At 65.6% G+C, this 228,812-nt stretch carries 218 protein-coding genes; 100 read left to right on the top strand and 118 right to left on the bottom strand.

All coding sequences use genetic code 11. From position 1 onward, the window contains the following. Positions 1–70 precede the first annotated feature (70 nt). The 3 genes from AB0J47_RS05000 (at position 71) to AB0J47_RS04990 (ending at position 2,397) form a co-directional block, all read left to right on the top strand. Positions 71–457, top strand: a complete 387-nt coding sequence (locus AB0J47_RS05000) for a ketosteroid isomerase family protein (RefSeq protein ID WP_364340618.1) — start codon at positions 71–73, stop codon at positions 455–457. Between the two features lie 115 nt (positions 458–572). Further along, positions 573–710 (top strand): hypothetical protein, encoded by a 138-nt coding sequence (locus tag AB0J47_RS04995; RefSeq protein ID WP_364340616.1) that lies wholly within the window; start codon positions 573–575, stop codon positions 708–710. Positions 711–945: 235 nt separating this feature from the next. Beyond that, positions 946–2,397, top strand: coding sequence for an amidase (locus AB0J47_RS04990; protein ID WP_364340614.1), 1,452 nt, complete (start codon positions 946–948; stop codon positions 2,395–2,397). 291 nt (positions 2,398–2,688) lie between these two features. Here AB0J47_RS04990 and AB0J47_RS04985 read toward each other — a convergent pair whose 3' ends face one another. Further along, positions 2,689–3,891, bottom strand: a complete 1,203-nt coding sequence (locus tag AB0J47_RS04985) for a protein kinase family protein (RefSeq protein WP_364340612.1) — start codon at positions 3,889–3,891, stop codon at positions 2,689–2,691. A gap of 134 nt (positions 3,892–4,025) precedes the next feature. Here AB0J47_RS04985 and AB0J47_RS04980 point away from each other — a divergent pair, with 134 nt between their 5' ends. Next, a complete protein-coding gene (locus tag AB0J47_RS04980) occupies positions 4,026–4,241 on the top strand; it encodes a hypothetical protein (RefSeq protein WP_364340610.1) in 216 nt (71 codons plus the stop codon). A 124-nt stretch (positions 4,242–4,365) separates the two neighbouring features. Here AB0J47_RS04980 and AB0J47_RS04975 read toward each other — a convergent pair whose 3' ends face one another. Continuing rightward, positions 4,366–5,166 carry a VOC family protein gene (locus AB0J47_RS04975; RefSeq protein WP_364340608.1) on the bottom strand — a complete coding sequence of 267 codons (801 nt, stop codon included), beginning with the start codon at positions 5,164–5,166 and terminating at the stop codon, positions 4,366–4,368. Between the two features lie 359 nt (positions 5,167–5,525). Further along, complete coding sequence (locus tag AB0J47_RS04970) at positions 5,526–6,734, bottom strand: alpha/beta fold hydrolase (protein WP_364340606.1); 1,209 nt, start codon at positions 6,732–6,734, stop codon at positions 5,526–5,528. A 337-nt stretch (positions 6,735–7,071) separates the two neighbouring features. On the opposite strand from AB0J47_RS04970, the gene AB0J47_RS04965 reads away from it, so the two are divergent. Together AB0J47_RS04965 and AB0J47_RS04960 are read left to right on the top strand one after the other, a co-directional pair. Next, positions 7,072–7,722: a YdcF family protein gene (locus AB0J47_RS04965; RefSeq protein WP_364340604.1), complete on the top strand. Its 651-nt coding sequence runs from the start codon at positions 7,072–7,074 to the stop codon at positions 7,720–7,722. A 23-nt stretch (positions 7,723–7,745) separates the two neighbouring features. Further along, positions 7,746–8,795 (top strand): fused (3R)-hydroxyacyl-ACP dehydratase subunits HadA/HadB, encoded by a 1,050-nt coding sequence (locus AB0J47_RS04960; protein ID WP_364340602.1) that lies wholly within the window; start codon positions 7,746–7,748, stop codon positions 8,793–8,795. On the opposite strand, the gene AB0J47_RS04955 is transcribed toward AB0J47_RS04960, so the two are convergent. Then, entirely contained in the window at positions 8,756–9,817 is a 1,062-nt protein-coding gene (locus tag AB0J47_RS04955; protein WP_364340600.1) for an LLM class flavin-dependent oxidoreductase, read from the bottom strand. The genes AB0J47_RS04960 and AB0J47_RS04955 overlap by 40 nt on opposite strands. Positions 9,818–9,974: 157 nt before the next feature. On the opposite strand from AB0J47_RS04955, the gene AB0J47_RS04950 reads away from it, so the two are divergent. Continuing rightward, a complete protein-coding gene (locus AB0J47_RS04950; RefSeq protein ID WP_364340598.1) occupies positions 9,975–12,710 on the top strand; it encodes a discoidin domain-containing protein in 2,736 nt (911 codons plus the stop codon). Positions 12,711–12,735: 25 nt separating this feature from the next. Here AB0J47_RS04950 and AB0J47_RS04945 read toward each other — a convergent pair whose 3' ends face one another. From AB0J47_RS04945 to AB0J47_RS04935, 3 genes are read right to left on the bottom strand one after another with little or no spacing between them, the layout of a single operon-like run. Beyond that, positions 12,736–13,749 (bottom strand): alpha/beta hydrolase family protein, encoded by a 1,014-nt coding sequence (locus tag AB0J47_RS04945; protein WP_364340596.1) that lies wholly within the window; start codon positions 13,747–13,749, stop codon positions 12,736–12,738. After that, on the bottom strand, positions 13,746–14,696 hold the full coding sequence (locus tag AB0J47_RS04940; protein WP_364340594.1) for an acyl-ACP desaturase: 951 nt from the start codon (positions 14,694–14,696) through the stop codon (positions 13,746–13,748). The genes AB0J47_RS04945 and AB0J47_RS04940 overlap by 4 nt, the downstream gene beginning before the upstream one ends. 45 nt (positions 14,697–14,741) lie before the next feature. Then, positions 14,742–15,593 carry a transcriptional regulator gene (locus tag AB0J47_RS04935; protein WP_364340592.1) on the bottom strand — a complete coding sequence of 284 codons (852 nt, stop codon included), beginning with the start codon at positions 15,591–15,593 and terminating at the stop codon, positions 14,742–14,744. A gap of 526 nt (positions 15,594–16,119) precedes the next feature. Between AB0J47_RS04935 and AB0J47_RS04930 the strand changes: the two genes are divergently transcribed. Next, entirely contained in the window at positions 16,120–17,670 is a 1,551-nt protein-coding gene (locus tag AB0J47_RS04930) for an acyl-CoA carboxylase subunit beta (RefSeq protein WP_364340590.1), read from the top strand. Positions 17,671–17,871: 201 nt separating this feature from the next. Here the strand turns inward: AB0J47_RS04930 and AB0J47_RS04925 are convergent, their stop codons facing one another. From AB0J47_RS04925 to AB0J47_RS04895, 7 genes are all read right to left on the bottom strand, one after another. Continuing rightward, complete coding sequence (locus AB0J47_RS04925) at positions 17,872–18,480, bottom strand: hypothetical protein (RefSeq protein ID WP_364340588.1); 609 nt, start codon at positions 18,478–18,480, stop codon at positions 17,872–17,874. Beyond that, positions 18,477–19,130, bottom strand: a complete 654-nt coding sequence (locus AB0J47_RS04920; protein WP_364340586.1) for a helix-turn-helix domain-containing protein — start codon at positions 19,128–19,130, stop codon at positions 18,477–18,479. Before AB0J47_RS04920 ends, AB0J47_RS04925 begins: the two co-directional genes overlap by 4 nt. 55 nt (positions 19,131–19,185) lie before the next feature. Next, positions 19,186–20,028, bottom strand: coding sequence for an SAM-dependent methyltransferase (locus AB0J47_RS04915; protein WP_364340584.1), 843 nt, complete (start codon positions 20,026–20,028; stop codon positions 19,186–19,188). A 137-nt stretch (positions 20,029–20,165) separates the two neighbouring features. Then, positions 20,166–21,107 (bottom strand): helix-turn-helix transcriptional regulator, encoded by a 942-nt coding sequence (locus AB0J47_RS04910; RefSeq protein ID WP_364340582.1) that lies wholly within the window; start codon positions 21,105–21,107, stop codon positions 20,166–20,168. A gap of 102 nt (positions 21,108–21,209) precedes the next feature. After that, on the bottom strand, positions 21,210–22,274 hold the full coding sequence (locus AB0J47_RS04905; RefSeq protein ID WP_364340580.1) for a fused (3R)-hydroxyacyl-ACP dehydratase subunits HadA/HadB: 1,065 nt from the start codon (positions 22,272–22,274) through the stop codon (positions 21,210–21,212). 61 nt (positions 22,275–22,335) lie between these two features. Then, positions 22,336–23,739 carry a lipase family protein gene (locus tag AB0J47_RS04900; protein ID WP_364340736.1) on the bottom strand — a complete coding sequence of 468 codons (1,404 nt, stop codon included), beginning with the start codon at positions 23,737–23,739 and terminating at the stop codon, positions 22,336–22,338. A 266-nt stretch (positions 23,740–24,005) separates the two neighbouring features. Further along, positions 24,006–25,184 carry a lipase family protein gene (locus AB0J47_RS04895; RefSeq protein ID WP_364340734.1) on the bottom strand — a complete coding sequence of 393 codons (1,179 nt, stop codon included), beginning with the start codon at positions 25,182–25,184 and terminating at the stop codon, positions 24,006–24,008. Between the two features lie 355 nt (positions 25,185–25,539). Between AB0J47_RS04895 and AB0J47_RS04890 the strand changes: the two genes are divergently transcribed. From AB0J47_RS04890 to AB0J47_RS04870, 5 genes are all read left to right on the top strand, one after another. Then, on the top strand, positions 25,540–25,806 hold the full coding sequence (locus AB0J47_RS04890) for a hypothetical protein (RefSeq protein WP_364340578.1): 267 nt from the start codon (positions 25,540–25,542) through the stop codon (positions 25,804–25,806). 115 nt (positions 25,807–25,921) lie between these two features. After that, positions 25,922–26,425, top strand: a complete 504-nt coding sequence (locus AB0J47_RS04885; protein ID WP_364340576.1) for a DUF2599 domain-containing protein — start codon at positions 25,922–25,924, stop codon at positions 26,423–26,425. A gap of 13 nt (positions 26,426–26,438) precedes the next feature. Continuing rightward, complete coding sequence (locus AB0J47_RS04880; RefSeq protein ID WP_364340574.1) at positions 26,439–27,134, top strand: NAD(P)H-binding protein; 696 nt, start codon at positions 26,439–26,441, stop codon at positions 27,132–27,134. A 62-nt stretch (positions 27,135–27,196) separates the two neighbouring features. Next, on the top strand, positions 27,197–27,478 hold the full coding sequence (locus AB0J47_RS04875) for a putative quinol monooxygenase (RefSeq protein ID WP_364340571.1): 282 nt from the start codon (positions 27,197–27,199) through the stop codon (positions 27,476–27,478). A gap of 311 nt (positions 27,479–27,789) precedes the next feature. Then, positions 27,790–28,017: a hypothetical protein gene (locus AB0J47_RS04870; RefSeq protein WP_364340569.1), complete on the top strand. Its 228-nt coding sequence runs from the start codon at positions 27,790–27,792 to the stop codon at positions 28,015–28,017. Positions 28,018–28,070: 53 nt separating this feature from the next. On the opposite strand, the gene AB0J47_RS04865 is transcribed toward AB0J47_RS04870, so the two are convergent. Beyond that, entirely contained in the window at positions 28,071–28,709 is a 639-nt protein-coding gene (locus AB0J47_RS04865) for a TetR family transcriptional regulator (RefSeq protein WP_364340567.1), read from the bottom strand. A gap of 54 nt (positions 28,710–28,763) precedes the next feature. Here AB0J47_RS04865 and AB0J47_RS04860 point away from each other — a divergent pair, with 54 nt between their 5' ends. Next, entirely contained in the window at positions 28,764–29,432 is a 669-nt protein-coding gene (locus tag AB0J47_RS04860; RefSeq protein ID WP_364340565.1) for a class II aldolase/adducin family protein, read from the top strand. Beyond that, the gene (locus tag AB0J47_RS04855) at positions 29,429–30,376 is read left to right on the top strand and encodes a carbohydrate kinase family protein (RefSeq protein WP_364340563.1); all 948 of its coding nucleotides are present in this window, start codon (positions 29,429–29,431) and stop codon (positions 30,374–30,376) included. Before AB0J47_RS04860 ends, AB0J47_RS04855 begins: the two co-directional genes overlap by 4 nt. 5 nt (positions 30,377–30,381) lie before the next feature. Here AB0J47_RS04855 and AB0J47_RS04850 read toward each other — a convergent pair whose 3' ends face one another. Together AB0J47_RS04850 and AB0J47_RS04845 are read right to left on the bottom strand one after the other, a co-directional pair. Continuing rightward, a complete protein-coding gene (locus AB0J47_RS04850; protein WP_364340561.1) occupies positions 30,382–31,269 on the bottom strand; it encodes a helix-turn-helix transcriptional regulator in 888 nt (295 codons plus the stop codon). 85 nt (positions 31,270–31,354) lie between these two features. Continuing rightward, positions 31,355–31,579, bottom strand: coding sequence for a DUF397 domain-containing protein (locus AB0J47_RS04845; protein WP_085998535.1), 225 nt, complete (start codon positions 31,577–31,579; stop codon positions 31,355–31,357). Positions 31,580–31,942: 363 nt separating this feature from the next. Here AB0J47_RS04845 and AB0J47_RS04840 point away from each other — a divergent pair, with 363 nt between their 5' ends. The 10 genes from AB0J47_RS04840 to AB0J47_RS04795 all read left to right on the top strand — a co-directional run bounded on the left by AB0J47_RS04840 (position 31,943) and on the right by AB0J47_RS04795 (position 42,023). Then, the gene (locus AB0J47_RS04840) at positions 31,943–32,740 is read left to right on the top strand and encodes an SAM-dependent methyltransferase (protein WP_364340558.1); all 798 of its coding nucleotides are present in this window, start codon (positions 31,943–31,945) and stop codon (positions 32,738–32,740) included. A 203-nt stretch (positions 32,741–32,943) separates the two neighbouring features. Further along, positions 32,944–33,180: a hypothetical protein gene (locus AB0J47_RS04835; RefSeq protein WP_364340556.1), complete on the top strand. Its 237-nt coding sequence runs from the start codon at positions 32,944–32,946 to the stop codon at positions 33,178–33,180. A gap of 189 nt (positions 33,181–33,369) precedes the next feature. After that, a complete protein-coding gene (locus tag AB0J47_RS04830) occupies positions 33,370–33,567 on the top strand; it encodes a hypothetical protein (RefSeq protein WP_364340554.1) in 198 nt (65 codons plus the stop codon). A gap of 298 nt (positions 33,568–33,865) precedes the next feature. After that, the gene (locus AB0J47_RS04825) at positions 33,866–35,146 is read left to right on the top strand and encodes a helix-turn-helix domain-containing protein (RefSeq protein WP_364340552.1); all 1,281 of its coding nucleotides are present in this window, start codon (positions 33,866–33,868) and stop codon (positions 35,144–35,146) included. Positions 35,147–35,230: 84 nt separating this feature from the next. After that, a complete protein-coding gene (locus AB0J47_RS04820) occupies positions 35,231–35,665 on the top strand; it encodes a CBS domain-containing protein (RefSeq protein ID WP_364340550.1) in 435 nt (144 codons plus the stop codon). Positions 35,666–35,881: 216 nt separating this feature from the next. Then, a complete protein-coding gene (locus AB0J47_RS04815) occupies positions 35,882–37,090 on the top strand; it encodes an aminotransferase class V-fold PLP-dependent enzyme (protein ID WP_364340547.1) in 1,209 nt (402 codons plus the stop codon). Next, positions 37,087–38,379, top strand: a complete 1,293-nt coding sequence (locus tag AB0J47_RS04810; RefSeq protein WP_364340545.1) for a heavy-metal-associated domain-containing protein — start codon at positions 37,087–37,089, stop codon at positions 38,377–38,379. The genes AB0J47_RS04815 and AB0J47_RS04810 overlap by 4 nt, the downstream gene beginning before the upstream one ends. After that, on the top strand, positions 38,376–39,962 hold the full coding sequence (locus AB0J47_RS04805) for an alanine racemase (RefSeq protein WP_364340542.1): 1,587 nt from the start codon (positions 38,376–38,378) through the stop codon (positions 39,960–39,962). Before AB0J47_RS04810 ends, AB0J47_RS04805 begins: the two co-directional genes overlap by 4 nt. After that, positions 39,962–41,281, top strand: coding sequence for a pyridoxal-phosphate dependent enzyme (locus AB0J47_RS04800; RefSeq protein WP_364340540.1), 1,320 nt, complete (start codon positions 39,962–39,964; stop codon positions 41,279–41,281). The genes AB0J47_RS04805 and AB0J47_RS04800 overlap by 1 nt, the downstream gene beginning before the upstream one ends. 115 nt (positions 41,282–41,396) lie before the next feature. Continuing rightward, entirely contained in the window at positions 41,397–42,023 is a 627-nt protein-coding gene (locus AB0J47_RS04795) for a TetR/AcrR family transcriptional regulator (RefSeq protein ID WP_364340538.1), read from the top strand. 92 nt (positions 42,024–42,115) lie between these two features. Here the strand turns inward: AB0J47_RS04795 and AB0J47_RS04790 are convergent, their stop codons facing one another. After that, the gene (locus tag AB0J47_RS04790) at positions 42,116–45,052 is read right to left on the bottom strand and encodes a tetratricopeptide repeat protein (protein ID WP_364340536.1); all 2,937 of its coding nucleotides are present in this window, start codon (positions 45,050–45,052) and stop codon (positions 42,116–42,118) included. Between the two features lie 156 nt (positions 45,053–45,208). Between AB0J47_RS04790 and AB0J47_RS04785 the strand changes: the two genes are divergently transcribed. The 6 genes from AB0J47_RS04785 to ligD all read left to right on the top strand — a co-directional run bounded on the left by AB0J47_RS04785 (position 45,209) and on the right by ligD (position 50,257). Continuing rightward, positions 45,209–46,129, top strand: a complete 921-nt coding sequence (locus AB0J47_RS04785) for a hypothetical protein (RefSeq protein WP_364340534.1) — start codon at positions 45,209–45,211, stop codon at positions 46,127–46,129. A gap of 66 nt (positions 46,130–46,195) precedes the next feature. Further along, positions 46,196–46,429: a hypothetical protein gene (locus AB0J47_RS04780; RefSeq protein WP_364340532.1), complete on the top strand. Its 234-nt coding sequence runs from the start codon at positions 46,196–46,198 to the stop codon at positions 46,427–46,429. 37 nt (positions 46,430–46,466) lie between these two features. Continuing rightward, entirely contained in the window at positions 46,467–47,567 is a 1,101-nt protein-coding gene (locus AB0J47_RS04775) for an SPFH domain-containing protein (protein ID WP_364340530.1), read from the top strand. A 31-nt stretch (positions 47,568–47,598) separates the two neighbouring features. Continuing rightward, on the top strand, positions 47,599–47,997 hold the full coding sequence (locus AB0J47_RS04770) for a cold shock domain-containing protein (protein ID WP_364340528.1): 399 nt from the start codon (positions 47,599–47,601) through the stop codon (positions 47,995–47,997). A 164-nt stretch (positions 47,998–48,161) separates the two neighbouring features. Then, positions 48,162–49,247: an ATP-dependent DNA ligase gene (locus AB0J47_RS04765; RefSeq protein WP_364340526.1), complete on the top strand. Its 1,086-nt coding sequence runs from the start codon at positions 48,162–48,164 to the stop codon at positions 49,245–49,247. Beyond that, the gene (ligD, locus tag AB0J47_RS04760; protein WP_364340524.1) at positions 49,244–50,257 is read left to right on the top strand and encodes a non-homologous end-joining DNA ligase; all 1,014 of its coding nucleotides are present in this window, start codon (positions 49,244–49,246) and stop codon (positions 50,255–50,257) included. Before AB0J47_RS04765 ends, ligD begins: the two co-directional genes overlap by 4 nt. A gap of 29 nt (positions 50,258–50,286) precedes the next feature. Here the strand turns inward: ligD and AB0J47_RS04755 are convergent, their stop codons facing one another. After that, complete coding sequence (locus AB0J47_RS04755) at positions 50,287–51,036, bottom strand: DUF4190 domain-containing protein (RefSeq protein ID WP_364340523.1); 750 nt, start codon at positions 51,034–51,036, stop codon at positions 50,287–50,289. Between the two features lie 261 nt (positions 51,037–51,297). Between AB0J47_RS04755 and AB0J47_RS04750 the strand changes: the two genes are divergently transcribed. Next, complete coding sequence (locus AB0J47_RS04750; RefSeq protein ID WP_364340522.1) at positions 51,298–51,717, top strand: hypothetical protein; 420 nt, start codon at positions 51,298–51,300, stop codon at positions 51,715–51,717. Positions 51,718–51,731: 14 nt separating this feature from the next. On the opposite strand, the gene AB0J47_RS04745 is transcribed toward AB0J47_RS04750, so the two are convergent. The 3 genes from AB0J47_RS04745 to AB0J47_RS04735 all read right to left on the bottom strand — a co-directional run bounded on the left by AB0J47_RS04745 (position 51,732) and on the right by AB0J47_RS04735 (position 53,968). Continuing rightward, positions 51,732–52,367 carry a helix-turn-helix domain-containing protein gene (locus tag AB0J47_RS04745; protein ID WP_364340519.1) on the bottom strand — a complete coding sequence of 212 codons (636 nt, stop codon included), beginning with the start codon at positions 52,365–52,367 and terminating at the stop codon, positions 51,732–51,734. Between the two features lie 58 nt (positions 52,368–52,425). Next, on the bottom strand, positions 52,426–53,571 hold the full coding sequence (locus tag AB0J47_RS04740) for an acyl-CoA dehydrogenase family protein (RefSeq protein WP_364340516.1): 1,146 nt from the start codon (positions 53,569–53,571) through the stop codon (positions 52,426–52,428). A gap of 211 nt (positions 53,572–53,782) precedes the next feature. Further along, a complete protein-coding gene (locus AB0J47_RS04735; RefSeq protein WP_364340514.1) occupies positions 53,783–53,968 on the bottom strand; it encodes a hypothetical protein in 186 nt (61 codons plus the stop codon). A 108-nt stretch (positions 53,969–54,076) separates the two neighbouring features. Between AB0J47_RS04735 and AB0J47_RS04730 the strand changes: the two genes are divergently transcribed. From AB0J47_RS04730 to AB0J47_RS04715, 4 genes are all read left to right on the top strand, one after another. Next, a complete protein-coding gene (locus AB0J47_RS04730; protein WP_364340512.1) occupies positions 54,077–55,012 on the top strand; it encodes an alpha/beta fold hydrolase in 936 nt (311 codons plus the stop codon). 60 nt (positions 55,013–55,072) lie between these two features. After that, positions 55,073–56,344: a hypothetical protein gene (locus tag AB0J47_RS04725; protein ID WP_364340510.1), complete on the top strand. Its 1,272-nt coding sequence runs from the start codon at positions 55,073–55,075 to the stop codon at positions 56,342–56,344. A 104-nt stretch (positions 56,345–56,448) separates the two neighbouring features. After that, positions 56,449–57,918, top strand: coding sequence for an SDR family NAD(P)-dependent oxidoreductase (locus AB0J47_RS04720; RefSeq protein ID WP_364340508.1), 1,470 nt, complete (start codon positions 56,449–56,451; stop codon positions 57,916–57,918). A gap of 31 nt (positions 57,919–57,949) precedes the next feature. After that, positions 57,950–58,339, top strand: a complete 390-nt coding sequence (locus tag AB0J47_RS04715) for a DUF2784 domain-containing protein (protein WP_364340506.1) — start codon at positions 57,950–57,952, stop codon at positions 58,337–58,339. On the opposite strand, the gene AB0J47_RS04710 is transcribed toward AB0J47_RS04715, so the two are convergent. Next, entirely contained in the window at positions 58,279–59,052 is a 774-nt protein-coding gene (locus AB0J47_RS04710; protein ID WP_364340504.1) for an alpha/beta fold hydrolase, read from the bottom strand. The genes AB0J47_RS04715 and AB0J47_RS04710 overlap by 61 nt on opposite strands. Before the next feature lie 10 nt (positions 59,053–59,062). Beyond that, positions 59,063–59,968 carry a dienelactone hydrolase family protein gene (locus tag AB0J47_RS04705; RefSeq protein WP_364340502.1) on the bottom strand — a complete coding sequence of 302 codons (906 nt, stop codon included), beginning with the start codon at positions 59,966–59,968 and terminating at the stop codon, positions 59,063–59,065. Positions 59,969–60,012: 44 nt separating this feature from the next. Here AB0J47_RS04705 and AB0J47_RS04700 point away from each other — a divergent pair, with 44 nt between their 5' ends. Next, positions 60,013–61,359, top strand: coding sequence for a CoA transferase (locus AB0J47_RS04700; RefSeq protein ID WP_364340500.1), 1,347 nt, complete (start codon positions 60,013–60,015; stop codon positions 61,357–61,359). A 21-nt stretch (positions 61,360–61,380) separates the two neighbouring features. Here the strand turns inward: AB0J47_RS04700 and AB0J47_RS04695 are convergent, their stop codons facing one another. After that, entirely contained in the window at positions 61,381–61,953 is a 573-nt protein-coding gene (locus tag AB0J47_RS04695) for a TetR/AcrR family transcriptional regulator (protein ID WP_364340498.1), read from the bottom strand. Between the two features lie 101 nt (positions 61,954–62,054). Here AB0J47_RS04695 and AB0J47_RS04690 point away from each other — a divergent pair, with 101 nt between their 5' ends. The 3 genes from AB0J47_RS04690 to AB0J47_RS04680 are packed head-to-tail and all read left to right on the top strand — an operon-like array spanning position 62,055 to position 65,222. Next, complete coding sequence (locus tag AB0J47_RS04690) at positions 62,055–63,260, top strand: FAD-dependent monooxygenase (protein WP_364340496.1); 1,206 nt, start codon at positions 62,055–62,057, stop codon at positions 63,258–63,260. Between the two features lie 28 nt (positions 63,261–63,288). After that, the gene (locus tag AB0J47_RS04685) at positions 63,289–64,338 is read left to right on the top strand and encodes a nucleoside hydrolase (protein ID WP_364340732.1); all 1,050 of its coding nucleotides are present in this window, start codon (positions 63,289–63,291) and stop codon (positions 64,336–64,338) included. Beyond that, on the top strand, positions 64,335–65,222 hold the full coding sequence (locus AB0J47_RS04680; RefSeq protein ID WP_364340494.1) for an amidohydrolase family protein: 888 nt from the start codon (positions 64,335–64,337) through the stop codon (positions 65,220–65,222). The genes AB0J47_RS04685 and AB0J47_RS04680 overlap by 4 nt, the downstream gene beginning before the upstream one ends. Positions 65,223–65,225: 3 nt before the next feature. Here the strand turns inward: AB0J47_RS04680 and AB0J47_RS04675 are convergent, their stop codons facing one another. From AB0J47_RS04675 to AB0J47_RS04660, 4 genes are all read right to left on the bottom strand, one after another. Next, positions 65,226–65,486 (bottom strand): hypothetical protein, encoded by a 261-nt coding sequence (locus AB0J47_RS04675; RefSeq protein ID WP_364340492.1) that lies wholly within the window; start codon positions 65,484–65,486, stop codon positions 65,226–65,228. 82 nt (positions 65,487–65,568) lie between these two features. Then, positions 65,569–66,588, bottom strand: a complete 1,020-nt coding sequence (meaB, locus tag AB0J47_RS04670; protein WP_364340730.1) for a methylmalonyl Co-A mutase-associated GTPase MeaB — start codon at positions 66,586–66,588, stop codon at positions 65,569–65,571. Between the two features lie 23 nt (positions 66,589–66,611). Next, a complete protein-coding gene (scpA, locus tag AB0J47_RS04665; protein ID WP_364340489.1) occupies positions 66,612–68,912 on the bottom strand; it encodes a methylmalonyl-CoA mutase in 2,301 nt (766 codons plus the stop codon). Continuing rightward, positions 68,912–70,759 (bottom strand): methylmalonyl-CoA mutase family protein, encoded by a 1,848-nt coding sequence (locus tag AB0J47_RS04660; protein ID WP_364340486.1) that lies wholly within the window; start codon positions 70,757–70,759, stop codon positions 68,912–68,914. The genes scpA and AB0J47_RS04660 overlap by 1 nt, the downstream gene beginning before the upstream one ends. A 174-nt stretch (positions 70,760–70,933) precedes the next feature. Here AB0J47_RS04660 and AB0J47_RS04655 point away from each other — a divergent pair, with 174 nt between their 5' ends. Continuing rightward, a complete protein-coding gene (locus AB0J47_RS04655; RefSeq protein WP_364340484.1) occupies positions 70,934–71,617 on the top strand; it encodes a TVP38/TMEM64 family protein in 684 nt (227 codons plus the stop codon). Positions 71,618–71,846: 229 nt separating this feature from the next. On the opposite strand, the gene AB0J47_RS04650 is transcribed toward AB0J47_RS04655, so the two are convergent. From AB0J47_RS04650 to AB0J47_RS04640, 3 genes are all read right to left on the bottom strand, one after another. Continuing rightward, positions 71,847–72,749, bottom strand: coding sequence for a trypsin-like peptidase domain-containing protein (locus AB0J47_RS04650; RefSeq protein ID WP_364340728.1), 903 nt, complete (start codon positions 72,747–72,749; stop codon positions 71,847–71,849). A gap of 393 nt (positions 72,750–73,142) precedes the next feature. Then, positions 73,143–73,508, bottom strand: coding sequence for a nuclear transport factor 2 family protein (locus AB0J47_RS04645; protein WP_364340482.1), 366 nt, complete (start codon positions 73,506–73,508; stop codon positions 73,143–73,145). Between the two features lie 111 nt (positions 73,509–73,619). Further along, the gene (locus AB0J47_RS04640; RefSeq protein WP_364340480.1) at positions 73,620–74,012 is read right to left on the bottom strand and encodes a hypothetical protein; all 393 of its coding nucleotides are present in this window, start codon (positions 74,010–74,012) and stop codon (positions 73,620–73,622) included. 164 nt (positions 74,013–74,176) lie between these two features. Between AB0J47_RS04640 and AB0J47_RS04635 the strand changes: the two genes are divergently transcribed. From AB0J47_RS04635 to AB0J47_RS04625, 3 genes are read left to right on the top strand one after another with little or no spacing between them, the layout of a single operon-like run. Further along, complete coding sequence (locus AB0J47_RS04635; RefSeq protein ID WP_040691888.1) at positions 74,177–74,494, top strand: hypothetical protein; 318 nt, start codon at positions 74,177–74,179, stop codon at positions 74,492–74,494. A 4-nt stretch (positions 74,495–74,498) separates the two neighbouring features. Further along, the gene (locus AB0J47_RS04630) at positions 74,499–75,044 is read left to right on the top strand and encodes a DUF6879 family protein (protein ID WP_364340477.1); all 546 of its coding nucleotides are present in this window, start codon (positions 74,499–74,501) and stop codon (positions 75,042–75,044) included. Beyond that, positions 75,041–75,880, top strand: coding sequence for a helix-turn-helix transcriptional regulator (locus AB0J47_RS04625; protein ID WP_364340475.1), 840 nt, complete (start codon positions 75,041–75,043; stop codon positions 75,878–75,880). The genes AB0J47_RS04630 and AB0J47_RS04625 overlap by 4 nt, the downstream gene beginning before the upstream one ends. A 10-nt stretch (positions 75,881–75,890) precedes the next feature. Here AB0J47_RS04625 and AB0J47_RS04620 read toward each other — a convergent pair whose 3' ends face one another. The 5 genes from AB0J47_RS04620 to AB0J47_RS04600 form a co-directional block, all read right to left on the bottom strand. Continuing rightward, on the bottom strand, positions 75,891–76,694 hold the full coding sequence (locus tag AB0J47_RS04620; RefSeq protein ID WP_364340473.1) for an LLM class flavin-dependent oxidoreductase: 804 nt from the start codon (positions 76,692–76,694) through the stop codon (positions 75,891–75,893). A gap of 69 nt (positions 76,695–76,763) precedes the next feature. Continuing rightward, on the bottom strand, positions 76,764–78,068 hold the full coding sequence (locus tag AB0J47_RS04615) for a DUF3533 domain-containing protein (protein WP_364340471.1): 1,305 nt from the start codon (positions 78,066–78,068) through the stop codon (positions 76,764–76,766). Between the two features lie 289 nt (positions 78,069–78,357). Next, entirely contained in the window at positions 78,358–80,121 is a 1,764-nt protein-coding gene (argS, locus tag AB0J47_RS04610) for an arginine--tRNA ligase (RefSeq protein WP_364340469.1), read from the bottom strand. 240 nt (positions 80,122–80,361) lie between these two features. Continuing rightward, positions 80,362–81,609 carry an SPFH domain-containing protein gene (locus tag AB0J47_RS04605; RefSeq protein WP_364340467.1) on the bottom strand — a complete coding sequence of 416 codons (1,248 nt, stop codon included), beginning with the start codon at positions 81,607–81,609 and terminating at the stop codon, positions 80,362–80,364. Continuing rightward, positions 81,610–82,041 carry an NfeD family protein gene (locus AB0J47_RS04600; protein WP_364340465.1) on the bottom strand — a complete coding sequence of 144 codons (432 nt, stop codon included), beginning with the start codon at positions 82,039–82,041 and terminating at the stop codon, positions 81,610–81,612. Positions 82,042–82,768: 727 nt separating this feature from the next. Between AB0J47_RS04600 and AB0J47_RS04595 the strand changes: the two genes are divergently transcribed. The 4 genes from AB0J47_RS04595 to AB0J47_RS04580 all read left to right on the top strand — a co-directional run bounded on the left by AB0J47_RS04595 (position 82,769) and on the right by AB0J47_RS04580 (position 87,980). Then, positions 82,769–83,596, top strand: coding sequence for a DUF3097 domain-containing protein (locus tag AB0J47_RS04595; protein ID WP_364340463.1), 828 nt, complete (start codon positions 82,769–82,771; stop codon positions 83,594–83,596). A gap of 188 nt (positions 83,597–83,784) precedes the next feature. Beyond that, complete coding sequence (locus AB0J47_RS04590; RefSeq protein ID WP_364340461.1) at positions 83,785–84,603, top strand: hypothetical protein; 819 nt, start codon at positions 83,785–83,787, stop codon at positions 84,601–84,603. A 109-nt stretch (positions 84,604–84,712) separates the two neighbouring features. Further along, the gene (locus AB0J47_RS04585) at positions 84,713–85,483 is read left to right on the top strand and encodes a serine protease (protein ID WP_364340459.1); all 771 of its coding nucleotides are present in this window, start codon (positions 84,713–84,715) and stop codon (positions 85,481–85,483) included. A gap of 34 nt (positions 85,484–85,517) precedes the next feature. Then, positions 85,518–87,980 carry an FHA domain-containing protein gene (locus AB0J47_RS04580; protein ID WP_364340457.1) on the top strand — a complete coding sequence of 821 codons (2,463 nt, stop codon included), beginning with the start codon at positions 85,518–85,520 and terminating at the stop codon, positions 87,978–87,980. Between the two features lie 40 nt (positions 87,981–88,020). Here AB0J47_RS04580 and AB0J47_RS04575 read toward each other — a convergent pair whose 3' ends face one another. The 8 genes from AB0J47_RS04575 to AB0J47_RS04540 form a co-directional block, all read right to left on the bottom strand. Beyond that, the gene (locus AB0J47_RS04575; protein WP_364340455.1) at positions 88,021–89,082 is read right to left on the bottom strand and encodes a ferrochelatase; all 1,062 of its coding nucleotides are present in this window, start codon (positions 89,080–89,082) and stop codon (positions 88,021–88,023) included. A 21-nt stretch (positions 89,083–89,103) separates the two neighbouring features. Beyond that, positions 89,104–89,940 carry an NADH-dependent enoyl-ACP reductase InhA gene (gene inhA / locus AB0J47_RS04570; protein WP_364340453.1) on the bottom strand — a complete coding sequence of 279 codons (837 nt, stop codon included), beginning with the start codon at positions 89,938–89,940 and terminating at the stop codon, positions 89,104–89,106. Positions 89,941–90,012: 72 nt separating this feature from the next. After that, the gene (fabG1, locus tag AB0J47_RS04565; RefSeq protein WP_364340451.1) at positions 90,013–90,729 is read right to left on the bottom strand and encodes a 3-oxoacyl-ACP reductase FabG1; all 717 of its coding nucleotides are present in this window, start codon (positions 90,727–90,729) and stop codon (positions 90,013–90,015) included. A 98-nt stretch (positions 90,730–90,827) separates the two neighbouring features. Further along, positions 90,828–91,832 (bottom strand): VWA domain-containing protein, encoded by a 1,005-nt coding sequence (locus AB0J47_RS04560; protein WP_364340449.1) that lies wholly within the window; start codon positions 91,830–91,832, stop codon positions 90,828–90,830. Beyond that, positions 91,829–92,779 (bottom strand): DUF58 domain-containing protein, encoded by a 951-nt coding sequence (locus AB0J47_RS04555; RefSeq protein ID WP_364340447.1) that lies wholly within the window; start codon positions 92,777–92,779, stop codon positions 91,829–91,831. Before AB0J47_RS04555 ends, AB0J47_RS04560 begins: the two co-directional genes overlap by 4 nt. 32 nt (positions 92,780–92,811) lie before the next feature. After that, entirely contained in the window at positions 92,812–94,020 is a 1,209-nt protein-coding gene (locus AB0J47_RS04550) for a MoxR family ATPase (protein WP_364340445.1), read from the bottom strand. Positions 94,021–94,174: 154 nt separating this feature from the next. Further along, entirely contained in the window at positions 94,175–95,599 is a 1,425-nt protein-coding gene (locus AB0J47_RS04545; protein ID WP_364340443.1) for an NlpC/P60 family protein, read from the bottom strand. 264 nt (positions 95,600–95,863) lie between these two features. Beyond that, complete coding sequence (locus AB0J47_RS04540) at positions 95,864–96,439, bottom strand: DUF6676 family protein (protein ID WP_364340441.1); 576 nt, start codon at positions 96,437–96,439, stop codon at positions 95,864–95,866. A 332-nt stretch (positions 96,440–96,771) separates the two neighbouring features. Here AB0J47_RS04540 and AB0J47_RS04535 point away from each other — a divergent pair, with 332 nt between their 5' ends. Continuing rightward, positions 96,772–99,588, top strand: a complete 2,817-nt coding sequence (locus tag AB0J47_RS04535; protein ID WP_364340439.1) for an aconitate hydratase — start codon at positions 96,772–96,774, stop codon at positions 99,586–99,588. Positions 99,589–99,684: 96 nt separating this feature from the next. Beyond that, positions 99,685–100,251, top strand: a complete 567-nt coding sequence (locus AB0J47_RS04530) for a TetR/AcrR family transcriptional regulator (RefSeq protein WP_040691943.1) — start codon at positions 99,685–99,687, stop codon at positions 100,249–100,251. Positions 100,252–100,421: 170 nt separating this feature from the next. Here the strand turns inward: AB0J47_RS04530 and AB0J47_RS04525 are convergent, their stop codons facing one another. Next, positions 100,422–101,336: an MBL fold metallo-hydrolase gene (locus AB0J47_RS04525; protein ID WP_364340436.1), complete on the bottom strand. Its 915-nt coding sequence runs from the start codon at positions 101,334–101,336 to the stop codon at positions 100,422–100,424. A gap of 102 nt (positions 101,337–101,438) precedes the next feature. On the opposite strand from AB0J47_RS04525, the gene AB0J47_RS04520 reads away from it, so the two are divergent. After that, positions 101,439–102,446, top strand: a complete 1,008-nt coding sequence (locus AB0J47_RS04520; protein WP_364340434.1) for an AraC family transcriptional regulator — start codon at positions 101,439–101,441, stop codon at positions 102,444–102,446. A gap of 17 nt (positions 102,447–102,463) precedes the next feature. Beyond that, complete coding sequence (locus tag AB0J47_RS04515; RefSeq protein ID WP_364340431.1) at positions 102,464–103,255, top strand: SDR family NAD(P)-dependent oxidoreductase; 792 nt, start codon at positions 102,464–102,466, stop codon at positions 103,253–103,255. An 89-nt stretch (positions 103,256–103,344) separates the two neighbouring features. Here AB0J47_RS04515 and AB0J47_RS04510 read toward each other — a convergent pair whose 3' ends face one another. Both AB0J47_RS04510 and AB0J47_RS04505 read right to left on the bottom strand, forming a co-directional pair. Continuing rightward, positions 103,345–104,103 carry an ABC transporter permease gene (locus tag AB0J47_RS04510; RefSeq protein ID WP_364340429.1) on the bottom strand — a complete coding sequence of 253 codons (759 nt, stop codon included), beginning with the start codon at positions 104,101–104,103 and terminating at the stop codon, positions 103,345–103,347. Beyond that, positions 104,100–105,377 (bottom strand): glycosyltransferase, encoded by a 1,278-nt coding sequence (locus AB0J47_RS04505; RefSeq protein ID WP_364340427.1) that lies wholly within the window; start codon positions 105,375–105,377, stop codon positions 104,100–104,102. Before AB0J47_RS04505 ends, AB0J47_RS04510 begins: the two co-directional genes overlap by 4 nt. A gap of 93 nt (positions 105,378–105,470) precedes the next feature. Between AB0J47_RS04505 and AB0J47_RS04500 the strand changes: the two genes are divergently transcribed. Together AB0J47_RS04500 and AB0J47_RS04495 are read left to right on the top strand one after the other, a co-directional pair. Next, positions 105,471–108,035: a cytochrome P450 gene (locus AB0J47_RS04500; RefSeq protein WP_364340425.1), complete on the top strand. Its 2,565-nt coding sequence runs from the start codon at positions 105,471–105,473 to the stop codon at positions 108,033–108,035. Between the two features lie 42 nt (positions 108,036–108,077). After that, the gene (locus AB0J47_RS04495) at positions 108,078–108,896 is read left to right on the top strand and encodes an SDR family oxidoreductase (RefSeq protein ID WP_364340423.1); all 819 of its coding nucleotides are present in this window, start codon (positions 108,078–108,080) and stop codon (positions 108,894–108,896) included. A 98-nt stretch (positions 108,897–108,994) separates the two neighbouring features. Here AB0J47_RS04495 and AB0J47_RS04490 read toward each other — a convergent pair whose 3' ends face one another. Continuing rightward, complete coding sequence (locus tag AB0J47_RS04490; protein ID WP_364340421.1) at positions 108,995–109,786, bottom strand: hypothetical protein; 792 nt, start codon at positions 109,784–109,786, stop codon at positions 108,995–108,997. 50 nt (positions 109,787–109,836) lie between these two features. Then, complete coding sequence (locus tag AB0J47_RS04485) at positions 109,837–110,346, bottom strand: MarR family transcriptional regulator (RefSeq protein WP_364340419.1); 510 nt, start codon at positions 110,344–110,346, stop codon at positions 109,837–109,839. A gap of 149 nt (positions 110,347–110,495) precedes the next feature. On the opposite strand from AB0J47_RS04485, the gene AB0J47_RS04480 reads away from it, so the two are divergent. From AB0J47_RS04480 to AB0J47_RS04470, 3 genes are all read left to right on the top strand, one after another. Beyond that, positions 110,496–110,924, top strand: coding sequence for a cupin domain-containing protein (locus tag AB0J47_RS04480; protein ID WP_364340726.1), 429 nt, complete (start codon positions 110,496–110,498; stop codon positions 110,922–110,924). Between the two features lie 320 nt (positions 110,925–111,244). Continuing rightward, on the top strand, positions 111,245–111,703 hold the full coding sequence (locus AB0J47_RS04475; RefSeq protein WP_364340417.1) for a hypothetical protein: 459 nt from the start codon (positions 111,245–111,247) through the stop codon (positions 111,701–111,703). Positions 111,704–111,715: 12 nt separating this feature from the next. Then, positions 111,716–112,678 (top strand): hypothetical protein, encoded by a 963-nt coding sequence (locus AB0J47_RS04470; protein WP_364340415.1) that lies wholly within the window; start codon positions 111,716–111,718, stop codon positions 112,676–112,678. 65 nt (positions 112,679–112,743) lie between these two features. On the opposite strand, the gene AB0J47_RS04465 is transcribed toward AB0J47_RS04470, so the two are convergent. The 3 genes from AB0J47_RS04465 to AB0J47_RS04455 all read right to left on the bottom strand — a co-directional run bounded on the left by AB0J47_RS04465 (position 112,744) and on the right by AB0J47_RS04455 (position 116,004). Continuing rightward, a complete protein-coding gene (locus tag AB0J47_RS04465; protein WP_040692003.1) occupies positions 112,744–112,977 on the bottom strand; it encodes a helix-turn-helix domain-containing protein in 234 nt (77 codons plus the stop codon). Positions 112,978–113,129: 152 nt separating this feature from the next. Then, the gene (locus AB0J47_RS04460; RefSeq protein ID WP_364340412.1) at positions 113,130–114,761 is read right to left on the bottom strand and encodes an ABC-F family ATP-binding cassette domain-containing protein; all 1,632 of its coding nucleotides are present in this window, start codon (positions 114,759–114,761) and stop codon (positions 113,130–113,132) included. Positions 114,762–114,909: 148 nt separating this feature from the next. Next, a complete protein-coding gene (locus AB0J47_RS04455; RefSeq protein ID WP_364340410.1) occupies positions 114,910–116,004 on the bottom strand; it encodes a phage tail tip lysozyme in 1,095 nt (364 codons plus the stop codon). Between the two features lie 156 nt (positions 116,005–116,160). Between AB0J47_RS04455 and AB0J47_RS04450 the strand changes: the two genes are divergently transcribed. Further along, the gene (locus AB0J47_RS04450; RefSeq protein WP_364340407.1) at positions 116,161–116,925 is read left to right on the top strand and encodes an SDR family oxidoreductase; all 765 of its coding nucleotides are present in this window, start codon (positions 116,161–116,163) and stop codon (positions 116,923–116,925) included. A gap of 95 nt (positions 116,926–117,020) precedes the next feature. Here AB0J47_RS04450 and AB0J47_RS04445 read toward each other — a convergent pair whose 3' ends face one another. Genes AB0J47_RS04445 through AB0J47_RS04420 form a run of 6 tightly spaced genes read right to left on the bottom strand, consistent with a single transcriptional unit; the run spans position 117,021 to position 125,414 of the window. Continuing rightward, a complete protein-coding gene (locus tag AB0J47_RS04445; protein WP_364340405.1) occupies positions 117,021–119,258 on the bottom strand; it encodes an MMPL family transporter in 2,238 nt (745 codons plus the stop codon). A 20-nt stretch (positions 119,259–119,278) separates the two neighbouring features. Beyond that, positions 119,279–120,697: a cytochrome P450 gene (locus AB0J47_RS04440; protein ID WP_364340402.1), complete on the bottom strand. Its 1,419-nt coding sequence runs from the start codon at positions 120,695–120,697 to the stop codon at positions 119,279–119,281. Positions 120,698–120,753: 56 nt separating this feature from the next. Then, positions 120,754–121,806, bottom strand: a complete 1,053-nt coding sequence (locus tag AB0J47_RS04435) for an NAD-dependent epimerase/dehydratase family protein (RefSeq protein WP_364340400.1) — start codon at positions 121,804–121,806, stop codon at positions 120,754–120,756. After that, positions 121,779–123,470, bottom strand: a complete 1,692-nt coding sequence (locus tag AB0J47_RS04430) for a fatty acid CoA ligase family protein (RefSeq protein WP_364340398.1) — start codon at positions 123,468–123,470, stop codon at positions 121,779–121,781. The genes AB0J47_RS04435 and AB0J47_RS04430 overlap by 28 nt, the downstream gene beginning before the upstream one ends. Continuing rightward, positions 123,467–124,375 (bottom strand): hypothetical protein, encoded by a 909-nt coding sequence (locus AB0J47_RS04425; RefSeq protein ID WP_364340396.1) that lies wholly within the window; start codon positions 124,373–124,375, stop codon positions 123,467–123,469. Before AB0J47_RS04425 ends, AB0J47_RS04430 begins: the two co-directional genes overlap by 4 nt. A gap of 1 nt (position 124,376) precedes the next feature. Continuing rightward, positions 124,377–125,414 (bottom strand): 3-oxoacyl-[acyl-carrier-protein] synthase III C-terminal domain-containing protein, encoded by a 1,038-nt coding sequence (locus AB0J47_RS04420; protein ID WP_364340394.1) that lies wholly within the window; start codon positions 125,412–125,414, stop codon positions 124,377–124,379. Between the two features lie 460 nt (positions 125,415–125,874). Here AB0J47_RS04420 and AB0J47_RS04415 point away from each other — a divergent pair, with 460 nt between their 5' ends. Both AB0J47_RS04415 and AB0J47_RS04410 read left to right on the top strand, forming a co-directional pair. Beyond that, positions 125,875–126,978, top strand: coding sequence for a lycopene cyclase family protein (locus AB0J47_RS04415; protein ID WP_364340392.1), 1,104 nt, complete (start codon positions 125,875–125,877; stop codon positions 126,976–126,978). Then, positions 126,978–127,913 carry a Ku protein gene (locus AB0J47_RS04410; protein ID WP_364340390.1) on the top strand — a complete coding sequence of 312 codons (936 nt, stop codon included), beginning with the start codon at positions 126,978–126,980 and terminating at the stop codon, positions 127,911–127,913. The genes AB0J47_RS04415 and AB0J47_RS04410 overlap by 1 nt, the downstream gene beginning before the upstream one ends. A gap of 121 nt (positions 127,914–128,034) precedes the next feature. Here the strand turns inward: AB0J47_RS04410 and AB0J47_RS04405 are convergent, their stop codons facing one another. Beyond that, the gene (locus AB0J47_RS04405) at positions 128,035–128,412 is read right to left on the bottom strand and encodes a nuclear transport factor 2 family protein (protein ID WP_364340388.1); all 378 of its coding nucleotides are present in this window, start codon (positions 128,410–128,412) and stop codon (positions 128,035–128,037) included. A gap of 88 nt (positions 128,413–128,500) precedes the next feature. Here AB0J47_RS04405 and AB0J47_RS04400 point away from each other — a divergent pair, with 88 nt between their 5' ends. Then, positions 128,501–129,280, top strand: coding sequence for a helix-turn-helix transcriptional regulator (locus tag AB0J47_RS04400; protein ID WP_364340386.1), 780 nt, complete (start codon positions 128,501–128,503; stop codon positions 129,278–129,280). 3 nt (positions 129,281–129,283) lie between these two features. On the opposite strand, the gene AB0J47_RS04395 is transcribed toward AB0J47_RS04400, so the two are convergent. Next, positions 129,284–129,904 (bottom strand): hypothetical protein, encoded by a 621-nt coding sequence (locus AB0J47_RS04395; RefSeq protein ID WP_364340384.1) that lies wholly within the window; start codon positions 129,902–129,904, stop codon positions 129,284–129,286. 53 nt (positions 129,905–129,957) lie between these two features. Next, positions 129,958–130,542: an XRE family transcriptional regulator gene (locus tag AB0J47_RS04390; RefSeq protein ID WP_364340382.1), complete on the bottom strand. Its 585-nt coding sequence runs from the start codon at positions 130,540–130,542 to the stop codon at positions 129,958–129,960. Positions 130,543–130,687: 145 nt separating this feature from the next. Here AB0J47_RS04390 and AB0J47_RS04385 point away from each other — a divergent pair, with 145 nt between their 5' ends. Next, positions 130,688–131,740 carry a 2OG-Fe(II) oxygenase family protein gene (locus AB0J47_RS04385; protein ID WP_364340376.1) on the top strand — a complete coding sequence of 351 codons (1,053 nt, stop codon included), beginning with the start codon at positions 130,688–130,690 and terminating at the stop codon, positions 131,738–131,740. Between the two features lie 9 nt (positions 131,741–131,749). On the opposite strand, the gene AB0J47_RS04380 is transcribed toward AB0J47_RS04385, so the two are convergent. After that, on the bottom strand, positions 131,750–132,616 hold the full coding sequence (locus AB0J47_RS04380) for a MetQ/NlpA family ABC transporter substrate-binding protein (RefSeq protein ID WP_364340374.1): 867 nt from the start codon (positions 132,614–132,616) through the stop codon (positions 131,750–131,752). Positions 132,617–132,805: 189 nt separating this feature from the next. Between AB0J47_RS04380 and AB0J47_RS04375 the strand changes: the two genes are divergently transcribed. Genes AB0J47_RS04375 through AB0J47_RS04365 form a run of 3 tightly spaced genes read left to right on the top strand, consistent with a single transcriptional unit; the run spans position 132,806 to position 135,311 of the window. Further along, positions 132,806–133,624 carry a MetQ/NlpA family ABC transporter substrate-binding protein gene (locus AB0J47_RS04375; protein WP_364340724.1) on the top strand — a complete coding sequence of 273 codons (819 nt, stop codon included), beginning with the start codon at positions 132,806–132,808 and terminating at the stop codon, positions 133,622–133,624. Next, positions 133,621–134,637 carry a methionine ABC transporter ATP-binding protein gene (locus AB0J47_RS04370; protein WP_364340371.1) on the top strand — a complete coding sequence of 339 codons (1,017 nt, stop codon included), beginning with the start codon at positions 133,621–133,623 and terminating at the stop codon, positions 134,635–134,637. Before AB0J47_RS04375 ends, AB0J47_RS04370 begins: the two co-directional genes overlap by 4 nt. 11 nt (positions 134,638–134,648) lie before the next feature. Beyond that, a complete protein-coding gene (locus tag AB0J47_RS04365; protein WP_364340369.1) occupies positions 134,649–135,311 on the top strand; it encodes a methionine ABC transporter permease in 663 nt (220 codons plus the stop codon). A gap of 69 nt (positions 135,312–135,380) precedes the next feature. Here the strand turns inward: AB0J47_RS04365 and AB0J47_RS04360 are convergent, their stop codons facing one another. After that, positions 135,381–135,818: a DUF4189 domain-containing protein gene (locus AB0J47_RS04360; protein WP_364340367.1), complete on the bottom strand. Its 438-nt coding sequence runs from the start codon at positions 135,816–135,818 to the stop codon at positions 135,381–135,383. 102 nt (positions 135,819–135,920) lie between these two features. After that, complete coding sequence (locus AB0J47_RS04355) at positions 135,921–136,373, bottom strand: DoxX family protein (RefSeq protein ID WP_364340365.1); 453 nt, start codon at positions 136,371–136,373, stop codon at positions 135,921–135,923. Positions 136,374–136,693: 320 nt separating this feature from the next. Between AB0J47_RS04355 and AB0J47_RS04350 the strand changes: the two genes are divergently transcribed. Next, positions 136,694–138,247 carry a hypothetical protein gene (locus AB0J47_RS04350; RefSeq protein ID WP_364340363.1) on the top strand — a complete coding sequence of 518 codons (1,554 nt, stop codon included), beginning with the start codon at positions 136,694–136,696 and terminating at the stop codon, positions 138,245–138,247. Between the two features lie 55 nt (positions 138,248–138,302). On the opposite strand, the gene AB0J47_RS04345 is transcribed toward AB0J47_RS04350, so the two are convergent. The 7 genes from AB0J47_RS04345 to AB0J47_RS04315 are packed head-to-tail and all read right to left on the bottom strand — an operon-like array spanning position 138,303 to position 144,741. Beyond that, positions 138,303–138,674, bottom strand: coding sequence for a metal-sulfur cluster assembly factor (locus AB0J47_RS04345; RefSeq protein WP_364340361.1), 372 nt, complete (start codon positions 138,672–138,674; stop codon positions 138,303–138,305). Then, positions 138,671–139,165 (bottom strand): Fe-S cluster assembly sulfur transfer protein SufU, encoded by a 495-nt coding sequence (sufU, locus tag AB0J47_RS04340; RefSeq protein ID WP_364340359.1) that lies wholly within the window; start codon positions 139,163–139,165, stop codon positions 138,671–138,673. The genes AB0J47_RS04345 and sufU overlap by 4 nt, the downstream gene beginning before the upstream one ends. 3 nt (positions 139,166–139,168) lie before the next feature. After that, complete coding sequence (locus tag AB0J47_RS04335; RefSeq protein WP_364340357.1) at positions 139,169–140,422, bottom strand: cysteine desulfurase; 1,254 nt, start codon at positions 140,420–140,422, stop codon at positions 139,169–139,171. A 1-nt stretch (position 140,423) separates the two neighbouring features. Continuing rightward, positions 140,424–141,242 (bottom strand): Fe-S cluster assembly ATPase SufC, encoded by an 819-nt coding sequence (sufC, locus tag AB0J47_RS04330; RefSeq protein WP_364340355.1) that lies wholly within the window; start codon positions 141,240–141,242, stop codon positions 140,424–140,426. A gap of 39 nt (positions 141,243–141,281) precedes the next feature. After that, positions 141,282–142,493 (bottom strand): Fe-S cluster assembly protein SufD, encoded by a 1,212-nt coding sequence (gene sufD, locus AB0J47_RS04325; protein ID WP_364340353.1) that lies wholly within the window; start codon positions 142,491–142,493, stop codon positions 141,282–141,284. After that, entirely contained in the window at positions 142,493–143,929 is a 1,437-nt protein-coding gene (gene sufB, locus AB0J47_RS04320; RefSeq protein ID WP_364340351.1) for a Fe-S cluster assembly protein SufB, read from the bottom strand. Before sufB ends, sufD begins: the two co-directional genes overlap by 1 nt. After that, on the bottom strand, positions 143,926–144,741 hold the full coding sequence (locus tag AB0J47_RS04315; RefSeq protein WP_364340349.1) for a metalloregulator ArsR/SmtB family transcription factor: 816 nt from the start codon (positions 144,739–144,741) through the stop codon (positions 143,926–143,928). Before AB0J47_RS04315 ends, sufB begins: the two co-directional genes overlap by 4 nt. A gap of 205 nt (positions 144,742–144,946) precedes the next feature. Between AB0J47_RS04315 and mptB the strand changes: the two genes are divergently transcribed. The 6 genes from mptB to AB0J47_RS04285 all read left to right on the top strand — a co-directional run bounded on the left by mptB (position 144,947) and on the right by AB0J47_RS04285 (position 151,040). Then, positions 144,947–146,863 (top strand): polyprenol phosphomannose-dependent alpha 1,6 mannosyltransferase MptB, encoded by a 1,917-nt coding sequence (gene mptB, locus AB0J47_RS04310; protein ID WP_364340347.1) that lies wholly within the window; start codon positions 144,947–144,949, stop codon positions 146,861–146,863. Between the two features lie 128 nt (positions 146,864–146,991). Then, the gene (locus tag AB0J47_RS04305) at positions 146,992–147,924 is read left to right on the top strand and encodes an ABC transporter ATP-binding protein (RefSeq protein ID WP_364340345.1); all 933 of its coding nucleotides are present in this window, start codon (positions 146,992–146,994) and stop codon (positions 147,922–147,924) included. Continuing rightward, positions 147,921–148,712, top strand: coding sequence for an ABC transporter permease (locus AB0J47_RS04300; RefSeq protein ID WP_364340343.1), 792 nt, complete (start codon positions 147,921–147,923; stop codon positions 148,710–148,712). Before AB0J47_RS04305 ends, AB0J47_RS04300 begins: the two co-directional genes overlap by 4 nt. Positions 148,713–148,854: 142 nt before the next feature. Beyond that, the gene (locus tag AB0J47_RS04295; RefSeq protein ID WP_364340341.1) at positions 148,855–149,829 is read left to right on the top strand and encodes a heme A synthase; all 975 of its coding nucleotides are present in this window, start codon (positions 148,855–148,857) and stop codon (positions 149,827–149,829) included. A 21-nt stretch (positions 149,830–149,850) separates the two neighbouring features. Continuing rightward, positions 149,851–150,087, top strand: a complete 237-nt coding sequence (locus tag AB0J47_RS04290; RefSeq protein WP_364340339.1) for a hypothetical protein — start codon at positions 149,851–149,853, stop codon at positions 150,085–150,087. A 41-nt stretch (positions 150,088–150,128) separates the two neighbouring features. Beyond that, on the top strand, positions 150,129–151,040 hold the full coding sequence (locus AB0J47_RS04285) for a 2-hydroxyacid dehydrogenase (RefSeq protein WP_364340337.1): 912 nt from the start codon (positions 150,129–150,131) through the stop codon (positions 151,038–151,040). Positions 151,041–151,064: 24 nt separating this feature from the next. On the opposite strand, the gene AB0J47_RS04280 is transcribed toward AB0J47_RS04285, so the two are convergent. Then, positions 151,065–151,901 (bottom strand): hypothetical protein, encoded by an 837-nt coding sequence (locus AB0J47_RS04280; RefSeq protein ID WP_364340335.1) that lies wholly within the window; start codon positions 151,899–151,901, stop codon positions 151,065–151,067. A 178-nt stretch (positions 151,902–152,079) separates the two neighbouring features. On the opposite strand from AB0J47_RS04280, the gene AB0J47_RS04275 reads away from it, so the two are divergent. Further along, the gene (locus tag AB0J47_RS04275) at positions 152,080–152,772 is read left to right on the top strand and encodes a type 1 glutamine amidotransferase domain-containing protein (protein ID WP_364340333.1); all 693 of its coding nucleotides are present in this window, start codon (positions 152,080–152,082) and stop codon (positions 152,770–152,772) included. Positions 152,773–153,134: 362 nt separating this feature from the next. Then, positions 153,135–153,812 carry a respiratory nitrate reductase subunit gamma gene (locus AB0J47_RS04270; protein WP_364340331.1) on the top strand — a complete coding sequence of 226 codons (678 nt, stop codon included), beginning with the start codon at positions 153,135–153,137 and terminating at the stop codon, positions 153,810–153,812. A 6-nt stretch (positions 153,813–153,818) separates the two neighbouring features. Here the strand turns inward: AB0J47_RS04270 and AB0J47_RS04265 are convergent, their stop codons facing one another. Further along, the gene (locus tag AB0J47_RS04265; protein ID WP_364340329.1) at positions 153,819–154,166 is read right to left on the bottom strand and encodes a hypothetical protein; all 348 of its coding nucleotides are present in this window, start codon (positions 154,164–154,166) and stop codon (positions 153,819–153,821) included. A gap of 61 nt (positions 154,167–154,227) precedes the next feature. Between AB0J47_RS04265 and AB0J47_RS04260 the strand changes: the two genes are divergently transcribed. Continuing rightward, positions 154,228–155,193, top strand: coding sequence for a quinone oxidoreductase (locus AB0J47_RS04260; protein ID WP_364340327.1), 966 nt, complete (start codon positions 154,228–154,230; stop codon positions 155,191–155,193). 170 nt (positions 155,194–155,363) lie between these two features. Here AB0J47_RS04260 and AB0J47_RS04255 read toward each other — a convergent pair whose 3' ends face one another. Continuing rightward, the gene (locus tag AB0J47_RS04255) at positions 155,364–155,966 is read right to left on the bottom strand and encodes a TetR/AcrR family transcriptional regulator (RefSeq protein ID WP_364340325.1); all 603 of its coding nucleotides are present in this window, start codon (positions 155,964–155,966) and stop codon (positions 155,364–155,366) included. Positions 155,967–156,051: 85 nt separating this feature from the next. Between AB0J47_RS04255 and AB0J47_RS04250 the strand changes: the two genes are divergently transcribed. Further along, positions 156,052–157,026, top strand: coding sequence for a zinc-binding alcohol dehydrogenase family protein (locus AB0J47_RS04250; protein WP_364340324.1), 975 nt, complete (start codon positions 156,052–156,054; stop codon positions 157,024–157,026). 44 nt (positions 157,027–157,070) lie between these two features. Continuing rightward, complete coding sequence (locus AB0J47_RS04245) at positions 157,071–158,486, top strand: FAD-dependent monooxygenase (RefSeq protein ID WP_364340322.1); 1,416 nt, start codon at positions 157,071–157,073, stop codon at positions 158,484–158,486. 1 nt (position 158,487) lies between these two features. On the opposite strand, the gene AB0J47_RS04240 is transcribed toward AB0J47_RS04245, so the two are convergent. Then, positions 158,488–159,477 carry a heme o synthase gene (locus AB0J47_RS04240; RefSeq protein ID WP_364340320.1) on the bottom strand — a complete coding sequence of 330 codons (990 nt, stop codon included), beginning with the start codon at positions 159,475–159,477 and terminating at the stop codon, positions 158,488–158,490. Positions 159,478–159,784: 307 nt separating this feature from the next. Here AB0J47_RS04240 and tkt point away from each other — a divergent pair, with 307 nt between their 5' ends. Genes tkt through pgl form a run of 5 tightly spaced genes read left to right on the top strand, consistent with a single transcriptional unit; the run spans position 159,785 to position 166,286 of the window. Beyond that, positions 159,785–161,926 (top strand): transketolase, encoded by a 2,142-nt coding sequence (gene tkt / locus AB0J47_RS04235; protein ID WP_364340318.1) that lies wholly within the window; start codon positions 159,785–159,787, stop codon positions 161,924–161,926. Between the two features lie 6 nt (positions 161,927–161,932). Beyond that, positions 161,933–163,063 carry a transaldolase gene (gene tal, locus AB0J47_RS04230; RefSeq protein ID WP_364340316.1) on the top strand — a complete coding sequence of 377 codons (1,131 nt, stop codon included), beginning with the start codon at positions 161,933–161,935 and terminating at the stop codon, positions 163,061–163,063. 4 nt (positions 163,064–163,067) lie between these two features. Next, positions 163,068–164,627, top strand: a complete 1,560-nt coding sequence (gene zwf / locus AB0J47_RS04225; RefSeq protein ID WP_364340314.1) for a glucose-6-phosphate dehydrogenase — start codon at positions 163,068–163,070, stop codon at positions 164,625–164,627. After that, positions 164,624–165,532, top strand: a complete 909-nt coding sequence (gene opcA / locus AB0J47_RS04220) for a glucose-6-phosphate dehydrogenase assembly protein OpcA (RefSeq protein ID WP_364340312.1) — start codon at positions 164,624–164,626, stop codon at positions 165,530–165,532. Before zwf ends, opcA begins: the two co-directional genes overlap by 4 nt. Next, positions 165,525–166,286 (top strand): 6-phosphogluconolactonase, encoded by a 762-nt coding sequence (gene pgl, locus AB0J47_RS04215; RefSeq protein WP_364340310.1) that lies wholly within the window; start codon positions 165,525–165,527, stop codon positions 166,284–166,286. The genes opcA and pgl overlap by 8 nt, the downstream gene beginning before the upstream one ends. On the opposite strand, the gene AB0J47_RS04210 is transcribed toward pgl, so the two are convergent. Beyond that, entirely contained in the window at positions 166,283–167,050 is a 768-nt protein-coding gene (locus tag AB0J47_RS04210; RefSeq protein WP_364340308.1) for an amidohydrolase family protein, read from the bottom strand. The two genes, pgl and AB0J47_RS04210, sit on opposite strands and share 4 nt — an antisense overlap. Before the next feature lie 68 nt (positions 167,051–167,118). On the opposite strand from AB0J47_RS04210, the gene AB0J47_RS04205 reads away from it, so the two are divergent. Together AB0J47_RS04205 and AB0J47_RS04200 are read left to right on the top strand one after the other, a co-directional pair. Continuing rightward, a complete protein-coding gene (locus tag AB0J47_RS04205; RefSeq protein ID WP_364340306.1) occupies positions 167,119–167,472 on the top strand; it encodes a MerR family transcriptional regulator in 354 nt (117 codons plus the stop codon). Positions 167,473–167,625: 153 nt separating this feature from the next. Next, positions 167,626–169,926: a thiamine pyrophosphate-dependent enzyme gene (locus tag AB0J47_RS04200; protein WP_364340304.1), complete on the top strand. Its 2,301-nt coding sequence runs from the start codon at positions 167,626–167,628 to the stop codon at positions 169,924–169,926. A 58-nt stretch (positions 169,927–169,984) separates the two neighbouring features. Here the strand turns inward: AB0J47_RS04200 and AB0J47_RS04195 are convergent, their stop codons facing one another. Further along, positions 169,985–170,413, bottom strand: a complete 429-nt coding sequence (locus AB0J47_RS04195) for a hypothetical protein (protein WP_364340302.1) — start codon at positions 170,411–170,413, stop codon at positions 169,985–169,987. Positions 170,414–170,607: 194 nt separating this feature from the next. Here AB0J47_RS04195 and AB0J47_RS04190 point away from each other — a divergent pair, with 194 nt between their 5' ends. From AB0J47_RS04190 to AB0J47_RS04175, 4 genes are all read left to right on the top strand, one after another. Then, the gene (locus AB0J47_RS04190) at positions 170,608–171,504 is read left to right on the top strand and encodes a Scr1 family TA system antitoxin-like transcriptional regulator (protein ID WP_364340300.1); all 897 of its coding nucleotides are present in this window, start codon (positions 170,608–170,610) and stop codon (positions 171,502–171,504) included. A gap of 18 nt (positions 171,505–171,522) precedes the next feature. Continuing rightward, a complete protein-coding gene (locus tag AB0J47_RS04185) occupies positions 171,523–172,344 on the top strand; it encodes an SAM-dependent methyltransferase (protein ID WP_364340297.1) in 822 nt (273 codons plus the stop codon). A gap of 64 nt (positions 172,345–172,408) precedes the next feature. Continuing rightward, the gene (locus AB0J47_RS04180) at positions 172,409–172,807 is read left to right on the top strand and encodes a DUF397 domain-containing protein (RefSeq protein WP_364340295.1); all 399 of its coding nucleotides are present in this window, start codon (positions 172,409–172,411) and stop codon (positions 172,805–172,807) included. A 68-nt stretch (positions 172,808–172,875) separates the two neighbouring features. After that, entirely contained in the window at positions 172,876–173,409 is a 534-nt protein-coding gene (locus AB0J47_RS04175) for a hypothetical protein (protein ID WP_364340293.1), read from the top strand. A gap of 5 nt (positions 173,410–173,414) precedes the next feature. On the opposite strand, the gene AB0J47_RS04170 is transcribed toward AB0J47_RS04175, so the two are convergent. Beyond that, positions 173,415–174,401, bottom strand: a complete 987-nt coding sequence (locus AB0J47_RS04170) for an alpha/beta hydrolase (protein WP_364340290.1) — start codon at positions 174,399–174,401, stop codon at positions 173,415–173,417. A 54-nt stretch (positions 174,402–174,455) separates the two neighbouring features. On the opposite strand from AB0J47_RS04170, the gene AB0J47_RS04165 reads away from it, so the two are divergent. Continuing rightward, positions 174,456–175,304, top strand: coding sequence for an SDR family NAD(P)-dependent oxidoreductase (locus AB0J47_RS04165; RefSeq protein WP_364340288.1), 849 nt, complete (start codon positions 174,456–174,458; stop codon positions 175,302–175,304). 3 nt (positions 175,305–175,307) lie between these two features. On the opposite strand, the gene AB0J47_RS04160 is transcribed toward AB0J47_RS04165, so the two are convergent. Further along, a complete protein-coding gene (locus AB0J47_RS04160; protein WP_364340286.1) occupies positions 175,308–176,141 on the bottom strand; it encodes a LysR family transcriptional regulator in 834 nt (277 codons plus the stop codon). A gap of 70 nt (positions 176,142–176,211) precedes the next feature. On the opposite strand from AB0J47_RS04160, the gene AB0J47_RS04155 reads away from it, so the two are divergent. Beyond that, positions 176,212–177,345 (top strand): YbfB/YjiJ family MFS transporter, encoded by a 1,134-nt coding sequence (locus AB0J47_RS04155; RefSeq protein ID WP_364340284.1) that lies wholly within the window; start codon positions 176,212–176,214, stop codon positions 177,343–177,345. On the opposite strand, the gene secG is transcribed toward AB0J47_RS04155, so the two are convergent. Further along, the gene (gene secG, locus AB0J47_RS04150; protein ID WP_062991810.1) at positions 177,332–177,565 is read right to left on the bottom strand and encodes a preprotein translocase subunit SecG; all 234 of its coding nucleotides are present in this window, start codon (positions 177,563–177,565) and stop codon (positions 177,332–177,334) included. The two genes, AB0J47_RS04155 and secG, sit on opposite strands and share 14 nt — an antisense overlap. Positions 177,566–177,624: 59 nt before the next feature. Then, entirely contained in the window at positions 177,625–179,235 is a 1,611-nt protein-coding gene (locus AB0J47_RS04145) for an MFS transporter (RefSeq protein ID WP_364340280.1), read from the bottom strand. A 217-nt stretch (positions 179,236–179,452) separates the two neighbouring features. On the opposite strand from AB0J47_RS04145, the gene AB0J47_RS04140 reads away from it, so the two are divergent. Both AB0J47_RS04140 and AB0J47_RS04135 read left to right on the top strand, forming a co-directional pair. Then, positions 179,453–180,247, top strand: a complete 795-nt coding sequence (locus AB0J47_RS04140) for an META domain-containing protein (protein ID WP_364340278.1) — start codon at positions 179,453–179,455, stop codon at positions 180,245–180,247. Positions 180,248–180,249: 2 nt separating this feature from the next. Next, positions 180,250–180,768 (top strand): hypothetical protein, encoded by a 519-nt coding sequence (locus AB0J47_RS04135; protein ID WP_364340276.1) that lies wholly within the window; start codon positions 180,250–180,252, stop codon positions 180,766–180,768. Between the two features lie 6 nt (positions 180,769–180,774). Here the strand turns inward: AB0J47_RS04135 and AB0J47_RS04130 are convergent, their stop codons facing one another. The 9 genes from AB0J47_RS04130 to AB0J47_RS04090 all read right to left on the bottom strand — a co-directional run bounded on the left by AB0J47_RS04130 (position 180,775) and on the right by AB0J47_RS04090 (position 190,965). Next, positions 180,775–181,404 carry a DUF1579 family protein gene (locus tag AB0J47_RS04130; protein ID WP_364340274.1) on the bottom strand — a complete coding sequence of 210 codons (630 nt, stop codon included), beginning with the start codon at positions 181,402–181,404 and terminating at the stop codon, positions 180,775–180,777. 155 nt (positions 181,405–181,559) lie between these two features. Next, positions 181,560–182,345, bottom strand: a complete 786-nt coding sequence (gene tpiA / locus AB0J47_RS04125; RefSeq protein ID WP_364340272.1) for a triose-phosphate isomerase — start codon at positions 182,343–182,345, stop codon at positions 181,560–181,562. Between the two features lie 3 nt (positions 182,346–182,348). After that, a complete protein-coding gene (locus AB0J47_RS04120; RefSeq protein ID WP_364340270.1) occupies positions 182,349–183,563 on the bottom strand; it encodes a phosphoglycerate kinase in 1,215 nt (404 codons plus the stop codon). Positions 183,564–183,568: 5 nt separating this feature from the next. After that, on the bottom strand, positions 183,569–184,588 hold the full coding sequence (gene gap, locus AB0J47_RS04115) for a type I glyceraldehyde-3-phosphate dehydrogenase (protein WP_327099906.1): 1,020 nt from the start codon (positions 184,586–184,588) through the stop codon (positions 183,569–183,571). Between the two features lie 329 nt (positions 184,589–184,917). Next, positions 184,918–185,901: a DNA-binding protein WhiA gene (gene whiA / locus AB0J47_RS04110; protein ID WP_364340266.1), complete on the bottom strand. Its 984-nt coding sequence runs from the start codon at positions 185,899–185,901 to the stop codon at positions 184,918–184,920. Beyond that, entirely contained in the window at positions 185,892–186,938 is a 1,047-nt protein-coding gene (gene yvcK, locus AB0J47_RS04105) for a uridine diphosphate-N-acetylglucosamine-binding protein YvcK (protein ID WP_364340264.1), read from the bottom strand. The genes whiA and yvcK overlap by 10 nt, the downstream gene beginning before the upstream one ends. Then, positions 186,935–187,957 (bottom strand): RNase adapter RapZ, encoded by a 1,023-nt coding sequence (gene rapZ, locus AB0J47_RS04100; protein ID WP_364340262.1) that lies wholly within the window; start codon positions 187,955–187,957, stop codon positions 186,935–186,937. Before rapZ ends, yvcK begins: the two co-directional genes overlap by 4 nt. A gap of 83 nt (positions 187,958–188,040) precedes the next feature. Next, positions 188,041–190,074, bottom strand: coding sequence for an excinuclease ABC subunit UvrC (uvrC, locus tag AB0J47_RS04095; protein WP_364340260.1), 2,034 nt, complete (start codon positions 190,072–190,074; stop codon positions 188,041–188,043). Between the two features lie 45 nt (positions 190,075–190,119). After that, positions 190,120–190,965, bottom strand: coding sequence for a LysR family transcriptional regulator (locus AB0J47_RS04090; RefSeq protein WP_364340258.1), 846 nt, complete (start codon positions 190,963–190,965; stop codon positions 190,120–190,122). An 82-nt stretch (positions 190,966–191,047) separates the two neighbouring features. Between AB0J47_RS04090 and AB0J47_RS04085 the strand changes: the two genes are divergently transcribed. After that, complete coding sequence (locus AB0J47_RS04085) at positions 191,048–192,043, top strand: bile acid:sodium symporter family protein (RefSeq protein WP_364340256.1); 996 nt, start codon at positions 191,048–191,050, stop codon at positions 192,041–192,043. Between the two features lie 10 nt (positions 192,044–192,053). Here the strand turns inward: AB0J47_RS04085 and AB0J47_RS04080 are convergent, their stop codons facing one another. Together AB0J47_RS04080 and AB0J47_RS04075 are read right to left on the bottom strand one after the other, a co-directional pair. After that, complete coding sequence (locus AB0J47_RS04080) at positions 192,054–192,491, bottom strand: hypothetical protein (RefSeq protein WP_364340254.1); 438 nt, start codon at positions 192,489–192,491, stop codon at positions 192,054–192,056. 118 nt (positions 192,492–192,609) lie between these two features. Beyond that, complete coding sequence (locus AB0J47_RS04075) at positions 192,610–193,293, bottom strand: HAD-IA family hydrolase (RefSeq protein WP_364340252.1); 684 nt, start codon at positions 193,291–193,293, stop codon at positions 192,610–192,612. 174 nt (positions 193,294–193,467) lie between these two features. On the opposite strand from AB0J47_RS04075, the gene AB0J47_RS04070 reads away from it, so the two are divergent. Next, a complete protein-coding gene (locus tag AB0J47_RS04070; RefSeq protein WP_364340250.1) occupies positions 193,468–195,417 on the top strand; it encodes a gamma-glutamyltransferase family protein in 1,950 nt (649 codons plus the stop codon). A gap of 191 nt (positions 195,418–195,608) precedes the next feature. On the opposite strand, the gene AB0J47_RS04065 is transcribed toward AB0J47_RS04070, so the two are convergent. The 4 genes from AB0J47_RS04065 to AB0J47_RS04050 form a co-directional block, all read right to left on the bottom strand. Beyond that, positions 195,609–196,109, bottom strand: coding sequence for a PH domain-containing protein (locus AB0J47_RS04065; protein WP_364340248.1), 501 nt, complete (start codon positions 196,107–196,109; stop codon positions 195,609–195,611). 3 nt (positions 196,110–196,112) lie between these two features. After that, a complete protein-coding gene (gene ribH, locus AB0J47_RS04060; RefSeq protein ID WP_364340246.1) occupies positions 196,113–196,586 on the bottom strand; it encodes a 6,7-dimethyl-8-ribityllumazine synthase in 474 nt (157 codons plus the stop codon). Positions 196,587–196,697: 111 nt separating this feature from the next. Next, a complete protein-coding gene (locus tag AB0J47_RS04055) occupies positions 196,698–197,942 on the bottom strand; it encodes a bifunctional 3,4-dihydroxy-2-butanone-4-phosphate synthase/GTP cyclohydrolase II (RefSeq protein WP_040692104.1) in 1,245 nt (414 codons plus the stop codon). Positions 197,943–198,217: 275 nt separating this feature from the next. After that, complete coding sequence (locus tag AB0J47_RS04050) at positions 198,218–198,841, bottom strand: riboflavin synthase (RefSeq protein ID WP_364340244.1); 624 nt, start codon at positions 198,839–198,841, stop codon at positions 198,218–198,220. A 640-nt stretch (positions 198,842–199,481) separates the two neighbouring features. Between AB0J47_RS04050 and AB0J47_RS04045 the strand changes: the two genes are divergently transcribed. Further along, positions 199,482–199,889 (top strand): hypothetical protein, encoded by a 408-nt coding sequence (locus tag AB0J47_RS04045; protein ID WP_364340242.1) that lies wholly within the window; start codon positions 199,482–199,484, stop codon positions 199,887–199,889. Between the two features lie 11 nt (positions 199,890–199,900). Here the strand turns inward: AB0J47_RS04045 and rpe are convergent, their stop codons facing one another. Then, the gene (gene rpe / locus AB0J47_RS04040; RefSeq protein WP_364340722.1) at positions 199,901–200,557 is read right to left on the bottom strand and encodes a ribulose-phosphate 3-epimerase; all 657 of its coding nucleotides are present in this window, start codon (positions 200,555–200,557) and stop codon (positions 199,901–199,903) included. A 96-nt stretch (positions 200,558–200,653) separates the two neighbouring features. Between rpe and AB0J47_RS04035 the strand changes: the two genes are divergently transcribed. Both AB0J47_RS04035 and AB0J47_RS04030 read left to right on the top strand, forming a co-directional pair. Continuing rightward, entirely contained in the window at positions 200,654–201,076 is a 423-nt protein-coding gene (locus AB0J47_RS04035; RefSeq protein WP_364340241.1) for an anti-sigma factor, read from the top strand. Further along, a complete protein-coding gene (locus tag AB0J47_RS04030; RefSeq protein ID WP_364340239.1) occupies positions 201,076–201,966 on the top strand; it encodes an RNA polymerase sigma factor SigF in 891 nt (296 codons plus the stop codon). The genes AB0J47_RS04035 and AB0J47_RS04030 overlap by 1 nt, the downstream gene beginning before the upstream one ends. A 6-nt stretch (positions 201,967–201,972) precedes the next feature. Here AB0J47_RS04030 and AB0J47_RS04025 read toward each other — a convergent pair whose 3' ends face one another. The 4 genes from AB0J47_RS04025 to def all read right to left on the bottom strand — a co-directional run bounded on the left by AB0J47_RS04025 (position 201,973) and on the right by def (position 205,966). After that, positions 201,973–202,308, bottom strand: a complete 336-nt coding sequence (locus AB0J47_RS04025) for an MmcQ/YjbR family DNA-binding protein (protein ID WP_364340720.1) — start codon at positions 202,306–202,308, stop codon at positions 201,973–201,975. A 210-nt stretch (positions 202,309–202,518) separates the two neighbouring features. After that, entirely contained in the window at positions 202,519–203,844 is a 1,326-nt protein-coding gene (locus AB0J47_RS04020; RefSeq protein WP_364340237.1) for a transcription antitermination factor NusB, read from the bottom strand. Between the two features lie 635 nt (positions 203,845–204,479). Continuing rightward, positions 204,480–205,403: a methionyl-tRNA formyltransferase gene (gene fmt / locus AB0J47_RS04015; protein ID WP_364340235.1), complete on the bottom strand. Its 924-nt coding sequence runs from the start codon at positions 205,401–205,403 to the stop codon at positions 204,480–204,482. Further along, entirely contained in the window at positions 205,403–205,966 is a 564-nt protein-coding gene (gene def / locus AB0J47_RS04010; protein ID WP_364340232.1) for a peptide deformylase, read from the bottom strand. Before def ends, fmt begins: the two co-directional genes overlap by 1 nt. A 229-nt stretch (positions 205,967–206,195) precedes the next feature. Between def and AB0J47_RS04005 the strand changes: the two genes are divergently transcribed. Continuing rightward, on the top strand, positions 206,196–207,590 hold the full coding sequence (locus tag AB0J47_RS04005) for an ATP-binding protein (protein ID WP_364340229.1): 1,395 nt from the start codon (positions 206,196–206,198) through the stop codon (positions 207,588–207,590). Further along, positions 207,587–209,539 (top strand): VWA domain-containing protein, encoded by a 1,953-nt coding sequence (locus AB0J47_RS04000; protein ID WP_364340227.1) that lies wholly within the window; start codon positions 207,587–207,589, stop codon positions 209,537–209,539. Before AB0J47_RS04005 ends, AB0J47_RS04000 begins: the two co-directional genes overlap by 4 nt. On the opposite strand, the gene AB0J47_RS03995 is transcribed toward AB0J47_RS04000, so the two are convergent. From AB0J47_RS03995 to AB0J47_RS03980, 4 genes are all read right to left on the bottom strand, one after another. Further along, positions 209,508–209,711 carry a hypothetical protein gene (locus AB0J47_RS03995; protein ID WP_364340225.1) on the bottom strand — a complete coding sequence of 68 codons (204 nt, stop codon included), beginning with the start codon at positions 209,709–209,711 and terminating at the stop codon, positions 209,508–209,510. The genes AB0J47_RS04000 and AB0J47_RS03995 overlap by 32 nt on opposite strands. Before the next feature lie 82 nt (positions 209,712–209,793). After that, positions 209,794–210,843, bottom strand: a complete 1,050-nt coding sequence (locus AB0J47_RS03990) for an alpha/beta fold hydrolase (protein WP_364340223.1) — start codon at positions 210,841–210,843, stop codon at positions 209,794–209,796. 62 nt (positions 210,844–210,905) lie between these two features. Beyond that, complete coding sequence (locus AB0J47_RS03985) at positions 210,906–211,562, bottom strand: PadR family transcriptional regulator (protein ID WP_364340221.1); 657 nt, start codon at positions 211,560–211,562, stop codon at positions 210,906–210,908. Between the two features lie 239 nt (positions 211,563–211,801). Next, the gene (locus AB0J47_RS03980) at positions 211,802–212,392 is read right to left on the bottom strand and encodes a TetR/AcrR family transcriptional regulator (RefSeq protein ID WP_364340219.1); all 591 of its coding nucleotides are present in this window, start codon (positions 212,390–212,392) and stop codon (positions 211,802–211,804) included. Positions 212,393–212,466: 74 nt separating this feature from the next. Between AB0J47_RS03980 and AB0J47_RS03975 the strand changes: the two genes are divergently transcribed. Next, positions 212,467–213,312 carry an NAD(P)H-binding protein gene (locus AB0J47_RS03975; RefSeq protein WP_364340217.1) on the top strand — a complete coding sequence of 282 codons (846 nt, stop codon included), beginning with the start codon at positions 212,467–212,469 and terminating at the stop codon, positions 213,310–213,312. A 72-nt stretch (positions 213,313–213,384) separates the two neighbouring features. On the opposite strand, the gene AB0J47_RS03970 is transcribed toward AB0J47_RS03975, so the two are convergent. From AB0J47_RS03970 to AB0J47_RS03915, 12 genes are all read right to left on the bottom strand, one after another. Beyond that, on the bottom strand, positions 213,385–215,886 hold the full coding sequence (locus tag AB0J47_RS03970) for a primosomal protein N' (protein WP_364340718.1): 2,502 nt from the start codon (positions 215,884–215,886) through the stop codon (positions 213,385–213,387). A 45-nt stretch (positions 215,887–215,931) separates the two neighbouring features. Then, positions 215,932–217,143, bottom strand: coding sequence for a methionine adenosyltransferase (metK, locus tag AB0J47_RS03965; RefSeq protein ID WP_364340216.1), 1,212 nt, complete (start codon positions 217,141–217,143; stop codon positions 215,932–215,934). A gap of 285 nt (positions 217,144–217,428) precedes the next feature. Continuing rightward, on the bottom strand, positions 217,429–218,652 hold the full coding sequence (gene coaBC / locus AB0J47_RS03960) for a bifunctional phosphopantothenoylcysteine decarboxylase/phosphopantothenate--cysteine ligase CoaBC (protein ID WP_364340214.1): 1,224 nt from the start codon (positions 218,650–218,652) through the stop codon (positions 217,429–217,431). A 24-nt stretch (positions 218,653–218,676) separates the two neighbouring features. Then, on the bottom strand, positions 218,677–218,943 hold the full coding sequence (gene rpoZ / locus AB0J47_RS03955) for a DNA-directed RNA polymerase subunit omega (RefSeq protein WP_174415097.1): 267 nt from the start codon (positions 218,941–218,943) through the stop codon (positions 218,677–218,679). 73 nt (positions 218,944–219,016) lie between these two features. Next, on the bottom strand, positions 219,017–219,601 hold the full coding sequence (gmk, locus tag AB0J47_RS03950) for a guanylate kinase (RefSeq protein ID WP_364340211.1): 585 nt from the start codon (positions 219,599–219,601) through the stop codon (positions 219,017–219,019). 8 nt (positions 219,602–219,609) lie between these two features. Continuing rightward, positions 219,610–219,927 (bottom strand): integration host factor, actinobacterial type, encoded by a 318-nt coding sequence (mihF, locus tag AB0J47_RS03945; RefSeq protein ID WP_040692163.1) that lies wholly within the window; start codon positions 219,925–219,927, stop codon positions 219,610–219,612. A 662-nt stretch (positions 219,928–220,589) separates the two neighbouring features. After that, complete coding sequence (pyrF, locus tag AB0J47_RS03940) at positions 220,590–221,414, bottom strand: orotidine-5'-phosphate decarboxylase (RefSeq protein ID WP_364340208.1); 825 nt, start codon at positions 221,412–221,414, stop codon at positions 220,590–220,592. A gap of 16 nt (positions 221,415–221,430) precedes the next feature. After that, the gene (gene carB, locus AB0J47_RS03935; RefSeq protein WP_364340205.1) at positions 221,431–224,739 is read right to left on the bottom strand and encodes a carbamoyl-phosphate synthase large subunit; all 3,309 of its coding nucleotides are present in this window, start codon (positions 224,737–224,739) and stop codon (positions 221,431–221,433) included. Beyond that, entirely contained in the window at positions 224,739–225,878 is a 1,140-nt protein-coding gene (gene carA / locus AB0J47_RS03930; protein ID WP_364340716.1) for a glutamine-hydrolyzing carbamoyl-phosphate synthase small subunit, read from the bottom strand. Before carA ends, carB begins: the two co-directional genes overlap by 1 nt. 23 nt (positions 225,879–225,901) lie before the next feature. Further along, entirely contained in the window at positions 225,902–226,393 is a 492-nt protein-coding gene (locus AB0J47_RS03925) for a transporter (RefSeq protein WP_364340203.1), read from the bottom strand. After that, complete coding sequence (locus AB0J47_RS03920) at positions 226,394–227,689, bottom strand: dihydroorotase (protein ID WP_364340201.1); 1,296 nt, start codon at positions 227,687–227,689, stop codon at positions 226,394–226,396. It lies immediately after the preceding gene. Next, entirely contained in the window at positions 227,686–228,642 is a 957-nt protein-coding gene (locus AB0J47_RS03915; protein ID WP_364340198.1) for an aspartate carbamoyltransferase catalytic subunit, read from the bottom strand. The genes AB0J47_RS03920 and AB0J47_RS03915 overlap by 4 nt, the downstream gene beginning before the upstream one ends. Positions 228,643–228,812 lie beyond the last annotated feature (170 nt).

Below are 228,812 nucleotides of genomic sequence, written 5' to 3'. Positions count from 1 at the left end.
CTGGGCTCCGCACTGCTAGGGGTACGACATAACGAGCCGGGACGGCTCTAGCCGCTACGACCAGACCGAAATGTCAGCCACGCCGCACCGAGAACGGGATCTCGAGGCAGTCCGGTTTCAGCGTTCGAGAGGACGGAGTTTCACCACCCTCTACTTCGCGCAGCTCACGGCCCGACAGAGCACACTGGAGCTTTGGTATGCCGAGGATGCGCAACTCACAGTCGGGGACACTCCGTACGTGGGCACGACGGCGATCTTCGAGCAGCTCGTCCGATTCCCGCAGGCTGGGTACAACGTCAACGCGATCGATGTCCAGTCAGACATCGCTTCCTCTACGCTTCTTCGGGCGACTGGAAATCTCATGCTGGACGGAACTCCAGATGCTCGTCCGTTCGAGACATCATTCACGCTGAACAGCTCCTCGATGATCGCCGACCAGACCTTCCAAGGCATCTAGATCGCGATTGGACGATCCCGCCAGACCTTCGTGTCACGCGATGCCACAAATTGGCTTCAGCTGAAGCGTGCGTTCTCAGGTCGCGCGCTTCTGCCCGGCAGGACCGGACATACCGATGCTGATGAAGCTGTCCGGGTACACGGCGGTTCGCAGCCTCGCGGAGTACGCGCGGGTGTCCGATGAAGGTCTCCTGAACTTCCAGGCCGACACCGATCCCGCCGCGCGTCGCCATGGCCGGCGGCCGGGCGAATAGTCCGTGGCCGGAGACGAACATGATGAGCATTGAGACATCTATCCCGTTGTGCGAAGCGGAATTTCATGTCCTGTGCTAGTGGAGTTGGCCCACTGCCGACGCTGTGACCTGGGGTGGACCGTCCTCGATGGCACAACGAGTGCGTGACTTCACCAATGCAGGTAGTCCGTTCGACTTTCCCGTTGTGCGAAGCGGCATTTTATGTCCTCCGCCGCAGGCCAATAACGTCGGATTCATGGAGTGGAATTTTCAGTCGGCCGAAGAGCTTTCAGCTGCCTTGCGTGCCGGTGCGGTGACCTCGGAGGAACTGACCGACGAGGCGATCGCCCGGATCGAGCGCGACGACAAGGCGATCAACGCGATCTGTGTACCGGACTTCGACAATGCGCGGGCCGCCGCACGCGCTGCCGACCAGGCGCGCGCCCGCGGCGAGGACCGGCCGCTGCTCGGCATTCCGGTAACGGTCAAGGAGTCCTACGACATCGCCGGGCTGCCCACGACCTGGGGCATCCCAGCGCAGCGGGACTATATACCGGCCGAGGACGCGGTACAGGTGTCGCGGTTGAAGGCCGCCGGCGCGGTGATCCTCGGTAAGACCAATGTGCCGTTGACGCTGCGAGATATCCAGAGCTTCAACGAGATCTACGGCACCACCAACAATCCGTGGGATCACGGCCGCACGTCGGGTGGGTCGTCCGGCGGTTCGGCGGCGGCCCTGGCGTGCGGATTCGGCGCGCTGTCCATCGGCTCCGACCTCGCCGGTTCGCTGCGCACCCCCGCGCATTTCTGCGGCATCTACGCACACAAGCCGACACTCGGGCTGGCGCCGACCCGCGGCATGGTCGCGCCGCCCGCACCGGCAATGCCGATCGACCTCGACCTCGCCGTCGTCGGCCCGATGGCGCGCACCGCCCGCGACCTGACGCTGCTGTTGGACGTAATGGCCGGACCGGACCCGCTGACCCACGGCGTCGCCTACGACGTCGCACTGCCGCCCGCGCGCCACGAGCGGCTGGCCGACTTCCGTGTCCTGATCATCGAGGACCATCCGCTCATTCCGACCGGATCGGCGGTGCGGGCGGGCGTGAACAGGGTCGCCGAGGCGCTCGTCGACGCGGGCGCCCGCGTCGAACGGCGCAGTCCGCTGCTGCCCGATCCGACCGAAGCGGCGACGCTCTACATGCTGCTGATGCTGTCGAACGCCGCCACAAGTCTTTCCGTCGACGTGTACGAACAGCTGCAGACCCACGCCGCCGCCCTGAGCGCGGACGACCGGAGTCTCGATGCGGCGCGGCTGCGCGGCATGGTGCTCAGCCACCGCGACTGGGTCGAGGCGAACAACCGTCGCGAACTCCACCGCCACGGCTGGCGGCAGCTCTTCGCCGAGTTCGACGCCGTGGTGTGCCCCATCACGCCCACTCCCGCCTTCCCACACGACCACAACGGAGGTCTGGAGAACCGGCACATCGACATCGACGGCGTCGAGTACCCGTACTTCGACCAGCTCGTCTGGGCCGGTGTGGCGACCATGCCCGGCCTGCCCGCCACCGCCATACCCGCGGGCCGGTCCCCCGAGGGGCTGCCGGTGGGCGTGCAGCTCATCGGTCCGATGTTCGAGGACCGCACCCCACTGCGGCTGGCCGAACTACTCGAGCACAAGATCGGCGGCTTCCAGGCACCGAAGTAACCCGCACCACCGGGTGTCCACCCAGGACGAGGCGCCGTAGAAATCGCAACCGACCACGACGACCCGAGAATCGTTGCAGAAGTCGACATCCGCCATTGCCACGGGGCGTTCGCGGCAACGCACGGTATTGCCGCATTCAGGGCGGTTTGCGACACGAAATACACTGCGGTGCAGCATCGATCGCAGATCGAGGCACGAACATGGGTATGGCCGCCCGTCCAGGTCGTCGACCGGGATCCCGCCGAGCCCCCGCTTCCGGGTCCGTCATACGGGCTGAACGAGCACAGAGGCCTAGCCGCCCAGCAGGCGGCGGATCTCCTCGTCCGGATACGGGGTGCTCCGGCTCCCCTGCTGGAACGCACGCATGAACGCGGACATCGCCGCGGCGATCGGCGCGTGCCGGGTGAGGACCGTGGCGGCCTCCTCAGGGATGCCCTCCGGCGGCTTGCCCTCGGCGAAGGCGCGCACCATCGTGGCGCGCGCCTCCCGGTCCTCCCTCCGGAGCCCGTACAGGGCGGTGACCAGCCAGTTCACCAGGTAGGTGGCGGTATAGCCGCGGTCGTAGCTCTGGTTCCGGTCGAAGAACGCGGCCTCCTCCGGCGAGAGATCGAACCCCGAGGAGAGCGCGAGGCCGTAGTCGCCGAAGAAGAGGCGTTGACCGTCGGTCAGGATGTTCTCGAAGTGCGCGTCGAGGTGCAGCAGCCCACGGCTGTTCATGAACGCGGTGCCAGCGGCCAGTTCCCGCTCCACCACGGCGCAGGCCCGGTCGGTGGCCTCGTCGCCCGCCTCGATCTGGACGTTCAGCCACTCGTGCAGGGTCTGCGGGATGTACTCCAGGAACAGCGCGATGCTCGCCGAAGAGTCTCGGAGGGCCTCGATTCGGTGGCGTACCTGCGGTCGGCCGTCCCAGTAGGCGACGACGCGATCGATGTCGGCGAGCTCCTCCGGCAGCGGCGTCGTGTCCGGCAACACCCGCCAGTGATACATCAGCGGGAAGCCCTCGTGTTCGGCGGCGAGCACCCAGTTCGTCGTCATGGTGTGCACGGCGAGCTCGCGCCAAGCCCCGAAGCCCGCCCCGCCGATGAGGCCAACGCCGTAATGGTAGAACAGCGGCACATCGAACAGGTTCGCCGTGGACCGGACATGCTCCGGCTGTCGTTCCAGATCGGTGAGGGGCACTCGCTTCACGAAAACCGGGGTTCCGGCGACCTCCAGCAGCGCCGACTTCCCGCCGATACCGACGCCGATCGGCACGGCCGCATCCACGAGCTCACGCAACGCATGATCGCTGTGCAACGCCAGGGCCGTGGAGACAGCGCTGTGAGCGCGCAGGCGCGCCGGGCGCGACATGTCACGGCTCGTCGCCGCGTCGCCGGATATCGCCGCGTCAGGTGAACAGGACGTCACTGCAGCATCGATCACGATACTGGCATACCGGTGACGACGCAGAAGCGCGAAATCGTCGACACCGAGCACCCTCGGCACCTCACGCACCGACACATGGTGACCTCAGTTGCTTGGCGTTACCACCGAGCGTGAGACAGAGTCGAAAGTGGGACAGAGCCGTTGCGTTTACAGTCCCCGCCGTCGTCAGTCGACTCCTCAACGTCAGCATCGAAGCAGCGCGCTTGGCGGAAGAGATCCGCGACAACCTCGAAGCCCGCATCATCGAGGCCAAACGCGAGGGCTGGCTCGGCGAAGTCGAGGGCCTCCTGCAAGTCAGCTACAGCGGTGTCGAGGACAAGCTCAGCCAGATCGACGCTTCGCTCCAACGGCGGTCGGCGGGAACCGATCTCGGTATGCCCGCGCTCGGGTCCATTGCTGGAAGGTCTTGTGCACCATGAGAACACAAGAGTTTGTCCGTCGCGGCGGATCAGCGGAATGAACGCACGAAGACAGCGGGCGCGGCCGGTTCCGACGCCGGCGGCGCCGACGCCGGCCCGAGAGGACCCGAACGTGCCGCGCTCGTTACTGCGGCATATCCCCGACCGTCACGTTGGTATCGATGAGTCCGAACACCTCGCCCTGTGGCGCCGCGACCATCGCCATCCGGCCGGCCGGCGAGTCGGAGGCGGGCATCAGGACCCTCGCGCCGAGCTCGGAAGCCCGCGCCACCCCGGCGTCGACGTCGTCGAACTGGAACCAGGTCAGCCAGTAGCTGGGCATGGGATCGCCGGGCATCACGGTGTCGTCGTTCATACCGCCGGCGGGCTGTTCGCCGCCGCGCGGGGTGAACATCGCGTAGATCATGTTCTTACCGTCGCCGATGTCGGCGTAGGTGAAGCCGAAGACGTCGGCGTAGAACTTCTTCGCGGTGTCGAGCTGGCGGGTGTGCAGTTCATTCCAACAGTAGGCACCGTGCTCGTTGTGGACGGCGGCGCCGTTGTGCGCACGCGCCTGCCAGACGCCGAAGGCCGCGCCGACGGTGTCGATTCCGATGAACATGCGCCCGGCGTCGAGCACGTCGAGCGGGGGCATGACCACCTGACCACCGGCCGCGCCCACCTTCTTTGCGATCGCGTCGGCATTGTCGGCGGCGAGGTAGGTCGTCCACACCGAGGGCATCTCGGCCTGCGGTTTCGGGCCGATTCCGGCGACCGCATCCGTGCCCTTCATCCCCATCAGATATCCGCCCGCATCGTCCCCACCGCCGTCGATGGTCCAGCCGAACAGATCGGCGTAGAACTCGCTCGCCTTCACCGGGTCGTCGACCTGGCAATCGACCCAACACGGGGTGCCCTCGGACCAAGGTGTGCTTCGAACAGGCATCGATATCTCCGTTCACTCGTCGGTTGCCACAGGTCGCGGGCGGGCGTACCGAGCCCACCCGAGAAGGTGCCGATCACACTGCCCTCTAGTAGTGAACCAGCATCTCCTTGCCGGTGTCTGGAGTTTGCTGAACGTTTACCGTCACCGCAACGGGTCACGACAACCGAATGCCCACCGGGCCGATTGTGCGGAATCGGCCCGGTGGGCACGCCGCCACGCGCCTGCACCGACCGGGAAACGGAGGCGGGATAGGAATCCGTTTCAACGGGACGGGATCGCGTCGCGGTGGGCGCACCCGCCGAACAGGCTCGGGAGTCGGGGTTCGTCCTGTTCGGCCGCGGTGCACGCCTACTCGGATGTCACAGCTTGCCGCCACCGCCGATCAACCACGGGTTGAAGGCGCAGTCCAGATTCGGATGAGCGGCCGGGTCGAGCGCGTTGAGCGCGATCGACAGCGCGCGCGGCGAGTACATCATCGTCAGGTGATCGGACAGGTCCTGTTCGCAACCGTCCTGCAAGGTGATGTTGTGGACGGTCGAGCCCGGACCCGCCTTCAGGAAAGTCAGGTCGTAGGGGTTGGTGACCTCGTCGTAGCGAGTTCCGACCACGGTGTAGTCGACACCGGGAACGGTGTCGCCGTTCGCGTTGAGCTGGTTCACGAAATCGGAGCCGATGGTCTGCTGGATGCCCGCGTGACCGACGAAGATCTCGATGAAGCCGAGAATGTCGATACCGAAGTTGTTGATGGCCCGGCCCAATGCGCCGATGCCGTCGAGGCTGGTGCCGTGGTGGGTGGCACCGAAGGTGACCAGATTCTTCACCTTGGCCGCACCACCCTCGAACTTGGTGTACCAGTTGGCCAACGAACCGCCCTGCGAGTGGGCGACGATATCGACCTCCGACGCGCCGGTCGCGGCGAGTACTCGATCGACGAAGGCTGCGACCTGTTTGGCCGAATCCTGGATGTAGCCGGTGCCCATCACACCGGGCAGCACCGATCCGAGACCGCCGCCTTCCAGCAGATTCGAACGTCCGTAGTTGAAGGTGAAGACGCAGAAGCCCGCATCCTTCATCGGCTGGCCCATGTAGGCGAACCCGTTGTAGGCGTTCATCCAGGTGCCGTGCAGTGCGACTACTGGGCGCGGATGTTCGGCGGTCGGCTTGCAGTTCCAGTCGTTGGTGCCGGGCGGTGCGACATCGGGATTCAGCAGACCGTAGCCGAACGCGGCCAGCCACGCTGTGCTCGGCGGGCCGTAACCCACTGTGTCACTGGCGTATCCGCCCGATGATCCCGAGCTGCTGCCGGAGCCACCGTAGCAATCACCGGAGCCATTGCCCGATCCCGCACCGCTGCCCGAGGTGCAGGCCGAACCCGAACTGCCCGCGCTGCCGGAGTCGGCCACCGGCGCCGCCTTCCGGCCCGCGGCGATGTAGTCGGCCAGAGTCTGCTCCGTTGGCGCCGGATCGGGATTCGCATTGGCTGCGACCCCGGTCACACTCATGGCGAGCACCGAGACGCCCATCATCACCGCGGCGCTGACCGACCGACCGCATCTACTTCGTTTCATGACATGCCTTCCTGGAGAACGTCAGCGTTCGAGTCGCAGCGCCGAGGTAAGTCGGTCAACGGCACTGAAACTGCGGCAACGCTAAAGCCGGGTGCTGGTGAAACCCATGCGGCGGCAACGTAACTGGACACCTCACCAAACGGCTTTGCCCCTATTAGGGGTGCGGCACAATCGCGGTTTCCGGTGTCGCGGCGACGGCCACAATTCAGACGATCGAATTCGGTGAATTCTCCAGATCACCAACGGATTACGAGGAATTCAGAACATTCGAGAAGACCATGGTTCCACGTTTTCCCCGCCGTCGGCGGCCACCCGACGGCTAATGAGTGGAGCTGCCATGTTCGATCCGATCGAATCCACCGTCCGCTTCGGCCGCGGCATCGCGCGGATGACCGCGGGGACGCTGCTCGGCGCCGCGACGGTGGCGTCGGCATTGCTGCACAGCCCGCCAGCGGTCGCCGATGCCGGCGGCGCGGCCGAGCAGCCACGGGGGATGCTATTCGGTTGGCCGCCAACCGAACCCGCGCCCTCGACACAGCCGCTCGGCTTCCGCGGACCGCAGACCGCGATCGTGGTGCTCGGCTACGGACTGCTACCCGATGGCGAGATGCGACCGGAATTGGTCAGCCGGCTGCACGCCGGATATGCGCAGGCCCTGCTGGCTCCGCTGTCACCGATCATCGTGACCGGCGGGAATCCGCGCAACGGTGTCACCGAGGCGCAGGCGATGGCGGATTGGCTTATCGGACACGGCATTCCGGCCGAGCGCATCCATATCGAGCCCGAAGCGGTGTCCACCGCGCAGAATGCCGAACGTTCGGCTCGGGTCATGCACGATATCGGCATGCGTGACGCCGTTGTAGTGACCTCCGCCGACCATATCGACCGAGCCGCAGCTCTTTTCGGCGATGCGGGCGTAGCCGTCGTCGCCACGCTCACTCCGGAAAAGGTACCGCCACTCGTTTGGGAGTTCGGGCCCAGATTCTGAACCACAGCAATACAGGAGCGAATATGAACAATGGCGCCGTTGATGCCGCTACAGATCCTGCGGACCAGGCCCGCACGTTACTCGACCATCGATATCGATCCGCCGCCACCTACGAGGTCGGGCGGGAAAAGATCCGCGAATTCGCACGCGCGACAAAGAATTTCCACCCCGCGCATTGGAGTGAGGAGGCGGCCGCGCAGCTCGGCTTCGGCGGGTTGATCGCCCCGCCGACATTCGCCTCGATAATCCTGCTGCGGGCCCACCGCGAAATACTCGATACCCTCATCACCGGGTACGATTCACACCGGATTCTGCATGCGGACCAGGTGCTCGATATCGGCAGGCCGCTGGTCGCCGGTGACCGGATCACCTGTGATGTCTATTTCGAATCATTCCATCATTTCGCCGATTACGACGTGCTCGCGGTCAAGAGCGTACTGACCGATCAGCACGGCGAGGTGGTGCAGACCGGTTCCACGGCCCTGCTGACGCGCGGCCCCCAGAGTGCCGGGTTGGCGCAGCGGGTCGGCCGGATCGCCATGGATTCCCTCGATGCGCCATATACGCCTGAGATCGTTGTTCCGGCCGAAGGCGACGGTCTCGTGGCACCGATCTCATCTCGGATACCTTGCACCACGGTCGATTTCGAATCGCTATCGGTCGGTACGGAGTTACCGGCCCGGGTCGTTCAGCTGTCGCGCGGTGATCTGGTCGATTACGCCGGGGTGACCGGTGATGCCGATCCGGGGTTGTTCAGCGAGCAAGCCGCCACCGCGAACGGTCTGCCGACCGTCGTCGTCCCCGGCATGCTCAAACTCGGTCTGGCCGCTGGATATCTCGGCGGCTGGCTCGGCGATCCGGCGGCCGCCACCCGATTCCGCGCCCAGTTCGCGCATTACACGCACTATCTGCGTATTCCGCCGTGGCAGGCCAGCGCCATCGAATTCCGTGGCCGGATAACTTCACTCGATACGCATCACCGCAAGGCCACCGTCGCACTGGACGCAAGGTCGCATGGCCGTCGGCTTTTCGGCTACGCCGCCGCGGAAGTCCTGTTCCCCGAACGGGGTTGAAGTCCGGTCCCGGTGACGGCAGCCGGCGGGCTGGAGCGCAGCCGCGCGAGTCTGCGATGCGAGTCCAGCCGCGCGGCGCGGTCGTAAGTGCTGGTGTGGACCAGGATTTCGTCCGCGCCGGTGCGCGCGACCAAGGCCGCCAATGCGTCGGCGACCTCGTCCTCGGTGCCGTGGATATGGTCGCGCAGCGCCTCGTCGAAGATCCGTCGTTCCCGGTCGGTCATCGTCATGGATTCGATCTCCGCAGGTGGAATCAGCACCGGAAATTCGCCGCGCGTCCGGGAATACGCGCTCGACCACGCCTCGGGTAGCAATAGCCGATAGGCTTCCTCGGTGGTGTCGGCGATCACGACCGCGCCGGAAACGACGACATACGGTTCGGTTCCCCATGGCGTCGGGCGGAACCCCGCGCGGTAGCGCTCGATCGCCTCGGCCATGCGGTCCGGTCCAGCGATCGAGGCGATAACCAGCGGCAAACCGAAACGCGCTGCCCGTTCCGCGCCGGATCCGGTCGCCAACAGGAATGCGGGTACCCGCAGCCCCTCCGCGGGCCAAGCGTGCACACCCGACTTGCCGCGCGTGAAGTATTCGAGGACATCGGTGAGTTGCTGATCGAAATCGTCGGCATCGCTCTTGCCGTGTCCGAGTGCCCGCCGCACGCCGTCGGTGAAGCCGACCGAGCGGCCGAGCCCCATATCGATCCGTCCCGGATACAGCGATTCCAAGACCCCGAATTGCTCGGCGACGACCAATGGTTGATGGTTCGGCAGCATCACCCCGCCGGTGCCGATCCGGATCCGCGAGGTCGCCGCCGCCGCGGCCGCGGCCAGCACGGTCGGCGCCGAGCCCGCGACCCCGGGCACACTGTGGTGCTCAGAGACCCAGAACCGGTGATATCCCCAGTCCTCGGCCAAGCGCGCGAACTCCACGGTCTCCCGCAGTGCCTCCGGATGGCTCTGACCGCGTCGGACGCGCGAGCGATCCAGGATCGAAAACCGCACCTGATCGAGTTCCGAAGTCATACCTGTGTCAACACCCCGGGCCCCGCCGCATTCCACCGCACGGATGGTTCTGGATGAAAGAATGGAAATCACACCTGCGTAAACTGGTAGCCGGTCCTGCGGTCGTCGACGCGTATCGCGGCTCGGCACGAACGTCGAGCTCGACGTGGAGGCGCGAATGTCGCGGATCGGCCAGTCATTCCAACGTGCGCGCCGTCGCACCACCATCCTGTGGGGCATCACGCTCGCGGCTGTCATCGTATTGGCGGCAACAGCGGTGCTGGTCGCGGTGCGTCACACCGGTCGGGTGGCGAGTGGTGCGTGTCCGGATGATCCGTTGGCGTCGGCTCCCGGCTGGGCGCCGTCGAACGATCGGGTGGACGTGCCGATCGATGTGCATCCGTTCGTCGGCAACGGCTATCTCGGCTTGCGCGTACCGCCGCGCGGCATGGGATACACCGCGACCGATGAGATGACCGGCTGGCCGCTCTACACGCCCGCATACGACGGCGCTTTCGTCGCCGGACTCTATGCGCATACTCCGGGTGTGGCCGATAACCGCGAGGTCGCGGCGGCCATTCCGAACTGGTCCGGATTGTCGGTCGGTGTCGGTACGCACACCTATTCACCCGCCACGCCCGCTGCCCAGATCTCGAACTTCGCACAAACGCTGCACCTGCGTTGTGGACTGGTGCGGACCCGGCTGACCTGGACCGCGCCCGATGGCAAGGCCACCGATCTGGTCTACGACGTACTCACCGACCAGTCGGATCAGCATGTCGGCGCGGTGCACGTCACGTTGGCGCCGCACTGGTCGGGCGAGATGGTCGTCTCCGATCTCGTCGACGGCGCCGGTGCCCGACGAGTCAGCCAGTCCGAGGTGGGCGCTCGCGATGACGACACGATTCGAGTCGGATTTCGTACCGACGGCACCGATGTCGACGGCGATATCGCCTCCGTGCTACGCCCGGGGGCGGGTATCGCTTCGAACGCGATCGAGCCGACACCACCGGGCCGCGATCTCAGTGCGCGCCAGGATGTTCGGTTTCCGGTGCGCGACGGCGGCACGTATCAGGTGACGAAGTTCGTCGGGGTCGACACCACCCGTACCTCGCCTGATCCGGCGGCGACCGCGTTCGAGGCGGCACAGCGCGCCGTGCGGACGGGATGGGCGAACCTGCTCGCGGAAACAGCCGCGGCATGGCGGGTGCGGTGGCGCGGTGATATCGAGGTGCCCGGCCAGCCCGATATGCAGACCTGGGCGCGCGGTGCGTTGTATTCGCTGTACTCCAGCACGAATCCGAAACAGGACAACAGCATTTCGCCCGTCGGGCTCAGCAGCGACAACTATGGCGGCGCGGTGTTCTGGGATGCGGATATCTGGTCGTTCCCCGGATTGCTGCAGCTCGCACCGGAACTGGCGAAATCCGTGGTGGACTACCGCTTTCGGACGTTGCCCGCCGCGCGCGCGAACGCTCAGCGGCTCGGCTACCGCGGTGCATTCTACCCCTGGACCAGCGCGAGCCGTGGCGATCTCGACGAATGCCACAGCTGGGATCCGCCGCACTGCCTGACCCAGATCCATCTGCAAGGCGATGTTTCCCTGGCGGCCTGGCAGTACTACACGGCTACCGGCGACACCGGCTACCTGCGCGAACGCGGCTGGCCGGTGCTGCGCGCACTCGCCGAATTCTGGGCCTCGCGGGTGACGCGCAACGAGGACGGCAGCTATTCGATTCGCAATGTCGCTGGTCCCGACGAGTACAGCAACGGGGTGAACGACGCGGTCTACACCAATGCCGTCGCTGCCCTGGCCCTGCGCAATGCCGCACGTGCGGCTGAGATTCTGGGTGTACCGCGCCCGCCCGAGTGGACCGTTATCGCCGATGGTCTGCGCATGCCGTTCGCTGGCAACCAGCGGATATTCGAACAATTCGACGGCTACACCGGCACTCCCATCAAACAGGCCGACACCGTGCTGCTCATCTACCCCCTGGACTGGCCGATGCCGCCGGATGTCGCGGCCAATGTGCTCGAATACTATTCGGAGCGAACGGATCCCGACGGCCCGGCGATGACCGATTCGGTGCATGCTATCGACGCGGCGAAAATCGGCGTCCCCGGTTGCGCCACCGACACCTTCCTCGAACGCGCCGTCCGCCCGTTCGTCCGCGCCCCCTTCGGCCAATTCGCGGAGGCTCGCGGCGCCAAGGTCGGAGCCGAAGACCCGCTCGCCGGTGCGCCCGCCTTCACGTTCGTCACCGCGGCGGGCGGCTTTTTGCAAACCTTCACCAACGGCCTGCTCGGACTGCGCTTCGACACCGACGAAATCCGCATCGCTCCCACGCTTCCACCAGAGCTCCGCGACGGTCTCAGCATCCATGGAATCCATTGGCAGGGCCGAACTTTCGACGCAACCATCGGCGCCGACAAAACCGAACTGACCCTGACCGACGGCCAACCGCTACAAGTCCGAACCGATACCGAAACCCACCGTCTCGACAGCGAACTGACCATCCCGACCCGCCGCCCCGACCGCACCCCCACCGACAACCTCGCCCGCTGCAAACCAGTCACCACCAGCTCCGACGAGCCGGGCAAATACGCCGAAGCCGCCGTCGACGGCACCCCTGCCACCGGCTGGTCCCCCAACGACCCCACCGCAACCCTCACCGTCGACCTAGGCCAGGAAACTCACGTCGACCGAATCCTCCCCCACTGGACCACCCCCACCCCGACCACCTTCACCACCTCCCCCGACAACCAAACCTGGACCCCCATTACCCCCGACCCAACCACCGGTTCCCTCCCCACTCCCCTCTCAACCCGCTACATCCGCCTAGAACTCACCACCCCAACCCCAAACCCCCACCCCATCCTCCAAGAACTCGAAATCACCGGCCCCCGAACCTGACTCGCAACGACCGGTTTTGCGCACCTCACGGCGGGTCGGGCAGGCCGAGCGCCGGTGCGAGCACGCGCCAGGCCCGCGGCAGTTGGGCCTCGAAATCAGGCCAGGTGTGCATGCCCGTCGGGGCGTAATCGACGGTGGCCGGGATATTCAGCTCCGCCAGTCGTGCGGCGAAGCGTTCGGTACACGAGCGCGCCCCGGCTTCGAGGGCCAGACCACCGCCCGCCGTCTTCAGGGCTTCGACAAGCTCCGGGGAGTGCGATACCGCGACGAGGTCGGCGTCGGTCGGCAGGCCGGTCGCCGCGGACAGGTAGATGGTGGTGCCGCGCAACTGCGGAGCGCCGAGCAGGCTGTCATGCGCATTCCACTCCGGTGATCCAGGTGGGCCCCAAAGGTTTTCGACATTGCCGCCGCGCGACGCGACGGTGATCGTGGTGACGGCGCGGCCGAGATCGTCTGCGGTGGAATAACATCCACTCATCCCCGCGACCGCACGGTAGCGCCCTGGATACCGCTGGGCCAGCATCATGGCCGCCTGCGCCCCCATCGACACACCCGCGATCGCCCGCCGCCCATCGGTTTTCAGATACGACTCGATAATCGGCGGCAGCTCGGCGGTGAGAAAAGTTTCCCACCGATTGAGTCCGAGAGTGGCGTCACGCCGCATCCAGTCGCTGTACATGCTCCCGGTACCACCGCTGGTCAACACCACATCGACCGGCTTGTCCGCGAAGAACTCCGCCGCACGCCCCTTGGTCAGCCATCCGGAGACCGCCTCGCCGTCGACGCCATCGAGCAGATACAGCAATGGACGCGGCCCGGAACCGCTGCCGCGCAACACATCCACCGTAATGACCCGACGCATGGCGGCCGAGGCGATGGCGAAACGTTCGTGGCGCGGCCCGACCGTCTCGATGCTGATCGTTCCGGTCCGTGTCATGGCCGGATCAGTGGCGGGCGGCGGATCCGCGAGTGCGGGCACGGACGCCAGCGCGGCGATGAGGGCCATCGCCGCCGCGGTGATCGGTGCTCGAAAACTCATAATACGACGGCGGCTCGCTCTGCCTGTCTGGCCGCGGCGCGGTCGCGCTGCTCCTCGAAACGTGTTGCCTTGATCGCCAACTCGTCGAGAAAGGCGCCGAGTTCGTCGCGGGCGCGTTCGCCGACGTCGGACAGATCGGTGCGTTCGAAGACATTCCAGGCGCGCAGCACCGGCCGCAGCACGACATCCAGGTGCTGGCGTAAGTCGTAGATGCCGTTCTTGGCCAGGATGACCGCATTTCGCCGGAAGTTGGGCTGGGTGAGTCCGGGCATCTGGAACCGCGTGACGATATCGGTTATCGCACGCAGGGCCTCGTCGGGTGCGAGGTCGAGGGCGGCGGCACTGAGGTTGCGGTAGAAGATCATATGCAGGTTCTCGTCGGCGGCAATCCGTTGCAGCATACGCTCTGCGATGGGCTCATCGCAGGCGGCTCCGGTATTTCTGTGACTTATTCTGGTCGCCAGTTCCTGCAGTGTCACATATGCGACCGAGCGAAGGAACTGCGGCCCCTTCTCCGGTTTCTCGACACCCAATGTCATATGCGCCATTCGGGCCTGTTCGAGTGCCACCGGGTCCACCGCGCGGGTGACCACCAGATAATCGCGCATGACGATCGCATGCCGGTTTTCCTCCGCGGTCCAGCGCCCGACCCAGGTGCCCCAGACTCCGTCCAATGAGAACGACTCCGAGATCTCCCGGTGATAGGAGGGCAGATTGTCCTCGGTGAGCAGGTTGGTCACCATGGCGGTCCGCGCGACCTCCGATAGCTTCGATTGTTCCGGATCCCAGTCGAGGCCGCCCATGGCCGCGAAATTCCGGCCGTCATCCCACGGCACATAATCGTGTGGATTCCACGCCTTGGCCTTGTGCAGATGCTCGTCGAGCTGACGTTCGGCGATAGGCTCCAGTTCGCGCAGAATAGCGAGATCGGTCAACGCGTTCGTCACACGTACTCCTTTGTTCACCCCCGAATCGAAGATAGGTGGACTAGTTCAGGCCGAACGAGTGATCAGTCGATCGTTGGGTGAGATGACGACAGGCCGATGACCAGGCTGGAAGCCATCACAACCCGGCAGATCGGCCAGCCGATAGAGCCCCGGCGGGCGCCCCTCGGCGAGGTGCCGGGCGAGCAGTTCCTGCGCCGACCCGGCCAGTTCGGGAATCCGGGCGGTCTCACCGGAGGCCACCACCGCGGTCAGCGGTACCTCAGCGGCATCGCTGACCAGCTCGAGCACATCCGGGGTGAGCGCGAGGGGTGTCATGGCGGATATCTCGTCGATCGGCACCAGGACCGTGCCGCCCTCATCGGACAGCAGCGACAGCGCTCGGGAACCGAGTGGCATCGCCAACGCCGCCTGGACCCGGCGCAGCTTGCGGCGGGCCGCGGACGCAGCACCGAGTCCGGGTCTTCGCTCGTCCGGATGCGCGGGAATCGCGAGGGCGACCACCTGGTAGGACGCGGCGACACTGATACCGGCGCGCCCGGCCAACCGTGCGACGCCATGCCCGCTGAGCAGGGCCGATACCAGGGTTTGCGCGGCGGTCTGCTGTTCCCGAGCGACCTGGCGGTGTTCGTCCAGATAGGCCGTCGACGTCGCCGTCGTCACCATTTCCAGCACGCGCACGATCAATCCCGCCGCGGCCGCCACCTGATCGGCATCCTCGTCCGCCGCCTGTTCGGCGAGAAATTCCAGCCCGACGCGCACCCCGTCGTGATAGGCGTCCAGCACAGTTTCCAGCGCTACCCCCTCACGCGCCCACCGTGCGGCCGATCCGGTGATCATCGCGGGCTGCTCGGCAACCGGAGCCAACTGCGGTTCGAGTACTTGCGCAGCCTCGGCCACGCAGGTCCGTGTGATAGTACCGAGATCTCCGCGCTGCGTGGCTCGGGCCTGAAAAGTCAAATATTCGACCAGTTTCGATTCCAGACTCGTACTTCCCGAGCCAGCCTGTTTGCCCACCATGACTCTGAAAGGCTAGCGGCGTTCGGACGGAAATCGAATGCCTGGTCCGGTAATTAGGAAAGTCATCACACCGCACCGACAAGCTTGGGCGAAATCACAAGCAGCTGAGCGATTCTCATCGGAATATTTCGGTAATTCGGATGATCGGATATGCTCGGTGAGACCGGAGTGCACCCCCGGGACACTGACGTGAGTGCGCCACCCTGGTACGACGGCTGTAACACCGGGCGACAATCCACCGACGGCATCGAGGACAGCCACCGGCGAACCCACAAGCTGTCCCGTGACCAAATTTGAATCCCTGTGCTGCGGGTCGTGTGCCCGATAGCACCGAGCGCCTTGTACCGTTCCGTTCGGTGAACCCGGACAGTGCAAGGCGACGAGTCGAAGGATGGCATCAGACCATATGAGCGGCACGCGAGAAAAGCTGGAGGAACTCCGGGACATCCTGGAGATCGCCGAGGAACCCGCTGGCGAGACCGGTATCGCGAAACGCAAGACCAAGGGCATACCGAGTGCACGCGAGCGCGTACGCATGCTGCTGGACCAGGGCTCCTTTGTGGAAATGGGCGCGCTGGTGCGCCAGCCGGGCAGCACTGAAGGCATGTACGGCGACGGTGTGGTCACCGGCCGCGGTTACATCGACGGCCGGCCGGTCGTCGTGATCGCCCACGACCAGACCGTGTACGGCGGCTCGGTCGGCGAGATGTTCGGCCGAAAGGTCGCCGCCGCAATGGAATTCGCGCAGGAGAACGCCTGCCCGGTGGTGTCGATCAACGATTCCGGCGGCGCCCGTATCCAGGAGGCGGTCACCTCGCTGGCCTGGTACGCATTGATGTGCCGACGCCAGGAGGATCTGTCCGGCTTCGTGCCGATGGTCGCGGTCATGCTCGGCAAATGCGCGGCCGGTTCGGTATACGGCCCGGTCAATATGGATGTGCTGGTCGCGACCGAGAAATCGTATATGTTCGTCACCGGCCCGGAGGTGATCAAGGGCGTGACGGGCGAGGTGGTCAGCGCCGACGATCTCGGCGGCGCCGCCGCCCTGCAGGCCAACGGCACGGTGCACCATGTCGCCGCCGACGAGCAGGCCGCCTTCGATTGGGTCCGCGGCTATCTGAGCTACCTGCCGTCGAGCTGCCTCGAACAGGCTCCGGTGGTGAATCCGGGACTGGAACCGGAGATCACCGCCCACGACCTCGAGTTGAACTCGATCATTCCGGATTCCGACCGGTCCGGTTATGACATGCACGAGGTGCTACTGCGCATCTTCGATGACGGTGATTTCCACGAGATCAGCGCTGGTACCGCCCAGAACCTGATCACCGGATTCGCCAGGGTCGACGGTCGCAGTGTTGGCGTGGTCGCCAATCAGCCGCAGGTACTCGGCGGCGCACTGGACGGACTGTGCTCGGATAAGGCCGCATATTTCATCCGCCTGTGCGATGCCTTCGGCCTGCCGCTGATCTTCGTCGTCGACACCCCCGGTGTGCTGCCCGGTCTCGAAGAGGAACGCAACGGCGTCATCAAGCGCGGCGGCCGGTTCTTCCGCGCGGTGATCGAGGCCACCGTGCCGATCGTCTCGATCGTGACGCGCAAGGCCTACGGCGGCGGCTATGCGGTGATGGGCTGCAAGCCGCTGGGCGCGGACCTGGCTCTGGCCTGGCCGACGGCACAGATCGCGGTCATGGGCGCCGAGAGCATGGTCGGCATCATCGGCCGCAGGCAGCTGGAGGCGACCCCGCCCGAACAGCGCGCCACCGTGCGTCAGCAGATGATCGATTTCTACAATGCCACCGTGGCCACCCCGTGGACGGCAGCCGAACGCGGCTACATCGATGCCGTGGTCGAGCCGTCGCAGACCCGGCTGGAGATCCGCAGGGCGCTGCGCCTGCTGCGCGAGAAGGGCGCGGTCAGGAAGCACAACCCGCGCAAGCACAGCCTCTTCCCCGTCTAGGCCCAGTTTGTGTTGTGTCACAGTGCAAACGTGCATCGGTCGTGTGATATCCGAGGTTCGTTCGCACGCCGCGCGGCCCGATAGCGCTGTGTCCTAACGTCATCCGTGCCCGACCCGTGTTCGCCGCACGACAGCCGGGCGCGCGGCGTGCCCACCGAGAGTGTCCCTACCCATTCCGAGTGGGTGCGCCGCACTTGCGCACTAGGCTTGATCCGGACGTGTCCCGTGATTGCCCCAAATGCGTTCCACCGTGGCCCATTCGGCCTCCCACAACCGGGCCCTGCGTCGGTCGAGCGCGCGGCGCAGCAGTGCATAGCCGCAGCCGAAGCAGACCGCTATCCCGAAGACCATGCCGGTGCTGATCAGCAGTGCCTTGCTCAGTGCCCGGGTATCCGACGGCGGCTCGGTGACCTTGCCCGAACCGTCGAGCCAAATCTTCACCGTGGCACCGGCTTTCATCACTCCGGTGGCCTGGTAGTCACCGGTATGCGTGACACCCTCGGCGTCGCGCCACTGCACCCGGGCCGGGGTGATGGGCGCGTAGAGCGGTGCCTTGCCGACCTCGATCACCGTCGCGTCGACCTCGTGCAACCGTGCCGCTTCGGCCCGCGCGATGCGATCTTCGGTCTGGTAGATCCGGCCGCCGACCGCCATCGACAGCAGCGGAGCGCTGATCAGGAACAACAGCGCGAGCACCGCGGCGACCGCCAGTTGCAGACGATCCTCACGGCGGCGCATCGGATTTCGATCCAGGCCGACCCGGCGACAGGTGCGGCGGACGACGCTCGGTGACCCGGTTGCTGTGGTCATGACGATGACACCTCGCTCTGGAATTCAGCTGTCAGCCCGTGAAGGGTGTCGAAGAATGTGTCGATGAGATCAGGTAATCCGTCGGTGTCGGTGCCCGCGCCCCAGACCTGCAGGGCGGCGATGAGCAGTCCGGTCCCCGCCGCGACGGCTGCCTCCGGGCGCCGATCCACCGCGGGATCGACACCGAGTCTGGCGGCGATGATCCGCACGGATTCGCGCTGCCCGTCGAGTCGGATGCGCTGATAGCCGGCGGCCAGCGTGGGTTCCGCCTCGAAGCGTTGGAACAGCGCCCAGCGCCTGGCCAAGCGCGCCACCTTCGGACCGGTATGTTCGGTGGCCAGCCAGTCGTGCAGGGCATTGCGGTAGGCGACCAGCGGCGACTCGCGCGCGGGGCGGCGGCACAGCGCCTCGTTGAACAGGTGCACGTCCTGATCGATTTCACCGAGTACGGCATCCTCGATGGAAGAGAAATGACGACTGAAGGTCCGCCGGGTGACCCCGGCGCGCTCGGCTATGTCCTCGACGGCCACCGAACCCAACCCGCGCTCGTTGAGCAGGTCGAATGCGGCGCGCGACATTGCCGCGCGACTGCGGAGCGTGCGCAGCCGACGGCCGTCGAGGTCGAGGTCGACTTCGTCGTCGATACCCATACCGGCAGTCTACGCCCTATTGTCCCATCGGGACATTAGTTCGGTGTGATCAGCATCAGGGTTTACGTGCCAGGCCGGTGACAATGAGCTGCTCCCAGACAGTGAGCTCACGGCCGACGGTGCCGACCGATGCCGCGTCGCCCGCGGGCGCATCTGGTCGCCACTGCGCCGATGGGACGATATCGGGCTCCAGGACTTCCAGGTCGCCGAAGAGGCCACGGATCTCCTCGGTGTCGCGCCAGCGGCCGCGCCCGAAGGTGGACTGCAGTTTCTGTTCGGCGGCGGTGGTCTCCGAATTGTGGCCGGAGCGGAAGTGCGTGATGAATACGTGGCTGCCGGACGAAATCTGGTCGTTCCAGAAGCGCACCACGGCGGCTGGATCCTCGTCGTCGTTGAAGTGGTGCAGGATCGAACTGAAGATGACGCCGACGGGCTGCTCGAAATCGATCAGCCGGGCGACATCCGGATGGTCGCGGATCGATTCGGGGGCGCGGGCGTCGGCCTGGATCACTGTGGTGTTCTTATCGGTGACCAGCAGCGCGCGGCCATGTGCGAGCACGATCGGATCGCTGTCGACGTAGACGACCCGGGCGTCGGTGACGTACCGCTTCGCGACCTGATGCACATTGTCGGCGGTCGGCAGGCCGCTGCCGAAGTCGATGAACTGCCGCATACCCGCCCGGGCCATATCGCGCACCCCGCGGATCAGCGCCAGCCTGCTGGTGAAGGCGATCGCCACCGAACCAGGCAGGTTCATCTTGAAGTGATCACCGATCTCCTGGTCGACGAGATAGTTGTCCCTACCGCCGAGCAGATAGTCATAGACCCTGGCGATACTCGGTTTGCTCTGATCGATCTCCCGGTCCAGCCGAGTTGGGGGCGCGGCATCGTCGGTCATTGTCAACACCTTCGTCCACGGGACCTGTGCGGTTCCTATCGTATGAGACCCGGCATCACACCGTACGCACTTGACGAACCCGGCGTCGCACCCGTACCACGCCGAGTTCGGTTGTCCCGCTTATTGTTTTCGGCGTATCAGCGCGAGTCGCCCGGCGCCGCTGGATGATCGACCGTCTCCGGATGCCGTTCACACAGGGCGCGCAGCAATCCAGGGGTGTACTCCGGTGGCGCGGCATGGACCGATAGTTGATTGGCCACCGCGCGATACGCGTCGAGGTCGGCGGTCTTGTCCAGATACAGCGCACTGGTGAGTTGCTGCAGATAGACGATGTCGGGGAGATCGGCTTCGGTGAAGCGCAACATGGTGAACGCACCCTCCGCCAACGCCGGACCGCCGACATGATCGGGCAGCACCTGCACGGTGATATGCGGCTCCTCGGCGATGCGCAGCAAATGCTCGAGTTGGGCACGCCACACCGTCGACCCACCGATCGGCCGGCGCAGCGCCGCCTCCTCGACGATCAACCACAGCTGCGGCGGATGCGGGCGACGCAATATCTCTTGACGGCGCAACCGCAGCGCGACCCGCCGCGCGATCGCCTCCGCCGATTCGGCCGGATGCGCCATGGAAAGCAATGCCCGCGCGTAGTCGGCGGTCTGCAGCAGTTCCGGCACCGCCCTCGGCTCGTAGCCGCGGATCAGCTTGGCGGCCTGCTCGAGTCCGAGATAGGTGTCGAACCACTTCGGCAACCAGTCGCTGTCGCGATGCCACCAGCCAGAGGCGTTGGCCTGACGCGCGAGTTCCTTGAACTCCTCGCGCTCTTGCGGGTCGGTGACCCGGTAGAGCGTAAGCAGATCGAGCAGATCGCGTTCCCGGAAACCAGTGCGGCCCAATTCGAGTCGGCTGATCTTGGAATGCGAACCGCGGATCGCCTCGCCGGCATCCTCGCGGGAGATGCCACAGGCCTCACGCAGCCGTCGCATCCGACTGCCGAGCATCATCCGCAGCACGGTCGGCCCACCGTCGGCAGCAGGGTTCTTGCCGGAAAATGAATGTCGCACTTCCGAAGCACGCATTCGACGAGTCTGCCATGAAATAGCCGCACCGCACTAGAACCAAAATGCCCCATTTCCACAAGCATTCGTACATCTGCAAGTACATTGCGGAACGTCCCCGGTTCAGCGCAGTAGCACCTCCGCGGTTGCCCGACCGAACAGCTTGCGACCGTCGGAGATCGCGGTGAGTGCGATGGTCGCCGCGCGGCGGTCCGGATCCAATGCCTTGACCCGCCCGCGGAATTCGACCTCGCACTGCAGGGTCGCCGAGACGGGGGCGAATCCGGCGAACCGCACACCGTATTCGCTGATCGCGGCCGGATCGCCGAGCCAGTCGGTGAGATAGCTCGCGCCGAGCCCCATGGTCAGCAGGCCGTGCGAGACCACACCGGGCAGTCCCGCGGCAACCGCGACATGCTCGCTGAAGTGGATCGGATTCGAATCACCCGATACCCCGGCATAATTCACCAGATCACCGCGCGAGAGCGGCACGACGCGGATGGGCAGTTCGGTACCGACCCGCAGTTCGTCGAACGCCAGCCCGCACGGCACGCGCACCGGAGTCTGGTCCACACCACCATCGGGCAACACCTCGTCGAAGCATTCGACCATGCCGCCGTCCAACGCATGCCGCGGCAGCCGCCGGGTCGCGTCCTGCCGCTGCGACAGCGCCTCGCCGCTCATGATGACGCCATCGACCGCGGTGACCAGTTCGGTGGCCACCTCAGCGCCGGTGCGGGCCACCACGGTGGTGTGCGCGGTCTGCAGCAGTTCCTTGTACTGGTTGGTCAGCACATTCCGGATGACCATGAAGTCCATATCGCTGAACTGCCGGAACGATTCGACATAGGAGTCGCAACGCAGTTGGTCACCGGCGACGAGTGGCCGGTGCGCCCGGATACTCTGCTCGGTCTGCAGCACCTGGCTGAAGTCGTAACCGCTCAGCACCGAATCGAACATCTTGCGCTGGAGCAGCAGCCAGATGATCGAAGAGAAGGTGGGCGGTGCGATGAGTCCGTCGTAGCCGAGCTCCCATGCCGCCTGCTCCTGCCAGTGCGCGGGGTGGCCGCCCCGAACCGCCCGGGCGAATTCACGAATTTTCTCCCGCCCGACCTCGTAATGGTCGGACATCCGATAGTGGCGCCCCACCATCGCGCTGGCTTGTTCAGATCCACTCAAAACCGTCACGTGTCATAAATCGCTACCCCGATGTCAGGCGCAACACTAATAGCTGATCGCCATGAATCTCTTAACATTCATCGGGCGCGGGGGCGCCCTGCAGGCGCTGATCCAGCCAGATCATCGCCTCCGGATAGCCGAGTGCCCCGGCGATGATGTGTTCACCGAGAACGCTCCGATAAACGGCCGAGACTCCGAGCCCGCACTGCTCCCGGTAGAGGTTGCGTGCGCCCTCGGCCGGAATCCAGAATTCCTGCTCACCGTTGTAGATGTAGAGCGGTGTCGCGGACTTGATGCCCGCCATGCGCGTCACGTCATAAATCTCGGTGGCGACCTCGGAGTGCAGCGGATCCGGAATCTTGGCGGCGATGTCAATCGGCAGCATCAGCAACCCGACCGCACCGAATACGCTGCCACACAGGTCTTTCAGCGGTGACGTAGCCGCCCACTGCGCCAGATTGTTCATACTGGCCAGGACCTCCGGACGCTCCCTGCCGACGCCGAAGGTCGCGGCCAGGAAGACCCCCGAGGCGAGGTTGCCGTTCATGCTGCGCCCAAGGATTTCGTAGTCGGCGGGCACACCACCGAGCGCGGCACCGACGATCGATCCGGCCAATTCCGGCGCGTAGCTGTCGATCAGCTTGACGGCGCCCTTAGTGGCGATGGCGCCGCCGGAGTAGCCGGTCATACCGAATCGGCTGTCGCCGAATTCGTCGGGGCGCAATCCGCGCACCGCGCGAATGGCATCGAGCACGGCGTGTCCGGCGACGTAGGGCTCCGCGTAGGCCATCCACGGTCCCTCGTGGTCCGGGATCAGCACCGCGTATCCACGCAGCGCCGCCAATTGCGTTGTGGGCGGCAAGAAGTCGGTGATGCTGGTATTGCGTGACCAGCCGTGCGAGAAGGTGTAGCTCGGCGTGCAGTCCCGGCCGAGCGCGTCGATCGGCAGGTTGTTCACCACGACCGGCCTGTTACCCGGACCGGGCCATGCGGTGGCCGGAATGATCAGTGTCGCCGTGGCATACGAGGCCGCACCCCGCGAATCGGTGGTGCGGTATTTCAGCAGTAGAGCCTGCCGCATCGGCACCAGCACCAGCGGCGCGGCCGTCACGCTGACATCGCGCACCTCCACGAGCTCACCCGGCGCGTAATCCTCCAGATTCGCCGGCCAGGCGTCGAAGATGGGGTCACCAATGGCGCTCGGCGCCGAGGCTTGACGCAGGGCGGCCAGCCCAGGGGACAGGCTGGTGGCCTCCTGCGTCGGACCCGAAAGATGCGTCCCGGCAGCGATCGGTGGCGGCGGGATGACACTATCGATCCACTGCTGCAGATCCGGCAGTATCGAAGCGACATCGGTCGGAATCGGCAAAGCGGGCAGGCCAGGAATCGCGGGCGGCGGTTCGGCCGCCGCCTCCCCCATCGCGACCGGACACACCAGCAATAGCGCGAAAACGATGACACGCAAACAGCTCATTGACACATGCCCCAGGGTGCGACGACGGGTTCCCTGGCGCCCGGGGTTTTATGGTGCCTTCGACCCCGAAATGCCCCTGAGTACCGAGGCCAGGAAATCAGGCTAACCGAGACGACCGGCCCGGATACCTCACTGTGCCCGAGTTGTGTGTGTCATGTCGCCGAATCGCAACAATCCGAGCCGAATCCGCTTGTCCAGCAACGCTGATCCGGGCTCGGTCACGATCCGGCATCCGCCGGATCGCACCAGTTCGTTCGTGCTCGTTATCAACAGTTGCTCGGCGCGACCTCCCCTCGGAATCGCGCGTCCAACCAGTTCATCGCCGCCGGAATGCCCAGGACCGCGGCGGTGAGGTGGTCGGGAACCGGGATCTGCTCGGACTGCACCCGCGCCCCGGCCGCGCACCAGCGCTTATCGGTATTCACCACCGCATCGACCGGAATGAGTCCATCGATCGGCGAGTGCCATTCGAAGATCGGCGTTTTCGGCACGCCGTCGTAGAGTTCGAGGCTGTTCTCCTCGACCACCGCGCGTGCGGAGGCATCATTGATCATCGAGGTCGACTTCGCGAAGTCCAGTGCCCCGCGCCCGGCGCCCGTGGCCAGGATGTCATTGGTGCAGCTGTTGGCGATCGCGGCCCGCGCGGCGAGTCCGCGCTCATTCAGTTGGTCACTGAGCGGGAAGCGGTCCGGATACTCCCGCTCCAGGCCGAGTCCGGCCGCCAAGGCTAGTCCGAAGACCGGATGCGAGTTCAAACCGAGGGTCTCCAGCATGGTCACCAGATTCATCGGCACACCGCCCATCGCGGCTCCGGCGATCTCCAGATCCGGCGCGTACTTCGGCGCCAGGGCGGCTGCCCATGCGGTGGCCATACCGCCGCCCGAATACCCGATCATCGACACCGGGCTCTGCTGCGCCTGCAGTTCGGCGACCTGCTTCACCGCGCGGATACCGTCGAGGGTGATCATGCCGCCCAATTTGGCCGCGCCGTAAGCGAAATTCGGACCGAGGTGATCCGGCAGCGCGACGCTCCAGCCGCGCGAGAGCAGCACATTCCAGCCCGGCGCCTCCCGGACGATGAGGTTCGGATCGCCGGTGTAGAGCACCCGCGATACCGAGCACTCGGCGCCGAGCCCGTTGATGATGTGCTGGTAGGAGAGCAAGGGGCCGTCCGGGGCGTGCGACTTCGGAGTGAGCACCGTGGTGGTCGCCGCGATCGGCTGACCTTCGGAGCTGGTGGAGCGGAAGCGCACGACGGTCACGGCGGTATCCGGGAAGATCGCCAGCGGCGGCATCACCCGCGTCGCGATCACATCACCGGGTTTCTTATCCGCCAGATCGGGCGGTGTTGCATAGAAGGGGTCGGGATCAGGGGTGGGATACAGGGGTGTGGTGTGGGCGACGCCTGCCGTCGCCGTCAACACCATCAGCAGACCGATCGTCATGGCCAGCGACTGTTTGCCGGTCGCTCGAATCACACCGTGGAGTGCGCGAATCGGTCTACGTAGGGCCTGTCTCATCGACGTATTGCCTCCGGGAGAGAGTTTGGTCCAACGTTGCGAACATAGTCGACCACGATTGCCGCGAAGGCAAAGGGCAAGCGAAATGTTTTGAGAAATCACAACTCTCGGATGCGCTAACAGTGGTCGACGGCCCGGCGCCTTCGTGACTGTCTCCGATCGCGAGGTGTCGTATCTGTGACATGTCCAGCAGATCGATCGGACCATGTTCGACACCACGGTGCGGGACTTACCGTCACACCTATCGACGCGGCGAGTCGGGTCGGAAGGAGACGGTGGCATGGACGGCACTGTAAAAACTGGAACGGATTACACCGAGCGAAACTCGGCGTATCCGATGGATATCCAGGATCCACCGACGCGACGGGTCACCGTCCACTTCGACGGTCCGACCCCCGAGGACGCACTCGCTCTCGAGTACGCCGCCACCCGAACCGAGGCGTGGGAATTCACCTCGGCCGCGGTCAACGCCGGACTCACTGTGACGGTCGACAGCAAGGTGCGACCTGGCCTGCGTCGGCTGCCGTGCCGCTCGCTGTGGCACTGACGGCGGCCGTGGCCCCGCTGCCGTAAACCACTGGGCGGCCACATCCCGGTATGGCTGTTGCGCCGCCGCACGATGACTACTCTCGGATGGTGGACACCATGCGGGAGGATCGACGTTGACCCAGCGGAATACCGAACGGGCACGATGGGGGGCCGCCCTGCTGTGCTGCGGCGCGCTGGTCCCGGCCGTGGCGGCGTGCGGCTCCGACGAGACATCCTCGGCCGCGGCGACGACTACGACGACGGCAACTACGGCCGCGCCCGCCCCCACCACTCCCCTTGCCGCGCTGCCGAGCGTCGATCCCTACGCCGGTATGCCGCTCATCGGCCACACCACCTGGACCGAGGGCGTCGACGGCCCCCGCCTGCTGGTCTACCCCACCGAGGCGGGGCGGCGCGAGGCCTTCCCGAATACCGAGGACCGGGCGTGGCAGGAGGTACTCGCGGACTCCCCCGACGCCGATACACCCGGAATGCGTGACCAGTTCGTCTGTCACTGGGTCTGGGCCCGCATGGTGCAGCCCAACAAGGAGAGCTGGAATCTGGAACCGTGGCGGCCGGCGGTCGGCTATGAGGCGACCGTCCAGGCATCGTGTAACCCCGGAGGACCCGAACGCTGACGAAAGGACCCACATGCGCGTTGTCATCGCAGGCGGACACGGAAAGATCGCGCTGCTACTCGGCAAGATACTCACCGGGGGCGGCGACGAAGTCGACAGCCTCATCCGCAATGCCGACCATGCGGACGAGGTCGCGGCTACCGGCGCACGACCGGTTATCTTCGATCTCGAGCACAGCACGGCGGCCGAGCTCGCCGCCGTTGTAAAGGGTTCCGAAGCCGTGATTTTCGCCGCGGGTGCCGGTGCGGGCAGCGGGACGGCCCGCAAGTACACGGTGGACAAGGGCGGTTCGGTGCTGTTGGCCGATGCCGCCGAGGCGGCCGGTGTCCGGCGGTTCGTGCAGATCTCGACCATGGGGGCTGGTAAGCCGCCCGCACCGGGCACCGACGAGGTCTGGGCCGCCTATATCGACGCCAAGACCCAGGCCGAGGACGATCTACGTGCCCGCGATCTCGATTGGACGATCCTGCGCCCCGGGCGGTTGCTCGATACCGCCGCGACCGACCGGGTACTGCTGAGCACGCCACCCCTGCCCTTCGGCAGCATCGCCCGTGCCGACGTGGCCGCCGTCCTCGCCGAAATTCTGCCCGCGTCACAGACCGTGCGCACCACTTTGGAGCTCGTCGCAGGCGACACTTCGGTAACGCGCGCGGTCTCGGATATCGGTAGCCAGTCGGTCGCCGAAGGCGGTGCCCCACTTACCGATTGATATTTTTCGCCGCTAGAGCCGCTAGATTGGAGAACATAACCGTGTTCAGCCGTATCACTTCCATGAAGCTGCGACCCGGATCCCGCGGTGAATTCCTCGATGTGGTCAGCCGCAGTGCCGCCGCATCGGTACGCGAGGAACCTGGTTGCCTGCGATTCGATGTGTGCGCCGACCGCGTTGATCCGCACCGGTTTTTCCTCTACCAGGTCTATATCGATGAGGAGGCCGCCGAAGCGCACCGCTTCACCGAGCATTTCCTCGCCTGGCGCTGCGCGGCCGACCGATATGTGGAGCCGGGCACTCAGGTTCACTACAGCACCGATGTGGTGATCAATGCGAAATGATCGCGCAGAATTCGCTACGCATCCGCGCCGGTTCGCGGATGATTAGCAGGCGCGAAAACCCAACTGCGAACGCATAATCGATCGTGCAGATGTGCTTGCATATGAAAGGCACACCGACCTAAACTCAGTCCCGCAAGGCATTACAGGGGACAACCAGGGGAGGCCGCGTGGGTGAACCGAGGGTCGATGTTGCCAAAGGTTTGCTGCCGCCAGACGTCAGGGGCGTTCGAATGGACCAACCACTTCACGGCGGCCGGCTCGGAATCGCCGAAGCCGCACTGGCCGACCAGCCAGCGAACGGTATAACAACTATGAGCACACCGTCGACCCGAAGCGGACAGCGCAGTACCGCGTACTCGCGAGAAACCGCAGTCGCGTTCGTCATCGATGCCGTCGAGTCAACCGGTGCGGCCACTCGACACGATTTCGATATCGACCGGATCGTCACCACCGCGCATGCGATGGCCGACGACTGGGACCTCGAGGCCCTACAGCCGACGACCTTCTGGCGCATCGCCTCCAGCTTCATCAAGCAGTGATCGGCAAGCACCGACCACTGCATCCAATGATGTAGCAGCGCAACCGAATTGCGTTACACCTCGGGCGGCGATGCCCACTGTGCCGTATATGCCCGCAGTGCGACCTTGGCCTCACGCAACAGATTCGGGTCACCGTCGGGATCGGATCGGAACGCCTCCTGCAGGACGGCATCGCCCATGAGATGGGCTGCGCGGCAGGCGATATCGAGTCCTTCGATATCGGTCACCGCGCCTTGGGCGAGCATGACCTCACGCAGCGTCACCGCCATCCGGCGTTTGTGCTCGCGATCGGCGGCCCGTGCGGCCTCGTTGAAATCCTTGCCGAACCACAGCGCGCGGAAGCCGGGCTCGGCCCGGTAGACCTGGGCGAACGCGTCTATCAGCACGCCGATCGGATCGTCCCAACGCTCGCCGCGCGCGAGCTCGAGCAGCATGGCCGCCTTGGCCTCCAATTGCTCGATATAGGCCGCGGCAAGTGTTTCGATGACCGCATCGCGATCCGGCAGGTACTGATACAGCGAGCCAACCGAAATCCGTGCCTCCGCAGCCACTCTGATCATGGTCAGCGCCTCGACGCCCTCCGTGGCGATCAGTCGATCGGCCACCTCGAGCACCCGCGCCAACCGCTCCCGGCTGCGCGCCTGAATCGGCACGCGACGCAGGCTCGCCTCGGGGAGTGCGTGGATCGGCACGGATTACCTCCGAACGTAATGTGAATCATATTCAGGTTTGGGTAGAGTATCCGGATGACCACCATCGCACCAACTGAACGCGCCCAGGTGGCGGCGGCCTGTCATCGCTTGGCCGCACACGGGTTGCTGATCGGCACCGCGGGCAATGCGAGCCTGCGCTGTGGTGATCTGGTCGCCGTCACGGCTACCGGCGCGGTGCTCGCGGAGGTCACCGTCGAGGACGTCACCGTGGTCGACCTGTCCGGACAGGTGGTCGCGGGGCGCTACGCACCCACCTCCGAGTTGGGTTTGCATCTCGATATCTATCGCGCCTGCGCCACGCAGGCGGTCGTGCACACCCATGCGCCCAAGGCGACTGCCATCGCCTGCGTGCTCGACGAACTGCCGGTCATCCATTACCAGCAGCTGCTGCTCGGCGGTGCGACAACAGTCGCCCCGTTCCATCCCTTCGGCACCGTCGAGCTCGCGGATGCCGTGCGAACGGCGTTGCAGGGCAAGCAGTCCGCGCTTATGGCCAATCACGGCGCGGTCACCATCGGCGCGTCGCTGGACCAGGCCGTCGAATCCGCACTGCTGCTGGAATGGGCCTGCGCGCTGTATCTGGACGCGATGACGATCGGCCGGCCGCGCGAACTCACCCAGCAACAGCAGGCCGCGGTCGTCGAGGTGGCACTGCGCACCGGATACGGCACCCGCAAACCGCTGGAGAAGGGCACCGAATGAACGTAATCGCTTTGGGCGCACATGTTTTGGATATTTTAGTACGACCCGTCGCGGCTGTACCGGAGGGGCAGCAGACCGCCCTGGTCGAGGACATCCGCATCACCCCGGCGGGTACGGCCGCGGGTACCGCGCTGACACTGGCCAAACTCGGCGCGAGCGTACGAACCGCGGGTGCGATCGGCACGGACACCTCCGGCGATATCCTGCTCGCGCTCCTCGCCAAGGCGGGCATCGATACGAAACTGGTGGTGCGCAAGCAAGATCAGCCCACCTCGTCGTCGGTGCTGCCCGTCCGTCCCAATGGCGAGCGTCCCAGCCTGCATCTGTTGGGCGCCAATCCGTTCTACACCCTCAACGATATCGATTGGGCCGCACTGACCGCCGCCGACCATCTGCACCTCGGCGGCCCGGAGCTGATCGGCCCGGCCATTGCCGCGCGAATCCTGCAGCATGCCAAGGACAATGGTGTCAGCACCTCCGTCGATCTGATCGCGCCCGGCGCGCTCGGCAGCCTCGACGCCATCGCCGAGGTCCTCCCGCATACCGACTACTTTCTCCCGAATGACGAACAGGTGCTGGGCTTCACCGGAACCACCGATCTGATGGCGGGCTGCGAAGTGCTCAAGGACGCGGGCGCAGGCATTCTGGCGATCACCCGGGGCGCCGACGGCGCCCTACTCGTCGGTCCGGACAACCATCAGCACATTCCCGCGTTCGCCGTCGACGTGGTCGACACCACCGGCTGCGGCGATGCCTTCTCCGCCGGTTTCATCCGGGCCATCGCACTCGGCCGGAATCTGCGTGCCGCCGCGATACTCGGCAATGCGGTCGCTGCCCTGGTCGCCCGCGGACTCGGCAGTGACCACGGCGATTTCGATCTCGCCGCCGCGGACGCGTTCGCAGCCGAAACGAGCACTATCGACCCGAACGAGCCGGGTCGATAGCGATATCAGGCGTTCTTGGCGTACTCGGCGAGGATCTTCAGCGACTCGCCGGGCGCCTCGGCCTGCACACTCAGCCGGTCCATGACCGAGAGGTACAGTGCCAGATCCTGTTTCCGATCCAGGTACAGCGCACTGGTCAGATGTTCGAGATAGACGATGTCAGGCAGCTCGGTCTCGGCGAAACGCAAGATGCTGAACGAACTACCCGCGGCCGCGTGCTCACCCGCCGAGTACGGTAGGACCTGCACCGTGACGTTCGGTAGCTCCGCCAACTCGATGAGGTGTTCCATCTGCTCGCGATGCACCCGCGAACCACCGACCGGCCGATGCAGCGCGGCCTCATCGATGATCGCCCAGACGATCGGCGGGTCGGCGCGGCGCAACACCTCCTGCCGACGGATGCGAACCTGCACGCGGCGGTCCATATCGGCGTCCTCGTACCCGAGTGACATTACGGCCCTGGCGTATTCGGGCGTCTGCAGCAGCCCGGGCACCAGGTGCGCCTCGTAGGTACGGATCTTGGTCGCGGCCTGCTCCAAGCCGAGGTAGGTACCGAACCAGGATGGCAGCAGGTCGCTGTAGCGATGCCACCAGCCTGGTTCGTTCGCCTGCCGTGCCAGATCAAGGAAACGCTCCCGCTCCTCGACGTCGGTGACGCCGTACAGGGTCAGCAGGTCGCGGATATCGCGTTCCTTGAAACCGGTGCGACCCAACTCGAGACGACTGATCTTGGCGTGTGAACCGCGGATGGCGTCACCTGCGGCCTCACGGGTGATGCCGTTCTTCACCCGGAGGTCACGCAACTGCCCGCCCAGCGCGATCCGCAATACAGTCGGACCACGTTCCACTACAACCGATTGCACACGACCGTCGTCATCGGGTTCTGCGATCATGAAGTCATCTCCGATACTCGGGTTTGACCACAGTGTGTCACAAATACCACATCCAACACACCGCACCGATCGCCTATGTTACCGCTCAGCTAGTCAGGTCGTCGAACTCCCCGGCCTTCGCGCCGCGCACGAACGCGTCGATCTCCGGTCGAGTGTAGAACAGGATGCCACCTTCCGGGTCGCGTGAATTGCGAACGGCGATAGAACCATCCGACGCCTCCGCGACCTCGACGCAGTTACCGCCCGACGGACCACTGAACGAGCTCTTGCGCCACGCACCTTTGATCTTGGGTGTACCGGTGTCGAACATCTTCCCCACTCCTCGGCTGCTTCCAGTGTGAGATGTACGCTCGAGCGGCTTTGCAGATGTGCGCTCAAACGTTCTTGCATTTGCACCAACATCTGCAAGATAGCACGAAGCTCCGCTATGCGGCACAAAAGAATTCAGACCTGCCGGTTCCCTTCGTGGCCCCTGTTCAACGCGTTACGTCAGTGCTGTCCGCGGCTGTGCGCGCCGCACCCGCAATGGGTGATCGACCGCTCGATCCCGCCGGTCTCGTCGGCGCGAATCTTGTACTGTCACAGTGCACATCGGCCGTGCCGGCCACTCGCGACACCCGCCGCCTGAGCAGTCCGGTTCACCGTTTATCAGCTCGCCGAGGAGTCCAGCCCCATGTCCGACGATCACACCCCGCTCATCCGGACCGACATCCCCCATTCCGCGCGCATCTGGAACTACTGGATGGGCGGTAAGGACTATTACGAAATCGACCGGATCGCAGGTGATGCCGGCGTCGAGGTGGACCCGGACATCACCACCATGGCCGTGCAGTCGCGCCAGTTCCTCATTCGTGCGGTGCGTTACCTGACCGGCGAGGAGGGCATCCGCCAGTTCCTCGATATCGGCACCGGCCTGCCGACCATGCAGAACACTCATGAGGTCGCCCAGAGCGTCGCGCCCGAGTCGAAGGTCGTCTACGTCGATAACGATCCACTGGTCCTCACCATGGCGCGCGCGCTGCTCACCAGCACGACCTCCGAGGGCGTAACCACCTATGTCGACTGCGATTACCACGATCCGGAGCAGATCATCGCCGACGCCCGCAACGTACTCAATTTCAATGAGCCGATCGGTGTGATGTTCATGGGCGTGCTCGGCCACGCCAAGTCCTATGACGAGTTGCAGCGCATCGTGCGCACCGTGGTGGCCGCGGTGCCCTCGGGCAGCTTCCTGGTCATGTGGGACGGCACCGACGACAGCAAAGAGTATGTGACGCTGTGTGAGAACTACACCGGCACCGGCGGCGCACCCTATGTTCCCCGCCCGCAGGCCGAAATCCGTGCCGTCTTCGACGGTTTGGAATTGGTCGAGCCCGGATTCGTCTCGATCACCCAGTGGCGCGCCGATGCCGCCGAGGTCGGCCGGATCCGGCCGATCTCCGCCTACGGCGCGGTCGCGCGCAAACCTTAAAGCGCAAGCGGCACAACGGCGGTCATCGGCCACCCGGCCGACGACCGCCGTTCATATTTCTGTTGGTCGTTCGTGCAAATGTACTTGCATCTGTAAGCGCCGACGGCCTAGACTCGGAACCAGAATCGGGGAGGTACGCAGGGAGTTCGCGCCGGCGTCACCACAATCACCTCCCCATCCGGTAGACGCGAGGGGCGATCGAGATGAGTACGCCATTCCGAACTCCGCGCGGGGCCACGATCGCCGGCGGATCCGGGATCAACACCCTGCGGCAATGCTCGGCGCCGGAGTACGCGCCACTCGACTGCGGTGTCGAACCGCGCGGCCTCACCTATCGGCAGGCCCGCGAGATCTTGCATCTGCACGAGGTGCACGGCCCGCAGTGCCGCCAGTGGCTCGCCGCTGCGGCCTACCTGTCTGCCGGACTGGACGACGAATAACGTTCGACCCCAACGGGTCCACCAGAACAGCTTCCAAATCGCTTCGCACGCAGTGATGTTCGTGCGGATGTACTTGCATCTGTACGACACACCGCTCTAAACTCGTGCGCGACAAGGGAGTTTCGCATCCGAGAGCCCGTGCCGCTGTCGCCATCGGAATCTCGGCGCCAGAGCCACAGGGGCATTCGCATGAATCCACCACACGCTGCCGGTCGACTCGGGATCGCCGATATCGCCGCGGCCTATGGCACCGAGGCATTGCAGCGGCGCATCGCCGAACTACACGCCAGCGGCCAGCACTACGCCGCCATCGCAATAGAACGCGAAATCCGTAGCGGCGCAGCGGTAGCTGATTCAGAGCTGCGGAATCGGCAAGGCGCAGCTTAGATCCCGCTGCCCGCCGATGAGCCAGGGGTGAAGGTGCACACCGAATTCGGATGTACGGGAACGACGACGCGGGCGAACCGCGCGCAAACGCCGACCCCGAGGCTGACGTCAAGACGGCTGGTCATGAATTTTCGACAATCCGCGCCGGAGCGCTGGAGCGTCCCACCACCGCACATGGCACGCATGTGGGCAATCCACAACGTTGCCGCGCCGCAATAGATTTCGCGTAGCCTTCCCTGGTTCATAACCATTTCGTATAGTGATGTAACGATTCGGGCGCAGATCTATCACGTCCGATGTGGCACTGGAAGCGACGCGTATGACCTTCTCCGCGCTGGATCTGTCCGTCGAGCCGACGGAACCTGTCCTCGAGATCGGCGGCCAGCCCGCGTCGATTCCCCTACTCAATACCGACCGCGTCGCCTCGCGCATGGTCGGCTACTTCGCGACGTGTATGGCGCCTTGTCGCACACTGCCCGGGGAGCAGTTGCGCGGCGATGTCACCAAGCTGACCCGCAGCTGCCTGGCACTGGCCGCCGAAATGTTCGACAAGCGCACGGTTCCGGGCGAGGAACAGTTGGGCGAGGTCAGGGAGGCAGCAGCGCAATGGGCCCGTGAGGCGGTGCCGCTGGGCACCATCCTGCGCGCCTACCACGAGGGCCTGCGCATCGCGTTCGGACTGGTGACCGCGCGCGCGAAGGCCGACGATATCGATGAACTGCTGGTCGCCACCGACCTCATGCTCGAATTGCTGGAAGCGATCACCGCGGCGGTTTCGGATGCCTACGTCGAAGAACAGCATCTCGTCGCGCGCGAACACCAGACCGCGACGCAGACACTGGCGTCGGCGCTGCTGAGCGGTCGGGGCAGCTCCGCACTCGCCCGCCAGGCCGGCATCCCCATCGCCGACTCGTATCAGGTGGTCGCGCTATCGATTCCTGAGCATCCGGACGAGCGTGATCCGCGGGTCGACAGCCATGTGGCCGCCCGCAGGAAGCTGCGCCGACTGCAATCGGAACTGGCCACCGCCTTCGAATCCCGGGTGCTCGCCTTGCTGAGCACCAAGGGCGGCACGCTACTGGTCCCGATCGAGGACGACGCACCGGTCCTGACCGCCGAAACGCTGCGACTGCTCGCCGAATCCGCCGAGGTCGCGCTGACCGCCACGCTGGTCACCAGCGAGACCGATCAGATACCCGATGCAGCCGAACAGGCCCACGAACTACTCAATCTGGTGCGGGTCGGCGGACGCAATCCGGGCCTGTATCAGATGGCCGACCTAGCCGTGGAGTACCAGCTCACCCGCGGCGGTCCCGCCACCCGACGCATCGCGACCATTCTCGATCCGCTCGACGCCCACCCCGAACTGTTCGACACCATGCGCGCCTACCTGGGCAACGATATGAACCGCCAGCTCACCGCGCGCCAGCTCTATGTCCACCCGAATACCGTCGATTACCGACTGCGCCGCATCGCTCAGCTGACCTCGATCGATCTGGCCACCTCGGCCGGCATCTCACAGGCCGCTATCGCATTGCTGGCGCGCGATTTGGACCGCAGCGTGGCCCGACGGCTGTAAATTGCAGCCTGATGCGGATTTGTGCTGGTCACGAGATCACAAAGGCGTCATCCTGGTAGTGCCGCGACCTCTGGATGGTGGATTATGCGAATAGCGGAAATCTTGCACAGCAAGGGCAGCGACGTGGCGACCGTCGCGCCCGAGACCACGGTACGGAACCTGCTCGGCACGCTCGCCGAGCGCAATATCGGGGCGGTGGTGGTATCGCCGGACGGCAACCGGATCGCCGGCATTGTCTCCGAGCGCGATGTGGTGCGCAACCTGCACACGCGCGGCGCCGCGCTGCTCGATACGCCCGTCTCGGAGATCATGACCGTCGATGTGCGCACCTGCGCGCCCGACGACCGGGTCGACGGACTGCGCGGCACCATGACCGAGCACCGCATCCGACACCTGCCCGTGGTCCGCGACGGCCGGCTGATCGGCATCGTCAGCATCGGCGATGTGGTCAAGAGCGCGATCTCCGAACTGGCGACCGAACGCCAGCATCTGGTCGAGTATGTACAGGGGCAGTACTGACCCGTCGTGGATATCCGCGACAGGGCCCTTGCTAGTTGCGCTTGTCGAAAGCCGTTGGCTACGAGAAAACTTCGAAGTCGCCCGGGAAAGTGCGTATCGTTGGTGACGTCCAGCGCGGTTCTCGGAGGGAGCGACACCTTGCGGTCACCTGCGTCCGGGACACACCTAGCCCGATCGATCACCACACGGATACCGGCACCATCGCCCCTCGCCACCGTGCGTGAACTTTTTCCGGCGCTGGCAGAATCCACGGAGACCTATCTGGACAGTGCGGCCACCACGCAGAAGCCACTGCCGGTCATCGAGACCATCCACCACTATCACACCTCGCGCACCGCCAACGCCGGTCGCGGCACCTATCCGTGGGCCACCGAGCTGACCACGCGTCTGGCCCGCGTCCGCGATCGCATGGCGACCTTCATCGGCGCCGAATCGTCCGCGGAGGTGGTGTTCACCGGCGGTGCGACCGCGGCACTCAATGCCGTCGCACTGTCCTGGGGTCTGGCCGAACTCGATGACGGCGACGAAATCCTTTACAACCCACGCGATCACGCCTCGAATGTGCACCCGTGGCACCATCTGCGCCAGGTGCTCGCCCGCTTCGGCCGGCGCATCGAACTGGTCCCCTACCGGATGACCGAACTCGGCGAAGCCGATACCGACGACATCCTGGCCAAGGTCGGCCCGCGGACCCGGCTGATCACCACCAGCCATCTGCACCATGTCTTCGGCGGACTCACCACGCTGGAGGAGTTGCGCGGCAAACTCGATCCCCGGATTCTGCTGTGCTTCGACTGCAGTCAGAGCGGAGGGCATATGCCGCTGGACGTGACCGAACTCGGCGCGGACTTCGCGAGCTTCGCCGCGCACAAGATGTTCGGAGCGCCCGGTACCGGAATCCTCTACTGCCACCGTAGAGTTCACGATCGGCTACTGCCGTTCCTGCCCGGCGGGAATACCGGGGTCGAGCTCACCGATACAGGATTGACCTCGACCGGCATGCCGGCACTGCTCGAGGGCGGCACCCAGAACATTCCGGGCATCCTGGCCCTCGGCAGCGCGCTGGAGGTACTGGAATCGCTGGATATCGGGGCGATCGCCGCGCACAATCGCGCACTGACGCTGCGGCTCATCGACAATCTGCGTCCGATACCCGGGCTGGAATTCCTACCCGGTCCGGCACATGCACCGTGCGCAATCGGCTACGGCATCGCGTCCTTCACCCTCGCAGGCATTTCCGCGACCGACCTCGGATTCGTGTTGAGCGAGTTGGGTTTTCTGGTCCGCACCGGCTTACACTGCTCACCCCGGGCTGGCGAGGACGCCACGGACTCGGTACGGGTCAGCACGCACATCTACAACACCGTCGAGGAGATCGACCGGTTCGCGACCTGCGTCAAGACGATTGCCGAGGAGGTCACATGAGAATGGACGACACCCCGCGCTATGACCGGCGGGCGGCGTCCCGGGTATTGGCCGGCCTGGCCCAACCCGGATTGTTCGCCACTCCCATCGCGGTCCCGTCGAATCGAGATATCGAATACACCTGTGCCGCACTGCGTCCCGAGCCCGGCAGTCACCTCACGTATTCACAGCGGCTGTACCTGCAGCAGTTCATGCGGCCCTGCCAGCCCGCGCAGGTCACCAGCGCGACGCACCGCATCGCCTGGACCGATAGCGACGGTGTCCCCAATACCGGCCACTTCCGCGCCGACGGCCTCGGCCCGCTGGTGCCCATCGCCATGCGCGAAACCGTGTTGGTGCTGTGGCATGCGCTTGCCGCGCATTCCGCACTGACTCAACGGGTCGACAGCCTCGGCCCACGCGAACACGCGGTTCTCGACGGCACCACCACCGATCACGATCCGTTCGAAATCTTCCGCGTCGGTATCGAGGCCACCGGGCGGGCACTGGCCCAGCACGCACTGCTCGCGCGGCAGACGCCGTATCGCAGTGCGGCCGAATTCGCCAGGGGCATCCACGATTCCGGGATCTTCTCAGCGGTCGCCACCCGCTGGTTCTGGGAACTGCAGGCATCCACCTACCGGCGCGGCATGATCCCGGTGACGCTGGCCGCCCAACCCGACGGCACGGTACGCTACACCGCCGATACGGTGGCGACACTGCGCGCGATGAAGGACGCGACGATCGAGGACGCGCACACGGTGATGCGGCGCGCGACCCGCGTCGAGGGACTGAGTATCGACGCGGCCATCGCCAAATATCACGACGACCTCGATCTCATCTCCCGCCAATACGCGCTGCTGCCCGCCAATACTCGACCCGCATGCCTGGCCGCCATGCCACATCATCTCGGCGGCGGGCACTACACACTGTTGCCCCTGGTGGTGGACAAGTTCGTCGAGATCTTCGAACAGCTCGCCGGGCGGATCCGGATCACCGAGGTGAGTGCCGAGCTCGACGAACTCACCGCCGACGCGCCCGCCAGCGCCGAGGATCGGATCTTCTACGTGCCGGATATGAGCTGTCAGCACTGTGTCCGGACGATCACCGGGGTACTGGAAACGATGGGCATCAAGGTGATCGAGATCGATCTGCCCAGTAAACGTGTAGTCGCCGAATTCCGCAGTCCGCGCAATCGGGCCCGCGCCTTCGAGTCGATCCGCGACGGCGGCTACAACCCGGTGACCGAGAAGCCGGCGCGAACAGCATTGGCGCCCACGCAGTCCCAGCCGACGGAATCCGCCGTATGACGGCACCGCTCCCGGCGCTACCCGCGAAGATCCATCCGCTGGTGCGCGCCTTTCTCGATACCCGCGACGGAGTCGAAGAGACGCTGATTCGCTTCGGATCCCCGATCCACCTGGTGTTTCCGCAGGTCTACGCCGAGAACCTGAAACGGTTGCGCGCCGTACTCGACGGCAAGGGCGCGCGCTACCGAATCTGCTACGCGCACAAGGTGAATCAGTCGCGCGCCCTGGTGCGCACCGCCGAACAAGCCGGCATCGCCATCGATGTGGCATCCCCGCAGGAGTTGGCCAGTGCCATCGGAGCCGGATTCGGCCCGGCTCGGATCGAGGTTACCGGGCCGAAAGGTGAAGCGTTTCTGCGTGACCTGATCGATTGTGGCGTCACCATCAATGTCGACAATCTGTGGGAGCTGCGGCGGATCACCGAATTGGCCGGGGACGGCGCGAGAGTTCCGGTGCTGCTGCGGGTTTCCGGTTTCGACGAGGCGGCGGTGAGCCGGTTCGGTGTGCCGCTGGCCCATGTGGACGAGGCCTTGGATCTGCTGTCGGCCAACCGTCAGCGAATCGCGTTCCTCGGCTTCGCCTTTCATATCGACTCCGGTGATGCTGCCGAACGCATCCGGGCCATCGACGCCTGCCTCGAGCTGGTCGAGCGCGCCTACGCCTATGGACTCGACCCTTCGGTGCTGAATATCGGCGGCGGCTTCCGGCAGGTGTTCACCGACGACGCGGACCGCTTCGACGGGTATGTGCGTGCACTGCGCGAATCACTGCTCGGCCGTGGCGAATTGATGAGCTGGTCGAACAATACCTTCGGCTATCACGTTGATGACGGTGCGGTGCATGGCATTCCGGTCTTCCACAAGTACGCGAACACCGTGCCGGCCACACGGATGTTGGACGATCTGCTCGGCGCGTCGCTGGAGCGGCACGGTGGCCGCAGCGTGGCCCAGGTGGCCGGGGACAATATGCTCGATATCTGGTTGGAGCCCGGTAAGGCGCTGGTCGATCATGCGGGGGTGACGGTGTCGCGGGTGGAGTTCGTCAAGGAACTCGCCGATGGCACGGTGCTGGTGAATCTGGATCTGAGCCGGGATCAGGTGACTCCAGCGGATCAGGAGGTCATGGTCGATCCGGTGGTCCTGCCCGGTGTCGCGCAGATGCCGAGCACCGCACCCGTTCGGGGCGATGGTGTGACCCCGCTGCGCAGCGCCGCCGACACCATGCCGACATCGCGTCCGGCGGTCGAATCCGGGGCGGTCGGTGTGTATTTCGCCGGACGCCTGTGCTTGGAGCGCGATCTGATCACCAATCACAAGGTGTGGCTGCCCGAGTGCCCGCGCCAAGGTGATCTGGTGATTTTCCCGAATACCGGCGCCTATCACATGGATCTGTCCGCGGCCTCGGCATCGATGCACGCATTGCCCGCGAAACTCGCTGTCGTGCATCGCGGGGACAGTTTCCAGGTCTATCGCGATACCGATTACGAACCGCTCATACCCGTCGGTCTGCCGCCACCGCCCCGCACTCCCCCGCGCGGACCGCGCCGATCGCCACTGCCGCGCCGACCCTCCGGAGCGCCGTAATGCGCTACGACCACATCACCGAGCTGATCGGCAACACGCCGCTGCTGCGGTTGGATCCGGCGGTGCACGGCCTGACCAATGTCGAGCTGTACGCGAAACTGGAGTCGCACAATCCCTTCGGCTCGGTCAAGGACCGGGTGGCCTGGGGCATGATCCGCGACGATCTGGACGAGATCCGTGCGAGCGGGCAGACGCTCATCGAGGCTTCCAGCGGCAATACCGCCAAGGCGCTGCGTATTCTCGGCGCGATACACGGCATCGGCCTGCGAGCGGTGACCAATCGGATCAAGGTTGCCGAGGTGCGGGAACTGTTGCAGCTTTTCGGCACCGAGATCGTCGAGTTGCCCGGGCTGTCCGAATGTCCGGATCCGACCACTCCGAACGATGTGTATTCGGTGATCGAGGCGACCATGAGCAAGGATCCGGGCGCCTACTATCACGCCTCGCAGTACACCAATGAGAAAAATATCGAAGCACATCACCATGGCACCGGCCGTGAGATCCATGAGGATCTGGCCGCCGACGGCATCACCCGCATCGACTATCTGATCGGTGGACTCGGCACCACCGGCTCCACTCGCGGCACCGCCACCTATCTGCGCAAGCACAATCCCGAATTGCGCTGCATCGCTGTGGTTTCCGATCGTTCGGATTTCATACCGGGGATCCGCTCCGAGAGCGAGATGTGGGATGTGGGGCTGTTCCAACCCGATTTCTACGACCGCATCGTGACCATCGATTCCACGCGCGCGGTGGACGCCACCCTCGAACTGGCCACCGGGTACGGCATCCTGGCCGGACCGACCAGCGGCGCGAGCTATGCCGCGGCGCTGGAAACCCTTCGCGAGCAGGCGGTTTCGTCGAACGAACCGGTGGTCGCGGTCGTCATCGTCTGTGATCGACTCGAGCCGTACCTGTCCTATATCAAGAAGCGCAGACCGGAACTCTTCGACCGCGCCGATCGCCGCCGCACACCCACCGCGGCCCAACTCGCCGCGACAGCGTCCGTGTCGCCGGATGAACTGGCCGAACTGGACCGCACCGCCCGCCCGACCATCGTGGACACCCGCGGTGCGATGGCCTACCGCATCGGCCATGTGCCGGGCTCGATCAATATCCGCGACGACCAACTCGACGATATGTTCACCCAAGGCATCCCCTTCTCCCGATCACGCCCCTTGGTCTTCGTCTGTCCGGTCGGGGAACTATCCCTGCGTTTCGCCGCGATCGCCCGCCAGGACGGTTTCGATGCCAGCAGCCTCGGCGGCGGAATCGTCGCCTGGCGCGATTCCGGATTCGCACTCGAACGCGGCGGCTGAACCGTCCCACGGCCCGCGCGCGAAGACCCGATGCGGTGTGCCCAGATGCGGGGTGCCCAGATGCGGTGCGTACAGCCCTGATCTCGTCCCGACCGGCAGGCATTAGTGTGGGCGGGTGCAGAAAGGCCAGGAATCAGCTGACGATGCCGGTCCGCGGATCTGGGGCGGTACAACGCTCACCGAACGTCGGGAGGCGCGCCGCGCCGCGCTACTCGAGGCCGCGCTCGACCTGATCGGGGAATCGGGTGCGGGCGGTGTGACCATGCGCGCGGTATGTCGGCGCGCCAATCTCACCGACCGGTACTTCTATGAGAGCTTCGCAAGCCGAGACGAACTGCTGGATGTGCTCTACCGGCAGATCGCCGAAGAATTCCTGGAACCGATGACGGCCTTCGCTGCCGCCGATCCCTCCCGCGACCGCGTGCTATCGGAGATCCTGGTCGACAAGGTGCTCGCCGATCCGCGCAAGTCCCGACTGTTCCTGGTCGAACCGTATTCGAGTACCGGCCTCGGCCAGACCACCATCGCGGTCATGCCGGTCTTCACCAAGGTTCTGCAGGACCACCTGTTCGCCCATATCGATGATCCGGTGCGCCGCAGATTGGCCGCGCTCACCATGGCCAGCGGTAATGCGGGCATGTTCTCCGCCTGGTTGAACGGATCGCTGCGCGCCACCCGCGAGCAGGTGATCGACCACTGTGTCGCGACGCTGGCCGCCTATCGCTCGCTGTACCAGTCCTGATTCGATTCGCATTCGACTCGCGCGCCGCGGGATTGAACGTTGCGCTGGGCCAGCCGCTGGCCCGCGAGAACATCAGCCCCTGCCTGCCTCGGCTACCCGCCGGACCGGGCACGCCAGTATTCCAGGTTGCTGTGGGTGAGCAGGGTGTGCGGATGGTCGGGCCCGAGGACGCGGATCTGATCGGCGAGCAGCGGCTCGAATTCGGCAATGGCGACGCCGACGTCACCAGCCTCGCCGTGGCACCCAGCCAGGCAATTGCGGGTGTGCAGCGTATCCGGATGATCCGGCCCGAGGATGCGCAACTGATCCGTCAAGAGGGCGGCGTATTCGGTAATGGCCCTCGCGGTTTCGCCGCTCTCCCGGCGCCAGCGCGCGACGCTGATGCGGGTGCGCAGAGTCTGGGCATCATCCGGCCCGAGGATACGGACCTGGTCGACGAGCAGCAGTTCGAATTCGGTGAAGGCGCGGGCCAGCTCGCCCGCCATGGCGCGGGAACGCGCGAGATGCAGTCGGGTGCGCAGGGTTTGCGGGTCTACCGGCCCGAGTATGCGCTCCTGATCGGCGATCAGCTGTTCGAATTCGATGACCGCGCGGCGCAGGCTGCCGCGTTCACTGCGCCAATAGGCCAAGCTGTTTCGCGCGCGCAGTGTCCACGGGTGATCGGTGCCGAGGACGCGAGCGTGGTCGATGACGAGTCGTTCGAAATCCGCGACTGTCCGCTCGAGCTGGCCCATATGGCCGCGCCAATCCGCGATGTCGTAGCGAGTGGTGACGGTGTCGAGATCATCCGCGCCGAGTACCCGGGTCTGATCGCGAGCCAACTCTTCCAATTCGGTGACGGCGGTGGCGAATTCGCCGCTGCGGCCACGGCAGTTCGCGAGATGATTGCGAACCAACAGCGTGACGCGATGATCCGGCCCCATGGCGGCGGTGAAACTCGGTAGCCAGGCGGCCCACAGATCTCGATTGTCCACCACGCGTGTGGTTTCCAGCGATTCGAGATAGCCGAAGGCCGCAGCCGCGGCGCCATAGGCCAGGTAGTGGCGCACCGCCGCGCCACGGGCATAGTCGGCCACGCGCTCGGTCGTGCCCGCCTCGATGGCCGCGATCACCGCGCGGTGCGCATCCTCGCTGTGCACGCCGAGCCGATCGCATTCATCGGTCAGTCCGGGGAGCAGGGCGGCGTGGGCGATACCGAGCGATTCATCGGCCGTCCCGGGACGGCTGCGCGAAACCAGTACACCCAAACCCACTGTGAGATCGCGGATTCCGGCAATGCTCACTTCGGCCCCGAGTTCACGCATCGCCGCGTCAAGCAGCTCCAGCGGCAGCACCGGACCGACACCAGCCGCGACGAGCACACCGAGCACCGCGCCGATCCCCCAGGCATCGGCGATATTCGGTGCGATATCCGGTCCATCGTCGGCCGCGGCCCGAATGGCCGCGCCCACCCGCAGCGCTACCAGACCATCGACCCCGATGTCCTCGGCAACCACCCGATCGGTGACCTCGGTGGCGATCTCGGCCAGTAATCCGGCCAGCAACCAACCTGCTGCGGCTGCGGGGTAATCGGCACGCGCTGTTGGTGTTTCGGCCAACCGGGCATCGATCCAGCCGACCCATTCCTGCTCGTCGACGGCGGCGCGTTCATATCCGGCCGATTCCACAATCGCGGCGATATCCTCGGCCACCGGCTCGGCGACCACGATCCGATGCATATGCCGCAGCTCCGGGTCGTTCTCGAAGCCGAGCCCCTCTCGTATTCCCACGATCACCCGGACGTGCGCGAGCTCAGGTCTGCGGGTCAACTCCGCGACCGCGGCCACCAGCAGTCGCTGGGTGCCCTGCTCCGGTTCGTTCAGCCCGTCCACGACGATGGTGACCCGGCGCCCCCATCCGCCCAAGTCCGCGAGCGGTTGGCGCACCTCGACGTCGAAGACATCGGGTGGCGTGACACTGTGTCGAGCCAGGCTCCGCGCCGCCCGGACCGCAGCACGGAAGCCAGGCAGTCGGGTGCTCAATTGTGCGGACAGTTCCGCGGCGACCGCCTCGACCGAACTTCTGACCGTCAAAAATACTGCGGCCGTGATGTATTCGGGTGCGACAGGCAGGGTATCGACGAGGCTCGGCCGGATGAGCATTGCCAGCAGTGTCGATTTTCCGACGCCGGGAGGTCCGATCACCCCGCGCAACCGGTAGCTGCCGGATCCGACGATGTCGTCGAGGGTCTCGCGCACAGCCGGTGTCAGCAGCAGCCTGCGGGTGAGTTGATCGACGAAACCCGCTGCCGGACGACCGGTTACGGCATCGCGGCGGCGAGCGATATTCGGCACCAGCCACAGGCCTGGGTCACCGCTCTCGGCCGCGGATACCGTGCCCGAGGTGAACGACAGATGCTCCGGCTGCTGCCGGGTGCACGCCACGGCGATCGGATCGACCAGATCCGACGGCAGCAGATTCTCCCCGCGCGAGGGCAGTCCGGCCGCGAAGGTGGACAGCAGCGTTCGGGTGAAGCAGCCGGCATACGCGGGCCCGTCACCGGCGGCGACCAGCAACTCCATCCGACCCGCCGCCCGCGACAGCAGGTCGGTCCAGCGGCGGGCCGCGCCGAGAACGCCCTGTTCGGTCTCACATGCGTCGACGAGAACCACCAGCCCGTCCAGCGCCGATCGGTTCAAACGCTCGCGAATCTCCTGTGTCAGATGGAAGGCGGTATGCGAGTTCGGCACCGCGGGCGAATCTTGACCGAGCAGAAAGAAATCCTCCGCGCTGGTCGCGGTGCCGTGCCCGACGAATCCGATCAGCAGCGTCGCCTGCTCCCGTGCCGCCGCGTCGAATGCCACGTCGACCGCCGTAACCAGCTGTGCCACCGTCGGATTCAGCACCGGACCCGGCACCTCCGTCGCCGCCCGCCAGCCGCCGAATTCGGTCAAGGTTCCATACAGACCGGTAGCCAATTCACCGGTGAACCCCAGTTCCCCCAGTGCCGCACACTCGGACCCGACCACCAGGGCGAGCCTTCCTCCCATATCAGCACCACCATTTCCCGCCGTCGACTCCCCTACGACCTCGACACCCCGACAACGGGCCGCAGCGACTGTTTGCAGGTCCCTCGAAAGGATCAGCCCTGCGTGGTAGGAAGGTACCCGAACACACATCGGGGCAAGTGACAACGGGGGCGGCTGATGGCGGCGATCATCTTGGTGCACGGGATCGCGCAGGAGCAGTACGGCGCGGATCTGTTGGAAGCGCAATGGCTTCCGGCGCTGGCAGCCGGAGTTCGCACGGCCGGATTCGGCGAACTCGCGGATCAACTGTGGCGCGGCCAGCGCCCGGGTGTGCTCGAGGTGCGGATGGCGTTCTACGGCAATGCCTTTCTCGATCCCGGCGCCCAAGGCGGCGGCGGACCGGTCGGTACGGAAGACGACGAACTCACCGAGCGGATCGCCGAGGCGTGGTTGGCCACGGCAGCCGAGCAGGCGGCCGAGCGGCGCGATCGACAGGAAGCGCAACGCTATCTGGACAATTCCGCACTCGGCACCGAGGGCGCACAGGGCTTCGGCCGCAAGGCCAGACCGGCGGCGAATGCGCTGACCAAGCTGAAATGGTTCGCGCCCTTCGGTTTCGGGATGGCCGGCAAATTCGTCAACCGGTCGCTGGCCCAGGTCAGCAGATATCTGTCCGACGAGCAAGTGCGTACTTTTGCGCAGCAACAGGTGCTCGACCTGATCGGTCCGCAGACCCGGCTGGTCATCGGACATTCGCTCGGCTCGGTGGTCGCCTACGAGGCGCTACACCGGACCCAGCAGCCCGCGACGCTGGTTACGCTGGGTTCGCCGTTGGCGCTGCAGTCCATCATCTATCCGCTGCTACGCCCGCAACCGCCCACGGTGCCCGCCGCGCTCACACGTTGGGAGAATTTGGCCGATCGCGACGATATCGTCGCGGCGCATCTGGATCTGGCACCGTATTTCCCGTCCGCGCCCGGACGCGATGTGGTGCCGACGACCCACCCCGAACTCGACAATGGTTCCAGTCCGCACGATGCCGCGCACTATCTCACCAAGAAATCGGTCGGGCGCATCATCGCCGAGTCCCTCTCGTAACCGGAGCCATTGGCGAATCGCGCGTACGCTGACAACTCTGGCACCGAGTGCGAGGAGTTCATCGCGATGACCGACCCCGTGCAAGGTTTGACGGGTACGCTCACCTCGCCGATCCGGGGTCCCGGAATGCTCGGCGAAGTATTGGTTGCGATTCGCGGGGGCACGGAGATATATATCGCGCGGGCGGCCGAGTCGATCTCGGCCGGAGAAACCGTCTTGATCATCGCGGTACAGCCGGGCCGCATCGTCGATGTGGTGCCGTGGATTCCGCTGGAACCGGTCCCGGTCGACGACATCTGACACCGCGACCGAAGTAATGAACTGCTAGGGAGGCACAGTGCTGGGTTATCACGTTCCGGATCCTGACGAAGCAATGCTGGTCAGCGGCGGTAAGAGCAAGGACAACGCGCCCTTCGGCGTCGTCATCGGACGCGGCAAATGGGTGATGCCGTTCTTCCGCAAAGTGAGCTATCTGTCGCTGGCCATGTTCGAGGCCGAGATCAAGGAGCGCTGCGTCACCAAGCAGGCCATCCAGCTCGAGGTGCGCGCGGTGATCGCGTTCAAGGTCGCCAACGACACCCAGTCGATCGTCAATGCGGCCCAACGCTTTCTGTCCGAACAGGAGCGGGAGATGTCGGTGCTGACCGGGCGCATCTTCTCCGGACACCTGCGCTCGATCGTCGGCTCGATGACGGTCGAGGAGATCATCCGCGAACGCCAGCGGCTGGCCGACGAGGTGCTGGTGGCCTCCAAGGTGGAGATGAGCAACATCGGGCTGTGGGTGGATTCGTTCCAAATCCAATCCATCGATGACGGCAATCTGGGATACATCACCGCACTGGCCGCACCGCACAACGCGGCGGTACAGCGCGATGCGCAGATCGCCCAATCACAGGCAGCCCAGCATGCCGCCGAGGCCGAACAGGAATCGCTGCGCCGCCGAGCCGAATATCAGCGCGAGACCGCCATTCTCCAGGCGCAGTATCAGCAGGATATCGATAAGGCCAATGCCGAGGCGGCACAGGCCGGCCCGCTGGCCGAGGCCAAGGCGATGCAGGAGGTGCTCACCGCACAGGCCGAACAGGCGCGCAAAGAGGCCGAGTTGCGCGAGCAGCAGTTGCAGGCCGAAGTCGTGAAACCCGCTCAGGCCGAAGCGGAACGGGTGCGCATCCTCGCCGTGGCCGAGGCCGATCGGACCCGGATCCAGGCCGAGGCGGCGGCCTCGAACAACCGGATCGCCTTGGACCAGTTGCTGATCGAGCAGCTGCCGGAAATCGTCAAGCAGGCCTCCAACGGCCTGGCGAACGCCAACCTGACGGTGCTCAACGGACCCGACGGTGTCGGCGAATTGGTCAACGGAATGGTCGGTCAGGGCCTGACTGTATTCAACTCGTTACAAAAGGCGCTTTCATCCAACGACGGAGAAAATGCGGGCTAAAGTGGCCGAGTAGCGACGGCGCGAGGAGCGGGTGTTGGTGTCCATCGGGAAATTGGTGTCGTTCGACAGTTCGCGGGGATTCGGGTTCATTCGGCCCGACGATGGTGGCCCGGATGTGTTCGTTCATGTGAACGACATCGGACTGGACGAGGACGAACTGCGCCAGGGGCGGGTGTTCGAATTCGATGTGACCGAGGGTGATCGTGGTCCGAAGGCCGTCAACCTCGCCGTGGTCGGCGGTCAACCGCTACCACCCGCTCCTCGGCACAAGAAAGACAAGTCCGGCTCCGGCCAGCTGACCGCCACCGAACACAAACGCCTGATCACCGAGCTGCTATTGGACGCCAGCCCCGCCCTCACCGCCGGTGAGATCCTCACCATCCGCGACCGACTTACCGCCTTCGCCGATCAGCACGGCTGGCTGGAATAGCGCGCAAGCTCCCCATCTTCTCGGCACTTCGGGCGATCCAGGCGAGGTTCACGACCTTGTCGGACCGGGGTTCTACGATCAAGCCACAACCCCGGCCGCACCGATGAATCTGCGTCGACTGCGACGTCGATAAGGGTGAGAGCACGGACCCCGAGGAGGATGCTGTGGACTTACCCGTGATGCCGCCCGTCAGGCCGATGCTGGCGAAAACGGCGCCCTCGGTGCCGCACGAGCCGGGCCTGAGTTACGAACCGAAATGGGACGGCTTTCGCTGTGTGGTGTTCCGCGACGGCGACGAAGTAGAACTCGGTTCCCGCAACGACCGCCCCCTCACCCGCTATTTTCCGGAGGTCGCCGAACTGCTGAAGGCGGCGCTGCCGGATAAATGCGTGGTGGACGGTGAAATCGTGGTGGTCACCGATCAGGGACTCGATTTCGACACCCTGCAGAACCGGTTGCATCCGGCGGCCTCCCGGGTCAACAAGTTGGCCAAGGAAACACCTGCCAGTTTCGTCGCCTTCGATCTGCTCGCCCTCGGCGATAAGGATCTGACCGGTGAACCGTTCGCCGAACGCCGACGGCTGCTGGAGACCATTCTCGATACCGAACTCGCCAGGGTGCATCTGACCCCGATCACCCAGGATCCCGCCGTCGCCGAGGACTGGTTCACCCGCTTCGAGGGTGCGGGTTTCGACGGCGTGATGGTCAAGTCGAACGAGCTGGCGTATCTGCAGGACAAGCGGGTGATGCTCAAGGTCAAACACGAGCGCACCGCCGACTGCGTGGTGGCCGGTTTCCGCTGGCACAAGGACGGCGAAGGCGTCGGATCCCTGCTGCTCGGACTCTTCGACGACGCGGGCAATATGCATCATGTCGGGGTGGCGAGCAGTTTCACCGCAGCCAAACGCAAGTCGCTGGTGGATGAGCTGAAACCGTTGCGGGAGAACGCATTGGCGAATCATCCGTGGCGGGAATGGGCCGATGCGGCGGCGCAGGCGAAGGCCGATGGCAAGATGCCGGGCGGGGTGAGCCGGTGGACCGGCGGTAAGGATCTGTCCTGGGAGGCGCTGCGTCCGGAGTTGGTCGCCGAGGTCCGCTACGAACATGTGCAGTCGGGCCGCTTGCGGCACGGCGGCAGGCTGGTTCGCTTCCGGTCCGATCGCACACCCGAATCGTGTACCTATGCCCAGCTCGACGAGGTCGCGCCGGCCGAATTGAGCGCCATCTTCACCGAAGCCCGGGGGAAATGATGAGCGAGTCGGTCGATATCGAGGTCGACGGCAGAACCGTCACCATCAGCAATCCGAACAAGGTCTATTTCACCAAACGCGGTGAGACGAAACTCGATCTGGTGCGCTACTACCAGGCCGTGGCCGAGCCGTTCCTACAAGTGGTGCGCGATCGGCCGCTGCTGCTGGAGCGGTATCCCGATGGGGCCTCCGGTAAGTCGTGGTTCCAGAAGCGGGTGCCGAAATCCGCGCCGGACTGGCTGCACACCGTCGAGGTCGCCACACCCAATGGCACCACCAGCGATGCCCTTGTCGCCCATGATCTCGCGCACATTCTGTGGGCGGTGAACCAGGGCTGCATCGGCTTCCACGTCTGGCCCAATCACGTCGACGATCTGAATATCGCCGATGAGCTGCGCATCGACCTGGATCCTTCCCCCGGCATCACCTTCGACGATCTCAAACACGCCGCGGTACTCACCCGCGAGCTGTTCACCGAACTCGGCATCGACTCCCGCATCAAGACCTCGGGCTCGCGCGGATTGCACATTTACGTTGCGCTGGAACCGAAATGGGACGGCTACCAGGTGCGCGCAGCCGCCGTCGCGCTGGCTCGGGAGCTGCAGCGACGGCATCCGGATGAGATCACCGCACAGTGGTGGAAAGAGGAGCGCGGCAACCGCGTCTTCGTCGACTTCAACCAGAATGCCCCGCACAAAACGGTTTTCGGCGCGTGGTGCGCGCGCCCGAAGGTCGGCGCGCAGGTCTCCACGCCGATCGCCTGGTCCGATCTGGAGACCGTGGTCCCAGAGGAATTGACCATTGCCACCGTCCCCGCGCGGCTGGCCGAATCCGGTGACCCGTGGGCGCAGCGACCGGCCCAATCCATCGAGCCGCTGCTGAAAATGTCGGAGCGCGATATGGCATCCGGACTCATGGACGCACCGTGGCCACCGCAATATCCCAAGATGCCGAACGAGCCGCCCCGGGTACAACCGAGCCGGGCCAAGAAGCCGGAAATGGAAGGCTAGCTACCTGAAGGCTATTGCGGCCCGGACCGCTATTCGGTCCACAGCACCCACACCTTGCTCTCACAGGTAACCGCGCGCCCGTCCGCCGTGCGAGCACTCTTGCTCGAACCGTCGCATTTGGTTCCGGGCTCCGCGACGGTACCGCCCACGGTGTACGGACCGTTCCACTGGTAGACACCGCCACTGGCCAGGCACAGCAGAGTGGTGCCGTCAGCCCCCGTACCGATGCGACCCGGCTCGGTGCACACCGTGCCCTTCTTCGGGGTCACCTGGCTCGTCGACGTGGGCGGAGGTGTGATGACGGTCGGCGCGACCGAGGGCTGCACGACGGCGGTCTGGGAGATGGTGGAGGGCAGCGCGACACTCGATACGACGGGGGTCCGGTTCATCCCGGACAGCGCGTCGGAGAAGTTGCCGCCGGACAGCACGACATATCCGGCGATACCGACCACCTCGATCACGCCGAGCAGCAGCGCGCAGACCGCCATGGTCTTACCGCGCGGATGGCTGAACGCGATGAACCCGAACACGATCGCGACCGGGAAGAGGCCGAGCAGCGCGGCCACCAAGGCGACGATCGCATACGGGTTGACGATGGGCGGAACCTCGACCCGTAGTCGACCGGCCCGGGGAGCCCGCCGGGTCGGCGGCTCCACCTCCGGCCAGCGGTCGTTCGGATCGGTATCCGGCCACCGACCGATCGCTCCGGTCTCCGCCTCGTACTCCTCCGGCTGCGCCTCCGGCCAGCGCTCGCGCTCACGGTTATCCGTCCGTGCCATCCAGGTCCCTCTTCCACACCACAAAACCGCGCAGGAACCTCGAACTGCCCGGACCCGCCCCGATACCGACAAAGGATAGGGGCCGACGGCCGCAACATCATCCGAAACGGCCGATCGATCGTCATCAAACCGTAATCGCGAAAGCCGCCATGTCAACTCACCTGTCCTCGTCAGCGGGGTGAACGGTTTCGGTACGGTGCGGTTCGAGCAGTGGAGTAACAAACCGGCAAACACCACTCGCGCGCTACGCCAGAGAGGTACATGCTGATCCCGGAACCTATCTATGCGGCGATTTCGGCACAGGAGGCAGCCATGCACGGTGGCTCCGGTTCGAGAGGAAAACAATCGCGCCCTTGGCATTCCCACGCGGGCGATCTACTCGGTGACGACTACAACGTTCCCGGCATCATTCTGTGCTTGCTCGGCGTCGTCGCCATGGCGTGCACCCTCACCGCCGCTGGCTACGGTTTCATCGGCTGGACCCAGATCGGCGCGATAGTGACGGCCGCACTGTGGATCACCGGAGTGGGCGCACTGCTGGTCGAGCATCGCCGCGAGGAAGTGATCGAGCTGAAGTACGGTCGCACCGGGCACGCGCCTGGCCATATGCGACCCGTCCGCTACAGCGCCACCGAACGCAGGCTCGCGCCCGGTGAAAGCCCTTCGGAATTGCCGAAATAGCCCACGCCGCAACGTCAGCGCCCCGGATCCACCTTCGGCATGGTTTCGGTCACCAATGTCATAAGCATGTCGGCCAGCAGCACGTGCACCTGCCCGCGAGTGAGGGTGCCGCGGGTGATCCATTCCCGGCCCGCGACTTTCACCAGACCCCCGAATGCGCGGACCATGGCACGCAATTGCGCACTGTGTGCCGAATCCGCGCGCCCGACCATCAGCAGCATCCGCTCGGCGGCCGCGTCATCGGCCTGATCCAGGATCTGTTGCACCTCCGGATCGTCGCCGACGCCCTCATGGCTGGTCACCTTGACCCAGGTGCTGCCGTGTTCGGAGATCACATCCAGCAGCCAGTGCACGCTCGCCTCGACACGTTCCCGGTCGGTGCCGGTCGGCGCGACCATATCGTCCAGGCGCGGCAAGGTGACCATCCGGCGCACGACCGCGAGATACAGGTCGCGCTTATTGCCGAAGTAATGGTTGATCAGCCCGCGCGCGACCCCGGCGCGCTGCGCGAGCTCCGCGGTGGAGACCGCCGCGTAGGGCCGCTCGCCGAACATGTCGATCGCGCACTCCAGGATCTGTGCGCGTCGCTCGTCCGGTTCCAGCCTGCGCCTGCGTGGCTGCGCCTCGGTGTTGTTTCGAGCGACCCGCAAGCGATGATCGCTAGCGGCATCGTTTCGAGCGACCCGCGAGCGATCGCTAGCGGTGAACTCAGAGTGACCTGGCAATGAGATCCTTCATTACCTCGTTGCTGCCCGCGAGGATGCGCAGCACGCGGGCACCGGTGTAGAGCTGGGAAATCGGATACTCCGTCATGTAGCCGTAGCCGCCGAACAGTTGCAGGCAGCGATCGACCACAATACCGAGTTGATCGGTGAGCCAGTACTTCGACATCGCAGCGGTGGGAATATCGAGTTCGCCGCGCAGATGTTTGCTGATGCAGTCGTCGAGGAAGATTCGGCTCACCTTGGCGATGGTCGCGCATTCGGCCATCTCGAATTTGGTGTTCTGCATAGCGAACAACGGCTTGCCGAAGGCCTCGCGCCCCTTGGTGTATTCGACGGTCAGGTCAACCGCCTGCTCCATCATGGCGACCGCGAGGATGCCGGTGACCAGTCGCTCCTGGGCCAGCATCTGCATCATCTGATAGAAACCCTGCCCTTCGGCTTCGCCGAGCAGATTCGACGCGGGCACGCGTAGCCCGTCGAAGAACAGCTCTGCGGTGTCCTGGGCCTTGCCACCGATCTTGTTCAGGATGCGGCCGCGTTTGAAGCCCGGGGTATCGTCGCCGACCTCGGCGAAGATCAGCGAGACGCCCGCCGCGCCCTTGCTCGGATCGGTCTTGGCGGCGATGAGAATGCCGTCGCAGAGCCAGCCATTGGTGATGAAGATCTTCGAGCCGGTGATGACGTACTCGTCGCCCTCGCGGACCGCGCGGGTCTTGATGTTCTGCAGATCCGAGCCGGTGCCCGGTTCGGTCATGCCGATCGACAACACCATCTCCCCGGTCGCGGCCTTGGGCAGCACCCGCTGCTTGAGGTCTTCGGTGCCGAAGTGGTGAATGTACGGCGCGATGATCGAGGTGTGCACGGCCATGCCCATGGAGCCGTCACCCGCGAAGGCCTGTTCCTCGATGATGGCGGCCTCGTGCGCGAAAGTGCCGCCACCGCCGCCGTATTCGGTCGGGATCGCGGTGCAGAGCAGGCCGAGCTCACCGGCCCGGTTGTACAGCGCGCGATCGGGATGTCCCTGTGCGACGAACTTCTCCTCGTGCGGGACGACTTCCTTCTCGAAGAAGTTTCGCGCCAGCTCCCGGACCGCCTCGACCTCGTTGTCACTCCATGCCGCGCATGCCATCGCAGAAATCCTTTGCTCGGTGTCAAATTTGCGGCACTCGCGGGGCCCTACGTGGTCACGCAAGCTACCGCCTTCGGGCCGGTCGCTCCTGCCGCGGGCGCGGGCCTGTCGCACCCGCGTCTCGACATCAGATTGGCGAACTATTGGCACAATGTCAACAAAGCGGATACGCCGCAGGTCGAGTTGGCTTTACGAGGGCGCGGAATGCGATTCAGCCGGTCGGCCGCCGGGCTCGGTTGACGGCCGCGAGCGAGGTGAAGCTCGGGAAATCCGGATCGGCCGAGATGCCCTGACGGCGCAGGAATCCGTCCATCAGCCGCCAGACGAATTCGGTTGCCTGCTCGACGAATTCGTCGGTGCCGTCGGGACGGCGGGCATCCGCATCACCCAGCCACATAGCCCGTCGTGGTTTCGTCCCATTGATTCGGGTAATGCGTACTGTCAGTATCGGATCACGTACCGGCGGTACACACGCAGCATTCAGCGCATCGATCGAGGCAAGCAGATGACCGAACCGCTCGACTCCCCCGACCCGACCGGCATTCAACGTCCATACCGCCGGTCCACGGTGCTCGGCGCGAATAGCGAGCTGGCCGTCTTCGAATGGGGCGAGCGCAGTGCGGAACCCCTCGTCTTGGTGCACGGCCTGTCCGATACCCATCTGGTCTGGTCCGCGGTGGCGACGCTGCTGGCCGACGGCTTCCGAGTCATCGCCTATGACGTGCGCGGACACGGTGAATCGGCGAAACCCGCTGTGCCGCAGGACTACCGACTCGATCAACTGGCCGATGATTTCTTCGCGCTGATCGATGCGGTCAGCCCGAAGCGGCCGGTGCACGTCTGCGGACACGGCTGGGGTGCGGTGCAAGTCTGGGAGGCGGTCTGCGACCCGCGTGCCAATACCCGGATCGCCTCGTTCACTGCCGTAGCGGGTCCGAATCTCGATCACGTCGGCATGACACTGCGCGAATTGGCAGGCCAACCACGCCGAGCGCTGGAGCTGATCGCCGACCGGAAATTCTGGCGGCACGGCGTCGGAACGGCCCAGACCGCAGCGCGACGGATCGCCTATCCACCGCGGGTGCGCACCTGGTTGATCGAATGGCTCGGCGGCGTCGCCCGCACGTACGCGCCGATCGCCCCGACCTGGCGCGCGGATCTGGCCGCGGGCGCACGGATCGCCGTGGCCAATCTGCCGCATCATCTGCTGCGGCCGCGTGAGCGCAGCACCGCGGTGCCGGTGCAGTTGGTTGTGGACACCACCGATGTGCTGGTGCCGCCGTTCCTCTACTACGGCAGCGCACGGTGGGTGGATCGGTTGTGGCGCTGCCCGATTCCGGCCGATCACTGGTTGCCGGTGACCGAACCGCTGCTCGTCGCCGAGGCCATCGCGAACTTCGTCGAGGATCTGCACGCCGCGAACGCCAGCATCCCGCAGTGATCGCAGATGCCCGCCAACGGTGGGTGGCCGGGAAATCCGACGGGGTGGTACTTTGCGCGCATGACCGGACCGGGGGAACAACAGAATCAGCCCAACGACGCATGGTGGGCGCAGCAACAGCCGCAGCAGGGACCGCAGTATTCGCAATCGGATCCCACGATGGTCGGGCAGCCGGGTTATCAGTTGCCATCGCAGCCCGCGGTTCCGGTCGTGGGACCGCAAGGCGATGCCGGACCGCAGAGCCCGGCGGAGCAGCAACCCGCTGATCCGACGATGGTGCGGCAGCCATTCGATCAGCCGGTGACCGCGCCCGCCGGATCGGGGACCGGATATCCGCAACCGGGATACCAACAGTCCTCACCCGGATATCCGCAGCCGGGGACACCGCAGGCCGCACCCGGATACCAGCAGAGTGGGGCCCCGCAAGCCACACCCCCCGGCCACCAGTCGGGGACCGGATATCAGCAACCGGCATATCACCAGTCCTCACCCGGATATCCGCAGCCGGGAACACCGCAGGCCGCACCCGGATACCCGCAAGCCGGTTTCCAACAACCCGGATTCGAGCAGCCCCTGTCCGGATTCCCGCAGGCTGCACCGGGTTTCCAACAGCCCGGATACCCGCAACCCGCACCCGGATATCAACAGCCGCCCAAACCCGGCGGCAAAGGCTGGCTTTGGGCGCTCGGCGCGGTCGTCGTCACCTCCGCGGTGTGGGCGGGTGCGATGTTCGCGATCGGCGCGTTCGACGCGGGCAAGGCCGATATCAGCAAGGATGCCGATCTGCGCGGCTACAAGTATGTCGCCAATCTCTGCGATCTCACCGACACCTCGCCCTACACGAGCGCGGGCTTCACGCTGTCGAAGACCGATTCCTCAGGCAATACCTATCCGAAGCACGAGGGCTCCAAGCACGCCGCGGTCGATTCGATGGGGTGCGATGTCCGCTTCACTCCGTCCGGCTCGACTGAGAAGTACGACTACGCCGCCATCTACACCAGCGCGCAGGTGCACAAGCAGACCAATCCGGGACCTGAATTCACCGCGTCGTACGAGACCTGGACCCAGAGCGCATACGGCAAGGACGCGAAGGTCGACAAGATCTCCGGACTCGGCGACGAGGCGTATGTGATCACCGGCAAGCACAAGTCCGACGATCCGACGGCCGATATCTCGTTGGCCATGCGCGACGGCTGGACCACCTACCACATCAGCTGGTCGCAGTATTCGTCCAGTTCGTCGAAGTCCCCGGGCAAGATCCTCAGCGCGTCCGAGGTCACCGATCTGCTGAAGAAGACGGCCACCTCCACAATGAGCAAGCTGCGCAAATAGGTGGCATCCGGTCGGTGCGGACCGCCCGCGCCGACCGGTCCGCATTCGAATGCGACAATGACTGGGTCAACCTCCCAGTTCACGAAGGATAAACCCGCATTCCGATGGTCGAGAACACCGCGTCGACGTCTACCGCACCAACGCCGAGCGGCACCGCCATCGACCCCGATGAGCTGGCGATCTGCCTGCGGGTGCTGGAGCAGGCCGGGCAGTTGGACAAGGACGATCCGGCTTCGGTCACGGTGCAGCGCGCCGTCGGCCATATGTTCAAGAAATTGAAGCAGCGCAAGCGAACCGTGGCCAGGGATTCGGTCGCCGAGGCGGACCGTGCGGTGGTCGCGGCGACCGCGACCGGTTCACCCAATCGCATCGATGACGAAACCGCCGGCATCCCGCTGACCTCGAATGCGGCGGGCGCGAGCGCGGGCACGCTGATCCGGCCGCGGCCCTGCTATGTCTGCAAACAGCGGTATACCCGGGTCGATGCGTTCTACCACCAGCTGTGCCCGGACTGCGCGGCCACCAGCCACGCGAAACGGGACGCCCGTACCGATCTCACCGGACGGCGCGCCCTGCTGACCGGCGGTCGCGCCAAGATCGGCATGTATATAGCGCTGCGACTGCTGCGCGACGGTGCGCACACCACCATCACCACCCGCTTCCCGAACGATGCGATCCGCCGCTTCGCCGCCATGGACGACAGCGCCGACTGGCTGCACCGGCTGCGCATCGTCGGTATCGATCTGCGGGATCCGGCCCAGGTGGTCGCGCTCGCTGATGATGTCGCGGCACAGGGGCCGCTGGATATTCTGATCAACAATGCCGCCCAGACCGTGCGCCGCTCCCCTGGCGCGTACAGCGCGCTGGTCGAGGCCGAATCCGATCCGCTGCCCGCGGGTGTGCTGCCGGATGTGGTGACCTTCGGCAAGACCATGCAGGCGCACCCCACCGCACTCACCGCATCACTGACGCCGTCGCTGTCCTCAGCTGACGTGGCGGAACTGGCCTTGGTCGCGGGATCGGCCACACCGGAACGCATTTCGCGCGGTATCGCCATCGATGCCGGTGGTCTGGTGCCGGATCTGGCGCACACCAACAGCTGGGTGCAGACCGTTGCCGAGGTGGACCCGACCGAACTGCTCGAGGTCCAGCTGTGCAATTCGGTGGCGCCGTTCATTCTGGTTTCGCGGCTGCGCCCGGCAATGGCCGCCGCCGCGGCCAGCCGCAAATACGTCGTGAACGTCTCCGCCATGGAGGGCCAGTTCTCCCGCGCGTACAAGGGTGCCGGCCACCCCCATACGAATATGGCCAAGGCCGCGCTGAATATGTTGACCCGCACCAGCGCCCGCGAAATGTTCGAACAGGACGCCATCCTCATGACCGCCGTCGACACCGGCTGGATCACCGACGAACGCCCGCATTACACCAAACTCCGCCTCGCCGAAGAGGGCTTCCACGCCCCCCTGGACTTGGTGGACGGCGCCGCCCGCGTCTATGACCCCATCGTCCAAGGCGAAGCCGGCACCGACCTCTACGGCTGCTTCCTCAAGGACTACCAGCCCTCACCCTGGTAATCGACGCAGTGCCCAGGGTTACGCTGGGCATATGGTGTATCGGCTGCTGGCTGATGCCACCGCCGCGGTGCATTTCGTATTCGTGGTGTACGTGGTGGTCGGCGGGTTCGTGGCGTGGCGGTGGCCGCGCACCATCTGGCTGCATCTGATCGCATTCGGCTGGGGATTCAGCACGGTGCTGTTCGGATTCGATTGTCCGCTCACGTATTTGGAGAATTGGGCGCGACATCGGGCCGGGATGGCGGGGCTGCCGCCGAGCGGGTTCATCGACCATTATCTGACCGGGGTGATCTACCCGCAGAGTGCGCTGGGTTTGGTGCGTGGGCTGGTCGCGGTGTGCGTGGTGGTGTCGTGGGTGGGCTATGCCTGGAGGGTGCGGACGATGAGGTCGGCGACCTCGGAGACCTTGTCGTCGAGGTAGAAGTGACCGCCGGGGAAGACCGTGCGGTCGAAGGAACCGGTGGTGTGTTCGCGCCATTCCTCGGCCTGCTCCGGCGTCATCGTCGGATCTTCAGTGCTGACCAGGGCCGACACAGCGCAGGACAGCGAGGCGCCCTCGCGATAGCGGTAGGTCTCGATGGCCTGGTAGTCGCTGCGCACCGCGGGCAGTACCAGTTCGGCGAGACTCGGTTCGTCGCGCAGGATCTGGACGGACGCGGGATCGGTTGCCAGGCGCTCCAGATCACCGATCAGATCGTCGTCGGAGCCGAGATGCAGGCGGCCCGGCTCTACGAAAGTCGGTGCCGGACGGCCGGATACGAACAGCGCGATGAGCGACTGCCCCTTGCGTTCCAGGCGGCGTGCGGTTTCGAAGGCCACGGTCGCGCCCATGCTGTGACCGAACAGCGAAAGTTGTTCCACCGGGCCCTGATTCAGCACCTCTTCCACGATCCGATCGACGAGGGTGTCCATATCGCCGATGGTGGGCTCATCGAGCCGGTCCTGCCGACCCGGATACTGCACAGCCGCGACGGCGATCCCATTGTCGAACCGTTCGGCCAGTGCCCGATACGCCGTGACCGCTCCCCCACCGGGCGGGAAACACAGCAGTTGCCGACTCGGCGCGGGATGTGCGCGCAACACCCGCAGCCAGTCCGTGGCGGCGATGGCCTTGCCCACGTCGATCTCCTTCACCGTCGGAATTTCACCCGAGATATGTGCCGTACCAATCCAGGACCCGCTGCCACGCTTCAGCGGCGGCGGTCGGATCGTAGCGAGGTCCGGTGTCGTTGAAGAAGGCGTGGTCCGCATTCGGTGCGACGTATATCTCGTGGACGAGACCTGCCCGGTCAAGAGCCGCCTCCGCGGTTGGACGCGAGGCGATTACCCGCTCATCCTTGGCGGCGTAGATCCCGAGTACCGCTGCCTTCGAACCGGACAGATCCCCGTTCTCCGGGAAGGGTCCGTAAAACGGTGTCGCCGCAGCGAGTTCCGGCGTACCCGAGGCCAGCAGCAACCAGACCAGACCGCCGCCGAAGCAGAAGCCGGTGGCGCCGATCTTCTGCTCCGGCACCCGCCGTTCCAGCTCGGCGATTCCAGCCCGCAGATCGCCGATGAACTGCTCCGGTGCGATCTTGCCGAGTTCGGCGGTGGCCGCCGCCGGATCGGTGAAGGCGGCGGTACCGCCGCGTTCGGACAGTAGGTCCACGGCGAGTGCGGAGTATCCGGCTCCCGCGAAACGTGCTGTCACCGAACGGATGTGGTCGGTGAGTCCCTTGTTCTCGTGGATGACGAGCACGCCGCCGCGCGGCTGAGGCGCGGCCGCCCATGCGGCTTGTAGCTGGCGACCGCCTGGTCCGGGAAAGGTGATCGAGGTGGCCGGGACCGCGCCGCTGGTACCCGGTGGGGCCGAGGACGCCCCGGGTTTCGAGCCCGTCGACGCGGAATTCGCCTGGTCGCCGCTGCTGGAGCACGCGGCGAGCAATGCGACCGCGGCGGTAGCGCCGACGCCGAGCATTCCTAGTCGGCGCAGTGCTTCCCGGCGACCGATCAATCCGTCGGCATGGTCGGTGGCTATCTCTTCGGCGATATAACGCTGCAGCGGCGTCATGGCCACGACCCTACTACTGCGGCACAACAACTACTCTCGATCTCGTGATTGCGCACGAACAGCTGGTCCGCGACTACGAGGCCGGAATCGGTGTACCGGCCTCCGGCATCGTACCCGCCGACGATCCGGGCAGCTGTTTGGCTGCGACGCTACCGGTTTGGGCGCTGGCCGCCGGATCGGTGGCCGTGGTGACGGCCGCGGCGAACCGAATCCGCGACGCACACCATCTCAATCCGGTGCTGCACCGGCTGGACCCGGTACGGATCACCGCCGCCTTCTCCAGTGAACGCCTGCTGCGCGTCGGCGGTGCGCCCGCCAAGATATTCGCGGATCTGTCCGGATTCTTTCCCACCTTCGACGGCTGGGTCCGCACCCATGTCAACTATCCGCATCACCGCGCGCGATTGCTCGCCTCGCTCGGCCTGCCCGACGACGCCCCCGTCGATCTTGCGGTCGCGCAGATGGCGATGAGCCGGGCCAGCGATATCGAGGAACATGCGGCCGCGCACGGCGCCATCGCGGTCCAGGTGCGTTCCGAGCAGGAGTGGGCGCAGAGTCCGCAGGGCCAGGCCGCCGCATCGGGTTCAGTGGTGGCGATCGACACCCGAATCGACCAGGGCGAGCTCGGCCTGCCGATCGGCGCATCGCCGTTGCAGCCGTTGCGTGGGGTCCGGGTACTCGATCTCACGCGCGTGATCGCCGGACCTGTCGCGACCAGAACCCTTGCGCTGCTCGGCGCCGAGGTGATGCGGATCGACCCGCCGCACCTATCGGAGATCCCATGGCAGTACCACGACACCTGCCAGGGCAAACGCTCCACACTGCTCGATCTGCACCGGCACCTGCCGCAGGTCAACGAGCTGCTCGCCGCCGCCGATGTGCTGATCACCGGATATCGACCGGGCGCGCTGGAAAACGCCGGACTCACCGCCGCCCGTCGACCCGGCCTCGTGCACGGTCGGATATCGGCGTGGGGCGAATCCGGCCCGTGGGGTCGGCGGCGCGGTTTCGACAGCATCGTGCAGGCCGCCGCCGGAATTTCGATTGTCGAGGGCGCACCAGCGGTACCGGGGACGCTCCCCGCGCAGGCGCTCGACCACGCCTCCGGCTATCTGCTCGCGGCCGGTGTGATCGACGCACTGGTCGCCCGCGCACATGACGGCATCGGGCGCGATGTCCGAGTCGCATTGGCGCGCACCGCATCCTGGCTCCTCAATGCGCCCGGCCGCGCCCCGCGTCATCCGCAGGCCGCGCCGCCGAGTCCGATGGCGGCGGTCACCCACGGCAATGTCACCACCGCCGCGCCGGCGCTCGCCGAGTATCCGGATTACGCGTGGCCCGCACCGCGGTACGGTGCTGACCGGCCGGTGTGGCCGCTGCACACCCGGTAGAACTCGCGCTGGTCGACGCCCTCAGGACTCACCGGCCAGGGCCGCGATGGCCTTGGCCAGCCGCGCGCCGTCAGGCAGGTTCCCGCCGTGGGTAATCGTCCACAGGATGCCGAGTCCCTGGGTCAGCACGAAGTACAGTTCGGCGATCGCCAGGGCGGTGTCCGCGTCCAGATCCGGACGTGATTCCCGTAAGGCTCGGGCGATGTCCTCGTATGCACCGTTGAGGCTTTCGTCCATGTACGTCCGTGATTCCGGCGTCCGCGCGACGCGCACCAGATTCTCCAGACTGGCCAGCATGCCGTCCCGGTTGTCCTCGAAGACCTGCGGCATCGCGTTCCACATCTGCGTGAACGCCTCCAGGGGCGGCTGCCCGCTGCCCGCGCGGACCAGCGCCTCCATCCGGTCGCCGATATCGTTGCCGAGCGCCTCCGCGAGCGCCTCGGTGATCAGCCGATCCTTCGAACCGAAGTGGTAGCCGATCGCGGCCAGGCTCACACCCGCCGCCGCCGCTATATCGCGCGCGGTCGTCTTCGCCACGCCACGTTCGATGATGGCCTTACGCGCTCCCGCCAATAGGTCTTCTCGGTTTCCCATGACCTCAGCTTACACACGACTAAGACATTTGTACTAGACATTCGTGCCAACCACGTGTTAGACATATGTCTGACACACTCGTTCGAGCGATTGGCCCGATAATGAGCACCAACTCCCTCCACATCCTCATCAGCGGCGGCGGCATCGCGGGCAACGCGCTCGCACTGCAGTTGCTGCGAGCAGGCATCCGAACCACCGTCGTCGAGCGCGCACCCAAGCCGCGCCCCGGCGGACAGGCAGTAGACCTGCGCGGACCGAGCCGCGAGATCGCCGAGCGGATGGGACTCATGCCGGGCATTCGCAAGTACCAGCTCGACGAGCGCGGCATGGCCTACGTCGACGAAAACGGCCGGGAGTTCGCCCGGATGCCCGCGGAGATGTTCGACGGCAAGGGTCCGGTGGCCGAAATCGAAATCACCCGAGGCGATTTGAATCAGGTCCTGCTCACCGAACTCGCCAGCACGGCGGGCGAACTCGATTACCGCTACGGGGAATGGATCGCGGCGCTGCGCCAGGACGACACGGGTGTCGAGGTCGACTTCGCATCCGGGCGCACCGAGCGTTTTGATCTGGTCGTCGGTGCGGACGGTGTGCACTCGGCGACCCGGCAGCTGGCCTTCGGACCGGAGGAGCGGTTCGTCACCTATCTCGGCGGCTACATGTCGTTCTTCACCATCCCGACCCCAGCCGGAACCGAGCCGGGCTGGTTCAAGATGCATACGGTGCCCAGCGCCGCGGTCGCGATTCGGCCGGATGCCGATCCGGCCACCTCCAAGGCCATCATCACCCTGCGCACCGAGGCCGATCCGGCGCTGCGCCGCGACGTTGCCGCGCAGCAGCGGCTCATCCACGACATGCTGGCCGAGGCGGGATGGGAGACACCGGCGGTACTCGACGCGATGACCACAACCCCGGACTTCTATTTCGACATGCTGGCCCGTGTCGATATGCCTTCGCTGTCGACTGGGCGAGTCACGCTGCTCGGCGACTCCGGCTTCTGCGGCTCCCCGATGACCGGTATGGGTACTGCCATGGCCATTGTCGGCGCCTACGTCCTGGCCGGTGAAATCGCAGCCGCGCCAGATGATCTCGCGACAGCACTGACCCGCTATGAGCAGATCGTCGAACCGTTCCTCGACAAGGCCAAGGAGCTGCCCGGTGGCGGCATCAAGATGATGCTGCCCACTTCCCGCCTCGGCACACGGATGGCCCGCACGAGCATGAAGGTCATGACCTCACGGGTCATGCGTCCGGTAATGCTGCGGATGATGTCGAGTACCGACGACTACGTGCTGCCCACCTACTGAGCCGCCCGGGCCCGCTCGCTACGCTCGACTGGTGCGACAGAAGATCGTCATGGACGTCGATACCGGGATCGATGATTCACTCGCGCTGCTCTACCTGCTCGCCTCCCCGGAGGCCGAGATCGTGGGAATCGCCGCCACCGCGGGCAATGTGCCCGCACCGCAGGTGGCGGCGAACAATCTCGCCTGGCTGGATGTGTGCCGAGCACCCCATATCGAGGTCGCGCTGGGCGCCGCGGACCCGCTCGCGATCCCGCTGCGCACCACCGAGGACACACATGGGCCGCAGGGTGTCGGTTATGCGCAACTGCCGCCATCGGCCCGGCCGATCTCGTCCCGGTCGGCGGCCCAGATGTGGGTCGATCTGGTGCGCGGGGCTCCCGGCGAGATCATCGGACTCTGCACTGGACCGCTGACGAATCTGGCGCTCGCAGTCCGCCTCGAACCACGGCTACCGCTGCTGCTGCGGCGGCTGGTGATCATGGGCGGAGCCTTCAATCACCCCGGCAACACCACCCCGACCAATGAATGGAATGTGCACGTGGATCCGGAGGCGGCCAAGGAGGTCTTCGATGCCTTCTCCGCCGCCCCCGCCGATCGGCGGCCGATCGTGTGCGCGCTCGATATCACCGAGAGCATCGAGATGCGGCCCAAACATGTGGCGCAACTCGCCGAACGCGCGGGCAGCCTGCCCGTGGAGATGGTTTCGGAGACCGACCCGCCGGAGGCCAGGTCGGCCACGAGCAATCCGATCGTGCGGTACTTCACCGATGCGGTCCGGTTCTACTTCGACTTCCACAAGCTCTACGACCAGGGCTACCTCGCGCATATGCATGATCCGTTCGCGGCGGCGGTCGCGCTGGATCCGGCGCTTGCCACTACTCGACCGGCCACCGTCGATGTCGAACTCGTCGGCGCCATCACCCGGGCAACCACCGTGGCGGACTGGGTGGGCATGTGGGGCCGAGAACCCAACGCCGACATCGTGGTCGGCACCGACCCGGAGGTGTTCTTCGAACGATTGATCACCAGGGTCGGTGACTTCGCCCGCTCGGTCTACCCGCAGGAGGCTGCTCCATGATCGGCGACAGCGACGACAATACCTACCTGACCGATTTCCGCACCCGGCTCGAACTGCCCGGAATCATCGACGTCCATACGCATTTCATGCCGGAGCAGGTCATGGCCAAGGTGTGGGCATACTTCGATTCGGCCGGTCCGCTGGTCGGCCGGGAGTGGCCGATCGCCTACCGCGATGATGAGCAGGTCCGGTTGAAGACATTGCGCGACTTCGGTGTTCGCGCGTTCACCGCACTGGTGTATCCGCACAAGCCGGATATGGCGGCGTGGCTCAACGAATGGACCGCCGACTTCACCGAACGCACCCCGGACTGCCTGCACACGGCGACGTTCTATCCCGAACATTACGCCGACAGTTACGTCGAGGCGGCGATCGAGCGGGGTGCCCGGGTGTTCAAGGTGCATGTGCAGGTCGGCGACTTCCATCCCGGTGATCCGCTGCTGAATCCGGTGTGGGGCATGATCGAGGACGCCGGAATACCGGTGCTGATCCACTGCGGCTCCGGACCCGTGCCCGGCGAGTACACCGGACCGGAGCCCATTGCCGGTCTGCTGCAACGCTATCCGCGGTTGAAGCTGATCATCGCGCATATGGGCACGCCCGAGTATTCCGAATTCCTGGATCTGGCAGAGGAATATCCGGGCGTGCACCTGGACACGACCATGGTGTGGACCGATTTCACCGAGGCTACGGCCCCCTTTCCGGTCGCCGAGCACGACAGGCTGCATTCTTTGAGCGAGCGCATTTTGTTCGGTAGCGATTTTCCGAACATCCCCTACTCGTACGGACATTCGATCTTCGCACTGGAACGCTTGGAGCTGGGTGATTCTTGGCTGCAGCAGGTGTGCTATCGAAATGCCGCAGGGCTCTTCGGAATCGCGTGATGCTCACATCGAGACGACGGTGAATCTGATCTGCCGGTGCGCGGGCCACTCTGCCGCGTCGAGCAACGCGACGGCGAAATCCGCCATGGAAATCGCTGAGACGCCGTCGGCATTCGTCAGCAGTTCGTCCAGGCCGAGCCGGTAGGTGCCGATTCGCCGACCCGGCACGAGTTCGGCGGGCGGGCTCGAGTACGTCCAGTCGGCGGCGATTTCGACGCGCCAGATGGCGAGTTGATCGAACGCGGCCTCGTCACTCGCGACCACCCTGCGCACCCTCCTCGAGGCCCACGGCCATTCGGTGTGACGCGCTGGGCAGTGATGAACCCGCAGCGGCGTTGCCGCGAGCTCAGCCGTCGAAGGCGTCGAGAAGCTGCTCGGCGGCTAATGCGGCGGTCAATGTACCGTCGCGTACCTGCTTTTCCACTTGCGCGCGAATGGCTTTGACGTTCGGGTTCTCCGCGAGGCGGCGCAGTAGTTGGTCGTGCACCATGGTCCAGGTCCAGTCGACCTGTTGGCGGCGGCGCTTTTCGGCGAATTCACCCGCCTCGGTGAGTACCCGGCGGTGTTGGAGTACGGTGTCCCAGAACTTGTCCAGCCCATGGCCTTCGAGGCCGCTCATAGTGAGCACCGGTGGGCGCCAGAGCGCGTCGTGCGGATGGATGAGGCGCAGTGCCCCGGCCAATTCGCGGGCCGCGGACTTGGCCTCGATCTCGTGCTTGCCGTCGGCTTTGTTCACCGCGACCAGGTCGGCGAGTTCCAGGACGCCTTTCTTGATGCCCTGCAGCTGATCCCCGGTGCGGGCCAGGGTCAGGAAGCAGAATACGTCGACCATATTCGCGACCGTCACTTCGGACTGGCCGACGCCGACGGTCTCCACCAGGATCACGTCGTAGCCCGCGGCCTCCAGCAGCACGATGGTCTCGCGGGTCGCCTTGGCGACACCCCCGAGGGTGCCCGCCGTCGGCGAGGGACGGATATAGGCGTTGCGCTCCAATGCCAGTCGCGCCATGCGCGTCTTGTCACCGAGGATGGAGCCGCCGGTTCGGGTGGAGGACGGGTCGACGGCCAGCACCGCGACCCGATGCCCCTTGCCGATCAGATCCATGCCGAGCGCATCGATGAACGTCGACTTGCCGACGCCGGGAACACCGGTGATGCCGACACGATTCGAGGTGACCGTATCGGTGGGCGGGGTCAGTTTCAGCAGCAGTTGCTGCGCCAGCTCCCGATGATCGGCCCTGGTCGACTCGACCAGAGTGATGGCCCGCGCCAAGGCGGCCCGCTCCTGGGAGCGAACCGCCTGCGCGAGTGCGTCTACATCGATTACACGCTGACGCCCGCCCGTCGCCCGACCACCACCCACCATGGGATCGCTGCGCGATGCTGAAGTCATTGGCTGCTGCCGCCACCGATCTCATGACCGAGCTCGCCGGCCAACTTCTTCAGCAGATCGATCGCGGCATCGGCGATCACTGTGCCGGGCGGGAAGATCGCCGCCGCACCCGCCGCATACAGCTCCTCGAAGTCACCCGGCGGGATGACGCCACCGACGATGACCATGATGTCGGGACGTCCGACATCGGCCAGTGCCTGCCGCAGCGCGGGCACCAGCGTGAGGTGGCCGGCCGCCAGTGAGGACACACCGACGACGTGCACGTCGTTGTCGGCCGCCTGCTGCGCCACCTCTTCCGGGGTCTGGAACAGCGGGCCCACATCGACGTCGAACCCGAGGTCGGCGAAGGCCGTGGCGATCACCTTCTGACCTCGGTCGTGCCCGTCCTGGCCCATCTTGGCGACCAGGATGCGCGGCCGCCGCCCCTCCGCGTCGGCGAATTCTTCGACGAGTTCGATCGCCTTGCTGATATTGGTCACCTTTCCGGCCTCGTCGCGGTACACACCGGCGAGCGTACGGATCTCGGCCTGGTGGCGGCCGTACACCTTTTCCAGTGCATCGGAGATCTCACCGACGGTGGCCTTGGCGCGCGCCGCATTGATGGCCAGCGCGAGCAGGTTGTTCGCCATGCCACCCTCGGAAGAGCCTGCGGCACGGGTCAATTCGGCCAGTGCCCGCTCCACCTCGGCCGAATCACGTTCGGCGCGAAGCCGGTTCAGCTTCTCGATCTGCTCGGCGCGCACCCGCGAATTCTCGACCTTGAGGACCTCGACCTGCTGATCCTCTTCGACCTGGTACTTGTTCACGCCGATCACCGGTTGCTGGCCGGTGTCGATGCGCGCCTGGGTGCGGGCGGCGGCCTCCTCGATGCGCAGCTTCGGGATGCCCTCGCCGATCGCCTGCGCCATACCACCGTGCGCCTCGACCTCGGCGATATGCGCGCGGGCGCGGTTGGCCAGCTGATGGGTGAGCCATTCCACGTAATACGAACCGCCCCATGGGTCGATCGGCCGCGTGGTGTTGGACTCCTGCTGGATCAGCAGCTGGGTATTGCGGGCGATGCGCGCGGAGAAGTCCGTCGGCAGAGCCAGCGCCTCGTCGAGGGCGTTGGTGTGCAGCGACTGGGTGTGGCCCTGAGTGGCGGCCATCGCCTCGATGCAGGTGCGCGCCACGTTGTTGTACGCGTCCTGCGCGGTCAGCGACCAACCGGAGGTCTGCGAATGCGTTCGCAGCGATAGCGATTTCGCGCTCTTGGGCTCGAACTTCGCCACCAGCTCGCTCCAGAGCAGCCGTCCCGCACGGAGTTTGGCGACCTCCATGAAGAAGTTCATGCCGATGGCCCAGAAGAACGACAGGCGTGGCGCGAACTTGTCGACCTCCATACCCGCGGCGATACCCGCGCGGATGTACTCGACACCGTCGGCGAGGGTGTAGGCCAACTCCAGATCGGCCGTGGCTCCGGCCTCCTGGATGTGGTAGCCGGAGATGGAGATCGAGTTGAACTTCGGCATCTTCGCGCTGGTGTAGGCGAAGATATCGGAGATGATCCGCATCGAGGGCTTGGGCGGGTAGATGTAGGTGTTACGGACCATGAACTCCTTCAGAATGTCGTTCTGAATGGTTCCGGCCAGCTGTTCCGGTGCGACGCCCTGCTCCTCGGCCGCGACCACATACAGCGCGAGGATCGGCAGCACCGCACCGTTCATGGTCATCGACACCGAGACCTGATCCAGCGGAATGTGATCGAAGAGCTGACGCATGTCGAGGATGGAATCGATAGCGACACCGGCCATCCCGACATCACCCTGGACGCGCGGGTGGTCGGAGTCGTAGCCGCGGTGCGTGGCCAGGTCGAAGGCGACCGACAGACCCTTCTGGCCCGCCTGCAGGTTGCGGCGATAGAAGGCATTCGAATCCGCGGCGGTGGAGAAACCCGCGTACTGGCGAATGGTCCACGGCTGGTTCACATACATCGTCGGGTACGGACCACGCAGGAACGGCGCGACGCCGGGCACGCTGTCGAGCGGATAGCCTTCGGCCGCAATGGCATCGCGGTCGGCCTTGGTGAAAACCGGTCGCACGTCGATACCTTCGGGCGTCGACCACACCAACTGTTCGGGGGTGTAGTTGTTCGCCTCGGCCGCGGCACGCACGAAGGCGTCGACCTGTGCTGAGTCGACGGCGGCGGATTCGGCCGGACGTTCGGACAGCGGCACCTCGGCGAAACTGCCGATCCGGTGCTCGATGCCGCCGGGTTCGTCGATTTCGCCCGGCTTGTCGATATGACTCAATGTCATCAGGCTCCCACCTTCTCCAGCAGGTCGGACAGTGCGGCCACCGCATCGATGCGGGCCGCGAGATAACCGTCGGGGCGCTGCGCGTCGCTCAGGTCGGCGACGGCTTTTTCCGCACCGGCCAGCAGCACCGTCCCGATCCCGGCGGCACGCAACTGCTCGACCGCCGGCCCCGCCTGCTCGGCGTAACGCTTGTCCGAACCACATAATACGGCGATCGCGGCACCGGATTCGGTTGCCGCCGTACCGATTCCGGCCACTTCCAGGGGACCGGGGTTGATCGACTCGATACCGCCCGAGGCCAACAGGTTCGCGATGAAAGTGACTCGAACATTGTGTTCGGCCACCGTGCCGAGCGGCACCAGCAGCGCACGTGGTCGCGCCCCCTTGGCCGCGAGGTAGGCGTCCGAGCGGTTGCGCAGCGTCTCGAAGGCGGCGCCGTAGCGCACCACCTGTCCGGGCTGACGCGCGGCCTCCGATAGCGGCTGTTCGGCCAGGTTCGGGAATTCGTTGACACCGGTGACCGCCGTCTTGCGGTGTGCCACATCGGCGTCCCGGGCCGACCGGGTCGCGGCGATCCGCTCGGCGAGCAGGCCGGTGTCCAACGCGGCCGGATAACCGCCCGCGGCCTCGAGCTCCTGCATGAACTCCCACGCCTTGGCGGCGAGCGCGGCGGTGAGATCCTCGACGTACCAGGAACCGGCACCCGGATCCTGCACATGCCCCAGATGCGACTCCTCGAGCAGCAGCAGCTGCGTATTGCGAGCCATGCGATTCGCGAACGACTTCGACACGCCGAGCTCGCCGGGCGGCAGCGCAGAATCGAAGGGCAGCACCGTAACCGTGTCCGCTCCACCGACTCCCGCGCCGAAAGCCGCGAGAGTGGTGCGCAGCATATTCACCCATGGGTCGCGCTGGGTCATCATCGCCGCGGAGGTCACCGCATGCTGCGGTGCGTCACCGAATGCGGGCGCGCCGCACACATGCGCTACGCGGGCCCAGAGCTGGCGGGCCGCGCGGAATTTCGCGATGGTGGCGAACTGGTCGTCGGTCGCGGCGAAGCGGAACTCCAACTGCTCGAAGGCATCCGCGATGTCCTGGCGGTCTTCGGTGAGTGCGCGCAGGTAGGCCAGACCGGCCGCCACCGCCGCACCGAGCTCCTGCGCGTCCGAGGCACCCGCATCGTGAAAGACGGTGCCGTCCACCGTGATGGCGCGCACGGTCTCGGGTCGCTGCACCGCCTGACCGGCCAGGGCGATCGCCTCCGCCAGTTCGACATCGGCGGTTCCGGCGAAGCGACTGGTGAGCGGGGCCGCGCCCAGCGCGACTCGAATTTCGGTCCGGTCCGCTACCTGGTAACCGTCGAGTTGTGCGAAGACCTGTTGTGCCGCTGCGGAAACCGCATCACCAGCGGCGAGTGTCAGCGGTGCGAGTTCGAACAGCAGACCCGAGAGTGCCGCGGGCAGTTCGGCCACCGGCACACCGCGCTCGCCTGCACCGAGCCACAGTGCACTGATCCCGTTCTCCAGCGTGGCCAAGATCTCGCGATTCGCCGCAGCGCCATCGGCCGCGCCGATGAAAGTGCTGACATACCAGCCGCGCCGCACATCCCTGGTGGCGTCCCGGCCACGGACGAACGGATATTCGCCCGGTAGCGGCAGTTCGGGCCGCTCATCCCCGCGGGTGTACAGCGGGGCGATGGTCAGACCGTCATAGGTCTGTTCCTCGAGCAGCTTTTCTGGCTCCTCCGGAAGTTCGGCGACGTCGACCCTGCGGGCCTTCGCCAGTACCCCCGCCACGCCCTTGCGCCATGCGGCGTAATCAGGCACCGGCTCTGAAGCAATCGGCATAGCTGCTGTTCCTCTTCTCCTCGACGCACACCCTCGTGTGCGCCCGAAACCGTTGCATTCGCCCAGCTCAGCGAGCACATCGGTTAACGAGCATTCGTCCCGTTCCTTCGATGCTAGCGGCAGCTGCGCAGGCGGTTGTCCGTGGCCGCCACTACCAACCGGTAACCTGGCGCGGTGCTCAGGCTCATTCGGGACCCACGCATCCTCGCCCTGCTCGTCGGTGGCGCGGTGCTGTTCATCGCGGCCATGCTGGTCCCGCTGCCGACACCGCAGCAGATGCAGGACTGGGCCACCTCGGTCGGCCCGATCTTCCCGCTGCTGTTCTTCGTGGTCCACGCGCTGGTCACGGTGGCTCCGGTCCCGCGGACCGTACTGACGGTCAGCGCGGGCGTCCTGTTCGGACCCGCACTCGGCATTGTCCTGGCCGCCTCGGCAACCACGGTCAGCGCGGCCCTGGCGATTCTGCTCGTCCGCGCGCTGGACCGAGAGCGCGTCGCCGCCCATCTCACCCATCCGGCGGTGCGCTCCATCGATGAACGCCTCGAACGCCGGGGCTGGCTCGCGGTCGGATCGCTGCGCCTGATCGCCTTCGCCCCGTTCTCGGTGATCAATTACTGCTGCGCCCTCTCCTCGATCCGCTTCTGTCCCTATCTGATCGCCACCGTCATCGGCATCCTCCCGGGAACCGTCGGCACCGTCATCCTGGGCGATGCCCTCACCGGACGTACCCACCCCGGCATGCTCGTAGTCTCCGGGGTACTCATCGCCATCGGCATCATCGGTTTGATCGTCGACGCGCGCTGGTCGCAAACCCACGAAGCGGATCTCGAGACCGCCCAGGTCGCCGTGTCCGACTGACGCACCGGCGTTGCCTGGGCAGCGCATGCACGCCGTGCGTCGATTCCGGTTTGCGGTTGCGCGCGGAGGGCTAATCCGCAACAGCAACGACCGCTCGAAGGGAGGTGACGAACGATGGTGGTACACGCAGTCGAACCAGGGCCGAACGGCAATAACCACGACAACTGGAATCAAGACCCCCGCGAAGATCTAGCCGACGACGTCATCCGACCGTGGGGCCGCTGACAAGCTAATCGACGGTCAACTCGATCGGGATGGCGAAGACATCGACCATCGCGCCGTTGCGCAATACCGTCACCGGCATCGAGACCCCGATGGCGTCGCCGAAGAGTTGGCGTTGTATGCCTTGGGCGTCGGCCACTTGCGAGCGGGCGACGCTGAGTACGAGGTCGCCGCGGCGCAGCCCCGCGTGATCGGCGGGGCCGCCGCGGACGACTTCGACAATGCGGACACCGGCATGTTGGCCGGTGCGGGCGGCGACGGCTGCGGGCAGTGGGGCCGGAACGCCGACCAGGCCGAGGTAGGCGCGGCGCACGCGGCCGTCTTTCAGCAGGGTATTGATGATGCGGCGAGTGGTGGCATTGATCGGGATCGCGAGACCGAGTCCGACGCCCGCGACCGCCGTATTGACACCGACTACCCGTCCCGATGAATCGGCAAGTGCGCCACCGGAATTGCCCGGGTTCAGGGCGGCATCGGTTTGGATCACATCCTCGATCACGCGACCGGCTCGGCGAGAGGCGACCGGGACAGCTCGCCCCAGCGCGCTCACCACGCCCGCGGTTACGGAGCCCGCCAACCCCAGCGGGCTCCCGACCGCCACCACTAGTTGGCCGACCACCAGCTTGTCGGCATCGCCGAGTACCACCGCACCCGGCGCACCGGCGCGGGCGCGCAGCACGGCGAGATCGGAGAGCGGATCGATGCCGACGACGTCGATGCGTGATTCCACACCGTCCGCGAACACCACATCGCCGCTGCTCGTCGAGCCGACCACATGCGCATTGGTGAGCAGGAATCCGTCATCGGTGAAGACCACCGCGGATCCGCTCCCCCGCCGGGTTCGCACACTCGCAACATGCGGGGTGACCGACGCCGCCACGGCGATGACCGAACGTGAGTACGCGTCCATCGCCGACTCATCGAGATCGTGTCGCCGTGTGGCGTCTTCCGGACCCGACAACGGGATCGACTCGTCGTCCACGCTGACCACCATCCTGCTCATCAGGCGCGCACTCGATATCTAGGCCGCCCTCTCCAGCATCCTCCGCTGGGCCCTGCGCTGCAGGGTGTTCGCCGCAGGCGCAACCGGATTCATCCGACGTTCACCAACGCCGAGGCAGCGCGTTCATGCGGATCCGCGCATAGGCCTACCCAAGTCGCCTGAGACGGTCTCGCGGCAGTGTCGCGCACCCACGGCATAGAGCCCATCGAGGCGCGCTGGGACCCGAGCAGACTGCGCGAGCACAATTGTTGCCGCCCGCGCACAGTGTCAACGGACGGACCTCCCCTGCTACGAATTCGCCTACGCCCCCGGTACGCGATCCAGGAAGCCGTGCACACCGATGATCCGTCCGTCCTCGGCGAGGGTGATCACATCCGTCCCGGCGACCGGCGCGCTCCCGTCGGCCGCGACCAGCTCCCAAGAGAACCGGGCGGTGTCGTGGTGTCCGTCGACCGCACCGAGCTGCCGGAATTCTAAGCCGGGGAACTGCTGGTGCACGCCCCCGATGGCGGCGCTGAGTTGCTCGTGCCCGGCGACATCGGCCAGCGGATCGGTGTAGAAACCGTCCTCGCGCCATGCCGCGGCCACCGCCTTCGCCCGCGCCTCGTCATCGATGGCATTCCACGCCGTGAAGTAGCGCCGTACCGCGTCCTCATACTGAGACATAGCGAATCATCCTCTGCTGGAAGGTATTTCGGTCCTCCGCCGGAAAGCTCCGGCGGATACCTCAACCTTGCCCGCTACCGATCGCGGAGTCGATTACGCGCGAGGTAAGGATCATCGCGCGAACCACCGCGGCCACTGGTGGCCGCGTTCCCACACCGTGTCCCCGGCGACCACGACCAGGTCACAGATCTCCGTGACCGCGCGCCGCGACGCCCAGATGTGCTCTCTGCTCGGCACGATGACCGCATGCGCACCGCAGCGCACGATGGCCGCGAGCAGCCGTGCGACCGGATCACCCTGCGGACCCACCTTCATCGAGACCAACTCGTATCCCATACGAGCCGCGCAGGTGCGGGTGGCCCGCAGATCGTGATCCACCATCGATCCCGAAATATCCCACCGTACGAACCCGATCGCCCAAGGTTTGATCGCCACCCCGTTGCCAAGTGACCCCGTTTCGCTTGCCAACCGCCCGACGCCCTCCCATGGTTCCGACCTGCTCATGTCACCAACCCTGTCTGCCAGCACCCACCCAGAACAGTAGAAAAGCGGCCCGGCGCGGCACCATGGTTTTGCGGGGATTTGCGGAAGTTGTTGACCCATATGGCGCTGACCGGTGACGATTGTGTGCAGCCAGCGCAATGCCCACGCGAGACGAGGCCACTCTGATGCGTATACAACTGCTCGGCGGACCCACCAACAACACCGGCTCGCCCCGGCTCTGGATCGATGAGGATCGACATCTGTATCTCGTGCAGGGCTACCGGGTAGCCCATGACGCAAACCGCGTCGAAATACCGCATATGCTGCTCGGCTGGCTGCAGCCCGGCACGTATATCGGCGCTCCGCTGCTCGATTCGGGGCACGGTTCCTTCACTCTCGCCGGACAGCCGATCACCGATCCGGATGCCCTGGCGCACATGCGGATTCCCGAGCACGAGACCGCAGTCGCGGTCCCGGTCGGACAGAGCCCGTGGGAATGGTAATGCAATGCTCTTCTACACCATCGAGGAAACCAACGATCTCATCCGCGAAACCCGCGGCGACGCTTTCCATCTCGAGGTGTCCGATGATCACTCCCAGGTCTCCGACGAGACCGAACCGATGCGCCGCGTGCTCGCAGGCCTACCGCCGTTCGAGCAGGAGTCCTATCCGCCGTCGTGGCGGGCCTGGGAGGAGCTCACCAGCGAGGTCGCCGGACGCGGCGTGCCGATTCGGCGCGTGCGGGTGGTCTCGGAGCCGCTCACCGACTACGTTCGATTCCTGCACGCGCTCACCGATCGCAATCAGCGCTACGGCGAGGATATCCGCTGGCTGCCAAGGCATCTCGCCGATCCCGCAGAATACACCGCTGACGAATGGTGGCTGCTCGACGCGACGGTCGCCTTTACGATCTTCACCAAGACCGGCGATCTGGCGGGGGCCGCGGTGACTACCGACCCCGTGCTGGTCGCACGCTGTACGACAGTACGAGATACACTGTGGAACAAAGCAATTCCGCACCACGACTACATGCCCGGCGGGCGGAGTGGATGACCGGTGTCGAGCAGTCCCGGCAAGCCTTCGGGGCACGCTTACGTGAACTGCGCAAGGCCGCACATCTGACCGGTGTGCAGCTCGCCGCCGAAGCGGGCTGGCATTCGGCCAAGGTGTCGCGCATCGAACACGGTAAACAAACGCCGAGCGATAGCGATCTGGCCCAGTGGTGCCGACTGTGCGGCGCCGAACTGCTGCTGCCGGACCTGCGTGCGGCACTGGCGAATATCGAGGCGCTCTGGCAGGAGTGGCGGCGCATCGCGGCGACCGGGCATGCCCAGCAGCAGCGCCGCCGCATCGAGTTGGAGGCACGCGCCACCACCATCCGCAATTACGAGAACGCGGTCGTTCCCGGCCTATTGCAGACCGAACCCTATGCCAGGGCGGTACTCGAGTCCTGTATCGATTTCGTCGGCGGTATCGACGATATCGACCGCGCGGTAGCGGCACGAATTGCGCGCCAACGGATTCTGCACCACGGCACCCATCGGATCAGCATCCTGCTGGCCGAACAGGCGCTCTACACCACTGTCGGCGATAACGAGGTGATGGCCGGTCAGCTCGAACGGCTCATCGATCTGATGCCGCTGCCCCGACTCGGGCTCGGCATAATTCCTCGGACGGCGGATTTCCTTTACACCACAACATGTTTCGTATTGCTCGACAAACGCATCGCGGAGGTCGAGACCATCTCAGCGGGTCTCACCATCACCCAACCGCGGGAACTCGCGTATTACGAGAAGACCTGGGCGGCGCTGCACCGACAGGCTCGGTACGGTGAAGCCGCCCGAGCCATCATCACCGATGCGCTGAAACTGCGGTTGACGCAGCTGTAGTCGACGGTAGTCACAGTGCCGCACGGAGTTTTGCGGCATTCTCGTAATCGCGCTGCCATTCGGGGCCGGTCGGGGCGAGGATGACGCGTTCGACACCGGCGTCCCGGTGCGCGGCGAGCAGCTCGACGGCGGCCGAATGATCAGTGGGCAGTACCGGCGCGACCACGGTAACCGCGGGCACAGGTCGATCGAATTGTGCTGCCAGTGTGCGCAATTCGTCGAAATCAGCGGTCAACTGGGCCAGGCCGGGCTGCAGCGTGATCCAGCCGTCGGCGTATTCGGCCGCCCGCCGCCGCGCCCGAGTCCCATTGCCCGCCACCAGGACCGGTGGCATCGCCGATCCGGGGGCCAGCGCCACATCGACGCCGTTGACCGTGGCCGTCGCACCGGTGACGAGGTCGGGCAGCACCCGCAGTGCCTCATCGGTGCGCCGACCACGGTTCTCGAACGTCGTACCGGCCGCGCGCCAACCGATATCGCCGTGTGCCGGATTCCCGGTGCCGACGCCGAGCAGCAGCCGGTTGCCCGATACGTACTGCAGTGTGCTGATCTGCTTGGCTGCCCAAGCCACCGGGCGCAGTGCGAGCAGTATGACGTTGTAGCCGACTCGAATCCGGTCGGTGACGGCGGCCGCGGTTGCGAGCGTCACGGTGCTGTCCAACATGGGCGCGCTCGCCACGAGATGGTCGGTGGACCATACCGATTCGAGGTCGAGTTGTTCGGCGATGCGGGCGGCGGCCCGCACATCGCCGAGGATCGGGTGGGCCGGATCGGGAGTGGAGGTCGGAAGGATCACGCCGATGTCGAAGGTCATAAGCACAACGTTAGGAACAAATCGTGAGCGTTCCAATGGCTCGATCGCTCACCCCCATGCCCGCAACGCTCATTCCGTCGTGGCCGCCTCGGCGGGTTTGCGATGCAAGCCCTTTCGGTCGTAGTACAGAGTCACCACCGCGCCGACAACGAGGCCGATACCCAAACCGAGCACCGCCATCCAGCTACCGCGCGCGAGCCCGGCGGCACCGCTGGCATTGAAGTAGAGGATGGCGCGCACCCCGAGAAAGACCTGGTGCATGGGTTCGAAGGTGGCCAGCCATTCGAAGTACGTCGGCGTCGCCTCGATGGGCACGCTACCTCCCGAGGAGGGCAGGCCGAGCACGATGAACAGGATCAAATTGACCAGCAGACCCGCGGTGCCGAGCGCGGCCAGCACCGACAGCGCGGTCACCCCGACCGCGACGATCGCGAGCACGCAATACAGGAACAGTGCGAGCGGATGATCGAGCGGCACATCCAATGCCGCTGCGACACCGAGGAATACCGCGGAGACGATCGGGGCGGTGACGATGAGGATGGCCCACTTCAACAGCAGGGTACGGAAGCGGGAGATCGGCGCGGTCGGATAGTGCACGTACCACGGGCCGTACTCGGTGGGGGCGAAACCGAGGGCGGAATCGGTCATCGCGTGGATGATCATCGCACCGGTGAATCCGGCGAGCAGCACCATGATCGTATAGAAGAACGCGGACAAACCCTGTCCAGTTCCGTCGGGCAGCGGCCGATACGGATCGACCACCACCTGGATCGGATGGGCGAGCATCAATTGGCTGGCACCGGCAAGCTGTGGCGCCTGGCCGCCCCCGGCAGGTTGCAGCTGGGTCTGCACGGTGTCGGTGAGTTGTTTGCCGACGGTCTCCTGGACGCGAAGCAGCGCCTGATCGGCAATCCGTTGCATGACCCCGGTGGCGAAACTGCCGGCCCGGGGGTTCGTGTGCACCGTGATGATCGGCTGTTCGACCTTGCCCGGCACCACACCGGCCGCGCCGAGGATGGCCAGCCGCTTGGTGAAGTCACTGGGGATGACGATCGCGCCGTAGACCTTGCCCTGGCGCAGTTGCCGTTGCGCCTCGGCGAATCCGAGGATCCGCAGGTCGATCTTATCGGCGGGCAGGTTCGCGACGAGTGCGTCGGTGATCTGATTGCCGACATTCGTGGGCTTGCCGCCCAGGGTATCGCCGTCGTCCTGATTGACCAGCGCGACAGGGAAATCGTGCAAATTCTTGCTCGGATTGACTACGTACGCCAAATACATCGTGGCCAGTAGCGACATGAGCAGGGTGACCACGGCGATCGGGGCGATCCAGGCCCGTGGCCGCAGATGGCGGGCGGCGGTTGCGGCAGTCGTCATGGGCGCACGGTAATCCGTCGCGGCGGTATTTCGGTACCGATCCGGCGCGGGTCGGTGGCTGCTCACACCACGGGACCGGCACCCATCACCGAGACCGCGGTCACAATCTCGGCGCAGCCAGCCTTTGCGTTCGATGTAGACCAGCGGGTTCACCGCGGCCACCAAGGTCATCAGTGTGGCGGCGAGAAAGCCGTGCTCCCATTCCAATTCGGGCAATGCTTCCGTACGTCCAGTGGCCGCGCTCGCCACGATGCACTGGCGAGCGCCTTTTGGCGGGGCATCCCGCTGACTACATGCGTTCGGGGGCGGCGATGCCCAGGAGGCCAAGTCCGTGCGCTAGCGTCCGGGCGGTCGAATCGCACAGTGCGAGACGGTTTTTCCGTACCTGGTCGGGCGCGGTGAGGACGGGGCAGGTCTCGTAGAAAGACGTGAAGTCGCGTGCGAGAGCATAGAGGTAGCCACACAATCGATGAGGTTCGAGAATGGCCGCAACCTCGACGACAACCGTGCCGTAGGCGTCGAGTTCGAGCGCCAGTGCCCGCTCCGCGGGTGCGAGTGCGACGGTCGGATCGATCCGCACATCGCGATCGTGCGCTTTGCGCAGGATGGACCGGATCCTGGCGTGCGCGTATTGCAGATAGACGCTGGTATTGCCGTTCAATGCGACCATGCGGTCCAGGTCGAAGGTGTAGTCCTTGACCCGGGATGTGGACAAGTCGGCGTATTTGACCGCGCCGATTCCGGTCGGTTCGGCGATCGCGTCGAGTTCGGCGGCTGACAGTTCCGGATTCCGTTCGGCGACAACGGCTCTGGCCTTCACCACCGCCTCGTTGAGGAGGTCGGTCAGTCGGACCGTGCCGCCCGCACGGGTTTTGAATGGCCGCCCATCCGGACCGAGCACAGTGCCGTATGCGATGTGTTCGGCCTCGGTGCCACCGGTCGACCAACCGGCCCGCCGGGCAGCTTCGAAGATCAGCCGAAAGTGCAAGGCCTGACGGGAATCGGTGACATACAGCAGCCGTTCGGCACGCAGGGTCTGCACCCGGTACCGGATAGTCGCCAAATCCGTTGTGTCGTAGCCATATCCGCCGCCCCGCTTGCGCACCATCAGCGGCACCGGCTGGCCGTCAGGGCCATCGACCTCTTCGGAGAATACGACCAGAGCGCCGTCGCTCTCGACGGCGATCCCCTTCTCGACCAGTTCGGCAATGATGTCGGCCAGCATCGGGTTGTAGAACGACTCGCCGACATAATCGTCCGCCGTCAGCAGCACACCGAGCCGATCGTAGATCTCACCGAACGCCCGCTCCGATTCAGCGACGATCTCCCGCCACCGCCGCAAGGTTGCCTCATCGCCGGATTGCAGCGCCACCACCCGAGCCCTGGCCCGCTCCGCGAATGCCGGATCACCGTCGAACTCGGTCCGCGCCGCCTTGTATAGCCGGTCCAATGCCGAAACCGCCGACGAATCGCCGCTCAGCTCATCATGCCGCCAGCGCACCTCCGGATGCTCATCCAGATATTGGATCAGCATCCCGAACTGAGTCCCCCAGTCCCCCAGGTGATTCTGCCGAATCACCGCCGCCCCGAGAAAGGCCAGCACCCGCGCGATGCAGTCGCCGATAACCGTCGTGCGCAGATGCCCGACATGCATTTCCTTGGCGATATTAGGGGCCGAATAGTCGACCACTGTCCGCCGACCGCGCTCGAAATCCGGTACGCCCAAGCGATCGCCAGCTAGACGCGCCGAAACCTGTTCCCACACAGCATGGTCCGACACCGCGAGGTTGAGGAATCCCGGACCGGAGACCGTCACCGCGTCGAGCAGCGCATCATCCGAATCCAATGCCGCGACCAATTCAGCTGCGAACTCAGCGGGCCGCACCCGCACCCGGTTCGCCACCGCAAGCGCGACGTTCGACTGGAAATCCGCACGCTCGGAGCGTCGCACCACCGGATCGGTCCCCACCAGCTCCGGACGAGCGCGACCGATCGCCTCCGCCACGGCCCCGGCAACCCGATCGAGCAGCGGCAACACCCCAGAATCAGCCACGCGCAATCCCTCCTGTCCTTGTGGACCGTGAGTATTGCAGCGCACCCGGTGCCAGGCCGAACCATTTTTCCGCCGCGGACAACGGCACCATCGTCTGGCGCGTCCAAAACCATTCCCACACAACAACACCCGACCCCTGCGCCATCGCGCTCCAACTGGCAACGCTCACCATCGATCTCGCGCCGTAGCCAGCGAATAAATCACCCCGGACCTCGACAAAAGATCCGGGGTGTTCACGGTTTACTGCGACGGCGGCTGCCAGGACTGTCCCTGCGGCCCGTCCGGGCGGAATGGGGGCTGGTGCGGTGGAGTCTGCTGCGGCGGGATCTCCTGCCGTGCTGGCATTACCGGCTGGTGCGGGTAGGGCTGGGTTCGGGTGACCGGAGTCGCCACGCCCTCCACCGATGCCCGCGCATCGGCCTCCGCGGCACGCACCGCCTGTTCGATGGCCGGATCGCGGGCCGTATCGAACCAGCCCTCGACATCGGAATCGTCCTCCGGCTTACTCTCCACATCGTCGGCCGGGGCGGGCTCGTAGCGGAATACGCCGTCCTCGCCCTTGGTCGCGAAGTTCTGGGCGAAGCCCTCGAGCGCCTTGCCGAAATCGCTCGGCACCAGCCACACCTTATTGGAGTCACCACGCGCGACCAGCGGCAGGGTCTGCATGTACTGGTAGGCAAGCAGTTCCGGCGTCGGCTTACCGGATTTGATTGCGGCGAAAACCTTTTCGATGGCCTTGGCCTGTCCCTGCGCGTTCAGGTAGGCCGCGGCACGCTCACCCTGGGCGCGTAGAATCCGGCTCTGCCGTTCACCCTCGGCCGCCAGGATCGAGGACTGCTTGGCACCCTCGGCGGACAGGATCTGCGCCTGCTTGGCGCCCTCGGCCGTCTTGATCTGCGATTCGCGGGTGCCCTCCGCGGTGAGGATCATGGCGCGCTTCTCGCGGTCGGCCTTCATCTGCTTCTCCATCGACTCCTGGATCGATGGCGGCGGGTCGATGCTCTTGAGCTCGACCCGGGCGACGCGCAGTCCCCAGCGTCCGGTCGCCTCGTCGAGCACCCCGCGCAGCTGACCATTGATCTGATCGCGGGAGGTCAGCGTCTGCTCCAAGGTCATACCACCGACCACATTGCGCAGGGTGGTCACGGTAAGCTGCTCGACGGCCGCGATGTAGTTGCTGATCTCGTAGACCGCCGCCTGCGGGCTCGTCACCTGGAAGTACACGACGGTGTCGATATGCAGGGTCAGATTGTCCTCGGTGATCACCGGCTGCGGTGGGAAGGACACCACCCGCTCGCGCAGGTCGACCTTCGCCCGAATCCGGTCGGCGAAGGGCACCAGGAACGTCAACTGACCCGAGACGGTGCGCGAATATCGTCCGAGTCGCTCGATGACGGCCGCCTCCGCCTGTGGCACCAGGGCGATCGATTTGAAGACCACCACCACGACCAACAGCACCAGCACGGCGGCAACGATGAGCACAGCCATTTACGGCTCCTTCCAGACGACGGCCGTCGCGCCGTCGATCTTCATGACGTACACCGTGGTTCCCTTCGGATACTCGATCGTCGAATCGAATGGCCGCGCGGTCCACTCTTCGCCACCGATTTTGACCAGGCCGCTGTGCGCGCCGACCGATTCCAACACCAGCGCCTGCTTACCCGGCAGCGCGTCGACATTCGTCGGGATCGGCGGCGGAGTTCCGAAGCGGCGCCGCAGAACTGGCCGCACCCCGAGCAGTAGCACCAGCGCCAGCACCGCGAAGATCACCGCGTCGGCGACCAGCCCGGTATCGGCCACGGCACTGACACCCGCGGTTCCGAGCGCGGCGACGCCCAACATCAGCAGCGTGAGGTCCCCGGTGAGCATCTCCGCGGCCGCGAGCAGCAGGCCCGCGACCAGCCAAACGATTGCGGTCACAGACACACTGTAGTGGCCCGAACCACTTCTGTGGCGCGACAGACCCAAGATCAGCGGCGGCAGTTCGGCGCGCCCCATGGCGCACTCCCCAGCCGTCTGAATCGAAACGACTGTGCGTCCGCTGATTTCGATTGCAATCGGGACACCACCACGATCCGCTGAACCAATCCGGCTGCGCACGCAACAACATCGCGTACGAAGGACGAGAAACCTGGCATGTTATCGATCCGGACGCGCCGATGGCCCGTACCGTCGTCCGCGACCGCCGCAACCACAGGCTCGACCTGCGCGAATTCAGCGCGTGCGGCCCATCCCTCGTCGTGCACGCCGGCACGAATACAGCGCATGATCGACGAAACCGGATTGGACGCCCGGGCGATCGCGGACGACACCATCGTCTATCGAGTGCGCGACGGAGCCTCTGGTCCGTTGTCTGGTCAACGAGCTCATCGCACGTTCCGGGGACGAATACGATCCGATCGATGCGACCACGGATGTACCCGGCGCGATCTGCCAGCGGCTCAATCGCCGCGGCGATACCGATAAGCAGGTCGAGCACAGCTGCTATGTCACCTATAAGCGCTATGTCGCGAACGTCAACAGCGATAACGGAGCCGATGTTCGGCAGAAGGTGGCGGCGCAATACGCGCTGTTCGCCCACAGTCTGTAACCGGCACGCCAACTCGCTTGCGCCGCAACCCGAACCGGCGGTGCTAGCTTCGAGCAGGTGAGTGGGCGTGACTTATATGGCGGAGACATCTTCTCCGGACATTCGCGATCGAAGAAGCGAAGCGTGCCGACGGTCGTGGCCGAACGCGATCTCGTGGTGGAGGATGCGGCGACCGGATTCTGTGGTGCCGTGATCGGATTCGATCGCAGCTATGACGGCGAATTCGTCAAGTTGGAGGATGCGCGCGGTGCGGTGCGGTTGTTCGCATTGCGCGAGGCGGCGTTCCTGATCGACGGTGCGCCCGTCACTCTGGTCCGGCCCGAAGCCGCGGCACCCAAGAAGCCGACCAGGTCGGCGTCGGGTTCGACTCGGGTGGATGGGCTGCGCGCGCAGGTCGCGAAGACGAGCCGGATCTGGGTGGAGGGCGTCCACGATGCCGCGCTGGTGGAGCGGGTCTGGGGACACGATCTGCGGGTCGAGGGCGTGGTTGTCGAACATCTCGAGGGTTTGGACAATCTGGCCGAGCGGCTGACCGAGTTCGCGCCCGGACCGGGGCGGCGCGTCGGTGTGCTGGTCGACCATCTGGTCACCGGTTCGAAAGAAACCCAGCTGACCACCGGTCTCGGCAAGTATGTGCTGGTCACCGGGCATCCGTATATCGACGTGTGGCAGGCCGTGCGCCCGGCCGCGATCGGCATCGCGGCGTGGCCGGAGGTGCCGCGCGGCGAGGATTGGAAGACCGGCATCTGCCGTCGGCTCGGCTGGGGCACACCGCAGCAGGGATGGCGCCGGGTCTACAACGCCGTCGAATCCTTCCGCGATCTGGAATCCCCCCTGATCGGCGCGGTGGAGCGACTCATCGACTTCGTCACCGAACCGGAGTGATCATCGTTATCGGGTCCAATCGCTGAAATCATGTCCCACTCCGCGGAATTCGGCCTGCACGCCCACGACCGCGGCGCACTCGCTGTTCCAGTACTCGCGGTACCGGGCGGCGGATCGATGCGCGCAGCTCACCAGGCTATCCGGCATGGACGCCCCCGAGCCGCGACCCTCCTTTATGCTCGATAATTATGTGCTCTCCTAGTGCCACGCTGACGGTGTGGGCCGGCTCCTGGCTGGCCGGTTGCAGCGCGCCCGACGACATCCTCGAGGCGTTGTACGCCTGGGCACCGCGGCACACCATCGCCGCGGGCGATCCACTGACCGGCGGTCGCGACGACCTGCCGTGGTCCTCCCGCGACAATCTGTCCGGCACCGGAGTCATGGCGCTGCTCAAGGTGATTCGCGAGGCGATGGCACAACCCGGTGCGCAGTTGCGCTTGGTGCTGCCGGTGCCCGGCGATGTGCGCGGACTGCCCACCGGAACCGCCTTCGGCGCGGATGCGATCGAGGCGGGCGAGGGACTGCTGTTCGGTGTGCCAGGCGAGGAGGGCACGGGACTGATCCCGCAGTGGGCCGATGACGACACCCTGCAGTGGACCGTCTACAGCACCCAGATTCCGGCCGCGCCCGGCCCGGATATGTCGCTCGGCGAGGCGGAATACACGATGCGCGAAGCGGTGCGCGATGCCGCCGACGCCCTCATGCGCCTGCACACCACCGCCGCTGGCGCGACCATCGACGCCGACCCACGCGAACTCATCGAGGCCGAGCTCGCGGATTACTCCCGCCACGACTATCCGGATTCGATCCCGTTGCGCGCCAGGCGAATCCTCGACAGCGCCGACCACGTCGCCGCGATCCTCACTGTTGCCCAACGCGAACCGGCATCCTCCCCCACCTCCGCCACCGCTACCGGCGCCCAGGAGGACCTCCTGCGCCCACTGTGGGATGCGATCCGCGCTGCCCGGTTGGTGGCAGTGCACGCCGCCGCCCGAGGCAATTCGTAAGGCACTTCGTTCGACGCATAAGGCGGCCGGCGGACCGCGAAGGCGCCATAACACCGGCATCCTCTGGTTGAATAGTCCGAGCGATCGCCTAAATGAACCGGGAGGCGGCATGTTTCGCATATCTCGCATCGCCGCGGCCGTGACCGCCACATTCATCATCGGTCTCGGCGCGCCCGTCGTTCCCGCCACGGCGATCGTGGGTGGAAATACCATCGAGGCGAGCGCCTACCCGTGGCTCGCCGCCGTCGGCAGCCCGTTGTACTTCCTCCGGCCATCCGGGCAATTCTGCGGCGGTGCGCTCATCGCACCCGATCGGGTTGTGACGTCGGCGCATTGCGTCGAGTTGGCCCGGCTGCTGCCGCAGGGGATCACCGTCACCTTCGGCCGCACCGACCTGCGCTCGCACGATGGAGTCACCGTGGGGGTCAAGGAGATTCGCATCCACCCGGATTTCCGGGAAACCGATTTCGAGGGCGAGACCGTGCACCACAACGATCTCGCGATCCTCATCCTCGACGAGGCGAGACCCGGGCCGTTCCTGGAAATTGCCACGCCACAGGGCGATCCGCGCGCATACGGCAACACCGGCACCATCGTCGGCTGGGGCGCGACCTCCGAGCACGACACCTCGAATACGCTCCTGCGATCCGCCGCCGTCCCGATCGTCCCGAACGTCACGTGCGCCGCCGCCTATGGCTCCGCCTTCGACCCCGCCGATATGCTCTGCGCCGGATCCCCCGACGCCGATACCGCCGAATACGACAGCGGCGATCCACTGCTGGTCGCGGGCCGCCTGATCGGCCTCACCTCATGGGGCAAGGGCAGCGCCCGCCCAGGGTTCCCCGGCGTCTACGCCTACGTCACCACCGTTGGTTTCTGACCAAACACGGCGGACCAGTCGGTATACTCATCTCATGGCGGATGACGAGTCATCCATCGAATTTCCCGAGGCGCCGGTTCTCGTGGTGCAGACAAGGGAACGCGTCTATCGGCTACGTGCTGGGACGGCATATAACGTCGGTCGCGATCCGGCATCCGACGTTATCGTGACCGATCCGCGCGCATCTTCGTTGCACGCCGTGCTGGAGCGGGGTGCGGACGGTTGGGAAATCGAGGACGCGGGCAGCCTCAACGGCACCTTTTTCGACGGTCACCGGGTCGATCGGATGCTGATCGACCATGACGAGACGTTCCAGCTCGGGCACGCCGTGGACGGCGAGCAATTGGCCGTTTCCATCGAGGGGCAAGAAGGACAAACCGGCCAGGAGTCCGATGACGATATCGGGGGAGACACGATGATCGTCTCCGATCCGGGCTACAACCTCGCGGACGAAGCTACGGTCACGAAGTTCCACGCGGGTCTGCCCAGGCGAGTTTCGCGATCGGCACCCTCAGGGGCCCGCCCCAGCGCGGTCGTCCGGATCACCTCGCCGACGCTTCGGATCGGACGCGCGCCAGACAACGACATCGTCGCGCACGACCTCATGCTCTCCCGCCATCACGCCGAGCTGCGCACGATCGGCGACGGCAGGTACCGGATCGTCGACCTCGACAGCCACAACGGCACCTACGTCAACGGCCACCGGATCGACGCCACGGACCTATCCGAATCCGATTTGATCGGCATGGGGCATACCACGTTCCGGCTGGTCGGCGACGAGCTGCGCGAGTTCGTCGACACCGGTGACGTGTCGGTCTCGGTGCAGAACCTCACCGTGCGGACCCCTGAGGGCAAGGTGCTCCTCGACGCAGTGGGCTTCCCCATCTCGCAGCGTTCGCTTGTCGGGGTCATCGGGCCCAGCGGGGCGGGCAAGTCGACGCTACTCGGCGCGGTCACCGGGTTGCGGCCCGCGACGGAGGGGACGGTCCGCTACGACGGACGCGACCTGTACACCAATTACGACGAACTCCGACACCGGATCGGGCTGGTCCCGCAGGAGGACATCCTGCACAACCAGCTTCCGACGCGGCGCGCGCTCCTCTACGCGGCCGAGCTGCGCTTCCCCGGTGACACGCGCAGCGAGGAGCGCGAGCAGCGGGTCGACGAGGTCCTAGAAGAACTCGGCTTGACGCGGCACGCCGAAACCCGCATCGACAAGCTCTCTGGCGGGCAGCGCAAACGTGTCAGCGTCGCAGTGGAGTTGCTGACCAAACCGTCCCTGTTGTTTCTCGACGAACCGACCTCCGGCCTCGACCCGGGCCTGGATAAGACGGTCATGGAAATGCTGTCCGAACTGGCGCACGACGGGCGGACCGTCATCGTCGTTACGCACAGTGTGGCCAATCTTGATTCCTGCGACCGCCTGCTGGTCCTGGTGCCCGGCGGTCGGCTGGCCTATTACGGGCCGCCCGAGGAGGGGCTGCAGCAGTTCGCACAGCGCACTTGGGCCGAGGTTTTCCAGGCATTCGACCGCGAGGAAGACCGCGACTGGGCCGGTGAGTTCCAGAGGTCTTCACGCTTCGAGAACTACGTGGCGGTCGGACTGACCGACGATGTCGGCCCAGCGCAAGTGCGCCCACCGGCGCCGCCGCCCGCGCAGCAGTCCAAGCTTGCCCAGCTCAGTACGTTGTGCCGGCGATATCTGGCGGTGATTGCCTCGGACCGAAGCTATATGGCGCTGCTCGGGGTGATGCCCATACTCCTAGGTGGCTTGATCGCCGCAGTGCCATCGGGCGAGGGCTTCGCCGGGCCGCCGGGATCCAACGTCGACGCCCCGACCAAGCTCATGGTTTTGGCGTTCGCGGCCTGCTTCGTCGGCACCGGCAACTCGATTCGCGAGATCGTCAAGGAGCAGACGATCTACCGCAGAGAACGCGCGGCAGGCCTGTCAGCAGGGGTCTATCTGATGTCGAAACTGCTGGTCCTGGGCGTGATCACCACCCTTCAGGCGGCGGTGTTGGTCCTGATCGGCACCATCGGTGTGGACATGCCACCCAAGGGGCTTTTCACGATGGTCGAGCTGGAGCTGATCCTGGCGATGGCGCTGCTCGGCATCGCATCGCTGGCATTGGGCTTACTGGTATCGGTGTCGGTGAACACCTCGGAGAAGACACTGCCGCTGCTGATTGTGCTATCGATGGCACAACTGGTGCTCACCGGCGGGCTGGTGCGGCTCCCCGGCACACTCGGCCTGGAACAACTGGCCTACCTATCGCCGTCGCGCTGGGGGTTCGGCGCGGGAGCCGCCACCCTCGACCTGGACACTCTCACACCGCACACGGGCGCAGCCGATCCGCTCTGGAAACACACCATGGGCACGTGGCTGCTCGATATGGGAGTCGTCGCCGGGTTGGGGGCAGTCTTCCTCGCGCTGGCCTGGTATCGCCTGTATCAACTGCGCCCACGGCGCCGCGGTGCCCCCAAGGCGACGCTTTGACGCCCAGTGACGCAAACCGGCGGCTGGTTGCCGTCGACGTCTAGGTTGCGGCGGCAGGGCGTCGCGGCGGGGTGCAGCAGTCGATTGCACAGGGGGCGCCGTTAACGGTGCAGCCGTAGCCTGGAATGTCGCCGAGTCGGCGTGGCGATTTACCCGCCAGTTGCTCGTCGATCAGTTCGACGACCAACTGGGCGAAGCGGGGATCGGTGCCGGGAGTGGCGGCCCTGGCGAACGCCATGCCGAGTTCGGCGGCCTTCTCCCTGGCTTCGTTGTCCAGATCCCAGATGACTTCGAGGTGATCGGAGACGAATCCGACCGGGCACACGACGACCGCATCCACACCCTTGCCCGACAGATCCTCGAGATGATCGACGATATCCGGATCCAGCCACGGAATCCGCGGCGGGCCGGAACGGGACTGCCACACCACGTCGTAATCGGTGAATCCCATCGCGGCGGCGCACAATCGCGCCGCCTCGGCGACCTGACGACTGTACAGCCGCCCACCATCCGCGCGCGGTCCCGCGGCAATATCGGCCGATACCGGTATCGAGTGCGCGGTGAAAACCAGTCGGGCACCATCGCGACGCTCGGCTGGAAGCGAATCCACCGCAGCACGAATCGCGGCAGCGAAGGCCTCGATCAACAGCGGATGATCGAAGTACTGCCGCAATTTCACCAGCTCCGGCGCGTCCGCCCCGAAAGCCGCACGCGCCCTTGCGATGTCCTCGTCGTACTGCAGACACCCCGAGTATCCACCCCACGCCGAGGTCGGGAATACCAAGGCCGACCGCACACCGTCGGCCGCCATACGCGCGACGGTGTCCTCGACCATCGGATCCCAGTTGCGGTTACCGAAATACACCGGCAATTCGATTCCTGCACCGGCTAATTCGCGATGTACCGCGGCGATGATGTCGCGATTGAGCGCATTGATCGGGGAGACACCGCCGAAATGCATGTAGTGCTGCGCGACCTCCTCGAGACGTTCGCGCGGCACGCCCCGCCCCCGAGTGACGTTCTCCAGGAACGGCATAACGTCCTCGGGCCGCTCGGGACCGCCGAACGACAGCAGCAGTAGGGCGTCGGCGGCCCGAACCACGGTGTCTCCCTTCGGATTACCTCAGTTGATCGACATGTTCTCCGGGAACCAGGTGTTGTGGCTGGCCCCGCCGTCGACGTAGATGATCGAACCGGTGGTGCCGGGCAGCCAGTCCGAGAGCAGCGTGACGATCGACTTCGCCACCACGGTCGGATCGTCGACATCCCAGCCGATCGGCGACGCTCCATCCCAGTAGGTGTTGAGCTGGTTGAGCTTGGCGGCATCGTCGGTCGCGGTGCCCGCGATGGCCTTGGCCGCGAGGGTCTTGATCGGGCCCGCGGCGATCAGGTTCGAGCGAATGCGCTTGGCGGTGCCGACCTCGCGCGCCACATAGCGGTTCACCGACTCCAGCGCGGCCTTGGCCACACCCATCCAGTTGTAGAACGGCATCGCGGTGCGCGGATCGAAATCCATACCGACGAGCGAACCGCCCTCGTTCATCACCGGCAGCACAGCGCGGGCCAGCGAGGCGTAGCTCCACGCCGAGATCTCGAACGCCTTGGCCGCATCCGGACCGGGACCGTCCAGGAACGGACGTGCCTCCGGACCCATCAGCGTGCGCGGCGCGAAAGCGATCGAGTGCAGCACACCGTCGAGGCCGTCCGGCGCGAGCTCACGGACCTTATCGGCCAGTACGACCAGATCGTCCTCGTTGGTGACATCGAGCGGGATGGCCGGGGCGACCTCTTGCGGCAGCCGCTTGGCGATCCGATCGATCAGCCGCAGCCGCTCCGGAATGCCGGTGATGATCACCTTCGCGCCCTGCTCCTGCGCGACCGCCGCCGCATGGAACGCGATCGAGGAATCGGTGATGATGCCGGTGATCAGGATGGTCTTGCCTTCGAGCAATCCGCCCATGGGTTTTCGGTTCTCCTGTAGTCGAAGTTCAACTGGTTACGCGACCGCCGAACACGTCGGCTTTCGGTTGGGTCAGTGGCCCATGCCCATGCCGCCATCGACCGGGATCACCGCGCCGGACACGTAGGCAGAATCATCGGAGGCCAGGAAGCTGATCACGGCGGCGACGTCTTCCGGCTGGCCCAGGCGCTGCAGCGGAATGAACTTCTTCGCTGTGTCACGCAGATCGTCGGGCAGTTCAGCCGTCATATCGGTCTCGATAAAGCCCGGCGCGACCACATTCGCGGTGATCGAGCGCGAGCCGAGTTCACGGGTGATGGAACGCGCCAGACCGATGACGCCGGCCTTCGACGAGGCGTAGTTGATCTGGCCGGGACCACCGCCGAGGCCGACGACCGAGCCGAGGAAGATCATCCGACCCCAACGTGCCCGCAGCATCGCGCGGTTCGCACGCTTGGCGCAGCGGAATGCACCGGTCAGGTTCGCATCGATGACCTTGGTGAACTGCTCCTCGGTCATACGCATCAGCAGGGTGTCGTCGGTGATGCCCGCATTGGCGACCAACACCTCGACCGGCCCCTGATGCTGCTCCACCTCGGTGAAGGCGGCATCGACCGAATCACTATCCGTCACATCGCATTTCACACCGAACAGTCCGTCCGGAACCCCCGACCCACGATGCGTGACGGCCACCTTGTGCCCGTCGGCAAGCAGACGCTGCGCGACCGCGAGTCCGATACCGCGGTTGCCACCGGTCACCAGGACCGACCGGGATGTGATGTTCGACATGAGGACCAACCTATCTGTTCGGGTTCGTGCGCCACGTCCGGGCCACACATAGTGCTTCTATGTAGAACCGGGCGCGTCGCGACGGCAGGCATTGACGACTACGGCAGGCGTTGACGATAGAGCAAGCCGGTAACTACACCGGCAGCGACAACGAGCATGCCGAGCAAAAGCCATGGTCTGCTGGCATCGCCCCTGGTCATCTCGTAACCGATCTGCTCTTCGAGCGTGTCGTAGACCGCGGTCAACTCGGTCAGGCTCGAAGCGGTATAGAAATCGCCACCGGAGAGTTTGGCGATCTCGCGCAGCGCATCATCGTCGACAGGCACCTTGACGCGTTGCGCGCCTCTACCGTCCTGGTCCGGAATTTCCACCGTGCCCCACGAGGTTCCGAACGAAATCGTCGATACCGGAACGCTTTTGTTCTTCGCAAGGCGAGCCGCGGTGAAACCGTGCCGTGGATTGTCGACGTCCTTGTCGTCGGGCACCGTCTGCTTACCGTCGGACATCAGCACGATGCGCGCGGGCGGCGGCGTTTCCGCACCACCGAGCACAGTGGCAATGGTGTCGATCGACTGCAGCGCGGTGAGAATGCCCTCACCGGTGGCGGTGCGCTCGGCGAGTTTGATGTTGTCGATGGCCGCCTTGACGGCCTCGCGGTTCGTCGTGGGCGGCACCATTACCGAGGCGGTGCCCGCGAAAGTGACGAAGCCGAGGTTGATACCCGGCGGCAACCCGTCGACGAATTCCTTACCGGCCTTCTGCGCCACCTTCAGTCGCGACGGCGGCACATCGGTCGCCTCCATGGACAGCGAAACATCCATCACCAGAACGACTGTCGCGCGATTGCGCGGCACTTTCTTGACCGCCGTCGGCCCCGCGGCCGCGATGGTGAGGAACACCAGACCGACCAACATCAGCGCGATCGGCACATGCCGCATCGGACTCGGTCGCGACGGGGCGACCTTCTCCAGCAGCTCCATATTGGTGAACTGCAGCATGTGCCGGTGGCGGCTGCGCTGAACGAGGATGTAGCCCAACGCGATCAGCACGACAACAGCGAGGAAGCCGAGCCAGACCAGCGCGGTGAAATGCGAAATACTCACTGGCGCGGCGCCCGTCCGCTCGGGGCGCCGAATGCGTGGCGCCGGGTGGACACGAACCGGACCACATCGGAGATCCAGTCCCGGTCGGTCTGCAGGGTGAGCACCGGTGCACCGCAACTGCGGAGGGCCTGTTCGACCTGAACGCGATGACGCTCGGCGGCGGTTGCGAAATCGGCACGCAGCGAAGGCGTCACGCTGAATTCGCGGGTGCGCCCGGTCTCGGGATCGTGCAGCACCACATCACCCACATCGGGCAGCGACAGATCGCGCGGGTCGAGCACCTCGACCGCGAGTAGATCGTGGCGCGCGGAGATGGCGCGCAGCGAGCGCTGCCAGTTGATATCACCGAGGAAGTCGCTGATGACGACCGCGAGTCCGCGCTTGCGCTGCGGGCGACGCAGCGATTCGATCGCCTCGCGCAGATCGCCGCGCACACCGTCGCGGGCGTGCGGGGTCGTCGCGATCTCGCGCAGCATCGACTGCGCGTGCACCCGGCCGCTGCGCGCGGGAATGCGGGTCAACCGCTCACCGGTCGCGACGACCGCGCCGATCCGATTACCGCCGCCGCTGGTGAGGTGGGTGATCGCCGCCGCGGCCGCGACCGCGAGATCGCGCTTCTGACATAGCGCGGTGCCGAAGTCGAGGCTGGCCGACAGATCGACCACCATCCAGGTCTCGAGTTCCCGGTCGGCGATCATCTGCCGTACATGCGGATGGGTGGTGCGGGCGGTGACCGACCAATCCATCTGTCGCACATCGTCGCCCGGCTGGTAGGTCCTGGCCTCGCCCGGCTCCGAGCCGGGGCCCGGAATCAAGCCGAGGTGATCGCCGTGCAGCACACCGTCGAGCCGGCGACGGACGGTCAGTTCCAACGTTCTGAGCGCCGCCGTCAGCTTCGGATCCGACAGTTCGCCCGATCGGAAAGACGGTGGTGCATGTGGAGACATCGGCACTGGTGGAACCGGATCCGATGCCGAGGTCACTTCGGCTGGTTATTGCCGGCGGCCGGAGACATCTGCGCGACCGACGGCTGCGGCACCGCGTCCTGAGGTGCGGGCGGCTGCGGGATCGGCGGCTGCCCGCCGTGCGGTCCCATGGCGGGCGGTGCGGCCGGCACGGGTGCGGACTGACCACCCGGGGCGACCGCCTGCGGTGCGACCTGCGGCAGGCCGACGGTCTGCAGCACGCGCTTGATCACATCGTCGGGGGTGATCTCATCGGCGAGTGCGTCGTAGGACAGTACAAGGCGGTGGCGCAGCACATCCGGAATCACCTCAACGACATCCTGCGGCACCACATAGTCGCGGCCGCGGATCAGCGCCACGGCGCGGGCCGCGGCGATGATGCCGAGGCTGGCGCGCGGCGAGGCGCCGTAGGCGATCCAGCTCGCCACGTCCTGCATGCCGAACTCGCCGGGCTTGCGGGTCGCCGCGATCACCCGGACCACATAATCGACCAGCGCATGGTGCACGAACGTATTCGCGGCCACGCGCTGCAAGCGGATCAGTTCGGTCGGGTCGAGGATCGGCTTGGCCTCCGGCGGGGTGACGCCCATTCGGTAGATGATCTCGCGCTCTTCCTCCACCGACGGGTAGTCGACGACCACCTTGAACAGGAAGCGGTCGCGCTGCGCCTCGGGCAGCGGGTACACGCCCTCGCTCTCGATCGGGTTCTGGGTCGCCATGACCAGGAACGGATCGGGCATCGGGTAGGTCTTGCCGCCGATCGACACATGCCGCTCGGCCATCACCTCGAGCAGTGCGGACTGGACCTTGGCCGGCGCGCGGTTGATCTCGTCGGCAAGCACGAAGTTCGCCACGACCGGGCCGAGTTCGGTATCGAATTCCTCGCGGCCCTGGCGGTAGATGCGGGTACCGATCAGGTCGGTGGGCACCAGGTCGGGGGTGAACTGGACGCGGGCGAACGAACCACCGACCACCTTGGCGAAGGTCTCCACCGCAAGGGTTTTGGCGATACCTGGCACACCCTCGAGCAGTACGTGGCCGCGTGCGAGCACCCCGACGAGCAGCCGTTCGACGAGCCGATCCTGGCCGACGATAACGCGCTTGACCTCGTATATCGCCTTCTCCAGGGTCTGGACGTCACGCTCCAGGGTGCTGGGTGCGGGAGCAGCGGCCTCTTTCGCCAAACTTGCCCCGCTCACACCGTCCGTCGAAGTCACCAACATCCCCGCTTTCGCTTTGGTCCTGTGCGTGCTGCCACAACTATTCCAGGTAATGGCCGCATATGCCGCAACCGGACCCGAGATCACGGCAAATCAACAGGTTCGCGGTCGGGTTCGCGGCGCGGCCCAGCCTAGGGTTACCAGACGAGCCTAGGGGTCAGGTGACGATCCGCACCGCGTACGGCATGATGCCGCCCTCGCGCACCGGAGAAACCCGTACCACCTCGCCGGATTGCGGCGCCTCCACCATCTTCCCGTTTCCGAGGTAGAGCGCGACATGTTCGCTGCCGTTCGGGCCCCAGAACAGCATGTCACCGCGGCTGCGCTCGGCGACGGGCACTCTGGTGCCCGCGTTGTATTGATACCCGCTGTAGTGCGGCAGTGAGACGCCGATACCAGCGAAGGCATAGATCATCAGACCCGAGCAGTCGAAGCCGACCTTGTTGTAATCGCCGAAGCTGTCGGCGACACCGCCGTCGTGGATGCCGAGGGTCGGCCCGTCCTCATCGCCACCGCCCCAGGCATAGACGACACCGATCTGCGACATGGCCCGGTCGACCACGGTTTCGATCGCCTGCGAGCCGGTGATCGACGGCATGGTCGGGCCGGTGGCGCGCGGGCGGGTTTGGCGCGGCGGCGAATCCTGCATCTGGATATGCGGCCGCTTGCCCTCGCCCGCCTGCGCCGCGCGGTCCTTGGCGGCCTGATCCTGGGCCGCACGTGCGGCGGCGGCCGCGGCCGCCGCGCGGATGGCGGCCTCCTCGGCCTTGCGCTGTTCGTCCCAGGCCAGATAGGCCTCGCGTTGCCCTTGCAGCCCGGCCACATTCGCGCGCGCCTGGTCGAGGCGGCCCTGCGCCGCCGTGCGCTCGCGTAGTAGGCCCTCCCGCTGCGCCGCCTGCTGATCCTGTTCGGCCCGCACCGCGGCGACGGCGTTTTCCGCGTCGGTCTTTTTCTGTTCGGCCACCGCGGCGGCCGCGTCGGCGGCCGATTTCGCTTGGCGCGCACTGGCATTCCTATTGCCTTGTGCGATCTGGGCGCGGCGCAGCGAGTCGAGCACCGACTGCTGATTCTTCGATACCAGCGTGAACACCTGGGCGCGGTTGAGCGCGACATCCGGGGTGGCCGAGGACAGATAGGTGACGATGGAGCTCGCCGCGGGCCGGGTGTATGCCTGCACCGCGAACTGGTCGAAGTTGCGCCTGGCCTGGTCGACCTGAGTTCCGGCCTCACTCAGTTCGCGCTGGGTCTGCACCACCGCGGCCGCGGCAGCGTCGGCTGCGTCGCGGGCGTCCTGCAGATCGACCAGCGCCTTGTTGACCTCCTCGCGCTTCTGCGCAATGGCGGCGTCGAGTTCCCGCAGCTTTTGATCCGTCGCCGCGACCTGGTTGATCAGCGCGCCGACCTCGGTCACCCTGGCGTCGGCCTGCGCGCCGGCGTCGGCGATCTGGCTATCGCTCGGGTTGGGTGGAGCAGGCGGCACCGCGGCGACCGGCCCTGCCGTGACGAACACGGCGGCAGTGACCAGCAACCCCAGAGCGACCGACAGCGGACGCCGAGAACCGGCAACGCCGTTGTTGCGCATCGCACCTCCCAAGGACCCGACCAGGCTTAACCTCACGAGCCCCCTGCGACCCATCGCGCTCAGTGGTGCACAGATAGCTCTCTGAACACTCTTTCCCCATCAGTAAACATTCGAACCGTACGACACATCATTCACCAAAGAAACTCTGGCAACAGAACTACAGGCGTGTAATTTGGCCGTTGCCAAGAAATAGCCATATAGGTATGGGGATCCGGCCGGGAAAAACAAACCGGCCGGCACGAAAAGTAGCTGAGCGGATACTCGCTACGAGATGAGATCCCGGTCGTCGCCGCGAGCCGAAACCCCTACCGGCACAGCCCGCTCGGCAGAACGGCGCGACTTCACCCAGTAGAGACCACCGACCACCGCCGCCGTGCCGACAAGCAACACGCTGGTGATCGCAGTCCAGGAGACCTTCTCCGGCTGCTCGAGCCGATCGATGAAAATCTGCGCCGCCTGCGCCGAATGACCCTGGGTGCTCTTGGACGCGTCCTCAGCCCATTCCAGCTTCACCCGGCTGATCGAATCGCTGTAGGTGCCGACCCAGTCGTCACTGAGCGCAACCACGGTTCCGTGCTCGGTGGTGCCGACCTCGGTTGCCAGGTCACGTAGATTGGAGTCGTGGCCTGGATTACCGGGAATCACCACGATGCTGAGTTCGATGCCGTGGGCTCGGGCATCGGCGACGACCGCCTCGAGCGCGTCCTGGTCCTTACCCTTCGGCGTGGCCACATGGTTGTCGGCCACATCCTCCTTGATCTGGGTCAACGTCTTGTCGTCGATACCAGGGGGGAGTTCCGCGCGCAGGGGCGTGAACACCGAGGTGTGCGAGACGGTCATCTTCCATCCGGTCTGTCGAGCCGCATCGGTACGCGAGGCGACGGGCATCCAACACTGCAGGGTGAACCGGTGCAGGCCCACCGGTCACTCCGAACAACTCGAAAGCACAGTACGCGACGGAGTGTCGGACCACCTTCCGACGGCGCACCCAACGGCACCCGCGCGTTTCACAGGACAAGCGTACTGTTAGGCTCGAAGCCGCGAGGAGCCAGTACGTTCCAGCGCTGGAACCCTCCGAACACGTAACCGTAGCGACTGCTTGCAGGTCGCTCGAAAACCAGCCGCGGGCACAGCCCCGCCCGCGGCCACCCTCACAGACGAGTGGAGCTGACGTGACGACAAGTATCGATACTTTCGGCGCAAAGGGCACCCTCGAGGTCGGAAGCAACTCCTACGAGATCTTCCGTCTCTCGGCCGTGCCCGGCACCGAAAAACTCCCCTACGCACTGAAGGTCCTCGCGGAGAATCTGCTCCGCACCGAGGACGGCGCCAATATCACCGCCGATCACATCCGCGCCATCGCGAGCTGGGATCCATCGGCCCAGCCGAACACCGAGATCCAGTTCACCCCGGCCCGCGTGATCATGCAGGACTTCACCGGCGTGCCCTGCATCGTCGACCTGGCCACGATGCGCGAGGCCGTCACTACCCTCGGCGGCGACCCGAGCAAGGTCAACCCGCTCTCCCCCGCCGACATGGTCATCGACCACTCGGTCATCCTGGACGTGTTCGGCCGCGCCGACGCCCTCGAGCGCAACGTCGACCTGGAATACCAGCGCAACGGCGAGCGCTACCAGTTCCTGCGCTGGGGCCAGGGCGCCTTCGACGATTTCAAGGTCGTCCCGCCGGGCGTCGGCATCGTGCACCAGGTCAACATCGAATACCTGGCCCCCACGGTCATGGTCCGCAACGGCCAGGCCTATCCCGACACCTGCGTTGGCACCGACTCGCACACCACCATGGTCAACGGCCTGGGCGTACTGGGTTGGGGCGTCGGCGGTATCGAGGCCGAGGCGGCCATGCTCGGGCAGCCGGTCTCCATGCTCATCCCGCGCGTCGTCGGCTTCAAGCTGACCGGTGAGATCAAGCCGGGCGTGACCGCCACCGACGTGGTGCTCACCGTCACCGAAATGCTGCGCAAGCACGGTGTGGTCGGCAAGTTCGTCGAGTTCTACGGCAAGGGCGTCGCCGAGGTGCCGCTGGCCAACCGGGCCACCCTGGGCAACATGAGCCCCGAATTCGGTTCCACCGCAGCGATCTTCCCGATCGACGGCGAGACCATCAACTACCTGCGCCTCACCGGCCGCACCGACGAGCAACTCGCGCTGGTCGAGGCGTACGCCAAGGAACAGGGCCTGTGGCACGACGCCGACAACGAGCCCGCCTACTCGGAGTACCTCGAGCTGGACCTGAGCACCGTGGTGCCGTCCATCGCCGGCCCGAAGCGTCCGCAGGACCGAATCCTCTTGTCGGACTCCAAGACCGCGTTCCGCAAGGACATCCACAACTACACCAACGACGCGGAGTCCGGCCCGGCCGCCGCCACCCCGCACACGCATCTGGATGAGGCCATCGAGGAGTCCTTCCCGGCCTCGGATCCGGCCGTGCTGTCCTTCGCCGACGACGACGCGATCCTGCCGTCCGCCGCCAACGGCAGTGTCGGCCGTCCGTCCAAGCCGGTCAAGGTCACCGATCCTGAGCGCGGTGACTTCGTGCTCGATCACGGCGCGGTCGTGGTCGCGGGTATCACCTCCTGCACCAACACCTCCAACCCGTCGGTCATGCTGGGCGCGGCCCTGCTGGCTCGTAACGCGGTCGAGAAGGGCCTGTCCTCCAAGCCGTGGGTCAAGACCAACATGGCCCCGGGCTCGCAGGTCGTCTCCGACTACTACGAGAAGGCCGGTCTGTGGCCGTACCTGGAGAAGCTGGGCTTCTACGTGGGCGGTTACGGCTGCACCACCTGCATCGGTAACACCGGTCCGCTGCCGGAGGAGATCTCCAAGGCGATCAACGACAACGATCTGTCGGTCACCGCGGTGCTTTCCGGTAACCGCAACTTCGAGGGTCGTATCTCCCCCGACGTGAAGATGAACTACCTGGCCTCGCCACCGCTGGTCATCGCGTACGCGCTCGCGGGCACCATGGACTTCGACTTCGAGACCGACGCTCTGGGCAAGGACACCGACGGCAACGACGTCTTCCTGAAGGACATCTGGCCGTCCCCGCAGGAGATCGACGACACCATCAAGTCGGCGATCAGCCGGGATATGTTCACCAAGTCCTACGCCACCGTCTTCCAGGGCGACGAGCGCTGGCAGGGCCTGAGCACCCCTGAGGGCGACACCTTCGCGTGGGACCAGAACTCGACCTACGTCCGCAAGGCGCCGTACTTCGACGGCATGGATATGGAGCCGGCTCCGGTCGAGGACATCAAGGGCGCGCGCGTACTCGCGCTGCTCGGCGACTCGGTCACCACCGACCACATCTCCCCGGCCGGTCCGATCAAGCCGGGCACCCCGGCCGCACAGTACCTCGACTCGCACGGCGTGGAGCGCAAGGACTACAACTCCCTGGGCTCGCGTCGCGGTAACCATGAGGTGATGATCCGCGGCACCTTCGCCAACATCCGGCTGCGCAACCAGCTGCTCGACGATGTCTCGGGCGGCTACACCCGTGACTTCACCCAGGACGGCGGCCCGCAGGCGTTCATCTACGACGCCTCGCAGAACTACCAGGCCGCGGGCATCCCGCTGGTCGTGCTGGGCGGTAAAGAGTACGGTTCGGGTTCCTCGCGTGACTGGGCCGCCAAGGGCACCTCGCTGCTGGGTGTGAAGGCCGTCATCACCGAGTCCTTCGAGCGCATCCACCGCTCGAACCTCATTGGTATGGGCGTCATTCCGCTGCAGTTCCCGGCCGGTGAGTCGGCCGCGTCGCTGAAGCTGGACGGCACCGAAACCTTCGACATCGAGGGCATCACCAAGCTGAACGAGGGTGTGACTCCGAAGACCTTGAAGGTCACCGCCACCAAGGAGAACGGCGATGTGGTCACCTTCGACGCGGTGGTCCGGATCGACACCCCCGGTGAGGCCGACTACTACCGCAACGGTGGCATCCTGCAGTACGTGCTGCGCAACATGATTCGCGGCTGAACGACTGTGCCGTAGTAGGTCCGCGCACCGCGTCACCCGCGGTGCGCGGACCTCTTCACATTGCATTGCCCGCTTCGCTCGGAGGAGCCCGCCGAAATGCCCAAAGTCAGTGATGATCACCTCGCCGCCCGGCGTAGTCAGATTCTGGACGGGGCGCGGGCCTGTTTCGCCGAATACGGGTACGACGGTGCGACCGTGCGCCGTCTGGAAGAGGCCATCGGCCTGTCCCGCGGCGCGATTTTCCACCACTTCCGGGACAAGGACGCCCTTTTCCTCGCCCTGGCCCAAGAAGATGCCGACCGCATGGCCGATGTCGCGGCCAATCAGGGTCTGGTGCAGGTCATGCGCGATATGCTCGCCCACCCGGAGCAATTCAATTGGCTCGGAACCCGTTTGGAGATCGCGCGCCGCCTGCGCACCGATCCGGAATTCCGCGCGAGTTGGACCCAGCGTTCTGCCGAACTCACCGCCGCCACCCTGGCCCGCCTGGAACGCCGCAAGGCCGCGGGTGCCCTCCGCGACGACGTTCCCACCGACGTCCTCCTCGGATATCTGGACCTCGTGCTGGACGGTCTCATCGCCCGCATCGCGTCCGGGCACACCAACGAAAACCTTTCGGCGGTATTGGATCTCGTCGAAGCATCGGTGCGCCGCAAGGAATGAAATCGTATGCACCCGACCCCCTCCGCCGACGGCCGACTGCCCTCTAATACACGACTATGTGGTGCTCCGTGCCCGTGTGCTTTTCGAGGAACCGAACTGACCCGGGGCCGGGCTTTTCCGGCGCTCGACGGTTGCGCCGGCCGTTGAAATCTGGAGGGTCGGCGCTTGCCTCAGCGTGGCGCTGCCGGCGTGGCGGCCCACTCGCCGAGTGTGAAATTTGTTCCTGCGCGGCGGATTTCCACCGCTCCCGAGCCGCCGAGATGCGCGGGAATCACCAATTGCCGTTGGTCCGCGGCTTGTTCGAGGATTCGGCGCCTGGTGGTTGCGGCCCGGTGTGGGTCGAGACAAAGGCAGCTGCTGCAGGACGGGTGGAGCAGTTGGATCGGGCTGTGCACCAGGTCACCGACGAAGATCGCGCGATCGGTGCCGGATTCCAGGTGCAGGACCGAGGATCCGGGGGTGTGGCCGGGTGCGGATTCCAGGGTCAGATTGTCATCGATGCGGTAGGTGTCGTCCCATAGGACGGCCTGGTCAGCGCGATGTATCGGTGTGATGCTGTCCTCGTAGATGAGCCGGTCGTCGGGGCGGCGACCGCCGGCGTAGCCGCCTGTGGGGCCGAAGTAGGTGTCGTCGGCGGTCGGGATGAGATACTGCGCGTTGGGGAATGTCGGCATCCACTGGCCATCGACGTCGTGCGTGTTCCAGCCCACGTGATCGCCGTGCAGGTGGGTGTTGACCACGAGATCGACAGCCTGCGGGTGCACACCGGCTTGCGTAAGACGGTTCAGGAAGTCGCCGTGGCGGTGGTGAAACAACGCGCGGCTGGGGCGTTCGCGGCCGTTGCCGACGCCGGTGTCGATCAGGATCGTGCGACCGCCGCTGCGGAGCACCCAGGTTTGGATCGCTCCCACGACCAGTCCGGTGTCGGGTTCCCAATGATCTGGCTCGAGCCAGTCCGTATTGTCCCGCCAGATCTGATCGGTGGTGTCGGGCAGCAGGTCGGTGCCCGGCATCAGGGTGCCCTGCCATTCGACGACACGGAAGATTTCGACGTCGCCCAGCACGATGCTCTGTGAACTTTCCATACCGCCGAGCCTATGGACGCGGATGCGAGTCGATCAATGGGTACTGCGCTCACAAAGATACCCAATCGACTCAGTAGTGAGTGTTCTCAGTAACATCGGCTTATGGATGTGCTGAGCGACGCGATCGCTTCCATACGCCTGGGGCAACCGTCGTCGAGCCGGCTGTATACGCACCAGCGCGACTGGTGCACCCGCCTCGCCCCGCACTTCGGGGCAGGGTTCCATATCGTCCTGCGGGGCAACTGCTGGGTGCTGCCCGATCAGGGGGATCCAGTGATGCTGGGAACAGGTGACGCAGTCTTGCTGCCACACGGAACCGGGCATGTCCTCTCCGATCGGTCCATCGACGCGCAAACTGTGGCGCAGGCCGTTCCGTTCGAGCAATGGCGTGCCGAGCAAGCATCCGAAAGGTCCTCGGACACAGTCGGGTTCGAAGCGTTGTGCGGCAAGTACCGGCTCGACCGACGCGGGCAACACCCCCTTGTGGCGGAGCTGCCGGCGGTCATCCACCTACCAGCCCGCACGGGCGATCACCGCGAACTCCGCGCCGCCATCGACCTACTAGCGCTGGAAGCCGACGAGCGCCGCCCCGGTTCCTGTATCGCCGTTCCGAGCCTGCTCGATTTGCTGCTGGTCTACATGGTCCGCGCGTGGATGACCGAGAGCAGGACAGGTATCTGGTCGGCCGCGCTCACCGATCCGGTCACTGCCAACGCGCTGCGGGCGCTGCACACCGACCCGGCCGCGTCCTGGAGCAATGACCGCTTGGCCACCGAAGCTGGTGTCTCCCGCGCCACCCTGACCCGCCGATTCGCCACACTGGTGGGCCAGCCGCCGATGGGATATCTGGCCTGGTGGCGCCTGACGCGGGCCGCCGCGCTGCTCCGCGACACCACCGATCCCCTTTCCGCCATTGCCGACCAGGTCGGATACGCCACCGCCTATGCCTTTTCCAACGCGTTCAAGAAACAGTTCGGCACCTCACCCGGCCGCTACCGCCACCACGGCTCCACTGTTGCCGGGCCAGTCGACACCCCAGATTCCCCCCAGAGCTCCGAGGAATTCCATCATCTGCTGGATCGCGTGATCACGTCCGACACCGTCGACTGAGGACCATAATCATCGACATGGAACTGAACGGAGCCCGTGTCCTGGTCACCGGCGCGACCGGCGGGATCGGGAGCGCGATCGTCGCCGCGGTCGCGGCACGAGGGGCGAGTGTGGTGCTCTCCGGTCGCCGCGCCGAGGCACTGGACCAGGCCGCGACCAAGTTCGGAGCACGCGCAATCGTCGCGGACCTCGCGGTGCCGGGTGGTGCCGAGAAGCTGCTCGCGGAGGCCGGTGACCTCGATGTCGTCATCGCCAATGCCGCATTGCCCGGTTCTGGCGACCTGCTCGACTACTCGCTGACCGAGATCGATCGAGCACTGGAGGTCAATCTGCGCGCCCCCATCGTGCTCGCCCGCCTCGCCGGTGCGCAGATGGCCGAACGCGGCAAGGGGCATCTGGTCTTCATCAACTCTCTGTCCGGCAAGGCTGCATCCGGTAAGGCGGCGATGTACAACGCCACCAAATTCGGACTGCGCGGCTTCGCTTTGGCCTTGCGCGAGGACCTGCAAAGCCGCGGCATCGGTGTCTCCTCGATCTACCCCGGATTCGTCAGGGACGCGGGCATGTTCATCAAATCCGGCGCGGCCCTACCACAGGGCGTCGGCACCCGAAGCCCGGAAGACGTCGCGAACGCCGTGGTCCGAGCGATCGAACGGAACATCGCCGAAACCGACGTAGCCCCCCTCCCGGTCCGCCTCGGCGCGATATTGGCCCTGATCGCCCCCAATCTCTCAACCCGCGTCCAGCGTCTCTTCGGCGCCGACAAGGTAATGACCGAACTAGCCGCTGGTCACCGCGACATGCGCTGAGCCCTACAACAGGATGCGACGCATTTCCCGCAATACACCGTCGCCTCGATCTTCCTCTGCCGCGGCGGTCGTCGACGCAAACGAGCTGGTCAGTGGTGGGACAGGCGGCTGAATATAATGCTGGCGCTGGTGAATCCGAGGGTGGCGAGGATGGCGCACCAGAGGAGGGCGAGGGGGGCGTTGCGGGTGGTGTCGAGGGCGTTCAGGAGTCCGCGCACGGTTTCGATGATCGGGGTGGCAGGTTGGTAGTCGGCGAAGCCGCGCAGCCAGTGGGGCATGGTGGCTGTTTGGACGAAGGCGCTGCTGATGTAGGGGATGAACATGATGGCGTAGGTGAGGCCGCCGGCGGCTTCCGGATTCTTGGCGACTAGGCCGAGGGCGACGGCGATCCAGGAGATGGCGGTGACGAACAGGGTGATGACCGTGAGGGCCGCGAGCCACCCGAGTGGACCGGCCTGGGGGCGGTAGCCGAGTGCGAGCGCCACAGTGACGGCGATCGCGATGGCCGCGAGATTGCGGACAACGCCCTCGGCAACGTGGCCTGCGAGTACCGCCTGACGGAACATCGGCAGCGTGCGGAAGCGGTCGATGCTGCCCCGGGTCATATCGGCGGAGACGGCGGTGGCGGTGATCGATGAGCCGAAACCCGTGCACAGCAACATGATTCCGGGCACCACATAGTCTAGATAGGGCCCACCCACATCGATGGCTCCGCCGAAGACGTAGGTGAACAGCAGCATCACCAGAATCGGCATGAGCAGCGAAATGATGAGGGTGTCGCGGCTGCGCAGAGTGTGCCGGACACAGCGGCGGAACATGACGAGGGTGTCGGCGAAGACGTCGGTCATCGGGCGGCGGCTTCGATGATGTCGGCGGTGCGGGCGGCGGCGTCCTCGCGACTCAGCGTCTTCGCGAATTCCGCTGCGCGGGAGCGGCGTTCGGATGTCAGCAGCGACGCGACGCCTTTTTCCAATCGAGCTTCGGTCAGTCGCGTGAACGGCAGATGCGCACCCACACCGAGACGCTCGACCTGCCCGCCCCACATCGGCTGCTCGAACGACACCGAGCACACCAGCGTCGGCAGTCCGGCGCGCAAACTCTCGAACAGCGTCCCGATACCGCCGTGATGCACCGCCGCAGCGCAGTACGGAAAAACCAGATCGTGCGCGAACGGACCGACAACCTTCACATTCGGTCCCGCCTGCGCATCGGCAATATCGAGATCACTCCAACCCGCACTCACCAACGCCCGCACACCCAGACGAGCAGACACCTCGGTAACCATCGCAAGCACCGCGGCCGTATCCCGAATGGGCATGCTGCCGAATCCGAAGAACACCGGCGGTTCCCCCGCCTCGATCCACGACAGAATTCCCGCATGGTCACCCGCCAAATCGCCTACGGCCGCACGGGCAGCATGATCGAGCGTCAGGAATCCGGTGAACGGCCTGCGCTCATCCCATTCTTCCGGCAATCCGGGAACCAATGCCGGATCATAGATCTGCACTTCGGGAACATGCGCACGCGCCAATACCGCTGCGGTACTCGCCCGCGATTTCGGCAACCCGAGGATCGCGCGTAGATCGTTGAGATAGCGCATGAATACCACGCGGCGCAGATTCTCCGCGGCCGCCCACGTCGCCCTGTTTACGGCCGCAGGCGGATTCCACCGCGGCGGTAGCGCACCCGGAAACGGATATGCGCCATTGCTCCGGCAGGGGAAATAATGCAGGCTGACCAGCGGAACCCCCATTGCCTCCGCAACCGAACTGGCCCGGTCCTCGGTAACGGTGCTCGCCACGATCAGATCCGCGCCCGTGCAAACGTCGATGACCTCCCGATTCATCTGCTGGGCATAATCGGCCATCTGCCGAGCGACCAATTGCATGAGCCGCAGGGTGTTGCCTGCCGCCAGCGCCCGCTGTCCGGCGTCGGAACTGTAGAGCTGCTGCACATCCGGTCCGCAGGCGACGGCGGCAAGTCCGGTGGCCGTGGCGAATTCGACCAGATTCGGCGGCGCACCGAGCAGCACATCATGGCCGCGACGGCGCAGCTCGAGTCCCAAAGCCACGACGGGCTGGACATCACCGCGGGTTCCGGTGAGCGGAATCGCTATTTTCACGGCACTCTTTCGTATCGGGGCCCTGACGGCCGACCGAATAGTCCACAGAATTAAGGGCTCCGCACGGCGGCGATGTGTCAGTACAGTGCCATTGTGCACATAGCGATGTTCGTGGACTACCACCCGGCCACCCTCGGCGGAGTCCAGACCGCGGTCGCTTCGCTGTGCCGTGGACTCGAACGCGCAGGTCACCGCGTCACGCTGTTCGTCGCGCCGCAGCCGGGCGCCGACGAGCTCCCGAATGTGGTGCCGCTGCGCGCCGCAGGTGGTCTCGTTGTCAACGGATTCCCGGTCGTGCTGCCGACCAAGGGCAATGCCGAACTCATCGATGCCGCCTTCGCCGCGCGGGGCCCGATCGACCTCGTGCACACCCACACCACCTACGGCGTAGCCATCGCTGGCATGAAAGCCGCATGGCGACACCGGATTCCGCTCATCCACACCGCCCAGAGCCGCGACGACGCGTTCATCGAGAACACTTCGCTCGCACCGTATCCGGCGGCTTTGGCCCTACGCGCGCTGCACGGCCGGTTCGTACCGCACGATCAGCACATGCCGCACCGCGCCGAAAGCCGTGCGGCACGCCATGCCTGGTGGACGATCGTCGGTCAGGCTCAGGCCGCGGATCGGGTCATCGCGCCGACCCAGCACTTCGCCGATCAACTACTCGCGCACGGGTTGACCCGGCCACTTCGGGTGGTATCCAACGGCGTCGATGACGAGCTGATCGAAAACAGCAGCAGCACACCGGTTGTCGAGCGCGCGGCCGACATACCACTGCGGCTGATCTGGTGCGGGCGGCTATCGGCCGAGAAGCGGCCGCTGGCCGCAATCGAGGCCGTGCGACACCTCGACGACTGCACTCTCGATATCTACGGTGACGGCGACCTGCAGCCCGAGGCGGCCGCCACCATCGCCGAGTATCGGCTCGCGGACCGAATCCGCTTGCACGGCAGGGCCACTCAAGCCGAATGCCTCGCCGCCATGTCCGAAGGCGACGCACTACTGTTCCCCTCGCACGGCTTCGACACGCAGGGCATGGTCCTGCTCGAGGCGGTGGCGGTCGGGCTGCCGATTATCTACTGCGATCCCGATCTCGATGAATCGGTCCCACCCGGGGGCGGCATTCGCACCGCCGATCCATCGCCTGCCGCGATTGCCGACACCGTCGCCGCGCTCAACGCCGATCGCTCCGCGCTCGCGGAAATGCGCCAGATCCTCGGCAAATACGGCGACTCGGTGCGTCAGTCACAGCACATCGGGACGGTGCTCGATATCTATCGACAGGCCCGGGCCGAGTCCGCGCGCAGCCCGGAACTGGTCATGCCGCAATCGCTTTCGGAGGTACCGACCGCTCCCGGTCAGCTGCCGCTGGTCGGCCACAGCCTGCGGGCCCTACGCGACGCTCCCGGCTTCGTGACCTCGCTGGCCGATCTCGGCCCGATCGTGCGCCTGCGGTTCGGCCAGAAGACCGGATATCTGCTCACCACACCGAATCTCGTCCGCGAGATCGGTCTCGGCGATGCCGAACTCAATCGGGATGATCTGCGCGAGGCTATCGAGGATGTAGCGGGCGGATCGGTCAATGTCCTGCGTGGCGAGGAACACAAGCTGCGGCGGCGCATGATCTCGCCCGCGCTGCGCCAGAGCCGCCTTGCCGAGTACACGCGGGCGGCGGCCGATATCGCCGAAACCTGGTCGGCAGCACTGCCTTCGGGCGGTCAGGTGAATCTGATGGACGAGGCACACGGACTCATTCTCGACACGGTCTCCTCGACGCTGTTCACCGCCGATTTCAGCGATGACGCACGGCGTGAGATCCGCGACAGTGTGCCGTGGCTGCTCAGTCAGGTCATTCTGCGCACCGCGCTCCCCCCGCAGGTGCGCCGATTGCGGCTCATTTCGAACTGGCGCTGGCGCACCAAGGCCCGGCACCTGCGCACCGCCATCGGCGCCGTCATCGCCGAATACCGCCGCCGCGACGAGGATTTCAACGATGTGGTCTCGGCGCTCATCCGGCACACCGACAGCGAGACCGGTGCGACCCTGTCCGATGAGCACATCATCGATGAGGCAATCCTCATGCTGGCCGGTGGCGTCGGCTCGATGGCCTCATTGACCGGCTGGCTCTGGCACGAGGTCATGCGCCGCCCACAGATCGCCGAGCGCTTGTACGCCGAACTCGATTCCGTCGTCGGAGCGGGCCCGGTCCGCGCCGATCATCTCGGCGCACTTCCCTACCTGAAACAGGTTGTGGCGGAGACACTTCGGTTCTGGGGCCCATGGATCAGCGCGGGCACCGCCGACGGCGATGTCACTATCGGCGGACTCACCGTTCCCGATGGCACGGCAATAATGTTCTCCCCCTACCTGGTTCAGCACAACAAGCGCTACTACGCCGATCCGGAAACCTTCGACCCGGATCGCTGGTCGCCCGAACGCGCCGCCGATATCGACAAGAAGGCCAACCTCTCGTTCGGCGTCGGCCGTCGTCGCTGCCTGGGCGACCATTTCGCCATGATCGAAATCGGGCTCGCCGCCGCGGCACTGCTGGCCCGCTGGCGCCCGACACCCGACCCGAACTACTTGGTGCGCGCCTCCAATCGAGACTTCGTCCTGTCGCCCTCGGCGCTGCCGGTTACGCTGCACCGGCGTTGAATACTTGCTTGGAGTGCACTCCAGGTGACTAGCGTGGGTCGCATGAGCAAAGTTTGGTTCATTACCGGAGTCTCACGAGGATTCGGCCGTGAATGGGCACTCGCCGCACTGGAGCGCGGCGATCGAGTGGCCGGTACGGCGCGCGATACCAGCACACTCGACGATCTCGTCGCGAAATATCCGGACGCCTTCCTTCCGCTGCGCTTGGACGTCACCGAACGGGACGGCGATTTCGCCGCCGTACAGCAGGCCGCCGAGCGCTTCGGGCGGCTCGATATCGTGATCAACAATGCCGGCTACGGCCAGTTCGGCATGATCGAGGAACTCAGCGAGGACGAGTTCCGCGCACAGTTGGAAACCAATGTCTTCGGCGCACTGTGGGTCACCCAGGCGGCGCTGCCGATCCTGCGGGCCCAGGGCAGCGGCCACATCGTTCAGGTATCGAGCATCGGTGGCATCTCGGCCTTCCAGAACCTCGGCGCGTACCACGCGTCGAAGTGGGCTCTGGAGGGGTTCTCCCAGGCGCTGGCCCAGGAGGTCGCACCCTTCGGGATCCACGTCACCCTGATCGAACCGGGCGGATTCGGCACCGACTGGGCGGGCCCCTCGTCGCGGCATGCCAGCCCACTCCCGGCCTACGATGCCGCCAGGGCTGCCCGAGCCGCCCAACGTTCGGCGGTGCGCCAGGGCGATCCGGCCGCCACGCGCGCTGCCATCCTCGCGGTCGTCGACGCGCCCGAGCCGCCACTGCGCATTTTCCTCGGCGAGGTCCCGCTGACCATCGCCACCGCGGATTACGAATCCCGCCTGGCGCTCTGGCGTGAGTGGCAGCCCATTTCCGCTGCCGCACAGGGGGATTGAGCCGCCCCTGGACTGCGACGCCGCCGGGAAAATGGTGGATCCGCCCCCGGCGGCGCCGACTATCCGAGACCGCGCCTCGCTGCCCGACCCCGGGCGGATCAGTAGTTGGCGTTCAGATAGTTGGCGGCATGGGTCGTCCACAGGACATTCGTGCCGGGCATATTGTGTCCGGAGTAGAGAACGTGCTGCCCATCCGGCCACGGCGTCAGATAACCGATGACCCCGTTGACCGCGGCCGCATAGCGATCGAGATTGCCGATCGGATCGTTCATCAGGAAACGCAGCAACTCGGCGAAGATCAGCGGGGCAACATTGCCGATGCGGGCGCCCTCGACGAACGAGAACGGCGAAATTCCGATATCGATGATCCGCAGCGGTGAGTCAGCCGGTGACGAGGTGATGATATCGCCCGGATTCGCGTACTCCTTGACATCTAGTGCGGGCCAAGCGCCGTGTTCGCCGTGCAAGCCGTAAGTCGTTGCCGGACATAGATTGCCGACCGACTGACCCCGTTTACGCAACGGATTGGCGATATTGACGGCGAAGGCGATTTCCAAGGGTGAGCCGTCGGTGTTCTTGTATTGACCCGACCGCACCCCCTCCAGAATCTTGCTCGCGCAGATACTTCCGAGCGAATAGCTCAAAAGTCCGCAGACATTCGGCGAGTCCTGAATCGCCTTGACGCCCGCCGCGACACCGAGCCGGATCGAGGTGTCCAGCGAAGGGCCCCACAGTTCCGGGCTCGGCCCCACCGAGGCGGGCCAATCCGGCTCGAAGGCGGTGAAACGGTCGGGATCAAGCAGTTTCGTGACATCGTGCAGCATGCCGGTGGGAGTCCCATTGGTATTCCGCGGTTCACCCGTGCCGCGGAGGGTGATGATATCGATCATCACCCCATGGTGAACCGATGACCGCCGTACCACCCGAGTAGCGAACTACCTCATTTCGCGCCGCCCTCGAGGCTGCCGAGCAGTACCCGAGCGATCCGGTCCAGGTCGCGACGATCCTTCGCCGAGAGCACCGACAACATCCTGGTTTCGTTCTCGGTATGCGCGGTGACGACTCTGTCGATCAGCGTGCGGCCCGGGTCGGTGAGCGCGACCCGGATGGCGCGGCGATCCTGCGCATCCGCGATGCGCCGGACCAGCCCCGCCGACTCCAGGCGGTCGAGCCGTCCCGTCATTCCGGCGCGCGACATCATCAGCGTGTCGGCGAGCACCGACGGGTTCAATTCGAACGGCTCGCCCGAACGACGCAGTGCGGCAAGCACATCGAACTCTCCGCGCTGCAAGCCATGGGCGATGAAGACCGCCTCGATATCGCGCTGCGCGACCACAAGCAGCCGCCCCAGCCGTCCGATCACGCCCATCGCCTCCAACTCGAGGTCCGGCCGTTCCCGGCGCCACTGCTCGACGATCGCATCCACCGGATCCCGTTCGATCTCACCCATGGACAAGATTCTATTCGCTGCTATATAGTTCGGTAGCGAATTATCAATCACCGAATCATTTGGAGAGCATCGTGGACGCCACCACCGACCGCACCTTCGCGATCCGCCAGCCGCAGGATGCCGAAACCCTGGCCACCCCGGCGGTCACCATGCGCCTGCTCATCGACTCGAACGAGGCCGGCGGCGCGGTCAGCCACCTGGAGGTCACCATGGATACGGGCGCCGACGGCGCGGCACCGCATTACCACACCAAGTCGGATGAACTGTTCTACGTCGCAGACGGCGAACTGCAGGTACTGGCCGGAGATAAGATCGTCACCGTGGGCGCGGGCGGGTCGATTGTCGTACCCAAGCTCATGCCGCACGCCTTCGGTGCCAGCCCGGACGCCTCCGCACGAATCCTGATCGCACTCATGCCCGCGGTGGAACGCTTCGGCTACTTCCGCCTGCTCGACCGGCTGGTCAAGGGCGAGGCCACCTTCGAAGATCTGGCGGCATCGCAGGAGGAATACGACAACTGGTTCGTCGAGTCTCCCGAATGGTGGGCCGAGCGCAACGCCAACCGGCGCGATTGGTGAAGTGACGCAGATCTTTCGAATCCGCGCGGAGATCAGCACGTTCGACGGTACTGTCGCAGCGGAGGCGCCGACGGAATGCACGGCCGCCAATCCCGGGCAATGTCGACCGCGCAGCACCGTTCGGAAATAGCTCAATGGTTGCCAATGCCTATTCGGGCTTGTGCCGAAAATCTTTCGGCACAAGCGCATCCCGAGCCTGAATTCGGTTTGCCAGCGGCGGTCAAATCTGGCGATCCGAACCGTTCGAGACCCCTTGCGCGATATGATCCAGTTCCCGCTCGGGGGTCCTGGCAAATCGCGAGCAGATCGGAGAGCTCACTATGACCGACGCAATCCACCTTCCCGGTACCGGGCCGGCGGGTGACCGCGTTCCCGCGTTGCAGGGACTGCTGGTGGCCGAGTCGGAACGAGATTTCACGGTCAGAGTGACCGAAGGAACCTGGACCTTCCGCCGCGACGATGTACTGCGAGTCCTCGACTGGACCGACGGCGCGACCGCAGAACACGACGGCCGCCCGGTGCTGATGGATATCCGCCCCGGCGCCACCGCCGACTTCACCCGCCGCCTGCGCATCGACCTCGTCGACCGGCCGATGACGCTGGCCGAAGTACCCTCCGCGGCACTGGGAGATGAAGCGCTGCAACAACTCACCGCATCCTGGGCCGACAGCCTGCAGCTCGCCGATTGCGCGGGCGCCAGCGGAGCGACCTTCACCTACTGCCAAACCAAATCGCTCGCGACAAGCGACGACGGCATAAACTGCGACAGTCTCGACTGAACGGAACTGCGCATGGCGGCGCGCCGGACAGGTTCGGTCCTCATCGTCTCCGAATCCGATGATCTGCACGGTACCGCGATGGCGGCGACGTTGCGAGAACACCACGGGCTCAGCCCGATTCAGCTCGACCTGCGCGACTTTCCGCGCGAATCCGGAAGTTTCCGGCTCGATCGGCACGGCACCGCGCGATCGCTGTCGCATGTGATCGGGCTGGACGATGTCCGCTCGGTCTGGTGGCGCAGACCGCGTCTCGCGCAGGTTCCGGCCGGTGTGCGAGCCTCGGATGACGCCTACCGCCAAGCCGAATGCGATGGCTTCATCCAGGGCATGCTGTGGTCGATCCCCGCGTACTGGGTCAACGATCCCGGCGCCGATCGCACCGCGAGCCGCAAGATCGTGCAGTTGGAGACCGCGCGGCGAGCCGGTTTCGTGATCCCGGAAACCCTCATCACCAACGATCCGGACGAGGCGCGCAGCTTCGTCGAATCACGTTCGGGCTCGGTGGTTTACAAGCGAACCGGCACCGGACGCGCCGAATTCGCCGAGACCCGAATCATCACCAAGGCCGACTTCGGCCGCCTCGCTGGCATCCGCTCCGCGCCGACCACCTTCCAGGACTACGTCGAGGCGCGGTGTGATCTGCGTGTGGTGTGGATGGACGGCGTCGAATGGGCGGTGCGCATCGACTCGCAGTCCGGGGTAGGCCGGGTCGATTCCCGGCTCGACACCACCGTCGACTTCGCACCGGAGCATCTGCCCGCCTCGGTCAGCAAGTCGCTGGCCACGCTCATGGGCGCACTCGGCCTCAGCTTCGGCGTGCTGGATCTACGCCTGGGCCTCGACGGCGAGTACTACTTCCTCGAGGTCAACCCGCAGGGCCAGTTCGCGTATCTGGAAATCAAGACGGGCCTGCCGATGTTCCGCAGCCTCGCCAACCTGCTGGTCAACGGCGACGCTGCGGTGCCCGGCTATTAGCGCGCTCGATCCCCCTCGGTGTCGGCGAAATCGATTCGCCGACACCGGAATCAGATCCAGAAACGCTACTGGCTCTTGCGGCGGTTCGCACCGCCGCGACTGCGGAGTTGCACGTGCGACTCCACCAGCACGTTGTGGACGAAACCGTAGGAACGGCCGGTCGACCGGGCCAGCGATCGGATGCTGGCTCCCGCCTCGTACTGCTTCTTCAGCTGGGTTTGCAAACGGTCGCGTGATTTCCCCGTGACGCGTGTGCCCTTACCCAGTGTGGCCTTGACTTGTGTGGGCCTGTCGCTCATGGCTTCCTCCGAGTCGCCGAGCCGCGTCATTCCAGGCTAGACACTCGGGAAGCTGTGATCAACGGGTCTTTGTGATTAATATCACCGCCGAACCCGTTCCGTGAGGTGAAAACCAACCACCCGCAACGAAATTCCGGCCGGATGACCCCCGATCAGGCCAGCTGAATCAGTTCCAAATACTCCGCCGACCAGTGGTCTTCCTGGCCGTCCGGCAGCAAGATCACCCGCTCCGGGGACAGCGCCTCGGCCGCACCCGGGTCGTGGGTGACCAGGACGACCGCGCCCGCATAGGTGCGCAGCGCATCGAGGACCTGCTCACGCGAGATCGGGTCCAGGTTGTTGGTCGGCTCGTCGAGCAACAGCACATTGGCAGCCGAGGACACCAGCCCGGCCAGCGCCAGACGGGTCTTCTCACCGCCGGAGAGGGTGCCTGCGGGCTGTTCCAGCTGCGGTCCGGAGAACATGAATGCACCGAGCAGGCCGCGCAGCTCCTGCTCCCCCGCGTCCGGTGCGGCGTGGCGGATGTTCTCCCACACCGTGGCCTGATCGTCGAGGGTGTCGTGCTCCTGGGCGAAGTAGCCGACCTTGAGGCCGTGACCGGGCACGAGACCGCCTGCCGTCGGCGTCTCCACCCCGGCGAGCAAGCGCAGCAGAGTGGTCTTACCCGCGCCGTTGAGGCCCAGTACGACGACACGGCTGCCGCGGTCGATGGCCAGGTCGACGCCGGTAAAGATCTCCAGCGAGCCGTAGACCTTGGTCAGGTTCTCGGCCATCAGCGGCGTCTTACCGCATGCCGCGGGCTCGGGGAATTTGATCCGCGCGACCTTGTCGGCCACCCGAACCTCGTCGAGTTCGGCCATCAAGCGATCCGCGCGCTTGGCCATGTTCTGTGCCGCAGTGGCTTTCGTGGCCTTTGCACCGAGTTTGGCGGCCTGAGCGCGCAGGGCGCCGGCCTTCTTCTCGGCATTGGCGCGTTCGCGACGACGACGCTGTTCATCGGTGGCGCGCGCGTCCAGGTACTTCTGCCAGCCCATGTTGTAGACGTCGGCCTCACCGCGCACCGCGTCCAAGAACCAGACCTTGTTCACCACATCGCCGAGCAGTTCGACATCGTGGCTGATCACGATCAGGCCGCCGTCGTGGTTCTGCAGGAAGCCGCGCAACCAGGTAATGGAGTCGGCGTCGAGATGGTTGGTCGGCTCGTCGAGCAGCAGGATGGTGTCCGAGCGTCCGCCGCTGCCGTCGGAGGCGGCGAACAGGATGCGTGCCAACTCGATTCGGCGGCGCTGACCACCGGAGAGCGTGCGCAGCGCCTGGCCGAGCACTCGATCGGGCAGGCCGAGGCTGTTGCAGATGCGCGCCGCTTCGCTCTCGGCCACATAACCGCCGAGCGCCGAGAAGCGCTCCTCCAGCCGACCGTATTTGCGCACCGCCTTCTCGCGTTCGGCATCATCGACCACCTCGGCCATCAGCGCCTGCTGCTTTTCCATATCGCGCAGCAGGGTGTCCAGGCCACGAGCGGAGAGCACGCGATCGCGCGCGAGCACATCCAGATTGCCCTCGCGCGGATCCTGCGGGAGATAGCCGATATCGCTGGAGCGCAAAATCTTTCCGGCGTAGGGCTCGCCCTCGCCCGCCAGAATGCGCAGCGTGGTGGTCTTGCCCGCGCCATTGCGGCCGACCAGTCCGATCCGGTCGCCGGCCTGCACCCGCAGTGCGGGCCCAGGGGCCGACAGCAGGGTGCGGACGCCGGCCCGGACCTCCAGGTCCGTCGCGGTGATCACAGGCTTCTCCTACGGGTACGTGGTGCTGGTCGGTTGCTGCTCGATTGTGCGACGCGGAGGCGCACAAGAACCACCGATTTTACCCGGCTCAGGAGGTGCTCCTTACACCCGCGATCCAGGTGTGACCGCACTAACTCTCTGCTCGGCGCTAGACCGATACCCCGGCCAGGCTCGACGCGATGCTGTTGGCATTCGCGACGCGCTGACCACGGGCCTCGCCGGAGCTGCGTTCGTAGTACTGATCGAACGCTGCCGCCGCCGCACCTGGCGAGGTCGCTGATGTGAGATGACTGTACGCACCCGACTCACTGCCCTTCAGCTCGTGAATCATGAAATCGACTTGGAGACTCCAGTCGGTGACGGACCGGTGCTGGGGGTCACTCGCGGCAAAAGCCTCGAGATTCGCCCGTCGACCACCTTCCCACTGGCAGAGGCCGATGGCTCCTTCACCTGGGTTGTAGGCACCAGTATCGAAACCGGATTCGACCTGCATGTTGCCCAAAATGCCCGCTGCTTGCGCCGGTGTGAAGCCCTTCTTCAGGAGGTACTGATAGATTTCGCTGGCCGTCGCTTTCTTACCTCCACTGATGGGTTGAGCACTCGCGCGGTTGCCAAGACCTGTGGGTCCGCTGGTGTTGCGGCTGTTTCCACCGCTACCGGTATAGGCAGGGAACTGGTTGCCGCTACCGATCGAATTCGGGGCACTTCCGCTGTCGGTCGACTCCGGGTCGGTTATCTTTCCGGCGTGTTCGTCCAGTGCGTTGTACGCGTCCTTGACTGTCTTCGCCGTTTGGTCGATCTCTTTATCGATCTTGTCGATCGTGTTCATCTGCAACTCGATGCTGCGCGGCAATGGCACATCGGTCAGATTCGGCAGATTGTCGTAACTCAGCTCCTGCTTGACAGTGGCCACCAGGCTTTTTACTTCTTTGTTCACGGTGTTGGCTACGTCGGCCGATTCCGACGCGATCTGGGCGATATTGCTGTCCAGCGAGTTCAGATCGTCTCGATATTTTGTGTCGTCGCTTTGTTTGGCATGGTATTTCGTGACGAGCTCGCCGGACTTCAGCTGCGACTCCCCCAGGCCCTTCAAATCCTCGACGGTAATCGACTTCGCCGAGCCGTCGCCCATCGCCTTCACCAACTTCGCCAGCGTCGTCTCTATGCGGCTGATGTAGGCGTTGACGATAGGCGCATCCGGACGCGACGGCAGCGATGTATCGATAGATGTATCGCCAGCCATTGCTCCACACCTTCCGACCGAAACCCTGTCCGGCAGCGTAATCCGATGCGCCGCGACGTCTGTCGTTCGTACTCCCGGCGCTGGGAACACCGAGCTCGAGCGCTGTCCGGCGTCCGCGGGTTCGACGATCCGGCTACTGCGGTAGCGTGCCATCACATGACGACCGATCTGTTGGGCAAGAGCGCACTCGTTTCCGGAGCCAGCCGGGGTATCGGCAAGGCGGTCGCTGCGGAGTTGCTGCGTCGCGGCGCCAATGTGCTGATCACCGCCCGCAAGCCGGAGCCGCTGGGGGAGGCGGCCGCCGAACTGCGGGCGCTCGGTCATCGGGGCGAGGTCAGCGCGCTGGCGGGCAATTCAGGTGATCCGGACAGCCGGGCCGCCGCGGTGGGTCGGGTGGTTTCGGAATTCGGCTCGTTGGACATCCTGATAAACAACACCGGCATCAATCCGGTCTACGGCTCGCTCATGGATGCCGATCTGGAGGCGGTGCGCAAGATCTTCGATGTCAATGTCGTCGCCGCACTCGGCTACGTGCAGGAGGCATACCGGGCGTGGATGCGCGATCACGGCGGTGCGGTGGTGAATGTGGCCAGTGTCGCCGGGCTGCGCTCGACCGGCGTGATCGCGGCGTACGGCGCCTCCAAGGCCGCACTGATCCGGCTCACCGACGAACTGGCCTGGCAGCTGGGCCCGAATATTCGGGTGAATGCGGTGGCGCCGGGTGTAATCAAAACCAAGTTCGCCGATGCGCTGTACTCGGCAGATGAGGAGCGGGCCGCGAGCGTGTATCCGATGAAGCGACTCGGCGCGCCGGAGGATGTGGCGCAGTTGATCGGATTCCTGGTGTCGGATGAGGCCAAGTGGATTACCGGTGAGACGATCCGCGTCGACGGCGGATTGCTCTCGACCGGCGGAATCTGAGACGCACCAGGGTAACCCGCTGACCAACGGTGGAACCCAACTGTCCCAAGAGCATCGATGGCCGTGCGGCGAATACCGCACGGCCATCGGTATTTCTACACCCGGGCGGGCTGGCGCAGGGCGTCCGGATCGGGCAGCGACGGCGCGGACGGACCTTCGTCGAATCCGAAACGCTCGTGCAGCTTTTCGAGCGGGCCGGGTGCCCACCAGTTCCAGTCACCGAGCAGTTTCATCACCGCGGGCAGCAGGAAGCCGCGGACCAGAGTCGCATCGACCAGCACCGCCAGCGGCAGACCGATGCCGAAGGACTTCATGAAGGTGATGTCCGAGGCCAGGAATCCGAGGAACACCAGGGAGATCAGGACCGCCGCGGCCGTGACGATCCGGCCGATCTTCTCCAGGCCATGGGCAACGGCGGATTCGTTCTTGCCGGTGTGTTCGTACTCTTCGAGGATCCGCGACAGCAGGAATACCTGATAGTCCATGGCCAGACCGAAGGCGACGCCGAAGAGCATGACCGGCACGGTCGGCGGCAGGTCGCCGGTCACGGTGAAATCGAGCAGGCCGGACAGATGCCCGTCCTGGAAGATCCAGACCAGCGCGCCGAAGGCGGCGGTGAGGCTGAGTGCGCTGAGCACGATCGCGACCAGCGGCAATACCACGCTACCGGTCAGCAGGAACAGCACGACCAACATGATGATCACGACGTAGGCCAGTGCGACGGGCAAGACCGAGGTCACCGCATCGAGGGAATCGGCGCTCGCGGCGGCGATACCGCCGACCAACCGCTGCGAGGGTGCGGGCACCGCGCGCAACTCCTTGGCCACCCGGTCCAGCAGCGCCGGATCGCTGGTATCCGGTGTCACCGAAATGTATGCGGCATCCTTGGTTTCGAAGCGCGCATGCTGTGCCATGGCCGGGGCGAGCTGCCCGCCGTGGGCGTAGCTGCCGGTGGCGGTGTCGACGCGACGGACATTGTCGACTTCGGAGAGCTTCCTGGCGTAGGCGTCCAAACCGGACTTGCCGTCGGGCAGCACAACGAACAGTCCGTTGGTGTCGGTCGCGGCGAACTCACGCTGGATGGTCTCGGTGATCTGACGGTTGTTCATCGACTCCGGCAATGCCCGCTCGTCCGGGAAGCCGAGTTTCACACCGAGGAAGGGGGTCCCGAGCAGCAGCAGGAAGGCCGCGACAGCCAGACCGATCGGCACCGGCTTGCGCATCACGAATACCGCGAGCCGATGCCAGAAACCCTCGCCGGGCGCGGGACGTTGCGGACGGAAGAACCAGCCGAGTTGGCCGCGATCGATGCGACTACCGAGCAGCAGCAGAATCGCGGGCAGCACCGTCAGCGATACCGTCGCGGCGATCGCCGCGACCGCCAGCCCGGCATAACCCATGGAACGCACCGCGAGCAGCGGGAAGAACAACAGGCCCGACAGCGCGACCGCGACAGTGACCGCCGAGAAGGCCACGGTGCGTCCGGCCGAGCGCATGGTCGCGGCGACGGCCGGACCGGTCGCGGCGCCTGCGGCCAATTCGTCGCGGTAGCGGCTGATGATCAGCAGGCTGTAATCGATCGCGAGACCGAGGCCGAGCAGGGTTGCCACATTGGTCGCGGTCGCGGCGAGATCGGTGAACAGGGTGATCAGCCACAGCGCGCCCATGGTGATCATCACGGTCACCGCGGCGACGACCAGCGGCAGGCTGGCCGCCACCAAACCGCCGAATACGAACAGCAGGGCGATCAAGGTGATCGGGAAGGCAATGGATTCACCGAGGACGGCGTCCTTCTCGCTCTGCTGCACCGTCTCGTGCAACAACATCGCGTAACCGCCGACGCGCACTTGCACCGGCCCGTGCGTGCCGCCGTAGCGGTCCGCCAGAGCGCCGACCTTCTGATCGACCGCACCCTCCTCGCCGAGAATGCTGGCGACGATCAGCCCCGACTTGCCATCGCCGCTGCGCAGCGCGGGCGACTTGTCCATCCAATAGGACATGACCCCCGCGACACCCGGCTCATCCTTCAGTTTCAGCGCCAACTTCACTGCGGCCGTTGCGGATTCAGTATCGTCGATCGAGGTGTCGCTGTGCACCAGCAGCACGAAGTTCGGCGGCGCCTGACCGAAGGTATCCCGCAGCATCTCGGTTGCCCGGCTGGATTCGCTGCCGGGATCGCTGTAGCCACCGCCCTGCACGTTGTCGAACAATGTCGAGCTGAGCATCCCCATAACCAGCGCGAGCCCGACAAAGATGCCGAGAATCCATTTGCTGCGCCGCGTAGCGACTGCTTGCAGGTCGCTCGAAATGGTCAGCTTGGTCAGTTCGAACACCGCCACACCCTCATCACTAGTTAAGCCGCTCCGCGTTCGCTCCCTGACGAATCCGCGACGTGCCCGGTTTGCACCTGCCTGGCCACCACCCGCATCGGCAGATACTTCGGATGTACCAGGGCGCCGATCACCGTCTCCTGCACCGCGATACCGGGCATCGGGCGCAGGCGCCAGCGCCCGCCGATCGTAGCAACCTGCAGGGCAACCTCGGTGAGCGAGAACACATTTCCCGGGCACTGCCGGGTGCCCATACCGAACGGCAGGTACGCCCCCTTGGGCCGGGACTCCATCGCCGCAGGCAGCCAGCGGTCCGGGTCGAATTCATCGGGATTCGGGAAGATGGCCGGATCCCGGTGCACCGCAACGGGACACACCAGCAACATGGCGCCCTTCGGCAACGCCTTGCCGCCGAGTTCATAGTTCGCGGGCACATCGCGGACGGTCAGCCACGGCGAGTACATGCGCAGGGTCTCTGTGACGATCCGCTTGGTCAGATCGAGCCGTCCGAGATCGGCGAATTCGGCCGGGCGACCACCCAGCACCGCATCGATCTCGGCATGGAAAGCGGCTTCCAGCTCGGGATTTCGGCCCAGCTCGTGGAACACCCAGGACAGCGTCATGCCGGTTGCCTCGGTGCCGCCGACCAGGAAGTTGATCAGCTCGTCGTGCACCTGGGCATCGGTGAGTGCGACACCGTCGTCGTCGCGGGCCTTGATCAGGGTGTCGAGCAGGTCGCCGTGATCCAGATTCGAGTCGGCGGCCAGATCCGCACGGTAAGCGGCGATGATCTTGCTGGTCGCCGACTTCATACCGGCCACAAGCCCTTCGAAGCGGCGATTGCTGGGCAGTGGCAGTTTGTCGATCCAGGCCGGGCGGGTGACGCGGCGGGCGAGCAGCGTCATGACCGGTGTGAGCATCTCGTGGATTTCGGCGCCGGTCTCCGCGCCGAGGTCGCCGCTGAACAGCGCCCCCGCGACGGTGCGCAGCGCGAGGTCGTGCATCTGCGTATTGACGACCACCATTTGACCGTCGCGCCAGGCATCGGCCTGTTCGGCGCCCAGACGCGTCATCACGGTGGCGTACTGCGCGATGCGACCGCGAGCGAAAGCCGGGGCGATCATGCGACGTTCCCGCCTGTGCTGCGGACCGGACAAGACGGTGACGCCCGCGCCGAGCAGCGCCTGCGCGCGATCGATCATCGAACCCTGATCGGACAGCCCGACGAACGCCTCGCGGATCAGCTCCGGTTCGGTGACGACATAGGTGTCGTAGCCCGGAATCTTCACCCGCACCACGGGTCCGAGATCCGACAGCGTCTGCAAGAAGCGGTAGGGTCTGCGGGCGAGGCGGTGTGAATGTCCGATCAGGGGTAAGGCGCCAGGTGCGGTCGGCACCTCGGCGGTACCGGTCGGACGGCTGGCGAGCGGGGTGGTCATCATGCGAGTCTCCTAGGCGTGGAGCGGCTTTCGCTCGAATGCGTGGCGTCGACCGTCGGTCATCCGCGGGCGATGACGGCGTCGACGCCGCCGACCTGTCCGACCCAGTCGATGTAGGCGGCCAGTCCGTCGGCCAGTGAGACCGTCGGCGCGTAGCCGAAATCCCGGGTGGCGGCGCTGGTGTCGTAGGTACTGGAGACGGTCAGCGCCGCGGTGGTCCAACTGGACAGCGGCGGCGCGTAGCGCTCCTTGATCGCGGGCACCCGCCATATGGTGTCGAAAACCGCGATGGCGGCATCGAAGACCGGTTTGGGAATGATGCGGCTGGGTGGCGTCAGGTCCAAGGCGACGGCGAGATCCTTGACGAACTTCCACAGGTCGACATCCTCGGGATCGGCGAGGAAGTAGGCATTGCCCGCGACCTGGTCCGAGCGCGCCGCCTGCAGACAGGCCTGCGCGGCGTGCTCACAGTAGGTGATCGACACCATGACGTTCTTGCCGCCGGAGAGGTCGGGCAGCTTGCCGGACTTCAGCTTTCGCAGCAGCAGCGTCATCCAGCCCGAGGAACGCGGTCCCCAGATCATCCGCGGTCGCAGCGCGCAGGTCACGAAATCCGGGGTGTTGCTGGACAGGACGAGTTGTTCGGCGGCGGCCTTGGTTTCCACGTACAGACTCTTCGGGGCGGTCACATAAGGTTCGGATTCGTCGATGCTGAAGCGGTCGGTGTCATAGGAGGTTGCCACCGACGGGCTGCTGACGAAGACGAACCGGGCGACACCGGCCTGCTGCGCGGCCTTCATCAGCCGCCGGCTGCCCTCGACATTGGCCTCCCAGAACTGCGCGCGGCTGCCGACCTCGGCGACCAGCCCGGCGCTGTGATAGACCACATCGACGCCCTTACATGCGGTGACCAGCGATTCGTAGTCGCCCAGATCGCCTGCCACCGTTTCGATTTCGGGCACCGTCGACAGATGGCCGAGATCGCTCGACGGCCGAACGATGGCGCGCACGTCATCGCCGGCCGCCATCGCGGCGTCGACGATATGGCTGCCGAGGAATCCGGTTGCCCCGGTGACCAATGCCTTCATGACGTCATCCCCTTTCCGGCCCATGCGGCCAATTCCTCGCGCCCGATCTTGGCGTTGTGCCGGATGTCGACCGGGAATCCGGGATGCGCGCGAAACACCTTGATCGCCCTGGTGAATTCGCGTTCGCGTGCGATGGACCACAGCTCCCGCTGCACCCGTGGGATCTCGGATTCCGCCACCCCGGACCGCAATTCGAAGCACAGCACCGGGATCTGTGCACCCGGTTCGCCGATACCGACGAGCGCGGTGCGGTGCACATCCGGGTGGGTGTTGAAGATCTGTTCGCACTGCACGGTGAACAGGTCACCGGCCGCGGTGCGGACCCGCTGGGCCGAGCGGCCGCAGAACCACAGCCGACCGGAGTCGTCCTGCCAGGCCAGATCGCCGACGCGATGCCAGCGGCGCGCGGTGCCGTCCGGACGGGTCTCGTCGATCTTGTTGCGGGCATCGGCGGCGGGGTTGCGATGATAGGCGGTGCTGACTTGCGCACCGGTGGCGACGATTTCGCCGATCTGCCCCGGTGGAAGCACGAGATCGTCGTGCCAGGTGGGTATTTCGTCATCGGAGATGGCGATGATCCGCACCCGTGTATCACTGTCGGATTCCGCGATCGGGCGGCCGACGCAGGTGCCCGCGCCTTCGGCGGTCTGCTTGCGGGTTTCGTCGAGTTCGGACCATTCGAGGGTGGTCAGCGGCAATGCCTCGGTGGCGCCGTAGGTGGTGAAGACGCGCGCGGACTCCCCGAGCGCGGCCCGAACCCCTTCCAGCGCATCCAGATTCGCGGGAGCGCCCATCGAGATGACCCGAACCAGGCTCGGCAACCTGATCCCGGTTCTGGTCAGATATTCGCCGAGCGGACCGAGCAGCGCAGGCGATGCCGTGACATCCGTGGCCTGGAAACTGCGGACCACATCCGTGAGCAATGCCGGATCTGCCTTGGACACCCGCACCGGATCGACCGGTCCGAGCACCACATGCGCACCCTGCAGCAGATCGAAGATGCCGAACAGCGGCACCGAGGTGAGCGAGACGAAACCCGTCGGGCGACCGTGCAACCGCTCGATCACCCGCAGCGAAGCAGCGAATCCGGCCCTCGTGAACTCCACCCCCTTCGCCGGTCCGGTACTGCCGGTGGTGAAGGCGATCATCAGCAGATCGTCGGGCGAATGGGCGATCTCGGGTGCGACCGCACCAGGCGTCTGTCGCATGGCGAGCAAAGTGTGCCCACCCCAGAACGAGCGTCCAGCCGTCACGTGCAGCCGCACCGAACGGAATGTGCGCCGCGCCGCCAACCGCACCAGATGCGCCAGCGGAATCCCGATGAACGCCTGCGCACCGACACTGCGGAAGCAATGCAGCATGCGGCGCACGCCCATACCCGGATCCACCACCACCGGTACCGCACCGACGCGGAACAGCGCGAAGATCACCGCGAACAGATCGGGATCGGGTTCGACCATGACAATGGTCTTGACGCCCTTGCTGATTCCGATCCGTTGGAATGCCGCGGCATAGGCTTCGACTCGCGCGCCGAGTTCGGCGAAGGTCAGCACCGCGAAGTCGAGATCCGTTGCGCGCTGGGCACGTTCTGGATGCGCCACCGTCGGATAGCTGATGGCGGCCAGGTCGGCGCGGTGTCGGATCTGGTGCTCCAGCAGCGCGCTCAGATCCGCGGTCTGCTGATTCACCCCGCACCGCCGGCGGGCACGGTGTAGCTCACGCAGCCCGCGATCGGACCCGATCCGGCGGCGACCAAGAGCAATTCGTCACCAGCCGACAGCTCGCCTGCCTCGAGCAGCTGGTGATAGCCGATGATCAAGCCCGAGCTACCCCCGTCCAGATCGCCGGTCGCGGCCTGATGCGTTCGGGCGAAACCGAATTCGCTCGCCAGGGTGGCCGCGAAGTCGGGCACCGGGTTATTGGTGACCAGCACGCGCTGTCCCTCCGGACGTTCGGCTAGGTACGAGCGAACCGCGGCAAACGCTGCGCCGCTGACCAATTCCGCGTAGTCGTCGGCGACATCGACGGTGATCGAGCGCTGGCCGTCGTTACCCATCGCTTTCAGATCGAGGTACCCGGCGACACCGGGATGAGTGCCGCCCTCGCGCGGCAGCGGCGCCGGAAGGTGCACGCGATCGAAGCCGGTGCCCTCATCGATCCCTTTGGTCACCAGCAATGCGGCACCGACCGCGGCGTAGCGGAAGTCGGCCGGTGCATGTCCGATGCCGCCCGGATGAGCATCGCTGCCGACGATCAGTACCCGCTCGACGGTGCCGTTCTCCAGCAGCGCACCCGCGGCCTGCAATGCGTTGAGCACGCCGCACGCCCCGTTGCGCAGATCGAGCGAGAAACCCGCCCGCGAGGAGCCGACCTGGTAGTCCAGATGCATCCCCAATTCCTTCTGGATCAGAGCGGCATTGGACGGTTCGACGACATTGCTGTCGCGGTAGACGCCGACATTGATCAGCACGTCGATATCGTTCGGCTCGACACCCGCCCCCGAGAGGCACTCCCCGGCCGCCCGCACGGCGTGGTCGATGGAACCGAGGGTGGGATCGGCGCTGACGGCGGATCGCCGAATAATGAACGACATTTCATCCCACCAATGCGCTGATAGTTGCCGAAAGGACACCGAAGACCATTCCAGAGGCCGTCGGCACCAAACAGATCTTGGCCCTCTTCGGGATCTCGCCTCGGGAAATGTAGTCGTGCAGTACCAGGAAATGCGTACTTGCCCCGGTGTTGCCATACTTTTCCACGGTCGCCAACCTCGGCGGCATCTCGGTGCCGTGAATCTTGCTGCCGGATTCGGCCAGCTTCTCGGTGAATCCGACGCCGAGCTGATGGAACACGATGAAGTCGAACTTCTCGTCGGCGAATGTGGTGCCGCGCTTTGCGAGGATATCGCTGTGGAATTTCGCCCATGTTTCCCGACGCGGCGCGGCCTGCATGGTGAGATTGTCGGTCAACATGATCATGTTTTCGCTGGCATCGCTCGGTTTGGCGATACACAATGGCGAATACTCGGCGCAAGTCGTCAGATCGACGTAGTGCAGCACGTCTTCCTCGTCGACCGCCGGGTCGAGAATGACCGCGATCGCGGCATCGGCGAGAGTGAGTGCGGCGAACTGTGGATCGCGCGCATCCATGGCCTCGGCGAGGGCGCCTTCGGTTACCGGCGAGATCACCTCGGGCGTGACGACCATGCCATTGCGCACCGCACCCGCGCGAATCAGATTGTCCAGCAGATAGATTCCGGTCATGGTGCCGCCACAGGCATTCGCCACGTCATAGCCGGAGGCATTGACCGCACCGATGCGCCGGGCGATCTCCTGCGACGCCGACGGTTCGAAGACCATATGGAATCCATCATGCACAGTGGTGCCGCCACAGATGATGATGTCCAGGTCGGCGGCGTCTAAACCGGATTTCGCCAGCGCGTCCGCCGCAGCCCGCACGCCGAGGGTGAGGGTGTCCTCACTGGCGCGGTCGACCATATAGCGGTGACCGATGCCGGTAATTCGCTCGACGTCGAACTCGCCGCCGCTTGTCATCCGACTCAGTACTTCTGAAGTGGTGTATTCGCCGGCCGGTAGGGCGGCTCCAAGGGCGCGTAATCGGGAAGAATTCACCGTAGCGGTCCTTTCGACAGAGACGGGCAGCACGAACTTCCCGGCTGGCACGACAATGGCCGCGGGCAGACGATGCGGGAATTCCGTTCCACAGGATCAAGGGAACAGAAAGTTCCGAAATCAACATTGATTTCGGCAATCGGATCAAGATTGCCCGACCCTGGGCAATCCGCTCGACAACGCCGAGCATACGGCGCACCGGACATTGTGACCAGCCGGACGATGACACGAGGCTACTGGCGAGTCACATCGTTGCTGGAAAAGCGAGATCTGACATGATCGCATTATGAAGAATGTCACCGTCGATATCCGTGAACTATCACAACGCAACGGTGACCCGACCGCGCGACAGTAGGCTCCGCACGACCGACGAACCGCGCCGACAACGAAGGGGGTCCGCCCTGCACGCCACCGAACTCGCTGTGCCACACCGACATCCGCGCTCGACATCGGATAAGCGATGACCGCGGACCTGATCGTCTGCGGACTCGGACCCGCCGGTCGCGCGCTCGCGCACCGCTGTCTCGCGCACGGAATGTCGGTCACCGCAATCGATCCGGTGCCGGATAGGCGCTGGTCGGCGACGTACGCGGGCTGGCACGACGAGCTGCCACGATGGTTGGATCCGTCGGCCATAGCCAGCACCGTGGCGCATCCGACGGCCTGGGGTGCCAGGCCGCATCGACTCGACCGAACCTATGTCGTCTTCAACTCCGCACGGTTGCGGGATTCCCTGAATCTCGACGGCGCACAAATAGTTACCGATCGGGTCGTCGAAATTCGGCACAACACAGTAACTTTGGCTTCGGAAACAAGATTCAGCGCCAAACGTGTTATCGACGCACGAGGAATTCAGCGCTCCCCCGAACTCGCCGAGCAAACCGCGTACGGCGTAATCGTACGACGCGGCGCCGACATCACACCCCTGTTCATGGACTGGCGGGCGGACAACGGCGCGGAACCCGGTGCGCCACGGTCGTTTCTGTACGCGGTGCCGTTGAGTGCGGAGACGATGTTGCTGGAGGAGACCTGCCTCGCCGGTCGTCCCGCTCTCGACACCGCCGTGCTGCGCGACCGACTGCACCACCGGTTGCGTTCGCGCGGAATCGAACTCACCGGGTCCGAACCTGTGGAACGCGTGCGGTTCCCGGTTCAGGGCGGCCACCCTGGACAGGGGCGATTCGGCGCGGCGGGCGCATTCACCCATCCCGCAACGGGTTACAGCGTCACCGCATCGCTGGCCGCCGCCGACACCGTCGCCCTCGATTCGTCGGCGTGGCCGGCTCGAGCCCGAGCGGTACACGCGTTGCGGTCGGCAGGCCTGCGTGCGCTGCTCGCTCTACCGCCCGAGGACCTTCCCGTCTTCTTCGATGCCTTCTTCACTCTGCCGCCGCAACTGCAACGGGCCTATCTATCGGGTCGCACCGATCTCGGCGGCACCGTCGCCGCCATGCGCACCCTCTTCGCCACCCTGCCAGCACCGCTGCGTCGGCGCGTCGCGATCGCGACACTCGGGATTCCGATTCGCTCGCCTATTCGAATGGGTTCGTCCATCATGGAGTAATGGCACGAGCTATCTGGAAAGGCTCGATTGCGTTCGGGCTGGTAAACGTCCCTGTCAAGGTGTACACGGCTACCGAGGACCACGACATTCGGTTCCACCAGGTGCATGCCAAGGACGGTGGGCGGATCAAATACGACCGCGTCTGCACGGTCTGCGGCAAGTCCGTGCAGTACGCCGATATCGATAAGGCCTATGAGTCCCCCGAGGGGGACAAGGTCATCCTGACCGACGAGGACTTCTCGAAGCTGCCCGCCGCCGAGAAGCACGAGATTCCGGTGTTGCAGTTCGTACCCAACGACCAGATCGACCCGATCCTGTTCGAGAAGAGCTACTACCTCGAACCCGACTCGAACACCCCCAAGGCCTACGTGCTGCTGGCGACCACGCTGGAGCGCATCGATCGGACCGCGCTCGTGCATTTCACGCTGCGGCAGAAGACCCGCCTCTCGGCGCTGCGAGTACGCGACGGTGTACTGGTACTGCAGACCCTGCTGTGGCCCGATGAGGTGCGTTCCGTCGATTTCGAATCGCTGGACGGTGTCGCCGAGCCGAAGGCGCAGGAGATCAAGATGGCCGAGACGCTGGTCGAGACCATGTCCGACGATTTCGATCCCGAGCAATACACCGATGAGTACCAGATCGAGCTGCAGAAGGTGCTCGACGAGGCCATCGCCAGCGGCACGGGGAAGGTCGTCAGTCAGCCAGAGGAAGCGCCCGTCGCGATGGACGCGGAGGTCGTCGACCTGGTCGCCGCACTGCAACGCAGTCTGGAGGCCAGTGGGCGGCGGACCGCGGAGAGTTCCGGCAAGGCAGCCGCCGAGCCCAAGGCAAAGGCGGCACCGGCGAAGAAGTCCGCCAAAACTGCGCCCAAGAAGACCGCCGCCAAGCCCGCCAAGAAGACCGCGAAGAAAGCAGCGGCCCGCAAGGGCGCATAACCGACCGTTGGCACACTCCCCAGCAAACCGCGCCCTGCCTGCAGTGCCGCCGGGCACCAAGCGGGCGCTGATCCGCGGCGGCCGATTGACCGGTGCGGAGTGCGACGCCCGCTGGGCCGGATCAGAACATGCCGTGCGGGAGTTGATCAGCGTCGGGCACCGGCTGTACGACATCCCAGTGCTCGGTGATCACGCCGTCGACCAGCCGCCAGATATCCACCACCGCCACGCCGCGGGCATCGTCTGGGGCGATCATGTGGTAGTGCACGACGGCGTATTCGTCATCGGTGATGACCCGTTTGATATCGAGTCGGGCGGCGGCCACCGGCGCGTTCGCGATGAACTCGACGAAGGCGTCGCGGCCGGACGGATTACCAGGACTGTGCTCGATAAAGTTCTCGTGCAACAGGTTTCGCAGTATCTCGACATTGCCCCGACTGAACTCGGCCAAGCCGTGCAGTACGAGATCCTTGTTGCGGATTGCCAGGTTGTTCGTCATGCCGGTAACCGTCGCAAGAGCGTGGTACGCCTGTCGATTACCAGGCATGTAATGGCGGCGCCCCACGCGGCGTGGTGATACTGGCCGGGTGGATAGCGAACATCCCGTCGGGGCGATGCTGCGCGAGTGGCGGCTGCGGCGCAGGCTCAGTCAGCTCGAATTGTCCGTGCAATCGGGCATTTCGACGCGGCATGTGAGTTTCGTCGAGACCGGGCGCACCGTTCCGAGTCCGGCGATGGTCGAGCGGTTCGCCCACCATCTGGACATCCCGTTACGCGAACGCAATCGGCTGCTGGTCGCGGCCGGGTATGCGCCGACGTACCGGCATCGCGCGCTCGACGATCCGGATCTTGCGCAGGCGCGCGCCGCGGTCCGGCGGGTACTCGATGCCCACGAACCGTTTCCGGCGCTGGCCATCGATCGACAGTGGAATCTGTTGTTCGCCAATAGGGCAGCGGAAGTGTTCTTCGAGGGGGTGGCCGCGGAACTGCTGGAGCCACCCATCAACATGATGCGAATCGGTCTGCATCCCAAGGGGTTCGCGCCGCGCGTGCGGAATATCGAGCAGCTGCGTGGGTTCCTGCTGCCACGACTCGCGCGGCAGGCGGAGCTGTCCGGCGATCCCGAATTGGCCGCGCTGCATATGGAACTGAGTGCGTTCGCCTCCGAAGCCGTTCTCCCGCAGGTCGATCCATCCGAGGTCGCACTGTCGATCCAGCTCGAGCACCGCGGCACACAGCTGTCGCTGTTCAATACGATCATGCGCTTCGGTGCGGCCTTCGATGTGACGCTCGACGAGATCGCCATAGAGTCCTACTTTCCTGCCGATCGGACCACCAGCGCCTACCTGCACGCACTCCCCAGGTGATCTTCAGGACTCGGCGGCCCGCGCTTTACCTTCTTCGAAGAAGTCGAGGAGGGCGGCGGCGTTGTTCACCTCCTCGCGCGAGCGCAGCGCGCCGAACGGGGCATTCCAGAATTCGCCGGTGCGCGGCGCCCATGGGCCGACATAGGCGTACGGTTCCGGATGCGCCGAATCTCCCGGTGACACACCGTAATTGACCTCATTGACGGTGCTGGACAGATCGAAATGCTCCGGCCACAGCACCGGGATGACATCGGGCGCCGTACAGCGCAGCGTCGAATCCCCGAGCGCGAACCAGTCCGCGATGATGCTCGCGGCCTGCGGATCGACTGCGAGCTGGTCGCCGGGGTCGACTCCGGTGGTGTCGGCGTAGACATCGGCCGGTGCCTCGGGTTGGAAGCCCGCGGCGGCGGCGACCTTGTCGAAGGTGCCCACGAGCGCGACCCGGCCTTCCGGCCACACCAGATCGGTGCCGACCACCGACACCGGCCACTGCGCACCACCGAAACCACCGTGCACCACCCGTAGTCGGATGGTCCCGAACCGCCGATATTGTGGGCCCGCGATCAACAACTCCCCCACCGCGTGCAGCGCGAGCCGGGTGTCCTGATACGTGATGTCGTCCACCCGGAAATCATCGCCGCTGTGGCCCGCTCGCGCTGCCGAATCGGGCCGCGAAATCAGGATGGATGGACGATGACCAGCAAGACCTCGGCGGGCTCATCGTCGACCCGATGCCAGCGGTCGCGCATGGTCGCCGGGAAGGTGATGAAGTCTCGTGCGCCGAGCCGGAATCGACCCGCGCCGACAATTTCCACCTCGATCGCGCCTGAGATGACATAGAGGCTGCTCACGCCGGTCGATTCGAACCATTCGCCGATATGCTGACCGGGTTCGATCCGGTATTCGATGACCTCGAGCGGACTGTTCGGCCGCATATTCAGCGCCCGGCCGACGGCAGCATCGGGGCGATCGGCGACCGGGATCAACGTACCTTCGTCGGCGCGCACGACCCGGACTCGCTCCGATTCGGGTGCGGGCAGCAGATCGCCCGGGGCGACGCCGAGCGCCGCGGCCAGCCGGTACGTGCTGATCATCGATGGCGCGCTGACGCCGCGCTCGATCTGGCTCAGGAACGGCTGACTGATACCGGCCCGCTTGGCCAGATCTCGCATCGACAGTCCGGACTTCTCCCGCAGCGCCCGCACCACACCGCCGACCAGCGCGGCCAGACTCGATTCGTCGGGGGCTGCGGTTTCCGGCACAGCGGAAGTCTGCCCGATCGCCGATGCGGGCGGCGGTCCGGGCTTAACCTGACCGTGACGCTGGTGAACGTTCACGACATATGGATAGCAGATTCTGATTGCTGTCGCTTATCATTAACATGTTGTCGAGGGGAAGGACTCCGTCGTGGAATTCCGAGTGCCGGTCATCGATATCTCCTCCTACGTCGGCGATGGCTCCACAGCCGAACGCCGGGCCGTCGCCCGCGGAATCGACGACGCCGCAAGTACGGTCGGCTTCATGCAGATCACCGGCCACGCCATCCCGCAGCCGGTACTGGACAACTTCGCAGCCGCAATCGACAACTTCTTCGACCTCGACCCAGCGATAAAACAGGGCTATCGCACACCGCCCGAAATCAATCGCGGCTACTCACCACCCAAGAGCGAAAGCCTCAGCCTGAGCCTCGGTGTCACATCCGCCACCCGCATGAACGATTACTTCGAGGCATTCAATGTGGGCATCCCCGCGGCCGCCTATCCGGGGGTCGAGTTGTCCGCGAGCGACTACGCCGAAAACCTCTGGCCGGCAGAGGTTCCAGGCTTGCGTGCACCCGTGGAGACCTACTTCGCGCACGCTGCCCGCATCGCGCGAACCCTCACCACCATCTTCGCCGACGCCCTCGAATTGCCCCCTGGCTACTTCACCCGATTCACCGACCATTCCCTCGACGTCCTGCGGATGAACAACTATGCGCTGCCGCCGGGCACCGTCGATCTCGACGGCGAACTCACCGGCATGGGCGAACACACCGACTACGGCATCGTCACCGTCTTGTGGGCGGATCAGGTCCCCGGCCTTCAGGTCGTCGGCGCCGATAACCGTTGGCACGATGTACAACCCGCCGACAATGCCCTGCTGGTCAACCTCGGCGATGTGATGGCGCGTTGGACCAACGAACGCTGGCTGTCCACTCTGCATCGCGTCATGCCGCCGATCACCGATGGCACCATCCAAAGACGTCGCAGCGCAGCCTTTTTCCATGACGGCAATCCGGACGCCGTCATCGAAACGCTTCCCTCCTGCCTCGGCGTGGGCAGCAAATACGCCCCGATCACCGTCGCCGAGCACCTGCGCACGAAACTCGCCGGTTCTCGTGCCCTGCAACCCAATACCAATGCCACACGCGAGGCGGCACGCGCCCTCGCCGCGGCAAGCACCGAACATCTCCCGGAGTGAGCGCGCCACTCACTTGCGGAATTCGGTCTCCAACTCCGCCAGCGTGGCTTGCAGATCGGCCGCGTCATTCGTCTTGAAGATGCCCTGGAATCCGGCCTCCGCCCGAATGGCCGCCTCCACCGCGGGATCGTGGTAAAGCTTTACCAGCGCAAGTAGTTTCGGGTTGTCCCTGTCTTCGGCGCGGGCGGCGAAGATATTGATGTACTGCCGGAGCTCCGGACGTTCGGGATCGTCGGTGAAGATCGTCTCGTTCTTGGTGAGACCTGCGGGGCGTGCGAAGGTGTCATCGACGAATGCGGCGTCGACACTCTCCAGTGATTGTGCGGTCAGTGTCGGATCGATGGTCTTCAGCGTCACCCGCGATGCGTCGGTGTCCACATCCTCGATCTTCGAATCCCAGCTCGCACCGCCCTTCAGCACGATCAGTCCGGCGGCGGCCAAGCCGAGCAGCGGACGGACCTGGTTCGCGGGGTTGTTGCTCAGGGTAATCTGACCGCCCTTGGGTATCTCCGCCACCGACTTGTGCTTGCGCGAGTAAAGCGTGAGCGGGTAGATCTCGGTCGCGCCGATCGGCACCAGGGTGTCGTTATTGCGGACGTTGTAGTTGGCCAGATACCGCACGTGCTGGAACTTGTTGAGATCGATGCGACGTTGTGCCAGTGCGGGATTCGGCTGGTTGTAGTCGGTGAAGTTGACGAATTCGACAGCGATGCCCTGTTCGGCGGCCTTCTTCTTGTAGACATCCCAATGCGGCAGCGAGATGTCGTTCACACCGATGCGCACCACATCCTCACGGTGCTCCCGACCACACGCGACCCCGCCGACAGCCAGGGCAAGGAGCAGGGGAATCACCAGAACACGGCGCAGCAATCGCATTGCAGGCAACCTAGACGCTCGTCCAACTGATTGCCAGAGTTTCGCTCAGCACAATCCAAACCGTTGTCCGCCCCTCGGACGCATCGCTTGGATTATCGGGTTCATATTGCGACAAAGCATTCGGGAGCACGAGTGAAATTCCATCGGGTACTGGCGATCCCGGTCCTGGTAGCCACCGCGGCCCTCACCCTGACGGCGTGCGGCAGCAACGATAAGGCTTCCTCCGACAACGTAGTGCGCATCGGCACCACCGACAAGGACCACGCCTGGGACGTCTTCGAGGAGAAGGCGAAGGCGCAGGGCATCACCCTGCGGATCACCAACTTCTCCGATTACAAGCAGCCCGATCTCGCACTGTCGCAAAAGCAGATCGATCTCAATCTGTTCCAGCATCTGCAGTTCCTCGGCGCCTACAACGTCGCCAATAACGACACCCTGACCCCGATCGCCTCGACCTACATCGTTCCGCTCGGGCTCTACTCCAAGAAGCACAAGTCGCTCGCGAATCTGCCGCAGGGCGCCCAGATCGCGATCCCGAACGATCCGACCAATCAGGCGCGGGCGCTGTTCGTGCTGCAAGCTGCCGGTTTGCTGAAACTCTCGGGCACCAGCAAGGCGCCGACGCCCGCCGATATCGATAAGGCTGCATCCAAGGTCGAAGTGACCCCGGTCGACGCGGCGCAGACCGCGCTCTCGCTGGCCTCGGTCGACGGATCGATCATCAACAACACCTTCCTCGATCGCTCCGGCATCGATCCCAATTCGGCGCTCTACAAGGATGATCCGAAGAATCCGGCGGCCGAGCCGTACATCAATGTCGTGGTGTCCAGAGCCGAGGACAAGAACAACGAGCTGTACCAGAAGGTGGCCGAGCTCTGGCACGATCCGGACGTGCAGCAGGCGCACGCCGAGGTCACCAAGAACACCGCGGTCGAAGTAAAGCGCAGCGGTCCCGAGCTGGAGCAGATCCTGGCGAGGGTGCAGCAGACCATCAAAGACGGCAAGTGAGCGAGCAGAAGGTTCCTGCGGTCGAATTCCGCTCGGTCACGAAGGTTTTCGGCAAGGGCACGGATAAGCAGGTCGCTCTCGACGATATCGAGCTGCGTATCGAGCAGGGCGAAATCTTCGGTGTGATCGGTTATTCCGGCGCGGGCAAGAGCACGCTGGTCCGGCTGATCAACGCGCTGGAAAAGCCGACCACCGGCACTATCGAGGTCTCCGGTACGCCCATCACGGGTGTGCGGGAGGCCGAGGTCCGCCGCATCCGCCGGGATATCGGCATGGTGTTCCAACAGTTCAACCTGTTCCGATCGCGCACGGCCGCAGGCAATATCGAGTATCCGCTGAAGGTCGCGGGCTGGAGGCGCGCCCAACGCAAGGCACGGGTCGAGGAGTTGCTGGAGTTCGTCGGGCTCGCCGATAAGGCCCGCAGCTATCCTGAGCAGCTCTCGGGCGGTCAGAAGCAGCGGGTCGGCATCGCCCGAGCGCTGGCGACCTCGCCGTCATTGCTGCTCGCCGACGAATCGACCTCGGCGCTGGACCCGGAGACCACAGGTGAGGTGCTGCGACTGCTGAAGAAGATCAATCGCGAACTCGGCGTCACCATTGTGGTGATTACACACGAGATGGATGTGATTCGCGCGGTGGCCGATCGCGTTGCGGTACTGGCAGAAGGCAAGATCGTCGAATTGGCCAGCACCTTCGAGGTTTTCGCGACCCCGCAGGCGGCGCCGACGCAGTCTTTCGTCGAGACCGTGCTACACAATCGGCCCGATGCCGAGGAACTGCGACGACTCGGTGAGCTGCACGGTGGTCGGTTGGTCACCGTGGATATCGATGACAAGCGCGGCATCGGTGCCGCGCTGGCCGCGGCCGCGCATGCGGGTGTCGAGTTCGAGGTGGTGTATGGCGGGGTGAGTACGTTGCAGGACAAGACATTCGGCAGCGTGACGCTGGCATTGCACGGTTCGGATGACGATGTGGACAAGGTGATCGAAGCGCTCGGTCACCGGGTCGGCTGAGAGGGGAACTCGTGCATACGGATTGGGACAAACTCCGGCCGGTACTGACCGAGGCCATCGGCACCACCATCTATCTGGTGCTGCTCACCTTCGTCGTCGGCGGATTGATCGGGCTGTTGCTCGGCACCGCCCTGTACACCACTCGCAAGGGCGGACTGCTGGCGAATGCGCCGATCAATGTGCTGCTCAATGTGTTGGTGAATGTGGTCCGGCCGATTCCGTTCATCATCCTGCTGGCGGCGCTCGGCCCCGTCACCCTCGAAGTGGTCGGGACGACGATCGGTACAGAGGCCGCGGCCTTCGTCATGATCGTGGCGGCATCCTTCGGTATCGCCCGCATCGTGGAGCAGAATCTGGTCACCGTGGATCCGGGCGTGATCGAGGCGGCCAGGGCCGTCGGCGCCGGCCCGCTGCGGATCATTCTGACGCTGCTGATCCCGGAAGCTCTGGGGCCCTTGGTGCTCGGCTACACCTTCGTGGTGATCGCCATCGTCGATATGTCCGCCATGGCGGGCACCGTCGGCGGCGGTGGGCTCGGTGATTTCGCGCTGGTCTACGGATATCAGCGCTTCGACTGGCAGGTCACCCTGGTCGCGACGTTGATCATTATCGTCGGTGTGCAGGGGATTCAGTTCCTGGGCAATATCATTGCCCGAAAAGTGCTGCGCCGCTGATCCCTCGGCGCGGGCGCAACCGAATGCGTTCTCGACGCGGATCGCGTCGAGAACGCATTCGGTTTTTCGTCAGCTCGCGTTCGCGGTGCACTGCGAATCGACAATGCGCGGTTCGCGCGGCGCCGAGCTGCCGAAGTTCAGCAGCGGCGGCGGTGCGGTCGGCCCGGCATTGGCGATCGCCTGTTGCTCGGCCTCGGCACGTGTCGGCGCCCAGGCCCAGCCCAGGTGATCATCGCCATTGCGGGCCACGGCCGCGCACGCATTGGCGAATTGCACGATGACATGGCAACCAGACACTCCGCACTGCTGCACCGCGGCACGATCGGAATCCGCCCAGTTCGAGTAGTTGTAAGCCCATCCGAGAGTCGCATCGCCGCGCGCGGAGACCGAAATCGCCAGCGAGCCGTAGAGGGCCTCCTCCGCCTGCGCGGCCCCGGCCCCGCCTGCGACGAACGCACCCGCGGACGCGGCCACCAGACCCATGGCAGCCTTGGACGATAGTGACATGTGTTGCGCTCCCCAGTTCCGAAAATAGCTTCGGCTCGAATCCTGACCGCTTCGATCCTAATTGTCCAAATCTTTGTATCACCAGAGCTGGACATCCGTTGGTCAGCGACCTCCCCGCGCCACAGAAGCTCTCGCCGACGATGCCGTACGGCCCCACGGCGGCACCACATCTCGCCAGTCCGCAGGCCAATTCACCAGCGCGACGGCCATCATGATCACCAGATGAATCGGTGCCGAGGTGCCCTGCCAGATCGGCGCGTCATCGATGAGATGTGTGGTCACCGCGCCGGTCAGCACCAGCACCAGAATGGCCGCGCCCAGGAATCTGCTCTCCCGGCGCGGAAGCACCAGCAGCACGGCAGCGATCAACTCCAGCCCACCGACCACGAACCGCATATTCGGATGAAATCCCCACTCCGCGAACTTCTCGGAATAGGCGGGCCCGAAAATCGTAGACCCGGGCCAGCACTTGGTTGCGAAGCCGACGAAGAACTCGAATCCGAGAAACCAGTAGAGGCCGGTCCGTACCCACGCCCACCGCAAGCGTTGCGACATATATTCCCTCTTCCGCAGGTCATCCACCGCAGTGCGGCGGCGACGGACATCTGCCCGCCACCGCTTTGACCAGGCCCGGCCGGGAAATGTGACGACCGCCGCGTCGCTACCGCCACCTCACCTGCATCGATATCGCCGGTGTGTTGCGCCCCGACGCGTGCACCCGATCTGACGCGACGCCCCTGCCGACGCGCCGATATAGTGACACCTTTTGTCGCCAAACCCCTGCTCTTTGAGTGCCTTTCGGATTCTCGCGCGACGTCTGCGATGAATACCGTTGGGGGGGTCGACTGTGCAGGCGAGACGGAGGGTGACCCTCGATGCTGGTTGTCAACAAACGGGACATGCAAGGGGCCGAACAGTGCGTGCTCGAATGGATACGGACTTGGAACGGTCAATACGTCATTGTGGGGCTTGCTATTTCGGGGCATCCCATACCCGACGGAAACAACGGCCACCCGGGCGACGCGACACGGCAGACGGACGTGGTGGTCATCACTCCGCGCGCCGTGGTCGTGATCGAAGCCCAGGACAGCGATGCGGAGCCAGCTCCGCTGCGCGACGGCGATCCATTCGACCTGAGCCAGCTGGTGCGCAAGCAGCACCCGGATGCCTTCGTCGACCGGCTGATCGTGGTCGTGCCGCCCGGAGAAGCGGCCGTCACACCGGAGCGCGAATCGCGAAAGTCCGGCGGTACCGTGGTCCTCGGCTCGTCGACGGAGTTGCGCGCCTGGTTCCTTCGAACAGCGAACCGGAAGCTGATCTGGACTGCGGAGCAGGCATACGAACTGCTCGGCGGGCTCGGCCTTTCGCACGTGGTCACGATCGAAGAGCTTGTGGCCGAGGGATTTCCGTCGCAAACCGGACGACCTGAGCGTCCGGCATCGAAGGTGCTGGTGCAAGCCTATGCGTCGGTAGGGGTCGGCGCCGTCGAACTTCCCGACGACCCTCGTATGTCGTCGGAGAGGTCACCGGTCAGGACTCCATTCCCGCCATGGCTGCCGACCGAGATCGACGAGGAGCCGTCGGAAAGCGTGGCACGATCGCGCGAAATCGAGCCGCACGCCCTGGCATCCGCGCCGCCGCAGCCAAAGTCGCAGCCGGTGGACCATCCGAACGCGATATACGCGCAGTCGGATCCACAGTTGTCCTCGGCATTCACCGACAGTTGGTCGTCGTGGATCGAGTCCGATGAATCGTCGGACAAGCCGCCGTCCCGCCGTGATCTCGACCGCCGAGGTCGTCGGCACCGAGAGCCGCGCCTGCGGAATTGGTTGCCGAAACCGACCCCGCCGATTCTTGTGGCAACGGCTGCACCACAGCATCACCCTTTGGCCTCGGTTGGGCCGGAACCTGGATCGGCGGAAGAGCCGCACCGTAGGACCGAGACCGGGTCAGTGTCGGACAGTGAGCCGCAGTCATTGTCAACGGCACCGGCCCAACCTCCGGTGATGGTTGGGGCGCAGCCGGTTTCGGAGCAAGCACCGCAGCGTTCACCGGCGTCTGAGTCGCAACCGACGATGGCCCAGCCGCGACCTGTGCGATTGTCGCAGCCAGCCGAGGCACCCGCCGCCGCGCATCCGCGTCGGGCTACGGCTCCTCGGCTGGCGTCCACGGCGCGCCGCTGCCTCATCGCCGTGGCCGCCACAGGGACGAAACTCATCGCGGGCCTGCCGCAACTGCTCGCAACGGCGGTGGTGGCCGGGGCGATAATCGCCACGACCTGGTTACTCATCTCCGAAGGGATGCACCCGAAACCGACTGTCGTCGAGCCGCGTCCGAAATCGAGCACCGAACCGGCCGGGCAGCTGAAACAGCCAGCCACGTCCGAGCCACCTGCGGCACGGTGTTTCCCATTCCAACAGCAGTGCTGATCGACGCTGTCGTCAGAGCCGCCATGTCATAGTGACCCGCAGCGAATTCGCGGTCCTAGACCGTGAAGCCCAAGGCGCGCAGTTGCTCTCGACCGTCTTCGGTGATCTTGTCGGGCCCCCACGGGGGCATCCAGACCCAGTTGATCTTGAGGTCTTCGACCAGACCTGAACGGACCAGTGCGTTGCGGGATTGGTCCTCGATGACATCGGTCAGCGGGCAGGCCGCGGAGGTGAGGGTCATATCGAGGGTGGCGATATTGTCCTGGTCGACGCTCACGCCGTAGACCAGACCGAGGTCGACGACATTGATGCCGAGTTCGGGGTCGACTACGTCGCGCATCGCCTCCTCGATGTCCTCGAGCTGTTTGATGTCCTCGGCCGAAAGTTCAACCTGCTCGGTCGTTTCGATGGCCGGTGTCTCACTCATGACGTTTTTCCATTCGTGGAGATATCGCTGCCCATGGTCCGCTTGGCCTCTTGCGCGGAGGTTATCCGGATCACCGCATCCTTGAACGCCAGCCAGCCGAGCAGTGCGCATTTGACCCGCGCCGGGTACTTGGACACTCCGCTCAACGCGATACCGTCGCCGATCATGTCCTCGTCGCCCTCGACGGTGCCGCGGCTGGAGATCATCTCGTTGTACGAGTCGACCACCTTCAGCGCCTGCTGCACCGGCAGACCGATCACCTGATCGGTGAGGATCGAGGTGGCGGCCTGACTGATCGAACAGCCCTGGCCGTCATAGGACACATCGGCGACGTCACCGTTGTCGTCGAGCTGCACGCGCAAGGTCACCTCGTCACCGCAGGTCGGGTTGACGTGGTGCACCTCGGCACCGAACGGCTCCCGTAGCCCGCGATGATGCGGGTGCTTGTAGTGATCCAGGATCACTTCCTGGTACATCTGCTCCATGCGCATGTCTTATGCAACTCCGAAGAAGCTCTGGGCCTTCCGCACCGCGGCTACCAGCTGGTCTACCTCATCGAGAGTGTTGTAAACCGCGAAAGACGCACGGGCGGTGGCCGGCACGCCGAGACGACGCATCAGCGGCCAAGCGCAGTGGTGGCCCACGCGCACGGCGACGCCCTCGTCGTCCAGAATCTGCCCGACGTCATGGGCGTGGATGCCCTCGACCACGAACGACACCGCTGCGCCGCGATCGATATTCTCGGTCGGTCCGACGATCCGCACGCCCGCGATCGCCGCGAGTCCCTCCAGTGCCGCACCGGTGAGCGTGTGCTCGTGTGCCGCAACGGCTTCCATCCCGATCTGTTCGAGATATCGCACGGCCGCGCCCAATCCGACCACCTGCGAGGTCATCGGCACACCGGCCTCGAAACGCTGTGGCGGCGGCGCGTAAGTGCTGCCCTCCATGGTGACGGTCTCGATCATCGAACCGCCGGTGATGAACGGCGGGGTCTCCTCGAGCAGCGCGCGCCGCCCGTAGAGCACGCCGACACCGGACGGTCCGAGCATCTTGTGCCCGGAGAACGCCGCGAAATCGACACCCAGCTCACGGAAGTTCACCGGCGTATGCGGTACCGACTGGCAGGCGTCCAGCACCGTGAGCGCGCCGACTTCCTTTGCCCGACGCACCAATTCGGCGACGTCGGTGACCGCACCGGTCACATTCGACTGGTGGGTGAACGCGACGACCTTGGTGGCAGGCGACAACTCGAGCGAATCGAGATCGATCCGGCCGTCCTCGGTGATGCCGTACCACTTCAGAGTGGCACCGGTACGGCGCGCGAGTTCCTGCCACGGCACGAGATTCGCGTGGTGTTCGAGCTCGGTGATGACGACCTCGTCGCCGGGACCCACGTGGTACGGGAACCGGTCGTCGGCGAACGAGTAGGTCACCAGGTTCAGCGATTCGGTCGCGTTCTTGGTGAATACGATCTCATCCGCGTCCACGCCGACGAATCGGCCGATATCGGCACGCGCGCCCTCGTACGCGTCGGTCGCCTCCTCGGCGAGCTGGTGCGCACCGCGATGCACCGCCGAATTGCTCTCGGTCAGGAACTGCCGTTCCGCGTCCAGTACCGCGAGCGGACGCTGCGAGGTCGCGCCGGAGTCCAGGTACACCAACGGTTTCCCGTCCCGAACCGTGCGGCTCAGGATCGGGAAGTCGGCCCGGATCCGGGCGACGTCGAGGGTACGGACCGTGGCGGTCATATCAGGCTCCAGCGGTTGCGGACTCGGGGACGGCAGTCGGCGAAGCCGACGAGGTGGGTGAGCTCTGAGTGAAGCGGACGTAGCCATTCGCGTCGAGTTCCTCGGCCAGTTCGGCGCCGCCCTCGGCGACGATGCGACCGCCGACGAATACGTGCACGAATTCGGGCTGGATGTAGCGCAGGATGCGGGTGTAGTGCGTGATCAGCAGCACGCCGCCGTTCTCGCGCTCCTTGTAGCGGTTGACGCCCTCGGAGACGATGCGCAGCGCGTCGACGTCCAGGCCGGAGTCGGTCTCGTCCAGGATGGCGATCTTCGGCTTGAGCAGGCCCAGCTGCAGGATCTCGTGGCGCTTCTTCTCACCGCCGGAGAAACCCTCGTTCACGCTGCGCTCGGCGAAGGCGGCGTCGATTTCCAGCTCGCTCATCGACTCCTTCACCTCCTTGACCCAGGTGCGCAGCTTGGGGGCCTCGCCGCGGACCGCGGTGGCGGCGGTGCGCAGGAAGTTCGACATCGAGACACCAGGCACCTCGACCGGGTACTGCATGGCCAGGAACAGACCCGCGCGCGCCCGCTCGTCGACGGACATCGCGAGGACGTCCTCGCCATCGAGGGTGATCGAGCCGGAGGTCACCGTGTACTTCGGGTGTCCGGCGATCGCGTACGACAGGGTCGACTTGCCGGAGCCGTTCGGGCCCATGATGGCGTGGGTCTCACCGGAGGAGATGGTGAGGTTCACGCCCTTGAGGATCTTGATGGGCTCGCCGGACTCGTCCGGGTTCGCGACCTCGACGTGCAGGTCCTTGATTTCCAGGGTGGTCATCGAATTCGAGTTCCTTTGTGGGGGTAGATGGTTCGGGTATCAGACGCCGATCGCGGCGAGCTCGGCCTCGATGGCCGACTCCAGCCGCTCCCGGATCTCGGGGACCGCGATCTTCTGGATGATCTCGTGGAAGAAGCCGCGCACCACCAGACGGCGGGCCGCATCCTCCGGGATACCGCGAGCACGCAGGTAGAACAGCTGCTCGTCGTCGAAACGACCGGTCGCGGATGCGTGTCCGGCACCGACGATCTCACCGGTCTCGATCTCCAGGTTCGGCACCGAATCGGCACGCGCGCCGTCGGTGAGCACCAGATTGCGGTTCACCTCGAAGGTGTCGGTGCCCTCGGCGGCGGCGCGGATGAGCACGTCACCGACCCACACCGTGCGGGCATCACCCTTGGGCGAATGCGGATCGCCTTGCAGCGCACCCTTGTACAGCACATTGGACTTGCAGTGCGGTACCGCGTGGTCGACGAGCAGGCGCTGCTCGAAGTGCTGACCGGCGTCGGCGAAGTAGAGGCCGAGCAGTTCGGCGTCGCCGCCCGGACCGTCGTAGCGGACGTTCGCGGTGAGACGCACCAGATCGCCGCCGAGTGTTACCGCGATATGCCGCAGGGTGGCGTCGCGACCGAGCTCGGCGTGGTGCGCGGTGGTGTTCACGGCATCATCGGCCCAGTCCTGGACCGCGACGACGGTCAGCTTGGCGCTGTCACCCAGCACGAATTCGACGTTCTCAGCGTAGGTTCCGCTGCCGCGCTGGTCGATGACCACTGTGGCGACGGCGAAATTGCCGAGGCGAATCTGCAGGTGCCCGTAGGCGGTCTTGCCCTCGCCTGGACCTGTGACCGTGACGACTACCGCCTCGGCGACCTCGGTCTCCGCACCGACCGACACGACCGTCGCCGACTCGAAGCCGGAGTATGCCTGGGCGGCGACACGATCCGACGGCACACCGGCTGCGCCGAGACGAGAGTCGGTGCGCGCCACCGTCTCCACGTTCACTCCGGCGACCGAGGAGACCTCGACCGTGGCCTTGCCGTCGCGGACCGCGGTGCCGTCGTGCAGACCGCGCAGTCGACGCAGCGGGGTGAACCGCCACGCCTCGTCCTTGCCCGTAGGCACCTCGAAGGCGTTCACGTCGTAGGAGGTGAAGACCTCACCCTTGTTGGTCGCGGCTCCTGCGCCCGGGTTCTGAATCGGCTTGGCCGTGGGATTCTCGCCCTCGACCGCTCCAATTACGCCAGTCGCCATCAGCCAACGGCCCCTTCCATCTGCAGCTCGATGAGCCGGTTCAGTTCCAGTGCGTATTCCATAGGCAGTTCCTTGGCGATGGGCTCGACGAAGCCGCGCACCACCATCGCCATTGCCTCGTCTTCGGTCATGCCGCGGCTCATCAGGTAGAACAGCTGGTCCTCGGAGACCTTGGAGACAGTCGCCTCATGGCCCATCGTCACGTCGTCCTCGCGGATGTCGACGTACGGGTAGGTGTCGGAGCGACTGATCGTATCGACGAGCAGCGCATCGCATTTCACGGTCGACTTGGAGCCGTGCGCTCCCTTGTTCACCTGCACCAAGCCGCGGTAGGAGGCCCGGCCACCGCCACGCGCCACCGACTTGCTGATGATGGTTGAGGAGGTGTGCGGCGCCAAGTGCAGCATCTTCGCACCGGTGTCCTGGTGCTGACCGGGACCGGCGAAGGCCACCGACAGAACCTCACCACGGGCGTACTCACCGGTCATCCAGACGGCCGGGTACTTCATGGTGACCTTGGAGCCGATGTTGCCGTCGACCCACTCCATGGTCGCGCCCGCCTCGGCCTTGGCCCGCTTGGTGACCAGGTTGAAGACGTTGTTCGACCAGTTCTGGATGGTGGTGTAGCGGCAGCGGCCGCCCTTCTTCACGATGATCTCGACCACCGCGGAGTGCAGCGAATCGGACTTGTAGATCGGCGCGGTGCAGCCCTCGACGTAGTGCACGTAGGCGTCCTCGTCGACGATGATCAGCGTCCGCTCGAACTGACCCATGTTCTCGGTGTTGATCCGGAAGTAGGCCTGCAGCGGAATGTCGACGTGCACGCCCGGCGGCACGTAGATGAACGAACCACCCGACCACACGGCGGTATTCAGCGCGGAGAATTTGTTGTCACCGGCCGGGATGACCGTGCCGAAGTACTGCTCGAAGATCTCCGGGTGCTCACGCAGACCGGTGTCGGTGTCCAGGAAGATGACGCCCTGCTTCTCCAGATCCTCGCGGATGGAGTGGTAGACGACCTCGGACTCGTACTGCGCAGCGACACCGGCAACCAGACGCTGCTTCTCCGCCTCCGGGATGCCCAGCTTGTCGTAGGTGTTCTTGATGTCCTCGGGCAGGTCTTCCCAGCTCTCCGCCTGCTTCTCGCTGGAGCGCACGAAGTACTTGATGTTGTCGAAGTCGATGCCGTCCAGGTTCGAGCCCCAGTTCGGCATGGGCTTGCGATCGAAGATGCGCAGTGCCTTCAGCCGGTGCTCGAGCATCCAGTCGGACTCGTTCTTCTTGGCCGAGATGTCGCGGACGACAGCCTCGGACAGGCCTCGTTGCGCACTGGCACCGGCCACATCCGAATCGGCCCAGCCGTAACCGTATTTGCCCAGGGAAGCAATGGTTTCTTCCTGAGTGAGCGGTTGCACCTGGTCGGTGGTCGTCGTCATTCGGCACTCCTTCCGGAGTCGTTCGTACGTACCGCTGCGGGCTGTGCAGCGGTTTTATGGGAAGCGTTATCGGTGATAGGGAGAACGAACAGCGGCACATGGGTAGTGCACGCGCAGTCGCCGTTGGCGATCGTCGCAAGTCGCTGGACGTGGGTTCCGAGCAGGTCCCGGAAAGCCTCGAGTTCCGCCTCGCACAACTGCGGGAATTCTTCGGCGACGTGGGCCACCGGGCAGTGGTGCTGGCAGATCTGTACGCCCGCGCCGACCTTGCGGGTGGACGCGGCGAATCCGGCGTCGGTGAAGGCCTCGGCGATCTCGTCCGCCTTGGCGGTGGTGGTTTCGGGGGTGTGCTCGGCGACCGGTTCGATGCCCTCGACGATGGTCCGCGCCCGCTCGCGCGCGAAATCGGCAATAGCCTGTTCGCCGCCGATCTCACCGAGCTGGCGAATCGCCGCCCCCGCCAGATCGTCGTAGGCGTGGCCGAGCCGTCCCCGGCCCACGGCCGTCAACTGATATTGCTTGGCGGGGCGGCCGCGACCCTTCTGCTGCCACGGCGCCGAGCGACTGGCCCGCGCCTGACCGGATTCGATCAGTGCGTCCAGGTGCCTACGGACACCGGCCGGCGTCAGGCCGAGCTTGGTGCCGATCGCGGTCGCGGTGATCGGACCCTCTTCGAGCAGCAGCTGGACCACGGCGGCACGAGTATGTCCTTCACCACCCGTGACCAGGGGCGCGGGCGCAGCAACGGGCCCGGCACCGGTGCGGCGACCGGTCCCTCGATCCTCGTCGTGCGGTAAACCCACGGTTTTCACAACACCAGTGTGACGGAATTCGTTCCCGGAATCTAATAAGGGTGCCCTGAGTTGACCGGGCCGATGACCTGCACCGGAGCGCTTTTCCGGCGGTGTTCGGAGGCAACAGGTTCACCACCTGCGGGTCTCGCGCGACGACCAGCCCGAGCACCCGACAGAATTACAAGTGCGATTTAGGCCACACATCGGTGCCGAAAATCCGTCAGTGCGCGACGACCAGCTTCTTCGGGAACGTGAGCAGCGCTTCGACGGCGTGATCCAATCGATGGCAACAGTGGCCACAAGCGACGGCCGAAAGCAGTGCGAACAAGCCCCGCAGTCGGTTCCGCGGAGCACCGGATACGCCGGTGGCATCGGCTACGCTGACCGCGTGATGTCAGGCGAACACGGCGAACCAGGGGTCGAACGCAGCCGATCGACCACCTCGGGCACCCTGACTCGCCTGCGTCGGACCTCACCGATCAGTACTGCCGTTTCGCTGGGGCGTCGGATCATCGGCCTGGATGTTGCGCCCGACCACACCGTCGGCGAAACCCTGCACATCAACGAGCCCGAAGCCGCCGAACTCAACCCGCAGGAGACCGCGCAACTGCGCCGGGTCCGTCTGTTGGGCGCGACGGGTTCGGTGATGATGGCCATCGGCGCGCTCGGTCTCGGCGCCCAACCCACGCTGCAGAATCCGACCTACGGCAAGGCGATTCTCGGGCTGCCCGCGCGTGTGCACAATTCGGGGCTGGCGACGACCATGGTCGGCACGGTTATCGTGATGCTGGCCTGGCTGCTGCTCGGCCGATTCGCACTCGGCTTACAGTCCAACCGCATTCGCCGTATCAGCCGATCGCAACTGGACCGTACGCTGCTGCTGTGGATCATCCCGCTATCGGTCGCGCCGCCGATGTTCAGCCAGGATGTGTATTCCTATCTGGCCCAGGGCGAGATCGCGGCGAGTGGACTCGATCCCTATGACGTCGGCCCGGTACAGGGGCTCGGCCAAGACCACATTCTGACGCGCAGCGTGCCCAATATCTGGCAGAATTCGCCCGCGCCATATGGCCCGCTCTCGATTTGGCTGGGCAAGGGCATCGCCGAAATCGTCGGCGACAATATGCTCGCCGGTGTGCTGCTGCACCGCATGCTTGCGCTACTCGGCGTGGCCTGCATCGTCTGGGCACTGCCCCGACTGGCACAGCGGTGTCGAGTATCGCCCGTGGCCGCCTTGTGGCTCGGCGCCGTGAACCCACTCGTGATATTCCACCTGGTATCCGGTGTGCACAACGAGGCCATGATGCTCGGCCTGATGCTGGTCGGGTTGGAATACTGTCTGGCCGCCCTGAGCAATATCGGCCCGATGCGCGGACACGCACTCGTGCTGCTTCTATCGGGCACCACGCTGATCGCGCTGTCCGCCATGGTCAAGATTCCATCGATGCTGGCTCTGGCATTCGTGTGGATGGCATTGAGCCGAAAATGGGGCGGCGATTGGCGTGCGGTGCTCAGAGCCGCGCTATTCCTCGGTTGTGTCACCGGCGCCGTCATGCTCGCGGTATGTCTGGGTAGCGGTCTCGGTTTCGGCTGGATAGACACACTGACCATGGCCAACTCGGTGCGCAGTTGGATGTCGCTGCCCACCGCGCTCGGTGTAGCCACCGGATTCGGCGGCGTCCTACTGGGATTGGGCGACCACACCACCGCGCTGCTGAGCATCACCCGACCGATCGCGGCGATCGCGGCCGCACTGGTCGTGGTGCGGCTCATGGTGGCCACCTGGCGAGGTCGGCTGCATCCGGTCGGCGCTCTCGGCGTCGCCTTCGGCGCGGTCGTCCTGCTGTTTCCGGTGGTGCAGCCCTGGTATCTGCTCTGGGGCATCGTCCCGCTGGCGGCCTGGGCGAGCCGGCCCGCCTTCCGGGTGCCCGCCACGATCGCTTCCGCGGCGATCAGTGTCATGCTCATGCCCTCGGGCAGCGAAATCCCGCCCTTCGTCCTTATCTACGCGGCGTGCATCACTGTTCTCACCTGCACGCTGATGATCCTGGCGACTCGCAAGTCGCTGCCGTGGCGGCTACACCAGCTCGGCGCCGACACCGCGCCCACCGCGGCCGGTCCTTCCGGACCGCGGAGTTGACGAGGCAGGGGTGTCGTCCGGGTCACATCCCTCGACCGCTTACGGTGTGACACCGTGAGGGAGCGAAGCGAGCGAACAATGGGCACAGCACCCTTGGACGCGACGGAGCCGAGCACCGAGGCGCGATGGTGACCGCAGCCTCGGAACCCGCCGTCTGTATCGACGGCGTCGTCAAGCGCTACGGCGAGACCACCGCCGTCGACGGGATCAGCTTCGCCGTCGAACAGGCACAGGTGCTGGCCCTGCTCGGACCCAACGGGGCGGGCAAGACCACGACGGTCGAAATGTGCGAGGGGTTCAAGACCCCCGATGCCGGTTCGGTCCGGGTGCTCGGACTCGATCCGATCGCCGACTCCGACCGGTTGCGGCCGCGCATCGGCGTCATGCTGCAGGGCGGTGGCGCGTACCCGGGTGCGCGTGCCGGCGAGATGCTCGACCTGGTCGCCGCCTACTCCGCCGATCCGCTCGATCCCGAGTGGTTGCTGAAAACCCTTGGCCTACAGGACAACCGGCGCACACCGTACCGACGGCTCTCCGGCGGCCAGCAGCAGCGGCTCGCACTGGCCTGCGCGCTGGTCGGAAAGCCGGAGATCGTCTTCCTCGACGAACCGACCGCGGGTCTGGACGCACAAGCGCGGCTCATCGTGTGGGAGCTGATCGACGCACTGCGCCGCGACGGCGTCACGGTGCTGCTCACCACACACATGATGGACGAGGCCGAACAACTGGCCGACCAACTGGTGATCATCGATCACGGACAGATCGTCGCCTCCGGGACACCTGCCGAGGTGACCGCACACGGCGCGGCCGGCCAACTGCGCTTCACCGCGCCACCCAAACTCGATCTGCACCTGCTGAAAACAGCCCTGCCGGAAGGCTTCTCGCCGCGCGAGACAACTCCCGGACAATATCTGGTCGAGGGCGAGATCGATCCGCAGGTGCTGGCCACGGTGACCGCGTGGTGTGCGCAGCAGAATGTGCTGGCGACCGATATCCGGATCGATCAGCGTCGGCTCGAGGACGTCTTCCTGGAACTCACCGGACGGGACCTACGCGGATGAATCAGCCAGATCTCGCCGGAAACCGCTTCGCGCCGGGCACTTTCACCCCCGATCCGCGTCCGAGCGGTCGCGTCGCCATGATGACCGCGCAGACCCGGCTCGAGCTGATCCTTTTGCTGCGCAATGGCGAACAGTTGCTGCTCACCATGTTCATTCCGATCACACTGCTTGTCGGGCTCAGCCTGTTGCCGTTCGGGGACCTCGGTGAGGACCGCGTCGACAAGATCGTGCCCGCGGTGATGATGGTGGCGGTGATGTCGACCGCCTTCACCGGACAGGCCATCGCGGTCGGATTCGACCGGCGCTACGGTGCGCTCAAACGCCTCGGGGCCACCCCACTCCCCCGCTGGGGCATTGTGGCGGGCAAGAGCGCCGCGGTACTGATCGTGGTGGTGTTACAGGCAATGCTGTTGGGGGCCATCGGATTCGCGCTCGGCTGGCGACCGGAACTCGCCGGGCTCGGGCTCGGCGCGCTGGTGATCGCGCTCGGCACAGCCACTTTCGCGGCAATGGGTCTGCTGCTCGGCGGCACGCTCAAGGCGGAGATCGTGCTGGCACTGGCGAATATCCTCTGGTTCGTCATGCTCGGCATCGCGAGCATCGTATTCGCCTCCGACGATCTACCCGCAGTGGTGAATGTGCTGGTGCGGTTGGTGCCGTCCGGGGCGCTGGCTGACACGCTGGAAGACGCCATGCGCACCAGCATCGACTGGTTCGGCATCGCCGTCCTCGCCGCATGGGGCGGCATCTCCGCCTTCCTCGCCACCCGATTCTTCCGCTTCGACTAACCCGATCAAGATCAGGTGGAAACGGTGGCGCGGGCTTCTCGACCGACGCCGCCATAGTGTCCACCCGATCTTGTTCGAGCGGAACGACGGGGCGTAGTAGACCGGGTGCGGGTGGTGGGAGGGGCCCGGCTACGATTGCTGGGTGCTGTATCGCGCGTTTCTGCGGCTCGTCGATTTACTTCCGCTGCCCTCGTTGCGGGTGCAGCGATTGATTGCTGTCGCGGTCATCGTGTCCCAGGCGGGGATCGCCGTCACCGGGGCGATCGTGCGGGTCACGGCGTCCGGGCTCGGGTGCCCGACTTGGCCGCAGTGCTTCCCTGGCAGCTTCACCCCGACCGGGGTGGCCGAGGTTCCGGTGCTGCATCAGACCGTCGAGTTCAGCAACCGCATGCTGACATTCGCGGTGACGCTGTGCGCGGCGCTCATCGTGCTCGCCGTCACCCGGGCCCGCCGTCGTCGCGAAGTGCTGGTGTACGCGTGGTTGATGCCGGGCGGCACGGTACTGCAGGCGGTCATCGGCGGTATCACCGTGCGCACCGGTTTGCTGTGGTGGACGGTGTCGGTGCATCTGTTGGCGTCGATGCTGATGGTGTGGGTCGCGGTGGTCATGTTCGCGAAGGTGAGCGAACCCGATGATGGCATCGAGGTGATCCAGGCGCCCGCACCCCTGCGCTGGCTCACCGGGCTGAGCGGTGTCGCGCTCGCCGGTGTCCTCATCGCCGGCACGCTGGTCACCGGCGCCGGACCGCACGCGGGCGATAAGAGCATCGAACGACCGGTCGAACGCCTCCAGGTCGAGATCGTCACGCTGGTCCACCTGCACTCGCAACTGCTGGTCGGCTATCTCGCGCTGCTCATCGGTTTGGCCTTCGGCCTCTTCGCAGTCGGCATCACCCCCGCGGTCCGCACACGCCTGCTCGTCCTGCTCGGGCTGGTGTGCGCCCAATCCCTGGTCGGCGTCGTGCAGTACTTCACCGACGTCCCCGCCGCCCTGGTCGCCACCCACGTCGGGGGCGCCGCAGCCTGCACCGCCGCCACCGCCGCCCTCTGGGCCTCCCTCCGCACCCGCGAACGGGTCTCAGCACCGATCCCCAACTCCACCGAACAGTTGGCATAGCGCTTCCGGCATGCTGTTCGGATGGGACCATCAGCACCGAGTACCGCAGCGCCACAACCGTTCCCGGATATCGAGCCATACGAGCGCGGGCTCCTCGATGTCGGCGACAGGAACCAGGTCTACTGGGAGACCAGCGGCAACCCGGACGGCAAGCCCGCGCTCGTAGTACACGCCGGACCGGGCAGCGGCGGCCAGCGCGGATCACGAAAGTTATTCGACCCCACCGTGTATCGAATGCTACGGCGAATGGTCCGATGATCGGATGCAATTCGGCGGTGGGCGCGGCTAATCTGGCAGGCATGCCGGTCACCGTGCTTGTGCCAGATGATTATGGGGTCGGGATATTGGCTCGGCTCGATGGGATACGGCCGGTGCGGTATGCGCCCGGCGAAGCGCTGCCCGCGGCGGCTGAGTTGGCGGAGGTGCTGATCCCGGCATTTCTGGCGCGGCCCGAGTCGATCGATATGGCCGGACTGCCGGAGTTGCGGTTGGTGCAGATGCTCACGGCCGGTGCCGAACGATGGATCGGTCGGCTACCCGACGGGGTGTTGCTGTCGAACGCGCGGGGTGCGCATGGTGGCAGTTCGGCGGAGTGGGTCGTCGCGGCGCTGCTCACCATTTATCGGGAGCTGACGGAGTTCGCCGATTTGCGGCGCGAACGTCGCTGGTATCAACATCGGACAGATACGTTGGCGGGTAAGCGGATCCTCGGTATCGGCGCGGGTGATCTCGGTATCGAATTGCGCCGCAGGGTCGAAGCTTTCGACGCTACGTTGACGCTGGTGGGCACGACCGCACGCGACGGTGTGCACGGCGTCGACGAATTGCCCCGATTACTCGGCGAATTCGATGTCGTGGTGCTGATGGTTCCGGTGACCGATCAGACCATCGGCATGGTCGATGCCGAATTCCTGGCGAAGATGGCGGACGGTGCGGTGCTGGTGAATGTCGCGCGCGGACCGATCGTGCGGACCGAAGCGTTATTGGCCGAACTCGTTTCGGGGCGATTGCGCGCGGCCCTGGATGTCACCGACCCGGAGCCGCTACCGCCCGACCACCCGCTATGGTCAGCGCCCGGTCTGCTGTTGACACCGCATGTCGCGGGCAGCACCCGCGGCAGTCTCGAACGCGCCTACTCCGTTGTCGCTGCGGAGGTCGCGAGATTTGCGGCTGGCGAGTTACCGAAAAACCTTGTGCGCGGGGATTATTGAGCCCACACGCAGGCACGCCCCCGACTACCCGAACCGCGGGCGAGTGACGCGCGCGAGTGTTCGGGTCAACGCATCCGATGCCAGTTGCCCACGTTCGATCCGCAGACCCGCGTAGCACGGATCGCCGTTGTCGACGAGCTCGACGATCATCGGCTCATCCAATTGCTCTGCGGCGAAGGCGTATATCTGCTCCAACTTCGGCACGATCAGCCCGTAATCGAGCGCCCGTGCCACCCGTCCCTCCAGCGCGAGCACCGCATCGACGGACATATTCGCCAGCGGATACACCTCGGGAAAAACATTGCGCAGGTCGAGAAATAGACGAACCGAGCTGCGGCGCGGATCGGCCGACCAGCCGCCGAGGCCTCCGAGCCGGCCGAGGGCGAGGGTCGGCCGCGCCACCAGGACGTGGGTGAACAGTACCCGCATGAGCGTCACATTGATCATCAACCGTTCGGCGGGCAGTTCGGCCGCCGCCAAACCTTGATGTTCCAGATAACCGGCGACAATGCTGCGATTGTGCGCCCGGTACCACGCAGCGGGCGCAGGGGCGGTAAGGAATTCGAGCCACAGCCGGGCACCGGGCGTCGACGCATCGCGGGCACCGGCATGATGCAGCAGCGCGGCTTCCAGTTTGTCGTGCAGTAGGCGATCGTTGAGGGCCCGCCACCACGGGCTGCCGGTCTCGGCGTGCAGCACGCCGCGGGCGAGTTCCCATTGCAGGAAGGCGATTTCGGCCCGACGGTAGGCGCGGAGTTCCGGTGGATAGAAGCTTTCGGCGAGCGCGACGCGCTGCTGCGCGTCGGCATGCGCGGCACCGACCCGCCGAGCCGCCAGCTCGCTCGCCTTATCCGCGTTCATCGTCCCCTACTTTACGATCCCCCACTCGGAACCAGAGACCCATCATTATTTTGATGCCCCTTATCGGCGATCCTATTGGTGCTTCGATGAACAGGTACCTAACGTCGATATCGCTACGAACTGGCACTCTGGATACGGAACAGTACGTCGCCCAATTCCCCCGATCAGGAGGCACACGATGTCGAAGGTTCTTTTCGTCATGACCGGCGTCGACTACTGGACGCTCGCCGATGGCACCAAACATCCGACCGGCTACTGGGCCGAAGAGGTGGTGGCGCCGTATAAGGCCATCAAGGCGGCGGGTCACCAAATCGTGGTGGCCACTCCCGGCGGTGTCGTGCCGACCGTCGACCAGGGCAGTCTCGCGCCCGAGGTCAACGGCGGCGCGGACGGTGCCGCGCAGATCGCCCGTACCCTGGCCGATGCGGCGGAACTGCGCAGCCCGATCCGGCTCGAGGACGTCGACCTGGCCGACTACGACGCCGTCTACTACCCGGGCGGACACGGCCCGATGGAAGATCTGCCGGTGAACACCGCCTCCGGTGCGTTGCTCAATGCCGCGCTGGCCTCGGGCAAACCACTCGGCGTCGTCTGCCACGCGCCCGCCGCGCTGCTCGCGACCGCCATCGACGGCGATTCCCCGTTCGTCGGCTACCGTCTCACCGGATTCACCAATGCCGAAGAGACCCAGGCCGGATTTGCTGATAAAGCCAAGTGGCTGCTGCAGGATCGGCTGGTCGAGCTCGGCGTCGATTTCCGTGAGGGCGAGCCGTGGGCCCCGCATATCGAGGTCGATCGCAATCTCTACACCGGCCAGAATCCCGCATCGTCGGCACCGCTCGCGGCGGAGATCGTCGAAGCCCTGAGCTGAGTGGCAATGGCCGCTCCGTCAAGGGAGCGAAGCGGCGCCGTTCGAGCATGTCGATCATTTCACGGAGTCGAACGGCGCGCATGGTGTCACCTCGACATTGGCCGAGATCATTCAGCAGGCGGGTGCGCTCACCTCGATTGCGCGCGAATCCATGCTGCCCGCAATGAATCTCAGCACGAACGGGCACCAGAACGGCGCGGTCGAACTCCCGCAATAGACCACGAGTCGGCGGCGATCCACCAACGGCTCGCCGCCGACTCCCGAAGTACCCCTCGGTAAGGGACGTTGGTCCCTTGTTCGACATTCGGCGTCTCTGCGAACGTGATACGTCCGATCGTCTGCAAGCCGAAAGCGAACTACCCGTGACATCGCTGTTGTGGATCGCGCTGCCCTACGGCGCGTTCCTGTCGTTCGTGCTCGGCCACGTGTGGCGCTACCGGCGCGACGGTTTCCGCAGCTACATCCGCTATCCGGAGATGGACCGCAGTCAGCGGCTCGGATCGACAGCATTCCGGTCGGGGGTCTGCCTCATAGTTCTTATCCGCCTGTTCAAGGTGATCACCGCCGAACCGCACGCCCGCCCCGCCGGTGCGCTGCACGTGGTCACCACGATCGTGCAGATCGGCGGTGTCGCCGCGGCCACGGTCGGGGCGGTCTTGCTGTTCCTACCGGATCTGATCGCGGGTCCGTCGCGCCCGGTGATCACCCCGCTGGACCGCATCACTTTCCCGGCCTTGACGGCCGCGCTGCTGTCCGGAGTGATCATCGAATACGATCCGACCACGGTGGCACGCGAATATCGAACCGGCGAAACGCTTTTCGCCTGGTTCCGCTCGCTGTGCACCATCGATCCGTATCCCGAAGCCATGCAGCACGCACCGCTCATCTATCAGGCGCGCGGCTTGATACTGCTGCTGATCCTCGGCATCTGGCCCTTCACCCGGCTCGCAGGCATCTTCGCGGGCCCGATCGTTCGGCTGGTCCTGCGCGCCGTCCCACGCGAGACTCGCGAATCCGACGGCGCGACCACGCGAGCCTGAACGGCCTCAGTTCTCGTTGCGCGCCTTGGGATAACGAGTCTGCCGGGCAACCCAACCGGCCATCTTGGCCCAGTGCCCCTTGCGCGGGGTGACCACCGAAATCAGCTCGCGGTCCCATTCATCGGCCTCGGTGAGGCCGTCGACGGTTTCGACCAATTCCTTAGCGGTCGCCAGATCGTCGACCACACGGTCGCCGAGGACACCATCGGAGCCGACCAGGGTGATGCGCACACCCGCACGGCCGATCGGCTGCAGCACGGCGGTGGCGGAACCGCCGTGCTCGGCGACGAATCCCTTGACCGAATCCACTAGGGAACCCGACAGCTGCACGGGGGCGGCGGCTTCAACACTCATGGCGGCTAGTTTACTGACCGGTACGTTCGGGTCCAGCCCCCGTGGGTGTAGAACGGATCTCATGCGCGCTATTCAGGTTTCCGAGCACGGCGGTCCCGAAGTCCTGAACTACGTCGAGGTGCCCGATCCGCAGATCGGCCCGGATCAGCTGCTCGTCGACACCGCGGCGATCGGCATCAACTTCATCGATACCTATATCCGTACCGGCCGCTACCCGCAGGCGGTCCCCTATATTCCCGGTGCCGAGGGCACCGGCGTGGTGGACGAGGTCGGTGCGAATGTGACCGAATTCGCCGTCGGCGACCGGGTCGCCTGGGCGGCGGCGCCCGGCAGCTATGGCCAGCGGGTCGCGGTACCGGCGGCGGTCGCGGTCAAGGTGCCCGACGGTGTCGACGCACCGGTCGCAGCCTCGGCGCTGCTGCAGGGGATGACCGCGCACTACCTGATCGAATCGATTTACAAGCCCGAACCCGGCGAGACCGTGCTGGTGCACGCGGGCGCGGGTGGGGTGGGCCTTTTGCTCACCCAGCTCGCCGTCGCGCGTGGTGTCCGAGTGATCACCACCGTCTCCTCCGACGCGAAGGAGAAGCTGTCCCGCGAGGCGGGCGCGAGCGAGGTCCTGCGCTACACCGATGATCTCGCCGATCGAGTTCGCGCACTTACCGAGGGCGTCGGAGTCGCGGCCGTATACGACGGTGTCGGCGCGGCCACCTTCGAGGCCGGCCTCGCATCTCTGCGGGTACGCGGCATGCTCGCCCTCTTCGGCGCGGCCAGCGGCCCGGTACCGCCCTTCGATCTGCAGCGCCTCAACCCGGCAGGGTCGCTGTTCGTGACCCGCCCCACGCTGGTGCACTACACCCGAGACCGGGCCGAATTGCTCTGGCGTGCAACCGATATCCTCACCGCGATCGCCGACGGCACGCTGCATGTGCGGATCGGCGCCACATACCCGCTGGCCGAAGCCGAGCAGGCGCATCGCGATCTCGAGGGCCGCAAGACCACCGGCTCGATCGTCCTGCTGCCGTAACCTACGCCAACGGCCGCCCGCCCGGCGCGGCCGTTGGCGCCTTGAATCCATTGCCCAGCAGCCCGATTCACACCCCCGACCGCAACCGAGCCGGTTCCGCCGTCTGGCGGCCGATTCGCGTTCCGACCGCAACCAGATCGGTTCCGCCGCCCGGCACCAGATTCGCCGGATCAGTAGTCCAGTCCGGTCAGACCACGGTAAATGAACCGTGTCAAACCCTCGATCGCCTGCTCGTCGGTCAGCGCGACAGTGCCGTCCTCGACCAGCGCCAACATGCCCTGGGCGACCTGAAACATCATCGCCAGACTGGCATCGATGCTGCTCGGCAGCCGTAATCCCTTGCCGGCCAGGCCATCCAGATGATCGGCGATATCCGCGCGCTGTTCGGCGCCGAAATGTCCGAGCACGCGAGCGAAATCCTCGCTGACGATCGCCGCTTGAGTGATCGCGCGCAGCACGGGCGCATGTTCTCGCGAGAAGGCCCAATACCCGGCGACGTGATACCGCACCGCCTCCGGGTCACTGAAATCGGATTTGTGTTCGGGCTGCTCCGCAAGTTCGTCCCCGGCGCTCGCCAGATCGTTCAGCAGCGCCTGGAGTAGCTCCTCCTTGCTCGCGAAGTGGTTGTAGAACGACCCGGCCGCACGCCCCGCGGCCGCGGTGATGTCGGTGATCTTGGTGTTCAAGTAGCCGCGTTCGGCGAACACCCGCCGCGCCGCATCCTTCAGTGCCTGTTCGGTCTCTGCGGACTTCTCTCGGCGACTCGACGTCACTCGCACCACCTCCTTGACACGAAAACCTACCAACCTCCATACTGAATTCAGATTCAGTGAATTTCAATTCAGATTGGTGAAGATCATGAAAGCAGCAGTTCTGCGCAACGCCGGTGAGGTGCCCGTATACGGCGACTTCGACGACCCGCAGGTGACCGAAGGCCGGGAACTGGTCGAACTGGTGGCGGCGGGCATCCACCCGATCGTTCGATCGCTGGCCGCAGGCACGCACTACGGCAGTACCCACGCCTACCCTCTGATCCCGGGCCTCGACGCGGTGGCACGCACCGCCGACGGCGCACTCGTCTACACCGGTTTTCCGCAGGCCCCCTACGGCACGCTGGCCGAACTCATGGCGGTGCCCACGCGGATGCGGATTCCGCTCCCGACCGGCGCCGAACCCGCGCGAATTGCCGGTGGCCTCAACCCCGGATTGTCCTCGTGGCTGGTCCTGCGCGAACGCCGCGACGCACTGCCCAACCAGCAGCTCGGCACCGTGCTGATCCTCGGCGCCACCGGTGCCGCCGGACTGCTGGCCGTGCAGAACGCCTTCATACTCGGCGCGGACCGGGTGATCGCCGCCGGACGCAATCCGTCGGCACTCGAGCGGGCGACGGAATATGGCGCGAACACGGTCACGCTGCAGGACAACAAGGAGGCCACCGCGTCGGTGCTGGCCGAAGCCCTCGGCACCGAGGCGCCGAGCCTGGTGCTCGACTATGTGTGGGGAGCACCGGCCGAGGCCGCCTTCGCAGCCCTCGGACGCCAAGGCCTGACCGAGGACGACGCGGATATCGCATTCATCCAGATCGGCTCCATGGCAGGTGCCGAGGCGGCCGTTCCGGCGGCGCTGCTGCGCAGCCGTCACATCACGATCTCCGGTAGCGGAGCCGGATCCGTGTCGATGCAGTCGATCCTGGCCGCCATCCCCGAATACATGCAATTGATCGCCGAGGGCCGATTGGACACCGCGGTACAGGAGTTCCCGCTCTCGAAGATCGAAGACGCATGGGTCGCCGCGCAATTCGGCACCGCCCGGGTGGTCGTGGTCCCGGATTGATCAATCGACGGTAAACCGCCAACATGATTCAGTACGGAGAAATCGTGCATACGCAAGTACTCATCGCAGGTGCCGGACCCACCGGCCTCACCCTCGCCATCGACCTGGCCCGCCGCAATATCCCAGTGCGCATCATCGACCGGGCCACCGAATTCTTTGCTGGATCGCGCGGCGACGGTATCCAGCCGCGCACCCTCGAAGTGTTCGACGACCTCGGCGTGCTGGACGCGGTTCGCCGGGCCGGATCACCGACACCGGTCATCCGCGCGTACTCCGGCAATGAATTCGCGGGCGAACATCGGATGGCCGAGCCGGTCGAGCCGACGCCCGCGGTCCCCTACCCCAACCTCTGGGTGCTCGGGCAGTCGCGGACCGAGGCGATCCTGCGCGACCGGCTCGCCGAGTTCGGTGTGCGGGTCGAACTCGCCACGGCGCTGGTCACTTTCGAACAGGACGAGACCGAGGTCAGCGTCGAGTTGGCGCACGACGGCGTCATCGAGACGCTACGTGTCGCCTATCTGGTCGGCGCGGACGGTGGCAAGAGCACGGTCCGCAAGACGCTCGGAGTTCCGTTCGAGGGCACCACCGACGATTCGATCCGCATGTTGCTGGGCGATGTCAGTGCCGACGCACTCGACCACGACTACGGCTACTGGTTCGCGGCGGCCGGTCGCCCGATGGAGGGAATCATATTGTCTCCCTTGCCCGGTGGCAGACAGTTCCAGTTCGGCGCGCCATTGGGCTCCGATGCCGAACCCACTCTCGAGGTGCTGCAAGAGTTCGTCGACCGCTATGCCGAAAATCTGGATATCGTCCTCACCGACCTCACCTGGGCAACTGCGTGGCGGCCGAATATCCGTCTGGCGCAACGGTTCCGAGAGGGTCGGGTATTTCTCGCGGGCGATGCCGCGCATGTGCATCCGCCCACCGGCGGACAGGGCATGAATACCGGTATCCAGGACGCCTACAACCTCGGCTGGAAACTCGCCGCCGCTGTCATGGGCGACGAATCACTGCTGGACAGTTACGAATCCGAGCGCCGCACGGTAGCCGCACGAGTGCTCGGAATCAGTACCGAACTGCTGGACAAGCTGGTCGACGGTGCGCAGGACGCCATGCAGCGCGGCGAGCAGACGCGTCAATTGGATATCAGTTACCGCGATCCCGCCGACGACGGCGTGCTCGTCGCGGGTGACCGCGCACCCGACGCACCGGTCAAAGATGCCGAAGGGCGGCCGATTCGACTGTTCGACCTGTTCCGCGGACCGCATGCGACGCTGCTGTCATTCGGCGAAACCGACGTACAGCCCGAGCCCGGTGTCGAGGTATATACAGTGATCCGACCCGGCGACAAGGCGACTGGACAGTACGTCGTAGATGTCGACGGTCACGCCTTCGCCGCCTATGACGCGGTCGACGGCACCACCGTACGAGTCCGGCCAGACGGATACCTCGGCTGACCTAGCCGAAGAAGCTGCCGATCGTGTCCCATCCGAGCACCGAATCAACCGCGAGACCACAGAACACCACGGCCAGATAGTTGTTGGACTGAAGGAACAGTCGCAGCGGCTTCACCGATTCACCGCGTCGCACACCTGAGTACAGTTGGTGCGCCATGAGCAGGAACCATGCTCCGGCCACGAGCGCGACGGCCGCGTAGACCACACCGGTCGCGGGGACCAGCGCGAGGGTGGTGAGCACGGTGAGCCAGGTGTAGATGACGATCTGCTTGGTGACGGCCTGCTCGGTGGCCACGACCGGCAGCATCGGGACGCCGGCCGCGCGATAGTCCTCCTTGTAGCGCATGGCCAGCGCCCAGGTATGCGGCGGCGTCCAGAAGAAAATGACACCGAACAGCGCGATCGCGGGCCAGCCGATATTTCCGGTCGCCGCCGACCAGCCGACCAACGCCGGCATACATCCGGCCGCGCCACCCCACACAACATTCTGCGAGGTCCGACGCTTGAGGCCGAGGGTGTACACGAAGACGTAGAACAGGATCGTCGCGACGACCAGCAGACCACTGAGCAGATTCGCCTGCCACCACAACCAGGCGAAAGAGCCGATGCCGAGCGTCACCCCGAATACGAAGGCATGTGAGGTCGGCACGGCCTCCCTGGCCAGCGGGCGCTTCGCGGTCCGCTTCATCACCTTGTCGATATCGGCGTCGGCGACACAGTTGAGCGTATTGGCGCTCGCGGCGCCCATCCAACCGCCGAACAGCGTGGCCAGGATCAGTCGGATATCGACGTGTCCGCGGTCGGCCAGCAGCATCGTCGGAATGGTCGCGACCAGCAGCAGCTCGATGACGCGCGGCTTGGTCAACGCGATATAGGCGAGCGGTCGCCGCAATAGTCGGGACAGCAGGCCATCGCCGGTGAACCGGTCGGCCAGCGCCGTCGCGGAGGAGCCGTGTGCGCCATTGCCACCCGGCTGTTGCCCAATCCGCACTATCTCTCCTCGCACGCTGTGCATCGCATCCGGCATGAAACCACTGCCGCGCTCCCCCTGCTCGAGCTGGTGCGAGGCGGCAACTACTACAGACGATGGTAGACCCAGCCGCATAGCCTTCTTTCCATAGCCCCTCGCTCCAGCACCTTGTCGCAGCGATTCGACACCCGGAGTAAGCCGGGTTCCTCACATGCCGGTCATCGGGCACATCTAGGGTAGTTGGGGTAAACCGGTTCGCATTCCACCGCTGCCGTGCGTGCACCCCTCCGCCACCGTCGACGAAACCAATGTCAGGAGAACCTCGGTCGTGTCAGTCACAGACGACATCCGCGCCCTCACTCAGCCGAACCACCCGGACGACTGGACGGATCTGGACACCAAGGCCGTCGACACCGTTCGGGTTCTTGCAGCCGATTCGGTGCAGAACGCCGGGAACGGGCACCCCGGCACCGCGATGAGCCTCGCGCCACTGGCCTACACGCTCTACCAGCGCACCATGCGCCTGGACCCGAGCGATCCGAGCTGGGTCGGCCGCGACCGCTTCGTGCTGTCCTGCGGTCATTCCAGCATCACCCAATACATCCAGCTCTACCTGGCCGGATACGGTCTGGAGCTGAACGATCTCGCGCATCTGCGCAAATGGGGCTCGCTCACCCCCGGCCACCCCGAATTCCGCCACACCGACGGCGTCGAGATCACCACCGGCCCGCTGGGTCAGGGTCTGGCCTCCGCGGTCGGTATGGCCATGGCGGCGCGGCGCGAACGCGGTCTGTTCGATCCGGACGCCGCACCCGGCACCAGCCCGTTCGACCATTTCATCTACGTCATCGCCTCCGACGGTGATATGGAGGAGGGCGTCACGTCCGAGGCCTCCTCACTCGCGGGCACCCAGCAGCTGGGCAACCTGGTCGTGATCTACGACGACAACAAGATCTCCATCGAGGACGACACCACCATCGCCTTCACCGAGGATGTCGCCGAGCGCTACCAGGCCTACGGCTGGCACGTCCAGGTTGTCGAGGGCGGCGAGGACGTCGTCGCCATCGAGGCGGCGCTGGCCGCGGCCAAGGCGGAGACCGGTAAGCCGTCGATCATCGTGCTGCGCACCATCATCGGCTACCCGGCGCCGAACAAGATGAACACCGGCGCCGCGCACGGTGCGGCACTCGGCGCCGACGAAGTGGCCGCGACCAAGAAGATCCTCGGCTTCGATCCGGAGAAGAACTTCCAGGTCGACGACGATGTCATCGCGCACACCCGCAAGGTCATCGAGCGCGGCCAGCAGGCACATGCGGCCTGGCAGCAGCGGTTCGACGCGTGGGCCGCCGCGAACCCGCAGAACAAGGCACTGTTCGATCGGCTGGCCAAGCGTGATCTGCCCGCGGGCTGGGCCGCGAATCTGCCGACCTACGAGGCGGATCCGAAGGGGATCGCCACCCGCAAGGCGTCCGGCAAGGTGCTCGCAGCGCTGGCGCCGGTGCTGCCGGAGCTGTGGGGCGGTTCGGCCGACCTCGCCGAATCCAACAACACCACCATGCCCGACGCGCCGAGCTTCGGTCCGGAGTCGATCTCGACCGGTATGTGGAAGGCCAACCCGTACGGCCGCACCCTGCACTTCGGTGTGCGCGAGCACGCCATGGGCGCGATCCTCAACGGCATCGCGCTGCACGGCCCGACCCGTCCCTACGGCGGCACCTTCCTGGTCTTCTCCGATTACATGCGCCCGGCCGTACGCTTGGCCGCGCTGATGCGGGTGCCCGCGATCTACGTGTGGACGCACGACTCCATCGGCCTCGGCGAGGACGGTCCGACGCATCAGCCGATCGAACATCTGGCCGCGCTGCGCGCGATCGCGGGTCTGAACGTGGTCCGCCCCGGCGATGCCAACGAGACCACCTACGCCTGGCGCACCATCCTCGAGCGCGACAGCAGCGAGCACACCTCACACTTCTCGGTCTCCGAACCCGCCCACCAGGACGGACCGTCCGCACTCGCGCTCACCCGCCAGGATCTGCCGATCCTCGAGGGCACCAGCTACGAAGGTGTGAAGAAGGGCGGCTACGTGCTGGCCGAGGCATCCACCGGCACACCGCAGGTGATCCTGATCGCGACCGGATCCGAGCTGCAGCTCGCGGTCGCCGCCCGCACTACGCTGGAGGCGCAGGGCATCGGTACTCGCGTGGTCTCGATGCCGTGTGTGGAGTGGTTCGACGCGCAGGACAAGGCATATCGGGACGAGGTGCTGCCGCCGTCGGTCGCCGCTCGCGTGGCCGTCGAGGCCGGTATCGCGATGCCGTGGTACCGGTTCACCGGTGACGCGGGCGAGATCGTATCGATCGAGCACTTCGGTGCCTCGGCCGATTTCAAGACCCTGTTCCGCGAGTTCGGGATCACCGCGGAAGCCGTAGTCGCTGCCGCGCAGCGCACCCTGGAAAACGTGAAGGGATAAGAGCTCATGGCACAGAACGAAAACCTCGCCGCCCTCTCCGCCGCGGGCGTCTCGGTGTGGCTCGATGATCTTTCGCGGGACCGGATCCAATCCGGCAACCTGGCCGAGCTCATCGAAACCCGTAGCGTCGTCGGCATCACCACCAATCCGACCATCTTCCAGGGCGCCCTGAGTCAGGGCCACGCCTACGACGCCCAGGTGAAAGAGCTCGCCGCCCAAGGCGCGGATGTGGATTCGGCGATCCGGACCATCACCACCGACGATGTGCGTGCGGCCTGCGATGTGCTGGCCGGGGTATACGAGGCCAGCAACGGTGTCGACGGCCGGGTCTCCATCGAGGTCGACCCGCGCCTGGCCTTCGATGCCGAGCAGACGGTCGCGCAGGCCATCGACCTGTGGAAGACGGTGGACCGGCCCAACCTGTTCATCAAGATTCCGGCCACCGAGGCGGGCCTGCCCGCGATCACCCGGGTGATCGCGGAGGGCATCAGCGTCAACGTGACGCTGATCTTCTCGGTCAAGCGTTACCGCGAGGTGATGGGCGCCTACCTCGACGGTCTGCGCAATGCCAAGGGCGCCAGCCACGATCTGGCCAAGATCCATTCGGTCGCTTCGTTCTTCGTCTCCCGCGTGGACACCGAGATCGATAAGCGACTCGAGGCGATCGGTACGCCGGAGGCACTGGCACTGCGCGGACAGGCGGGTGTCGCCAATGCGCGCCTGGCCTACGCCGAATACCAGGATGTATTCGATGGTGGTGCGCACACCTCGACCTATCAGCATCTGGCCGCCGCAGGTGCGAATCGGCAACGGCCGCTGTGGGCTTCGACGGGCGTGAAGAATCCGGAGTACTCCGACACGCTGTATGTCACCGAACTGGTGGCGCCGAATACGGTGAACACGCTGCCGGAGAAGACCCTCGAGGCGGTCGCCGATCACGGTGCGGTCCGTGGCGATGCCGTCAGCGGTACCGCCGCGGCCGCGCAGGAGATCTTCGACAAGCTCACCGCGATCGGCATCGACCTCGACGATGTGTTCGAGGTACTCGAGCGCGAGGGTGTGGAGAAGTTCGAGAAGTCGTGGGAGGAGCTGCTTTCCGCCACGGCAGGTGAACTGGCCAAGACCGGGGATAACTGACCCGATGGCCGGCACTCAGACGAATATCTGGAAGAACCCGCTCCGCGACGAGCGGGACAAGCGGGTCCCGCGGATCGCGGGACCGTGCAGCATGGTGATCTTCGGCGTCACCGGCGATCTGTCCCGGAAGAAACTGATGCCGGCCATCTACGATCTGTCGAACCGGGGGCTGCTGCCCCCGGGCTTCGCACTGGTCGGCTTCGCCCGCCGTGACTATGCGGACGAGGACTTCGCGAACGTCGTGCTCGAAGCGGTAAAAGCGCACGCGCGCACACCCTTTCGGCAGGAGGTCTGGGACCATCTGGCCGAGGGCATCCGCTTCGTGCAGGGCTCCTTCGACGACGATTCCGCCTTCGCCAAACTCGCCGACGTGCTGGCGAAGCTGGACAAGGACCGCGGTACCGGCGGCAATCACGCCTTCTACCTGTCGATTCCGCCGAATATGTTCCCGGTGGTGCTCGATCAGCTCTCCCAGCACAAATTGGCCCAACCGACGAAAACCGATGGCGAGGGCCGCAAGCCGTGGCGTCGGGTGGTGATCGAGAAGCCGTTCGGCCATGATCTGGACAGTGCGGTCGAACTCAACGCACTGGTCAACCGGGTGTTCCCGGAGGAGACGGTCTTCCGCATCGATCACTATCTCGGCAAGGAGACGGTGCAGAACATCCTGGCGCTGCGCTTCGCCAACCAGCTCTACGAACCGGTCTGGAATGCCAATTACGTCGACCATGTGCAGATCACCATGGCCGAAGACATCGGATTGGGCGGTCGCGCAGGCTATTACGACGGTATCGGCGCCGCCCGCGATGTCATCCAGAACCACCTGCTGCAGTTGCTCGCGCTGACCGCCATGGAGGAGCCGATCAGCTTCGAGCCCAAGCAGCTGCAGGCGGAGAAGATCAAGGTGCTATCGGCGACCAAACTCGTCGAGCCCCTTGATGAAACCACCGCACGCGGCCAGTACGCGGAGGGCTGGCAAGGCGGCGAGCATGTGGTCGGACTGCTCGACGAGGAAGGTTTCGACCCGCAATCGCGCACTGAGACCTACGCGGCGCTCACCCTCGAGGTCGACACCCGACGCTGGGCGGGTGTGCCGTTCTACCTGCGCACCGGAAAACGCCTGGGCCGCAGGGTGACCGAGATCGCGGTGGTGTTCAAGCGGGCACCGCATCTGCCGTTCGACCAGACCATGACCGAGGATCTCGGGCAGAACGCACTGGTTATTCGGGTGCAGCCCGATGAGGGTATTACCACCCGGTTCGGTTCGAAGGTGCCGGGGTCGAGCATGGAAGTGCGCGACGTCAATATGGATTTCAGCTACGGCGAGGCGTTCACCGAATCCTCTCCCGAGGCCTACGAACGTCTGATCCTCGATGTGCTGCTCGGGGTGCCGTCCCTGTTCCCGGTGAACGCGGAGGTCGAATTGTCCTGGCGCATCCTGGATCCGGTGCTCGAGCACTGGGCCGCCGACGGTAAGCCCGAACAGTACGAGGCGGGGACCTGGGGTCCGGCCTCGGCCGACGAGGTATTGGCCCGCACCGGGCGCGAATGGCGGCGGCCATGATCGTCGACATGCCGCAGACCACCACCTCCGAGGTCACCAAACGCCTGGTGCGCCTTCGGGAGAGCAATGGCGTGATCACCATGGGCCGGGTGCTGACACTGGTCGTATGCACGCTGGACAGCTCCGAGGCCGAGGACGCTATCGACGCAGCCAATGACGCAAGCCGCGAACATCCCTGTCGCGTGGTCGTATTGGCGCGCGGCGATCGCGAGGCCGAGACCCGGTTGGATGCCCAGATCCGCGTGGGCGGTGATGCCGGCGCGGCCGAGGTGATAGTGCTGCGACTGCAGGGTGATCTGATCAACCACGAGAGCAGCGTCGTCATCCCGTTCCTGCTGCCGGACACCCCGGTGGTGGCCTGGTGGCCGCGTGGCGCACCGGAGTTCCCGTCCAAGGATTCGGTGGGACGCTTGGCGACTCGCCGCATCACCGACGCCACCTTCGCCGCCGATCCGCAGGCGACGATCAAGAAGCAACTGGGCTCCTACGCCTCCGGTGATACCGATCTGGCGTGGAGTCGCATCACCTATTGGCGGGCGCTGTTGGCGGCCGCCATGGACGAACCGCCGTTCGAGCCGGTGGATTCGGTGATCGTCTCCGGACTGCGCGACGAACCGGCGCTGGATATGCTCGCCGGCTGGTTGGCCGCCCGCCTCGACTGCCCGGTGCGCCGCCGTTCGGGTGCGTTGCGGGTGGAGGTGCGTCGCCCGACGGTGTCGATCGCTATCGAGCGGCCGCAGACCGGTCGCACCGCGACATTGACCCGCACCGGTGACCCGGATCAGCGAATCGCATTGGCGCGCCGGGAAACTCGCGACTGCCTCGCCGAGGAACTGCGACGGCTGGATGCCGACGAGATCTATGCCGAGGCGCTCGCCGGAATCGAGAAGGTGACCTATGAGTGAGCGCGCGAACTTCCCCGCGCACACCGTCCGAGTACACGACGACACCGACGCCTTGATTGCCGCCGCGGCCGCACAATTCGTCGCCGTCGTGGTGGCCGCGCAGGCGGCACGTGGGTCCGCATCAGTGGTGTTGACCGGCGGTGGGACCGGGATCGGGCTGTTGGAATTGGTCCGCAAGACACCCGGCGATATCGACTGGACACAGCTCGATGTGTTCTGGGGCGACGAACGATTCGTGCCAGCGGGCGATTCCGAGCGCAATGATCTGCAGGCACGGCAGGCGCTGCTGGATCATGTGCCGGTGGATCCGTCGCGGGTGCATCCGGTCGCCACCTCCGATGGCGAATATCCGGATCCGGTCGAGGCCGCCGCCGAGTATGCGGCGGCGGTGCACGCGCACTTGGCCGAGTACGGGGCCTTCGATCTACATCTGCTCGGTATGGGCGGCGAGGGGCATGTGAATTCGCTGTTCCCGCATACCGATGCGGTACGGGAACAGCACGAACTCGTTGTCGCGGTAACGGATTCGCCCAAACCGCCGCCGGTGCGAGTCACGCTGACACTGCCCGCGGTGCGGCACAGTCGCCATGTTGTGCTGGTCGTCGGTGGTGCGGCCAAGGCCGAGGCGGTGGCCGCGGCGGTTGCGGGCGCGGATCCGGTAGAGATCCCCGCGGCGGGTGCCGGCGGGTCGGAATCCACTACGTGGCTGTTGGATCGGGATGCCGCCGCGGCATTGCCGGCTGCCGCGAGCTAACTGAGCAGTTCCTGCACGGTTGCGCCGAGGACCAGTTCGCGCACCCGTGGTGAGCCGGTGGCGCGTTCGACGGTGGTGCGTGCGATGACCGGATCGCCGTAGGGGGCATCGGATCCGAAAAGGGTGCGCTCGGGAATTTCGGCTATCGCCAGGCGGACCGCGAAAATGATACTGGCAGTGGACAGTTCGAGGTACATATTCGGGGTGTCGCGGACCAGTTCGATCGCGTCCATCCAGTGCGCTCCGCCGAGTTGGGAGACCACGAGCGGCACGCGTGGATAGCGGCGCGCAAGGTCGGTCAGGGTGCGCAGGTCGGCGGCGGTCGTGGGCGCGGCGCCGTGGACGACGACAGGCAATCCACCATGGTCGGTGGCGGCACGGAGTACCGGCTCGATGAGCCCGGCCTGGTCGGGAGGCGGGGTCAACTCACCGATGCCGCGCAGTCCACGTCCGACTACCTCGCGTTCGACGATCGCTTCGGCGTCGGGCGCGTCGAGCGGCACCGAGGCGAAGCCGATGAAGCGGTCCGGGTAGGCCGCGAGGGCGGCGTCGAGTTCGCGGGTGGCCGCTTCGCGGCCGAGGCCGCCGCCTGCGAGCGCCTGAGTCAGCAGGTCCATCTCTGTGCGGAGTTCGGTGAGGGTTCCGGCCCGTTCCGGATGCGGTCGGGTCATGAAGAGGACGGTCTTGTCCACACCCGCCTCGTCGAGTAGCGCGATGTGGTCGGTGAGCGGTTCGTGGACGTGGCTGTGTGCGTCGATGATCAACGTTTCTCCTGACGGAATCGAGTTACGGTCTCGAGTGTTGATCCCTGACACCATGGGAAGGTCAAATCATGCTGATCGGTGAGCTGGCCAGCCGCACCCGCACCAGCGAGCGGCTGCTGCGGTATTACGAGCGAGTCGGGCTGCTGTCGGCCGAACGCCGCCACAATGGGTATCGCGAGTACGACGCGAATGCCGAGCAGCGTGTCGGGCAGATTCGCGCATTGCTCGCTGCGGGACTCTCGACGCGGGTGATCGGGCGGCTGCTGCCGTGCACGGTCGCCGATGGCGCGTTGCGGGCCTGTCCTGGCGTATTGCCCGCGTTGCGGGATCGGCTGGCGGAGTTGGATCGTCGGGCCGTTGAGCTCGATGTCGCTCGCGATCTGCTGCGGCGGACGATCGAGGAAACAGAACAGTCGCGCTGACGCTGCGCCCATTCCGAATGTGCCGATAAATCCGCGATTCGACACCGGGGTACTAGGAGAAATTTCTTGCAACTGCCGAGGTGATCAGAATACTTTCGGAAATCGTACTGAAATCAGGTCCCTGGAGCGGCAGCCGTCGGAGATGATCACAGCGTGACCGAACAGCGAGTCGACCTCGAGGAGCGATTCCGTGCCGAGCTATCGGCGCTGGAGCCACGGCCGAGCCGTCCTGTCGAACAGCCGCTCGAGGGTGTCGTGCTCACCGGAGCCCAGTGCCTCGATCTTTTCGAATCACAGGCGACCAGTAGGCATCTCGATCTCGCGGCACGCCGGTTGGGCACAGCCAAGCGCGGCTATTACAGCATCGGGTCCTCCGGACACGAGGGCAATGCGGCGGTCGCGGCTGCCCTGCGCTGCACTGATCCGGCGCTGCTGCACTATCGCTCGGGGGCATTCTTCGTGCACCGGGCCAGGCAGGTGCCCGGTCTCGACCCGATCCGGGATGTGCTACTCGGCGTCGTCGCGGCGGCCGCTGAACCGATATCGGGCGGCCGTCATAAGGTTTTCGGCAGCAAACCGGCTGCGGTGATCCCGCAGACGTCAACCATCGCGTCACATCTGCCGCGCGCCGTCGGCCTCGCCTTCGCGATCGAACGCGCGGCTCGGCTCGGCGTCGCCTGCGAATGGCCGTCGGATTCGGTGGTGCTGTGTAGTTTCGGCGATGCGTCGGCCAATCACTCCACCGCCGCCGGAGCCATCAATGCCGCGATTCACACTGCGCGCCAAGGGGTTCCACTGCCGCTGCTGTTCGTATGCGAGGACAATGGGATCGGCATCAGCGTCCCGACCCCGCCCGGCTGGATCGAACAGTCCTACGGCATCCGCCTAGGCCTGCAGTATTTCGACGCCGACGGCTGCGATCTCCTCGACGCCGCGACAACCGCGACCCAGGCGGTCGACTGGGTGCGCGAACACCGCAAGCCGGCCTTCCTCCACCTGAGCACCGTACGGCTCATGGGCCATGCCGGATCCGATGTCGAATCCGCCTACCGCAGCCCCACCGATATCGCCGCCGACCTGCGCCGGGACCCGGTGATTGCAACCGGGCGCCTCCTGATCACCTCCGGCGTCGCAACCCCGACCGAAGTCATCGCACGATACGACGAAATCGGTGGCCGAGTCGCCGCCATGGCCGAATCGGTTTGTCGCGAACCGAAGTTGACCTCCGCCGCTGCGGTGATGGCACCGTTGGCCCCGCTACATCCGGACCGGGTGCGGGCCGATGTCTTGCGTCGAGGCCCGCTCGGGTCTGGTGTCAGAACATCAGCTCAGGTACCGGAGACCGTCGACACCATCGTTCGCGACATCGCGATGAGCGGCAGGCCCGCCCGCGACACCCACAAGCGCCGCCAAGGCACAGCGGAACAAACAGTTACGCAAGATGGTTCGGCGACGCTGGCGCAGGCGATCAATCAGACGCTGGCCGCACTGCTCGACCGGGACAACGACGTCCTGGTGTTCGGCGAGGATGTCGGCCGCAAGGGCGGCGTCTACGGTGTCACCAAGGGCCTGCAGAAGCAGTTCGGAGTGCGCCGTGTCTTCGATACGCTGCTCGACGAACAGAGCGTGCTCGGCACGGCCCTAGGCGCCGGACTCGCCGGATTCGTGCCGATTCCGGAGATCCAATATCTCGCCTACGTGCACAATGCCGCCGACCAGTTGCGCGGGGAAGCCGCCACACTGTCGTACTTCTCCCAGGGGCAATACCGGAATCCGATGGTCGTGCGCATCGCCGGATACGGCTATCAGAAGGGGTTCGGCGGCCACTTCCACAACGACAATTCCATCGCGGCACTGCGCGATATCCCGGGCCTGATCATCGCCTCCCCCGCCCGCGCCGATGACGCCGCCGCCATGCTCCGCACCTGCGTCTGCGCCGCTCGCGTCGACGGCCGCGTCTGCGTCTACCTCGAACCCATCGCCCTCTACCACACCCGCGACCTGCACCATCCTGGCGATAATGCCTGGCTCGCAACACCTTCCGATACCGACCACATCGCCATCGGCCGCGCCCGCGTCTACGGCGACGGCCCCGACCTCACCATCGTCACCTTCGCCAACGGCGTCCCCATGAGCCTGCGGGTAGCCCAACGCCTCTCATCTCGCGGTATCCGAGCCCGCGTGCTCGACCTCCGCTGGCTATCCCCTCTCCCTGTCGATGACCTACTCGAGCACGCCCGCGCCACCGGCCGAGTCCTCATCGCCGACGAAACGCGCCACACCGGCGGTGTCTCCGAATCCCTCTGCGCCGCCCTGATCGACGCCGGTTTCAACGGCCACCTAACCCGCGTAACCAGCGAAGACTCCTTTATCCCCCTCGGCCCGGCCGCCGGCACCGTCCTCCTCGACGAACCCCGAATCGAATCAGCCGCCACCGAACTCGCCAACCGCTGAACCCACGCGGTACTCGCCAACCCCTCGCATCGGCGAGTACCGCGCGCCCGTTGGTCGGCTATCGCCGCAACCGCAGCACCGCTTCCAGAAATTCGCGCATCGACGGCCGAAACCCGTTGCGCGGCTCGTGGATCCATCGCCGAAAACCGCGCCGCTCGTCATCGGGAGATGGCAGCACAACGTATTTCGGCGCAACGCCGATATTCCAGCGCAGCAGCGCGGGCGTCAGACTCTCCGGACATGGCCCGGACGGTCCGGTCAGAAAGGTCCACCGCCGTGACGCCGGGTGTTCGATCACCGGCCCCAACGGCCCATGCTGTTCCGCGACGAATTCCGTTGCCAGCCGGGAGGGCATCACCACCGCACTGACCGGTCCGGTCTGCACGATGATCCGCGTCTCGGTCTCGGGCAGGACCACGGCGGGCAGTTCCAGATCGCGCTGGTAGTGCCGGCAGCGTTGCACAGTTGTCTCTGCGCTACTGGGCATTTCGCACCGTCCGACAATCGTTCGTGGCTGTAGTCATCCGACATCCCTCCGCCCCCGCGCGACGCAGGGATGGTCCTCGATGACGCCCCTGCCTCGGCGTGCCGTGATATCTTTGATGTGGTAATGCTAGCGTGATTATCACGCTTCAGTAAGTGAATCGGATGAGTAGGCTCAGACCGATACGCTGGGGAGCCATGGGAACTCGATTACGGACCGCGCGAAAATTGTTGCTGGGACGCGAAATCGAGCATATGGTCCGCACCGGGGGCGTCAGTCAGACCGAGGCCGGCAAGATCATCGAGTCGACCCAGAGCCGAATCAACCAGTTGATCAATGGAGTCGGCGCCATCAGCGTCGGCGATCTCGAACTCCTCGCAACGACACTGGGTTTCACCGACCCCGGCTATATCGAGACGCTCAAGGAACTGCGTCGCGACAATCACAAGCGCGGTTTCTGGACCACCGGCCACCGCCGCGCCTACGTCGAGGACCTGCGACTGCTCGTCGATCTGGAGGCGCATGCCAGCCTGTTGCGCACCGCCGAGGCGGAGATCATGCCGGGACTCATCCAGTGCGAGTCCTATATTCGCGCACTGCACGAACCGGTCACCCCGGTCGCGGCGGACCGCGTCACCGTCGAGGAGTCGGTGCATGCGCGGCTGGCCCGGCAACAGGTGCTGACCGAGGCGGACCCACCGGAGTTCCGCGCGATCCTGTCCGAATCCTGTCTGCGCCGCGAATACGGCGGGCGCGAGGTGATGCTCGAACAACTCGAGCATCTGTCGAATCTGTCCAGGCGGCCGAATATCCTGATCCAGGTGCTCCCATTCACCGTCACCACGCGCGGGGCCGGGATGGAGGACCGGTACACGCTGGTACGGGTGCCGTCGCCGGGTGCGGCGGGTGATCTCGAGATGGCGATCGTGGAGAGTCAGGGCGATATCCGCTATATCGATGACAAACCCGCGGTGGCCGCCCGCGAAACCGTATGGTCCCGGCTCAGTGCCGCCGCACTCGGCGCCGAGGACTCCCGGAAATTCATGGAGCACGTCGCACGATCATTCCGCCGCAAGACATTTACCAGCACTTGACGAATCAGGAGCCCCCGGATGTCCGCCGACTTCGAGCCCCGCGAAATCAATGCGAGCCGACCATCCGCCGCCCGCATGTACCACTACTACCTGTCCGGGGAAGCTGTCTTCGAGGTCGACAAAATCTTCGGTGAGCGGCTGTTCGAAATACTTCCGTTCCTCGACGTGTGGGCCCACCACAATCGCGGATTCCTGCGCCGCGCGACACGATTCATGGTGGAGCAGGGCATCCGGCAATTCCTCGATATCGGTTCCGGACTACCCACCGTCGGCAATACACATGAGGTCGCGCGGGAAGTCGCGCCGGATTCGCGCGTGGTCTATGTCGACAACGATCTGGAAGCGGTCAATCGCGCCCACGACCTGCTGCTGCACGGCGATGCCCTCGACAACACCGCCATCATCGAGGCCGATCTGCGTTACCCCGACCTGATTCTGGACCATCCGGATACCCGGCGGCTGATCGACTTCGGGCAACCGCTCGGCCTCTTGGTCGTCAGCGTCTGGCCATTCGTACCCGACGCCGATCACCCGCACGACCTGATGGCGCGACTGCGCGACCGGCTCCCCTCCGGCAGCTATGCCGCGATGACCCACGTTTCCTTGGACGACGCCGGCCCGGAGATCAAGCAGCAAATGGCTGCGGCCGCCGCACTCTATGACGAAACCTCCGATCCGGTGACCTTGCGCACGCGCGCCGAGTTCACCGCGCTCTACGACGGCCTCGATCTGGTCGAACCCGGTATCGCCTACGCGCCGGACTGGCGCCCCGACCAACCGGTCGACCTGGAAGATACGGCGCGGCCGTGTAATTTCGCCGCCGTTGGCTATAAGCGTTAAAGGACGAGCAACGGGTCTGCCAACCCGGCGCAACTCCTGCTCCACCCCGTTGAAAGGACATGCAATGACGCAGCCCACCTTCACCGTCGCCGAATTCCGCAAGGCGACCTTCAGCTCGCCCAACCAGAACTGCGTGCGCGTCGCACGTAAGAACGGGTGGACTGCGGTCTGGGACGACAAGCTCGCCGATGAGCGCTACACGCCCGGAATGTCATTGCCCGACAACGAAATTCTTGTCTTCACCGATGAACAGTTCGACGCTTTCCAGGCCGGTATGCGTTCGGGCCGCGCCGAGGATCGGCATCTGGCGATATCGCGACGTGACGGCGGATACGTCTTCCATGCCGCCATTCCCCAGCCGATCGATGGCGTGAAACTACGCTTCGACGAGAACGAGTTCGATGCCTTCCGGCGGGGCGTGCTGAACCACGAATTCGATTGCGCGCGATTCATCGCCGCCTGAGTACATCCCGATAACGCCGCCGAATCCGACACGCGGTAGCTCACTTCCCGTGAATCGGATTCGGCGGCGTGACCGAGGAAATACAGTGGACACACGGTGACCAGCGGCGAAAGGGCACGGCTATGACCATGATGTCCATGCTCGGCGAGGTACGACCCGAACACGATCGGGCGATCGAGGAAGGCCGGGTGCTCCTGCACTTTTTGCGGTCGTTCCGCATGCCCGTACTCGACGTATGGTCCGCCTGCGCCGAACACCGGCAATTGGATCGCTGGTTCGGCAAAGTCACCGCGGGCAACGGCAACCTGACCATCGAACCATTCGACGGTCCCGTCCCCGGCCCCATCGCGATCCGCGTCGAAGACTGCCGCGCACCGCATGATCTGGTGATCCATATCGATGGCGGCATCCTCGAACTGCATATGACCCAGGTCGGGGTCGTGACCAATCTCGAACTGATCCGCCGCCATATCTGCCCGGCCGACGCCGGCTCGGTCGGCCCGCGCTGGCAGTACCTGCTGGACCGCCTCACCGCCTACCTGGACCGACGCCCTCTGCCCAGCTGGGCCGACTACCCTGAATTGACCAACGAATACCGCTGACCCGGCTATTGCGTGAGAGCTGGATCCGGGACCAGGTCGCGCAGGTGACTGGTGATCAGGGCGTTGACCTCGTCGGTGCGTTCCAACTGCACGAGGTGACCCGCGTCCGCGATCTTGGTGACGGCGCGCAGATCGGGAACGTTCGCGCGCAGGGTTGCCAGCGGATCGCGCCCGCTGAATCCCTCCATATCCGGATCTCGATCGCCGTAAAGGAAATACGTCGGAACAGAGACCTCGGCGTCGGCGAATTCAGCGGTGAGTGCCCAGTTCCGATCGAGCACCCGGTACCAATTGAGCCCGCCGGTGAATCCGGTGTGCTCGAAATCCTTTGCCAGGGTGTCGAATTCGGCGATGGAAAGCCAGCGCCACGGCAACAGCGGGGCTTCGGGGAGAACGTCCAGGTAGCCGGTGCCCTCGGCCGGGAAGCGCCAGGTGTCGAGGTAGTGGTAGTCGGCGCTGAGCGAATAGTAGACGCGAGCCAGGAATTCCCTCGAGCGGCCGCCCAATTCGGCATCGGCCACGCCGGGCTTCTGAAAATAGTCCAGGTGCAGGAAGTGACGCTGGGCGGCCTTGGCCCATAATTGCGATGGCGCGCGCGGCGGCCGCGGGGCGAACGGATTATTGAGCACGATGACACCGCTGACCCGCTCCGGCGCGCGCAACGCCAACTCCCACACGAGCGCGGCCCCGAAGTCCAGGCCGACGAAGACCGCCTGCTCGGCGCCCATGTCATCGAGCAGTGCGAGTAGATCGCCGATGACTGCGCGGTTGGTGTAGTCCTCGATATCGGTAGGCACATCGGTACGCCCGTATCCGCGCAAATCCGGCGCAACGGCCCGGTAGCCCGCCGCGGCGACGGCCGCGAGCTGGCGATGCCACACGAACCAAGTATGCGGAAAGCCGTGGCAGAAGATCACCGGATGACCCTCGCCCTGTTCTGTGACATGCATGCGAATGCCGTTGCTCGTCACGAACCGATGAATCAATTCCACTACGGCCTCCAATAGCTAGAACGTGTTCTTGTTTCACGGTAATGTCCCGGGATCGTGAACGGAATACCTCAGGTTCTAGGCGGCCGGGTCGCGGTGGTGACCGGCGCGAGCCGCGGCATCGGCAAGGGCATCGCGCTGGAGTTGGGTACGGCAGGCGCCACCGTGTACGTCACCGGGCGCTCGGCCGTACCGGGACGCCTACCGGGGACCGTGCACGCGACCGCGGCCGAGATCGACCTGCTCGGTGGCGTCGGGGTTCCGGTCGTCTGCGATCACCGCGACGATGATGCGGTCGAGCGACTATTCGAGCGGATCCGTAATGAGCACGGCCGACTCGATGTACTGGTGAACAATGTCTACAACGCCCCAGCCGCCGCGCGCTGGTTGGGCAAACCGTTCTGGGAGGTGCCGCCGCAGGCCTGGGATGAGACCTTCGATGTCGGCGTCCGATCACATTATGTCGCAAGCGTTTTCGCGGCCCCCCTGCTGATCGAATCGGCAGGCCTGATCGCCAATATCTCCTCCCCCGGCGCCGAGCGCTACATGCACAACGCGGTATACGGCGTAGCCAAGGCCGCGCTGGACCGGCTCACCTCCGATATGGCCGACGACCTCGCCGAGTCGGGCGTCACAGTGGTCTCGCTCTGGCCCGGAATCGTCGATACCGAACTGCTGCAAATGGTGCCACGCGATAAGGACGGCCGGCGCGTCGTCACCCTGCCCGGTGAGGGCAGCTATGACCTCGACAACGCCGAATCCCCCCGCTTTCCGGGTCGCGCCGTCGTCGCACTGGCCGCCGATCCGGACCGCTGCCAACGATCCGGATCGGCTTGGCGCATAGCGGATCTCGCCGAGGAATACGGTTTCACCGACGTCGACGGCCGCATCCCGCGCAACGACTGAGATTCAGACGAGACTCAGGAAGCGCTGCACCGATCGCAACGGCGTCGGCTTGATCCGCCAGGTCAGATAGATATGCGAGCGCGGCGCATCCACGATGTCGAGATAGACCACGCCCGGATGCGGTGCCCGAGTGCGCGCCAGCACCGGCACAATCCCGATACCGCGTTCCGCCGCGACGAGCTCGATCCATTCGTCGAAATTCGTACAGGTGATGACGGTTCTGTTGGGATCGGGCGCGTCCCACGATTCGGCAGTGGTGGTGCCGGAAACGGTATTGGCCACCAGCGGATAGTGCGCGAGATCAGACCAGCGCACCTCGACCGCGGTTGCCAGCGGCGAATGCACCGAAACCGCCAGCACCCGCCGCTCCGAATCGATTTCGCGGGATTCGAGATGGTGCGGCAGCCAGATATCGTTGCGGTGGATGGCGATATCGATCGAGCGGTCATCGAGTGCCGCCATCGGATCCTCCACGCGGCGCAACGAAATCCGGCCGCCCAGCGCCTCGAAGCGGGTGCGGATCGCGGCGAACCAGGCATCGGGCAGCAGCCAGGAGAAGCCGACCTCGATCGTGGCGCGCATGCGCAGGTCCGCCTGGACGGTCTCGATATCGCCGATGATGCGTCTGCTGTGCTCGAGCAGTTCGGCTCCCTCGTCGGTCAGCTCGAAACGCCGGGATGTGCGCTCGATCAACCGGCATTCGACCAGACGCTCCAACTGCTGGATGGTTCGGGTCAGCGCGGGCTGGCTGAGGTGTAGCCGGGCGGCGGCGCGGGTGTAGTTCGCTTCCTCGCAAAGCGCCAGGTACGCCCGCAGGTGCCGCAGCTCGATATCCATGCGTCGAGCGTATACATCGTGCACAGAAAGCATTTCACAGGCTGGGAAACGGATCATACCGTCGAATCTTGTGACCGCATCGGCTCTCCTCGACACCCCACGCCGCACCCTCGCACCGGCACTGGCCGCAGGTGCGGGCCTTGCCGGCGCTGTCGGTGTCGGACGCTTCGCCTACACACCGCTACTGCCCACGATGGTGGACGCGCACCGCATCGATGCCCACGCCGGCGCGCTCATCGCCGCCGCCAACTATGCGGGCTATCTGACGGGCGCGGTGCTGCTCGCACGTCGTCCGGATCTGAACAGCCGCAATACTTTTCGCATTTCGGCAGTGGTTCTGGTGGCCAGCGAAGCCCTGGTCGCGATGCCCGGCCCCGTGATGCTCCCGGCGCTGCTACGACTGATCGCGGGGGTGGCCAGTGCGGTGATCTTCGTCGGCTGCGCCGGCGCGATCGCTCGCCTCGGTGGCCGCCCGCACGCGGCGGGCATCGCCTTCGGCGGGGTCGGATTCGGTATCGCGTTCACCGGATTGCTCGCGCTCGCAGCGCAACCGACGATGTCCTGGCAGGGCCTGTGGCTCGGTGCCGCCGGACTGACCGCTGCGCTCTTGCTGCCCGCCTTCGGACTGGATATTCACGGCTTGCGGAGCATCGAGGTGGTCCGCGCGAAACGTACGAGTACGGCTTGGCGCGCGCTGTTCATCGCCTACACGCTCGAAGGCGTCGGCTATATCGTGCTGGGCACCTTCTTGGTCGCCGCCGTCGGCGCGCACAACGCGACGGTCGGGTCGGCGATGTGGGTGATCGTCGGCGGGGCCGCCGCACCGGCGGTGCTCTGGAGCATTGCCGCCCATCGCTGGACGCCGACGACCGCCTTGGTACTCGCGCTTCTCGCGCAGTGCGCGTCGTCGGCCCTGCTCGCCTGCTCGACGACCATGTGGTCGGCGATCATCGCGGCGGCGCTGTTCGGCGGGACGTTCATGGGCATCTGCATGCTCGCGATCCAGATCGGCATCGAATTGACCGACCACCGGGCTACGGCCACACTCACCGCGGGCTATGGTGCGGGGCAGATGCTGGGTCCACTGGTCGTCGCACCGGTAATCGGCGACGGTTATTCGACGGCTTTCGTAATCGCGACCCTCGTGTTGGCGGTGGCGACAGCGGCTGCCGTCATCGTCGCCAGGCAACTCAAGCGAACTTGATCTCCAAGCCGATACCGAGAATGGCGATGAGCCAGATCAAGCCGGTGAAGATGGTGATGCGGTCGAGGTTCTTCTCGACGACGGTCGACCCCGAAAGGCTGGACTGCACGCCGCCACCAAACAAGCTGGACAGACCTCCACCTTTGGCGCGGTGCAGCAGCACCAGCAGCACCAGCAGCACGCTGGTGATGATCAGGAGGATATCCAGGAACATCCGCATGCCGGACAGTCTATGGGTGTGCGTCGTTACCCGCATAATCCACCCCGGCTCGACGCGACCTACGGTGTGTCTACCGCGACCAGGTGTGTGGTGGTGTCCTGGCCGATCATGAACTCCGCGACGGCGCGTTCGCGCAGTTGGTCCTGGGCGGTCAGGCGTACCTGATGCTGGTGCATATGCTCCGACCACGAGCGCACCACGAATGCCTCCACATAGCGGTCGACCACCCCGACATCGCGATACAGCCGCCATTCCATCGCGCCGGTGCGCTGCATGGACCGTCCGACGAACACCATCGCGGCCAGGAATTCATCGACCTTCTCCGGCGGGACATCGTAGGTGCGCAGCACCAGCACCGGTCCGTCCTCAGGATCCGGTTCGACCACGAGTTGCGGTTCCGGCCAGAAGGCGCTCGGGCTCAGATCCAATTCCTCCGCATTGTGGCGGATCGGCAGCCAGACCGAACTCAGCGCGGAACCTGCCAACAGCACCGCCGCCACCAGTAGCGCGGCCACCGGGCCAACCGCGCCCGCGACCAGCCCCCATACCAGCGAACCGAGTGCCTGGCCGCCCATGAACACCAGCATGTACACCGACAACCCACGCGCCCGCACCCACGCCGGCAGCAGCAGTTGCATGGTCGCGTTCATCGTCGACATGGCCAGCAGCCAGGCGAATCCGGCTCCGACCAACAGCACGAGCACCACGGGCACGCTGTGCAGCACAGCCGCACCCGCCGATGCGATGCCGAACAAGATCGCGGCCGCGGTCAAACGCTGTGTGGGGGTCAGCAGCGTGCGCACCCGACCCAGGCCGACCGCACCCGTCACCGCGCCGAGGCCGAGCGCGCCGAGCAGCAGACCGTAGCCGGATGAGGACAAGCCGAGCTCGTCACGGGCGATCACGGGCAGCAGCGCCCACACCGCGCTCGCCGGGGCGATGAACAGAATCGAGCGCAACAGCACCCGACGGATCGCGGGCGCGGCGCGAATGAACCGGGTGCCCGCCTGCAGCGCGGCCAGCGGACGTTCACTGGGCAGCTTCCGTTCCTTCGCCGGTCTGCGCCAACTGACCAACACTGTGACAATGCCGACGAATGAGACCGCATTCAGTGCGAACACCAGCGTCGGCCCCGACACCGAAACCAGCACACCCGCGATGGCCGGCCCGACCGCGCGCCCGATATTGATATTCATGCTGCCCAGCGCCGCGGCGGATGGAATCTCTTCGCGCGCAACGAGTTCTGGCTGAATGGCCTGCCAAGACGGTCCCGTCAACGCCTGCCCGCACCCGAGCAGGAACAGCAACGTCAACAGCACGCCGGGAGTCGTGTGCCCAGTCGCCGTCGATACCGCGAGCACCGCTGCCAACACCGCCATAGCCGACTGCGCCCCCACCAACAACCTGCGCCGATCCAACAGATCCGCCAACACCCCCGACGGAATCGACAACAGCATCACCGGCAATGTCGTCGCCGTCTGTACGAATGCCACCAATGTCGCGGCATTGGGCGCGTCGACCAGAATCCACTGCGCCCCAACGGTTTGCATCCAGGTACCCAGATTCGAGACCAACTGCGCGATCCAGAGCGCCCGATAGATTCGCGACCGTAACGGCGCCCAAGTGGATAAAGGTGTCGTCGCATCGGCAGTGGTCACGGGCCCGAGCATAGCTACGGGTCGAAATACGTGCCGTTCGCTATTTCGCTCAACGGTGCGCTGGTGCTGGCAACGGCCTGGGCGCGGGTCCGTCCGATGGCAGGCCGGGGCTGCTGGTCGAGCAGCGGGATCGGGTCTTCGCGCTCGATGCCGGGCCGGACCGCTGGTTGTTTGTGGTCGGCAGCTGAGTTGCGCGGTTTCCAGCGGCGACGCCCGTACCATCGGCTACATGTCGGCTACAACGGTGCGCGTCGGGGTTCTGCTGGCTATGGCGGCCGGTCTGGTGGCCGGGTGTTCGGGTGATGACAAGCAAGAGGAGAAACCGGCGGGGTCTCCGATGGGACGGACATTTGTCTCGACCGGGGTCGTGGGGCAGCAGATTCCTGGCGGCGGGCCGATGATCCTCACCTTTGCCGATGGCAAGATCTCGGCGAATTCCGGCTGTAATACGGCCGACGGCACGGTGGATCTGACCAATGGGATCCTGCACGTCGGGACGCTCGCGAGCACACTGCTGGCATGTCCGGAGGAACGTGACCAGGCCGATAGTTGGCAGGACAAGGTGTTGACGTCGCTGCCCAAATGGCGGATCGACGATTCGACACTGACGCTGACCGGGAAGGAAATAACGGTCACTTTGCTGGACAAGAAGGTCGCCCAGCCCGATAAGCCGCTCATCGGCACGACATGGATCATCTCCGCCTTGATGACGCCCGATGCGCAGATCCGTTCGCAGACGCTGGACGATGTGAAGCCCACGCTCACCATCGCGGCGGACGGTGGGGTCTCCGGCAACACCGGATGCAATCGTATGACCGGTCACGCCACCCCATCACCGGCCGCAAACGGTCCGGACGTCACGTTCCAGATCGGAACCACGAAGATGGCGTGCGCACCGGAGATCATGGAGGTCGAACAGGGGGTGCTGAAAGCACTCGACGGCAAGACGACGGCCACCGTTGACGCGGACACGCTGATCCTGCGCAATACCAACGGCTTCGGCCTGACACTGCGCGCGGCGTAGCCGTGGACGAAAATGCCTCCCGCACACCGGATCTGCGCCACCCAGACCGCAAACGCACCTGGCATGTGGAGATCGGTCCGTGGCCTGATCTTCCGTCCGCCCACATCGAGAAGCTGCCCACGCCGCCGTCACCGGTGACCCTCGTGCGCTACGCGGAGCTCTACACCGCCGCCGGGCGCGCCCGCCGCACCGAAGACGGCGGCTGGGATGTGGATGCCGTCACCGCACTACTAGCCGCGCGAGACGAATTCCTGCACACCATCTTCACTTTGGGCTTCATCGACCCCGATGGCGCGCTCCTGGCCGAATGCTCGGTCGGCATTTCCGGTACCACGGCCGTGCTGTACATCGTGCACGCCACCAAGCAGCCCGCCGAACTCGCCCACCTCCTGCGCGGCACCCTGTACCGGTTACATGTGCACTATCCGGACGTCCGGACCGCCGAGATCTCGATGGACCCGCGCGACGAGCCACTCGAGCTGGCACTAACAGCCAGCGGTTTCATCGTGAATCACCTCTGATTCCGACTACTTCCGCGTCAGGATCACTCGGTCCGCAATCCGCTCCGCCTCCCCGGGCGGCGCGAAGTAGAGTTCCATGGTCACCCGATCCGCCGACTCCAGTTCGATCACCGTCCGCATCGGAATCGGCTTGCCGACGAACTGCGGACCGAGCACGCCCGGATCGGTGAACTCCCCGGCCACCTCGATGTCGGCAGCGCCGCCGCTGCCCTTGGCGCCCTTGTAGGTCATCATCATCGGCGTCACGCTGTCCACCGTCGACCATTCGTAGCGGTCGTCGGTCGGCGAATAACCGAGTGTGCCGAGCCGGTAGTACGGTTTGCCGCCGAAGGTTCCCTCGGCCTCCTCCTGCATGAAGTTATTGCCCGTCTTGCCGATCCAGTGCCAGCGTGAGGTGATATCGCTCTTGATCGGATTGTCCGCGGTTCCGCCCGCGATAAAGGTCGACTTCGCGCCGTTCCATTCGCCCACCAGCTGGTCCAGCTTCAGGTGCCCGGCATCCTGGTTGGTGGGAGCCGCCCCGGAACTCGATATGGTCCCCACCGCTGATGGGGAATCGTCGGAGCATCCGGCCCCGAACGCGGTGAACGCCATAAGCGCAACCGTGACCAGTGCGCGCGCCTTCGTTGATCTCACGTGAAAGTCCTTGTCGGCCAACTGGATCTTCAGACGCGAACAGCATCGCACCACCGGCACCGGTACGCCTCGCCCCGAGCGGGAAGTCCCGAACGCAAATCAGCCCGGCAACACGCGATCAGGCGTGCTACCGGGCTGGTTTGAACATTCACCCGTCAGGGCAGCGGACCACCCGCGGCAATCGCGGACAGCGTGGCGAATTCGTCACCCTTGAGCGACGCACCGCCGACAAGTGCGCCGTCGATATCGGTCTGCGCGACCAACTCGCCGACGTTCTTGGCATTCACCGACCCCCCGTAGAGCACCCGCACACCCGCCGCGACCTCGGCGGAGGCCAGTTCGACGAGCTCCGCGCGAATCGCACCGCAGACTTCCTGCGCGTCGGCGGGGGTTGCGACCTTACCGGTGCCGATGGCCCAGACCGGCTCGTAGGCGATGACGATCTTCGAAACCTCTTCGGCCGTCAGGCCTTTGAGCGAGCCGCGCAACTGCTCGAGGTTGTACTCGACGTGGGTCTTCGCCTCGCGGACATTGAGACCCTCGCCGATGCACACGATCGGGGTGATCCCGTACTTCAGCGCCTGCTTCGTCTTGGCCAGCACGGTGGCGTCGTCCTCTGAGTGGTACTGCCGCCGCTCCGAGTGGCCCACGACCGCGAAGGTGCAGCCCAGCTTGGACAGCATCGCGGCGCTGATCTCACCGGTGTACGCGCCCGCGTCGTGTGTCGAAACATCCTGCGCACCATAGGTGAGCAGCAGCTTGTCACCCTCGACGAGAGTCTGCACGCTGCGGATATCGGTGAACGGCGGAATCACCGCGACGTCGACCTTGGCGAAGTACTTCTCCGGCAGCGCGAAGGCGATCTTCTGCACCAGGGCGATGGCCTCGAGGTGGTTGAGGTTCATCTTCCAGTTGCCCGCGATGAGCGGTTTGCGTGCCATGGTTCAGTCCTCCAGTACCGCGATACCGGGCAATTCCTTGCCCTCGAGGTATTCCAGGGATGCGCCGCCACCGGTGGAGATGTGCGAGAAACCGTCATCGGGCAGGCCGAGCGCGCGCACGGCTGCGGCCGAATCGCCACCGCCGACAACGGTGAACGCACCCTTGCCCGTCGCCGTCACGATCGCCTCAGCGATACCCCGGGTACCGGCGGCGAAGTTCTCGAACTCGAATACGCCCATCGGGCCGTTCCAGAACACCGTCTTCGCCTCGGTGAGCAGTACCGCGAACCGGTCCACCGACTCGGGACCGACATCCAATCCGAGCCAGCCGTCCGGAATCTCGTGGGCGGGCACCACCTTCGAATCCGCGTCGGCCGCGAACTTATCCGCGACGACGATATCGCGTGGCAGGTGGATGACATCCGCGTAGCGCTCCAGCAGGCCCTTGCAGGTCTCGATCATCTCCTCCTGCAGCAGCGAGCCGCCGACCGAAAGCCCCTGTGCGGCAAGGAAGGTGAAGCACATGCCGCCGCCGATCACCAGGGTGTCGACCTTGGGGGCCAGTGCCTCGATGACGGCCAGCTTGTCGGAGACCTTGGAACCGCCGAGCACGACCGCGTACGGGCGCTGCGAGTTCTCGGTCAGCTTGGCCAGCACCTCGACCTCGGCGGCGACCAGCGTGCCCGCGTAATGCGGCAGCAACTCGGCCACGTCGTAGACCGAAGCCTGCTTGCGGTGCACCACACCGAAGCCGTCGGAGACGAACGCGCCATCATCGCCGACCAACTCGACCAGCGCCGCCGCCAGCTTGGCCCGCTCGGCATCGTCCTTGCTGGTTTCGCGCGGATCGAAGCGCACATTCTCCAGCAGCAGCACATCGCCGTCGGTCAGGCCCTCCGAGCGTGACAGCGCGTCGTAGCCGACGACGTCACCGGCCAGCTGGACATTGCGGCCCAGCAGCTCGGCCAGCTTCACCGCGACCGGGGCGAGAGAGAACTTCGGATCCGGCTCACCCTTCGGGCGGCCCAGATGCGCCGTGACGACCACCTTGGCGCCGGCCTCGACCAGCGCCCGCAGCGTCGGCACCGAGGCGATGATGCGGCCCGGGTCGGTAATCTCGCCGTTCTCGTCGAGGGGGACGTTCAGATCGGAGCGCACGAGCACGCCCCGACCCTCGACACCCTCGTTCAGCAGATCCTGGAGCGTCTTGACTGCCATGCGCGTCAGAGCGACTTGCCGACGAGGCCGATGAGGTCGGCCAGGCGGTTGGAGTAGCCCCACTCGTTGTCGTACCAGGAGTACACCTTCACCTGGTCGTCGATGACCTTGGTCAGCGGCGCGTCGAAGATCGACGAATGCGGGTCGGTGACGATATCGCTGGACACGATCGGGTCCACGCTGTACTTCAGGATGCCCTTGAGCGGGCCATCCGCGGCGGCCTTGAACGCGGCGTTGATCTCCTCGACCGTGGCCTTCTTGGCCAGATCCGCGGTCAGGTCGGTGATCGAACCGGTGGGGATCGGGACGCGCAGCGAGTAGCCGTCCAGCTTGCCGTTCAGCTCGGGCAGCACCAGGCCGATGGCCTTCGCGGCGCCGGTGCTGGTCGGCACGATGTTCAGCGCGGCAGCGCGGGCGCGGCGCAGATCCTTGTGCGGGCCGTCCTGCAGGTTCTGGTCCTGGGTGTAGGCGTGAATGGTGGTCATCAGACCCTTGACGATGCCGAACTCGTCGTTGAGGACCTTCGCCAGCGGACCGAGGCAGTTGGTGGTGCAGGAGGCGTTGGAGATGATGTTCTGGCTGCCGTCGTACTTGTCGTCGTTGACGCCCATGACGACGGTCAGATCCTCACCCTTGGCGGGCGCGGAGATGATGACCTTCTTGGCGCCCGCGGCGATGTGGCCCTTCGCCTTGGTCGCGTCGGTGAAAATGCCGGTGGATTCGACGACCACGTCGACGCCGAGGTCACCCCATGGCAGGGCGGCCGGGCCCTCCTTGATGGCCAGCGCCTTGATCCGCTGCTCGCCGACCACGATGGTGTCATCGCCGTCCAGCGACACGTCCTGCGGCAGGCGGCCCAGGATCGAGTCGTACTTCAGCAGAGTGGCCAGCGTCGCGTTGTCGGTGAGGTCGTTGACCGCGACGATCTCGATGTCGGTGGTGCCGAGCGCCTTCTGCGCCTCCACCGCCCGGAAGAAGTTACGTCCGATACGGCCGAAGCCGTTGATGCCTACCCGGACAGTCACGTTATCGCTCCTCAGCTTTCAAGCGGATTCATTCCGATGCCATAACCACACTAGTGCCCAGCCGTGCACTCTCCGACACGCACCTGGCATTCGTGAGGACGTGGGACCTGCGCAGACGCCCGTCCGTGTGGTTTCAGCGCACTAGTGCGCCGTCCGCGCCCTTGTTTCCGCTCACTACGGAATCCGATGCTCACCACGGCCACATGCCGCCCGAGCAGGTCCGACACCCGTGACCGCGGCGGCCTGGCGCCGGACCTCGGACCGTTAGCCGGGTAGACAGCTCAGCCTCGGAAAATACGAATCGCCGCCCATCCGGACGGCGATTCGGCTCACGCTTCGTCGAGCAGTTCGGCGGTGACGGCCGATTCGGTATCGGGTACGCCCAACTCCTTGGCCCGGCGGTCCGCCATCGACAGCAGCCGTCGAATCCGGCCTGCCACAGCGTCTTTCGTCATCGGCGGATCGGCGAGCTGGCCGAGTTCCTCCAGTGACGCCTGGCGGTGCTGCACCCGCAGCTTGCCAGCGGCGGCCAAATGGTCGGGCACCTCGTCGCCCAGAATATCCAGTGCGCGTTCGACTCTCGCGGCGGCGGCGACCGCGGCACGGGCCGATCGGCGCAGATTCGCATCGTCGAAATTGGCCAGGCGGTTCGCGGTGGCCCGCACCTCGCGGCGCAGCCTGCGCTCCTCCCAGACGATCCGGGTGTCCTGCGCACCCATCCGGGTCAGCAGTGCGCCGATCGCCTCGCCGTCGCGCACCACGACCCGATCGGTGCCGCGCACCTCACGCGCCTTGGCGGTGATGCCGAGCCGCCGCGCCGCGCCGACGAGCGCCAGCGCGGCCTCCGGACCGGGGCAGCTGACCTCGAGCGCCGAGGAGCGACCCGGTTCGGTGAGCGAGCCATGCGCGAGAAACGCTCCACGCCAAGCGGCTTCAGCATCGCCGATACTGCCACCGACCACCTGGGCGGGCAGACCTCGCACTGGACGTCCGCGCACATCGAGCAGACCGGTCTGTCTGGCCAGCGCCTCGCCCTCCTTGGACACCCGCACCACATAGCGCGAGGTCTTGCGTAGACCGCCCGCGCCGAGCACGTGCACATCGGAGCCGTAGCCGTACAGCTCGAAGATCTCCCGCCGTAGCCGCCGCGCGATGGAACCCATATCCACCTCGGCCTCGACGATCACCCGCCCGCCGACGATGTGCAGGCCGCCGGCAAACCGCAGCAGCGCAGACAGTTCCGCCTTGCGGGAACTCACCTGCGAGACCGTGAGCCTGCTCAGTTCGTCCTTCACTTCGGCTGTCATCGCCACGAGACGCGCTCCTTTCCACCCAACCCGGAACGCACATCCTGACCCATGTGCCGTCCCTCGACTCGAAGCCCTGCCATATGTGGCCGAGGTTGCCGGATCAGCTGATCCAGTGCGGCGGCAAGCTTTCCGGGGTGATGCCGGTCGGTTCCCGCTTCGGCGACATCGGAGAAGGTTACTCGCGCCCGCAATTGTTCGGCAGCCCTGGCCACATGTTCTCTTTCGCGACCTTCCGGCACCGACCCGGAATCGACCAGTACCTCGTCGACCACGAATTCCGGTGCGTGCTGGGACAATACATGGAGATGGCGTTCCGCGGAGAAACCCGCCGTTTCTCCCGGCTCCGCGGCCAGATTCAGCACCAGGACTTTGCGCGCTCTGGTATACACCAGCGCATCACGCAATTCGGGCACCAGCACGTGCGGAATCACGCTGGTGAACCAGGAACCCGGGCCCAGCACAACGACATCGGCGTGTTCGATGGCCGAGGTGGCCTCCGGACTGGCGGGCGGATCGGACGGAATCAGCCGCACGCGCCGCACCTTACCCGGTGTCGTCGCGATGGCGACCTGGCCGCGGATGCAGCGGCTCACGCGTGGGTCCGCTTCCAGCCCAGAAACATCCGCCTCGATATCGAGGGCGATGGGCGACATCGGCAGCACCCGCCCGGTGATACGCAACATCTTGGCGACCTCGTCCAGCGCAGCGACCGGATCGCCGAGCACCTCGGTCAGCCCGGCGAGGATCAGATTGCCGACCGAATGTCCGGCGAGTGCGCCAGTGCCGCCGAAGCGATGCTGCACGGTGCGCGTCCACACATCCTCACCGTCGGCGGCCAGCGCCGCGAGGGCCATGCGCAGATCGCCGGGCGGTGGCACACCGAGTTCGGCGCGCAGTCTGCCCGATGAACCGCCGTCATCGGCGACGGTCACCACCGCGCTGATCTTTCTGGTCAGCCGCCGCACCGCGGTGAGCGTCGCGTACAGGCCGTGCCCGCCACCGAGCGCAACTATGGCGGGATCCGATTCCCACCCCGTCATTCGCGCCCCAGATCCCGGTGCACGACTCGTACGACATCGGCTGGACCGGATTTCTCTGCCTGCAGTGAATCGAACACCGCGGAGCCGATCAGTTCGCCGAGTGCCTCGGCGATCGCAACGCTGCGGTGTTTACCTCCGGTGCAGCCAACTGCCACCGTCATGTATCGCTTCCCCTCTTGGCGGTAACCATTCGTCGTCAGGTCGACCAGGTGGTGGCAGGTGCTCAAGTAATCGGCCGCGCCGGGACGCGACAATACATACTCGCTGACCACGGTCTCCTGTCCCGAATGTTCCCGAAGTTCCGGTATCCAATGCGGATTGGGTAGAAAACGCACATCCAACACCATGTCCGCATCGAGTGGAACCCCGTACTTGAATCCGAATGACTGCACCGTCAGCTGCAGTGCGGTGGGCGCCCCGCCGCCGTAGGCCTCCTCCAACTTGCGGTGGAGCTGGTGGATCGAGAGTTCGGTCGTGTCGATCACCAGGTCGGCCGCCGTTTTCACGGCAGACAGGCGTATCCGTTCGGCCGCGATGCCCGCCGAGAGCGTACCGTCGGCGCTTTCGCTCTGCAGCGGGTGGCGTCGGCGCGCGAAGCCGAAGCGTCGGATCAGCACGTCATCGGAGGCCTCCAGGAACAAGATCCTGGTCGGTACTCCCGCCGATCGCAGCTGATCGGTGACCGCCGAGAGATCGCCGGTGAAGAAGCGGCTGCGCACATCCATGACCAGCGCGAGGCGGCGAATCGGCGGTTCGGCGGAGGCGCCGAGTTCCACCATCGGGCCGATCAGCTCCGGTGGCAGGTTATCGGTGACATACCAACCCAGATCCTCGAGTACACGGGCGGCGGTGCCGCGACCCGCGCCGGATAGGCCGGTCACGATGACCACCTCGACCTTCGGCTGCGGTGGGTTGCCGTCGCCGCGTTCGACAGGTGCGCCGAGAGTGCCCGCGGGACCGGTCCGCCCAGCGGTCGACCGCGGGCTGCCCGCACTGTTGTTCGATTCGACGCGTGTCATGTCCTACCGGATCTGTGTCAGGGTGCCTGTCGATCATCCCGCACCGGTTCCGGTATCGGGCGCAGACACACAACGTAGGTGTCTTATTCCTCCCGCAATGCGGCCAAAACAGCGTTCGCGGTCGCCACACCGATGCCGGGCACCTCGGTTATCTGCTCGACGGTGGCCTCCTTCAGTTTGGCAACCGACCCGAAATGCGTAACGAGCGCGGTCCGGCGGGACTCGCCCAGGCCACGCACCGAGTCCAATGCGGATGCGGTCATCCGGCGGGAGCGTTTGCTGCGGTGGAACGTGATGGCGAAGCGGTGCGCCTCGTCGCGCACCCGTTGCAGCAGATATAGCGACTCGCTATTGCGCGGCATGATCACCGGATCGCTCTCCCCCGGCACCCACACCTCCTCCAGCCGTTTGGCCAGACCGATCACCGCGACATCGGTGATGCCGAGTTGGTCGAGGACCTCGACGGCGGCGGCCACCTGAGGTGCGCCGCCGTCGACTACATAGAGATTGGGCGGGTAGGCGAATTTCCGCGGACGGCCGGTGCGTGGATCAATGCCAGGACGTGCGGTTAGTTCGAGATCGCCGTCGGCATGTCCTTCCTCCGGGCCGGATGCCAGTTCCTCGGCCGCCAGTTCGTCGCGTTCACGGCGCAGGCGATAGAACCGCCGCCTGGTCACCTCCGCGATGCTGCCGACATCGTCGGAGCGGCCCTCGCCCGCGGCCTCCTTGATCGCGTAGTGTCGGTACTCGGACTTGCGCGGCAGCCCGTCTTCGAACACCACCAGCGAAGCCACCACATCAGTGCCCTGCACGTGGCTGATATCCACACACTCGATTCGTAGCGGCGCGCTGTCCAGATCGAGGGCATCTTGAATGTCTTGCAGTGCAGCGGATCTCGAGGTCAGATCGCCCGCGCGCTTGAGTTTGTGCTGGGCCAGCGCCTCCATCGCATTGCGCTGCACAGTTTCGGCGAGCGCCTTCTTGTCACCGCGCTGGGGCACCCGCAGCCGCACCGCCGAGCCGCGCAGTTTGCTCAGCCATTCCTCCACCTGCTCGGCATCGGCGGGCAGTTCCGGCACCAGCACCTCGCGCGGCACCGCAGTGGCGGGGTGTTCGGCCTCGCCGTGTTCGTCCTCGCCCTGTTCGGCCTGCGCGGCCTGTTCGCCGTAGAACTGGGTGAGGAACTGCTCGACCAGCGCGGCCACCTCGCCACCGGCCTCCTGGCCGTCGATGGCGTCGCCGGATTTGTCGACCACCCAGCCGCGCTGACCGCGCACGCGGCCATCGCGGACGTGGAAGATCTGCACCGCCACCTCGAGTTCATCGATGGCGAAGGCGACCACATCGGCGTCGGTGCCGGTGCCGAGGACGACGGCCTGCTTCTCCAGTGCCCGCCGTAGCGCTTGAACGTCGTCGCGGAGCCGGGCGGCGGTTTCGAAGTCCAGGTCCTCGGCGGCGTCGTGCATCCGGCGCTCCAAATCGCGCACCATGCGATCGGTGCGCCCGGCCAGGAAGTCGCAGAAGTCCTCGACGATCCGGCGATGCTCGTCGGCATCGACGCGGCCGATGCACGGGGCCGAGCATTTGTCGATATAGCCGAGCAGGCACGGCCGCCCGATCTGGTTGTGCCGCTTGAAGACTCCGTTGGAACAGGTGCGCGCGGGAAAGACACGCAGCAGCAGATCCAGGGTTTCCCGAATGGCCCAGGCGTGCGCGTACGGACCGAAGTACCGCACCCCCTTCTTGCGCGCGCCGCGATAGACGAACAGCCGCGGGTACTCCTCGTTCAAGGTGACCGCCAGCACCGGATACGACTTGTCGTCCCGATACCGCACGTTGAATCGGGGATCGAACTCCTTGATCCAGTTGTATTCCAGCTGAAGGGCTTCCACTTCGGTGGAGACCACGGTCCATTCGACGCTCGCCGCTGTGGTGACCATCTGCTTGGTCCGCGGATGCAGCGAAGCCACATCGGCGAAGTACGAATTCAACCTGCTGCGCAGGCTCTTCGCCTTGCCGACATAGATCACACGCCCGTGTGCGTCCCGGAATTTGTAGACACCGGGTTCAATGGGAATCGTGCCCGGCTTCGGCCGGTAGGTCGCGGGATCTGCCACGGATCCAAGCCTATCTACCGGCCCCGACACATCCGCACGGGCGGCTCAGCCGAAGCGGCGGGCACTGGCGACGATCGCATCGCACAGTGCCTGCTCGGGCGCGGACAGGGTCGTGCGACGGCGCATCAAGACGAATTCGAGGTCGCCGAGAACCGGAAGTCGCGGGTCGACGAGGACGCGCAGACCGTCCGGGATCAGGGTTTCGGCATGCACGATGACGCCGAGACCGGCGAGGACGGCAGCGCGCAGGCCGAGCTGGCTGTCGCTGGTGCAGGTCACGCGCCAGGTCCTGGCGTCGCGTTCGAGAGCCTGCAGTGCGATCCGGCGGGTCAGGCTGGGCGGCGGATAGGTGACCAGCGGGACCGGATCGTCGAATTCCGTTGGGGCCGAACGGCCCGCCCACACCAGGCGATCGCGCCAGAGCAGTTCGCCGTGCCGCTCACCGGGCAGGCGTTTGCCGACGACCAAGTCGAGTTCGCCGGTTTCCATGCGCGTTTTGAGGTTTTCGCTCAGGCCGACGGTGAGTTCCAGATCGACCCCCGGATGGGTGCGCTGGAATTCCAGGAGTACGTCGGGGAGTTCGTGGGCCATCACATCATCGGAGGCACCGAGACGGATCAAGCCCGTAAGGGTGGAATCGGAGAAGTAGCGCTCGGCCGCACCCTGCGCGTCGAGGATGGTGCGGGCGAAGCCGACCATGGCCGCGCCGTCGGCGGTCAGCGCGAGATTGCGGGTATCGCGGCGGAACAACTCGCGGCCCGCGGCCTTCTCCAAACGGGCGATATGGCCGCTGATCGTCGACTGACGCAGACCGAGTATGCGACCGGCGGCGGTGAAACCGCCCGCGCGTTCGACGGCGAGGAAGGTGCGCAGCAGTTCGGGTTCGAACACGCTCCAATTATCACAGTTTGCGTTTATAGATATCGTTCTGAACGCCTACCGCGTTCAATTCGTGGAGTCGTAGGGTCGACGGGTGAAGTTCCTCGCCAAACTCCGTCTCGATGCGTTCATGCTCGGCATCCTGGCCAGCGTCGCGGTTGCCGCGCTGTTGCCCGCGCGAGGCGTGGCGGGCGATGCGCTCGACTGGATCACCAAGGTCGCGATCGGTGTGCTGTTCCTGTTGTACGGCGCCCGACTCGAGCCCCGAGAGGCACTCGCCGGTTTGCGGCATTGGCGATTGCATTCGACGGTGCTGGCGGTGACCTATCTGGTCTTCCCCCTGATCGGGCTGGCGTTGCGCGTGCTGGTGCCGTCGGTGCTGACCGATGATCTCTACACCGGCGTGCTCTTCCTGTGTCTGGTGCCGTCGACCGTGCAGTCATCGATCGCCTTCACCTCGGTTGCTCGCGGGAACGTGGCGGGCGCGGTGGTCAGCGCGTCGCTGTCGAATCTGATCGGCGTCTTCGCGACCCCGCTGCTGGTCATGCTGCTCATGGACACCACCGGCAATGCCACCGTCTCCCCCACCGCGCTCCTCGCGATCGTCGTTCAGTTGCTACTGCCCTTCCTGGCAGGCCAACTCTTGCGCCCCCGGATGACCTGGCTGCTGCGGCATGCCACTGTCACCAGGGCCGTGGATCGCGGCTCGGTCTATCTCGTCGTCTATGCCGCCTTCAGCGCGGGCATGGTGGAACACATCTGGAGCGGTATTTCGCCGCGGGCACTACTGGCCACCGTCGCGGTTTGCGCAGGCATTCTCGCCCTGGTCCTGACGATCACCACCTTCGGCAGTCGCCACCTGAGCTTCTCCCGTCCCGATCAGATCGTCACGGTGTTCTGCGGCTCGAAGAAGAGCTTGGCCACTGGGCTCCCCATGGCCTCGGTCCTCTTCGCGGGACACTCGGTCGGCCTGATCGTGTTGCCGCTCATGGTCTTTCACCAGATCCAGCTATTGACCTGCACGGTCCTCGCCCAGCGCTACGCGCGATCAGCACTCGTGACTGCCGAGCCGGCCGCACAACCCGCCTGATCCGGAGTATTCACCACTCGGCGTCGGTGACCCGGATGTCGAACCACGCCTTGGCCTCTGGTCGCCACAGCTGGTAGACGATCGTCGCCGACGCACCCAGCGCGAACAGGACGACGATCAGCCCGGCCAAGTCGGGGACAGCCTCGACGTGAATCCGCAGCACCGCGACGCACTGCACCGCGGCCGACACGATCGCGACGCGGCGCACCCGCGACCCACGGCCGAGGACCAGTACGGCGAGGCCGAGCACCCAACTGCAGCCGAATTGCAGGGTCGCGGATCTGGCCGCCTCGTCCCCCGCGATCAAGCCCATGACGACCGGATAGGCGAGGCCGAAGCCCGCAAGTCCCAATGCGGCTTCTCTGGCCTCGCGGACCGATTCGGGCAGGCCGACGGGACGCGCCGTCCGCACCGCCGAAGATTCGAAATATGCCTCGGCTTCATCCATGGCCACTCCCCGTCGAGCTTGCGCACCGTGATGTGGTGGGCGTCACAGCAAGCTAATTCAGTTCAGGGACATCGACATTCAGGAACAGCAGAGTGTGTCGTAGGTCACATACTGGATATTAGGCCAGTTCGTGTCGCCGCAGCACCTCGAGCAGACCTTCGGTGCGCTCGACCGTCGGCAACGGATCGACCAGCGCGAAACCGCAGCCCGCCGCTACCGCACCACCATCGGCCACGGCACTGTCGCCGACCATGAGCGCCATTTCGGGACGCACACCGAGTTGTTCCACCGCGGCCAGGAAGATCCGTGGATCCGGCTTCACCGCACCGACTTCGAACGACAGCGTGTGCGCGGCGACGAGCCGATCCCAACCGTTGGCGGCGAACGCCGGGCGGATATCGAAGGCGATATTGCTCACCACTGCGACCGGGATACCCTGTGCCGCAAGGGTTTTCAGCACGGAACCGGTATCCGGGTACGGTGTCCAGACCAGCGGGTCGAGCATCCAGTCGTAGAGCCGCTCGACCAACGCCGGTGTCGGCAGCCCGGCTTGTCGCAGCACCTCGTGGTAGGAGCTTCGGTGCATTGCCGGATCCAGATCCCGCCGCTCCCAGGCCAGCTGGCCCTCGGCATCGAAGACCGCACTGGCACCGACCGGCCTCGTCATCCGATCCAGGATCGCCTCCTGCTGCGACCGGTCCAGGGGTTTGCCATCGGCCCCGACCAGATCGGCCCAGGTTTCATCGGGTTCCAGCCGGAAGAGCGTGCCGGAGAAGTCGAACAACACCGTCTCGATCGCCACCGTGCCAGGTTACCGACGGCTGGCTTCGAGCGGCGACCTCAGCGCTCAATCCCGCAGAAATCGCATCCCAACGGGTGCCCAATGCGATTGCCCACTAACCGTTTTCGCTGAACTCACCAGTGCTGGGCACCGGATTCCACGCGACGCTCGCCGATCGGCGATACAGTGCGGTCCATGAGTGGCACGCGAAGAACCTGGGTCAGCGCCGCGGCGGCGCTCACGCTCATCGTCGGCGTTGTCAGCGGATGTTCATCCGATGACACACCGGCGAACGCGGCGTGTAGTGCGACGCCGAACGGGACCCCGGTGGTCGCGACCTCAGCGGGTGCGGCACCTGGCGCGACCAAGGATTTGAGCACCAATCCGGAGATCGCGACCGGCTACCGATCCGATATGACGGCGGTGCGCACCAAGACCTATGCGGTGTCCACGGCCAACCCGGTCTCTACCAAGGCCGCCTGCGAGGTGCTGAGCAACGGCGGCACGGCCGCGGATGCACTCATCGCGGCGCAGATGGTGCTCGGGTTGGTGGAGCCGCAGGCCTCCGGCATCGGTGGTGGCTCGTTCATGCTCTATTACGACGCGGCCAGCAAGAGCGTGGAGGCGTACGACGGTCGGGAGATCGCCCCGGCGGCGGCGACCGAGAATTATCTGCGCTGGGTCAGCGATACCGATCGGACCGAGCCGAAGCCGAGTGCCCGTGCGAGCGGACGCTCGATCGGCGTGCCCGGCGTCTTGCGCATGCTGGAACTGGCGCATCGCGACCACGGCAAGACCGCTTGGCGGGACCTGTTCGACCCGGCCATCGGGCTGGCCGATCGCGGCTTCCCGATCAGTCCGCGCCTGACCGGTCAGATCGCCGAATCCGCCAAGGATCTCGCGGTGGACGAGTCCGCGAAGGCCTACTTCCTCAATCCGGACGGCACCCCGAAACGGGCCGACACCCTACTGACCAACCCGGCAATGTCCAAGACTTTGAACGCCATTGCCACCGACGGCGCGAATGCCTTCTATACCGGCGCCATCGCCCACGACATCGTCGACGCGGCCGGATCCACTGCGGGCGGGCGCACCCCGAGCCTCGTCACCGCCAACGACCTCGCCGGATATCAGGCCAAGAAGCGGACCGCACTCTGCACGAACTACCGCACGCACGAGATCTGCGGTATGCCGAGCCCGTCCTCGGGCGGCATCACCGTCGCGGCCACCCTCGGCATCCTGGAGAACTTCGACCTGTCCGCGCTGAGGCCGGACAATATCGACCGCAACGGCGGCAAACCGAAGGCCGAAGCGGTGCATCTGATCTCGGAGGCCGAGCGGCTCGCCTACGCCGACCGGAACAAGTACGTCGCCGATACGGATTTCATTCCGCTGCCGGGTAATTCGCCGCAGACCCTGCTGAACAGGGATTATCTGAAGCAGCGCGCCGGTCTCATCGATCCCGGCCACAGCATGGGCACCGCGCAGCCCGGCGATTTCGGCCCGGTGCCGCTGGGCGTCGGGCCACAGCCGCCCGAGCACGGCACCAGCCATATTTCGGTGGTCGATAAATACGGCAATGCCGCCTCGATGACCACCACGGTGGAATCGGCCTTCGGATCGTTCCATCTCGTCGACGGATTCGTGCTGAACAACCAGCTCACCGATTTTTCCGCCGATCCGCTCGGCACCGATGGCGCCCCCGTCGCCAATCGCGTGCAGCCGGGTAAGCGGCCGCGCAGCTCGATGAGCCCGACTCTGGTCTTCGACCACAATGCCGACGGCTCCCGCGGCGATCTGACCCAGGTCGCCGGCTCCCCCGGCGGTTCGGTGATCATCCAGTTCGTCGTGAAAGCCCTGATCGGCGTCCTGGATTGGGGCCTGGACCCACAACAGGCGGTCTCCGCGCTCGCCTTCGGCGCCGGAAACAGTCCGGCGACCGGCGTCGGCGGCGAGCACCCCGCCATCAATGCCACCGATAACGGCGATCACGATCCGCTGGTCCTACGCCTGCGCGAACTCGGCCACCAAGTCTCGGTCGCACCCCAATCCAGCGGCCTCAGCGCATTGCAGCGCGACGGCGATGGCTGGATCGGCGGTGCGGACCCGAGGCGCGAAGGCGCCGTCCTCGGCGACACCCGCTGACCTGCTGCTGCTCTATCCGGTCCGCAGCATCGGATAGAGCACCGGCCGATGCGCGAATCGCGGAACAGCGGCAAGGCTGTTCGGCGGCGAGCCGCAATCGGCTAGAAGTAGGCCATGAGCGGATCGTTAGTGAATGCATCGGCGAGTACGCGGGCTTCGGATCTCATGCAATCCGATAGCAATACACCCGCCTACTCCTGCGCGGCAGTATATTTCGCGCCCAGCATCCGCAGCTTGTCCAAGGCCTCGACAGCGCGTTGCTTGTCGTTGGAGCGGATTGCCATGAGGGGGACGTAGTCGTCGTCGACCAGTTCGAGGCGGGCCCAGGACTTTCGGTCCGGAAAGGAGACACCGCGGATGTACTCCCAGGGGAATTCGGTGTCACCCAGGATGTTCCGCACCGAGACGCCGCGCTTGCCGACACGTACGCGCGGCCGGGTCAGTAGGAGCACCGCTGCCGCACCGAGTACGCCGATGCCGATCATCGCGAACTGGTCCGCGAGGCGGAAGTTCACGCCCGTCGAACCGTGACGCAATAGTAAGCCGCCTGCGGTGAACCCGGCGACGAGCAGCACCGCGACGGTCCATGCGGTCCGAACCGCGCGATGCGGCCGCACCTCGAGCTCCCACTCGCCGGAGCTCGATTCGGTAGCCGCGGCCTGGCCTCTACGCCAGATGCGAACGACCGGCATGGTCTACGGCCGCAGAGCGCGCAGCGTCAACGCGGCATCGAGTGCTGCCGCGGCCGCCTGTTCGCCCTTGTTCTCGGCGGAGCCCGGCAATCCGGCCCTGTCCAGCGCCTCCGCCTCGTTATTGGTGGTCAGCACGCCGTTGGCCACGGGCGTACCCGCATCGAGCGATACCCGCGTGAGACCGGCCGTCACCGCATCACAGACGTATTCGAAATGCGGTGTGCCACCGCGGATCACCACACCGAGCGCGACCACCGCGTCATGTGAGCGGGCCAATTCCTGAGCAACCACCGGAAGTTCCATCGCACCCGCGCACCGCACCACGGTGATGTGCTCGACGCCCGCATCCTTGGCCACCTTCTCCGCATTCGCGACGAGGGTGTCGCAGATCTGGGTGTGCCAACGCGAGGCGACGATGCCGAGTTTCAGATCCTTGGCATCCGACAGCTCGAAGCTGGGTACGCCAGTGCCGCTCATGCCCGCGCCTCGCTGGCGCTCGGCTTCGGCATGCGCGATGCACGCTGTGACATGGTTGGCTCGCTCCGCTCGCTCACTGAATTCCCTTCCAGGCTGCGTCGATGTGAGAAATCACTGCGCGGTCTCGCCGAGATCGAGTTCATCCAACCCGATCAGGTCGTGGCCCATCCGGTCCCGCTTGGTTCGCAGGTACCGCAGGTTTTCGGCATTGGCGCGCAACGGCATCGGCACCCGCTCGGTGATCTTCAGCCCATAGCCGTCCAGTCCGACGCGCTTGGCCGGATTGTTGGTGAGCAGGCGCATGGACCGGATCCCGAGATCCACCAGGATCTGCGCGCCGGTGCCGTAGTCGCGGGCGTCGGCGGGCAGGCCGAGCTCCAGATTCGCATCGACGGTATCGTGACCAGAATCCTGCAGCTGGTAAGCCTGCAGCTTGTGCATCAGACCGATGCCGCGACCCTCGTGTCCGCGCATGTAGAGGACCACACCGCGACCCTCCTGGGCCACCATCTCCAGTGCGGCGTCCAACTGCGGACCGCAATCGCAGCGCAGAGAACCGAAGACGTCGCCGGTGAGGCACTCGGAATGCACCCGCACCAACACATCGTCACCGTCATCGATATCGCCGCGCACCAACGCGACATGTTCGACATCGTCGTAGATGCTCTGATAGCCGACGGCCTTGAATTCGCCGTGCGCCGTGGGGATCCTGGCCTCGGCGACCCGAATGACCTGCTTCTCGTGCTTGCGCCGCCAGGCGATCATCTCCGCGATGGAGATCAGCGCCAGATTGTGCTCGTCGGCGAAAACGCGCAGCTCCTCGGTGCGGGCCATATGGCCCTCGTCCTTCTGGCTCACGATCTCGCAGATGACACCGGCAGGCTGCAATCCGGCCATCCGCGCCAGATCGACCGCGGCCTCGGTGTGGCCGGGACGACGCAGCACGCCGCCCTCCTTGGCGCGCAACGGAACCACGTGACCCGGACGGGTCAGATCGTCGGCCTTCGCATTCGGGTCGGCGAGTAGTCGCATGGTGGTGGCACGGTCGGCGCCGGATATACCGGTGGTGATGCCCTCCCTGGCATCGACCGACACGGTGTAGGCGGTGCCGTGCTTGTCCTGGTTCTGCGCGTACATCGGCGGCAGGCCGAGCCGATCGCAGTCCTCGCCTGTGAGCGGCACACAGATATAACCCGAGGTGTAGCGAATCATGAAGGCGACCAGCTCGGGGGTCGCCTTTTCCGCCGCGAAGATGAGGTCGCCCTCGTTCTCACGGTCCTCGTCGTCGACGACGACGACCGCCTTACCGGCGGCGATATCGGCGACTGCGCGCTCGATGGTGTCGAACCTGGTCACGTCTGTTGTGCTCCATCTCGAAATAGGTGCCCCCATACAGTACTGTGCTCAACCTGCCGCACCTGCGGCGCGGCGTGTTCACGGGCCCCTGCTGTCTCGCGTCCGAGCGGTCGAGACATACGACTGCGTCGTATGCGCTTCGGCCACTCGGCTGTGTTCGATGGCCGAGCCTTCGGCGCGGACGCGAGCCGGGCCGCGAGCGGTCGCTCGTAGAATTCGCTCCGTGGTGGCCGCCAGGGTGGGAGCGGCACGTTCAGCACAGCGTCTACTCGCTGTCAGCCGCGCTGTTGGAGGCGTTCGACGTACTTGGCGATGACATCGACTTCCAGGTTCACCGTGGCGCCGACGGCGGCGGCGCCCAGGTTCGTCATGGACAGCGTGGTCGGGATCAGCGAGACCTCGAACCAGTCCTGATTGCCGTCGGCTGCGGGCACGTCGGCGATGCCGAGACCCGAGACGGTCAGCGAGATGCCGTCGACGGTGATCGAACCCTTCTCCACTACATAGCGGGCGATCGCGTCGGGCAGCGAGATCCGCACGACCTCCCAGTTCTCCGACGGCGTGCGCGTGAGCACGGTGCCGGTGCCGTCGACGTGGCCCTGCACCAGGTGGCCGCCGAGCCTGCTGTTCAGCGCGGCCGCACGCTCGAGATTCACCCGTGAACCCGTGCCGAGTCCGCCGATGCTGGAACGGTTCAGCGTCTCCTGCATCACGTCGACGGTGAACGAATCGCCGTCGACCACATCGACAACGGTCAGGCAGACGCCGTTGACGGCGATCGAATCACCGTGCCCGGCATCGGAAGTGACCAGCTTGCCCCGGATCGTCAGCCGAGCGGCATCGGCCAGCTCTTCGGTGGCGACGATCTCGCCGAGTTCCTCGACGATGCCTGTGAACATGCCTTGACTCCCTGTCGCGTGGTTTCTACGGTGCCGAACAGCCGGGATCCGGCGACTATTCCCGCCGGTACGCCGATCCCTCCTCAGCCTAACGACGCCGGGTCGTAGACGGCACCGCGGTTCCAGCCAGCGGGGCGGTGGATACCGGGGGTTCGGCAAGTAGCCGGTAAGCCGACCGCAGAGCACCGCGGCTCGCGCCGAACCAGCGGCAATTATTTTTCGAAGCGAAATATTACGCATCCGTGCGGAAATATCGCTGTTTTCCGGCGACAATAATTTTTCATTACCAGTTCCGGAACCACACGAATGGATTTCATCCGTCGCACATAGTATCTAGCATGTTGTAATACCCAACGGAGACACGATTAGACCAAAACCTTGCGCAGCGCCGAAAAGGATCGCAAGATTGTTATGTAGCTGATTCCTATGCTTCAACTTCGACCCGAGCAGTTCGGTGCGGAACGGTTCTACCCGGTCCGACGTGGCCCGGCGAGTTCGTACCCAGCGAAATCCACCACTCGAGGAAGCCGGAGACAGCAGTGGGTCAAATCAGGTTGGACACGAATGGGGGTGTTGCGTGACCACTCTTGTCGATTCGACGCTCGAAGTTCGCTGCGTGCAGTACCGGAGCGAATTTCATATGCCGGCTTCGATCGACCCGACGTCCCGCCGCATCCTGCTCCATATCGGCACCTATTACGGGGCGATCACGATGCCCGCCGACCTGGGCGAACAGGTGCAGCAGCAGCTCATCCAGGCGCAGATCGCAGCACCGGTGGTGCACCACCCGCGAGCCGAGCGCTGGACCTTCATCACCGGTCCGGCCCGTCCCGATACCCTCAGCGTGGCCGTCTCCGCGGAGCTGTTCCGGATCTACGCGACCGTCGCATGCACGGGGAGTCAGGTCGCGCTGCCCTCACCGGATGACGAGCGCACCGGCTACCGCACCTGGATCCAGCCGCCGGAGAACGCGACAACCCTGCCACCGCTCAGCGCGGTGATCGAGGCGACGCGCGCCATCGGCAGCCGGAAAGTGCCCGCCCGCTAGCAGTTTCGTGACTAGGAGCTGCGCAGCGCCGCGGCTTGCTGCCGCAGCTTTTCGACGGTCGCACCCGGGTCGGCGGTGTTGTAGATCGCGGATCCGGCGACGAAACAATCGATGCCTGCCTCCGCGGCGGCCTCGATCGTGTCGGCATTGATGCCGCCGTCGATTTCCACGATCAAACGCAGTTCGCCCGCGTCCACCAGTCGGCGCACGATTCGCGCCTTTTCCAACACATGTGCAATGAACGACTGTCCGCCGAAGCCCGGCTCCACGCTCATCACCAGCAGTGTGTCGAAGTGGCGCAGGATTTCCAGATACGGCTCGATCGGCGTATTCGGCTTCACCGAAAGACCGGCCTTGGCACCGGCCGCGCGAATATCGCGCGCGACCGCGATCGGATCGTCGGTCGCCTCGGCATGGAAGGTGACGTTGTACGCACCCGCCTCCGCGTAGGGCGGAGCCCAGCGGGCCGGATCCTCGATCATCAAATGGCAGTCGAGCGGAATGTCGGTGGCCTTCAACAGACTTTCGACCACCGGAAGCCCGAGGGTGAGATTCGGCACGAAGTGTGCGTCCATCACATCGACATGCAACCAATCGGCGCCATGCACCGCGTTTGCCTCATCCGCGAGGCGTGCGAAGTCGGCGGAGAGGATGGATGGGGCGATCATCGGCGTGGGCGGGCGCGTAAACGTCGAACTGGACACATCGCGGGAGCTTACCGGTACCTAGGGTTGCTCCGGCCGGGAGTGGGTAGCCTGCATAGGGTGATCAACATTTCGGCGGAACAGGGGCTCTACAGCACCCCGGTGGAGATTCGGGTGGCTGCGTCGGTGACGCAGCTGCCGATCGTGCGCGGGCTCGCCGAAACACTGGTGCTGCTCAGCGATTTCACCCTCGACGAGGTGGCCGATGTCCGGCTGGCCGTTGACGAGGTGTGCTCGACGCTGATCGCGGTCGCGGCACCGGCGACCAGCCTGCACTGCCGGTTCACCGTGGGTGACACCGAATTGCTCGTCAAGGTGACCGGCCTAGCCGGGACGGAGGGGCTGCCGGATCAGCGCAGCTTCGGCTGGCATGTACTGCGCACCCTCACCGATGAAGTACAAGCGACACAGGACCCGTTCGACTCGGCCGCATCCGGATATCCGACGACGGTGGAGTTCCGTCGGGTCCGGGGGAAAGCGTAGTGGCGGACGAGAACACTGTGTCCGACGCCGAGCAGAACGACGCCGAACCCGTGCTGACCGAAGAAGCCCAGGACGACGCCGAACCCGTGCTGACCGAAGAAGCCGCAGAGGAAGTCGAAACCCTCCAGGCGTCCGGCGCGGGGTACGACGATGTCGGCGCGCTGTTCGAGCAGCTCGCCGCAAGTAAACCGGGCACCGCGCGGCATACCGCACTGCGTGCAGAGCTGATCGGCCGGTGCATTCCGCTCGCGGATCACATCGCCCGCAAATTCAGTGGGCGCGGTGAGCCGTTCGACGATCTCACGCAGGTCGCGCGGGTCGGTTTGGTGCATGCGGTGGACCGTTTCGATATTTCGCGCGGCTCGAATTTCCTGTCCTTCGCGGTGCCGACGATCATGGGTGAGGTGCGTCGCTATTTCCGCGACAACACTTGGGCCATGCGGGTACCGAGACGGGTGAAGGAGACCCATCTGCGCATCGGCGCGGCCATCGACGCGCTCTCGCAAACCCTCGGCCGCTCCCCGACCGCGAAAGAGATTGCGGCCGAACTCGATGTGGATCCCGACGAGGTGACCCAGGCCGTCATCGCGGGCAACGCCTACCAGCCGAGCTCGATCGACGCCGCCTCACTCGGTCGCGATACCGAGGCATCGCTGCTCGACACCCTCGGCGAGGAGGAGTCGCAATTCGACCGGGTCGAGGAGTATGTCGCGATCCGTCCGCTGCTCGCCGGACTCCCGGAACGCGAACGCCGCATCCTCACCATGCGGTTTTTCGAATCGATGACGCAGACCCAGATCGCCCAGCGGATGGGGATCTCGCAGATGCACGTCTCGCGCATTCTCGCGAAGACCCTTGCCCGTCTGCGCGAACAGTCGGCCCGCGACTGAGTAGCCTCAGCGTGCCTGTTGTTTGCGAAGTTTCGCGGGCGCCGTCAAGCACCAGGCGGCGTCGAGCAGTTCGCGGAGGTGATCGGGCTCGATCCGGTCGAGGTCGATGAGGATGTAGGGGTATCCGTCGTAGTGCGGGGTGGTGTAGAAGGCCGGATCACCGGAGGTGAGCATGGCATCCTTCTCCGCCATCTCGCACAGCAGTACGAGTCCGCCCTCGGCCTCCGACCGCAACCGCGCGAACCCCTTTCCGCTCACCTTCAGCGCGGGACTGCGCCACCACGTCGACTCCGCCACCTCGGGAAGTTCGGTGGCCAGCGCCACCACCTGCTGCCATGTCATCGCCACGCGATTCAGTCTGCGCCGCCGACGCGCCTGCGGCTTGGACGAATGTCGCCTCGGAGTGTGGACCTCCTGTGGTCTTTTCGGGCCGACCGATGCAACGGCCGACAACAATGATGTGCGACGACCCGAACCGCGACATGGCTCGCTACCGGTCCGACTGCCAGAGGGCGATCCTGGCAGGTCGCCGGACCCGCCTCGGAGCAGGTGCTACTCGAGAGGCTTCCGCAGGGCGGCGAGGAACATGGCGTCGGTGCCGTGGCGATGTGGCCAGAGTTGGGCGCCGGGGCCATCGCCGATATCGGTGACGCCGGGCAGGAGCTCGCGGGTGTCGAGTTGGATGGCGTTGGTGCGGCGGGCCGCGTCGGCGACGACGGCGACGGTCTCCAGGAGATGGGGGGAGCAGGTCGAGTAGAGGACCACGCCGCCGGGGCGCAGGAGATCCCATGCGCCGGCGAGGAGTTCGCGTTGCAGGACAACCAGTTCGGCGACATCGGAAGGGGTACGCCGCCAGCGGGCCTCTGGGCGGCGACGCAGTGCGCCTAGGCCGGTGCACGGTGCGTCGACGAGGATGCGGTCGTAGCCAGGGGCGAGGCCGCTGTTGCGACCGTCGGCAACGTGCACGTCGACGGGTAGGTCGCGGACCGTCTTGCGGACCAGCTCGGCGCGGTGTTCTGCCGGTTCGACCGCGTCGACGCGATGGCCGTCTATTGCGGCGATCGCACCGAGCAGGGCCGCTTTGCCACCGGGTCCGGCGCACAGATCGAGCCAGCGGCCGTTGTCCGTACCTTCCAGTTCTGCTCGGGTCAGCGCGAGTGCAACGAGTTGACTGCCCTCGTCCTGTACTGCCGCCATACCTTCGCGGACCGGCTCCAGCTTGCCGGGATCGCCGCCGCCGTCGAGGTAGACCGCGTACGGCGACCACTTGCCCTCTTCACCGCCGGTCACCAGTGCCAGTTCCTCAGCGGTGATATCGCCGGGACGAGCCACCAGATGCACGATCGGTCGAGCATCATCGGCCGCCAGCACATCCCGCAGTTCCCCGGCCCGAGCGCCGAGCGCATCCGCGAACACCTGCGCGATCCAGACCGGATGCGCGAATTCGAATGCCAACCGGCCCACCGGATCTCGCGGCGCGAGTTCGTCCACCCAGGCATCGACGGACTTCTCCCCCGCCCGCCGCAGCACGGCATTCACGAAACCCGCTTTGCCCGCGCCGAATTCCGTGCGCGCCAATGCCACCGAGGTATCCACCGCCGCATGCGCCCCGATCCGGGTCCGCAGCAACTGATACACCCCGAGCCGCAGCACATCCAGCAGCGGCCCATCGATTTCGTCAACCGGCCGCCCAGCACCCGCCGCGATCACCGCATCCAGCAGCCCGAGCGAACGGCAGGTCCCGTAGGTCAGCTCGGTCGCCAACGCCGCATCCCGCCCCGAAATCCGCCGCTCCCGCAGCAACCCTGGCAGCACAAGATTCGCGTAAGCCTCCCGCTCCCGCACCGCCCGCAACACATCCCGCGCCACGAGCCGCACCGGATCGCCGTATGCTACCGAATCCTTTTGCCGCCCACGGCCTTTCGTTGCTTCGGCAGGCCTGTCCGAAGCGCCACCGGCTCGGCCTGCCGCTGCAGCCGAACCCCGCGCAGGATTCGAACGCCGCTCAGCACCACCCGCAGCCTGTCGCCCCTCGTTCGATCCGGCCGAACTGGACTTCGCCGGGCGGTTGGCCCGCCGCTGCCCGCCGGACGCCGCATCGCTCTCACCCCGCGCATGTCGGTCATTGCCAGACCGACTCGTGCCCCGGGGGCTGTCATCCCGTGCCGAAGACCGCCTCGTGGCATCGCCACGCCTCTCCGGATCGTCCTGTCCGCCGGCTCCTCGGCCCTGCCATCCACCGCGCACCGAGCCTTTGTCCTGCGCCGAGCGCGAGCCTTTGCGCTGCGACGAACCGTCCCCCGATGATGCGGACTTGCGCTGTTCGGTCATATTCCGCCGCTCTGATCGGGGCCGTGGCGCATCGCCACGGGTCTGGTCGGTGCGCCACGGTCGAGCTTCGTCGTCGCGCCGTATGGACTGCGAATTCTTCTGTTGTGCACCACTTTTCGATGACGTCGCGCGGGTGAGCCAACCGCCGTCGACGGATTTCTCGGCGGACTTGCGATTCGTCATCACTCGACCACCGCGCCAGGCTGCAGGCGCGCGCCGCGAGCCCAGTCGAGGGCGGACATCATGCGTTTGCCTTGTGGCTGAATCTGATCGAGGCGGACCGCGGTGGTCGCGGTGCCGACGAAGACGCCGGACTTGCGGACCTCGATCGCCCGTTCCGGCAGGACCTCCTCGACCATCTCGACCGGACCGACCTTCAAGCGGCTACCGTTCACCTCGGTCCACGCACCGGGCGCGGGGGTGACCGAGCGAATGCGACGATTGATCGCCAGCGCGGGCTGATCCCAGCGGATATGTCCGGCCTCGACCGGCACCTTGGGTGCGTAGGAAACACCGTCATGAGCTTGCGGAACAGCTTGCAGCGTCCCGTCTTCCACGCCGTCGAGCGTCTTCTCGAGCAGTACCGCCCCGGTGTTCGAGAGCCGGTCGAGCAACGCGCCCGCGGTATCGGTCACCGCGATCTTCTCGGTCACCACACCGAAAACCGGCCCGGTATCCAAGCCCGCCTCGATCTGGAACGTGGACGCGCCAGTGATCTCGTCGCCCGCGTCGATTGCCGCCTGGACCGGCGCCGCGCCGCGCCAAGCAGGCAAAAGCGAGAAATGCAGATTGATCCAGCCGAACCGAGGGATATCGAGCACCCGCTGCGGAAGCAGCGCACCGTATGCCACCACCGGACAACAATCGGGCGACAATTCGGTGAGCTGCTCGATGAATTCGGGCTCGGCGGGGCGCCGCGGCGTCAGCACCGGAATGCCGTGCTCATCGGCGAGCCGCCCGACCGGCGACCGCTGCACCTTGCGCCCGCGCCCGGCGACCGCATCGGGGCGGGTCAGCACGGCGAGCACCTCGTGCCGCTCCGAATCGATGAAACGCTGCAGCGACGGGACCGCCGGTTCCGGTGTCCCCGCGAAGACAATGCGCATCAGCGGCCCCGTCCGAACGGTCCGGCCTCGGTCGAGCCGAGCGCACGCGAACTGCGCACGGTGATACCCGCGCTGAACCAATCGGATTCGCGAATGGTGCGCATCGCCTCCTTGCGCTGTGCGGGATCGAGCCGATCGATGAACAGCACACCGTCCAAATGATCGGTCTCGTGCTGCACGCACCGGGCCAGCAGGCCCTCAGCCGCGAATTCCACCGGCTTACCGTTCACGTCGACACCGGCGGCCCGCACCCGCAGCGCACGCCGCGTGTCATAGCGCAGCCCGGGAATCGACAGGCAGCCCTCGGGCCCGACCTGCTCCTCCGCACCGACCACCTCATAGGTCGGATTGATCAGATGTCCCCTGGCGTCCTCGGTGTCGTAGACGAAAACCCGCAGACCGACGCCGATCTGCGGCGCCGCCATCCCGACCCCGCCGTCGTCGTGCATGGTCTCGGTCAAATCGGTGACCAACTGCCGCAGCTCACGATCGAATCCGGTGACCTCCGCCGCACGTGATCGCAGGATGGGATCGCCGAAGAGGCGAACGGGCTGAATGGTCACGGTGGCAGCTCCCCAAAACGATGAACACGGTCGATTCATTCTAGAGAGCGACCTCGTTCACACCGATCTCCCCGACCGAACGGGGAAAAGCTGGTAGAACTCCAGTGCGGTCCGGGCGGGGTGTTCACCCCTCCGCCCGGCCGCCCGCGCTTGTCAAGGTTATTTCCGGCGTGTTTCCGAGCGCGGCTGAACGTCGACCGCATCGCCGAACCGACGTAGCGTCGATGGGGTGATTGTTCCTGAGCACCTGCCGACTACCGTCGGCGAGTTGCGCGCGGGCGGCCATCTGCCGCGCAGCGTGAAGTCCGAGATTCGCGAGAACCTGTTGTCCCGGTTGGGTTCCGGCGACGATCCCTGGCCGGGCATCGTCGGCTTCGATCGAACCGTCCTGCCGCAGCTGGAACGTGCGCTGCTGGCCGGCCACGATGTCGTACTGCTCGGTGAGCGCGGCCAAGGCAAGACCCGGCTGCTGCGCACCATGATCGGCCTGCTCGACGAGTGGACACCCGTCATCGCGGGTACTGAACTGGGCGAGCATCCGCTCGCACCGATCAGCCCGGCCGGTCGCCGACTGGCCGAGGAATTGGGCGATGACCTGCCGGTCACCTGGCGGCACCGCTCCGAGCGCTATGCGGAGAAACTCGCCACGCCGGACACCTCCGTCGGTGACCTGATCGGCGATGTCGACCCGGTCAGGGTGGCCGAGGGCCGCAGCCTCGGTGATCCCGAGACCATCCACTTCGGACTCGTACCGCGCGCCCACCGCGGCATCGTCGCCATCAACGAACTGCCCGATCTCGCCGAACGCATTCAGGTCGCGCTGCTGAATGTGATGGAGGAGCGCGATATCCAGGTCCGCGGTTACACGCTGCGACTGCCGCTCGACGTGCTGCTCGTCGCCACGGCCAACCCCGAGGACTACACCAACCGCGGCCGGATCATCACCCCGCTGAAGGATCGGTTCGGCGCGGAGATCCGCACCCACTACCCGCTGAGCGTCTCGGCCGAGGTGGCGCTGGTCCGGCAGGAGGCCGAACTGGTGGCCGAGGTCGGCGACCCGCTGATCGAGGTGCTCGCCCGGTTCGTGCGGCACCTGCGCGAATCGTCCGCGATCGACCAGCGCTCCGGTGTGTCCGCGCGATTCGCGGTCGCCGCCGCGGAAACCGTGGCCGCCGCCGCACTGCGCAGATCGGCGCTCACCGGCGAACACCCCGCCGTCGCGCGTCCCGTCGACCTCGAATCCGTACCCGCGGTATTGCGCGGCAAGCTCGAATTCGAGTCCGGTGAGGAAGGACGTGAGCAGGAGCATCTCACGCACTTGATGCGGCGTTCGTTCGCCGAGACCGGGAGTGCGCTGCTCGGTGGGCTGAACCTGCGACCGTTGGCGGAGGCAGTCGGCGACGGACATCTGGTCACCACCGGCGAACGAGTCCCCGGTAAAGACGTGCTGTCCGCGTTGCCGGAACTACCCGTCCTGCACGAGGTCGCGCGTCGGCTCGGGGTCGGCGCCGACGAACCGCCTGCTCGGATCGCATCGGCGGTCGAATTCGCGCTGGAAGCCCTCTACCTGGCCCGCCAGATAGCCAAGGACTCCGACGACGGCGTCGCGGTGTACGGCTCGTGACCGCCCCGGACCGCTACGCCTACGGGCCCTATCACGACGGGCCCGATCCACTGGCACCCCCGCTCGATCTGCGCGAGGCACTGGACCAGATCGGGCGCGACGTGATGGAGGGCAGCTCACCCCGCACCGCATTGGAGGAGCTGCTGCGCCGCGGTATGCGCGAAATGCGGGGGCTCGATGAGCTCACCCGGCAGGTGTGGCAGCGCCGCGCGGAGATCAGTCGACGACACCGGCTCGACGGCACCCTGCAACAGGTCCGTGAACTGCTGGAGCAGGCTCTGAAAGCCGAGCGACGCGAATTGTTTCCGGATCCATCCGACGACGCCAGATTCGCCGAAGCACAGCTGGACGCCTTGCCGCCGAGCACCGCGGCCGCCGTCAACGAGCTGGCCGAATACCAGTGGCGATCCGAAGCCGGCAGGGAGAACTATCAGAAGATCCGCGACCTGCTCGGTCAGGAGCTGCTCGAATCACGGTTCCAGGGCATGAAACAGGCGCTGGAGAACACCACACCCGAGGATGTCGAGCGCGTCGGACGGATGCTGTCCGATCTGAACGATCTGCTCGCCGCGCATGCACGGGGCGATGACACCGAACAGCAGTTCGCCGAATTCATGGCCGAGCATGGCGAGTTCTTCCCGGAGAATCCGCGCAATACCGATGAGCTGATCGATGCGCTCGCAGCCAGGTCTGCCGCCGCACAGCGCATGCTGAACTCGATGTCCGCCGAGCAGCAAGCCGAACTGGCCGGGCTGATCGGGCAGGCATTCGGCGATCCGCTCATTGCCCAGCAGGTCGCCGCCCTCGACGCCGCCCTGCGGGCGCTGCGACCGGGCGAGGACTGGGACTCCGCCCAACGGTTTCGCGGCAACGACCCGTTGGGCCTCGGTGCGGGCGCCCAAGCCCTGCAGGATCTCGCCGAACTGGACGCGCTCGCCGAGCAGCTGAGCCAGTCCTATCCGGGCGCCAGCCTCGAGGATATCGATCTGGATGCCCTGGCCCGCCAACTCGGCGACGACGCGAGCGTGGATGCCGCCCGGCTCGCCGAACTGGAACGCGAACTGCGTAGACAGGGCGTATTCGAACGGGCGCCGGACGGCTCACTGCGGTTGACGCCCAAGGCTTTACGACGGCTCGGCGAGACCGCGCTGCGCGATGTCATCGGGCAGTTGCGGTCTCGCCGCGGCGAGCGGGATACCCGGTTGGCCGGTGCGGCGGGGGAGCCGACGGGCGCCACTCGCACATGGCAGTTCGGCGATACCGAACCGTGGGACGTACCGAAGACCGTGCGCAATGCGGTGCTGCGTTCGATGTCGGTGGGCAGTCGCAGCGTCACGCTCGATGTGTCCGATGTCGAGATCATGGAAACCGAGCAGCGCTCGCGGGCCGCGGTCGCGCTCTGCGTAGACACCTCGTGGTCGATGGTGCAGGAGGGCCGGTGGCTGCCGATGAAGCGCACCGCCCTCGCGGTGCATCAGTTGATCGGCACTCGATTCCGCTCCGACGCACTGAGCCTGATCACCTTCGGTCGGCACGCCACCACCGTCGATATCGGCGAACTGACTGCGCTGGAAGGCGTGTGGGAACAGGGCACGAACCTGCACCACGCACTGCTGCTGGCGGCGCGCCATCTGCGCAGACATCCGGACGCGGTGCCCGTCGTGCTCGTCGTGACCGATGGCGAGCCGACTGCGCATCTGGAGCCGAACGGTGCGGCGTACTTCAATTGGCCGACCGCGCCGCGCACGCTGGCCGTGACGATGGCCCAGGTCGATGCCCTGGCCAAACTCGGCGCGTCGGTGACCGTCTTCATGCTCGGCGAGGATCCGAGCCTGGCCGCGTTCGTCGATTTGGTGGCCCGCCGCAGCCGCGGTCGCGTGGTGGCGCCGGATCTGGACGGACTCGGCGCCGCAGTGGTCAGCGACTACCTGCGCGGCAGGCGCGGTTGATCCGCTGGTCGCTGACCACGTGGTGATACAGCGACATCGCCTCGACCCCGAGCACTTCGGCCAACCGACGTATTGTCAGCCCTTCGATACCACTCTCGTCGGCGATGCCGATCGCCGCGGAGAGTACTCGCATCCGGCTCAACGGGATTCGAGACTCGCCTTCGGCGCGCATCTAAGAATCCACCCACACGGCGAAAATCCGGTATGGACAGCAGAACCGGGCGGAGGGCGATACCTCCGCCCGGTCGCCAGGGTCAGGAATGTCCGGCGATGATGACCTCGGGGATACCGGTGCCGAGCGGCACCTCCCGGCACGTCGGAGCGGGTGCGTGGACCGGGTCCAGCGTCCGCAGCAGCAGTTCCTGCACGAATGGGTCGTAGACCATGTGGAAGTGACCGGTCAGGTCGACCGCGCACTCGTCCTGTAGTGCGATGTTCTCCACATTCGGGCCGTGCAATGCGATATTGCTGAAGGGCTGAATCATCTCGTCGACGCGGCTGCCGATGGTCACGTAGTGCGGGCCGGGCACGGTGTCACCACCCGCGTTGAGTTCGGCCATCAGGGGCGACCCCTGCACCTGCTGCACCGCCGCGAGTGAGGTGACCCGCGCGAAGGCCTGCAGCGCACCCGGAATCGATTGCGCCACCGGCACCAGTCCGTACATCACCCCGCCGTAGCTCGGCGATGCAAGGCCGATCCACTTGCCGACCTTCGGCGCGCCATCGAGCTTGTTCACGTAGTAGCGAGTGACGTTGGCGCCCTGGGAAAATCCGACGATATCGACCTGGGTGGCATTGGTGGCGGCCAGCACCTGGTCGACGAATGCGCCGAACTGGTAGGCGCTCACCGCGATGTCCTCCGTGCCCCAGGTGTCCTTGCCGGGGGCGCCGCCGTAGTTGAGCGCGAAGACGCAGAAGCCGAGCGCCGAGACCTGCGGTCCGATGGCCGCCCAGTCGGAGTAGGCCGACGAATCGGTGCCGTGCGCCAGGACGACCGGGCGGGGATGCTCGGCGGTCGGCTTGCAGTCGAAGTTGTTGGTACCGGCCGGAGCCGCGTTCTTGTGCGTCTTCTGATAGACCGCAGCGGCCAGATGGTCCGGCTGTTCAGGACCGATTCGGGTGGGTACATCCGGCGGGCGATATCCGGCGACCGGCGCACTCACCGCCTCGGGATCAGCTGGTTGAGCGCCCGCGATCGGTGCCGCGCCGGAGCCGAAAACGACGGCTCCGGCCAAGACACCGGCAAACGCAACTCGCTTGAACTGTGATACTCCCCAACCCCACTGACCGTTCGGCTGTTCCATATCACAATGATGTACCCGATCGGCTCGAAAAGTGCACGCTCGAGCGATGTTTCACATTGCCATCACTTTTCGGGGGCATCGTCTTCGGCGAGAATGCGGTATAACGACTTACGCGCCTCGGTGAGCACCTCCGCGGCCCGAGTCGCCTGCTGCGGAGTACCCGCCGCCGCGACCTGAGCGGCCGCACCCATCAGCTGTCCGATGAGCGCACGCAGATCCATCGCCTGAGTGCCGACGTCCTCCTTGACATCGGCCCAGGGATCGCCGAGTTCGTCCCGATGCTCGGCGACGTAGGTCTCGCCCGCGGCGGTGAGCTTCGCGGTCTTGCGTCCGGCGACCTTCTCGATGAGCACCAGACCCTCGTCCTCGAGCTGCGCGAGCGCCGGGTAGATGGATCCCGGGCTCGGGCGCCAGACATCGTCGCTGCGCTCCCTGATCTGCTGAATCAGCTCGTAGCCGTGCATCGGACGCTCGGTGAGCAGCAACAACACCGCGGCACGCACGTCGCCGCGCCTGCCCCGACCGCCGCGGCCGCGCCCACGTCCGAATCCCGGACCGAAGCCGGGCCCGAAACCAGGACCGAAGCCCGGGCCGAACTCGGGTCCGAAACCGTGCCGCCCCCCGCGGCGATGCTGGTGACGACCGGCGTCGACCTCGTCGTGCCCCGGCTTCCGCCAGCGGCCACGACCTCTGAATTCTCCGTATTCGATGTTTTCCATGTCAGCCTCCTTGGGCTCTCGTGTATATCTCACGCTATCGACGATATATCGGCAATGCATCGCATGCAAGAGTGATGCGTGACACGAACCGACCGGATGCTCTGATACGAGGAAGGGCCGCACATCGTCGACGCGCGGCCCGTGTCGGGACATGTCACACGAGCGAGATGTGCTGGTTGAGCAAGTCACCAACGAGCCGCCAGATGGCGGTCGACACCCGCGGACGGCAACCGAAGCCGTTATGTCGCAAGCGAATCGATCCAGCGCTCGAGCCGATGCCCCTCGGTCACCATGAGTTCCGGATCGCGGAAGGTATTGGTCAGCAACGAAATCCCCTGATAGGCGGCGAACAGCGCGACCGCGAGCTCTTCCGCATCCACGCGCCCCATTGCGGTGAACTGCTGCTCGATCCAGTCGAGCAGCGTGCGAATACTCGCCGCCGATGCCAGCTCCAGCCCGTCGCCACGTTTACCCAGCTCCGAGGCCAGAGTTCCGGTGGGGCAACCGAATTGCACGGCGCGGTCTCGCTGGTCGACCCAGCCCCGAACCAGGGCCTTAAGCCGATCTCGCGGCTCGGCGCAGTGCTCCAGCGCGGTGATCAAGTCCCGCAACGTCTGCGCATGCGCGCCGAGTGCCGCCTCGACCAGCTGATCTTTGGTCTTGAAGTAGTAGTACACATTGCCGAGCGGAACCTCGGCGGTCCGCGCGATATCGGCGATGGTCGTCTTCTCGACGCCCTGCTCATGGAACACCTGGGCGGCCGCGGCGGCGAGGCGTTCCCGCTTGCCCAACTTGGGCGGCGTGCGCCGACCTTCGACCGAGTTAGTCATACAACTAACTATAGACAAGCGCTCGATCGGTCGACTACGGTCATTTTAGTCAGCCAACTAACTCAGGAGTGAACGTGATCGTAGTGACCGGAGCGACGGGCAATATCGGACGCAACCTCGTGCAGCATCTCGCCGCCGCCGGCGAGCAGGTGACCGCCGTATCTCGCGCGAACAAGGACATCGCAGTGCCCGACGGCGTGCGGCACCGGCGGGCCGATCTCGCCGAACCCGAAAGCCTCTCCCCCGCAGTCGAAAACGCGGATGCGCTCTTCCTGCTGCTGACCGGACCACAGTTGGTAACCGGACCTGATCCGGCGCGGTTCATCGAGGTCGCCGCGGCGGGCGGGGTCAAGAAGGTGGTGCTGCTGTCGTCGCAGGCGACGGGTACCAGGCCCGAACTCGCCTCACACGCGCGACTGCATGCGTTCGAGTCCGCGCTGCAACGGTCGGAGTTGGACTGGACGATTCTGCGGCCCACCGGATTCTTCTCCAACACCTACGCGTGGATCGAGTCGATCCGGGCTCAGCAGTTGATTGCCGCACCCTTCGCCGATATCGCACTGCCCGCCATCGATCCCGGCGATATCGCCGAGGTCGCCGCGACTGTATTGCGCACCGACGGCCACTCCGGGCGCACCTACGAACTGACCGGACCCGCAGCGATCAGCCCGCGCCAGCAGGCCCGTGCCGTCGAAGATGCGTTGGGAACCCCGCTGCGGTTCGTCGAACTCACCCGCGAGCAGGCGCGTTCCGGCATGTTGCGATTTATGCCGGAGGATGTCGCGGATGGCACGCTCGATATCCTCGGCACGCCGACGTCTGCCGAGCAGCAGGTCAGCGCCGATGTCGAACGGGTGCTCGGGCGGCCAGCGACCTCCTATGCCGAATGGGCGCGACGCAATCGCGCCATCTTCGGCTAACCCTGGCCACCGAGCCGAATTCGCTGCTCGCCCTCGCGATCTCGCACAGCGCTGCCGAGGGCGAGCAGCTTCTCAGCCGATGTCGACAGGATCGATTTGAACGCGGAGCGGGGCGTCGGAGCGATGGGTGCTGCGGACGGCCTGGGCGGCGGTAAGAGCGCGGGCCAGGGCGGCGCCGGAGGAGCGGTTCACGCGCAGGAGCATGCGTTCGACTTCGGCCGGGGTATCGCCGCTGTCGAAGGGTTTGCGGGCCCCCGGTGGGAGAGGTACTGGGCCGAGTAGGTCGACATTATCTGGAAGCTTTGCGGCTGAGAGCAATTCGGCGATGGAGTCCGAAGTACCGTCGATGACGGCCATTCGCACCGAGGGTGGAAAGCCGACCTCGGCGCGGCTGGCCACCTCGGCGCGGGCGTGGCCGAGCGGATCCCAGCGCAGCAGCGCTTGGACGGTCGGCAGCGAGGGTTCGGCCATGACGATGACCTGGCCGTGATTGCGCACCAGGGTGGCGGCCGACATCCAGCGGCGCAGCGTGTCCTCGGCGGCGCGCAGGTCCGCACGGCTCAGTAGCGCCCAGCCGTCGAGCAGCAGCGCGACGCCATAACCGCCGGGCAGCACCGGCTCCGCGCCGACGGTCGCGACAATCACCTGCGGGCCCGGTTCCACCGTGTCGAGCATCGCGCCGCCACTGGATCCGCGAATCGGCACGCCGGGGAACGCACGACCCAACTCCTCGGCGGTGCGAGCCGCGCCGATCACCACCGCACGCAGCGCCCTGGAAGCGCAAGCCGGACAGCGGAATGCGGCCTCGGTGATTCCGCACCAGCGGCACGCGGGACTATGCGCGGTCTCGCCCCGATGCCCGGCTCGTCCGTCCGGCAGGGAAAGTGGGCCATTGCAGTGCCGACATCGGGCGGGTGTACGGCATTTCGCGCAGGCCAGCGCCGGAATATATCCGCGCCGCGGCACCTGCACCAGCACCGCCGCACCTTCCGCGAGTGCGGATCGCGCGGCAGCGTAACCAACGGCCGGAATGCGGACCGCCCGCGCGACCGGGTCGCGCTCCATCGCGATATCGGAGTCACCCGGCGCACTGATGCGCGGCGAGAATTTGCGCACCACAGCACGATCGGCGACCAGATCATGCGCCCACCCCGAATCGACCACCGCCTGGATCTCCGCCGTCCGCGCGAATCCGGCAGCAACGAATGCCGCCCCGGTCTCATGCGCCCTCAGCATCGCGACTTCACGCGCATGTGGATACGGCGCCCGTGGCTCGGCATAGGTGTCGTCCCCGTCATCCCAGATCGCGATCAACCCGAGATCGATCGTGGGCGCGAACACCGCACTGCGCGTCCCGACAATCACCCGCGCAGTTCCCCGCAATGCCGCCAACCACCGCCGATACCGCGCGGCCGGTCCCAACCCTGCCGCCAATCCGACCGCCGAATCGCCCACCAGCCGAACGCATTCGGCCAACACCCGATCCAGATCCCGCTGATCCGGCACCATCAGAATCGCACTGCGCCCCCGCCCGACGACGACCGCCGCCAACTCCGCCAACCGCCGCGCCCAATCCTCCCCCGGCACCGCCTGCCACCCGGCCCGCACCCCTTTCCCCTGCCCCAGCGACGCCACAAACTTCACCCCATGGATATACCGCTCCCACGACGGCAAATCCACACCGTCCGGCACACCCGTTCGACCCGAATCAACCAGCGCCACAGTGTCATTCGCCGATTCGTTCGCAAGGACAGCGCCCACATCCGTTGCCGCGCCGGCCTCCTCCGACTCCGCATCCGTGTTGGCGGCACCGGCCGAACCGGTACCCTCCTGCCCTGCCGACATCCCGGCACCAGAATCCGCCACCGATTCGGTCGAATCAGCTGACGGCGGCTTCGATCCAGCACCAACAGCCGCCTCGTGGTCGACCCATCGCACGGGCGCCGGAACAGTACCGGACCGATCGCGTGCAACGTCGACCGCCTCGTCCTCGCGCCCCTCGGTGCGCGCCCCAGCGGAATGATCGAGCGTCGCGACCGCCTCGACGGACGCAGCGGATTCGACAGAGACGGCGGTTGTCGCCGTCTCCGTCGTTCGATCCGCAGCTTCACCAGAGCCGCCATCAATCGATTCGGACGAATCTTCTTGCGGCACTTCGGGTTCGGCTGCCTTCTTCGAGCCGCCGTTCTCGGTGCGCGCATGGCGCGGCGGAATCGCGAGGCGCAGGACGTCGGCGCGCGTGCCTGCGTAGCGGGCGGCTACGGCAGTGGCGAGTCGCAGGATTTCCGGGGTCAGGACGCGTTCGGCGGAGACCACGCGTTCGAGTTCGACCAGTTTGCCGGTGTGTTCGCTATGGGACAGACGGGCCAGCAGATACCCATCGACGAGGCGGCCGGCGAACCGGACTCGGACCCGGACACCGGGTTGGGCGATTTCGTCCAACTCCGGGGGGACCAGATAGTCGAAGTCGCGGTCCAGGTGAGCAGGCGACAGCAGCGGGAGCACCCGAGCGATCGGGTGTCCCGCTGCTGTCGAATCGTGCCCCGCCGCGGCTCCGGCATCCGCAGGAGCCATGGCGGTGAGGTCCGCTGTGGATTGGTGCACGCGGCCCCGATGTGACTACAGGCCTACAGCCGCGCGCAGCTTGTCGGCACGGTCTGTGTGCTCCCAGGGCAGGTCGACGTCGGTGCGGCCGAAGTGGCCGTACGCGGCGGTCGGCGCGTAGATCGGGCGCAGCAGGTCGAGGTCGCGGATGATCGCGCCGGGGCGCAGATCGAAGACCTCGGTGATCGCCGTTGCGATTCGCGCCGGATCGACCTTCTCGGTGCCGAAGGTTTCGACGAACAGACCCACCGGTGCGGCCTTGCCGATGGCATAGGCGACCTGGACCTCGACCCGGTCGGCAAGTCCGGCCGCGACCACATTCTTGGCGACCCAGCGCATGGCGTAGGCGGCCGAGCGGTCCACCTTCGACGGATCCTTACCGGAGAACGCGCCACCACCGTGGCGCGCCATACCGCCGTAGGTATCGACGATGATCTTGCGACCGGTCAGGCCGGCGTCGCCCATCGGGCCACCGAGGACGAATTTGCCGGTCGGATTGACCAGCAGCCGGATATCGGAGGTGTCCAGGGTGGGCAGTTCCAGATCGGCAACCACCGCATCGACGACCTTCTCGCGGATATCGGGGGCGAGCAGATTGTCCAGGTCGATATCGGCGGCGTGCTGGGTGGAGATGACTACCGTGTCGAGGCGAACCGGGCGATCCCCGTCGTATTCGATGGTCACCTGGGTCTTGCCGTCCGGACGCAGGTACGGCAGCACGCCCGACTTGCGGACCTCGGTCAGCCGACGCGAAAGCCGGTGTGCAAGTGCGATCGGCAGCGGCATCAGCTCGGGAGTGTCGGTGTTGGCGTAGCCGAACATCAGGCCCTGGTCGCCCGCGCCCTGCCGCTCGATCTCGTCATCCGATCCGGCGGTGCGCGCCTCGTGCGAGGTGTCGACGCCCTGTGCGATATCCGGCGACTGCGCGCCGATCGCAATGTTCACACCGCAGGAATTTCCGTCGAAACCCTTTGCCGACGAGTCGTATCCGATTTCCAGAACCTTTTCGCGGACAATTTTCGGAATATCCGCATAAGCCGATGTGGTGACCTCACCCGCGACGTGGACTTGGCCGGTGGTAACGAGAGTTTCCACCGCCACCCGGCTGTGCGGATCCGCCGCAAGCAGGGCGTCGAGGATGGAATCGCTGATGGCGTCACAGATCTTGTCCGGATGACCTTCGGTCACGGACTCACTGGTGAAAAGGCGGCTGCCGGACGTGGGCACAGTTCTTCCCTCTCCCTCAACGGGTTACTCGTATCGGATTGCGACGGTAACGCGATGCGGCCACCGCACAACCCTTCATTCAGACTATTCCAAACCACCGACGCGACGGGGTTGTCGACAGGCAACTGTCTCAGACTATTGAAATCCGTCGACATATCGGGCCGGGGCTCCAGCCTCCAACACATCGACCAGTCCGGGTTGCGGTCGACAACAGCCTAACCATCACGCGGCGGCGTATCCACCGGACACCCTGGGTGCCCAGCAAACCAAGCGCCGCAATGGGTCTCAGCGCAGCAACGGACCGAGCGCATCCAGCACCCGGCTCCCGAGCAATGCCTTCGATCCGTGGTCGAGCGCCTGTTCGGTGCCGTCGGCACCGAGTAGCCAGCCGTCATTGGTATCGACCTCGAACGCCTTGCCCTCGCCGACCGCGTTCACGACCAGCAGATCACAGCCCTTGCGCGCCAGTTTGGCCCGCGCGTGCGTGAGCACATCGCCGTGTTCGTCACCGGTTTCGGCGGCGAAGCCGACGATCGCGGTTCCGGGTAGCTGACCGTCGCGGCGCGCCTGAACCAGTCCGGCGAGAATATCGTCGGTCTTGGTCAGCGGGATCACGTCGGGCTCGTGTGCGCCCTTCTTGATCTTGGCGGCGGCCACGGTAGTCGGCCGGAAGTCGGCGACGGCGGCGGCCATGATCACCGCATCCGCACCGAGCGCATGCTTCTCGACGGCGGTCTTGAGTTGTTCGGCGGTCGTGATGTGCACGAGGTCGACGGCGGCGGGTGCGGCCATCTCGATCGTATTGCCCGCGATCAACGTGACCTGGGCGCCGCGCTGTGCGGCGACCCTGGCCAATGCGTAGCCCTGCTTGCCTGAGCTGCGATTGCCGAGGAAGCGCACCGGATCCAGCGGTTCCCTGGTGCCGCCCGCGGTGATCACCACGCGGCGGCCCACCAGATCGCGCGGTATGGCGTCGGCGCGTTCCAGCAGCAGCGTCGCCAGCCCGAAGATCTCCTCGGGCTCCGGCAACCGTCCGGGACCGGTATCGGTACCGGTCAACCGGCCCGACGCGGGTTCCATGACGATCGCACCATGCGCGCGCAGCGTCGCGACATTGGCGACGGTGGCCGGATGCTCCCACATCTCGGTATGCATCGCGGGCGCGAACAACACCGGACATCGGGCCGTCAGCAACGTGGCGGTGAGTAGATCGTCGGCGCGGCCCTGTGCGGCACGCGCCATCAGATCAGCGGTCGCCGGGGCGATGACCACAAGGTCCGCCTCCTGGCCCAACCGCACATGCGGCACCTCGGGCACATCGGTGAACACATCGGTGTGCACCGGGTTCCCGGAGAGTGCCTCGAAGGTTGCCTTGCCGACGAACTGCAGCGCCGACTCGGTGGGGATCACCCGTACCTGATGCCCGGTCTCGGTGAACCGGCGCACGATCGAACAGGCCTTATAGGCGGCGATCCCTCCGCCGACGCCGACGACGATCCGTGTGGTCACTACGCCTCCGGCCTAGATGGGTTGTTACTCGCCTTCGGAGTGCTCGAGCAGGTCGGAGTGGATCTCACGCATCGCGACCGACAGCGGCTTCTCCTGCAGGCCGGGCTCGACCAGCGGGCCGACGTATTCGAGAATGCCGTCGCCGAGCTGGTTGTAGTAGTCGTTGATCTGACGGGCCCGCTTGGCCGCGTAGATCACCAGCGCGTACTTGGACGAGGTGCGCTCGAGCAACTCGTCGATCGGGGGGTTGGTGAGGCCGACCGGAGTGTCGTATGCGGGCGCGGGCTTGATGTCCGTACTGCTCACTGAGAGGGCTCCTGCGGGGATCGGTTCTTCAGGCTGGGTGGTTTTCCGAGAGTGCGGGTCACGAACTCGAATTTGTGCTAACGAACAACGATACCAACTGCTCACAGGCGCTGGTCACCTCGTCGTTCACTATGACGATGTCGAACTCGTCACAAGCCGCCAATTCCGTCCTGGCGGTCTCCAACCTGCGGGCGATCACCTCGGGTGATTCAGTGCCCCGCGAGGTCAGCCGGGAAACCAGTTCGTCCCAGCTCGGCGGGGCGAGAAATACCAGCAGCCCCTCCGGCATGGCCTTGCGCACCGACCGCGCGCCCTCGAGGTCCACCTCGACGAGCACCGGCAGGCCGGCTGCGAGTGCGTCACGGACCGGTGCGGCCGGCGTGCCCGAGCGCTGCAGTCCCCCGTGGATATCTGCCCACTCGAGGAGTTCGCCCGCCGCGATCATGGCGTCGAACTCCTCCCGGGACACGAACCGGTAGTCGCGGCCGTCGACCTCCCCGGGCCGGGGGGCCCGGGTTGTCGCCGACACGCTGAAGACCAGTTGAGGCAATCGCTCGCGGACGCAGCGGACCACGGTCGACTTGCCCACGGCCGAGGGGCCGACCAGTACTACCAGTCGACCCTTCCGCGTGTGTTCGACCACCTTGGTGGTCAGGCGAAGTCGAATCGGGCGAGCAGCGCCTTGCGCTGCCGATCACCCAGTCCGCGCAGACGCCGGGTGGGGGCGATCTCCAGCTCGCTCATGATCTCCGCCGCCTTGACCTTGCCCACCTTGGGCAGGGCCTCCAGCAGCGCCGACACCTTCATCTTGCCGAGGATCTCGTCGGATTCGGCGTCTGTGAGGACCTGCTTCAGGTCGGTGCCGCCACGCTTCAGGCGCTCCTTGAGCTCCGCCCGAGCACGGCGAGCGGCAGCCGCCTTCTCCAAAGCAGCGGCGCGCTGCTCGTCAGTCAGCTGGGGAAGGGCCACGGTTCCTCCGTCTCATCGTTCATTGCATCAACTCCTGCCGGTAAACCCAGCAGTCTCAGCGACCGTACCCACGACGTTGCTCGATTGCGAACCCACCCCCCAGGTCAGCGCATGATTCGCCGATGTCGTAGGGGTGAGCCCGGCGGGATGCGCGCAGCGCGTCGATCACTGCGGTGATCCTACCGCCGAAAGAGCGAAATGCCCCGCTAGCAGGGCGTTTTCATGGCGAAAGTGGGTTAGCGGACTGGTTGCGGTGACGTCCCGCATCGGACCAGCAACCGGTCACCTGTCCGACCTGGAACTTTCTAGGATTTTTCCGCGTGTCGCGTTGTTCTTGCGCGTGTCGGAGCGGAAATGACCGATTTCGGGCTCCTGCACCCGCCCGACCGACGCCGGCCCCGTGGAAGGCCACAAAAATCCTGACCTTCGCTTGGACCGCAGCGTGGCGAGAGCGAGCGGCACTATGTGCCGGTCCAGTTGGCTCCGTGATCGATCAGGACGCCGCTCCGGCCACCGGTATGCCGGATAACAGGAAAATCGGCGCAGGGGGCCGCACAGCTGTTCGATATGACACGTCATGCCCGCTCAACGGGTCCTCCCCTGCCCCCAAAAAGCGAAATGGACCGACGCCGAAGCGTCGGTCCACCGCAGTCGTCACCGCGTCATCGCCGCAGGAACGCGAACTCCTCCTGCAGCGCGCTCACCTTGGCACGCAGTGCCGAGACGGACGGGCCGTGGCGCAGCACCTCGCGCGAGGCGTTGGGCACAACCGCGTGCAGCATGTGATCGGAGACCAGCTCACGCACGGTTTCCGGACCGCCCCCCTGCGCGCCGACGCCCGGCATCAGGATCGGGCCGTTGAGCCGAGCGAGATCCGGCGCCTCGGTAAGGGTGGCCCCGAGCACAACGCCGACCGAGCCGAATTCCTGGCCCGCATTGCACTGCGCCGCCGCATCCACCATGGTCTGCGCGATCGTGCTGCCGTCCGCGGCGAGTGCCCGCTGGACCTGTGCGCCTTCGGGATTCGAAGTGGCGGCGAGTACGAAAAGACCGCGGCCGTTCGCCTGCGCCAGTGTCAAAGCCGGTGCGAGCGAACCGAATCCGAGATACGGCGAAACCGTAAGCGCATCCGAGCCGAGCGGCCCATCGGCGAGCCAGGCGCGGGCATAGGCGTCCATGGTGGAGCCGATATCGCCGCGCTTGGCGTCGGCGAGCACCAGGGTGCCCGAGGCGCGCAGCACCTCGATGGTGCGCTCCAGTACCGCGATCCCGCCGCAACCGTAGGCCTCGAAGAAGGCGACCTGCGGTTTGATCAGCGCGACCCGGCCGTCGAAAGCCTCGACGCAGATCTCGGCGAATTTCTCGACACCATCGACATCGTCGGTCAGGCCCCACGATTCGAGCAGGCCGGGATGCGGATCGATGCCGACGCACAGTGGCCCGAAATGCCGCATGGCGTGCTGCAGTCGGGCACCGAAGGTCTTCATCGCTGCGTCTCCTTGGTCAGCCACGCAGCACCGAATGCAGTTCCTGCAGCGAGCGCACCCCGATGCCGCCGTTGATGCTCGCCTCGATGCCCTGAACGGCCGCGGCCGCACCCTGCACCGTGGTGATGCACGGAATGTTCACACCGACGGCCGCCGTGCGGATCTCGTAGCCGTCCACGCGCGGCCCGGAGTTGCCGTAGGGGGTGTTGAACACCATGTCTACCTCGCCGTCGCGGATCTGCTCCACGATGGTCGGCCGATCGGCCGGGCCCTGCTCGGAATGCTTGCGTACCTGTTCGCACGGAATTCCGTTGCGGCGCAGCATTTCCGCGGTGCCCTCGGTGGCCAGGATGCGGAAGCCGAGGTCGTTGAGGCGCTTGACCGGGAACACCATGGCGCGCTTGTCACGGTTGGCGATCGAGACGAAGACGGCGCCCTCGGTCGGCAACGATCCGTAGGCCGCGGCCTGGCTCTTGGCGAAGGCGGTGCCGAAGTCGGCGTCGATGCCCATGACCTCACCGGTGGACTTCATCTCCGGCGAGAGCAGCGAATCCACGCCGCTGCCGTCGGCCTTGCGGAACCGGTGGAACGGCAGCACCGCTTCCTTCACCGCGACAGGTGCGTCGAGCGGCACATGGCCGCCGTCGCCCTCAGCGGGCAGCAGCCCTTCCTTGCGCAGTTCGGCGATGGTGGCGCCCATGGTGATCCGTGCCGCTGCCTTGGCCAGCGGCACCGCGGTCGCCTTGGAGACGAACGGAACCGTCCGGCTCGCGCGCGGATTCGCCTCGAGCACGTAGAGCACGTCGTCCTTGAGCGCGTACTGCACATTGAGCAGGCCCTTGACGCCGATGCCCTTGGCCAGCGCGATGGTCGAGCGGCGCACCGCCTCGATATCGCTACGGCCCAAGGTGATCGGCGGCAGTGCGCAGGCGGAGTCGCCGGAGTGGATGCCCGCCTCTTCGATGTGCTCCATCACACCGCCGAGGTAGACCTCGTCACCGTCGCAGAGCGCGTCGACGTCGATCTCGATGGCGTCTTCCAGGAAGCGGTCGACCAGCACCGGATGTTCCGGGCTGAGTTCGGTGGCACGGGAGATATAGCCCTCTAGCGAGGCCTCGTCATAGACGATCTCCATACCGCGTCCGCCGAGGACATAGGACGGGCGCACCAGCACCGGGTAGCCGATGCCGGCGGCGATCTTCTTGGCCTGCGCGAAGGTGGTCGCGGTGCCGTACTTCGGCGCGGGCAGGCCCGCGGCGACCAGCACGTCACCGAATTCACCGCGATCCTCGGCCAGGTCGATGGCGGCGGCGCTGGTGCCGACCACCGGCACACCGGCATCGGTGAGGCGCTGCGCCAGACCCAGCGGGGTCTGGCCGCCGAGCTGCACGATCACACCGGCGACGGTGCCCGATTCGGTTTCGGCGTGGTAGACCTCGAGCACATCCTCGAAGGTCAGCGGCTCGAAGTAGAGCCGGTCGGCGGTGTCGTAGTCGGTGGAGACGGTCTCCGGGTTGCAGTTGACCATGACGGTCTCGTATCCGGCCTGCGAAAGCGTCTGCGCCGCATGGACACACGAGTAGTCGAACTCGATACCCTGACCGATCCGGTTCGGACCGGAACCCAGGATGATCACCTTGTCCCGTTCACGCTGCGGCGAGACCTCCGACTCGGCCGCGGGGTCAAGCTCGTAGGTCGAGTAGTGATACGGGGTTTTGGCCTCGAACTCCGCGGCGCAGGTGTCGACGGTCTTGAAGACCGGACGGATACCGAGCCGGTGCCGCAGTGCGCGCACGCCGGTCTCACCCGCCAATTCCGGTCGCAGCGCGGCGATCTGGCGGTCGGAGAGGCCATAGTGCTTGGCGCCGCGCAGCAGCGGCTCGTCCAGTACGGGCGCGTCGATGAGCTCCCGGCGCAGCTCGACCAGCCCGGCCACCTCGGCGACGAACCAGGGGTCGATGCCGGAGGCCGCGGCGACGTCCTCGATGCTCGCGCCCAGGCGCAGCGCCCGTTCGACCTGGTAGATGCGCCCCTCGGTCGGAGTGCGCAGATCTTCGAGGATGGCCTCGGTATCGGTCCAATTGCCATCGTCCTGGGTCCAGAAGCCAGCGGCCTTGGTTTCCAGGGAGCGCAGCACCTTGCCGAGCGCCTCGGCGAAGTTGCGGCCCAGCGACATCGCCTCGCCGACCGACTTCATGGTGGTGGTCAATGTGGCGTCGGCGCCCGGGAACTTCTCGAAGGCGAAGCGGGGGGCCTTGACGACCACATAGTCCAGGGTCGGCTCGAAACAAGCCGGGGTTTCCTTGGTGATGTCGTTGACGATCTCGTCCAGGGTGTAGCCGATGGCCAACTTGGCCGCGATCTTGGCGATCGGGAAACCCGTCGCCTTGGAAGCCAATGCGGACGAGCGCGAGACGCGCGGGTTCATCTCGATGACGATCAGGCGGCCGTCGCGCGGGTTCACCGCGAACTGGATATTGCAGCCACCGGTATCCACGCCGACCTCGCGCAGAATGTCGATGCCCAGGTCGCGCAGCCGCTGGTATTCGCGGTCGGTGAGGGTCATGGCGGGTGCGACGGTGACCGAATCGCCGGTGTGCACACCCATCGGGTCCACATTCTCGATCGAGCAGACGACCACGACATTGTCGCGGCCGTCGCGCATCAGCTCGAGTTCGTATTCCTTCCAACCCAGGATGGATTCCTCGATGAGCACATTGGCCGTCGGCGAGGCGGCCAGACCACCGCCCGCGATCCGATCCAGGTCCTCGTCGTTGTAGGCCATGCCCGAGCCGAGCCCGCCCATGGTGAACGACGGCCGCACAACCACCGGAAAGCCCAGGTCCGCAACGGTTTCGCGGACCTCGTCCATGGTGTGGCAGACCCGCGAGCGAGCGCTCTCGCCGCCGACCTTGGCGACGATGTCCTTGAATTTCTGCCGATCCTCACCACGCTGGATGGCCTCGAAATCGGCGCCGATCAGCTCGACGTTGTATTTCTGCAGCACACCGCGCTCATGCAGGGCGACCGCGGTATTCAGCGCGGTCTGCCCGCCGAGGGTGGCCAGAATGGCGTCGGGGCGTTCCTTTTCGATGACCTTCTCGACGAATTCCGGGGTAATCGGCTCCACATAGGTGGAATCGGCGAATTCCGGATCGGTCATGATGGTCGCCGGGTTGGAGTTCACCAGCGATACCCGCAGGCCTTCGGCCCGCAGCACCCGGCACGCCTGGGTGCCGGAGTAGTCGAATTCGCACGCCTGGCCGATGACGATCGGGCCGGAGCCGATCACCAGGATGTGCTTCAGATCCTCGCGGCGAGGCATCAGGCTCCTTCCATGAGACCGGCGAAACGGTCGAAGAGATAGGCGGCGTCGTGGGGTCCGGCGGCGGCCTCCGGGTGGTACTGCACCGAGAATGCGCGGCCGTCGACCAGGCGCACGCCCTCGACGGTGCCGTCATTGGCGCACACGTGGCTGACCTCGGCCTTGCCGAACGGGGTGTCGAACTGTTCGCCCTGTTCGCCCTCCAGTGCGAAGCCGTGGTTCTGCGCGGTGATCGAGATCCGGCCGGTGTCGTGTTCGACGACCGGGACATTGATGCCGCGGTGGCCGAACTTCATCTTGTAGGTCTTGCGGCCGAAGGCGCGGCCGAGGATCTGGTTGCCGAAGCAGATACCGAACAGCGGCAGCCCCTTCTCCAGCACACCCTGGGTGATGGCGACCGCGCCGTCCTGGGTGGCCGGGTCGCCGGGACCGTTGGACAGGAAGACGCCGTCGGGCTTCAGGTCCAGGATCTGGTCCAGCGAGACGGTCGAGGGCACCACATGCACCCGCATGCCGCGCTGGGCGAACATGCGCGGGGTGTTGGTCTTGATGCCGAGGTCGACCGCGACAACAGTGAAGCGCGGGTCGCCGTGCGGTTCGATCGTGTACAGCGCGTCGGTGCTGACCTCTTCGGCCAGATCCGCGCCGAGCATCGATGGCTGTCCATTCACCCGGGCCAGCAGTTCGTCGGCGTCGGCGAGCGCCGAACCGGAGAAGATGCCCGCCTTCATCGAACCGCGGGTGCGCAGGTGGCGCACCAGCGCGCGGGTGTCGATACCCGCGATGCCGACGATCTGCTGGCGGTCCAGTTGGTCCTGCAGGGTGCCGGTGGAGCGCCAGTTCGACGCGACGCGCGAGGCGTCGCGGACCGCGTATCCGGCGACCCAGATCTTGCCGGATTCGTCGTCCTCGTCGTTCCAGCCGGTATTGCCGATCTGCGGGGCCGTGGCCACCACGATCTGGCGGTGGTAGCTGGGGTCGGTGAGGGTCTCCTGGTACCCGGTCATCGCGGTGCAGAACACCGCCTCACCGAGTGTTTCGCCAACCGCGCCGAAGGCCGTGCCGCGGAACACCCGGCCGTCCTCCAGCACCAACGCTGCCTGATCTGGCCCACCGGTCACCCGACCACCGCCTCCCATCGAATCGCTTCGCGATCCTGCATTCATTCGTCGTCTCCCGTCATCGCCCTGGCCCACGCCGGGTACACCGTCTTGTCGTCACCTCGGAAACCGGTATCAATCTCGGTTCCGGTCGGCAGCTTCCAGCGAATTACCAGCACACCATCTTCCGTCATCACCTTGCCCGCATGGCCACGTTCGGCCCGCACGGCCGTAATGGATTCCTGCGGAATCCAGATCACCGTCGCACCGTCGCGCTCGAGCAGAATCCCCCGTTCGAACCGCGTGAGTTCCGCTGTGGCCCGGAAGCCCAAGTCCCCCACCGCGATCCGGTCCTGCCAGCTCGGCGCGATGGTGCTGCCGAGATACATCCCGGAGGTCGGCTCGAGCACCTGGGCGCCGAGATCACCCGGCACGTGCGGTAGTTCGCCGATGCGCGCCGCCTGGCGCGCGGCTCGGTTCAGCCAGCCCCGGTACATCAGCCAGACGCACAGAACGAACAGTGCGATCAACCCGACCACCAACAGCGTTCTCATTTACGAACCTCCGACCGCCTTGCCCTCACGGGCAGTTACCCGGCCTCGGAGCAACGTCGTCGTCACTCGAGCCGGAAACGTCATGTCCTCGAACGGCGTGTTGTTCGAAATGCTGGCGAGTTCGGCGGCCCGCACGGTCCAGGTCGTATCCGGATCGACCAGCGTGAGGTTGGCGGGTTCGCCGACCTCGATCGGGCGGCCATGGCCGTCTAGTCCGACGATTTCGGCTGGACGCTCGCTCATCACCCGGGCGACACCGCGCCAGTCCAGCAGGCCGGGTTCGACCATGGTCTGCACGATGATCGACAGCGCGGTCTCCAACCCGAGCATGCCAGGGCGGGCGGCAGCGAATTCGCAGCACTTGTCCTGTTCGGCGTGCGGGGCATGATCGGTGGCGACGCAGTCGAGGATGCCCTCGGCGAGTGCCCGCCGCAGCACGATGGTGTCGGAGACCTCACGCAGCGGCGGGTTCACCTTGTTGACCGCGTCGTAGGTCTCCAGGCGTGAGTCGTCGAGCAGCAGATGGTGCGGGGTGACCTCGGCGGTGATCGAAATGCCCTGCGCCTTGGCCCATTTAACCAATTCGACGGTACCCGCCGTGGAGGCGTGGCAGATATGGACGCGGGCACCCGCGTCGCGGGCCAGCAATGCGTCGCGAGCCACGATCGACTCCTCCGCGGCGCGCGGCCAACCTGCCAGACCGAGGCGGGCGGCAGCGGGACCTTCGTGCGCGACAGCGCCTTTGGTGAGGCGCGGTTCCTCGGCATGCTGAGCGATCAAGACGCCGAGGGAGTTCGAGTACTCCAGTGCGCGGCGCATGAGCAGCGGGTCGTAGACGCAGTGGCCGTCATCGGAGAACATGCGCACCGCACCGACGCCGGCCGCCATGGTACCCATTTCGGCAAGTTGCTTACCCTCCAAGCCGACCGTGACCGCACCTACCGGATACACATCGACCAGGCCGACCTCTTGGCCGCGCCGCCACACGTGATCGGTGACAACCACCGAATCGGCGACCGGGTTGGTATTGGCCATGGCGAAGACCGCGGTGTAACCGCCGAGCGCCGCCGCGGCGGAACCGGTTTCGATGGTTTCGGTGTCCTCGCGGCCGGGTTCGCGCAGATGGGTGTGCAGATCGACGAAGCCGGGCAGCAGGATCTGGCCCCGCGCGTCGATGACCTCGGCGTCGATAATGCCGAGATCGGTTCCGATGGCGGCGATTACACCATCGCGCACGAGTACGTCGACCGGCTCGCCCTCGCCGTACGGCCGGACACCCTCGAGCAGCAGACTCATGCGACAGCCTCCTGGGTACCGACCAGCAGCCGGAACAGCACGGCCATCCGCATATGCACTCCGTTCGTCACCTGTTGCAGAATCGCCGCCTGCGCGGAATCCGCCACGGGCGAGGCGATTTCCATGCCGCGCAGCATCGGACCCGGATGCAGGACGACCGCGTTCTCGTCCAACAGCGCGAGCCTGCGCTCGGAAAGTCCGTAGTTGACCGAATATTCGCGGGCCGACGGGAAGAAGCCGCCGTTCATCCGCTCCTGCTGCACCCGCAGCATGAGCACCGCATCGGCGCCGGGCAATTCGGCGTCCAGCGAAGCCGAGATCCGGGCGGGCCACAGGTCCGCGCCGACCGGTAGCAGCGTGCGCGGCGCGACCAGCACCACCTCGGCACCAAGAGTATCGAGCAAGAAGACATTCGAGCGCGCGACCCGGCTGTGCAGGATATCGCCGACGATGACGATCCGCTTGCCCTCGATATCGCCGAGACGCTGACGCAGGGTCAGCGCGTCCAGCAGCGCCTGCGTCGGATGCTGGTGGGTGCCGTCACCGGCATTGATGATGGCCGGACCCTGCCGCCCCTCGGAAACCGCCCAGCCATCCATCCAGCGCGCGATCTGATGCGCGGCGCCGGAGGCCGGATGCCGGACGATGAGTGCATCGGCTCCCGCCGCGTGCAAAGTCAGCGCGGTATCGCGCAGTGATTCGCCCTTGGAGACCGAGGAGCTGCTCGCGCTGACATTGATCACATCGGCGCTCATCCACTTGCCCGCGACCTCGAACGAGACCCGGGTGCGAGTCGAGTTCTCGTAGAACACCGTCATCACGGTGCGCCCGCGCAGCGTCGGCAGCTTCTTCACCTCGCGGCCCAGCAGCGCCTGTTCGAAGCGTTCGGCCTCGTCGAGCAGCTCGGTGGCGGTGGCATGATCGAGATCGGTCACCGTCAGCAGATGTCTCACGACTCCACCTCGCTAGCGCTCGGCTCCGCCGTTCGACCTCCGGTCGCTGTGTTGATGGTTCGCTCGCTGCACTCGCTCACGACTCCACCTCGCTAGCGCTCGGCTCCGCCGTTCGACCTCCGGTCGCTGTGTTGATGGTTCGCTCGCTGCACTCGCTCACGACTCCACCT

Origin of the sequence: Nocardia sp. NPDC049737 (assembly GCF_040674755.1) — a bacterium.
Taxonomy (GTDB): domain Bacteria; phylum Actinomycetota; class Actinomycetes; order Mycobacteriales; family Mycobacteriaceae; genus Nocardia.
Note: the sequence above shows the minus strand (reverse complement) of the source record. Positions and strands in the feature narration are given on the sequence as shown.

What these genes read in the sequence shown, in the direction of transcription:
- AB0J47_RS04435 (WP_364340400.1), bottom strand. Translation starts at nt 121,806, where the DNA reads ATGGGCCGGAAAGGGGATGACGTCATGAAGGCATTGGTCACCGGGGCA.
- sufC (WP_364340355.1), bottom strand. Translation starts at nt 141,242, where the DNA reads ATGACCACCCTGGAAATCAAGGACCTGCACGTCGAGGTCGCGAACCCG.
- AB0J47_RS04970 (WP_364340606.1), bottom strand. Translation starts at nt 6,734, where the DNA reads ATGAAACGAAGTAGATGCGGTCGGTCGGTCAGCGCCGCGGTGATGATG.
- AB0J47_RS04355 (WP_364340365.1), bottom strand. Translation starts at nt 136,373, where the DNA reads ATGTCGCAACGCTTGCGGTGGGCGTGGGTACGGACCGGCCTCTACTGG.
- AB0J47_RS04475 (WP_364340417.1), top strand. Translation starts at nt 111,245, where the DNA reads ATGACCGACGCAATCCACCTTCCCGGTACCGGGCCGGCGGGTGACCGC.
- AB0J47_RS04695 (WP_364340498.1), bottom strand. Translation starts at nt 61,953, where the DNA reads ATGGGAAACCGAGAAGACCTATTGGCGGGAGCGCGTAAGGCCATCATC.
- AB0J47_RS04810 (WP_364340545.1), top strand. Translation starts at nt 37,087, where the DNA reads ATGAGAATGGACGACACCCCGCGCTATGACCGGCGGGCGGCGTCCCGG.
- AB0J47_RS04045 (WP_364340242.1), top strand. Translation starts at nt 199,482, where the DNA reads ATGCCGGCTTCGATCGACCCGACGTCCCGCCGCATCCTGCTCCATATC.
- AB0J47_RS04145 (WP_364340280.1), bottom strand. Translation starts at nt 179,235, where the DNA reads ATGCTCGGGCCCGTGACCACTGCCGATGCGACGACACCTTTATCCACT.
- AB0J47_RS04785 (WP_364340534.1), top strand. Translation starts at nt 45,209, where the DNA reads ATGGCGGCGATCATCTTGGTGCACGGGATCGCGCAGGAGCAGTACGGC.
- AB0J47_RS04280 (WP_364340335.1), bottom strand. Translation starts at nt 151,901, where the DNA reads ATGAACGCGGATAAGGCGAGCGAGCTGGCGGCTCGGCGGGTCGGTGCC.
- AB0J47_RS04250 (WP_364340324.1), top strand. Translation starts at nt 156,052, where the DNA reads ATGAAAGCAGCAGTTCTGCGCAACGCCGGTGAGGTGCCCGTATACGGC.
- AB0J47_RS04620 (WP_364340473.1), bottom strand. Translation starts at nt 76,694, where the DNA reads ATGACCTTCGACATCGGCGTGATCCTTCCGACCTCCACTCCCGATCCG.
- AB0J47_RS04840 (WP_364340558.1), top strand. Translation starts at nt 31,943, where the DNA reads ATGTCCGACGATCACACCCCGCTCATCCGGACCGACATCCCCCATTCC.
- AB0J47_RS04855 (WP_364340563.1), top strand. Translation starts at nt 29,429, where the DNA reads ATGAACGTAATCGCTTTGGGCGCACATGTTTTGGATATTTTAGTACGA.
- rapZ (WP_364340262.1), bottom strand. Translation starts at nt 187,957, where the DNA reads ATGACACGCGTCGAATCGAACAACAGTGCGGGCAGCCCGCGGTCGACC.
- AB0J47_RS04630 (WP_364340477.1), top strand. Translation starts at nt 74,499, where the DNA reads ATGCTCTTCTACACCATCGAGGAAACCAACGATCTCATCCGCGAAACC.
- AB0J47_RS04580 (WP_364340457.1), top strand. Translation starts at nt 85,518, where the DNA reads ATGGCGGATGACGAGTCATCCATCGAATTTCCCGAGGCGCCGGTTCTC.
- AB0J47_RS04925 (WP_364340588.1), bottom strand. Translation starts at nt 18,480, where the DNA reads ATGACCACAGCAACCGGGTCACCGAGCGTCGTCCGCCGCACCTGTCGC.
- AB0J47_RS04410 (WP_364340390.1), top strand. Translation starts at nt 126,978, where the DNA reads ATGGCACGAGCTATCTGGAAAGGCTCGATTGCGTTCGGGCTGGTAAAC.
- AB0J47_RS04750 (WP_364340522.1), top strand. Translation starts at nt 51,298, where the DNA reads ATGCTGATCCCGGAACCTATCTATGCGGCGATTTCGGCACAGGAGGCA.
- AB0J47_RS04805 (WP_364340542.1), top strand. Translation starts at nt 38,376, where the DNA reads ATGACGGCACCGCTCCCGGCGCTACCCGCGAAGATCCATCCGCTGGTG.
- AB0J47_RS04260 (WP_364340327.1), top strand. Translation starts at nt 154,228, where the DNA reads ATGCGCGCTATTCAGGTTTCCGAGCACGGCGGTCCCGAAGTCCTGAAC.
- AB0J47_RS04780 (WP_364340532.1), top strand. Translation starts at nt 46,196, where the DNA reads ATGACCGACCCCGTGCAAGGTTTGACGGGTACGCTCACCTCGCCGATC.
- AB0J47_RS04820 (WP_364340550.1), top strand. Translation starts at nt 35,231, where the DNA reads ATGCGAATAGCGGAAATCTTGCACAGCAAGGGCAGCGACGTGGCGACC.
- AB0J47_RS04910 (WP_364340582.1), bottom strand. Translation starts at nt 21,107, where the DNA reads ATGCGTGCTTCGGAAGTGCGACATTCATTTTCCGGCAAGAACCCTGCT.
- fabG1 (WP_364340451.1), bottom strand. Translation starts at nt 90,729, where the DNA reads ATGTCGAACATCACATCCCGGTCGGTCCTGGTGACCGGTGGCAACCGC.
- AB0J47_RS04895 (WP_364340734.1), bottom strand. Translation starts at nt 25,184, where the DNA reads ATGACGATCGGTCTGCTGATGGTGTTGACGGCGACGGCAGGCGTCGCC.
- AB0J47_RS04495 (WP_364340423.1), top strand. Translation starts at nt 108,078, where the DNA reads ATGAGCAAAGTTTGGTTCATTACCGGAGTCTCACGAGGATTCGGCCGT.
- AB0J47_RS05000 (WP_364340618.1), top strand. Translation starts at nt 71, where the DNA reads ATGTCAGCCACGCCGCACCGAGAACGGGATCTCGAGGCAGTCCGGTTT.
- ribH (WP_364340246.1), bottom strand. Translation starts at nt 196,586, where the DNA reads ATGAGCGGCACTGGCGTACCCAGCTTCGAGCTGTCGGATGCCAAGGAT.
- AB0J47_RS04950 (WP_364340598.1), top strand. Translation starts at nt 9,975, where the DNA reads ATGTCGCGGATCGGCCAGTCATTCCAACGTGCGCGCCGTCGCACCACC.
- AB0J47_RS04540 (WP_364340441.1), bottom strand. Translation starts at nt 96,439, where the DNA reads ATGACCGTCTCGCACACCTCGGTGTTCACGCCCCTGCGCGCGGAACTC.
- AB0J47_RS04080 (WP_364340254.1), bottom strand. Translation starts at nt 192,491, where the DNA reads ATGGATGAAGCCGAGGCATATTTCGAATCTTCGGCGGTGCGGACGGCG.
- AB0J47_RS04975 (WP_364340608.1), bottom strand. Translation starts at nt 5,166, where the DNA reads ATGCCTGTTCGAAGCACACCTTGGTCCGAGGGCACCCCGTGTTGGGTC.
- AB0J47_RS04440 (WP_364340402.1), bottom strand. Translation starts at nt 120,697, where the DNA reads ATGATGACCACCCCGCTCGCCAGCCGTCCGACCGGTACCGCCGAGGTG.
- AB0J47_RS04345 (WP_364340361.1), bottom strand. Translation starts at nt 138,674, where the DNA reads ATGAGTGAGACACCGGCCATCGAAACGACCGAGCAGGTTGAACTTTCG.
- AB0J47_RS04725 (WP_364340510.1), top strand. Translation starts at nt 55,073, where the DNA reads ATGACCGGACCGGGGGAACAACAGAATCAGCCCAACGACGCATGGTGG.
- opcA (WP_364340312.1), top strand. Translation starts at nt 164,624, where the DNA reads ATGATCGTCGACATGCCGCAGACCACCACCTCCGAGGTCACCAAACGC.
- inhA (WP_364340453.1), bottom strand. Translation starts at nt 89,940, where the DNA reads ATGGGCGGATTGCTCGAAGGCAAGACCATCCTGATCACCGGCATCATC.
- AB0J47_RS04520 (WP_364340434.1), top strand. Translation starts at nt 101,439, where the DNA reads ATGGATGTGCTGAGCGACGCGATCGCTTCCATACGCCTGGGGCAACCG.
- AB0J47_RS03920 (WP_364340201.1), bottom strand. Translation starts at nt 227,689, where the DNA reads ATGAGTCTGCTGCTCGAGGGTGTCCGGCCGTACGGCGAGGGCGAGCCG.
- AB0J47_RS04290 (WP_364340339.1), top strand. Translation starts at nt 149,851, where the DNA reads ATGGGACCATCAGCACCGAGTACCGCAGCGCCACAACCGTTCCCGGAT.
- pyrF (WP_364340208.1), bottom strand. Translation starts at nt 221,414, where the DNA reads ATGAAGACCTTCGGTGCCCGACTGCAGCACGCCATGCGGCATTTCGGG.
- AB0J47_RS04545 (WP_364340443.1), bottom strand. Translation starts at nt 95,599, where the DNA reads ATGCGCAACAACGGCGTTGCCGGTTCTCGGCGTCCGCTGTCGGTCGCT.
- AB0J47_RS04965 (WP_364340604.1), top strand. Translation starts at nt 7,072, where the DNA reads ATGTTCGATCCGATCGAATCCACCGTCCGCTTCGGCCGCGGCATCGCG.
- AB0J47_RS04735 (WP_364340514.1), bottom strand. Translation starts at nt 53,968, where the DNA reads ATGTGGCTGGGTGATGCGGATGCCCGCCGTCCCGACGGCACCGACGAA.
- AB0J47_RS04465 (WP_040692003.1), bottom strand. Translation starts at nt 112,977, where the DNA reads ATGAGCGACAGGCCCACACAAGTCAAGGCCACACTGGGTAAGGGCACA.
- AB0J47_RS04605 (WP_364340467.1), bottom strand. Translation starts at nt 81,609, where the DNA reads ATGGCTGTGCTCATCGTTGCCGCCGTGCTGGTGCTGTTGGTCGTGGTG.
- AB0J47_RS04720 (WP_364340508.1), top strand. Translation starts at nt 56,449, where the DNA reads ATGGTCGAGAACACCGCGTCGACGTCTACCGCACCAACGCCGAGCGGC.
- zwf (WP_364340314.1), top strand. Translation starts at nt 163,068, where the DNA reads ATGGCCGGCACTCAGACGAATATCTGGAAGAACCCGCTCCGCGACGAG.
- AB0J47_RS04405 (WP_364340388.1), bottom strand. Translation starts at nt 128,412, where the DNA reads ATGACGAACAACCTGGCAATCCGCAACAAGGATCTCGTACTGCACGGC.
- AB0J47_RS03980 (WP_364340219.1), bottom strand. Translation starts at nt 212,392, where the DNA reads ATGACTAACTCGGTCGAAGGTCGGCGCACGCCGCCCAAGTTGGGCAAG.
- tal (WP_364340316.1), top strand. Translation starts at nt 161,933, where the DNA reads ATGGCACAGAACGAAAACCTCGCCGCCCTCTCCGCCGCGGGCGTCTCG.
- AB0J47_RS04900 (WP_364340736.1), bottom strand. Translation starts at nt 23,739, where the DNA reads ATGAGCTGTTTGCGTGTCATCGTTTTCGCGCTATTGCTGGTGTGTCCG.
- AB0J47_RS04590 (WP_364340461.1), top strand. Translation starts at nt 83,785, where the DNA reads ATGTGCTCTCCTAGTGCCACGCTGACGGTGTGGGCCGGCTCCTGGCTG.
- AB0J47_RS04335 (WP_364340357.1), bottom strand. Translation starts at nt 140,422, where the DNA reads ATGACCGCCACGGTCCGTACCCTCGACGTCGCCCGGATCCGGGCCGAC.
- carB (WP_364340205.1), bottom strand. Translation starts at nt 224,739, where the DNA reads ATGCCTCGCCGCGAGGATCTGAAGCACATCCTGGTGATCGGCTCCGGC.
- AB0J47_RS04740 (WP_364340516.1), bottom strand. Translation starts at nt 53,571, where the DNA reads ATGGCATGCGCGGCATGGAGTGACAACGAGGTCGAGGCGGTCCGGGAG.
- AB0J47_RS03970 (WP_364340718.1), bottom strand. Translation starts at nt 215,886, where the DNA reads ATGGCTCCTGCGGATGCCGGAGCCGCGGCGGGGCACGATTCGACAGCA.
- AB0J47_RS04160 (WP_364340286.1), bottom strand. Translation starts at nt 176,141, where the DNA reads ATGGATATCGAGCTGCGGCACCTGCGGGCGTACCTGGCGCTTTGCGAG.
- AB0J47_RS04025 (WP_364340720.1), bottom strand. Translation starts at nt 202,308, where the DNA reads ATGACATGGCAGCAGGTGGTGGCGCTGGCCACCGAACTTCCCGAGGTG.
- tpiA (WP_364340272.1), bottom strand. Translation starts at nt 182,345, where the DNA reads ATGGCACGCAAACCGCTCATCGCGGGCAACTGGAAGATGAACCTCAAC.
- AB0J47_RS04275 (WP_364340333.1), top strand. Translation starts at nt 152,080, where the DNA reads ATGTCGAAGGTTCTTTTCGTCATGACCGGCGTCGACTACTGGACGCTC.
- pgl (WP_364340310.1), top strand. Translation starts at nt 165,525, where the DNA reads ATGAGTGAGCGCGCGAACTTCCCCGCGCACACCGTCCGAGTACACGAC.
- AB0J47_RS04480 (WP_364340726.1), top strand. Translation starts at nt 110,496, where the DNA reads ATGCGCCTGCTCATCGACTCGAACGAGGCCGGCGGCGCGGTCAGCCAC.
- AB0J47_RS04960 (WP_364340602.1), top strand. Translation starts at nt 7,746, where the DNA reads ATGAACAATGGCGCCGTTGATGCCGCTACAGATCCTGCGGACCAGGCC.
- AB0J47_RS04730 (WP_364340512.1), top strand. Translation starts at nt 54,077, where the DNA reads ATGACCGAACCGCTCGACTCCCCCGACCCGACCGGCATTCAACGTCCA.
- secG (WP_062991810.1), bottom strand. Translation starts at nt 177,565, where the DNA reads ATGCGGATGTTCCTGGATATCCTCCTGATCATCACCAGCGTGCTGCTG.
- AB0J47_RS04880 (WP_364340574.1), top strand. Translation starts at nt 26,439, where the DNA reads ATGCGCGTTGTCATCGCAGGCGGACACGGAAAGATCGCGCTGCTACTC.
- AB0J47_RS04205 (WP_364340306.1), top strand. Translation starts at nt 167,119, where the DNA reads ATGCTGATCGGTGAGCTGGCCAGCCGCACCCGCACCAGCGAGCGGCTG.
- AB0J47_RS04715 (WP_364340506.1), top strand. Translation starts at nt 57,950, where the DNA reads ATGGTGTATCGGCTGCTGGCTGATGCCACCGCCGCGGTGCATTTCGTA.
- AB0J47_RS04350 (WP_364340363.1), top strand. Translation starts at nt 136,694, where the DNA reads ATGCTGGTTGTCAACAAACGGGACATGCAAGGGGCCGAACAGTGCGTG.
- AB0J47_RS04450 (WP_364340407.1), top strand. Translation starts at nt 116,161, where the DNA reads ATGACGACCGATCTGTTGGGCAAGAGCGCACTCGTTTCCGGAGCCAGC.
- AB0J47_RS04800 (WP_364340540.1), top strand. Translation starts at nt 39,962, where the DNA reads ATGCGCTACGACCACATCACCGAGCTGATCGGCAACACGCCGCTGCTG.
- meaB (WP_364340730.1), bottom strand. Translation starts at nt 66,588, where the DNA reads ATGGTGGGTGGTGGTCGGGCGACGGGCGGGCGTCAGCGTGTAATCGAT.
- AB0J47_RS04635 (WP_040691888.1), top strand. Translation starts at nt 74,177, where the DNA reads ATGCGTATACAACTGCTCGGCGGACCCACCAACAACACCGGCTCGCCC.
- AB0J47_RS04050 (WP_364340244.1), bottom strand. Translation starts at nt 198,841, where the DNA reads ATGTTCACAGGCATCGTCGAGGAACTCGGCGAGATCGTCGCCACCGAA.
- AB0J47_RS04640 (WP_364340480.1), bottom strand. Translation starts at nt 74,012, where the DNA reads ATGAGCAGGTCGGAACCATGGGAGGGCGTCGGGCGGTTGGCAAGCGAA.
- rpe (WP_364340722.1), bottom strand. Translation starts at nt 200,557, where the DNA reads ATGATCGCCCCATCCATCCTCTCCGCCGACTTCGCACGCCTCGCGGAT.
- AB0J47_RS04510 (WP_364340429.1), bottom strand. Translation starts at nt 104,103, where the DNA reads ATGACCGACGTCTTCGCCGACACCCTCGTCATGTTCCGCCGCTGTGTC.
- AB0J47_RS04955 (WP_364340600.1), bottom strand. Translation starts at nt 9,817, where the DNA reads ATGACTTCGGAACTCGATCAGGTGCGGTTTTCGATCCTGGATCGCTCG.
- AB0J47_RS04945 (WP_364340596.1), bottom strand. Translation starts at nt 13,749, where the DNA reads ATGAGTTTTCGAGCACCGATCACCGCGGCGGCGATGGCCCTCATCGCC.
- AB0J47_RS04300 (WP_364340343.1), top strand. Translation starts at nt 147,921, where the DNA reads ATGAATCAGCCAGATCTCGCCGGAAACCGCTTCGCGCCGGGCACTTTC.
- AB0J47_RS04890 (WP_364340578.1), top strand. Translation starts at nt 25,540, where the DNA reads ATGGACGGCACTGTAAAAACTGGAACGGATTACACCGAGCGAAACTCG.
- AB0J47_RS04515 (WP_364340431.1), top strand. Translation starts at nt 102,464, where the DNA reads ATGGAACTGAACGGAGCCCGTGTCCTGGTCACCGGCGCGACCGGCGGG.
- AB0J47_RS04615 (WP_364340471.1), bottom strand. Translation starts at nt 78,068, where the DNA reads ATGACGACTGCCGCAACCGCCGCCCGCCATCTGCGGCCACGGGCCTGG.
- AB0J47_RS03990 (WP_364340223.1), bottom strand. Translation starts at nt 210,843, where the DNA reads ATGGAACAGCCGAACGGTCAGTGGGGTTGGGGAGTATCACAGTTCAAG.
- AB0J47_RS04830 (WP_364340554.1), top strand. Translation starts at nt 33,370, where the DNA reads ATGAATCCACCACACGCTGCCGGTCGACTCGGGATCGCCGATATCGCC.
- AB0J47_RS04850 (WP_364340561.1), bottom strand. Translation starts at nt 31,269, where the DNA reads ATGATCGCAGAACCCGATGACGACGGTCGTGTGCAATCGGTTGTAGTG.
- AB0J47_RS04650 (WP_364340728.1), bottom strand. Translation starts at nt 72,749, where the DNA reads ATGGACGCGTACTCACGTTCGGTCATCGCCGTGGCGGCGTCGGTCACC.
- AB0J47_RS04995 (WP_364340616.1), top strand. Translation starts at nt 573, where the DNA reads ATGCTGATGAAGCTGTCCGGGTACACGGCGGTTCGCAGCCTCGCGGAG.
- AB0J47_RS04585 (WP_364340459.1), top strand. Translation starts at nt 84,713, where the DNA reads ATGTTTCGCATATCTCGCATCGCCGCGGCCGTGACCGCCACATTCATC.
- AB0J47_RS04705 (WP_364340502.1), bottom strand. Translation starts at nt 59,968, where the DNA reads ATGACGCCGCTGCAGCGTTATATCGCCGAAGAGATAGCCACCGACCAT.
- AB0J47_RS04065 (WP_364340248.1), bottom strand. Translation starts at nt 196,109, where the DNA reads ATGCCGGTCGTTCGCATCTGGCGTAGAGGCCAGGCCGCGGCTACCGAA.
- AB0J47_RS03925 (WP_364340203.1), bottom strand. Translation starts at nt 226,393, where the DNA reads ATGAGAACGCTGTTGGTGGTCGGGTTGATCGCACTGTTCGTTCTGTGC.
- AB0J47_RS04485 (WP_364340419.1), bottom strand. Translation starts at nt 110,346, where the DNA reads ATGGGTGAGATCGAACGGGATCCGGTGGATGCGATCGTCGAGCAGTGG.
- AB0J47_RS04835 (WP_364340556.1), top strand. Translation starts at nt 32,944, where the DNA reads ATGAGTACGCCATTCCGAACTCCGCGCGGGGCCACGATCGCCGGCGGA.
- AB0J47_RS04185 (WP_364340297.1), top strand. Translation starts at nt 171,523, where the DNA reads ATGTCCGCCGACTTCGAGCCCCGCGAAATCAATGCGAGCCGACCATCC.
- AB0J47_RS04265 (WP_364340329.1), bottom strand. Translation starts at nt 154,166, where the DNA reads ATGAGTGTTGAAGCCGCCGCCCCCGTGCAGCTGTCGGGTTCCCTAGTG.
- ligD (WP_364340524.1), top strand. Translation starts at nt 49,244, where the DNA reads ATGATGAGCGAGTCGGTCGATATCGAGGTCGACGGCAGAACCGTCACC.
- yvcK (WP_364340264.1), bottom strand. Translation starts at nt 186,938, where the DNA reads ATGACGGGGTGGGAATCGGATCCCGCCATAGTTGCGCTCGGTGGCGGG.
- AB0J47_RS03985 (WP_364340221.1), bottom strand. Translation starts at nt 211,562, where the DNA reads ATGGAAAACATCGAATACGGAGAATTCAGAGGTCGTGGCCGCTGGCGG.
- AB0J47_RS04195 (WP_364340302.1), bottom strand. Translation starts at nt 170,413, where the DNA reads ATGCCCAGTAGCGCAGAGACAACTGTGCAACGCTGCCGGCACTACCAG.
- AB0J47_RS04870 (WP_364340569.1), top strand. Translation starts at nt 27,790, where the DNA reads ATGAGCACACCGTCGACCCGAAGCGGACAGCGCAGTACCGCGTACTCG.
- AB0J47_RS04920 (WP_364340586.1), bottom strand. Translation starts at nt 19,130, where the DNA reads ATGGGTATCGACGACGAAGTCGACCTCGACCTCGACGGCCGTCGGCTG.
- AB0J47_RS04915 (WP_364340584.1), bottom strand. Translation starts at nt 20,028, where the DNA reads ATGACCGACGATGCCGCGCCCCCAACTCGGCTGGACCGGGAGATCGAT.
- AB0J47_RS04525 (WP_364340436.1), bottom strand. Translation starts at nt 101,336, where the DNA reads ATGGAAAGTTCACAGAGCATCGTGCTGGGCGACGTCGAAATCTTCCGT.
- AB0J47_RS04415 (WP_364340392.1), top strand. Translation starts at nt 125,875, where the DNA reads ATGACCGCGGACCTGATCGTCTGCGGACTCGGACCCGCCGGTCGCGCG.
- AB0J47_RS04490 (WP_364340421.1), bottom strand. Translation starts at nt 109,786, where the DNA reads ATGATCGATATCATCACCCTCCGCGGCACGGGTGAACCGCGGAATACC.
- sufD (WP_364340353.1), bottom strand. Translation starts at nt 142,493, where the DNA reads ATGGCGACTGGCGTAATTGGAGCGGTCGAGGGCGAGAATCCCACGGCC.
- carA (WP_364340716.1), bottom strand. Translation starts at nt 225,878, where the DNA reads ATGGGAGGCGGTGGTCGGGTGACCGGTGGGCCAGATCAGGCAGCGTTG.
- AB0J47_RS04380 (WP_364340374.1), bottom strand. Translation starts at nt 132,616, where the DNA reads ATGCGATTGCTGCGCCGTGTTCTGGTGATTCCCCTGCTCCTTGCCCTG.
- AB0J47_RS04875 (WP_364340571.1), top strand. Translation starts at nt 27,197, where the DNA reads ATGAAGCTGCGACCCGGATCCCGCGGTGAATTCCTCGATGTGGTCAGC.
- AB0J47_RS04360 (WP_364340367.1), bottom strand. Translation starts at nt 135,818, where the DNA reads ATGTCACTATCGTCCAAGGCTGCCATGGGTCTGGTGGCCGCGTCCGCG.
- scpA (WP_364340489.1), bottom strand. Translation starts at nt 68,912, where the DNA reads ATGACATTGAGTCATATCGACAAGCCGGGCGAAATCGACGAACCCGGC.
- AB0J47_RS04645 (WP_364340482.1), bottom strand. Translation starts at nt 73,508, where the DNA reads ATGTCTCAGTATGAGGACGCGGTACGGCGCTACTTCACGGCGTGGAAT.
- AB0J47_RS04530 (WP_040691943.1), top strand. Translation starts at nt 99,685, where the DNA reads ATGCCCAAAGTCAGTGATGATCACCTCGCCGCCCGGCGTAGTCAGATT.
- AB0J47_RS04190 (WP_364340300.1), top strand. Translation starts at nt 170,608, where the DNA reads ATGGGAACTCGATTACGGACCGCGCGAAAATTGTTGCTGGGACGCGAA.
- AB0J47_RS04790 (WP_364340536.1), bottom strand. Translation starts at nt 45,052, where the DNA reads ATGGGAGGAAGGCTCGCCCTGGTGGTCGGGTCCGAGTGTGCGGCACTG.
- AB0J47_RS04930 (WP_364340590.1), top strand. Translation starts at nt 16,120, where the DNA reads ATGAGCGGCACGCGAGAAAAGCTGGAGGAACTCCGGGACATCCTGGAG.
- AB0J47_RS04680 (WP_364340494.1), top strand. Translation starts at nt 64,335, where the DNA reads ATGATCGGCGACAGCGACGACAATACCTACCTGACCGATTTCCGCACC.
- AB0J47_RS04690 (WP_364340496.1), top strand. Translation starts at nt 62,055, where the DNA reads ATGAGCACCAACTCCCTCCACATCCTCATCAGCGGCGGCGGCATCGCG.
- AB0J47_RS04555 (WP_364340447.1), bottom strand. Translation starts at nt 92,779, where the DNA reads ATGTCTCCACATGCACCACCGTCTTTCCGATCGGGCGAACTGTCGGAT.
- AB0J47_RS04455 (WP_364340410.1), bottom strand. Translation starts at nt 116,004, where the DNA reads ATGGCTGGCGATACATCTATCGATACATCGCTGCCGTCGCGTCCGGAT.
- sufU (WP_364340359.1), bottom strand. Translation starts at nt 139,165, where the DNA reads ATGCGCATGGAGCAGATGTACCAGGAAGTGATCCTGGATCACTACAAG.
- AB0J47_RS04755 (WP_364340523.1), bottom strand. Translation starts at nt 51,036, where the DNA reads ATGGCACGGACGGATAACCGTGAGCGCGAGCGCTGGCCGGAGGCGCAG.
- AB0J47_RS04625 (WP_364340475.1), top strand. Translation starts at nt 75,041, where the DNA reads ATGACCGGTGTCGAGCAGTCCCGGCAAGCCTTCGGGGCACGCTTACGT.
- AB0J47_RS04070 (WP_364340250.1), top strand. Translation starts at nt 193,468, where the DNA reads ATGAGTGGCACGCGAAGAACCTGGGTCAGCGCCGCGGCGGCGCTCACG.
- AB0J47_RS04180 (WP_364340295.1), top strand. Translation starts at nt 172,409, where the DNA reads ATGACGCAGCCCACCTTCACCGTCGCCGAATTCCGCAAGGCGACCTTC.
- AB0J47_RS04470 (WP_364340415.1), top strand. Translation starts at nt 111,716, where the DNA reads ATGGCGGCGCGCCGGACAGGTTCGGTCCTCATCGTCTCCGAATCCGAT.
- AB0J47_RS04660 (WP_364340486.1), bottom strand. Translation starts at nt 70,759, where the DNA reads ATGCCGATTGCTTCAGAGCCGGTGCCTGATTACGCCGCATGGCGCAAG.
- AB0J47_RS04860 (WP_364340565.1), top strand. Translation starts at nt 28,764, where the DNA reads ATGACCACCATCGCACCAACTGAACGCGCCCAGGTGGCGGCGGCCTGT.
- fmt (WP_364340235.1), bottom strand. Translation starts at nt 205,403, where the DNA reads ATGCGCATTGTCTTCGCGGGGACACCGGAACCGGCGGTCCCGTCGCTG.
- AB0J47_RS04550 (WP_364340445.1), bottom strand. Translation starts at nt 94,020, where the DNA reads ATGTTGGTGACTTCGACGGACGGTGTGAGCGGGGCAAGTTTGGCGAAA.
- AB0J47_RS04845 (WP_085998535.1), bottom strand. Translation starts at nt 31,579, where the DNA reads ATGTTCGACACCGGTACACCCAAGATCAAAGGTGCGTGGCGCAAGAGC.
- AB0J47_RS03995 (WP_364340225.1), bottom strand. Translation starts at nt 209,711, where the DNA reads ATGCGCGCCGAAGGCGAGTCTCGAATCCCGTTGAGCCGGATGCGAGTA.
- sufB (WP_364340351.1), bottom strand. Translation starts at nt 143,929, where the DNA reads ATGACGACGACCACCGACCAGGTGCAACCGCTCACTCAGGAAGAAACC.
- AB0J47_RS04425 (WP_364340396.1), bottom strand. Translation starts at nt 124,375, where the DNA reads ATGTCGTTCATTATTCGGCGATCCGCCGTCAGCGCCGATCCCACCCTC.
- AB0J47_RS04120 (WP_364340270.1), bottom strand. Translation starts at nt 183,563, where the DNA reads ATGGCAGTCAAGACGCTCCAGGATCTGCTGAACGAGGGTGTCGAGGGT.
- AB0J47_RS04140 (WP_364340278.1), top strand. Translation starts at nt 179,453, where the DNA reads ATGTCGGCTACAACGGTGCGCGTCGGGGTTCTGCTGGCTATGGCGGCC.
- AB0J47_RS04285 (WP_364340337.1), top strand. Translation starts at nt 150,129, where the DNA reads ATGCCGGTCACCGTGCTTGTGCCAGATGATTATGGGGTCGGGATATTG.
- AB0J47_RS04990 (WP_364340614.1), top strand. Translation starts at nt 946, where the DNA reads ATGGAGTGGAATTTTCAGTCGGCCGAAGAGCTTTCAGCTGCCTTGCGT.